Source organism: Vibrio sabulosilitoris, from assembly GCF_055391395.1.
In genome coordinates this window covers 230,686-461,371 of record NZ_AP029600.1, presented here as the reverse complement: position 1 = coordinate 461,371, position 230,686 = coordinate 230,686, and the positions used below count along the sequence as shown (strand labels likewise).

Genomic DNA, 230,686 nt, shown 5'->3' with positions numbered 1-230,686 from the left:
GTCTGCAACTACAGGCGTGTTCCAGTTCTCGAATAGTTTCTCAACTTCTGCTTCACGCTCAGGTGTACGACCTTTGTAAACTAGAGTCGTTGCTAGGAAGAAGCCACCAGTGAACACTACGTGCGCCATTAGGCTCAGTGTTACTTTCAAGTCAGACCACTCACGACCAGTTAGCGCTTGTTCCATGTTGAAGAAGTTCTCGATGTCTTCTGCTTGAAGCGCGATACCGAATACGTAAGAAACAATACCACCAACAACTAGAGTCATCCAACCTGCCCAGTCTGGAGTCTTGCGAACCCACATACCTAGTAGTACTGGGATTAGCATTGGGAAGCCGATTAGGGCACCAACGTTCAGTACGATGTCAAATAGGCTTAGGTGACGTAGTGAGTTGATGAATAGACCGATACCGATAATGATGAAGCCCATCATTACTGTTGTTAGCTTACTTACAATTACTAGCTCTTTTTGTGTCGCTTGTGGACGCACAATCGGGCTGTAGAAGTTCATCACGAAGATACCAGCGTTACGGTTCAGACCAGAATCCATTGAAGACATCGTCGCCGCGAACATTGCTGACATTAGTAGACCAACCATACCTGCAGGCATTACGTTCTGTACGAATGCTAGGTAAGCCGCGTCGCCACCAACAGAGCCGTATTGCTCAGCAAAGTCAGGCATAAATGCTGCTACGTACCATGAAGGCATGAACCAGATTAGTGGACCAATGATCATAAGTACACAAGCAAGACCTGCCGCTTTACGCGCATTGTCACTGTCTTTAGCACATAGGTAACGGTAAGCGTTGATGCTGTTGTTCATAACACCGAACTGCTTAACGAAGATGAACACAACCCAAAGAACGAAGATGCTCATGTAGTTTAGGTTGTTACCAACGAAGAAGTCGCCTTCAAAGTTAGAAACGATGTTACCTAGACCGCCACCGTGGAAGTAAGCGGCTACCGCACAGGTAATTGTTACTGCCATGATAACCAACATCTGCATAAAGTCAGATGCAACAACCGCCCAAGAACCACCTGTTACTGCCATTAGCATTAGTACCAGACCGGTCACAACGATGGTTGCTTCCATTGGGATGTTGAATACTGCTGCTACGAAGATAGCGAGACCATTCAGCCAAATACCCGCTGAGATCAAGCTGTCTGGCATGCCAGCCCAAGTGAAGAACTGCTCTGATGTCTTGCCGAAACGCTGACGAATGGCTTCGATAGCGGTTACAACGCGAAGTTGACGGAACTTCGGTGCAAAGTAGATGTAGTTCATGAAATAGCCAAACGCGTTGGCTAGGAATAGGATTACAACAACGAAACCGTCGCTGAACGCGCGTCCTGCGGCACCTGTAAACGTCCATGCTGAAAATTGGGTCATAAATGCGGTTGCACCAACCATCCACCAAAGCATTTTACCGCCCCCACGGAAATAGTCGCTGGTAGAAGTTGTGAACTTACGGAACATCCATCCTATGGCTACTAGGAAGAAGAAGTAGGCAAGAACCACTAGAGTATCAATAGTCATTTTTTCAGCCTTTATTAAGGTTATCATTTACTGGGCGGTAGATTACCATTTCTCTATCCCATTTGTACTACAATAAGCTTTTTATGTGATCTAGAACATGTGTTTTTACGAAGCGCAAAATATACAATTCCTTACCATATATGAATCAGTCGCTTGCAAGCTTTAAAAGAAGACCCTAACTGCACACTTTTGCTGCGCATATTGTATGATTAATATTTTTATCAGCGACAGCTGCCCCACGCCCTACCTTGTTTCATACTTAGTTTAGTATAGTGGGGCGTGGGAGAATCGAGAGGCGGAAGAGCAGATGCGAGAAGCGAGATTCGATAGGCGAGAAGAGCAGCACCCGCGGTGAAATTCACATGCAAAAAAAGGGTTTATAGAGGGGTTAACGTAAACCACAAAAACCCAAGAAAGTCCGAAAAGTTCTCACGATCGCCCCCTTGTCTCTCGCAGCGAAGCGATCTCGCCTCTCGACTCGTCCCAAAGGGAAAAGAAAGACTAACGTAAGCCACAAAAGCCAAGAAATACCGAGAAGGTCCCACGATCGCCCCCTTGCCTCTCGCAGCGAAGCGGTCCCGCCTCTCGACTCTTCCCCAAAAGGAAAAAAAAAGCGAGCCATTGTAGGCTCGCTTTTTTATTTCCCGACGGGAAGATTTTAGTTTACGTGTGCAACTGCATCACGTACTAGAGCACCTAGCTCGTCCCACTTACCTTCGTCCATTAGCTTGGTTGGTACCATCCAAGTACCGCCACATGCTAGAACCGATGGGATTGATAGGTAGTCATCAACGTTCTTAAGGCTTACGCCACCAGTAGGCATAAAGTTTACTGGGTAAACCGCTGTTAGTGCTTTCAGCATAGGTACGCCGCCTGATGGCTCTGCTGGGAAGAACTTAAGCGTACGAAGGCCCATTTCCATCGCTTGCTCAACTAGGCTTGGATTGTTAACACCAGGTACGATTGCAACGCCTTTGTCTAGACAGTATTGAACAGTACGTGGGTTGAAGCCTGGGCTTACGATGAAGTCAACGCCAGCGTCGATAGACGCGTCAACTTGCTCGTTAGTCAGAACCGTACCAGAGCCGATTAGCATCTCTGGGAATTCTTCACGCATTACGCGGATTGCTTCGATAGCACACTCAGTACGTAGAGTGATTTCAGCACATGGCATGCCGTTTTCAACTAGTGCGCGACCTAGTGGAATTGCGTGCTCAACCTTGTTGATTGCAATTACAGGGATAACTTTCAGGCTAGCTAGCTTGTCATTTAGTGTAGTCATTGAAACTGTCTCTCAATAGAAATTTGTGTGCTTACAGCGCAGGCATAACATCTTTAGGGATGATCGCGCCTTTGTATTGGATTACGGTACCCGCAACACAGTGACCTGTGAATGCCGCTTCTTGAGCAGTGCCGCCAGTAAAGCGCTTAGCTAGGAAGCCCGCACTGAATGAATCGCCGGCCGCTGTAGTATCAACTACGTTGTCGATCTTGTTCGCTGCAACGTAGTTCTGCTCGTCGCCTTCAACCACTAGACACGCATCGCCACCACGCTTGATGATGATCTCGCTAACACCCAGAGCAGAAGTACGCTCGATACATTGCCCAACCTCAACGTCACCGAATAGCAGTTGGTCGTCATCGAAAGTCAGTAGAGCGATATCAGTAAACTTAAGTACTTTTAGGTACCAAGACTGAGCTTCTTGTGCGCTTTGCCAAAGTTTTGGACGGTAGTTGTTATCAAAGATAACTTTGCCACCTTTCGCCTTAAATGCTTCAAGGAAAGTCAGTAGTTTCTCACGGCCTGCTTCGGTTAGGATAGCCAGCGTGATGCCGCTCATGTATAGCGCATCGTTGTCGAATAGCTTTTCGATCAGTGCGTCTGATTCTGGCTGGTCGAAAATGTACTTCGCTGCAGAAGCGCTACGCCAGTAGTGGAAGTAACGCTCGCCAGTATCATCCGTTTCGATATAGTAGATGCCAGGCGTTTTGTCTTGGATGTTCAGCACAAGGTCAGTGTTGATGCCTTCGCTCTTCCACATGTCTAGCATTTCTACACTGAAGGGGTCGATGCCCAGTGCTGATACGTAACTAACGTTTACGTCGTGACCTTCAGTCAAACGAGATAGGTACAGCGCTGTGTTTAGCGTATCACCACCGAAAGCTTGCTTTAGCTCACCTTCTTTCTTTTGCAGTTCGACCATACACTCGCCGATAACTGCAATATTGAATTTGTTCATTTGCTTACCTTAAACTAGGACGCTCGGGCTTATTTTAGGAAATCTTCACGCGCTGGGTTGAAGATATCTAGTAGAATGCTGTCTTGCTCTAGAGCAACTGCACCGTGCATCGCAAGTTTACGTGCGAAGTAAGCATCGCCCTCTTTAAGCACTTTCTTCTCACCGTCGATCTCAGCTTCGAAGCTACCGCGAACGACGTAACCGATTTGATCGTGGATCTCGTGAGTGTGAGGATGACCAATTGCACCTTTATCGAAGTTTAGGTGTACAGCCATTAGATCGTCAGTGTAAGCAACGATCTTACGCTTGATACCATCGCCTAGGTCTTCCCATGCGTGATCTTCGTTTACAAAAAATGCGTTCATTGTGAATCTCCAATAAGGTTCAATGTAGTTTATTGACTGACGCGATGATAACGCACCTCCCCTAATTGTCATACAATATATCGATAATAATGTGACATACATCAAGTATAGACGCTTGAATCACTCTGTCACAAACCAGTTTAAGCTTGGTCCTAATTCACAAGTCCGGGACTGACGACTTTTATTTATCAACAACTTAAATTTAAGCGCGTGATTTTGATCATTATTTTGTCGAGTTGCACTACCACAATAAACCTTATTGTATTACTTTATATAGGTTTTACGATTATTCCGTACTGATTTAGGGTGTTTGAGTATATGACTACACAGCCAATTCTTCTATCACAAGAAGAGATTGAACTGCTTCGCAAGGAAGTGGGCAAACCAAGCCTGATGGGTCGCACCATCGAAACTCACCGCAAAGACTTGGAAGCCTTTATGTGCCTTCCTCTTGATGTTCCAGGTCACGGTGAAGCGGGCGGCTACGAGCATAACCGTCACAAGCAAAACTACACCTACATGAGCCTAGCGGGTCGCCTATTTCTGATCACTCAGGAAGATAAGTACGCAAAATTCGTCCGTGATCTTCTGGCCATCTACGCGGAAAAATACCTGACTTTCGATTTCCACGTACAAAAGAACACCAACCCAACCGGTCGTCTTTTCCACCAAATTCTTAACGAGCACTGCTGGCTGATGTTTACCAGCCTAGCGTACTCTTGTGTAGCTTCAACCATGAGTGAGCAAGAGCGCCAAGCCGTTATCGACGGTGTCTTCGAGCCAATGCTGGACATGTTTACCGTTAAGTACGGTCACGACTTTGACCGTATCCACAACCACGGCATCTGGGCTGTAGCAGCTGTGGGTATCTGTGGTCTTGTGGTTGGCAAACCTGAATACCTAGAGATGTCAGTCTACGGTCAAGACCGTAACGGCACTGGCGGCTTCCTAGAGCAGATCTCGCGCCTCTTTGCGCCTTCTGGCTACTACATGGAAGGTCCTTACTACCACCGCTATGCAATTCGTCCTCTGTGCGTCTTGGCTGAAGTGATTCACCGCCATATGCCAGAAATTGACATCTACAACTATAAAGACAAAGTCATTGGTAACACCGTACAGGCACTGCTGGCGACAGCATATCCGAACGGCGCTTTCCCAGCACTCAACGATGCATCACGCAGCATGGGCATCACTGATATGGGTGTTCAGGTCGCTGTCAGCATCTACGCTAAGCACTATGGTCTGGATGACAACATCCTTGGCATGGCAAAGATTCAAAACAGCGTGTGGATGCATGCCTGTGGCCTTGAAGTCTCGCAAGCGTACGAAGCCGCGACTGCAGAGCGTGAGATTGGCCTGCCATACTGGCCAAGTGTAGAGCTTAACGAAGGTCCAAACGGCGATCGCGGCGCACAAGGCTTTGTGCGTATGCAAGACAGCACTGGCGATGTATCACAGCTAGTGATGAACTATGGTCAGCACGGCATGGGTCATGGCAACTTCGATACGCTGGGCATTTCATTCTTCAACCATGGCCAAGAGGTTCTGCGTGAGTACGGCTTCTGTCGCTGGGTCAACGTAGAGCCTAAATTTGGTGGCCGTTACCTTGATGAAAACAAATCCTACGCACGTCAAACTATCGCCCACAACCTAATCACGATTGATCAGCAGTGTCAGAATCAATTTGACGTTGAGCGTGCAGATGGCGTTCACGGTCTACCCCACTTCTTTAAGGTAGATAACGAGCAAATCAAAGGCATGAGTGCGTTTGCCAACGACCATTACGATGGTTTTAACATGCAGCGCAGCGTGTTTATGCTCAGCCTTGACGAGCTTGAAGCACCACTGCTACTCGACCTGTTCCGACTTGAAGGCGAGGGTGAGCATCAATTTGATTACTCACATCAATACGCAGGTCAAGTGATCCGCACCAACTTTGATTACCAAGCCTTTGGCGAGCTCACCACTCTAGGTGATGATGCGGGTTACCAACACCTATGGAAGGTGGCTGCGGGTGAACAACACCAAACAGCGTTGGTAAGTTGGCTGCAAAGCAATAGCTACTACACTTGGTTAGGGACAAGCTCGAACGACAACGGTGAAGTCGTGTTTACGCGCACAGGCGCCAATGACCCTTCATTCAACCTTCGTAGCGAATCAGGCTTTATCCTGCGCAGCAAGGGCACATCGCCACTGTTTGCGTCGGTACTAGAGACGCACGGCTACTTTAACGAAGAGTTCGAGCAATCTGTCAACGCACGTGGCCAAGTGAAGAACATTACCATTATCGGACACAACGACGTGGCAACCGTCGTTGAGATTGAGACGGCGAAATCACACTGCGTGGTGATGATCAGCAACCAGCTAGACGCCGCCGAAACAACACAGCACACAGTAGAATTTAACTCTAAGACATACAGCTGGACGGGTTACTACGCTCTTGAAGTAACTCAGATCGAGCAGGAGAAATAACAAAATGAGCTATCAACCACTCTTACTTAACTTCGAAGAAGCAGCAGAACTTCGCAAAGCGCTAGGCACGGATAGCCTGCTTGGTAAAGCACTTGCACGCGATATTAAACAAGCTGATGCTTACATGGCCGAGGTTGGCATCGAAGTACCGGGTCACGGTGAGGGCGGCGGTTACGAGCACAACCGTCACAAGCAAAACTACATCCACATGGATATTGCTGGTCGCCTATTCCTGATCACGGAAGAAGAGAAGTACCGTGACTACATCGTTGAAATGCTAACGGCATACGCTAAAGTGTACCCAACGCTAGAAAGCAACGTAAGTAAAGACACTAACCCACCGGGTAAGATCTTCCACCAAACTCTAAACGAGAACATGTGGATGCTTTACGCTTCTTGTGCGTACTCTTGTGTCTTCCACACGCTGTCTGATGATCAGAAAACCCTGATCGAAAACGATCTATTCAAACAGATGATCGATCTATTCGTTGTGACTTACGGCCATGACTTCGATATCGTTCATAACCACGGCCTATGGGCAGTGGCAGCGGTTGGTATCTGTGGCTACGCGATCAACGATCAAGAGTCGGTAGACAAGGCACTTTACGGTCTAAAACTCGACAAAGTTAGCGGCGGCTTCCTAGCTCAGCTAGACCAACTGTTCTCGCCAGATGGCTACTACATGGAAGGTCCTTACTACCACCGCTTCTCGCTACGTCCAATCTACCTATTCGCTGAAGCAATTGAGCGTCGTCAGCCAGAGATCGGCATCTACGAATTCAACGACTCTGTGATCAAGACAACCTCTTACGCGGTATTTAAGACAGCATTCCCAGACGGCTCACTACCAGCATGTAACGACTCATCGAAGACTATCTCGATCAATGATGAAGGCGTAGTCATGGCAACATCAGTATGTTTCCACCGTTACGAGCAAGCAGAGACTCTGCTAGCAATGGCAAACCACCAGCAAAACGTTTGGGTTCACTCTTCTGGCCTGACTCTATCTAACGCGGTAGAAGCAGCCGATGAAATCAAGCCATTCAACTGGGGCAGCCTGTACATCACTGACGGTCCTCAAGGCGAGAAAGGCGGCCTAGGCATCCTTCGTCACCGCGACGAGCAAGATGACGACACGATGGCACTGATCTGGTTCGGCCAACACGGCTCAGACCACCAGTACCACTCTGCACTAGACCACGGTCACTACGACGGTCTACACCTAAGTGTATTCAACCGCGGTCACGAAGTTCTACACGACTACGGCTACGGTCGCTGGGTAAACGTTGAGCCTAAGTTCGGCGGTCGTTACATCCCAGAGAACAAGTCTTACTGTAAACAAACTGTGGCGCACAACACTGTGACAGTAAACCAGAAGACGCAAAACAACTTCAACACAGCACTGGCTGAGTCTAAGTTTGGTGAGAAGCACTTCTTCAATGTAGACAACGCGAAACTACAAGGTATGAGTGGTCGTATCGCAGGTTACTACGAAGGTGTTGACATGCAGCGCAGCATCCTACTTGCTGAGCTGCCAGAGTTCGAAAAGCCGCTAGTGATCGACGTATACCGCATCGAGTCTGAGCAAGAGAACCAGTACGACCTACCGGTACACTACTCAGGTCAGATCATCCGCACTGACTTTGACTACAACACTGAGTCTACTCTCAAGCCTGTTGGCGATTCAGACGGCTACCAGCACCTATGGAACCTAGGTTCAGGTAAAGTGGAAGGCAGCTCGCTAGTAAGCTGGCTAGTCAACAACAGCTACTACTCACTAGTAACTAGCGCAACGGCTGCTGACAGCGAAGTGATCTTTGCTCGCCTAGGCGCGAACGATCCTGACTTCAACCTACGTAGCGAGCCTGCGATGATCATGCGCCAGTCTGGCAAAGATCATGTCTTCGCTTCTGTGCTTGAGACGCACGGCTACTTCAACGAAGAGTTCGAGCAATCTGTTAATGCACGTGGTCTGGTTGAGTCTGTTGAGGTTCTAGGCAACAACGAGACAGCAACAGTCGTTCGTATCTCAACTACCACAGGCAACACTTACGACTTTGCAATTTGTAACCTAAGCGAAGACAAACAAGCGGGTACTCACACTGTAGAATTCGCTGGCGAAACCTTCACTTGGGAAGGTGCTTTCGCAGCGCTTTAATCCGCTTTTAGCGAACACTGCTTAAATTTCAAAGCCGGACACTGATCAATCAGTGTCCGGCTTTCTCTATTTAGGGGCGAGGTGTGGGTATCACTTTGCTACTCGAAGGGCCTCACCCGTACTCGAACCCCGCCCCTGTTTTTTTGAGCATACTCGCAGCTGCTTGTATACACTTGATCTTGGTTTGTGTTGAAAGATCGGGGGCTGATTTGCAGCGACTTAAGTCTTGGGTATGTCAGGTAATGCTCTGTATTGGGGCGTATATATGTGTGTTCACCCCCGCTCATGCCACGCTTCCGGATATCGAAACGCTTGAGGCTGAGGTCAATCAATTACGTAATCAGTCACCGGTTGATGAGGTGATGGTTAGCCAGTACGAGACTTTACTCTCACAGCTGCAAGTGCTGGAAACCGAGCGGAGTGAGAAAGAAGAATATCATCGTATCATCAGTCAGTTTCCTGAGATAAAAGAAAAGCTTGAGCAGACTATTGCCGAAGTACCGACTCTCGATATCTTCAAAGTCTCGCCCAATGATGATACTGAAGACCTCTCACTAAGCATCTCTTCACTCCAGGCTGCACTCAACCAATGGCGCAGTACCTTCCAAACTAATGCAGAGCAATCGACCAAACTCAGTAGCGATCGCATCGCTCTACCTCAAACACTAGCTCAGCTTGAACGTGAAATTGAGCAGACTTCGCTATCTGCCCCCTCTCAAAGTGATGATATCAACAGCTGGCTCGAAGAGGTTAACCTTGAAGCACTCAGCTCACAACGGGATTTAATGCAGGCTGAGCTGCAAAGCCTAGACGAGCGAACCGAGCTTCTCCGCCTTGAGCAGCAACTGCTCGAGCGAAAAATTCAAATCGGCACGCCACTGATCATTCAGTGGCAAGAACGACTAACCGATGTCGAGCAAGCCTCTGTTAAGGAGCTCATCAACCGCGCGCGCTCAATGCAGCGCAGCAGCAACAACCTCGAAGAGCCGATACAGGGCCAACTTAATCAAATGAACCTTGAAGCGACTGAACTTGAACAAGTCTTGGCGCAAATCGAACAAGGTCGCATCGACACTCAAAGACTCGACACAGAAAGGCGAAATTTGGCTGATGAACAACGCCTGATCAAAGAAAACTTAAGCTGGTTACAAGGTAGTACCTCGTTTGGCGCCTCCCTTACAGCTCAGCTTCAGCGCCTGCCCTCTACCATTAGCCATGACACCATCCCCGACCAAATTGCTCAAGCACACATCAGAAAATATGAAATTGGCCAGCAGCTCGATGACGCGGCGCTTCAATCGGCAACCCAGTCAGACCGAATGGCGGGACCGGCGAACACACCAGTGTCAGCGCTTGCCCATCAAATCCAGATCGAGCTATTAGCAAATTATGAAAAACTGATCGTTGCTCTAAGTAAACTACAGCTAGCCAAAAATCAGTACACCATAGAGGTACAAAGTGCCCGCTCATTTTTACAGGAGCAACAATTATGGACGCGCAGTAATGTCCCTATCTGGGAGAATATTACCCACTTAGATCCGGTAACCTGGGTTGGGATCCCAGCTCCAATGCGCACCTTTATCTCTGAGATTAATCAGCCACAGATGATCCCGTTTACTATTCTGTTTGTTCTCTATTCCGTTGTGCTTTTCGGGGTCAATAAATACATCAGTGGTATTGCGAGCAAAAATCGCCTGGCGTACCACAAAATCTTTGGTCATCCGGTCAAAGACCGCTTTCGCCACTCATTACATCTGTTGCTACTTGGCTTTGCCAAGGCATGCTCGCTGCCAATATGGTTTGGCTTGAGTGCACTCTCCGTGGTGATCCTATGGCCGAATGAAACTACCTACCAACTAGAGACCATTATCTTTACCGTGTGTGTGGGCCTATTTGTTACCGAGCTACTTTATTCGCTCAGCTTTCCCAAAGGACTGTTCGAGACTCACCTTAACTGGCCAGAATCGGTGTGCCACTATCTCAACAAAGAGAGCTTTCGTATTCGTTGGCCGTTCCTGATTTTGGTTATTTTGGTGTTCTTGACTGAACTGCTCTCAGGCATCAATCAAGCTGAGTTATCGCGAGTACTGTTTTTACAACTCTTGGTTGGTATGACCTTGATCTACAGCGCCTTATTCCGAAAAAAACGCATTCCATCCACTTTGCCTGCGCCATTTAACCGCAACTTCTCCATCGTAGTTATCCGCAGCTTGATCTTCACCTCGTTTTTGGCGATTGGCGTGATGGCCATCTTGGGCTATTACATCCTTGCCTGGATGCTGCTTATCTATCAGCAACTGACTGTATTCGTCGTTATGGGTTTTGTCCTGGTCTATCAACTGGGTGAGCGCTGGCTCAAGCTTGAACATCGCCAACTGACTTATCAACGCCTAGTTGCTCGTCGCGAAGAGTTAATCGCACTGCAAGCCGAACAAACTGAGGAGATTGAAGAGGCCTCTGACTTGCGCCTGTCCTCACCAGAAATCGATGTACGAGGTATGGACAGCGAGGAGATCAACGAGCAATCAATGACACTACTTCGTGGGCTGTCACTGATAGGGTTGATCATTGCCGTTTTGACCCTGTGGTCAAGCGCACTTGAGATGACTAGCATGCTAGAAAACGTGGTGCTATGGCAGGTGTCTGAAACCACCGCCAGCGGAGTAAAGTTTAATGACGTAACCTTGCAATCTTTTATCTATGCGTTGATCGCGACTCTAATCACGTTTGTCGGCGTGCGTAATCTCCCCGGCATTTTGGAACTATTGATCCTGCGCCGGCTCGAGCTGGCTCCCGGTGCCGGCTATGCCGTCACAACATTGCTTCGCTATGTCATTGTCGTGGGTGGTGTGTTAACCGCATTCTCACTACTTGGGTTCCAGTGGTCAAAATTGCAGTGGCTAGTCGCTGCCTTTGGTGTGGGTTTGGGCTTTGGTTTACAAGAAATCTTCGCTAACTTTATCTCAGGTCTGATCTTGTTGTTTGAACGCCCAATTCGGATTGGTGATATCGTCACCATCAACGATCTCTCCGGTACAGTGAGTAAGATCCAGACGCGGGCTACCACGATCATCGACTGGGATAACAAAGAAATCGTTGTGCCAAATAAGACCTTTATTACCGAAAAGCTGATTAACTGGTCTCTCACCGATCCCGTCACGCGCATAGTGATTCCAATCGGGGTAGCGTATGGCTCTGACGTGGAAAAAGTAGAATCATTACTGCTGGAAGTCGCAAACGATCATCCTCTGGTGATTGAAGAGCCCTCTCCTTCTGTGCTTTTCCTTGCCTTTGGTGCCAGCAGTCTAGATTTTGAATTGCGGGTACACATTCGTGCTATCAACAATCGTCTATCGACGATCCATATTTTAAACAAAGGCATTGATAAGCTGTTCAGAGAGAACAACGTCGAGATAGCCTTCCCACAAATGGACATTCATGTGCGCGATATGCCGCCAAAACCCGCCAGTGACCAAGAGTAAAGTACAAATGCGTGAGATAAATCACAGTGCGGTTGAATTCCTATCTAAAGCTGTATATATTATCGCCGCTCCAAAGAGCACACCCTAGAATGCACACTCGCCATCCTGCATCCACTCGTGTATTGCTACAGGTGTTTTTACTATCCCCATGAAAAATCAGAACTCTTCAGTTTCTCGCTTTTTTAAAGAATCGAGTGCGTTGTTGCACCTGTCGATCCCTATCATTCTCACTCAACTTGCGACTCAAGCGATGGGCTTTGTCGATACGACTATGGCTGGTCAGGTCAGTGCAGCAGACCTAGCTGCCATTGCACTTGGCGCGAGTTTATGGGTACCGGTGTCACTACTATTGCGCGGTATTATTATGGCGCTAACGCCTGTGGTCGCTTTTCATCGCGGCGCGCAAAAACTTCACCGTATCCGTATTGAATTTATCCAAATGCTTTGGGTAGCCGCACTCGTCAGCGCCATCCTGATTGTTTATTTGCTGCTCGGTGAAGCACTACTGAATGCCATTGGTGTCGCAGCCGAGATTATTCCGATCACCGGCGACTATGTGGTTGCATTAGCCATCGGAGTCCCTGGCATCGCCTTTTTTTACACCCTTAATGGCTTTTGTGAGGGAATGAACAACACCCGAGCACCAATGTTAGTCTCGGTGATTGGTCTACTGATCAATATTCCGGTCAACTATGTACTTATCTATGGCAAGCTTGGCTTCCCAGCAATGGGTGCCGTTGGTTGTGGTTGGGCGACTAGTCTGGTCTACTGGCTGATGTCCGCAATGCTGTGGAGCTATATCCGCTATCATCACCACTACAAGAATATTCTTCACTTCGTGGATATCAAACCTCGCCTAAAAGAGATCAGACACTTACTCTCACTAGGCGTACCTATTGGTATGAATATCGCCGTCTGTGGCAGCATCTTTGCAGTTATCGCACTGCTGATCGGGCGCATCGGTGCGGAAAACGTCGCTGCAGCGCAAATTGCACTTAATATTTCGAGCATGACCTATATGGTCCCCATGAGCCTATCTTTTGGCATCACAATTCGTGTCGGTCACTCGCTCGGTGCTAAATTAGAGCGTGATGCTCGTGAACGCAGCTTATATGGCATTATTACTGCCGGCTTGCTCTCATTGGTCTCAGTAGCGATGTTTTTATTATTCCCCGAGCAGATTGTTCGCCTCTACACCAGTGACCCTGCGGTTAGTGCAACCGCAATGAGTCTGTTGATGTTTACCGCCATCTATCAATTCAGTGATGCTTTGCAAACCTCAGCCAACGGGGCGCTGCGTGGTTATAAAGATACGAAAGTACCAATGATACTCGCTATTGCCTCTTACTGGGGACTCGCCCTACCGATGGGCGTTATCTTGGGCATCACCGATATAGCCGGCCCTGCAATGGGTGAGCAAGGCTTCTGGATTGGCATTGTCACTGGTCTCACCGTAGCCGCCATCGCAATGCTGATACGCCTTGCGCTGGTTATACGCCGCCGCGACCTGTCATCAAATCAGACATTGAACGCTGCGTAGCCCTCTTCCCTAGAGCTTTAGCTGCAATTGTAGCTACATGTGCTTAGAATGCCCCTTTACGTCGCTATTGGGGCATTGATTTGGTCGATTAACTATTTAATCGGCTTCGTGTTCTTCGGACAGAACTCGAGGTTAGAGATCATCATTCCTCCATCTTCCAATTGGCAGCGCGTACCAGGTCCATCACCCGCCTGAACAACAAAAGAAGAGAATGAAAAGCAGATCAAGATACACATTAGGATCTTCATCGCGGTTTCCCTTTTTGGTTTTACCCACCTCAAACATAGTCACACTGCAGTGAGTTGCGTAATAACTTTGCGCTTCGGCGTTATGCTCAAACCTTATAAAGACAGGGGCGAGGGTCGGGTTACACTTCGTTCCGAGTAGCGAGAATTATATCGCGCGCGGTAAACATCTCGTGCCCCGTAGGGCTATGCCCTTGCTCGCACCTCCCCGCTGATTTTAGGTTCGAGGGGCGGGTTACACTCCGTTCCGAGTAGTGAGTAATATACAGCGTGCGGAGAACCCCTCGCACCCCGTAGGGCTATGCCCGTCCTCGCACCTCGCCACTGATTTTAGGGCCTCGTAACTGTTTTTAATAAAAAACCCTGTCGATAGCGAGTATCAACAGGGTGTCAATTTTCACGAGCAAAGCCGAATCGGCTTTATCAAACTGTAGGGATTAGATACCTAGAGCTTGACCACCACCGATTTGTAGCGTTTCAGCGGTGATGAATGACGCATCTTTACTTACTAGGAAAGAGATTGCTGATGCAACTTCTTCTGGTTGACCCAGACGACCTAGCATGATGCTGTTAGCCCAAGAAGCGAATACTTCTGGCTTAGTTTCTTTGATTTGCGCGTGGAACGGAGTATCAATAGTACCTGGAGATACCGCGTTAACACGGATATTAGCTGGAGCAAGTTCTTTCGCTAGTGCACGAGTTAGAGTGTGTACTGCTGCTTTAGAAGTACCGTAGATACCTGCACCTGGGCCGCCTGCGTTCCAAGCTGCGTTAGAAGTGAAATTGATGATTGACGCGTTGTCAGATTTCTTAAGGAATGGGATAGCAGCACGCGATACAAAGAATGCGCTATCTAGGTTTAGAGCCATAACCTTACGGAAGAACTCAGTGCTCATCTCTTCGATTGAGCTACGACCACCGAGGCCTCCAGCGTTGTTTACGATCACATCGATTTTGCCGTATTTTTCACCGATTGCATTGATGTTTTCAGTAACTGCGTGCTCGTCAGTAACGTCAAAGCCACGGTATTCAGCGTCGATGCCCGCTTCTACAAGCTCAGCAACGCACTTAGCACCTTTCTCATTCTCGATACCGTTAAGAATTACAGTATAACCATCTTTACCAAGACGAGTCGCAACCTGGAAGCCGATGCCACCAGTTGCACCAGAGATAAATGCAATTTTTTTAGACATAATGATGTTCTCTATTGAGTGAGTGAAAGGTAGTGCCCAGTTCAACGACGAACCACCGCACTACATTATGGGTATTATTGTATTACAAATGACTTAGTTGGGAAGCATTTTACCGATTGCGATAAACCCTAAGGTGACGAAGATCTCATTTTTAGCCTAAACGCGGCTAAAAATGAAGCGAGAATCGAGATCGCTCCACTGCGAGTACGCTTCGCTCGAGGTGGTGTTGCACTTGACAGCGGTTGTCAGTGGTGGAAAATTTTCTCGCCTCTCGCCTCTGCTCTTCCGGAGATTATCAACAAAACAATAAAACTGTGTCCGGAATTCCCTCATTATCATGTCGGTGATATTAAGCTAAGCTTTGGACCAATACGAACTTGGAGCGGAACCGAATAATGAGCAAAACGATTTTACTGACTGGTGCGACTGATGGGATTGGCTTAGAGGCGGCACAAATGCTGTATTCACTTGGACACAATCTACTTATTCATGGTCGAAACCAAGATAAACTGGACGCCTCTAAACAGATTTTGCTTCAGGGTGGTCAGAAAGGCAGTATTGAAACCTATCGCGCGGACCTATCAGATCTAGAGCAAGTGCTACAGTTGGCTGAACACATAAAGACACAACATAACTCGCTAGATGTGATCATTAACAATGCTGGTGTCTACAGCACCCCAGTGAAGACAACCGACAAGGGGCTTGATATCCGATTTGTTGTCAACACGCTGGCACCTTATGCACTGACCAAAGCATTGATGCCGTTGTTATCGGTGGACAGTCGAGTCATTAACCTCTCGTCTGCCGCCCAAGCTCCGGTCTCGCTAGCGGCACTACGAGGCGAAAGTACGCTCGGTGACAGCGCGGCTTATGCGCAGAGCAAACTCGCTATCACCATGTGGTCGCGTAAGCTGGGTTTAGCCCTCAAGGGTAAAGGCCCATTAGTGATGTCGGTTAACCCAGCCTCGATGCTTGGCAGTAAGATGGTCAAAGACGCTTATGGGGTCAATGGCGGTGACTTGGCGATTGGCGCGACAATCCTAACCCGCCTGGCAGTATCGGATGAGTTTAGTCAGTCACACGGTGACTATTTCGACAACGATATCGGTCAGATCAGCAATCCACACCCAGATGCACTCAACCCGAGTAAAGTTGATGCGGTGGTAGAAACCATTGAGTCACTACTCAACTAACTGGCTGTTTCCGATACAACTCTTATACCCTCAATAATGGCCAGCAATTCCGATTGCTGGCTTTCTTTTCGCTTAATTATCAACGAAAGTGAGAAAGTCATTCTCTAAATAACGAAATTATCAAAACAAGCATCGATTGATAGGCTTATAGCGGTCAATAATTGCTACAACGGGCATTAGCCCAAGAGTCTAATCATGAGATACGAGGGCAAAATCTATCGTCCTTGGCCAGAAGCCAATAGTGTACTTATCCAAGTTACCCTTGGGTGCAGTATCAATACTTGCACATTCTGCACTATGTTTGATGACAAGCGATTCCAGATTCGCGACCTTGAAGACGTGTTCGTGGATATCGAACAAATGAGACGCGTCTATCCTCATGTCGAATCCCTATTCTTAACCGATGGTAACGTGCTCGCGGCGCGTACCGATTACCTATTGCAGGTTCTGAGCAAGATCCGCACAACCTTTCCTGAGTGTCAACATATTGCCCTTTACGGTGGGATGAACGATTTTCGTCGTAAAACCGTTGAAGAGCTAAAGGCACTTAAGCAGGCTGGATTGAGCTTGGTTTATTCTGGATTAGAATCTGGCGATCCCGTGGTGCTAGTCAAGATCAAAAAGCGCATGACCCAAGAACACGTAATCGAGGGAATGTCACGCGCCAAAGCCGCCGAGATCCCAGTGCTGTTGTCATTTATTTTTGGTTTGGGTGGGCGTGAGCGCTCAAAAGAGCATATTGAGGAGACCACCAAACTGCTGAACGAGGTCAAACCTGAGCAGATTGCGCCGATGGCACTGGCGATCCAACCAGGCAGTGAGCTAGAGAAAGAACTAGAGCGCGGTGAATTTACCTTGCCAACTCAACTGCAGATCCTCGAGGAAGAGCAATACCTGTTACGTCACCTCAAGATTGATGCCTATTACTGGGGCGATCATGGTAATAACATCGTGCCGCAGCGAGGTTATTTACCAGACTCACAACCGGCGATCTTGCAGCGCGTCGACTCTGCAATCAATCACAACCCACTGGCAAAGGACAACGTGATCCAAACATTTGCTTGGTAAAGACGATACTTGAGGTAACTCAAGTATCTATGGGAGCGGTATCGCTCCCTTACAATTAACTAACCTCAAGGGCCTTAAACGCCTCTTCAAAAGCCGCCATCACGACTTTCTGCGCATTCGACTTGAGAACACGGTGACGATAGACCAAATGCAGTCCATAGCTTCCAAGATCATAGTTTGGCAACCATTCAACAAACTCACCACTTGCGAGATAAGGCTCAGCATAATACTCAGACATCACACTGAACCCTATACCAGAACGCGTCATCTCAACAACACCAGGGGCGTCAATCAACACCACCTTGGGATACAAATTAATCGAGTCCATTTGATCAGTATCTCGATTATATCCACTGATTGAGCTGTGTTGTAGAAGGCCAATATAGTTGTGCTTTTTCAACTCGGCTAAGTTAGTCACCACACCAGCTTCTTGGGCAAACGACTTGGCTACCACAGCCTTCACACCGAAATCGAATAGCTTCTTTGCCACCAAACTACTATCTTGCAAATCACCAACGATAAACGCGAGATCAGCATCAGGATGTAAAACCGACGTGTCCACCGCAGGGATAAACTTGATCTTAAGCTTGGGATACTGCTTTAACAGGCGAGTGACAGTAGGGGCAAGAAAGGTGTTATAAAGCAAGGGAGTGCAATCAATGGTGACTTTCCCTGCAATATCGCTTTCATCTCGTTGGATATTATCGATCTCTTCAGCAAGATTATGGTAGTGCGGAGATAACCTTTGGTAGTAACTCGTGCCTTCATTACTAGGTTTCAGGCTGGTTTTTGAGCGGATAAACAACTGGCTGCCAACATGAGCCTCTAAGCCACTAATACGGCGACTCACGGTAGAGAGTGGAATGTCGAGTTGCTCGCTGGCCTTTTTCATGCTGCCAAGCTCTACAACCTTACAAAAGATATAAAAATCATCAAGTAGACGCATGATAGAACACTGAGGTGGGTTTGTGCTTAGCATACGCTTAGCAAGGCTATCAGGGAATAGTATTTTACTAATTCCCTGAAAATCGGTGCCTTATACTCAAGTCATCTGATTGGGTCTGAACGGATGGTTCAGCCGAAAAATCGGATCATGAGTAACGCTCGCTGGTTCTCATTTCATCTTCAAAATACGTAAAACGCTCACCCGTTCTCATTTCATCCTCAAAGTAGGCAAAACGCTCGCCAGTTCTCATTTCATCCTCAAAATAAGTAGGTTGGCGGCTTTCGAATTCACCGTGCGCTGGGGCAACTTGGTCGACTTGCGTAGCGAAAGCAGTCGGTACAAGCAAAAATGAAGAGATGAGCAATGCAGTTAGCTTTTTCATAGTAATCACCTTACGTTCAGTATCGGATAAAAGGCCGCTTCCCTGCTGACAGAGATATAGTAGGTGATGGAGAGGAGTGGGTGTAGAGGGCATTTTGCAACCTTCAATACCATAAATGGCATTGAAGGCACATTAAGTTGCATTTTTGGCAGGCTACGAATAAGAGCGCTGTGGCGCGCCCAGAAGGCTATTCTTCGTCAACGTATTGAGCTTGTAAGTAGTTCTCAATACCTGACATTTCAATCAAGCCCAGTTGTGTCTCAAGCCAATCAACATGCTCTTCTTCGTCTTCTAGTATTTCTTGAAATAGATCTCTCGATACGTAGTCGCGTACATCCTCGGCATAAGCAATCGCGTTACGCAGGTCGGGAATTGCGATCATCTCAAGTTTCAGGTCACACTCAAGCATTTCACGCGTATCTTCGCCAATCATCAACTTACCTAGGTCTTGTAGATTGGGTAGGCCCTCAAGAAACAAGATTCGTTCAATCAGTTTGTCTGCATGATTCATCTCATCGATAGACTCATGATACTCTTTATCGGCTAGGTGCTTAAGTCCCCAGTCTTTATACATTCTAGCGTGCAAAAAATACTGGTTAATCGCGATGAGCTCGTTGCCCAAGATTTGATTGAGGTGTTGAATAATGATTGGATCGCCTTTCATGACATGCCCTCCGTTTGGCTCTATTAAGATTAGAACCTACGAACGCTCTGTCAAAAAAGACCACCACCGACCGTGATCATCGGCAGACAGAATTTTGGGGTGCTGGAGAGTTCTTGTTTCGGATTGCCATCTAATGGCGTACCATTGCTTTCCCCAGTTAGAGTCGCTCCACTTCAGTTGATCAACCAACTTGCTTGTACTGATACTCTTGTGTCTCGCTCAGGATCTCCTTCGCTTGCCTAATGCACTTGCCGCACTGCGAACCCAGTGACGTGCACTTTTTTATCTCTCGTATGTCCTGCACGCCTTGTTCAATCGCCAGTTTTCTGATTTTTTTATCTGAGATGCCGTGGCACAAGCATACGTACATGGGATACCTTAAGTTATAGAGCAATATTCAAGTGCGCTCAATATAAACGATAACAATTCTTATTACCAGATCTATTTACCTATGCTTGTCGTGCTAGAGATTACTACCTTATCCCAGTAAGTTGGTGAGCCAAAATAGTCACAAAAAAAGTCGATAAACGCCCGCACCTTAGGTGCGAGAAGGCGTGAGCTAGGGTAGACCGCCCAAATTGCGGAGGTATTGGTTAGTGGGAAGTCCTCAAGCACTTGAATCAATCGACCGTCATGAAGATGTTGATAAACACACCATGTGGAACTGACTGTCAAACCGAGACCATGTGCACACGCATCACGTACGGCCTCGCCATTGTCGGCCTTAAACTGACCAAATGGCTTGATCAATTGCACTCCCTGCGGCGTTTCGAAGTGAAAACTCTCTACACCAGCCAAGCGAACAAACTGATAATTGAGTAAATCTTCAGGCGACGTTGGTTTGCCAAACTTAGCTAAATATCCAGGCGCGGCACAAACGATACGTCTGTCGTCGGCCAGTTTTCTTGCCACCAGAGTAGAATCTTTCAATTCGGCATTGCGAATAGCGATATCAAATCCACCTTCAACCAAATCAACGATCGAATCGGAGAGTCGAAAATCAATTGCCAAACCTGGGTACTTGCACATAAAGGCTTGGAAAGCTCCAATCAAATGCATACGGCCAAATGAGGCGGGTGCGGATACGCGTAGAGTTCCAGTTGGTACGATGCTACCCGCGCCCACCGACGCTCTTGCTGCGTCAATGCTAGCAAGCACCTCCTCAGCGTGTGGCAAAAAAGCCACCCCCTCCTCCGTCAATGAGACCTTACGTGTTGTGCGATGGATCAAGCGTACACCCAGAGACTCCTCGAGCTTGTTGATATGGGCACTGGATACTGCTGCCGATAAGCCAAGCTCCTGTCCTGCGGCACTGATATTATGGGTGCTCGCAATTCGAACAAATAGCCGTACATGCTCTATATTCATAACTCAACCAATTACTTAATAGATAGAAGGATCTTAGCATGAGATATTGGTTTGCTTGGACTATTAGCCTAATGAGCGGTATCGCTATCGGATCAGAGCCAGAGCATTTTATTCGTTTTGAGTATCAGAATACCATCCAGTACGGCCAACTTGATGGCCAACAGGTCTATCCACTCGATGGCGACCTGTTTGGTGATTTCTCTCAGAGCAAGCCACCACTCAAACTCGACTCGGTGCAGTTACTCTTGCCGAGCGCACCAGAAAAAGTCTTTGCTGTCGGCATGAACTTCGCCAGCCACCTCGCCTCATCTGCAGAAGGGGCACCACCTATGTTTCTCAAGCTGCCTTCCTCTTTGGTGCTGTCCGGACAGCCAGCCAACTTGCCAATCGAGGCGACCAACGTGCATTTTGAGGGTGAGTTGGTATTGGTGATTGGCAAACAAGCAAGAAACATCTCAATAGAGCAAGCAAGTAAGTATATTTTTGGCGTCACGGTGGGTAATGATCTGACCGAGCGCTCCTGGCAAGGCAGCGATTTGCAGTGGATGCGTGCCAAAGCCTCCGACGGCTTTGCTCCGATAGGGGGGACGATTACGCGTGGTGTAAATTATAACAACGCGATGTTAACCACTCGCTTAAATGGCAAAGTTGTACAGCAAGAGTCAACTCGAAATATGATCCATAGCCCAGAGAAGGTGGTCGCCTACCTGAGTCGATACTTCACGCTCAAGCCAGGCGATTTGATCTTTATGGGGACACCTGGGCGAACGCAAGCACTGAGTAACAATGATGTGGTGTCAGTAGAGATCGAAGGCATTGGGGTAGTGCAGAATACCATCGTCTTCAAATAGAAAACCCGCCGTTTAGGCGAGTTATTCATAGGCTGCAACTTGTGACTATTGTCGGAGCTGTAACCAAAGTCCAGGTTAGCCTGCAGGCTGCTCTTGGTTGGCCTGCTGCTCCATCTCAGCCAGTTTTTGCTCTAGTTCTTTGATGCGGATTTGCGCTTCCAGTTCAGCCACGCGGCGCTCGGCATCACTGCGATTATCGTGACGCACTGCATCGGCAGTTACGTGTACTCGCTCAGTTTGACGCGCATCTTCCAAATCCTTAGCTGAGCCCGCTACGCCGCCAGCTACGCCACCGGCAATCGCACCTTTAACTGCCAGCTCAGGCTCACCCACCAAAGCGCCTACCGTTGCGCCCACCAGAGCACCACCAGCCGCACCGCGGTTACGACCCGCGTTCTCGTTATCAGAGTCAAACGCTGGCGATGAACAACCAGCCAAAACTACAAGCATTGAAGCAGCCAAAGTGGTTTTAATTGTTGATGTAAAGCGTGTCATGGGAGTGTCTCTATCAATTTGTTAAGTTGCTGGCAGTCTACCTCATTCAGACAAGTGGGGAAATTTCGTTCTACTAATATCGATCATAAGCAGCCGTTATTACGAGTGCTTCACAGCTTGTGTTAGTCGTAAAGCAGCTTATCAGCCTGTGCTTGGTCAAACTCTTTGACAGCTTGTCGAGCAAGATGACGAAACGGCAGCATTTTGACGATTTCTTCAAATGGCATGACCGCAAATGCCCAAAAAATCGAGCCATCAAAAACCAAGATGATCACAGCACACAGTGGGATAGAGACCAACCACTGCCCAGTAAAGTTCACTTTAAACACTTCTTTAGTCTTACCCAATGCACGCAGCGCATGGCCGTGCACGGTGTTATAACCACGTACTAACGGTAGAAAGATATACAGCGGTGCGATGGTTGCCAGCGCAACATAGGTTGCCTCATCTAACTCAGAGTATATGCTAGGAATAAAAAAGCTCAGCAGCAGAAACAAGCCAGCGGAGAGCACTGAGATCCCCACTGCCATATCGATACTCACGTTAAGCTTCTGATCAAGATCCTTAAGATCGCGCGAGCCAATGGCCTGACTGAGCGAGATCGCCGACGAGTGTGCCCACGCTGTAATAAACTGAGTGCCCGCCTTTATCCATGGCATCATCACTGAGATTGCTACATACGCGTTGATGTTCAACTGAGAATACAGAAGTTGGTAAATAGTGGCACCTACCGCCAGCATAGTCACATTAGCAGCAACCGGGAATATCTCCTTGAAGTGATTAATCACGTTGCGTTTCATCGAGGAGTCCAGCTCACGCATCGACACTTGGATTATCGGGTCGCTACGCATACACCACCATAAAAAGGCTAAACGCACGACAATGGCAATCAAACTGCCCAGTGCTGCCCCGGTGACACCAAAACCGGAGAATTGGCCAAATCCATGGATCAACATAAAAGACACGCCAGCATTGAGGGGCATTTCAATCAAGTACCCCTTGAATGGAACTTTGGTTCGACCGACGGCATTAAACAGTGCAATTATCACTTGAGTAATGGCATTGAGCAGCACTATGTGGATGGCCACCGACAGATAGTTTTGTGTCGTTGCAAGCAAGCTTTCATTGTTGGTCAAGAGACTAATTAGCGACTCATCGAAGATCTGAATTAGTGCCCAAAACAAACCTGCAACGAGAAAATTAATCCCCATACCAGCCCAAAAACCACGATTAACTGACGCCTTTACCCCTGCCCCGACTGCACGACTCAACACCAATTGGGTGCCATTGGCTAGGGCCATCTGAATGCCTATGACAAACGCAACTATCGTGGTGGCAATACCCAGTGCCGCGAGAGAGATCTCACCAAGTGGAGAGACTAGCAAGGTATCAATCATTAGCATCGATTGCATGAGCAGAGCATTCATGGCTAACGGCCATGCTAAGGAGAGGTTTTTCTTGACGTAAGACTTAGTGGTGGACATTGGATACCTTGTCGTTGAAAAAAGAACTGCTCCCTTGGGAGCAGTTCTTAATAAAGCATTAACTTATATAGCAATTATTTTACTGTTAGCCATTAACCACGTTCGCTAATCGTTGGTTCTCATCATGAAGCAGGGCCATCGAGGCACAGCGCGCCTCATCTGCTTTGCCTGCCATTATCGCCTCATAAATGGCGCGGTGCTCATCCAAGCAGAAACGTCCGCCTTCGGCTGACTCATCGATAAACTGCTTGAAAATTGTCTCTAAAATATTGCCAAACGGCAAATAAAACTGATTACCGGTTGAGGAGAAGATCGTCTGGTGGAAAAGATGGTCATTCACCGTCCACTCTTCATAATCAAAACAGCTCGCGGCCATCGACATCTTTTGAAAGATCACCGAGAGGTTTTTTCGCTGCTCAGCGGTGGCATTTATTGCGGCAAGCGCACACGCCTCTGGCTCAATCGCTTTACGCAGGCCAAGGAACTGAGAAAGAAATGGCTGTGTATCTTCCAGATCTTGGATCCAGCCCAGCAGTTGTGGGTCCAAAAAGTGCCATTGCGAACGCGGCCTTACCGTGGTGCCCACTTTTGGGCGAGACTCGATTAGCCCCTTTGCCGACAATAGTTTGGTCGACTCACGTAAGGCTGTGCGGCTCACACCAAACGCCTCACAAAGCTCTACTTCGTTGGGTAGTTTTTCACCCTCTTTCAATTTACCGGACAGGATCTGACGTGAAATTTGTCTGGCAACCTGAACATGTATCTTGCGACTGGAATTCTCGACCAGAGAAAAAGTTGCCATTTGATGCTCCAAAAAAATAATACCAATTCCAATTTCCACTATGCAAAAATATATTTATAATTATCAATACCATAAATACAGTTCGCGCAGTGAACAGTGGAATAAATACTTGTTTGACCGCATTGAAGGAATATCGATAGTCAGCCATTTAGTGAGAATAATAATCATTTAAATCATAATGCGACAATATATGCAGTTGAGTGCACTTATCTATTAAACTTAACTCATAAGGCACAGAATATTTATAATACAATATGATATTTATGTTGCAAGTTTTTCATGTCTCAAAAATGACTTAGCTAACGTTTAGGCCAGAGTTTTGCTTGATAGTGTGAAGTGGATCATCCTAATTGATACCCATTTTCCTTAGCGTGACATCAAGTTCTTTTAAAATAGGCAGATATTTTTTGAAAGCAACTAGGTTTTTACGTTGAATTGCTTGTTAATCAATCAAACCAAAGTCACAATACAAGCTATACGTCACACATTGTCACTTGTGTTTGCTTTGTGACTGGTTATTTATTGGTGCACCCTCTACCCAGTGATATACTTCATAACATAAGACATAAGTAATAATACTAAATCGAAGCAAATAGAAGTAAGAAAATTTATGGCAAGCGCATTCAATTCAATCTCAGGTTCAAAGCGCAGTCTCCACGTTCAAGTGGCTCGAGAAATCGCTCGAGGCATTTTGTCAGGAGAACTACCAGAACGCTCTATTCTCCCAGGGGAAATGGCGCTGTGCGAACAATTTGGCATTAGCCGTACCGCTCTTCGTGAAGCGGTTAAACTATTGACATCAAAAGGTCTGCTTGAGTCCAAGCCAAAAGTCGGCACTCGCGTAATTGACCGAGCGTACTGGAACTTTCTCGACCCACAGTTGATTGAGTGGATGGATGGTTTAGCGGATACTGATCAGTTCTGTTTCCAATTTTTGGGACTTCGTCGTGCAATTGAGCCGGAAGCTTGTGCGCTAGCGGCAAAGAACGCCACTGCAGAGCAACGCATTGAACTCTCAGAAACCTTCCAGCGCATGGTGGAAGTAGCTGAAGCAGACGAATTTGATCACGCAAAGTGGATGGAAGTAGATACTCAGTTCCACAGTTTGATTTTTAATGCTACTGGCAACGACTTCTATCTTCCATTTGGTAACATCTTGACCACCATGTTCATTAACTTCATTGCTCACTCGTCAGAGGAAGGCAGCACCTGTATCAATGAACACCGTCAGATCTACGATGCGATCATGGCAGGTAATGCCGACAAAGCACGAATTGCCTCTTCTCGACACCTGATTGCTGATAATCACCGTTTACCAGAAGTCAGCTAGACGACGCTGATTCAACCTTAGATCATAACGCACGCCCATATGGCGTGCGTTTTTTGTTTCTGATATCACTAAATCTGATTGATAAACCGCAAACTTTGCTATGTACAAACCCGGTAGCACGGATAAAATAATAAATACTACAAATAAAATGAGCTCACGTAATGAACGATTCCCTTCTGCCCAATATTGTCGAGTTTATCAGCCAGATAGACCCATTTGATAAAGTACCCAAGCGCGCTTTACGTGAGCTTTCTTCTGAGATTGAAATTACCTATCTCGCTAAGGGAGAGACGGTTGATCTCGCCGGAGAGGGCACAAAAAAATCGCTCTATGTGATTCGTACTGGTTCAATGGAGCAGCGCAAGGCGGATGGAGTGTTGCGCGCGAGGCTTGGCCCAGAGGATCTGTTTGGTTTTACTTTCCTCTCTCAAGAGCGCGCCAACTCGGAGGAGTACCACGCCACCGCGATTGAAAACTCCCTAGTTTATATCGTTCCTCACTCTGCACTACAGAAATTATTCAAAACTCATCCTGAGTGCGCTGAGCATTTTGCCTCACAGGCACAGGTTCGACTCAAATCTGCACTGGATGTAGTTTGGTCAAACAAAGAGAAAGGGCTGTTTATCCGCCGGGTTGAAGAGGTGGCAAGCGGTCGAGTCGCCATCGTCAATTCTGACCAATCGATTCAAGAAGTGGCAAACGAGATGCTGGTGCAGCGCTCTCCGTGTGCTGTGGTGTATGAGGGTGACGAGCTGGTTGGTTTGATCACTGACCGAGATATGACCAAGCGAGTGATTGCCAAACGTGCCGATGTCGATAGCCCAATCGTTAACGTGATGACGCCCAAACCCGTCATAGTAAAGCCGGACGACTTGGTGATGCACGCCGCTTCTATGATGATGCAGAACAACATTCGTAACCTTCCTCTGGTCAAAGATAACAAAGTGGTCGGTTTACTCACCACCAGCCACCTAGTACAGAACCATCGCGTTCAAGCTATCTTCCTGATCGAGAAGATCAAATATGCCGGTAGCGTGTCTTCACTTGCTGCGTTCTCCTCTGAGCGTCAGGCTATCTTCGAAGCCTTGGTTGAAGGGCGCGTGTCGCCGGAGATCATCGGCAAAGTCATGACCATGATCATGGATGCGTATGTACGTCGCCTGATCCAAATTGCGATTGATAAGCTTGGTCCTCCTCCGTGTGAGTTTGCTTGGATCGTCGCGGGTTCGCACGCACGTAATGAAGTGCACATGCTGTCCGACCAAGACAGCGCTATTGTCTTGTCCGACGATGCGACCGAAAATGACCGTATCTATTTCAATCACTTGGCTATGATGGTTTCTAATGGCTTAGACACTTGTGGCTACCCACTCTGTCCTGGCAAATACATGGCGGCGACACCAAAATGGTGTCAACCTCTGAGCGTTTGGAAGAACTACTACAAAAAATGGGTTGCTAGCCCTGAGTACGAGCGTCTTTTGAATATCAGTGTGTTTCTTGAGATCCGTTCGATCTATGGAAATAGCGACTTTGAAACCATTTTGCGCGATGAGTTGCATCAAAATATTCGCGACAACCGCGAGTTCTTGGGCATGCTTGTCAACGACTCCGTTTCGGTCAACCCGCCACTGGGGATTTTTAACAAACTAGTATTGGAGAAGTCGGGGGAAAACAAAAAGACCCTTAATATTAAGCGTTATGCGATTAACTTGATCATCGATCTTGCGCGTATTTATGGTCTCGCCTCTGAGTGTGAGGTCTCTGCCACTGATGAGCGCTTTAAGCATGCCTTTGAAAATGGTGCCCTTAGCGAAGACTCTTACAAGAATATTATTGGTGCCTATCAGTTCATTTTGTCGGTTCGTTTTGATCATCAACTCGAGGCGCTGAAAACCGGGCAAGAGGCAGACAACAATATCAACCCTGATAGTTTCGGTAGTTTTGAGCGCGGTCATCTCAAAGATGCTTTCCGCATCATCGCGGATCTGCAAGAGGCGGCAAAAGTACGCTTTGGAGCCCGCTAATGCTGTCTGTCCTACGTTACTTTCATCCCCTTGAGCAGCTGCGTCGCAAACGAGCAAACTACGTTGAGGCAGAGCTGTTACCTGAGAGCATCAAGCAAAACCTTGTGATTGATATCCCTGAGGTCAGTGCCGTCTTCAGCGAGCTTGATTTCATTATTCTCGATTTCGAAACAACGGGACTCGATAGCAGTGAGGATCTTATCCTCTCGATTGGCTGGGTTGAGATGTCCAACAATAAAATTGAGCTTACGACCAGTCAGCACCTATTTATCAACAGCGACTCTCAAATAAAGCCTGAGACAGCAGTGATCAACCATATCACCCCACAGATGCTCACTGAGGGTGTCTCATTACACGAGGCCATCGATCGTTTTTTTGCTGCCGCAGCTGGCAAGATCGTCGTCGCACATGGCTGTGTTGTTGAGGAAAGCTTTCTCAATCACTACTTGCATAAACAGTACCAATCCGACAAGTTGCCCTTGGTTTGGATCGATACGATGCGGATTGAAAAGCAGCTCGCCAAGGCAATTAATCAAGACAGTGATATTGACGTTACCCTCTCTGGTTCACGTCGGCGTTATGAGTTACCCGAATATCAGACCCATAATGCACTGCTCGACTCCGTTGCGACCGCCGAACTGCTGCTGGCGATCAGTAAGCGTATCGATCCGAAGAACACTCTTACCATCGGAACCTTGTACAAACTGAGTCACTAACGCGTTAACCACGAATAATAATACCCTTACCGAAGTAAACTCGATGTAATAATTGCATCAAGTTTACTTTGTTCTTTGGTGCGAGATGATCATTCGTAGCAGCTTACCTTTCTCTAAAGCCTTAATTTGGTTAACCAACAGCGTCACAACACTACGGCGATGCATAAGCCCGTAAAGCCCTGTAAATTACACATAGAAAGGCGCCTGCGTGCGGGTGTGCGTAAGCAGGCAACGCGTGACGTACACAAAACGGGTGGCGGTAAATGGAGCGACGAGTTCCTTTGGCGTCTAGGTGCGGATTACCGTTTCCGTTAAGCACCAAGTAAACTCGTTTGGACCTCGCGCTTCAGTCTATTTGTGTTCAAATACACGAGTTGACCTAAGATTGGGGCGTTTGTCTTTTTGACCCTAAACAGAGTTCTCAGTAGATTCCTTTTCCCTCTCGGTGTAACGAAAGAAACTACCAGCCAGCTAGGCTGACTGGTAGGGAAAACTAAACAATATTAGTCCATTGTTATACTGCTAAGCCAGTGCTTAGAAGCTGTAAGTTAGACCTACACGGCTTCGTAGCTCACGCTTGTCAGATTGGCTGTCTACGTTCACATCACCGAACTCTACGTATGGTGCCCATTGACCCATGATCTTACGTGCAGTCGCGTTTAGCTCGTAGTTAGTATCGCCACCATCGAAGATAGGGTAATCTTCTGCTTTAAACCAGTTCGCTTCGAAACCAAAACGTAGGTCATCGTAGGCGTAGTTTACGTTACCTGTGATACGGTGACGACGTTGGTTATCAGGGTTTACTTCAACCACTTCATTATTTTCATTTACAGTGTTGTAGCTGCTGTTCTGACGCATATCGTAACGGTAACGAGCACTTAGGCTTAGACCTTCAACGCTGTCTAAAGAGTAAGTCGCACGAACTTGTGGCTTGTAAGTAACACCGCTGTCACGACCTTCGATAGGCATACCGTAAGTCATGGTCCAGTTGTCATTGATTGTATGGCGGTAGTTAAGACCTAGTTCCCAACCGTTGTTCTCTAGGTTTTGTAGGAAATCACCATCTTTTCTATCTTTAAGCTTTGCTTCAATATCTACAAGGAAGTTACCGATGCTGTCTGCTAGCTTAACACGAGTCGCATGCTCTTTAGAGTCGTGCTTGTACTCGTGACGTACGTCAAAAGAAGCTGCAGAGACTGCAGTAGCAGTAAGTAGGGTTGCCACTGCAACAGATACTTTGGATAGTTTGTTCATAATCAAACCTTTGTTTTGTTTCCGATGTAATAAGGTATGACAAATATATTACCTGCTCGAGTTCCCCAAAATCTGTGACCAGTATCACTTCAAAATCTAAAATTACCATAAAAAAAGCTAATTAAAAGCCCAGCAAAACCACACAAAGCACTGTTTATAATAGGTTTATTTTTATGGTAATCGTTTCCTATATCACCCTCAGGTAACACACCATTTGTGACCAACGCCTCGCAGCTTTTACATCTCTTTAGTATTACAAATATGAATTTGAACCTGCGTTTTAATTTACTGAGGATAAAACCACCAAGTTTGTCCAAACCAAGTGAAAGCAGGGGCATATCAAACCATTGCCAAACCGACATCAACCGCATAACGTGGTTTAGATCATGCTATGTTCGATTTACCTTGAGTGTTTAAATATCCAACCATTTAAGTTCTATCGTGAAAGTGTAATGTGCCTACCTAGACTCTAAATACGGCATTTTTATACTTAAGTTGCTGATATATAACGCATTAAATTAAATCGCAAGTACACAAAACGCAAAACCTAAAAGCACAAAAACTTTGGCTAGAAAGGTCTTTGGTCAGGCTCACGCAAATCAGCCAACGAATCATATAAAATTAACATAAGACAAATAGGTGGTATCTAATGAAAAAAGTCTATCGTTAGCAGCCGTGATATCCACTATTGGCTTCATCAGTTTCGCTCAGGCAGAGAGCGCCAACCCTACGGCGATCCAAGATCGTGGTTTGGACACTGCATCGTATCTTGCCGAATGGGATAAACCCGTCATTGTCGCCGAGGGCATTCGTGTTGGCGACGCCGCAAAGCCTCCAGAAACAACTGCTGGCACTCAAAGATAGTCAGGAATTAGTGATCCCTGCAGATTAGTTTGATCTGCGATGCTACCAATCACGCTAACGATAGATTGAATGTTATGTGTCTCTATAAACCAGAGGTCCGTTTCGTTTGAATGTACCAGGGACGCTCGGTCGGGTAGTAGGGCTCGGGAGCCCTACGCCACCACGGAAGGTATGACCTTCTTCAAATGGTACTCCATCTTTGATTGTTCCTTCTGCACAACTCCTTTCGGCCCCCCAATCATTATCGGGCAAAAGCTAGTTAGCGTAGTCCAATATGTCATACAAGACGATAAATAGGTCAAAGATCATTGCCGTGAAGATGCAATTACACATAAGCACCGGCCGACATCTATGCTGCCTTAGCCACTGTTCAATCAATCAAACTAGTTTGGCTTATAGTCGGTAAACTACGCATAAGCTTGCAAACCTACACGCATATGACTGTCATCGTCTGATACAGGCCACCCCTAATAGTCGTACAAAATAAAATAATCGTTTATTTTTTCTCCTCCACACTCAACACAAGCTCGTTACATTAAAGAAAACACAGGAATAAAAAAACGCACAAAAACACCATAACTATATGTTTTAAAATAAAAAACCCATCTGCAAAGCAACCTCTCCCAAACAATTTTTTGGTTATTTCAAAAAAAAATGCAATTTTTACTTCACTTTTAATTGTCATACATTATCATAGCAGCAACTGTTACGGGGTGAGTGGTGCTGTCGTTCCCTTGCCTCTTTTATCCAAGTTGCTTCACGGGGTTATCGTGGAGTGGTGAGAACATCAAAACTGACCAAAAATGTCTGGGCGCAAGTAGGCAGGCTGTGATTAAGTTGCACGACGAAAATTCAACCTGATAGAGCATGATTAAAGTGGAGAGAGTATCAATTGTCAGCGGTTTATCTTAAGCCGTGCAGTCTCCACCAAGTACGATTCGAGCATGGCTAATTTTCTCGAATCAACAGCTCAAGCTTCGGCAATGACTGGCACTTTTCCCGCAAAGTCAGCGAGCGAAGGATGAACTAATAGCTGCAAAAGCAGGCCATTGCGTTCTGATTGATGTCCTTATTAAGGTTTTCGATAACAATAATAAATTTGGCTGATTTTCCCCCAAAATCTAGCTACCCATACCTGCTGCGCTCACACGATACAGGCCGTGTGAGCGCTTTTTTTTTCTCAGGAAAGAAGCAAGAGACGCTATCGATTTGCAACAAGTGGCGGCCGACTAGGTGTGGCCGGCTAGGTGTGGCCGACTAGGCGCCCCCGGCTAGGCGCCCCCGGCCAGAGGTGACTGGCACTCATGTTAACATCTCATTTCTGGCCTACCTTGTGTGTCTCTCGTAACTCACGTTTTTCATTACCGTAAATCTACCGGCTTATCCTAAGCACATCTAAAAGCCAACATCCAAACGAATATATAAAGCTAAAGAGTTTATTTTACTACTCTTCACTTTCTAGCACGTCTATTTCGCACCTTGAGTGTAAATATCGTGAAGGTCACACTTGTACTATTTAATATTGTCGCACCTGTAGTGCGGATTTTCCCCACCCCGGTAATTAATCATACCTAATCCAACATTCTGACTTGCTTGAACCTGATCAAACCCCTTATTCAATATGGGGTTAGCCTATATTTCGCCAAATGAGCCAGGAAGTAAGATCCAGATCACTTGTATGACTTATTAACTCATCACAAGTGAGGATTTTGTCACGCTATTGAAATATTGTACTACAAAATTATCGACCCAAAGTTAGTATTAGTCTCAAGCCATTACTAATAACAGAAGGTTGAACAGATGGATCTCAATACTCTCATTGTGGGTATCTACTTCCTATTTCTCATCGCTATAGGGTGGATGTTCCGAACATTTACAAGTACCACCAGTGACTACTTCCGTGGGGGCGGTAGCATGCTGTGGTGGATGGTTGGTGCAACCGCGTTTATGACGCAGTTTTCAGCTTGGACATTTACAGGTGCTGCTGGTAAAGCATATGAAGACGGCTTTGCCGTTGCCGTTATCTTCCTGGCAAACGCATTTGGCTACCTGATGAACTACCTGTACTTCGCACCGAAGTTCCGCCAACTGCGCGTTGTTACGGTTATCGAAGCTATTCGTATGCGTTTCGGTAAATTCAACGAACAAGTCTTTACTTGGTCAGGCATGCCAAACAGCGTCATCTCTGCAGGTATCTGGCTAAATGGTCTAGCGATCATTGCCTCTGGTATCTTCGGCTTTGACATGACCACGACAATTATCCTAACGGGTCTTGTGGTACTTGTAATGTCGGTAACAGGCGGCTCATGGGCGGTAATCGCATCTGACTTCATGCAGATGGTTATCATCATGGCAGTAACCGTAACGTGTGCAATGGTTGCCATCGTTAATGGTGGCGGTGTTGGTGAGATCATCTCTAACTTCCCAACCGACGAATCAGGTTCATTCATTGCCGGTAACAACCTAAATTACCTGAGCATCTTTGGTATCTGGGCATTCTTCCTATTTGTTAAGCAGTTTGGTATTACCAATAATATGCTCAACTCTTACCGTTACCTTGCGGCAAAAGACTCTAAGAACGCAAAGAAAGCCGCTCTACTAGCATGTGTTCTGATGACGATGGGTCCACTAATCTGGTTCATGCCTTCTTGGTTCATCGCTGGTCAAGGTGTTGACCTGAATGCTGTTTACGCGGATTCTGGTTCTAAAGCGGTTGACTTTGCTTACCTATACTTTGTAGAAACTTACATGCCTGCAGGTATGGTTGGTCTACTGATTGCAGCAATGTTCGCAGCGACTATGTCATCAATGGACTCTGGCCTAAACCGTAACTCTGGTATTTTCGTCAAAAACTTCTACGAGCCAATCCTACGCCCTAATGCATCTGAGAAAGAGCTGGTATTGGTTTCAAAGCTAACGTCTACTTTCTTCGGTATCGCAATCATTCTAGTCGCACTGTTCATCAACTCGCTACGTGGTCTGAGCCTGTTTGACACTATGATGTATGTGGGTGCTCTAATCGGCTTCCCAATGCTTATCCCTGCATTCTGTGGTTTCTTTATCAAGAAGACGCCTGACTGGGCAGGTTGGGGTACGCTAATGATGGGTGCAGTAGTATCTTACTACGTTGGTTTCGTTATCAATGCTGAAATGGTTGAAGGCTGGTTTGGCCTTGAGAAGCTAACAGGTCGTGAGTGGGCTGATGTCAAAGTAACAATTGGTCTAATTGGTCACGTAGTCTTTACTGGTGGTTTCTTCTGCCTAACCACGCTGTTCTACAAGCCCCTTACGGCTGAGCGTCAAGCAGATGTTGATAAGTTCTTCGACAACCTATCAACGCCACTAGTAAATGAAACTTCAACACAGAAAAAGCTGGATAACAAGCAACGTCGCATGCTTGGTACACTGATTGCTGTTGCTGGTGTCGGTATCATGACTATGTTCCTACTGCCTAACCCATTGTGGGGCCGCTTCATCTTCGTAGTGTGTGGTGCGATTGTTATGGGCGTTGGGCTTCTGCTTGTGAAAGCCGTTGACGACTCTGTCGAAGACGCAGCGACACAAACTGCAGAGCAAAACTAATCACACTCAATACCCTCAAGGCGGCCACGATTAGGCCGCCTTTTTTAACCCCAAAAGTTCAATTGTTCCTATTTAAAGAGAGAACATATTATGAAAAAGACCCTGCTTGCTGGATTGAGTAGCACGTCAGTTGCAACCCTTGCCCTAAGCGCTCAAGTTGTGGCTCAAGATGCATTCATATGACGATAAAGCATGAATTGTGATATACGTTTTCACAGAAATTTTACCGCACAACAAGTGCAGCACGGCTAAAAATAGAGCACAAAGGAGCAAAAAAGCCATAGAAGTGTGAGCCAAGCCCGAGAAACACTCTGCTCCAGTGCAATAAATGTGAGCCAACATAAATATCATACGGTAATACAAGGATGTAACGTAGAGTTTTGATATGATAACGTTTTCACATTTATGCAAAAATAACAATAATTTCATGGATAAGAATATAATCCGCTACAGCTTAAAGCTGACAGATAGCGAACTTAGTGGGATCATCAACACGTCTCGGCCAACTTTACTAAAAAAGATAGACTGGGTGTATGACGCCTTACTATACAAATTCAATGGCGACATTGAAGAAGCGATCCTCTCAACAATGTCTCAGTTATGTACTAAAGATTTTGAGCAGACTCCACGCAATGGCTTGCTGACGGCGTTGCTTGCAGCTTATGCTAAAAAGACTGGCAGCTTGCCGACGGCAAGTATTAGCTTAGACTGGCAGCAGATCTTAGAGGTTTTCTCAATTTCACCAGCCAAGTTGACCGCAAGAGTTAACTTTAGTGCTTAGTCATTATGGCAATCTGCGGTCCGGCTTAAACCCAGATTGCCATTTTTGTTTCTAGTCTGAGCGACCTCGTCCTGCTATTGACCACTGCTCAACCACCTGCCCATCGCGCACACCATACAGCACATCAAAATTGTTCAACGTCGTATCACAATGACTTGGCATCAAAGCGATACGATCACCAACAGAGAGCTCACGTGACGCTTCGCTGAGGTGAAGAATACCATGCTCATCACCACCACACTGGTAAACAATGGAAGCATCCTCGATAACTCTTGGCATACCCAAATCAATCGATAATGACTTCATACCGGCATCAATTACGGCACGATTGTCTGCGGGGTGACTGATTACGGTACTTAAAACAGACAGCGCCGCCTGAAACTGGTGATTTACCTTATCATCCGTATCATCACCTATTGCTGTGTAACTCGCATCCATGAAAAGGTAGGAGCCGGCTTGGATCTCGGTATATTGCCGCTCACTATGTGCCTCAAATGTTCCAGTACCGCCACCGGAGATAATGCTAGGACGCAGCCCTCTAGGCGCCAGATCCTGCTCGATACACTCAAACACCATAGCGACAGCATCGCGTGCGGCTTGATGACGCACTTGATAGCCTCGTAACAATTGCAGGTGACCACTGTAGGCTTGGATACCGTCATAGCGTACCCCTGGCGTCTCTTGGATCAGCTCAATAAGCTCAAGCAAAGCGTCCCCCGGTAATACACCACAGCGCTGTTGACCACTCTCAACCTCGATCAGCAGTCCCACTTCGAGCCCAACCGCCGCTGCTTGCTGTCCGATGGAGCTGACGTGATCAGCATGGTCTATCACCTGACGAACCGTCGCACTTGGATTTTGCTGACACAGTTGGATCAAGCGCCCAATCTTGATCGCACCCGCGATTGGCGTGGTGATCAGCACATCGCGAATACCACCAGCTACCATCACCTCTGCCTCACCAAGCTTCGAGGTACAGATCCCCTGAGCGCCATAGTCTATCTGCATCTGAGCAATAGCGGGGATTTTATGCGCCTTAGTATGTGGTCGAAGCGCAACGCCAAGTTTGTTGATGCGGCGTTGCATCTGTTCGAGGTTAGATTCTAGCTTGTCGAGATCAACAATCAGTGCGGGGGTATCGAGTTGGACCATAGTTATCGCTTTTCAACCTGAGGGAAAAACAAAACTTTATCACATTAGCGGCCAAACCAAGAGCCCCTCAGAGTGCTGTTAGTTTCACTGCATAGTTACAAATAAAACAAGGAGCACAGTGTGGTGCTCCTTGTTTTTTATAACGATGCTACCGCAAGAGTTTTGTGTTTTGGCAATTACGCCTCAACCTCTTGGTATGTATTGATGACACTGTTGTCACTGCCTTGGCCATTTGGCACATAAGCATCTGCCTGATGATCGTTTTCCCACACTGAATCATCGAGGATATAACGGAATTGGAATTGTGCATTTTTTGGTAAGCGGATCTTGGTGGTAAAGACCTTTTGACGATTCAATTTCAGCGGGGTCGCCTGCCAGTCATTAAAGTCTCCGCTAATCGCGACTGTTTTAACGTCCGAATCACCCTTCGGCCACTGAAACGTAACCTCTACTTCATTCTTGGTTTTGAAAAAACGTTTTGTGAACATATCAACTCCTCATCAATCCTTTATCTCGCAGCTGCAATTAAAATGCCAATAAACAAACAGTTACTAATCAAGCTCGAATCCTGTCTTGTGCCTAATTAGATCACCGGGTGAGTGCAAGTTGCACTCAGGGCGAACGAAATTCGCTCACGCCCAGCATTAAGCAACAAGTGGTATTAAAAAGCCATCCCTCGAAACCGATAAATTAAAACTGGGCTACAAAACGTGATCACTATCGCTGATTACTGGAAATCATCAGCGCGTTTCGACAACTAGAATCGTCGTAAGGGACGGGACAAAACCCCCAAGCACCGCACAAAAGCGGTGCTTTTTGCATCATCTTGGTACACCCAAACTAAAACGCCAACAGCCATGGAATAATCAGCGCGTTAGCCAGATCGATGAAGAATGCACACACCAGAGGTACCACTACAAAGGCCAAGTGTGAGTTACCATATCGTGTCGCTACTGCGGACATATTCGCCATAGCTGTCGGAGTTGAGCCAAGCGAGATCCCACCAAAACCGGCGCACACCACAGCCGCATCATAATTTTTTCCCATTGCCGGGAAGACAACAAATAGGGTGATCAATACCGCGACAACAAACTGCATCGCCAGTATGGCAAATATTGGACCAGCGAGATCAATGAGTGTCCATAACTGCATGCTCATCAGTGACATTGCCAAGAAGGTACCGAGTGAGATCTCTGAGATCAGGGCAATCGCAGGCTTGCGCGATGGCCATTGGGTGCCCGTGATACGCGGGATCGATTTCGGGACCAAGTTGGTGGCGATGATACCGGCAAACAGACAGGTGACAAACAGCGGTAGCTGCAAACCCATGTTCTCAATCGCTTCGTTCAGTAACACACCAAAGATGATACAAATGTGGATAGCAAGAATCGCATCCAAGAAGTCATGCGCGGTAATCGTGCCTTGCCCCGCACCTTCCTCAATACCGACATCTAATGGCTCAATGCTAGATGGGCTTAACTGATAACGCTTAATCAAGAACTGTGCAATCGGCCCCCCCATTAAACTGGCTAAGATCAAGCCGAAGGTGGCACACGCAATGCCAATTTCCATCGCGTTGCCAATACCATAGTCTTCACTGATCCTTGGTGCCCAAGCGATAGCCGTGCCATGACCGCCAATCAATGACACACTACCGCCAAGCAGCCCGACCTGTGAGGGAAGTTCAAACAACCCAGCCACACCAATACCAACAAAATTCTGCACAAACATGTAGCCAATGGTGATGGCGAGCAAGATCAACAGGGGTTTACCCCCTTTTGCCAAGTCCTGCAAACTGGCATTGATACCAATCGTGGTAAAAAAGTACACCAGCAACAGATCTCGACTGACCAAATTAAATTCAATCTCATAGCCAGAGGCAAAAAACACAACTGCAATCAGCACTGAGATCAATAAGCCGCCACTTACTGGCTCAGGGATATTAAAATGCGCCAGTGGCCCAATTGCTTTGGTCAGACGACGCCCGAGAAACAGAACCACGATCCCCAGGGTGAAAGTAAAGAACGATCCGATGAGGACTTGATTTCCAATCACTTCCATTTGTTCACCTAAGTTTTGAATGAGAAAGTTGCATCACAGTTTACTGGCACAAAATCATTAATACGTGCCCTTAAAATTCAGCCCGTGATAAAAAGTGAAGAAAACCAACCCTGTAAAATCAACCTTTTAACCTATTTCTGGTAACTGACTCACTGTTTCTCCTGTGACTTTTCAATAAGAAAATCAATCAACACACGCACCCGCTTGGCTTTTTGCGTGTTTTGATGGAAGTACACATACAACCCAGCATAGGGATACCAATACTCGCGCAAGATCGGGATCAGTTGGTTGTTAGCCAATAGCGTTGCAACCATTGGCTCAACCACGCGCCCTATCCCGACTCCTTTTAGTGCGGCATCGACCATCAGGTTGGTATCATTGACAACCATAGCGCTGGGCATTTCCACCACCCACTCTTTCTCTCCCTGTGCTAAATTGAGTGGCGCCACTTGATTGGAGGCAACGAATCGATATTGAATCAACCTGTGTTGCTTGAGATCTTGCGGTGTCTGAGGCAGTCCATATCGCTCTACATAATCTGGCGAGGCAAACAGAGCCTCTGGCATCGGAGCGGTCAGTTGACGCGCCACCATCCCCTCTTCAACGCGATCGCCAAATCGGATACCCAAGTCAAAGCCCTGATTTAAGATATCAACCTTGGCATCTGAGATAGAGATCTCAAGCTCGATATTGGGATAACGTTGACAGAACTCAGCGTAGATCGGACGCAGTAGATACTCATAGACAAACCTCGGCGTGGTCAAACGCACCTTACCAGACGGCACCTCACTCAAATCACTGATGCTCTCAAACGAGAGGGCCAATTCGTTCATAATGCCAAAGGTACGCTGATGCAAAAGCTGTCCCGCTTCCGTCAACTCAATGCGGCGAGTGGTACGTGTAAAAAGAGGCAAGCCGACTTGGTCTTCTAAAGCCTTGAGTGCATTACTCACCGAGGGTGAAGCCATCTGCAGCTTTCGTGCTGCCCCGGTGATACTGCCCTCAACCGCTATCGCCTGAAAAATCCGTAACTGATTAAATGTACTGCCGTTCACTGTGAACCTCAATTATTAGCTATTGACTAATAATATATTAGATATACACCATCTAATCATTATCAATTTGGCGACATATACTCTCTCCATCGCTTAGACAGCCCCCAAATTACTCAGTTAGGAGATATACCATGAGCCAAGTTGTTGTTATTTCAGGTCACCCAGATCTTGCTTCTTCTCACACCAATACGGTGATCCTAGAAGAGCTACAAAACAAAGTGGATAACATCGAGATACGCCGCCTAGACACGCTCTACCCTGACTACCAAATCGACGTAGAGGCTGAGCAGGCCGCACTGCTAAAGGCCGATGTGATCGTGCTACAGTTCCCATTTTACTGGTACTCGGTGCCGGCATTGATGAAGAAGTGGCTTGATGATGTACTTAGCTATAACTTTGCTTATGGCTCAAAAGGCGACAAGCTCAAAGGCAAAGAGCTGATCACTTCTTTCACTATTGGTGGACCTGAGGAGTCTTATGACCCGCTCGGTTATAACCATTTCACCATTGAGCAGTTAATTTTACCACTACAGCAGACCGCCTACCTGGCAGGTATGCGCTTTAACAAGCCGGTTTATACACACCGCATGGTCTATATTCCCGGTGTCTACAACGAGCTTGAGGAAGTACAAGATCGTGCCAAGCAACACGCTCACCGCGTTGCTGACTTGGTCACTGAGCTGACAGAATCACCAGCGAAGATCATTGAAAAGTTTGTGACCAACTGGTTCAAGCAGCTTGATGGGTTACCCGCAGAAACCAACTCTTATGAGCCTCATCTAGCAGAGCGCTTTGTGATGAATATGCCTGAGGGGACTTTCAAGGGTGTGGAAGGATTCCGCGACTGGTATGGTCAGGCACGAGAAACGTTTAAGCCAAACTGTCAGCACATTGTGGAGCAGATTGAAGTCAAACCCAATGGTGACTTTTTTCAAGTTGGGCTTCGGGTTCGCCTGCAAGCAGAGACTTTCACTCACTCGACCTTTGAAGGACAGACCATCAACCTGCTAGTCAACGAAACATGGCAAGTGAAACTAGACGCTCAATCGGGCGTTAAACTGCACCATTATGTCGTCGAACCGGTACAAGGATAGCTACAAATTATAGCCCCAAGCCTTTATTGCTGTGGGGCTTTGAGTACCTATCATTAGAAAAAACCACTATAGTTAAAATAACTTACTTGTCTTGGGTTTCTCCTTACTATGGCGAAAGATTTGTATCTAACACTCGACTTAAACCTGCTGCGAACCTTTCTTGTGCTGCATCAGGAGCTCAATATGAGAAAAGCCTCTGGCCGTCTGTACATTTCTCAACCAGCACTTAGCCAAGCATTAAAAAAACTCAGAAATCACTTTGATGACCCGTTGTTTGTTAAAGTACCCTCAGGGCTTGAGCCGACCTACTTCGCTAACGAGTTGGCAACCAAGGTTGCCCCACATTTGGATGGCTTATCCAAATCCCTCAATACGCTGGAAAAATTTGAGCCGGAGCAAGTGAACCAAACTGTACGTATCGCCTTGTCGTCACTCATCGTCAGTTCTCTCGCTGGATCACTGTTTGCCCGCCTCAAAGCAAAAGCGCAAAACGCCAACATTGAATTAATCCTGTGGAACCAAAGTACCGAAGAGAAAATTCGCACTGGCGAAGTGATACTTGGCATCCACTACAACCTCCGGCTGCCAAAAGATATCTACCCGCAAAAGTTAATTGATATACGAGCTCAAGCGATCGTAAGAAAGGGGCATCCACTGGTAGGGCGCACCATCAGTATGAAAGAGTTAGAGGGGTATGAGTTTGCTTCCGTGGTGAATGCAGGATGGAATGATAACTTTAACTATGCGGCCAATGTATTAGCAGAATATGACATCAATATCAAAACCGGGGTACGAGCAGAGGATGCATTGACGATACTCAATGTGGTTGAGCAAACTGACATGATCTTACCTCACTCAAATCTATTCCCCTTTGATAAATATCCCGCCTTTACCACATTAGATATCAAAGAGTTCAAACACACTGAACACCCTTTTGTCTACCCTATCCACGCGCATTTCCATACCAAGAATATCGACAGCCCTTTAGTCCATTGGTTGCTTGAGGAAATCATCGAGCTAATGAAGGACCAAACCGAACGTGTTGATCGTTTCCTCGCAAACCAGTAACCCCTCCACCAACTGATAAGTATTACTTATCAAGACTATTGCACTTTACGATTAGTACTCACAATGCATGCCTAATACAATTCCGTGCCAAATAAAGGAGCTAACGCCCCATGGAAGATAAAGGGCCTCTATTAACATACATTGGAAATTATTAGATGAAATTTTTACTTCCGGCCTTGATTAGCAGTGTTGTTCTTTCAGCAGGTGCTGTAGCAAGCGAAAACAGTGGTCACCGTATTGGTTTAGGTTTTTCAAAAACCGACATCAACGGACCTGGCCTAGACGGTAGCTGGGGCGATGGTATCAAACTAGAGTATGGTTATGACATCAACCGTGTTTTCGGTATTAACGTTTCTTTTAGCAAACACAAAGACAGTGGATTAGGCTATTCAGTCGACGGTACTACCTTCAAAATGGATACCGACATTGGTTATAAGTTTGATTTGGAAGGGTTTGCTGTAAAACCATACCTAGCACTTGGTTTTGCGTCTCTTGAAGAAGATATTAAATTCGTTGGTATGGAAGGTGTGGATAGCTCAAGCACTATCTTCAGTGGCTTAGGTGTTCGCGGTGATATTGGCCAACATTTCTATACTGACCTGCGCCTTGACCTACCGATGTTCGATGATTATGAGTACGACCAAGTATCTCTAACCTTTGGTTATCGTTTTTAGTAAGATAAAAGCAAAACCTTCGGGTTTTCGATAAACAGAGCACGGTATTGTCTGCGGCCTTTATCTTAAATGTAGTTAGCGCTATTAAAAAAACCGCCTTTTGGCGGTTTCTTTAATAATAGGGGATGTTATTCCCAATCAAGAATCACTTTACCCGACTGACCGCTGCGCATAACATCAAAGCCCTCTTGGAAGTCATCAACCTTGTAGTGGTGAGTGATGATTGGTGATAGATCGAGACCTGACTGGATCAGTGAAGCCATCTTGTACCAAGTTTCAAACATCTCACGACCATAGATACCCTTGATCACTAGGCCTTTGAAGATCACCTGGTTCCAGTCGATGCCCATGTCTGATGGTGGAATACCTAGCAGCGCGATACGACCACCGTGGTTCATGGTTTCTAGCATGGTACTGAATGCTGCTTGAACGCCTGACATCTCAAGACCCACATCGAAGCCTTCTGTCATGCCCAGTTCGTTCATCACATCTTTCAGGTCTTCCTTCGCTACGTTTACCGCGCGAGTCACACCCATTTGACGTGCCAAATCTAGGCGGTATTCATTCACATCCGTGATCACCACGTGACGCGCACCCACATGCTTAGCGACTGCCGCTGCCATGATACCGATAGGGCCTGCACCTGTGATCAACACATCTTCACCCACAAGGTCAAACGACAATGCCGTGTGAACCGCGTTACCAAATGGGTCAAAGATTGATGCTAGGTCGTCTGAGATACCCTCAGGGATCTTGAATGCATTAAATGCTGGGATCACTAGGTATTCTGCAAACGCACCTTCACGGTTTACGCCTACACCGATAGTGTTACGACATAGGTGAGTACGACCGCCGCGACAGTTACGACAGTGACCACAAGTGATGTGACCCTCGCCAGACACGCGATCGCCCACAGCAAAGCCACGCACCTCTTGACCGACTTCAACCACTTCACCTACATACTCATGACCCACAACCATTGGCACAGGAATAGTATTTTGTGACCACTCGTCCCAGTTGTAGATGTGAACGTCGGTACCACAAATCGCAGTCTTCTTGATTTTGATTAGAAGATCGTTGTGACCGATTTGTGGCTTATCCACCTCAGTCATCCAGATGCCTTGCTCAGGCTTTAGCTTAGATAGTGCTTTGATTTTCATAACTTTTACCTAGTGTTGCTGCCAGTCAAATAATGCGACCGACAGCAATAAAAACTCTTTACCGTATTCAAGGTAGTTGGGTTTGTCTCGAAAGTGCAACTAACCCAACCTGACAGGCAACTTAGATGATGCCCATCTCTTTACCGACTTCGATAAACGCGTCGATGGCACGGTCTAACTGCTCAGGAGAGTGAGCGGCTGACATCTGAGTACGGATACGTGCTTGGCCTTTCGGTACCACTGGGAATGAGAAGCCAACAACGTAGATGCCTTTCTCTAGCGCGCGCTCAGCAAATTCTGCCGCCACTTTCGCATCACCTAGCATGATTGGGATGATCGCGTGATCAGCACCGCCCATCGTAAAGCCTGCATCTTCCATGCGAGTGCGGAAGTGTGCTGAGTTTGCCCATAGGCGATCGCGTAGGTCACCACTCTCTTCAAGCAGCTCAAGCACACGCAGTGAAGCGTTGACGATCGCTGGTGCCACTGAGTTTGAGAATAGGTATGGACGTGAGCGCTGACGTAGCCAGTCGATCACTTCTTTCTTACCTGAGGTGTAACCGCCTGAAGCGCCACCCATGGCTTTACCTAGTGTGCCAGTAATGATGTCGATGCGGTCTACCACGTCGTGGAACTCATGCGTGCCCGCGCCTGTTTTGCCCATAAAGCCAACCGCGTGTGAGTCATCCACCATGGTCAGTGCGCCATACTTGTCTGCAAGGTCACAGATAGCCGGTAAGTTAGCCACCACGCCGTCCATAGAGAATACGCCGTCCGTCACGATCAGGATATGGCGCGCGCCAGCTTCTTTAGCTGCAATCAGTTGCTGCTCTAGCTCAGCCATGTCGTTGTTCGCATAACGGAAACGCATCGCTTTACACAAACGAACACCGTCAATGATTGAAGCGTGGTTAAGCGCATCAGAGATGATCGCGTCTTCTTTGCCAAGAATAGTCTCGAACAGACCCGCGTTAGCATCAAAACATGAGGTGTAAAGGATAGTATCTTCTTTACCTAGGAAGCTTGATAGCTTCTGCTCAAGGTCTTTATGAATATCTTGCGTACCACAGATAAAGCGCACTGACGCCATACCAAAGCCGTGCTCGTCCATACCCGCTTTACCCGCTTCGATAAGCGCTGGGTGGTTAGCTAGGCCTAGGTAGTTGTTAGCACAGAAGTTCAGCACTTCTTGACCAGTTGAGATCTTCACTTCAGCTTGCTGCTGTGAGGTGATCACGCGCTCAGACTTGTACAGACCTTCGGCTTTTACACCTTCGATCTGCTGTTGAATTTGTTGGTAAAATGCAGAAGACATTAATTGTTCCTTCCCGATTAGCTCGCAGATAAACCATTGAGCAAAGTGACTTGAGCCTTTATGTGACAGTGATCACAGGCTATTTGTTATCAATTAAGTCTAGTGTAAATCAAGGGGCCGAGAAGGATTATCCCCTTGGGTGGAAAAGCATTCGTGAATCTCAGGCACGAATAAAAGGTGTGAGGCGCGGGGACGGGCAACGCACTTCGAGGAGCGAGGGGTTTAGCATATGCTGCACCTTCCTAGTTACCTAAGAAACGTAAGGGAGCTTGAAAGCCACCTATGAAAGGAAGAGAGTAGGCCGAGCCCTAAGGGGGGCGACGAATTTAATGCGCGTGACACACTCCTCGAACCCCGCAACGAAGTGAAACTCGAATCTCGGAACGCAGTGATACTGGCTTCAGCCGGGGGCGTTGAGGCAAAAGCACTGCTCGTACTCATCGCCCGTTTGATGGGTTTCCAGCACGCTGTAATGGAGCATTAGGATGGATTTGACGATGCGAGTGCCGATGCCTAGGGAGCCGCTGGGGGCGTCGGTGTCGACTTGGTTGCGGAAGGAGAAGTGGATCTTGCCAGTTTGTTGCTCTAGTGTCACCTGACACGCTACTTTGGCGTGGGCTGGGCTGTGGCGCAGGGCGTTGTCTAGCAAGTTGAGCACCAGACGCTCCAGCAAATGGCGATCGCCAATCGTTTCGATGCCGTTATCAATATTTAGCTCAAGCTCGACACTGCGGCGTAAAAACTGACTGCGCATCATCTCTTTGCACTCTTCCAGTAGCGGCTTGATCGCCACCAGCTGATATTCATAGCTAGGCAGGACTGAGTCTTTGCGCGCGGTATCGAGCAGGGATTCTAGCTGTGAAGATAGCTTTTCACAGTTACGATAAGCGACATCAATCAGTGGGTCGCTTTGTGGCTGAGCTATCTTCCAGGTTTCTAGGTAGCCAAGCACACTCGACAGTGGGGTTTTTAAGTCATGACTGAGCTGAAATAGGCTCTGTTTTCGGGCTGAAGCCTGATACTCGAGCAAAAGAAACTGCTGCTGAATATGCTTGGCCATCAGTTGGTACGACTCAGCAATCGGGATCAGCTCTGGTACTTGGTGAGTAAAATCGGCATTGAGGCGAAAATCTTGCTCAGCCTGCTGCTGCAGTTGTTCAGTGACCTTTTGAATGGGATTCAGCAGGCTACGTTTGACCAGCCAGTATGCGCCAAGGGCAAAGCCCAAAATAGAGATAAGCACCAGCCCCGTTAAGGTTGAATAGTGGCTGCCAACAATCGAATCGGCGATCACCCCGTGTCGAGTACTGCCAATCACAACATAAAGATACCCCACCACCGAGCCAAACTCCTCAATAGCGGCAACGGAAAACACCTTGCCTTGCTCAGGGTTACGCGGATCTTCACCAAGAATTGGGAAGGCATCGCCAGCGAGAAACCGCTTAATCGGAGCGAGGTCAATTTCCCCCATCATCTGCGCGCCCTCCGGCGCTGCATGGGTGGTGATCTTGCCTTGACTGTCGAGAAAATAGATCTCAAAGTCAGGACCTATCAGCATCAGGGTGTGGAAGATGGATTTGAGCGCCTTGGGGTTGTAATCGGTGCCGATCATCAAGGGGTTATCATCACGCATATGACTGGCGAGATCTTTATGCAGACTCTGCTTGGTCACTTGCTCGGTGTTCTCGCGCTGCCAATTGTAAGTGGCGGCAATCGCCCCTGTCGCAAGGCAAAACCAGATGCTAGTAAAAATCACCAGCCGAGATTTAAAGCTCATCGAATTCATTGTCGTTATCCCTGCGGCTGAAACTTATACCCCACTCCCCAAACCGTATGAATAAACTGCGTCTCATCCGGTGAGCGCGATAACTTGGTGCGCAAACGATTGACAGTACTGCACACTGTATGGTGATAACCGGCATGGTCGGTATGCCAGACATGTTCAAGTAGCTCATCCTTACTGAATACCCTACCTGGACGAGATGCGAGGAATTGCAGCAAGGTAAACTCGGTCGCAGTAAGGTTGACTTCCCTGTCATTGAGAGCTACTCGGTGTAACTCGGGGGTGATGGTTAAATCACCAAAATGCATGATATTTGATTCATTGTCGCTCGCCTTAGGCGGGCTAACGGTCTCGCACGAACGGCGCAGGATATTCCTTACCCTGGCCTGAAACTCAAGCACGCTAAAGGGTTTGGTGATGTAGTCATCCACCCCAGCTTCCAGCCCTTCAACCTTTTCCATTTCACTGCCTCTTGCAGTGAGAACCAACACTGGTATCCAGTTATTGTCTTGGCGTAAACGCTGGCAAACATCCAGACCATCACCATCAGGTAGACCACGGTCTAATACAATCATATCGAAATCACCTGCGGCATACTGCTCAAATGCCTGGGCACAACTTGTGACGCGCGTGGTCTGGTGTCCTTGAAACTTAATGTGCATTTGCACTAGCTCGGCGAGATCGTCGTCATCCTCAACCAGCAGTATCGATGCCACCTGATTGTTTGCTTGCACTAACATGACTCCTCCTCACCTTGCACTTATCCACACTGACATGACCGAGGTGAGAAGGAGTTTCTTTCATTTATTTTTTCAAGCGGGAAATGTTTATTCCAAGCGGGTAATCGTCAGCCTTGCACCTGGGTTTAAGAAGCGATGCTGAGCATTAAGCGCTGAGGTAGCTAGACCATCATCTTGTGAGATCACACCAGAGTGAAACGTCACGCGATCATCATCATTACGCTCGGCATTAAACCCCTCACCGCCACCAGCCGGTCCTGGAATCGTCGCGGCTAACTCATCATTGGCCTCAGTACCCGCATCCCAAACATTCATGTTCATCTGATAGCTTTCACCGACCTCGAGATCCGCCACCGAGATACCCGTTTCACCGACAAAAGCATCATTGGTGTTAACCAGCATGGTCGCGATCGAGAGGTAGTTAAAATCACCATCAATAGTCAGCTCGACCGAGTCTGAGTTACCCGGTAGAAGCAACCCGTTACCTGAGACGGCGTGATCAATATTGCTATCGCTATCCATCAAAGCCATCAACTCGGCATTGCTCCCTGCTTCAGCCAGATGCTCAAGCTCAATTGAAGCACTGCCACCGACCTCAAATAGGGCAAATTCGCCGTTGTGAGTCATGATTGCGAGTGGCGACATCGGCTGATCAACGGTCAGATTAGAAACACGGACGCTAAAGCGACTCGTAGTGTCAATAACGGCAGCCGTGTTATTGTCATCGTCATCATCAGGACAGCCAGCTAATGCCACTATAGAACCTGCGATAAGTAAGATACGATGTTTCATACCAGCCTCCTTACTTCACGATAATGGTAATGGTGGCAACAGGGTTGAGCCAACGATGGGCGCTATTATCCAGGTCGCTGATCCCGCCAGTAGGGTCGCTATCCCCTAGGTTACCAGGATGAATATGCACCTTGTCGTTAGTCACTTCAGTCTCGAGGCCCGAGCCATTAGTGCCAAAAGTGATAAAAGGTGGGTTAGGCATGTTGCCTGCGATTTCATCGTTAGCCTCGGTACCGGCATCATAGCCGTAAAGCGCTGCGTGATAAGTACCTGGCGTTGAAGGGATCGCCCAGCTATCTAAGCCAACAAAACCATCGTTGGTAGGGAGTAGCATGGCGCCGAGTGACAAGTAATCTAATTCACCACTATCAAGATCAAATGTGGTGCTGACGCCCGGGTTTAAAATGCCACCTGCTGGGTTTTCGACCACTACACCACCGGCATTACCAATCACGCCAGAGAGCTCAGAGATATCACCCTCTTCGGCCATCAGCTCCAAGCCACTTGAGGCCACCTCGCCGGTACGGAATATAAACAGGTCGTCGTTGTGCGCAGCTACAATCAGTGGTGTGAAGTAAATGCCTTTGGTGGCATTAGTAATAGTAATTTCCATCTCTGCCGCGTGAGCGATTGATGAACTCATCGCCACAGCGGCGGTTGAGACAAGTAATCCTAGTTGATTGAGTTTTAGCATCTTGATTCCATCCCTATGTTTGTCGAACACTCTAAGCATGGAAATCAAATCTAGCGATTCGCTCATCAAATTCTCAAAAAAGTCTCACAATCCCGTCACGAAATAATTCTTCCTTTTAATTCATCTCTTTAAAGCTGGCGACAAGCCTTTGGCTTGATGTGTTGGGCAAAAGCACGTGAGGGCACCGCCATTTGCCGCAGGCGCTGCTTCGAATCTTTGGCCTGAGCAGAGATTAAGCCTACCAGGTGCCACTTTCCTTGCTCGCGGCGCAGCAGAGGGGCGCCGGAATAGCCAGACTCGACGTGACAGTTTTTTAGTCTTAGCGCGGTATTTTCTCGCGGTGGTAGGGCGTATTCACAACCATGACTGGCCACTTGCTGGTGCGGAGTATTGCTACCATAACCGAAGGTCGACATAGTTTGACGTGTTGCTGGCTTGTGATCGATCGTAAGCGGCTCAATACTGCACCCTATCGGCGTACTCAATGTCACCACCGCCCAGTCATTGTAGAGAAACTTTTCATCGAACTTGCCTGAGGGAAAGCTCTTCACCCCAATCACATAGCTCCGGGCCATCGATGACAAGCGATAACTGCCATCTTGATATCCGGCATAGAAGTTGACATAGGAGGGGTGGTAAAGCTTGCGCGTCTTGTTGTTAAACAGGCAGTGCGCTGCTGTGACGATTTGATGGCTACTGAGCAGCGTCGCGCTGCACTGCTTTCGCCCTGCCTCTAGGCGCCCGATAGCAATAATCTCCGCCGATTTGGCCCATGCGCTCAGGCTCGAAGCACTTAGAAGTAATCCTATCAGCACATTCCATGTTGCAGATTTCACGGCATAAGCCTCAGATTATCAGTTAGATGTGTCTTAAACTTAGCGCATACTGCGCAGCTTGCTCGGGGAAAAAGTGTGTTAGTATCACAGCATTGATTGTTGCTGGCGCCTTTTTCTATGGTAAATCCCAAGCTGATTGCACTGCTTCCTGACCTTGCCTCCTACATTCTCGTGGTCAACGAGGGCAGCTTTACTGCCGCTGCAAAAAAACTCGATGTCTCGCCTTCAGCGCTAAGCAAGCTGATGACTCGATTAGAGAAGGCCCTCAACGTCAAGCTGATCCAGCGCACTACACGCAAGCTGATCGTCACTGAATCGGGTCGCCGCGTCTATGAGCAGGCTTCATTAATGCTCAATGCCGCCCAGCAAGCGGTTGAGATCTCGACCATCGATCACGCAGAGCCTGTCGGTACCATCACCATCGCGGCACCTGAAGCCTTCCTTAACTCGGTGCTGCAGCCCTTTATCAAGCCGTTTCTCGAGCAATACCCAAGCATTAATCTGCATTTAAGCGCTATGGATGGCGAGATTGACTTGTTCAAGCATGGTATTGATGTGGCGTTCAAGCTCACCGACCGCCCCGATGAGGCCTTAGTGCTTAAGGAGCTAAGCAAGACCGAGTTGGTATTGTGCGCCAGCCCTGATTATTTATCTGACAAAGGCATACCGACTCATCCTGAGCAACTAGCGGGACATGATTGTCTATACCTAGCCGAAACTAACAACGACAACGTATGGACATTTATTCAAGGCAAACAGCAACATGCCGTTGAGGTCAGTGGCCGTTACGCGGTAAATCACTCGCAGATGCGTCTTAACGGCGTCAAGCAAGGGCTGGGGATTGGCCTATTTCATGACTTTGTTATCAAGCAGGCGCTCGAAGAGGGTGACGTGGTTCAAGTGCTAGAGGATTGGCATATTAAGAGTAACTACTATGGCGCGATTGCGATGCAATACGCGCAAACCCAGTATATGCCAGCTCGGTTGCGCGTATTTATCGATTACATCGACCAGCACCTCGACCTAGCCAAATAGACGGCGCCAAATCGAAGCTATGATCTTAGAAACTATAGCCCGGCAAACTCCTCAATTGGCGCTCGTCCGCGTCGTTCCAGAAACCCGGTGAACTGTTTAACGCTTGCGGTGATCACCTGCTCTGCTGGAATACCAACTTGTGCGAGGAGATCTTTGACTAGGTATAAGTCACCCACCGCAGTGCAGTAATGGGCATCACTGCCGGTGGTGATTGGCGCCCCGGCACGCTTGGCCACATTGGCAATCTCAAAACAGCGCTCGATACTGCCAACACGGCTGTTACCCAGCAAGGTAGTGTTGTTGACCTCAATCGCCACCTGATGCTCAGCTGCGCAGTGGATCACCGATTCAAAGTCAAAGTCAAAATTTGGATTACCTAGATGCCCAAGCGCGTCGATGCGGCCAGAGCGGATCGCATTGAGTAGGGCCTCAGTGTGAGTGCTGGCGTTGGCTGGGCGAAAGACTGGCTCATGAAAACTAGCAATAACCCAGTCGAGATTGCGATCAACGGTTGGGTGTAAGTCAATTTCCCCTTCCGTATTGAGTAAGTTGGCTTCGACACCTCGGACAATGCCAACACCATCAATAATGCGAGGCAAGATTTTCTGATTTGAAAAAAACCAATAGTGAGGTGCGCCTGGCATCGACTCTGCGTGGTCGGTGGTACACAACAGCTTTAACCCACTGGCTTTGGCGCAAGCCGCATTTTCATTCAAGGTACTGTAGGCATGCCCACTGGCATAGGTATGGGTGTGAGTATCAACAACTAGCTGCAATTTCTTTTCCTCAAATCATGATTTTGGTCTTATTTAACTCAGTGTACACCAGCTAAACGACAGATTAATGATCATCGCGGGCTTGCTGAGCAAAGTATCACTGCAACCTAACTTGTGAGCATGACGCAAACGTTTGGCTTAATCATCATACAATTGAACTTAAAATAGCTCTAAAAGGTTGATGTGTATCAAGTTGTCGTAGACAATAGCACCTCATTTAGTAGCACGTCAGTGTCGACATTATAGAAAAAACCTATTGAATCAATAGCTAATATCGAATGTCACCTTTTACGTTGCCTTGATAGGTTTAGTAGATAACTCAATGGATGCCGGTGAACTGAGTAGAAACTGCGCAGATTATCGCCATTCACCTAAACTGACGAAGATTGATTATAAAAGTGTTCTTCACCTCCCCTGATGAAAGGAAAGATGATGGTAATACCTGAAAACAGCTGCATCGTGATTTTTGGTGCTTCTGGTGATCTCACCTACCGTAAACTAATCCCTGCGCTTTATCACTTGTACGCAGACAAGCAGCTTCCCGAATCCTTTGCCATCCTTGGTGTCAGCCGTACTCAGTACAGCGATGAGTCTTACCGTGAAAAGTTGAAGAAGTCTTTGCTTGAGATGGAGCAAACCGAGCCAGAAGCGCTGGATGCCTTTATCAACCACTTGCACTACCAAGCTGTTAATACCTCTGATGCTGCGGATTATGCCAAACTCAAGCACCGCCTTGTCGACCTGCGTGGTCAATATCAGTTTGAGACCGCCAATACTCTTTACTACCTCGCAACGCCGCCAAGCCTATACAGCGTGATACCAGCTAACCTGGCAACGCATGGTCTTAATAGTGAAAACGATGGCTGGAAACGCCTGATCGTTGAAAAGCCATTTGGCTACGATCTCTCGTCAGCACGTGAGCTGGATAAAGATATTCACGAGCATTTTAAAGAACACCAAATCTACCGTATTGACCACTATCTGGGTAAAGAGACGGTGCAAAACCTGTTGGTGTTCCGTTTCTCTAATGCGATGTTTGAGCCGCTTTGGAATCGTAACTACATCGAGTATGTCGAGATCACCGGTGCTGAGTTCCTCGGCGTTGAAGGCCGTGGTGGCTACTATGATGGCTCGGGTGCGATGCGTGATATGTTCCAAAACCACCTGCTACAGGTTCTGGCGATGGTGGGCATGGAGCCACCAGCGCAGATCAACGCCGACGCGATGCGTGATGAGGTGGTGAAAGTTCTTCAGTGTCTTAAGCCATTGGACGAGCACGACCTGCGCAACAACCTAGTATTGGGTCAATACACCGCCTCTGACGTGCGCGGTGAGCAGTTGCTTGGCTACCGTGAAGAGCCTGGCGTGGCCGAAGACTCGCGCACCGAGACTTATGTCGGCCTGAAAGCCTACATAAACAACTGGCGCTGGAATGGCGTGCCTTTCTATGTGCGCACCGGCAAACGCCTACCAACCCGCGTGACTGAGGTGGTGATCCACTTTAAGAACACCCCGCATCCAGTGTTTGGCCAAGATGCGCCAGAGAACAAACTCATCATTCGCATCCAGCCGGATGAGGGTATTCAGATGAGCTTTGGTCTCAAAGAGCCGGGGGCTGGCTTTAAAGCCAAGGAAGTTAAGATGAACTTCCACTATACCTCGCTGCAAGAAACTCATATGCTTACCGCTTACGAACGACTGCTACTGGACGCCTTGAACGGTGATGCCACGCTGTTTGCGCGTAGCGATGCGGTTGAGGCGTGCTGGAAGTACGTACAACCAATCCTAGATTTCAAACAAGACCCACAAGCCCTATTTGGATACGCTTGCGGTACATGGGGCCCCAAAGAAGCCGATGTGCTCCTCTATCGTGATGAGCGCGCTTGGCGATTCCCATGTAAAAACCTAACTGACACGGACTACTGCGAACTATGATCAACCATAAGATCTTTCAAACCGCTGACCAAGTAGTAGAAAGCCTCGCCAACGACATGAAGGCGTTTAGCGAGCTTGGTCGCCCTGTACACATTTCTCTGTCGGGTGGTAGCACACCTAAGATGCTGTTCAAACTGCTGGCGACAGACACCTATGCCACCAGCATTGCCTGGCAGAACCTGCACTTCTGGTGGGGTGATGAGCGCTGCGTGGCACCGGATGATGCAGAAAGCAACTATGGTGAAGCTAACACGCTGCTGTTTAGCCAAGTTAACATTCCAGCTGAGAACATCCACCGTATTCGCGGTGAAAACCAGCCAGAGCAAGAAGCAGTGCGCTTTGCCAGTGAAATGACCGACGTGATCCCAACACAAAACGGCACCCCAGTGTTTGACTGGATCCTGCTTGGTGTTGGCGCAGATGGTCACACAGCTTCACTTTTCCCAGGTCAAACAGACTACTCAGACCAAAACCTAGCGGTATTGGCACCACACCCTGAGTCAGGCCAAATCCGCGTATCGAAAACCGCTAAGGTGCTCGAAGCGGCTAAGCGTATCAGCTACCTAGTGCTAGGCGCGGGCAAAGTAGACATTGTAGAAGAGATTCATACTACCCCCGCCAGTGAGCTGCCTTACCCGGCAGCTAAGATCCAGTCTCTGGCTGGAGTAACGGAGTGGTACTTAGATTCAGACGCAGCGGCGAAAATCGCGTAACGCGGTTGCTCGTCCAAAAACGACAATTGGAGACAACGAATGAAAGGTGATATCGGTGTAATTGGCCTAGCTGTAATGGGTCAAAACCTTATCCTAAACATGAACGACAACGGCTTTACCGTTGTGGCTCACAACCGCACGGCTGCGAAGGTAGACGAGTTCCTAGAAGGCGCTGCTAAGGGCACTAACATCATCGGTGCTTACTCTCTTGAAGAGCTAGTCGAGAAGCTAGAAGCCCCGCGCAAAATTATGCTGATGGTTCGCGCAGGTGAAGTGGTAGATAAATTTATCGAAGCCCTAGTTCCACTGCTTGATAAAGGCGACATCATTATCGATGGCGGTAACACTAACTACCCTGACACCAACCGCCGCGTGGCAGCTCTGCGTGAGAAAGGCATCCACTTTATCGGTGCTGGTGTATCTGGTGGTGAAGAAGGTGCACGCTTTGGTCCATCTATCATGCCGGGTGGCTCTGAAGAAGCATGGCCAGCAATAAAGCCTATCTTCCAAGCGATTTCCGCCAAAACTGACGCGGGCGAGCCTTGCTGTGACTGGGTTGGTAACGATGGTGCCGGTCACTTCGTTAAGATGGTGCACAACGGCATCGAATATGGTGACATGCAGCTGATCACCGAAGCTTACCAGTTTATGAAAGACGGTCTTGGCATGTCGAACGACGAGATGCAGGCAGTGTTTGCCGATTGGAACAAGACTGAGCTAGACAGCTACCTCGTAGAGATCACGGCTGACATCCTGGGCTACAAAGATGAAAACGGTGAAGCGCTGGTTGAGAAAATCCTGGATACTGCAGGCCAAAAAGGCACCGGTAAATGGACAGGTATCAACGCTCTTGACCTAGGCATCCCACTGACGCTTATCTCTGAGTCGGTATTCTCTCGCTGCCTATCGGCACTCAAAGAGCAACGCGTGGAAGCAGAGAAGCTGTTTGGTAAGACCATCACGCCAGTTGAAGGTGACAAGCAAGAGTGGGTTGATGCACTGCGCCAAGCGCTACTGGCATCAAAGATTATCTCTTACGCACAAGGCTTTATGCTAATGCGTGAAGCATCAAATGAGAATGGCTGGGATCTCAACTACGGTAACGTAGCCTTGATGTGGCGCGGCGGTTGTATCATTCGCTCAGCATTCCTTGGCAACATTCGCGATGCGTTTGAGAAAAACCCAGAGCTCGCATTCCTAGGCTCAGACGACTACTTCAAGAACATCCTAACTGGTTGTCTTGCAGCATGGCGTAAGGTGTCAGCGAAGTCATTAGAGGTGGGCATCCCAATGCCTTGTACTATCTCTGCGCTGTCATTCCTAGACGGTTACACGACTGCTCGCCTACCAGCAAACTTGCTTCAGGCGCAACGTGACTACTTCGGTGCTCACACCTACGAGCGTCTAGACCGTCCACGTGGTGAGTTCTTCCACACCAACTGGACTGGTACGGGTGGTGATACGGCGTCTACGACTTACGACGTGTAAAAAATAGAGGCGAGAGGCGGGATCGCTTTGCTTCGAGAAGCGAGTGTTCTCCAGCGCGAGTTACCAATCTCGCTTCTCGCCTCTCGATTCTCGTCTCTGCCTTACCCTCCATTGAGTAATTTCGGCCAATTGCGATCCCCTTTAGCAATATTGCCCGGAATGTCTTGTTGCCAGTCGCGCTGCACGGATTTGCTGTAGTTGAGGTATAACTTTCCATCTACTAGTGACCACGCATTAGGGTCAATTTTGGCAGTGTAGCCTTTGCTCACAGCCCATGCGCAGTAACCTCCATATTGCGGTGCGTACTTTTGTGGGTTATCGATAAACTTTTGGCGATTTTGTGCCGAAGAAAAATACCAATCAGCACCATTCCATTGATAGCGGAATTGACGCGTGCCTTCGATGGGCATCGATTGGGTAAAATAGGCTACTGGATCATAGCCTTTGATTGCCTTACCAAAAAAATCACTGTAGACCGGTTCGAGAGCTAATGCTGGCTGGGTGAGCCCAAGGGCGAGAATAAATGCTGCCAATATTCGTTTAATAGCTTTCATGACTTCTCCCTGTGAGGCCATTAATCTAGGCCTACTCTAGATTGAATAAATAGGCTGCTATGACAAGCCGATTGCGTTAGTACTTAGGTATATAGACCCGAGTTGACGGCAAAACTTTCAATATTGCGCCCAAATAAAGAGAGTTAATCATTGGTTGTATCTGAGGCGCGCCCTTGGTCAAGAAAGTCCAACACCTCGAGAGAGAAAACTAGGTAGTCAGCTGCATCAGGTACTCTTGCTGTGATTCCCCTACTACCCTAAAGCCTAGGCGAGTATACAAACGCTGCGCTGGGTTGGTCTTGATTACACCAAGCCCGATGGTTGCCTTGGTCGTTTGTGCCGTTTCAATCAGATTTTCAATTAAACGGCGACCAATATTGCGACCTTGATACTTGGGATCGATCTGGATTTGAACCAAAAACCAATGATTATTTTCTGGAGTAAACTCGACCTTGAACAGGCCTATCGGCCGCCCATCCTCTTCGACGATCTGCGCGTGCTCAAAGGCATGGCGCACGCGCGCTTCAAAGGCCTCTTTGCTGGTCGGCATGCCCACGTCCTGCAAATAGCTGGTCATGGTCTGGTTACGCAGACCAATCAAAAACTCGACGTCAGACTCTTTGGCCTGACGAAGCTTTATCGCCATCACTCACTCCTTCCCTGTAAGTCATTATCAAAACACTGATTTTACTTAAACACGACAAGTGGATCTATTCGCTCTTAAGATCAAGTCGATAATGCTCAAAGTCAGTGATTTCTTTATACCCAGCTGATAAGTAGAGGCATTTTGCACCGTGATTTTCAACCGCCGTCGCCAGTTTAAGTGTCGTGGCGTTGCACTCACGTGCGTAGGCCTCGGCATGCTGCATTAGCACTCTAGCGACTCCCTGACCACGTTTTTCCTCAATGACATACAGATCGTTAAGGTAATAGAGCGGCTGCATAGTTATCGATGAAAATGAGGGGTATAGTTGACAAAATCCGACGGCGACTTCGTTGTCATCCAATGCTAAGAAAATCACTGAGTCGTCAGCGGTGAGCCGCTCAAAGATAAAACCTCGAGCGGCGGATAAATTGGCAGTTTGGTGATAAAACTGCCGATATAGGTCGAACAGGGATGCGACTGAATCGATATCCCCCACCTTGGCTTGAATCGTTTTCAATCTCTCCTCCTTGTGTTCTCTCATGAAAAAGAACGAAACAACACGTGACATTACTTCATCGAATGAAGTCCTATCGTGTTGCCTTCGGTATCACTCACGATGCTGATAAATCCATAATCACCGATGGACATTTTTGGCACTTGTACTTGTCCACCGCTCGTCTCTACTCTGGACTCTTCTATCGCGCAGTCATCACAGGAGAAGTAGACCAAGGTGCTATTGCCACCAGCCTTGACCCCACTCATGTGAGCCAGCGCCCCCGCGGCACCATAGCGTTCCATCTCACTCGGGAAGCACCACATTTCAATGTCCATCTTGGCAGGGCTTTCAAGCTTCTCCAGTGTTACATCGAGCACCGCTTCATAGAACGCTTTCGCTCTGTCCATCTCGTCGACATAGATCTCAAACCAGCCGACTGGGTTAGATTGCCTCATCTTTACACCCTCCATTAGTGACGGTATCGCAAGCACCTTAAGCGACATGCGATACTACTAGCATAGCCAAGTAAATCACCCTGTAGTGAGAGCTAGCGCACCATGAGGCTCCCTAGATTAGAAATATTTAAATAATGGATAATCATCAGAACGTATTACCATGTTAAACCTTGGCAGGCTTGAATAGATCTCCTAATACTGCAAGGTTAGATTGAGGGTTGTTGAGGCCCGCCAATCATAGGTTGAGAAAGAAGCACTTAACAGCACCAGCAATAGCCTTCACCCTTTGCTCTCGTCTATAATCAGCAACATATCAATGACGCAATAAGGGTTGCTATGACAACTGCAAATTCTCCCCAAGTACCAAAAGATCCATCTGAGCGCATGAACCTGTTTTTTAAAGCGGTAACCAATGAGCTAAAGATCTGGCTGCTGATCGATGAGCATGGCAGTGTACTGCTCAATACCGAAGAAGAAGAGTGTGTGCCAGTATGGCCATCAGAAGAACATGCCCTGCAATGGGCGACTGACGAATGGGAGGGCTTTAAAGCCGAGCCTATCTCACTCGCGAAATGGAAGAGTCGCTGGACCCGAGGCCTTGAAGAGGATGAGCTTTCTTTGGTCGTGTTCCCAGATGAAAACGGTGAAGGGATTGTCCTCTACCCTGACGAGTTCGAATTCGAGCTCATCAAACGCGAGAAAAAAAAGTAGCGAAAACAAAGTAGCGAGGCGCGAGGACGGGCGTTGCCCTTCGGGGAGCGAGGAGTCCAACACAAGTGACGTATTCCTCGACACCCGGAACGAAGTAATACCCGACCCTCAAAACTAAAATAAAGGTGCGAGGAGTTCACCACAAGTGGCACACTCCTCGATACTCGGAGCGAAGCGTAACCCGCACCTCGGAACGAAGTGATACTGACATCTCGAACCTAAAAAAAGAGCCCTTGAGGCTCTTTTTTAATCTTTACCCGATGTGAGTCGCGCCGCCCATGTATTTCTGGAGCGCCGTTGGGATAGCGATGCGGCCATCTGCTTCTTGGTTGTTCTCAAGGATTGCAACCATGGTACGGCCAACCGCTAGACCTGAGCCGTTTAGCGTGTGCACAAGCTCTGGCTTCTTCTCGCCTTTACGACGGAAACGCGCTTGCATACGGCGAGCTTGGAAGTCCCACGTGTTTGAGCATGATGAGATCTCACGGTAAGTCTCTTGCGCCGGCACCCAAACTTCAAGGTCGTAAGTCTTACGCGCGCCAAAGCCCATGTCACCAGTACATAGAACTACTTTACGGTAAGGAAGCTCAAGCAGTTGCAGAACTTTCTCTGCGTGACCTGTCAGCTCTTCCAGTGCCGCCATTGAATCTTCAGGCTTGGTGATCTGTACTAGCTCAACTTTGTCGAACTGGTGCATACGGATAAGACCGCGCGTGTCACGGCCGTAAGAACCCGCTTCAGAGCGGAAACACGGCGTGTGTGCAGTCATCTTAAGTGGTAAGTCCGCCTCATCAGAGATGGTATCGCGCACCATGTTAGTCACTGGCACTTCTGCTGTTGGGATCAGAGATAGACGACGTGGCTCTTCATCACTCGCCTTCTCTTCAAGAGGCTCAGTGTGGAACAGGTCTTTACCAAACTTAGGCAGCTGACCTGTACCGTATAGGCTATCAGCGTTAACTAGGTAAGGCACGTACATCTCTGTGTAGCCGTGCTCTTCTGTGTGCAGATCGAGCATAAACTGAGCAATCGCACGGTGAAGACGAGCAAATTGACCCTTCATCACGATAAAGCGCGCACCCGTGATCTTGGTTGCACTTGCGAAGTCTAGACCGCCGCCCATTTCACCAAGGTCAACGTGATCTTTGACTTCAAAGTCGTAAGTCTTTGGCTCACCCCAGCGCGAGATCTCTACGTTGTCGTCTTCGTCTTTACCGTCTGGCACTTCGTCATCGGGTAGGTTCGGAACAGACAAGGTGATCTCTTCCAGCTTGACTTGGATCTCAGCCAGCTCAGCTTTCTTAGCTTCCAGATCGCTACCAAGCGTACCAATCTGCTTCTTGATCTCTTCAGCACCCTCTTTGTCGCCAGCCGCCATTTTTTGGCCGATCTGCTTAGAGATGGAGTTACGACTGGATTGTAAATTTTCTACTTCTACTTGAATCGACTTACGTTGTTCTTCAAGTTGACGAATGGTCTCAACGTCAAGGCTAAAGCCTCGGCGCGCCAGTTTAGCAGCTGTTTCATCCAGCTCTGTACGAAGTAATTTAGAATCCAGCATTGTTAATCCTATGCTTTTTATTGATAAAAAAACGCGCAAAGCCATTCACGCGTTTGTCAAAATATAGTGTGGTAAAAGATACCCAAAAGCCGCTACTTTTCATAGCGCTTTATTAGGCTTTTTGCGTCTAATCCCGCGAGATAATCGAGTTTTTCCCCAATCTTGGTTTCTAACCCGCGATTGGTTGGGAAATAGTAGCGAGTTTGGCTCATTTCTGGCGGCAGGTAACACTCACCCGCCGCATAAGCACCAGGCTCATCATGCGCATAGCGATACTCGGCACCATAACCCATATCCTTCATCAGATTAGTTGGTGCGTTGCGCAGGTGATGAGGCACCTCATACTCAGGCAAATTGCGCGCATCATCGAGCGCCTGCTTCCACGCGGTGTACACCGCATTACTTTTCGGCGCGCACGCCAGATACACCACAGCTTGGGCTATTGCGCGCTCGCCCTCAGCAGGTCCAATGCGGGTAAAGCAGTCCCACGCGTCCATCGCCACTTGCATTGCCCTTGGGTCGGCGTTACCAATATCCTCAGAGGCAATGGCTAATAAGCGACGGGCAATATACAAAGGATCGCAACCCGCAGTAATCATCCGCGCAGACCAATACAGCGCTGCATCAGGGTTTGAGCCACGGATCGACTTATGCACTGCAGAGATCAGGTCGTACCAAATGTCGCCCTTGTTATCAAAGCGCGCGACCTTTTCACCTGCGACTTCGGCAAGCAAAGGCAGGGTGATCTGCTTGACGCCCTCAGCGTTGTCTTCCGCCATGTCGTAGAGCAGCTCTAAGTAGTTAAGCGACATGCGCGCATCACCATTGACGTGCTCAGCCAGTCGCTCCAGTACATCATCGTGAAACTGCGCCGCTGTCTTACCAAGGCCACGCTCAGGATCAGACACCGCCTGATTAAGCGCATTGAGTACTTCTTGCTTGGACAGCGAGGTCAACTTATAAACCCGCGCTCGCGAGAGCAGTGCATTATTTAGCTCAAACGAAGGGTTTTCTGTTGTCGCGCCAATAAAGGTCACGGTGCCATCTTCGATGTGCGGCAAAAAGGCATCTTGCTGCGATTTGTTGAAGCGATGCACCTCATCAACAAACAAGATGGTGCGATGGCCGGCAAGCTTGTTTTCACGCGCGCGGTCGATTGCCGCGCGAATATCTTTGACGCCCGAGGTCACAGCAGAAACACGCTCAACCTCAGCATTGGCGTAATTGGCTGCCACTTCTGCTAGGGTGGTTTTACCGGTCCCAGGTGGCCCCCACAAGATCATCGAGTGAATGTGACCGGCTTGCAGAGCTTTACGTAGCGGCTTACCCTCACCAAGGATGTGAGTTTGACCAATGTACTGCTCAATGGTGGCCGGGCGCATACGCGCGGCCAAAGGGCGAAAGTCTTCTTGCGAGCTAAAGTCTAAGCTGTAGTTACTCACGCCCGTTAGTTCCTTTGATCATCCACTTCGACGCCTTCTGGGATCTCAAATGAGAAACGCGAGCGATCTGGGGTGGCTTGGCTGAGGTTACTAAACACATAATCACCACGCTGGCCATCTTGCTCGATCACCTTAAAGCCTGAGACTTCGCCTTGAGCATTGATAATGATCTCAAACGTACCTTGGTTAAGCTCATCTGAGGTAGGCACCAAGGTAAACACGTCTTGCTTCTGGGTCACATCGTAGTTCTCCCAGTCGCTCTCTTGATCGCGGGTGAGCAAGATAAACGGGGTTTGCGCTGTCGCTTGCTCTTGCCAGAAGATACTCACTTGCTCAATAAATGGGCTGTAGTAGTAGATTGACTGGCCATCAGAGACCAAGACATTTTCATCTGGGAAGGTGGTCGTCCAACGAAACAGGCTTGGGCGAGCAATTTCAACCGTGCCTTCGCCTTCCATAACCACATCCCCTTCAGGGCTGGTGACCACCTGAGTGAAATCGGCGCTGAAGCCATCACTGAGAGACAAGCGCTCACTCAGTTCTTCTTGAGCACCAGCCCATACTGACGAGCTGACTAACAATAACGCGATCAGTTTTTTCATTCCATTACTCCAAAATACACGGCTGCCTAACGACCGCAGCACTGCTTAAATTTCTTGCCGCTGCCACAAGGACAGTCGGAATTACGACCGACATCTTTATACGGATTAAAGCGTTGCGCTTTGTCGCCGACCATTTCTGCATCCGCTGCCATCGCAATTTCATTGATCATAATATCAAGCTGGTCGATAAAATTATCAAGTTGTGGCAAATCCTCAAACCCAGCCTCACGCATCTGTTGGTGGGTGCCTTCTTGGTCAATCGCCAACATCATTGTAGTCAAAAAGGCTTGCAGCATGCGCAGCGTACCGTCAGATGGCTGCTTCTCTTGCCACTGCTGCTCAACCACCGGCCACAGCGTCATAAAGCCCTCGGCAAAGTCCGCCAGTGCACTTTCCTCTGCCTGCGTTTCCTTGAGTAGGGTCAATAGTGAAAAGCTCTGGGTCTTGAGCGCTGCGTACTGAGCATTAATCTGTTGCTCTAGCACTGCCTTACTCTCTACAAGTTGCGGAGAAAAAATATCGCCCAACCAGCTCGTCGGATCGAGCGGTTTAACGGCAAAGTTGGCAGCCAATACCGTGCCTTCAACAAACCAAGACGACTCTTGGGTCGGGAAATCGCTAGTGTTAATAAGCGAGTAAGTCATAGTGTTCGATTTCTCTATAATGAGGATTGCTGCGAGTATACCGTTAATGGGGCTATTCAGCGACAAAGAGTCGTGACTTTGCACATAATTCACTCTACAATCTCGCTCCATTTTTGTGACCGGAGAGACTATTTACAATGCGTGTCGTGTTAGGCCCTATGGAGGGTGTTCTCGATCATCTGATGCGAGAGATTCTTACCAACATCAACGACTACGATCTTTGTGTCACAGAGTTCGTCCGTGTCAGTGACTTGCTGCTACCTGATCATGTGTTTTATCGCCTCTGCCCTGAGCTAAAACAAGGTTCACAAACCAAGTCTGGCGTCCCCGTGCACCTGCAACTGCTGGGTCAGCACGCCAACTGGATGGCGGAGAATGCGTTTAAAGCGGCTGAGCTTGGCGCTAAAGGAATCGACATCAACTTTGGCTGCCCTGCTCGTCTCGTCAACAAGCACGGCGGCGGTGCCGCGCTGCTGAAAGAGCCCAATACCATCTATGAGGTGCTTAAGGCATGTCGTGAAGCCGTGCCAAACCATATCCCAGTGACGGCGAAGATCCGCCTTGGCTGGAGTAATCCTGAAGATTGCTTTGAAGTTGTGGATGCGATTGAACAGGCCGGTGCGGATGAACTGACCATCCATGCTCGCACCAAAGAGGGTGGCTACAAGGCCAGTGAAATCCGTTGGGAGTACATCGATAAGATCCGTCAGCGTACTCAGATGCCGCTAATTGCAAATGGTGAGATCTGGAACTATGCCGATGGCCAGCGATGCATCGAGACCACAGGCGTAGACTCGCTGATGGTATGCCGCGGCGCATTCAACGTGCCTAACCTGGGTAATGTGGTTAAACACAATGCTACCCCAATGCCTTGGCATGAAGTCGTTGATCTGCTGATCGTCTACTCACACTACGAGATGAAAGGCGACAAGGGCTTATACTACTCCAATCGCGTTAAGCAGTGGTTCTCTTACCTGCGCCAACAATACCCAGAAGCCGATGCGCTGTTTAGAGAGATCCGCACGTTTAAAAAAGCCGATGATATCGTAAAAGTCATCGAACAATATCAACTTAAACTTGCTAGCTAAAACACAGGGGCGGGGAGCGAGTTACACTTCGTTCCGAGTATCGAGGAGCATATCACGAGCGTTAAACTCCTCGCTCCTCGAAGGGCTTTGCCCGTCCCCGCACCTCGCTACTGTTGTTCTCGCTACTGCAGCGCTACACGCTGCGCCGGGCTTGGATAATCAAATTTCGTGGCGTTGTGGCCTTTTCACAAAAGGTGCCTACTTTGACTTGATAGCCGTGCTCGATGAGGAACAGTGCCTTGTCTAGCACTAGCCACAACTCTAGCGGGCGGCGAAATAGCTGAGGGAGTAAGCTCAGTGCTTCCATCCGCCAAAACAGATGCTCTCCTTGCAGCTGATAGCGGGAAAAGTCTAACCCAGTGGGTAAAGTCAGTGATTTTTTCTCCGCTGCCCAAGAGCAAAATGCCTCAAAGCCTTCGCTCAGCTGTGATTTTTTAATACTCGGTACTGGCAGGTAGGTTGAGTCACCGCGCAGCTCGCTCACTAACTGATGAAAACCCAGTCGATAAGTCATTTCGGTATGGCGATGGCGATAAACACGCTCGCCACCGGTGACTGTCTCTTGAAGCGGAATACGCAGCTCAGATTTGGTTAGCTGTAGACAACTCGACTTGCCAAGTGATGACAGTGGCTGATAGCACTCATCACGAGTTAAGTGATAGCAACATGGCGCGACCGTCAGCGCGGCCATGCCAACCTCGGCAGCATGAGAAAGCAGTGTAGTGTGCAAATCACCACAGGCATGCAGCGCCACGCCGTGTTGCTGAGATTGGCATAGCGCTTTGGCTTGTTGGCTAAAGGCGTCCCCTTGGACAAAGTGCATATCCAGCTGCTTTTGATCAGCAAACTGCTGACCATCGAGACACAACTGGGGTTGGTACTCCAGACTGGTCACTGGCTGCTGCGATGAACTTGCCAACACTCGCCCTAGATAGCCTTTACCCGAACACCACTCAAGCCAAGGGTGGGCACCCTCTTGTTTCAAGCATACGCTGCTCATTGCCGTGATCTGATCGACTTTGCGTCCTGGGATACCACTCAACAAACGGGGATTAATTTGCGTCGTTTGCTCGGTTAATAGCGCTGATGGTTCTGCCTTTGCCCAAAAACCAATCTCGGGCACAAAGGCTGTTAGGGCATCGCTAAGCTGATGTGGGTTAGATTTGAAATTCAGAATTTGCTCAGGAGTGAGCGAGGCGAGCCAATCAACCAACTCCGCAGGCAAATCATCCAACGCGCCCTGCATTGAACAGACCGCCTTGAACGGTTCGATTCTCCAAAACGCTTGGTGCTCGATGAGCCAATGATCGATATCGGCAAAGTGTTGATGCATCTCTTCCTCCTATGCGGGTGGGCCATTTTAGAAGGAAGAGCACAGAATACAAGCTATCTTATCGGGAGTTTGATCCCTTTGAACATCTCTTCGATTTCAGCGTTAGATTTGAGGGAAATCGCTTGTTCCACAACCGGTCTCGTCAGGTGCGGGGCAAAACGCTCCATAAAGTCGAACATGTATGAGCGTAAGAAGGTACCACGGCGAAAGCCAATACTGGTGGTACTGGCGCCAAACAGATGGCTGGCATCAATAGCCACTAGGTCTGAGTCGAGCTTCTCGTCCACAGCCATGCTAGCAATCACACCAACGCCAATCCCCATACGCACATAGGTCTTAATCACATCAGCGTCTGTCGCGGTGAACACCACTTTGGGTGTTAAGCCTTCTTTATCAAACGCCGTGTCCAGCTCTGAGCGTCCAGTGAAACCAAACACATAAGTCACGAGTGAGTAGTTAGCCAGATCATGAATCGAGACTGAGTCACTCTGAGCCAATGGATGATCTTTTGGTACCACAATGGAGCGGTTCCAGTAATAACATGGCAACATAATGGCGTCTTGATAAAGGTGCAGCGCCTCAGTTGCTATAGCAAAGTTGGCCGTACCCTTAGCAATCGCCTCTGACATCTGGCTTGGTGTTCCCTGATGCATGTTAAGCGAAACGTTAGGATAACGAGTCGTGAAGCCTTTGATTACCTCTGGCAGTGCATAACGTGCCTGAGTATGCGTGGTCGAAATATTCAGTGCACCACGCTCAGGATGGGTGTGTTCTCCAGCGACCGCTTTGATGCTTTCAACCCGACCTAAGATCTCTTGAGAGATGCTGACAATCTCCTCACCCGCTGAGGTCACTTTGGTTAGATGCTTACCGCTTCGCTCAAAAATTTGAATCCCCAGCTCATCTTCCAGTAGCCTCACTTGCTTACTGATCCCTGGCTGAGAGGTATACAGGCTTTCCGCCGTTGCTGAAACGTTAAGGTTGTGGTTAACAACTTCAACGATGTATTTTAGCTGTTGCAGCTTCATGGTTAATCCTTTAATTCTCCGGTACTTCCTAGCCAAAAATTTCGTTTGGCAACCTTGCGATATAATCATTGGTTATATCAATATTCAATCGCGACTGCAATGTCGTGTTCGACACCCCGAATGATGCACAAAATGTGGGCTGGACGAGTTTTTACAAAATTATTGAGCAAAGGTTAAAAAATTCATCTTGTTAGCGTGATTATTGCCACGAATTTAGATACCGATGCCATTTTAATTGCGGTATGCTAAGCAAAGCCATAACCGACGGATTAGTTGTATATGAATTTTATTTTGATTATTGCCTTGATTGGCGTGCTGCTGATCCTGATACTCGGCTATAACATCATGCTGCAGTATAAAATCAAAGTAGAGGCAACCAAAAAACAAGAGCTTGCCCGCTATGTAGCGATTATCGATGGAACCGAAGAGCTGATTGGGAATGCTCACCAGCTTCCTTTTAGTAACCAACTCCTGATGTGCTTAAACAATCGTATTTTGGATAGTTTACAAAGCATGCGCGACCTCGACCCAAAGAATAAGCACCACAAGCAGCGCATCGAGCAGGTCACGGCGCAAATCAACCAGCTCAGTGAACAAAGTGACAGCCAAAATGGTGCCTCCTTCAGAGTTCCCACCAGCGATAAGCAGGCCATAGCAATGCTAAAATTAGTCAAACGCTTGCGCAGTACCGTGCGCAGCGAGCACAACAAAGGCCGCCTAGCGACGCCGGAGTATATCAACGAGAGTGCGCGCCTTGAGATGATTCAGCTTAAGATCAACATCGAAAATGTCATCAAACGCTCCAAGGATGCGGTGAATCGTGATCAGCCCGGCACGGCAGTTCAGTTGCTAAAAAAGGGTATCGATGTGCTTAGTACCAAGAGTGACAACTACTCTATCCGAGCACGAGAAAAGCTCCAGCAAATGTATGATGATATCGAGCAGCGCCGACAAAATCGCCACTCTCTGATGCAGAGAAACTTTGAGGACAGCGAGCGTAGCCAAGATATTGAAGCGTTATTTGGTGAGAAGAAAAAGTGGTAACTCTGATATAAGACAATTTATTCCGTTTATTTTTCTGTGAATGAAAAGGCCAAGGTTCTAAAAACCTTGGCCTTTTCTCTTAATGCTTGCTTAATTTCAATCGTGCTAAACTGTAGGTCAACGCTCAACATAACCAAAAAATAACACATGTATCAGCAACTATTAGACCCTATTCATCGTTTTCTTAAGTGCCCAACCCCCTCTTCGTGGATTGATGAGGCACAAAAGCCAGAGAACTTGTCGATCATTTTACGCGATCACTTACTTTGTGAGCTCAAGGCAGCTCAGAGTGCCATTTTCTTACTCAAGCGCTACGTAGTGACCGAGGAGGGGAAAACTCAACTCTCTGAGCTAGTCGAGCCCTTCGAGCTGTTTGCCTATAAAGGCCAAGGCAGCCTTGAGAGTCTCAAGGGCAAGAGCGCACTGTCTAAATCAATCCAAGCCAAAGATGGCTGTGCTTATGGCCAAGACATGATTGATAGATTGGTACTGTTGATCAGAGAAGAGCTGCACCACTTTTACCAGGTACTAGAAATCATTGAAGCGCAAGGGATGGCTTACCGCCCTATCACAGCAAGTCGTTATGCAAAAGGTATGATCAAACATATCCGCACTTTCGAGCCAGCAGCACTGATCGATAAACTGATTATCGGTGCCTTTATTGAGGCCCGCTCATGTGAGCGCTTCGCCCAGCTTGCCCCTTTCCTAGACGAGCCAATACAGAAATTTTATATCTCCCTGCTACGCTCAGAAGCTCGCCACTATCAAGACTATTTAGACTTAGCACAGACGATCGCAGATAATGATATTTCTGATCGAGTAAGCTTATTTGCCGACATCGAAGCCAAGCTCATCACCAGTGACGATAACGAGTTCCGCTTTCACTCAGGTGCCCCTGCCATCCTTGCTGAGTGCCTCTAGTCGAGCACCCCTAGCCGGGCGCCCCTAGCCGGGCACCACTCGACTCTCGGAGCAGAGCGATCCCGACTCTTGCCTCTTAAGAGAGCAAACCGTCGAGCTATCCCTCACTAGAAGCTGAGTGGGAATGACGGTCTCTTTAGCCGCATTACCAGTCTTGATCAACTTGATCAAGACCTTCATCGCTGTTTCCCCTATCAGTTTCTGCGGCTGTTTGATCGTGGTAATGGTCGGGCTGCAATATTGACTGAACAGCAAATCATCAAACCCAACCACTGACATCTGCTCAGGGATTTTTATACCCATCTCTTGCGCCGCTCGCATCGCCCCGAGCGTCATCATGTCATTGAAGCAGAACAGAGCGGTCATGGCGTACTGCTTGTGTAAACGGCGAAAGGCGATATAACCAGAGTCAAAGCTAAAATCGCCCGACTCTATCGCTTGATCATCAACATCGATGCCAGCCTGCTCGAGGCTGGCAAGAAAGCCGGCCTTTCTCGCAATACAGATGGGATTCTCCATCGGCCCGGTAATGCAGCCGATATGCTGGTGCCCGAGCTCAATCAAGTAGTCGACCGCTTTTTTCGCTGAGCCGTAGTTATCAATTCGTACTGTCGGAATCGCCGAGTCAGGGAAATATTCACAGGCCATGACCATTGGAATATCTGGCTCATTTTGATACTCCGCGGGCAGCTCTGCGGTCAGTGAAATCACCCCATCGGCTTGGCACGAGCTGACAAGCTCTAGATACTCTTTGGCTTGGTCAACAATATGTACGGTATCGCCCAAGAGCACCTTGTAGCCATGTTTTTGTGCCACCAACTGGATACCGCGGACAATCTCAGCAAAAAACATGTTTTCGATATCGGGCACAATAACGATAATCGCACGCGATTCACTGCGGCGTAAATTACGCGCGGTGGCATTTGGCGTATAGTTGGTTTCTCGAATCGCCAGCTCAACTTTTTGTCGGGTTTTGGCGCGCACTTGCTCAGGGTGTATCAGAGTACGCGATACCGTGGCTGTCGAAACCCCGGCCAGTTTGGCAACCTGCTTAATTGTGACCATCTTTCCACCTTGCAGAATGAAATCGTTTACAATTTTCACAGGTTACCAAGCAACATCGAGCCGTTCAAATTATCTACGATAATTGTTTACTAATTAAACACATCGATCACATTACACCACTAATTGCGTATAAAACGTTCTTTTTTGTCGATATATTAACCATTAAAACATGTTTTTGCTCAAAGAATGTACTAAGCGATAGCCGATCATCCCTAGTGCATTTTATTCCCTGATTTATGTACACGATTACATTTTGTGGTCTTAATAAACGAGGTGAGTAATGAAAACAATCAAAGGACCAGCACTATTTCTCGCGCAATTTGCCTCTGATGAGGCACCATTCAATTCCCTCGACAGTATCGTCGCATGGGCAAGTCAATTAGGTTATAAAGGGGTACAGATTCCCAGCTGGGATGGTAGGCTGTTCGATCTTGAAAAAGCCGCCCATGATCAAGACTACTGCGACTCTCTCCTTGCCGTCTTAGCTTCGCACAATGTTGAACTAACGGAGTTGAGCACCCACTTACAAGGACAACTTGTTGCTGTTCACCCTGCCTATGATGAGATGTTCGATGGATTCGCCCCAGAACATGTTCACAACAACCCAGCTGCGCGTCAAGCGTGGGCAGTCGAGCAAATGATGCTCGCCGCCAAGGCGTCAAAAAACTTGGGCCTTACCGCGCATGTGACCTTCTCTGGCGCGCTGTTATGGCCATTCATCTACCCATGGCCCCAGCGTCCACAGGGGTTAATCGAAACTGGTTTTGCCGAACTCGCTAACCGCTGGAAGCCTATTCTCGATGCGTTCGATCAAGCCGGTGTCGATGTTTGTTATGAAATCCACCCTGGTGAAGATCTGCATGATGGCGTAACATTTGAGATGTTCCTCGACGCGGTTGATAACCACCCTCGGGCTAATATTCTCTACGACCCAAGCCACTTTGTACTTCAACAGCTTGATTATCTGGCCTTTATCGACAGATATCGCGACAGAATCAAGATGTTCCATGTCAAGGATGCCGAGTTCAACCCAAGCGCACAGCAAGGCGTTTACAGCGGTTATCAAGGCTGGACTGAGCGCGCGGGACGTTTTCGCTCACTGGGTGATGGCCAAGTCGATTTCAGTGCTATTTTCTCTAAGCTATCGCAATACGACTTCGATGGCTGGGCGGTCGTTGAGTGGGAATGTTGCCTCAAACACCCTGAAGCAGGAGCGGCTGAGGGTGTCGACTTTGTCAACCAACACATCATCCAAGTGACCGACAAAGCCTTTGATGACTTTGCTGATGCGGCAACGGATGTTGACGCTAACAAGCGCATTCTTGGTCTGAAGTAAGGAGGTTGACATGAAACAACTCAAACTTGGTATGGTGGGTGGAGGAGAAGGCGCCTTTATCGGTGCGGTACACCGCATTGCCGGCCGCATTGATGGTCATTATCAGTTGGTGGCTGGTGCATTAAGTTCAACTCATGACAAAGCGATTCGCTCGGGTCAGGCTCTTGGGCTTGAATCTGACCGCATCTACACTGATTACGCTGAAATGGCCAAGGTGGAAGCGCAGCGTGAGGACGGTATTGATGCGGTGGCGATTGTCACCCCGAATCATATGCACTTTCCTGTCGCCAAGGCCTTTCTAGAGGCTGGGATCTCGGTGATCTGCGACAAACCCTTAACCTCAACCCTAGAGGATGCCAAAGCGCTCAAACAGGTCGCAGAGCAATCACAGGCCTTTTTCTTCCTCACTCATAACTACACCGCCTATCCACTGGTGCGACAGGCACGCCAGATGGTACAGCAGGGCGATCTTGGCACGCTGAGAGTCGTTCAGGTCGAGTACCCTCAAGACTGGCTCACCACCGATGCTGAACACGGCGATAATAAGCAGGCGCAATGGCGCACAGACCCCACTCGCTCAGGTCCAGCTGGCTGCCTTGGCGATATCGGCACCCACGCCTACAACTTAGCTTGCTTTATCACTGGATTGGAGCTCGAACAAGTCAGCGCGGAACTGACATCCTTTGTCGGCGGGCGTCAGCTCGATGACAACGTGCATGTCATGCTGCGCTTTGATCAAGGCGTCAAGGGTATGCTGTGGAGTAGTCAAGTAGCGCCAGGGAACGAAAACGGCTTACGTATCCGGGTTTATGGTGATAAGGGTGGACTCGAGTGGGCACAGGAGAATCCGAATGTGCTTGCATTCAGTCCATTTGGTCAACCGACTCAGCGTTTAACTCGGGCGGGTAACGGTTATCTTGATACCGGTGCGCATTTGGCGAGAACGCCAGGCGGTCACCCCGAAGGGTATTTAGAGGGCTTTGCCAACCTGTACACTGAAGCGGCAATCTGCCTAGATAGAAAGCGCCAAGGCGTACTACCGGCCGATATCCTCGAGCAAAGCTTGATCCCAGATATCCATACCGGCCTTGATGGTATGAGGTTTATCTCTGCCGTTATTCAGTCCTCTCTGCACAATGGTGATTGGGTTTCTCTAAAGGAGATGTAGATGAATACAGACACAGTTACTCCCTTACTGCGTCTGGATAATATCTGCAAATCCTTCTCCAAGGTTACTGTCCTGCACAATATCTGCCTCGATATTCGTGCAGGAGAGGTGCTTGGCATACTTGGAGAAAACGGTGCAGGTAAATCGACGCTGTTAAAAGTCATCGACGGGATCTATCACGCCACCAGTGGCACAGTTGAGATGGATGGTATGCCTGTTGATATTCGTACGCCCTCTGATGCGAAGAAGCTCGGGATAGCCATGATCCCGCAAGAGTTTAATCTTGTCCCAACCTTGAATGTATTTGAAAACATTTTCTTGGGTCAAGAGATCCGCTCAAACGGCATGTTGGGACGAAAACTCCTCAATAAGCGTGAGATGCGCAGTCGTACCCAGCAATTACTTGAGCAACTGGACACCCCACTCTCGCCTGACGCCTTAATCGAAGACCTGACGGTGGCAGAAAAACAGATGGTGGAGATCGCCAAGGCATTAGTCCATGACGCGCGGGTATTAATCATGGATGAGCCCACTACAGTGCTGACCCATCATGAGGTCACCATCCTGTTTAATCTGATCAATAAGCTCAAGCGCCAAGGCGTAACGATTCTGTTTATCTCGCACAAATTGAAGGAAGTGAAACAGTTATGTGATCGCCTGATCATCTTGCGTGATGGCGAGCTGGTATCAGTCGATGAAGTCGCCAACATCAGCGAACATGACATGGCGACCAAGATGGTTGGGCGGGAACTTAACCAAATATTTCCTATTAAAAACCAGTCATTTGGCCAGTTGGCTCTGCAAGTACGGGGATTATCTCTGTCTAAACTGGTCTCTAACATCGACTTCGATATTCGCTGCGGTGAAGTACTTGGGCTTGGCGGCTTAGTCGGCAGTGGGCGGACTGAGATTGCTGAAGCGTTGATGGGGCTGAGAAAAATAAAATCAGGAGATATCCGGGTCTTCAATCAGCCTTATCAACCAAGCAACGTCAAAAAAGCCGTCTCTGAGGGCCTCGCCTACCTGAGCGAAGACCGCCAAGGCAGTGGCTTAATTCTCAACTTTAATCTGTTTGAGAACATCACCCTTTGTTCACTCGATAAATACCAAAACCTGTTGATTAATCACAGTAAAACCAAGCATCAGGCCGAGCACTATATCGATCAGTTCGACATTAAGACGGAAACCGCACACACCGAGCTGCAATACCTCAGCGGAGGCAACCAACAAAAAGTCTACCTCTCAAAGTGGATGGATACCCAGCCAAGGGTCCTGATCCTCGATGAGCCAACCCGTGGCGTTGACGTCAACACCAAAAAAGACATCTACCACTTTATTCACTCACTGACTAAGCAAGGACTAGCTGTCATCGTCATCTCCTCTGAAATGGAGGAGCTGATTGGACTCTCAAATCGCATTATTGTCATGCGCGAGGGTCAGCAGCAAGGTGAGCTTCAGGGGGAGGATATTACCGAGCAGCAAATTATGTTACTCGCTGCTGGGTTAAAGGATGCAATTGAGCCTAATCAGCCACAAGGAGTCTTATCATGAGCGAAACGATACCTGTTCCCAAGCAGGATAACGGTCAGCCAGCGACCGTATTTGACAAATTACGTGCGGTAAACTGGGCGACTTTTGCCCCCTTGATTGCGCTCATCATCCTTGTCGCGATCTCAGCCATGGCCAGCGAACACTTCTTAATGACCCGCAACCTGACTAACATATTGCGTCAAGTCTCCTACACTGGGATCATTGCGATTGGCATGACGTTTGTGATCATCGCTGGCGGCATCGATCTGTCGGTTGGCTCCGCGCTGGCGCTGGTCGGCGCGCTGATTATTATGCTACTTAACTACCTCGGCGTCGGATGGATGGCCGTGTCACTGGCCATTGTGGCGGCGATGATACTTGGCGCGCTGTTCGGCGTGATCAATGGCTTGCTCACCACAGTCGGTAAGATCACGGCCTTTGTTGCAACACTTGCCACCATGTCCATCTACCGATCTCTCACGCTCTACATCAGTGATGCGGGAGAGGTGGTCTCAAACAATCCTTACTACCCCAAGATTGGTACCGGTTACTTTCTCGAGCTACCCATCCCTGTGTGGGTATTCTTGATCCTCGCGGTCATCGGTCATGTGCTACTCAAACATACTGCGTTTGGCCGTCATGTCTGCGCGGTGGGGTCGAACCCGAAGGTCGCTACCTACTCGGCGATCAATGTGCAAAAAATTGTCTTTCTGACCTTTGTCCTACTGGGCTTTACGGTCGGGGTCTCCGCCGTGATGCTTTCCTCTAGACTGAACTCGATCAGTCCAGGGGATGCCGGGCTGTTCTATGAGTTGGACGTCATTGCTGCAGTAGTGATTGGGGGCACAGCGATGTCCGGTGGCAAAGGCTCGATATGGGGCACAGTCGTAGGGGCAATCATTCTGGGCATAATCAATAACATGCTTAACCTCATGGGCGTCAGCCCATATCTACAAGGAACGGTAAAAGGTTTGGTCATTCTGGTCGCAGTACTGATGCAATTTAAACGCTCAGAGTAAATCAAACACCGTAAAATAGGAGAACTAAATGATGTTACTAGTTAAAAAGTTTACGCAGTTTGGCTTCGCTATCCTGTTTGCTTTGCTGTTGTGCACCACGCAAGCCTTAGCAAAAACCCATAAAATAGGGGTCTCTGTTCCCTCTGCTGACCATGGGTGGACCGGCGGCGTGCTGTGGTGGGCAGAGCAAGCGACCAAAGACTTTAAAGACTCTGACTATGATGTAGAGTTCTATGTAGTGGCTGCAAGCTCGGGCTCTAAGCAGGTGGGTGATATTGAGGATTTGATGATCCGCGGTATCGATGCCTTAGTCGTCTTACCGCACAACCCGGCCACACTGCAAACGGTGATTGAAGAGGCCTACGAGAGTGGTATCTACACCGTAGTGGTTGACCGTGAATTGGCCAAACCTGCTCAAGATGTGTTTATCGCTGGGGATAACGCGGGGCTAGGCTCAGTCAGTGGTAAATGGTTGGCCGAAGAGATGAACAAAAAAGGCAAGGTTGTGGTGATCGAAGGCATGTCGATCCCGATTAATAAACAGCGTGTCGATGCCTTTAACGAGATCATTGCCAACTACAAGAACATTGAGATCCTTGATAGCCAACCTGCAGACTGGTCGACTCAAAAAGCCTTGGCGGTGATGGAAAACATGCTTCAGCGCCACCCCCATATTGATGCGGTTTGGTGTCAAGACGACGATATGCTAAAAGGCGTAATGCAGGCGATTAAAGAGTCCGGACGCAAAGAAATTAAAACCGTTCTTGGTGGGGCGGGCTCTAAAGACATTATCAAAATGATTATTGATGAAGATCCTGTGGTTCGCGCAACGGTAACCTACCCAGCAAATATGATTGCCTCAGGTATTGGTCTAGCGGTTACTGGTTTAAAAGAAGAGAACCTTGGTACGCTCTACCACACATCACCATCTCGCGTGATACTAGCGGCTGAACTTGTCGATAAGCACAACGCAGATAAATTCTACGAGCCACGTTCGGTTTTCTAGTCCTTGGCTAAAAATCTATAACTCTGTGCTTCGTACTTTTCAAAACCTCACTCTGCGAGTGAGGTTTTGCTCTCAGGGTTAAACCAGTGATTTATTTATCTCAGCTAGCACTTTGGCAGGATCTGCTGCCTGAGTAATCGGACGACCTATCACAAGGTAGTCTGAGCCTGCAGAAATAGCATCAACAGGTGTCATGATACGCTTCTGATCGCCAACATCCGCACCAGCAGGACGAATCCCAGGTGTTACTAGCTTAAACTCTTGACCAAGCTGCGTCTTGAGCATGTTGGCTTCTTGTGCAGAGCAAACAACGCCGTCAAGGCCTGAGTTTTTGGTCAGCTGAGCCAAGCGAATCACCTGCTCTTGAGGCGCAACATCCAGACCAATACCGGCTAGATCAGTTTGCTCCATGCTGGTTAGCACAGTCACACCAATCAATAGTGGGCGATCCTTACCGTAAGGCTCAAGGATTTCGCGTGATGCTGTCATCATGCGCTCACCACCACTCGCGTGGACATTCACCATCCATACACCCATTTCAGCTGCTGCACGAATGGCCTTAGAACACGTGTTCGGGATATCGTGGAACTTCAGGTCAAGGAAAACCGAGAAGCCGCGTTGGTGAAGCGCTTTCACATACTCTGGACCAAAAAGAGTGAACATTTCCTTACCCACTTTCAGTCTGCAGCTTGCTGGGTCAATTCTATCTACAAATGCCAGCGCATCAGCTTGGTTATCATAATCAAGTGCAACGATAACTTTTGGGTCGTTCATTTCATCTCCTAACTTCTATAACAATCGAACTTAAGGCTTACTCGCCATCAAGCCCGCGAATCGGTTTAATACAGCCCCAACCCTTACAGGATGGGCAGTGCCAATAAACCGAATGAGTGGCAAAACCACACTTACGACAACGATAGTGAGGTTTTGCTTTCAACTGTTCGCCAACCAGCCTTTGCAGGGTCGTCAGGCTATCTTTACCGCGTCCTTCTTCCGCCTCTTGAATATGATAGTCAATTAAGCGGTGAAAACCTTTCATGGTTGGGTTTTTAACCAACTGGCGAGTAAGTATCTCTTGTGCAGCGCCAACCCCATCATGGCTAGCCACTAGCTGCGCCAGCATTAGCTCGGCTGACACGCCAGCCTTGTTGGTAATGCACTCGCGCAAAAAAGCGACCAGCTGCTCTTGTTCAGATAAGTGATGGTAGCAATCGGCAATCAGCGGTAGTACCTCAGCGACGAAATCTCGGTCTTGTTGTAAGACGCGCTTAAAGTACCCTACAGCGCTCTGGTAGTCTTCACGCTCTAGGTAGAGCTTGCCAAGAACGATACTCGCGCGTACACACTTAGTGTCAGTCTTTAGTGCCTTTTCCAGCAGCGAAATTGCTTTGGAGGGATTACTCTCTGCTAATTGCTCTTGGGCCAGTTCACACCAAAAGTGGGCAACTGCACCATTCATTCGTTGCTTACCCAGCTTGATCAGCGTGGTTCCACACTCAATCGCCTTATTCCATTCTCTGGTTTGCTGATAAATCACCATCAATTGGGTTAATGCTGCAGTGCGGTGCTCGGGCTCGTCGATAAGCTGCTCAAAAATGCGTTCTGCTCGGTCAAGGAAGCCGGAGACCATATAGTCCTTCGCCAGCTGCTGCAGAGCAATATTCTTTTGATCAATCGTCAGGCCTTGGCGGGAAATGAGATTTTGATGTATTTTTATCGCCCTATCGACCTCACCTCGAGAGCGAAAAAGGTTACCCAGAGCAAGGTGAGTATCGATGGTATCGTCATCGACCTGTAAGAGTTCAATAAAGTGATCAACGGCTTTATCTGACTGATCAGAGAGCAACAGGTTAAGGCCAGTAACATACTGTCTGGATAACTGGTTTGACTGCTTTTGGCGCTCTTGGTTGGCACTTCGGCTTCCCATATACCAACCGTAAGCGGCGGCAATAGGAAGTAATAGAAACAATAACTCTAACATTCGGTCGGCAATCTAACTTATTCTGAGGCAGCCGTTGTGGTCGGTGTGGTGGAAGGCTTGGTGGCTTGCTGCTTTTTCAGCTGTCTTTTTAGCTTAGTGATCTGTAGCTTCGCTCGTAGATGTAAGGTACCAAACAAAATCCAAGCGAGGATAAAGCCGACGACGAATACACCACCGAGTAGAGTTGATAGGTGAAAGTCGCCTTGTGCCAACAGGTAATTAAACGTGACAATGGCCTGATTCTGGGACCCCAACGCAAGTGCAGTAAGAAAAAGGACTATTACTGCTAGTACCTTAATTATTTTCATCATCTACGTTCTCCATTAAGTTTGGCTGTACCTACGACCCACGCTCTTTGACACCAAATGTTGTTATGGCTTCGGTATAGCGATTATGCAGCAAAAACCATTGATAAACCATGCCTCTGCACAATTAACCAATAAAAAAGCGGTACACCTAAGGTATACCGCTTTTTTCTGATCTTGCTTGCTAGTGCGCGTCGTTCACCCGCTCACGCAGCTCCTTGCCTGGCTTGAAGTGGGGCACATGCTTGCCTTCCAGCTCTACCTTTTCACCCGTTTTGGGGTTGCGTCCTACTCGTGGCTCCCTGTAGTGCAGGGAAAAGCTGCCGAAGCCGCGAATCTCAATGCGATCACCGCCCTCGAGTGTATTCGCCATCTGTTCCAAAATATCTTTAACAGCATCCTCCACTTCCTTGGCAGATAGATGCGGTTGTTCGGTACAGATTCGCTCGATTAATTCAGACTTAGTCATGTTTGTCCTCGTCTTGTTCTTTTAGCAGAGATTATAGACAACATTATTAGATTCAACAAATACTTGCGTCACTCTACGAATAAATAATAGCAACCTAATGTAAGGGAGCCATGTTGAACGGCATGAAGTTCTCTTTTTCAGTTCCACTCATCGCCGTAGGCCTATGAGCACTAAGTCAAATTTAGTTGAAATTTAGCACCTTGGCTAATAAATCCCATTGAATTGACAACGATATAACTAAACCTTTGATAAGTATAAGTGTTTTTAACTTCTAGCTGATAAAAAGCAAGAGGCCAGACCGTTACACTACGAGGTGTAAGGAGGAGAGGTAATAGAGGGTCAGATAAATTATATGAGGGAGTAGAAAACAAAAAAGGAGCCCGAGGGCTCCTTTTTAACAACCATTAAGGGGAGAATTACTCGCCTTTAGCTGCTTTGAATGCGTCTGCCATAGCGTTACCGAACGAACCATCGTCTGCTTTGTTCAGTGAAGCCATTGCTTCTTGCTCTTCAGCTTCATCTTTAGCTTTGATAGATAGGTTGATTACGCGGTTCTTACGGTCTACACCTGTGAACTTCGCTTCAACAACATCACCAGCGCTTAGGATTAGAGAAGCGTCTTCTACGCGGTCGCGAGATACTTCAGAAGCGCGGATGTAACCTTCTACGCCTTCGATGATCTCAACAGTTGCGCCTTTAGCGTCTACTGCAGTTACAGTAGCGTTAACTAGAACACCTTTCTTGTTGTCAGCAACGTAAGCATTGAATGGGTCGTTTTCCATTTGCTTAACGCCTAGAGAAATACGCTCACGCTCTGCGTCTACTGCTAGAACTACTGCAGAGATTTCGTCGCCTTTCTTGTACTCGCGTACAGCTTCTTCGCCAGCAACATTCCAAGAAATGTCAGATAGGTGAACTAGACCGTCGATGCCGCCTTCTAGACCGATGAAGATACCGAAGTCAGTGATAGACTTGATCTTACCAGTAACTTTGTCGCCTTTAGCTTGAGCTTCAGCGAATGACTGCCATGGGTTAGCTTTACACTGTTTCAGACCTAGAGAGATACGACGACGTTCTTCGTCAATCTCAAGAACCATAACCTCAACTTCGTCGCCTACATTAACAACTTTAGATGGGTGGATGTTCTTGTTAGTCCAATCCATTTCAGAAACGTGTACTAGACCTTCAACGCCTTCTTCGATTTCAACGAAGCAGCCGTAGTCAGTTAGGTTAGTAACGCGACCAGTTAGCTTATGACCTTCTGGGTAACGCTTAGCGATTGCTACCCATGGATCTTCGCCTAGCTGCTTAAGACCTAGTGATACGCGAGTACGCTCACGGTCGAACTTAAGAACTTTAACTTGGATCTCGTCACCAACGTTAACGATCTCAGAAGGGTGCTTAACGCGCTTCCAAGCCATGTCAGTGATGTGTAGAAGACCGTCAACACCACCTAGATCTACGAACGCACCGTAGTCAGTTAGGTTCTTAACGATACCTTTAACTTCAGAACCTTCTTGTAGAGTTTCTAGAAGTTCGTCACGCTCAACGCTGTTCTCAGACTCGATAACTGCACGGCGAGAAACAACTACGTTGTTACGCTTCTGGTCAAGTTTGATAACTTTGAACTCTAGCTCTTTGTTTTCTAGGTGAGCAGTGTCGCGAATTGGACGAACGTCTACTAGAGAGCCTGGAAGGAATGCACGGATACCGTTAAGTTCAACAGTGAAACCGCCTTTAACTTTACCGTTGATGATACCAACAACAGTTTCAGCTTCTTCGTAAGCTTTCTCAAGAACGATCCAAGCTTCGTGACGTTTAGCTTTCTCACGAGAAAGCTGAGTCTCACCGAAACCGTCTTCAACAGCGTCTAGCGCTACGTCTACTTCAGCACCAACTTCAACTTCAAGTTCGCCAGCAGCGTTCTTGAACTGTTCAGCAGGGATAGCAGACTCAGACTTAAGACCAGCGTCAACAAGAACGAAACCGTTCTCGATAGCAACTACAGTACCTTTAACGATGCTGCCTTGTTGGAATTCAGTCTCATTTAGAAACTCTTCAAAGAGTTGAGCAAAAGATTCAGTCATTATTCAATCTTCAATTAATTTAAACTTCCACGGGCATCCTACCGCGTGGGGTTATTAACTTCGCCGGTTATCATCCTTGCAACCAACGCTCCGTACTGGCTCAGTCTTAAAGACTAAGCCAGTTTAGATTCTATATGTTCTAGTGCCTTTTCAACCACTTGCTCGATTGACATCGAAGTGGAATCCAGCACTAACGCGTCCTTCGCAGGACGGAGCGGCGCCACAGGACGATTACGATCTCTATCGTCTCGCTCCTGGATTTCGCTCAAAAGGTCGTCAAATCTAACATCTACGCCCTTGAGTTGCAACTGTTTCATACGACGGTGTGCCCGCTCTTCAGCACTGGCATCGAGGAAGATTTTCGCCTGCGCCTCTGGAAACACGACTGTCCCCATATCACGGCCATCAGCGATTAGGCCTGGCGCTTGAGCAAAAGCACGCTGTCGGCGCAGCAGTGCCTCGCGAACACGTGGCAGGGCAGCGACTTTTGAGGCAGCCATACCCGTTTCTTCTTTGCGCAATTCATTAGAGACATTCTCACCTTCGAGAATCACTTTCACTAAGTCCCCTTCGGCAATGAATTGGACGTCAAGGTGTGTCGCAAGTGGAACCAAAGCATCTTCTGACGTTAGGTCAACGCCATGATGGATTGCAGCAAGTGCAAGCACACGATAGATCGCCCCGGAATCTAGCAGCTTATAACCCAACTGATTGGCAATCAGCATGCACAATGTGCCCTTTCCTGCGCCGCTCGGCCCGTCAACTGTGACGATGGGAGTTTGTGAAGACATGGTCTACTCCATTTATTTTTGCTTGTGCCATGACCAGAGAAGAAAATGCTAAAAAACAGCAAACTGACGTAAACTCTGTGACTCTGATCCGGCTTAACCCAAATGCGGCGCTGATTATATACAAAAATCTGGGCAGATGCTCATGCAAATAGCGAGTTTTTATATTCAAGGGCAAAGATATTCCCCACATCAAACATGATCTGGGGAATATCTTAAGTGAGCTCAAGATACCTCTTGGGCCTATTTAGATAGCTTAGACTACAGCTTGATTCTGGCTGCGTTTTTACTCAGTAGAGACGGTCCAATCCCTTTTACCTTGGTCAGCTGTTCAACCGTCTCGAACTTGCCGTGTTGCTCACGATAATCGACGATCGCTTGCGCCTTCTGCTCGCCAACCCCTATCAGCAGCGTGGCTAACTCCTCTGCTGGGGCGGTATTAATGTTAACACTGATCTCTATGCCCTCATATTGGTCCGCTTTAGGGGCAGCCGACACTGAAGAGAGTAAACCAAGGAAAACGCTTAGAGACAGGATAATGCTGGTGATGAGTTTTTTCATAATGTTGCTCCTAGATGATTGAGTAGCATCTTGAGCAAAATACACATTACTGCGATTCGCTAAGCGGCGCACATAAAAAAAGAACGAACTACCAAGTAGTTCGTTCTCCAGTTACATAAGATTACATTAAGCTTACCGTCAGACTCACAGTATTGAACTTGTTGGTTGAGCCTAGTTGATGTAGTAATCCACGCTGATTTCTTGACGCAGGATCTCAATCAGACCTTGCATGTCCTGCTGAGCATTGCTTTGCTCAAGCTGGAAGCCAATCTGATCATTGAACTGCGGGTCGATTTCGGTGTTGATATCGTTGAGCTCAACGATCGCAATATCACCATTCATCTCAGTTGCACGAGTAAAGGTTCGCTCACCTTCAACCGGCTTAACCATTGCAAATACCGTCTCAGCAAGCGGTGAACGGCGATCAATCGTCTCCGTTTCACCGAACTCAAAACCTTGAGCCTCAAGTACTGCTTCGTCACCAGAGCGCAGAGCTTCAAGTAGCGTTTGTGCAACTTCAGAAGCAGCTTGCTCGCCTTTAACTTGTGATAGTTGAGCAACAACGTCTGCCTCAACCTCTTCAAGTGGTAGCACCACCTCTTCACGCATCTCCTCGACGCGCACCACAATAACGTGCTCCGGCGCCACTTCAATCACTTCAGAGTTTAGACCGTCTTCTTTGACATCCGCACTCAGTAGTGCTTGCATCACGGCTGGAGCCATTAGCACTTCTGGTGCATCAACTTGTGAAATGAAGTCAGTCGTCACAACTTCGCCACCGATCGCTTCTGCCGCGTCATCCAGTGAGTCAGGGAACTCAAAAGCGACACGCTCTAGGTCGTTTTGCTTAGCATAAAACTCGTCAACCGCTGCTTGGTCAAGCAGCTCTTGCTCGATGTCTTGAGCAACTTCTGCAAGTGGCTTAGCTGTCGGTGCTTCGATACCGGTTAGCTTGATAATATGGAAACCAAAGGCAGATTCAACGATCTCAGTGATCTCGCCCTGCTCAGCAAGCGCAAACGCTGCGTCTTCAAACGCTGGGTCCATCACACCACGCTCAATCCAGCCCAAAGAGCCGCCTTGATCCGCGCTGCCAAAGTCTTCTGATTTCTCTTCTGCCAACTGCGCAAAGTCCGCACCAGCGGTCAGTGACGCCAGTACCTCTTCAGCAGCCTCACGCTCACTTACCAAGATATGGCTGATTTCGCGCTGCTCTTCAGACGAGTAACGCTCAATGTTTTGCTGGTAGTATTCCTCAACGTCTTGCTCAGAGACCGAACCTGAATCACGCAACGCCATCGCCGATAGCTCAAGGTAAGATACTTTAAGCTGCTCAGGGCGTGTGAAACGCTGTGCGTTTTGCTGATAGTAATCCGCGATCTCTTCATCGCTTAGCTCAACGTTACCCGCAAATTCTTCCAGTGAAAGAACTACTTTGCGGATATCACGAGTCTGGCCGAGCAAGGCAGCTTGTAGCTCAACCTCGCTGCTCAGAGAAAACTCACTGCCTTGAACTGCTGCTAGAAGCTGATCACGCACCAAGTTGCGACGTAGGTACTCAGCAAAAGCATCTGGACTAAAACCAGCACGGCGCAGTGTCGCTTGATAAATATCTTGATCAAACTGGCCATTAGTTTGGAACTCAGGCATTTCTAGCATCATCTGACGAATCTGATCATCACTGATACGTAGGCCAAGCTTCTTGGCATGTTGCTCAATCAAAACATCGTTAACCATACGATCGAGAACCGACTGACGGAACGAAGCGACGTAAGCAGGATCACCAAGCATCGCCGAGAAATACTCGCCGAGCTGAGCTTGCATACGATTACGCTCATTTTGGTAAGCTTGTTCGAACTCACCACGGCTAATGTCAACATCACCGACAGAGGCTGCAGAGTTACCTGAACCACCTAGGTTGCCGACGACACCAGCAAAGACAAAGGAAAGGATAATGATCCCGAGGATGATCTTGACCGCTAGGCTGTTAACGCCTTCGCGTATACGCTCCATCATGTATAAAGCTCCGAAGTTTCACTTCTAATAAATATTCTTGTGCGCGATGATAACAGAAAAAGAAAAGCGCATCAGTATGATGCGCATTTTTTAAAATCGTTCACTTATCAATGCTTCTAAGTGTAAATTTTTGCTTCACTTAGCAATCACTACTAACCGAGATTAGAAAAAGTGCAATTAGTTACAAGCATCTTTTAGTGCTTTACCCGCTTTAAATGCAGGAACATTCGCTTCAGCAATTTGGATCTCTTCACCAGTCTTAGGGTTACGACCTGTGCGCGCTGCGCGAGTACGAACGCTGAACGTACCAAAACCAACAAGTGCCACTTGGTCACCAGACTGTAGAGTGTCGCCTACCGCTTCAATAAAAGCGTCTAGCGCACGGCCAGCTGATGCTTTAGAGATATCCGCGTTTTCTGCAATTTTGTCTACTAGTTGTGTCTTATTCACATTATTCCCCTTAAAGTCTACCTGACGAAGATTGAGGTAGTTTCATTCCAAATTATTTTTGTTAATCATCAGCCGAGCCCTTGCTACATAAAGGCTCAGCCATAGTTTGTAAAGTTAGCTCTCAAAAAAAACGCTGACAAGCCTTTTTAGACGTATCAGCGCAATCTTTTACTTATTTTTGCTGTATATCACTATTTTGTAGAGACAATTTCAACACCACTTGGCGCATTTTCCAAAGCAACGTTCAAGACTTCATCAATCCACTGAACCGGAATCACCTTGAGGTCAGCAATAACGTTTTCAGGAATCTCTTCGAGATCACGTTCGTTGTCTTTCGGGATCAGCACGGTAGTGATGCCACCGCGGTGTGCAGCAAGCAGTTTTTCTTTCAAACCACCAATTGGCAAAACTTCACCACGCAGGGTAATTTCACCGGTCATCGCGACTTCAGCTTTGACAGGGTTACCCGTTAGGCTAGACACCAATGCCGTGCACATAGCGATACCCGCACTCGGGCCATCTTTCGGCGTTGCGCCCTCAGGCACGTGGACGTGGATGTCTTTCTTCTCGTAGAAGTCGCTGTTAATGCCGAGTTTCTCAGCACGGCTACGTACGACCGTCATGGCAGCTTGAATCGACTCTTGCATTACATCGCCCAACGAGCCAGTTTGCGTTAGCTTGCCCTTACCAGGCATCGCTTCCGTCTCGATGGTCAACAAGTCGCCACCGACTTCTGTCCACGCCAAACCAGTCACTTGGCCAATGCGATTGCTATCATCAGCCTTGCCGTAATCGTGACGTTGAACACCCAAGTACTCCTTGAGGTTGTCCATGCTAACCGTGACAGATTTCAGTTGTGTGTCTAGCAGAATATTTTTCACTGCTTTACGACAAATTTTTGAAATTTCTCGCTCAAGGTTACGCACACCCGCCTCACGAGTGTAGTAGCGAATGATACCAACAATAGCAGAATCTTCGATAACTACCTCACCAGACTTAAGGCCATTACGCTGCTTCTGCTTTTCAACTAGGTGGCGCTTAGCAATGTTGAGCTTCTCATCTTCGGTGTAACCCGACAGGCGGATCACTTCCATACGGTCAAGCAAAGGCCCTGGAATGTTCATTGAGTTTGAGGTCGCCACAAACATCACATCCGACAGATCGTAATCAACCTCTAGGTAGTGATCGTTAAACGCATTGTTCTGCTCAGGGTCAAGAACTTCAAGCAATGCCGATGATGGATCGCCACGCATATCAGAGGACATCTTGTCGATCTCATCGAGCAAGAATAATGGGTTTTTCACCCCAACTTTCGACATCTTCTGAATAAGTTTGCCTGGCATAGAACCGATATAGGTGCGACGGTGACCACGAATTTCTGCCTCATCACGCACGCCGCCGAGCGCCATACGCACGTACTTACGACCCGTAGCAGATGCAATAGAGCGTCCTAGTGAGGTTTTACCCACACCTGGAGGACCAACCAAACACAGAATTGGGCCTTTGAGCTTATTGATGCGATTTTGCACCGCGAGGTACTCAAGAATGCGTTCTTTCACGCGCTCTAGACCATAGTGGTCCTCATTGAGTACTTCTTCTGCCTTAGCAAGATTCTTCTTAACCTTTGAGCGCTTAGCCCAAGGCACACCAACCATCCAGTCGATGTAGCTACGAACCACGGTTGCCTCAGCTGACATCGGCGACATCATCTTTAGCTTTTGCAGCTCTTGTTCTGTCTTGTCTTTGGCTTCTTGTGGCATCTTTGATTCTTCGATCTTCTGCTTAAGAGCCTCGAATTCATCAACGCCATCCTCACTCTCGCCAAGCTCTTTCTGAATCGCCTTCATTTGCTCATTCAGATAGTACTCGCGCTGTGATTTTTCCATCTGTTTTTTAACGCGGCCGCGAATGCGCTTCTCAACCTGAAGGATATCGATTTCCGACTCCATCTGGCTCATCAAGAACTCAAGACGCTCGGTCACATCTAAAAGCTCAAGCACCTGCTGCTTATCATCAAGCTTAAGTGGCATATGAGCAGCGATAGTATCAGCTAGGCGAGCAGCTTCGTCGATACCGCTCAGAGATGTCAGCACCTCTGGTGGGATCTTCTTGTTCAGCTTAATAAAGCCCTCAAACTGACTAATCGCGCTGCGCACGATAACCTCTTGCTCACGCTCGTCAAGCTCTGGCGTGGTTAAGAACCGGGCATCGGCGAGGAAGAAATCGTTGTCTTTGTACTGCTCAATCTTGGCACGCTGCTGGCCTTCAACCAGTACCTTCACCGTGCCGTCAGGGAGTTTTAAAAGTTGCAAGATAGTCGCGACTGTGCCGACATCAAATAGGTCTTCGATACCGGGCTCGTCTTTATCTGCTTGTTTTTGCGCCACAAGCAAGATCTGTTTGTTGTTGTCCATCGCCGCTTCTAGGCACTGGATTGACTTCTCACGTCCAACAAACAGAGGAATGACCATATGTGGGTAAACCACCACATCACGTAGAGGTAATACTGGGATTTCAATACGCTCGGAACGTTCCAAGTTCATAGAGTTCTCTCTTCCGCTTATACTTTATTTGCAATATATGGGGGCTAATTGGTTGGTTTCAATGACAGAATAAAAAAAAGGAAGCAAGATCTGCTTCCTTTTTCAATACAATCGCTGCGCCGAGAATTACTCTGCGCCAGCGGCTTGGCTGTCATTGTTGCTGTAAATCAACAATGGCTCAGACTCACCGTTGATCACCGACTCATCGATAACCACTTTGCTCACGTCTGTCGCTGATGGCAGCTCGTACATGGTCTCTAGAAGCACACCTTCCAAGATTGAACGCAAACCACGTGCGCCTGTCTTACGCTCCATTGCCTTCTTCGCAATCGCGCGTAGGGCATCTTCACGGAATTCAAGCTCAGCATTCTCCAGCTCGAAGAGTGCCGCATACTGTTTGGTCAGTGCGTTCTTCGGCTCACATAGGATCTGGATCAGTGCATCTTCATCAAGCTCTGTCAGCGTGGTTGTCACTGGTAGACGACCGATGAATTCTGGGATCAAACCATATTTTACCAAATCTTCTGGCTCAACCTGGCTGAACAAGTCACTCAGCGTCTTAGATTCATCTTTAGAGCGTACTTCCGCACCAAAGCCGATACCTGTACCCGTTGCGACGCGCTGCTCGATCACTTTATCGAGACCGGCAAACGCACCACCACAAACAAAGAGAATCTTTGAGGTATCAACCTGCAAGAACTCTTGCTGCGGGTGCTTACGACCACCTTGAGGTGGTACCGATGCTACTGTGCCCTCAATCAGTTTCAATAGTGCCTGCTGTACGCCCTCACCAGAAACGTCTCGAGTGATCGATGGGTTTTCTGCCTTGCGTGAAATCTTGTCGATTTCATCAATATAAACGATGCCGCGCTCTGCTTTAGAAACGTCGTAATCGCATTTCTGCAGCAGTTTTTGAATGATATTTTCTACATCTTCGCCAACGTAGCCCGCTTCGGTCAGTGTGGTCGCATCTGCCATGGTAAATGGAACGTCCAAGAAACGCGCTAGCGTCTCAGCTAATAGCGTCTTACCGCTACCTGTAGGACCGATCAGCAAGATATTACTCTTACCAAGCTCAACACCCTCTTTGGTGGTGTCACCATTGCGCAGACGCTTGTAGTGGTTGTATACCGCTACCGCCAACACTTTCTTTGCATAGTCTTGGCCAATCACGTAATCATCTAGGTGATCACGGATCGCTTTTGGCGTTGGTAACGCCTCAGACTCTTGCTTAGGAAGAATGTCTTTGATCTCTTCACGAATAATATCGTTGCACAGATCAACACATTCATCACAAATGTAAACCGAAGGGCCTGCGATTAGCTTGCGAACTTCGTGCTGGCTTTTGCCACAGAAAGAGCAGTACAGTAACTTGCTGTTACCTGAATCTTTGCTTTTATCTGTCATTCGCTAACCTCTTAGCCTTTGTTTCTTTCGTTACGAGTTTACTACATATCACTCAACATTGCTTGTCGCAACAGGAGTGATAGACATCCGTCCACTCGCCGTTAACCTTTACTCACCGCGATGGTTCAATACCGAGTCTACTAGGCCATACTCAACCGCTTGCTCGCTAGACATGAAGTTATCACGGTCAGTATCGCGCTCGATAATATCCAGTGGCTGACCCGTATGCTCAGCAAGCAACTTGTTCAGCTTCTGTTTGATAGTCAGGATTTCTTGCGCATGGATCTGGATATCCGATGCCTGACCTTGGAAACCACCTAGTGGCTGGTGAATCATCACGCGCGAGTTAGGTAGTACATGACGTTTGCCAGGCGCACCACCCGCTAGCAGGAATGCACCCATGGAGCACGCCTGACCCATACATACGGTACTCACATTTGGCTTGATAAACTGCATGGTGTCGTAAATCGACATACCAGCCGTCACACTACCGCCAGGTGAGTTGATGTATAGGAAAATATCCTTATCTGGATTTTCGGACTCGAGGAAAAGTAGCTGGGCAACAACGAGATTCGCCATTTGGTCTTCCACTTGACCAGTTAAGAAGATTATACGCTCTTTGAGTAGACGAGAGTAGATATCGTATGAACGTTCACCGCGAGACGTTTGCTCTACTACCATAGGTACTAGCGCATTAAGAATTGGCGACATTGCATTTTTTTCTTGGTAGCTCATAGTCTTATATCCCTAAAATAAATGGCCCGAATGATAACTTATCACACGGACCATTGTTAGCAGATGAGTTAACGGTTAGTCAACCTGTTAGCGTCGTTTCTGCCTATTAAGCAGCAGGTTGCTGATTCATTAGCTCGCCAAAGGCAACTTCTTTCTCAGTTACTTGTGCTTTTGCAATGATCGCGTCGATAGCTTGCTCTTCTAGAGCAACGTTGCGCATGTTGTCCATCATTTGTTGGTTTTGCTCGTAGTAAGCAATAACTTCTGATGGTTCTTCATATGCGGTAGCCATCTCTTCGATAAGTGCTTTCACCTTCTCGTCGTCAGCTTTTAGCTCTTCAGACTTGATCACTTCGCCTAGTAGAAGACCTACAGATACGCGACGCTTAGCTTGCTCTTCGAACAGTTCACGTGGAAGTTGCTCAGCCGCTTCTGGGTTACCACCGAAGCGTTGTGCAGCTTGCTGACGTAGGCCTGCGATTTCTTGGTCGATAAGTGCTGCTGGAACGTCGATTTCGTTCGCAGCAACTAGACCGTCGATCGCTTGCTCTTTGATGCGGTTCTTAACTGCTTGCTTAAGCTCACGCTCCATGTTCTTGCGAACTTCAGCTTTAAGTGCGTCAACACCGCCTTCATTTACGCCGAACTTAGCCACGAACTCGTCGTTGATTTCTGGAAGTTCACGCGCTTCAACTTTGTTTACTTTGATAGCAAACTTAGCCGCTTTACCTTTTAGGTTTTCAGCGTGGTAATCTTCTGGGAAGGTTACGTCGATTTCAAATTCCATGCCTGCAGTTTTGCCAACGATACCGTCTTCAAAACCAGGGATCATGCGACCAGCGCCCATCTCTAGTGGGAAGTTCTCAGCTTTACCGCCTTCGAACTCTTCACCGTCGATAGAACCAACGAAATCGATAGTTGCGCGAGAACCTTCTTCAGCAGCGCCTTCAACTTCAGTCCAAGTCGCTTGCTGCTTGCGAAGAGTTTCAATCATCTCTTCAACGTCTGCGTCTTTCACTTCTGCTAGTGGCTTCTCAACTGCGATAGTCTCTAGGCCAGACAGTTCGATTTCTGGGTAAACTTCGAACGTTGCGTTGAATACTAGGTCTTGACCTTCAACGTTTTCAACTGGTTCGAAAGTTGGAGCGCCTGCAGGGTTGATCTTATCTTTAACGATTGCTTCGATAAAGTGACGCTGCATTACTTCGCCTAGAACGTCTTGACGTACTGCTTTGCCGTACATCTGTGCAACCATCTTAAGAGGCACTTTGCCTTTACGGAAACCATCGAAACGACGGTTTTTAGCGATGTTGCGTAGTTCAGCTGTCACTGCATCTTCAATGTTAGAAGCAGGAACAGTAATGTTAAGACGGCGCTGTAGGCCCTCTAGCGTTTCAACAGTAACTTGCATTTTTTATAAACCTCAAAAATGGCTCAGAGTTTTCTGAGCGTATGAGCCACGCATCCACAATGTCTGCGAGACTTCATCCTTGTTTAGCGCGCAAAAAGCGCTTATTCAAATTGAGTATCGATACCCGGCTTACTCAGCCGCATACCGGACTAATGAGTGATATCTTCAGCAGCCGTGCCCAGGGCAGTCTGCGTTTAAAGGTATCTCTGATTAGTCTCAGGGTAAAATTTTAGACGAAGCATTCTAACCACCTGAGCTTAGCCTGTCGAGCCGAACCCTTGTATCGATCCCTCATTATTAGCTTTTTAAAGTTGACTGCTCCGTTTTCGACCAATTTTGACCGTTGGCTACTACGCAAGCGTCAATCAACAGGAGAAATTGGGGGCATTTATTGGCTTTTCAAGGCTAATTGACAAATTTTTCCAGTTTATTGGCTTTTTAAGCCCTTAATGTGAGTAAGACTCCATGCTCAAGGGCGAAAACTCTTGAGCGTTTGACGCATAATTTCACGCCTAAAGTGAAGCTAACTCACTCGAGACTCCCAAAGAATTAGTCCAAGGTAGAGCCGTGATCGTTCGATATTCACCATAATTTGGCCCAAATCAACACGGCAGGGCTAGCGGTACCCTTCTACTATTGATGGCGAGTTAAGTATAAGGTGATACCCATGAAGACAATAGCAACGTTCGCGAAAACCACCCTTTTCTCTGCCGCTATCTTTGCCGCAGGAGCCCATGTTTCAGCCCACGCCTCAACAATGGAAGCCAATGAGATGTCCAACAAAGACAAAGCCATAGCAGTAATATCCAGTATCGAAACCGGCGACCAAAGTGCGATTGGGTATATCAACCCGGAGAACTATATCCAACACAATCTTGGCGTTGCCGATGGTCTAGCGGGTTTTGGCGAGATATTGCAAATGTTGCCAGAAGGCAGTGCCAAAGCCCAAGTAAAGCGCGCATTCCAAGATGGGGACTATGTCTTTTTGCACACCGACTACAACTTCTTTGGCCCTAAGGTCGGCTTTGATGTATTCCGCTTTGAAGACGGCTTAATCGTCGAACACTGGGATAACTTGCAGGAAGTTGCGCCGAAAAACCCAAGTGGACGCACTCAACTTGATGGCCCAACTGAGGCGACAGATCTCGATAAAACCGAGTCTAATAAAGAGATAGTCACCAACTTCGTTAAAGACATTCTGATGGACGGCGACATGTCGAAAATCAATACCTACATCGGTAATGAAGACAGCGAATACCTGCAACATAATCCTATGGTCGCCGACGGTTTAAGTGGTTTGGGGGTGGCCCTTGAAGAGTTGGCCAAGGCTGGTCAGCCGATGGTGTACACCACCAACCACAAGGTGCTAGGTGAAGGCAACTTCGTCCTCTCAATCAGTGAGGGGCAATTTATGGGACAGCACGTGGCCTTTTATGATTTGTTCCGCCTAGAGAACGACATGATCGTCGAGCACTGGGACACCATCGAACCTATCCCGGCAGAGTCGGAGTGGAAAAATACCAACGGCAAGTTTGGCTTTGAGTAAGCCTCTCGATTAGTTACTCCTGATACATAGTAATTAAGGCTGCCAGTCCGGCGGCCTTTTTGCGTGTCGGTCAAATCTGTTCTAATTTTGCATGTAGTTATCAGTTATACTTGCGGTATTGAGCCTTATGGATAGATATGGACATCCCCCACGTTAGCTTTCGTTTAAAACAGGACCATTTTACTCACTTAGACATTATTGAGTTGCAATCCCTCGCTGAGCGCAAAAACCTTACCCCAGATCCGACTCGACCTCATCGCGTGGGCTTTTTTGCTTTTATCTATATAGAAGAGGGAATCGGTCAGCACATGGTAGATTTCGAGACTTACACCTACCAACCGGGGTCGATGATCTTCATCCAGCGCGAACAGGTGCACAGCTTTGACTTCTCCTCAGGTGCCAAAGGCAAGATTATCCTGTTTACCCAGGCTTTTCTCGACCAAGTCCATGCCAATATGCGCCTGCCTCACTATACCCCAACCCATCTTAGTCACTCACATTGCCCGCTCGTGCAACTTTCCACAGCTTATCAGCGCAGAGTCGATAGCTATGTTGATCACCTAAGCCAAGAGCTGGCTGCGGAGAAGCCCGATACCTTAATGGCCATGTACCTATTTTCGGCACTGGCATTGATGGTCAATCGACATCGTGAGCATGACCAGTCCCACACCTTATCGAACGAACATAGCAACAAACTGGCGCGATTTATCGAGCTCATGCAAGCACACTACCGAGCCACGCGCGACGCTAACTGGTATGCGGGTAAGATTAACACCACCTATAAGACGCTGAACCACGTGTGTAAGCTTGCAACGGGGCTGACCGCTAAGCAGATGATTGATGCCTTTACGGTAATGGAGATGAAGCGCGAACTGGTGTTGAGCAATTGCAGCTCACAGCAGTTAGCCTATGAGTTCGGCTTTGAGGACGCGAGTAATTTTGTAAAGTACTTTAGAAATCTGACTAAGCAGACCCCCACTCAGTTTCAAAAGCAGTTTATTGCTCAGTAAAGTGTAAAAAATTCTCCCAAGCCAAAGCAAAAACAGCAGCCGACAAAGCGGCTGCTGTTTCTTTCAAGCGGTTGCTTAATTTATCTGCTTGAGAAGCTCAATTAGATAGTCATTAGCGAGTAAAGTACGCCGATTGCACCTAGGCTTGCTAGGATAGCTACGCCTTTCTCAGCCATTACACCGCCGTTCTCAGCCGCTTTACCGAACATACCGAATACAAGTGGGTGTACTAGGAATGTCATTGCGAAAGTAAAGGTGATTAGGCTTGCTGCCGTTGCACCGAACATGCCTTCTTGTACTGCTGCGTATAGACCGAAGTGAGATAGACCAGAAGAAGCAGACATAGATGCGTGCTCAAGTGACATACCTGCTAACGATAGGAGAGTAAAGCTACCGAATACCGCCATGATCTGCCAGCCTAGAGAGAACTGCATTAGACCTTTAACTTCTGTTTGCTCACAGCCGTTCGCACCGCGTAGTTTCTTCAGTGAGAAGAAGACAAATGCTGCACCTGCTGCGATTAGAGGTAGCGTGTAGCTAACCATTAGGTAGCCCGCTTCCGCACTTGCTGCAAGGATAGTGAATACGAAGATGTGACCTGCAAATGGGATGTTGATCATAATCGGCGCACGAGATGCCGCTTTAGAACCAAAGTCACCTGCAGTACACGCACCCGTTAGGCCTGAGTGAGAAAGACCACCCGCCATACCTGGTGCTAGGTTGCGTAGGAAGTTTGCTTTACCGATGAAGATCAGTAGTGCTAGACCACCGAACATCCAGAATACCTGACCTGCGAAACCGTAAACAATTACGCTTTGTAGACCTGGGATGCCAAACGCTTCAAGCATGTGAGAACCACCTACTAGGAAACCACCAGAAAGAACTAGAGGGATACCAGCGAATAGTAGTGAGTTCATTGTTGGACCAAGTTTCCACTTAGGAAGTAGCATACCTAGGCCAGAAGATAGGATCATCGCGAAGAAGATCTGTGGTAGACCAATGATAGGTGCGATTGCCTTAGAGATAACCAGAGATAGGTTAAGTACCACGATGATCGCTAGGATTTCTACCACACCTTTACGGATGTAAAGTGCTTTGTCTGATGTTTTCGCGCGGCTATCGATAAAGATAAAGCCAACCGACAAACAGATGTAAGCAAATAGTAGGTAAGAATCGCCTAGGATTGCGCTATCAGTACGACCTGAAAGCAACACGTCAGCCGCATGAATACCGATCAGTAGGAAGAAACCACGTACAATAAACGTTAGCTGAGTACTAGTCGTACCCATGAACACTTCTTTAGTCGAAGGCTGGAAGAAACTGGTGTCAGTATCTTCAACATTCTCTTTTGCCAACAGACGCTTGATCTCTTGACCACCAACGAAGAAAGAGGCGATCAGTGCAATAACGGTGGTTTGACCGGCAATAACAATCACTGGGAATTCACCCAGACCTGGCTGTGCCATGCCCGTTTTCACTAGCAACGCACCCAGGCCAAGACCTGCAACAACGATAACCAATAGTGATGAATACTTAGTGCCTGCAACGATAGTACGGGCAACCAGTACCATAATTGTCAATGCTACCAACGCGATAAAAAAGTGGTTGAAAGCATATAGATGGGAAACTTGTTCCATTACAACTCCAAATAAAAAGCTATATTTTTATGGCTCACAGCTGCCCTGGCCTAAGTGCACATGGATACACAAAGTCCTGACTGCTAGCGATGGCAAAGCCGTGAGCGAATTATTAAGTTAGACGGGTAACTACGCCACGTTTGCAGGCGCCGTTGCTTCTGTTGTTTGACTCGGTGAGTCATTGAACAGTGAGCGAAGGGCTTTCAACACTTCTTGACGAGAAACAACCCCCACGTACTGACCTTGGTCGAGTACTGGCAGGATCTGCGGCTTATTGACCTTGATAGATTTTGCACGCTCTTCAAGTGAAAGCGTGGTCATTTGAGTTGCATAGCCCATGCCGCTAGTTGGATACAGTTGCTCCTTATCCAGTGCCAACTCCTCAAGAGCGTCAGTTAGACGGTCTTCAAGGTTCATTGTCACCACATCTGTTTTCATTAGATGGTCGACTTTTACTGTGTAGTCAGGTAAATAGTCCTGACACCACATCTCTACCATCACATCGTGCGCTGACAAGAACCCCACCAACTGACCTTCTGCATCCAATACAGGGGCACCATTGGTTTGGTGTTCAATCAACGTGTCGATTGCCGAAGACAAAGGGGTATCCACACTAAAAGTAGGGGCTTGAGAATTGACAATATCTCTAACGGTAAGCAAAGCACTCATAACAATCTCCTAATATAAAGCCAACACCGCTGTCGTAATTCGTTTCGAACTAACTAAAAAGCAGGCTCTTTGCGCTGCCGATGAGTAGGTTACCGAGGGGCATTATATTAGTAAAATTGATTTAATTTAATCTCTAATTCAATTTTTCTGATAATTACTTTTGTCGTAAATCAAAGTTTGGTTCGATTCCCGATCTATCAATAGAACTGATTTGAGCTGTTTTTATCCAACAAATCGCACGTTAAGTATTCGCTACTAAAAGCTCCCAGCCCTTTATTGACGGGGCTTTAGGCTCTATCACTTTCTCTTATAATGTAAAATTTCGCTGCTTTGCCCCTCCATTTGGGTAAGCTTACTCTGCTCAAATGCAACAATGTGTAACCTTGCTTATCTGAACTCAACACTCAAATCGAGTTGAGTCCACTGGCGAAAAATGCACCATGACAGGTACTTGTTACCATGGGTCGATGAGTAAATTGCCGCCAATTCGTGATATACTCAGGTCGTCATATCGACAAGTTTCAATTGTTAAATTTACTCACCTTAACCTACGCGAAATTCAACGCTGCATCGCGATCTTCTGGTTGAGCTGGGAACTAGTTTTGGTGTAGTCAAAAGGAGTAATAGTGCGTTATTCGTTAAAACAACTAGCGGTATTTGATGCGGTAGCCGAACTCGGCAGTGTTAGCCAAGCGGCTGATAAACTTGCCGTAACCCAATCGGCTGCCAGTATGTCACTCAGCCAGTTAGAAAAACTGCTGGGTCGTGATCTGTTTATTCGCCAAGGCAAAGATATGCGCCTGAGTCACTGGGGAAATTGGTTGCGTCCGCGAGCGAAACGTCTATTACAAGATGCTGAGCAGATCGAGGTTGGATTTTACGATCAACACCTACTTAGCGGCAGTATTAGCATTGGCGCTAGCCAAACACCGGCAGAGCACTTGGTACCAGAGCTTATCAGTACAATTGATAGTGACTTTCCGGAAATCCGCACCGGGCTTGAGGTCAAAAGTAGCCAAGGGGTGATTGAAGGGGTGCTTAACTATAAGTATGACCTTGGGATCATCGAGGGCCGCTGTGATGATAACCGCACTCATCAAGAAGAGTGGTGTCGAGATCACCTAGTGATTGTCAGTGCCTCTCACCACCCTTATGCTAAAAATCAGCGCGTGAGCTTAGCCCAACTCGAGCATGCCCAATGGATCCTGCGTGAGGGTGGCGCGGGTACACGCGAGATCTTCGAGAGTGCAATGGTCCCACTGATCCCTGACTTGGATGTATGGCGCGAGTACAACCATGTCCCTGTGATCCGCACCATGGTACAAAATGGTAAATACCTGACCTGTTTGCCCTACCTTGATGTTGCACCCTCGATTAAGCGTGGCGAGCTTGCGGCCTTAAACGTACCTGAGCTGAAAATGGACCGCGCCATTTCATTTATCTGGCGAGCTGAGATGGATGATCACCCACTGATTGAGTGTATCAAACGAGAGGCTCACCGTATGCTCAAAAATCGCAAGATTGAGGTAAAGTAAGCGATGGGCGGCCATGGCCGCCCATCGCTTTGGCTAATATTCGCACCGGAACTACTTGGTGATAAGTAGATGGCGCCACGCAACATTTAAAGCAAGCTCCGAAACCTTACTACTGAATTGGTGATACTGGATGAAAAACTATCTGCTAGCGTCAATATCATATTTTGTGTGTATTTATTTATATATCACTACAACAATCACACTCTGCTTGATAAAAGCATAAACAAATTCTCTTGTTTTCTTAAAGCCCATCAATTTTATCAACAATTATCTTACTATAAGCTTAACTATATGTAATTATATGCAATTGTATGTAATTATATGAACTTACATTTGAACGAATATCACAATTCATCAAGCTTGCGGCTTATGGAAGAGATACAAGCGTATGACAAAAATCAATAAGCTAGTTTTAAACAGCAAAAAACTAAAACAACTACGTCAACAACAAGGCTTAAGTCAAGAAGCATTAGTAGAAGCTTGTGAACAACAATATATCCGTGTTTCTATTTCAACAATTAAACGGGCAGAAACTAGTCGTCCAATCAGCATCCGAACCGCAAATAATATTGCTCGCTTCTATAATGTAGAAGTAAAAGAGCTATGCATTGAAAAAGAACACTATGGTGACGTACAAGTACCGGCACAGGACAATAGAAATAAATTATTTTTACTCGTTGCCACACTTACCTCAGATCGGAGTCTTAATCAATTTCTAACCTCCAAATTTAAGAAGCTTACTGACCACTCATATAGTGAACACTACCCTATCAGTATTTATGTAATAGAAGTCGATGCCAAAGCCACGCACGGTACTGATAATATCATATATAAAATTAGAGATATTTTTTTTGCAGCACGTCAATTCACAACTCTGATTCATCCATTCACATGCTACGCGACCACGTTGCAAGCCGATAATAATGAGGCAGCACTTGAAGCTGGAAAAGCACAACTTGCAAACGTATCGCAACTAATCAATTTCATCCCGACCAATCGCTTGATCGTTAGTGAAAGTATTAAGCTGCTTTTCGACCGATACTTCTGCTTTAATACCATCAATGTGCAATCTCATTACACACTTTGGTCATTAGATGATGAGTTTCATTTTGACAAACAGCCCTATGTTGAGATTATTGGTCGGGATAAAGAACTCGCTTCGCTCAAGCAAGTTATTGACCAAACCTTTGATAGCGGTGATCCAAGCCTTACAGTCCTTCATGGAGACTCTGGCATTGGTAAAAGCCGTATTTTACAGGAAATAGGGCGCTACTATTTTCACCAAGGTGCTTCTGTCTCTTATTTTGACATCTATAGAAAAAATATCGACTGGTGGTCATTGGCAGAGATTGCCCTTAACTTCTCCCAGCAGAGCAAGGGAAGTCGTGTATTAGTTATTATAGACAACATCGATGACTGTGATGATGAGTTGTTACAAAGACTCCGGAAAGTGCAGAGATCAATCACTACGGGCGCACTCGCGATTATTGTCGCTGCAGAAAGTAAAAATATCTCTAGAATTGAGAGCAAGGTTATCATTGACTATTGCTTATCAGCCGCCCCACTCGATAAAGCGTCATGCTATCAGGACTTAACCAAGAAACTTCGCCTATCGCCTCAAGTCGCAAAAAATATTCTTGATAGCTCTGGTTGTATCCCCCTATATCTGAGAATGATGCTTTCACCACAAAGCAAAGATGTAGAAGAGAGTCTCCGGTTATTGGTTCAAAGTAAGCTCTCCTCGCTTGAGCACAATCAAGTCACATTTATTCTAGGACTGGCTTTATATGGGAAACCGATTAACCTTTGCGATATCAAAACAGTCTGTAACGAAGAAATAAATTTGGATGTTCTTGCATCATTAGGTTTAATTCGTTATCTGGACGACCAAAAGCTTACCATCGCCAATAAATTCATCAAACATGCGATTATCGAGCTTACTGATAGAGATAGAATGAACAAAAGTCATCGACTTGCTGCCAAAATCACCACCTTAGATTCAGGATCATTAACACTTAAAGATTGGCAAAGTGCCCAGCATCACTATAGTTGTGCAAATTGTCCCGCTAAAGTGGCTTGGTGTAGCTCACATATAGCCCATCACTATCTCGAACAAAACCTCCATGAAGAGGCTGAGAAATCTATTATCTATGGATTAAATACTCTCAAACCATGCACCCAAGATCTCAGTAACGAAGTCGATGTTCACTATACCAGCAATATAGAGATCGAGCTAAAGCTGTTGTTAGTGAAACTTTACACTCTTAAATTTGGTTGGGGATACAGTAAAGTTGAATCCCTTTACTTAGACATCCTGCAACAATGTGAGTTGGTCTCGGCCACCAGCCGACATATCGAAACACTGTTTGGTCTCTGGGCTTATAATATCTCAAACAGCCAAATTACTAATGCCTACTGCTATGTGCAAAAAATCCAACAATTAGCCTCCCAATTTGATAACAGCTACTACCAAGCGATGATTTTTACCTCTCTCGCCAATACAAAGCTTTGGCTAGGAGAGCATCAAGAAGCAATTGATTATGCCAATCAGGCACTCAGTCTATTCGCACAAGATGACCTTGAAAGCTATCAAGTATTTCACGACCAAGATCCGCGAATGCTACCCTATCATATCTTAGTTATAAGTAAGACCATGATGGAGCATCAAGACAGCCATAGTGTTCTTGAAGAGATGCTATTGACAGCTGACAGTCTCGAATCATGCTTCAACCGTGCCATTGCCTATCAGAGCGCAACACTACATTATTGGCAACGTCGTGACCCAGTAAACGCTAGAGATTACGCTCTGAAGCTTTATCAATTAAGCCACGAAAAGAATTATTACTACTATCGTGGATTGGCACGTCTCATCATTGGCTGGGCTGATGATCTCACCACCCATGACCCCAAATGCCTAACTAGTATTGTGCATGCCTACGAAGTACTGATGACCAATGCTGGCGGTGAACTGAGTTATAGCGTATATGCAGTTGTGCTTGGTGAAGCTTTACTCCGGCACCAACAAACTGATACCGCAGCGAAATTTACCGAAACAGCAGTGAGTAAATGTCTTAACCACCACACCGATTGTTACCTACCGGAGCTCTTGGCACTTAGGGCCATCAGTCACGATCATCCCGAGCAAATTCAAGTTGCACTTAATCATCCGCTCTGCACACCACGTCAACGAACAATCATTGCCGATTATTTAGAAAGCAGCCTTGAGATGACAGCATAGCAGGCAGGCGACATCCTCCTTGCTGGTGAGCTTGATCCTTTGACGGCAAACGCATGCTTGCACATCATTTGGTCAATAACAACGATATTGACCAAACCACTAACAGGTACGGAAGCTGTATACTCCGGCTTGGTCGTCACCACCAATTGGTGTGCGATCAAAAGGCTCAGCAGAGCGTGTTATATCAATTAAGACAATACTCTCTGTCGTGACTTCTAACTCCGCCTCGGATAAGGTTGGTAACAAATACACAGGCGTACGATATTTTCCTCTCTCATCCCAGTTTCGAGCGCCAACTGACTGACAAATACGACATATATTTTCCACTTACACAACAGATTACAGTCGCAAATCATATCGGGTATGCCGTACCTAGACAAAGTACTACCATATAATCATGCTTCAGGCGTTCTAATTCAGTATGGGTGGCGACCATGGTAGGCAGCTAGCTTATTTTTATTCCTATTATCACCCAAACTGACTAGATAAATCGAGGTAACTTTATCCCTTAACTAATGACTAATTAATTATTAATCTTTCATTTACTTATAAGCTCACAAGATTGACAAGCCGATTAACAAGTCACCTTTAGCAAATATCGAACAATATCCATAACTTCAAATCAGACAATTAACCCATCATTTAACACTATAATATTTAGATATATACACACTCCTTATAAATGTTAATTTTATCTATATGCACAAGCACATGATTTACCCTACAAATATAGCTGGTGTGTCAGTTAATACTCGGATTATTTCGAATCAGTATGGTATCTTTTGGGTATCAGTTGCGTATCATATCGCAAGCATCTTTTTAACACCATGCCACCCACTCATCATAAGCCATTGAATATAAACAACAATAACAATCAAATCAACAGTATTGCAACATCATACACCCAATTCTAACAAGTAAGTGATACTGAAAACCCTTTCCAGCGATTTTATAGTGGGCATCACAGAACAACGTAATAACTCTCTAATCACGCTAGCACAAAGATTTCCAGCGCTGATTAGAAAGCCTATGACACTCATTATTAATATATAAAGGATTTACTATGAACAGTTTATACCTAAAAGTCGGGGCATCGGTACACTTCTGGCTAGGTCAATGCAAATCACTACTTAAAGACCAGCGCGGTGTAACCGCTGTGGAATATGCGCTTATTGCGGCTGCAATGGCAGCGATTGTCTTAGCCGTGATCGTAAACGGTGGGCTCAGTGAAGCGATGGAAACTGCGATCGATTCAGTAGCAGGCGCAATGACAGATGCTGCTGCAGGTGGCTCTACACCTCCCCCTGCAGGATAAGCCTAAATAGATATATTCGTTATCATCTCTATTTATGACTATAGCGGCTGAAGTTATGCTTTTAATACCAATGTTGTTTTTTATTTCTGTCGTTGACATAAAATACAGAAAAATACATAACTTCAGCCTTATCATGTTATTTGTACTATTAATAACATCCTGTATAAACCAGCTAGACACACTCTCTTTTACCAACTTTGCATGGTGTTCTTTACTGGGTTTATTGCTTTACCCTCTACAACTATTTGGTGGGGGAGACTTAAAATTACTGGCAATTCTGTCACTCTTTATCAGCACCAAGTTATTCCTCCCAGTGTTACTTGTGATGTTTTTAATTGGCGGGGTAGTCGCAGCAATAATTAGTTTAATAGACAAACTACACCACAGAGATATGGCCTCTTCAGTACCCTATGCAGTCCCAATTTCTATTGCAGGTTTATTGGGCATAATAGCTTCATAATGAGAACGGATTGCTATGAAATCAAGAATACTAACGCTTTTAGCAATGGTCATGGTCGCTGTTGGAGCGTTTGGGTTATCCAATATCCTCCAGCAACAACAAAAAGACCAAGTGGTTACTAAGCCAGTCAACGATCACCAACCAGAGCAGATCAAACTCTGGTATACCAAGCTCCCCTTAACTCAAGGACAAGAAGTCACGAGGGACCACTTGGCAATTAAAAACATCGACATCAATGAAGCCCACTATCAAGGCTTTGACCAAGATATCGAGTTGAAAATTAGACCCGGCATGATCGCCCGCCGTGATATCAGCCAAGAGCGCTACGTTAGCCAAGACGACTTTATTGCACCCGATCAAGACGGTTTTGTCGATCTGACGATTCGCGACGGCTATGTGCCCTTCCCTATGGTGGTACCACCCGACTCTATTGTCGGCGGCATCATCAACCACAGCACTGAAGTAGACATCGTTGCTTTGTCCTCGACCGACAATAACCTCGCTCGCAATAGCGAAGTGGGCAATAGCGACAAAACCCTCGAGCTAAGGCCTATTTTGGTCTCGATTCCTGTCTTACAAGTGATTGAGCAACAGGCAACGGAAAATAAAGCCAGAAAGGTGAACTTAATCTTAGAGCTGACCCGTAACCAAGTTGCCAAGCTAACCATCGCTAAACAGCTCGCGTCTTTAGAGGTGCATAAGTCCATTGGTGAAGACGGCGCGAGTATGCTGCGCGCCAACTCCGGGGATGTGTTACCCAATTTCCGCTCAGTGACTGAATTCAGGGCCGAAAAGACGGTCATTAAATAATTTCCGGAGACCTTATGAAATACCTAAATGTCTTTGTACTGTTGCTTGTTACGCTTGGGTTGAGTCCGAGCACCCACGCGATGCGCGTACTTAACCTCAACCAAGGCTCAGCCCATTCGCTTGGATTCAAATCTGATGTTGGTACGGTCTTTATCTCAGATGACAAGGTTGCGGACTATCAAGTTGTTAATGCTAACAAGGTGGTGATCTTTGGCAAAAATCAGGGTAACAGTGCGTTGATCATCTTTGATAAAGAAGGAAATACGCTAATATCTCGTCAAATACAGGTCAATAAGAGTCTGGTCAATATCCAGCAGCAACTGCAATTGCACTTTCCACATGCCGAGGTCTCGGTTTTCAACATAGCCGAGCAAACCGTCTTAAGCGGCACGGTATCAAGCGAGCGCGAAAAAGATCAGATCCACCAGTTCGTTGGCGAGTTAATGGCAAAACCGGCAACGATTGAGACCTTCGCATGGGAGGACAACAGCGATGGCTCGTCAGGCGAGTATCCATTGCCTTATCTAACCAAACGTTCCTATCCTGGACTTGTTAATCAGATTGAGGTCAACCTCACTCGACAGGTCAACGTTAAACTGACCATCGCTGAGGTCTCTCACTCATTTATTGAGCAGTTTGGTATTCAGCTCGGCACTGAAGGCATTGGTGCTGGTACATTTGTTAATGCCCTAACCAAATTTACCGCCAGTGATATCGTCACGGTGATCTCAGCGATAGGTGACGATACCGTTGGTCAAGTGTTGGCCGAACCTAACCTGTCGGTGATCAGTGGTGAAACCGCCAGCTTTTTGGTCGGTGGTGAGTTGCCAGTCGTAACCTTTATTGATAATACCACCAATGTCGAATACAAAGAATTTGGTATAAAGCTCGATATCGCGGCAAAGGTCGAACAAGACGATAAGATCATGTTGGCATTGATGCCAGAAGTCAGTGCTTTAGATGCTCAATTTGCCAATGACTATTACAATATTCCCGCGCTAAAGACTCGCCGTGCGCGCACCACCATTGAGCTGGCTGATGGGCAAAGCTTTATGCTCGCAGGCTTAATCAATACAGAAGACAAAGAGCTCCTGCGCCGTATCCCTTATATCGGTGACATTCCTGTGATTGGCGCCCTGTTTCGCCATACCCTGACAGAACGCAGCAAAACTGAACTCATCATTGTTGCCACGGTTAACCTTGTCCAGCCGGTCATGGCTCACGAGATTCAAATCCCAACTATTAAACGTACATCAACGCTCAATCGCTTCTTCAAGATTGAAGCCGATGACGAAACCGTGCCTTGGATAGACAACACGCTCGCTAAAGGAGGATTCAAACTATGAGATACCTTGTACTCCCAGTAGCAATATCACTGCTTATCATCACGGGCTGTGTCGCACCTCAATCAAGCGGACCTGATATTAGCCTAGTCCCAGTTCAGTACCAGCTTAGCCTGATCAATGTTGAACAAGCCAATGCCAAAGCGAAGCTTGATGCCTTTATCTCGGCCCATTGGCATATCATTGCACCGCGCCAGATCCACTTTTATTGGCATACCAATGCCGGCAAGCAAATGGCATTAGACTATCAAAAAAAATTAAATGTGATGGGATTGACCCTTGAGCAGATCATGGTTAGCCCCATGGCTGAGCCGTTAGAAAATAGCGCTGACTTGCAAGTCGCCGTTCGCAGCTACCAAGCCATCACGCCCGTGTGTGAACGAGCCTTGGTTGATAACTTTAGTACGCAGCCCGTGATCGGGTGTTATGTCGAAGGTTTACGCTGGAAGTCCCTCGTGAACCCAGACAAAGCCGCGATTATCGACTAACGAGGGAGATAGTTATGTTTGAACTCGTCGAGAAGCTCACCACTTCCACTAATAGTAATAAGCAGAGCAGCCTCGCCAGTGCTTTGTTTTATCAATCCAAACAAGGTTTGAACTTTGTGCAAGAAGCATTTCGTTTTGAGGGCTTACCCCTCACTGTCGTCAAACCTTATAGTGAAGAGGCCGTACTGAAATCAAAAAGCGAGCACGAGCTTGGTCTGCTAATGTTCGACTTTACCCAGGCAAACAATATCCATCAAGAGGCGCTCAAGCTCAGTAGCATCATTCCCACCAGTGCCCGCGTGGTCATTATTGGCACCGAAAATACCATTACTATCATCCGCCAGTTGAGGGAGCTAGGCTTCTACTACGTACTCTGGCCGGTAGCAGCCGATGAGTTTATCAGCTTCCTCTCCAATGCCAACAGTACCACGGGCAAAAAAGAGGTTGGCCTGCCGCAGCGCCAAGCTAAACGGATTCGAGTTATTGGCTCGAAAGGCGGAGTCGGTGCTACCCTAATCGCCAGTGAGTTAAGTAAGGTGCTATCCCATCAGAACTTGTCACAATGTGTCTTGGTCGACCACAACTATTGGGGCGGTAATCTCGATATCATGATGGGGCTGGCAGACTTCCAAAAGCGCGATATCTCGGTATCGACATTTGGTACGGGTATTGATCAAACCTCAGCACACAGTATGCTCAAGCAGGCCAAATCCTCCTTGTCACTGCTTTCATTGACATCAAAAAGCAAGGCTCTAACTGAACTGAGCGACTATACCAAGACCGTTGCCGACCATCTTGCTTTTGAGGCTAACTTCATTATTGAAGACTTTCCAATGTCAGTCGCTTTTCATAACCCAAACCTTAGTGATGCAACCGATACCGTTATTATGATTGTATCACCAACTGTTTCATCACTTCGCGATGCCGGTCTTCTTAAACAGACCATAACCGAAAGTGCGAGCGGCACTCCCCCTCGCATCATTTTGGTGGTCAACTATGTTATGCCAAGTAAATATGCAACGGTTACACTCGAGGAGGTTAAGGCCCACTTAAATCAAGACATAGATATTGTTTTGCCCCACCTTAAGCAGATTAATCAGCTGATTATTCATAACAATAACAAAAAGTTGCTCAGCTCCTCCTTTGGTCGTGGACTACAGCAACTCTCAGCGAAGATCTTAGGCCGTAGCAATAAAAAAACTCGCTTTAGCTTGTTTTCGAGGGGTAACTGATGGCTGATGCGAAATCTATCTATACCTCTATTCGGCAACAGATCTTTCAAGTGATTGATGCTGAGGCAATCGATAAACTCTCCCGCATGCAACTGGCCGATCAGTTGAGCCGAGCGGTCAACGTCATCATCGACAACGAGCAGTGGTCAATACCCAATGCTATTCGCAGTGATTACGTCAAAAGCTTAATCGATGAGCTGGTGGGTTTAGGTCCGCTGCAGGACCTTATCGATGATGATGAGATCTCAGATATCATGATAAATGGCCCACAAAGTATTTATATTGAACGTAAGGGGATGGTTGAGCGAACTCAAGTTGAATTCATTGATGAGCAGCAACTGGTTAATATTGCCAAGCGCATCGCTGGCAACATTGGCCGCCGTGTCGATGATTCATCACCCATGTGTGACGCCCGCCTTGCCGATGGGAGCCGTGTCAATATCGTGATCCCCCCGCTTGCGGTAGACGGCACTTCGATCTCGATTCGTAAATTCAAAAAGAGCCGCTTCGATTTTGAAAAATACTGCGAGTTCGGCTCTATGACCGTCGAAATGGCCAAACTGCTCTCGGTAGCCGCGCGCTGTAGGCTGAATATTCTGATCTCCGGAGGCACCGGCTCAGGAAAAACCACTCTACTTAACGCCTTATCGGCGTTTATCTCAGACCGAGAGCGCATCGTCACTATAGAGGATGCCTGTGAGTTGCAGCTCCAGCAGCCACATGTGGTGCGTTTGGAAACCCGCGCAGCCAGTATCGAGAATACCGGCCAGATCACTCAGCGCGATCTGGTGATCAATGCCTTGCGCATGCGACCAGATCGCATCATTGTCGGTGAGTGTCGTGGCAGTGAGGCATTTGAGATGCTTCAGGCGATGAACACCGGCCATGATGGCTCGATGTCGACCCTACACGCCAACTCACCGCGCGATGCGATTGCGCGGGTAGAATCAATGGTCATGATGGCAACCAACAACCTACCACTCGAAGCGATTCGTCGAACCATCGTCAGTGCAGTCAATATTATTGTTCAAGTCAGCCGCTTGCACGATGGCAGCCGCAAGATCATGAGCATCAGTGAGGTTGTTGGCCTTGAAGGGGACAGCGTTGTAATGGACGAGATTTATCGCTTTGTTCCCTCTGTGCACGACAACCCACAAAACCGTATCACGGGTCAATTCGTCACCCATGGCTTGATGAAGCGTTCCGCTTTGTATGAAAAAGCGGCCTTCTTCGGCCTACACAACGAATTGAGCAAGTTAGCACAACCTGAACTGGAGGCGATATGATCCTCTATCTGCTCCTGTTGTTGTTTAGTTTGCTATTGCTGATCATTGCGTGGCGCGAAAAGAGTCCCGGTCATCACTATCTCGAGGCCGCTAAGCCAGAGCATCTTCACGACGCAATAGAGGAAGAGCTTGGGATCAACTTTGATGCCTTATTTCATCGCAACTGGTTTCAACGTCAATTTGACACCATAGCCAATGCTTATCGACAAGCTGGCAAGCTAGCGTGGCTCAAGATAAGTCTGGTCATTGCTGGCCTAGCGCTGTTTTCTATCGAGTTTAATCACCGTTTTGTGCGTGGCAATCCCTATATCGTTGGGGGAATTATTATTGCTTTCGGTGTCATCATGCTGTTCCAGTGGCTAAAGCAGCGCGAATATAAGGCATTCAACCAAGCCTTTCCCGACGCACTCAACATGCTGTCGAGCGCAGTCTCTTCTGGCGAGAGCTTAGTGCATGCTATCCGCTATGTCGGTGAAACCATGACAGGCTCAGTTGGAGAAGAGTTCAAGCGCATCAGTGATCGATTGCAAATCGGTGAAAGCCCCGATCAAGTGTTCAATAAATCGTGCCAGCGCTTTCCATATCGCAACTTTTATTTTTTTGTCATCACTATACGCGCCAATATGAACCATGGCGGACAGCTCAAAGACATCATTTCCCGACTCAATCGACTGATGTTCAACGGGCGTACCATCGAAAAAAAGAAGCTTGCCCTGACCTCAGAAGCACGCGGCTCGGCCAAGATTGTCGCTGCCATACCCTTTTTGTTCTTGGTCTTTATGCAGTTCATAACGCCAGATAATTTTGAGTTCATTATGTTCCATGAGGCCGGGCGACCGGTGCTGTATTACATGCTAATCAGCGAGTTCATTGGGCTTGGCATCATCTGGCTGTTGATGAAAGGAGCGACTCAGTGACCATCTCATCCTTACATATCCAGCTGTTTTTGCTTCTGTTTGTTGCTCTCGCCGGGCTCGTATTGTTTATTTACCAAGGCGTGCAAATGGTTCAGCGACAAAAGCTCTTAACCCGCTATGGTATCCACCCCCATCGTGGCAAACAAAACCGATTTGAACGGTTGTTTGATTCGGTCGCGAACTCCGGGATTGAAATCACCCAAAGTAATGAGTCAGAAATGAAAGATAAGCTGATCTCCGCAGGCTTCTATAACACCCGTTATGCGAATTTTATTACGCCGATAAAGTACATAGTGTTTCTTTGCGGTGCCGGTGGGTTTTATCTACTCTATGCTACAAAATACTCAACACTGACGGTGGTATGCGTTGTCGCCATATGGTTTATCCTAACCACCATAGCGCCCGATGTTTTTCTCAACTCGCGCAAACAAGCACTGCAAAGAAAGTTATCATCATTACTGCCTTATGTTTCTGACCTCTTGGCGATTTGTGTCCAAAGTGGCATGACTATTGAGGCTGCCGTTCGCTATTTATCCAGTGAGTTTGCAGCCTTCGATCAGGACCTCAGCTTCTTACTCAAACGACTCAACGATAACGCTAAAGTGATTGGCATGGCACAGGCGCTCGATAGCCTATATCAAGATGTGCCCACACCAGAATTTCGCTCCTTTGTCATGACCTTAAAACAAAGCCTGCGCTATGGCGCGAGTATCTACAAAATACTCACCACCTTGGCCGAGGATATTCGCCAAGAGCAAATGCTGGTGATGGAGGAGAAAATCGGTAAGCTCGGCTCAAAAATGTCCGTTCCTTTGATCCTGTTCGTGATGCTTCCGGTGGTGGTACTGATCGCTGCGCCTGGCCTAATGAGGATTGCGCTATGAAAAAGATGACTTGTTTACTTGTTACTGTGCTTATTGGTTGCGCGTCACCCCAGCCTGAAGAGCCCAAAATTTCCAGCGTCACCGAATTTGAAGCCAGTGAGGGTGTATTCATCACCAATAAGGACTACCTGGCCCTCATCCAGCTGTATAAGGACCAATTATCTAAACCTGAAAATGCCGATAACATTGCAATGCGCATCAAACTCATTGATGCCTATGTGCACAACGGGGATATCGATTCTGCACATTTCTATTTGCAACATATTCCCAACGACACACCCAAAACGTTCGACTTAAATTACACGCGTGGTTTGGTCTTCTTTAACGATAACCAAATGACTAAGGCGCGTGATTACCTCAAGGCGGAGCTGGCGGACTTTCCCGACAATGCCAAAGCCTACAACCTGTTGGGGGTCGCCTTTGCCTATGATGGAGACTACCTCAATGCTCGTGAAAGCCTGAATAAAACCCGAGTCTTGCACTTTAATGACATGGTAGTGATCAACAACTTAGCCATGGTTGACATCCTTGAGCATCGCTATCAAGACGCCAGCCGCAAGTTGCTGCCAATCTACCATAGCGGTCAAGCTGACGATCGAGTTAAAGTGAATCTAATTATTGCGCTCGCTATGCAGGATAAGCATCCAATGTTCCCTGTCTTGGTCAATGATATGCTCGACAGCGATCAATATCCTGAGGTCAAGCAAAGGATCAATCAACTGATCGCACCACCTGAGGCGGAGTTATGAATAAACGCTCCCGCGGCTCAATCACTGTAGAGTTCTCTCTCGGCTTTCTTACCTTCTGGTTGATGATAATGTGTTGGGTCGAGATGAGCTACCTTTCTTATGTTAATGCCATCTCTGACCTTGCCATTGCTGAGATTTCTCGCTCGTCAAAACGTTTGTCTGATGATTATGGACAACATGTGATCGCTCGCATTACTGAGGATAATGTCATTTGGCGTAACTTGGTTGATAAAGACAACTTTCGCTTATCAATGCGCCATTATGCCGATATTCAAACACTGTTTGACGACGACTTTAGGGAAGAGTGTTCGCCGACAGAGGGCGAGCAGATCGCCAGTTGTGGTCAAGTCAAAGGCGGGGTCATTACCATTTACTCGCTGTCCTATCAAATGAACACCATTTTTAGTTATTTCGTCACCGATGGCATGTCTATTCGCCGAGAGGTCATGGTGGTGCAAGAATATGAGAGGGATCAGTTTGATTACTCGAATGGCTAGCCCACGCAAAGTATCCGGGGCATTTACGGTCGAATTGGCATTAGTAGCCACCGTCCTGTCACTATTACTGTCGTTTACCGGTGATATCGTGGTCAAGCTTTCAATGAGAGGAAAGCTTGATCGCTTGTCATTTTCAGCCGTCAGCATCATCAAAGAGCGCACTCAACTCTATGCCAATGTCGATGAACTGACGCAGCAAGATGTCGATCGAGTATTTTCCCTACTTAGTGATTCTCTGGCAAGAACAACGGGCAATTATCAGAGCAATCGCTTTAGCGGCTTAGTTGAAGAACAACTTTATGATGGCACCACCGCGCTCGCGAGTAATCAGTTTGTGCCAAGTGGCGCAGCATCAAGCAGCTGTCGCCCAACGCAAAGCCTCGCGCAAATAAGAGACCAGGTTGGGGTTGTCACAAGTTGGGGGCGCAATGCACGCTTGTATCGCATCACCTTGTGCTACGAAACCGGTAGCTGGTTTGGGCAAGTCATCGGCTCAGACCAATTCCGCCATGTGTCTTCATCTGCAGTGATCATAGGGAGATAATATGATCAGTTTAGCGAAGCAAAAAGGCACCGCCGCCATCCTCTTTGCCATCATGGTCCCGGCTCTGTTTGGTATTTTTGTCCTCGGCACCGATGCGACCAAAGCACTGCAAGAAAAGGCGCGCTTATTGGATGCGACAGAGGCGGCCAGCCTAGCGGTATCGGCTCGTACTGTCGACACCGATAGCAATATCGATCTCACTGAAGCTAAAGCCCTAGTACACAACTATTTAAGTGCATATCTATCGCAGGATTTTGACGTCAATAATATCGATATCATCAAAAAACACTGCGACCAGATCCCTGAATGCGTTGCAAACCTTGAACAAGGTGGTAATCGCTATTATCAATACGAAGTGGTCACCAATACTGAGCTTCGCCCTTGGTTTCAGGGTGACTTAAATACTATGCCTGACAGCTATAGTGTGAGTGGACGTTCAGTCGTCAATAAGTTCCAAAACCGGGCGATTGATGTGGCATTGGTTGCCGATTTTTCGGGGTCGATGCAAAACAACTGGAACGGGGGCAGTCAAAGGAAGTATAAGGACCTGTTTGATGTGGTGTCTGATGTCCTTAAAGAGCTGCAAAAATATAACGAGCTGCATACCGACGATAAAAACCACGTGGCTTTTATTCCTTACAACCGCTATACCAGCCCAATGGAGGCGACGGTTCCATTTGAAAAAGATGGAACTATAGACGATCGACGCTGCTTTATGAGCTATCGGTTGCCAACTGGTTATAAACGTAGCATTACTGGTGAAGAGGCTCAGCAAACCGTGGACAACTGGCTAAACCCCCTACTGTCCAATGGCGTTCCGTTCTTTTACCAACATGAGATCGATTTGAGAGATATACATGGCGATAAGGGCAAACACGAATATCGTGAAGAGCTTGGTTGCGCCCTCAACTACCGTAATTTAAAACGCTCGCATGACGAGTACGACAAAAATTATACCATCCCTTTTTTTTGGGATCTCGGCTTTACCCACGATTTTGAGCAGCTTGAAACAACCGTCAGGTCGTTTTACCCCTCGGGTTACACCGCATCGTACCAAGGGCTCATCCGCGCAGGGCAAATTTTTAAACAAAGGATTGCCGCAGGTAACGCCAATGACCGCAGACTGTTAATTATTCTGTCTGATGGTATCGATACTCCCGCAGGCATCACTCCTGTCTTACAAGAGAAAGGCTTGTGTGAGGTGATTCGCAATGCACTCAGCGAACCTGAGAATGATATCCACGCCAAAATTGCGCTAATCGGCTTTGATTACAACGTGCTGACGACAAACGCTGCCCTTCGTGCGTGTGTGGGTAATGATAATGTCTATCAAGCCAATAACCGCGACGAAATTCTCAATGCGATTCTCGAACTGATTACAGAAGAAATCGGCCGTCTAACACCTGATACGGCAGCCAGTAAATAGGAGATAATATAATGAAACGGACAATATTGTGGTTATCGCTGGCAGCCCTGCCATGTTTGGGTTTGGCTCAAGTCGATTATTACGACTATTGTGGACAAATCAATGGCGGCTATGAATATGGTGTTCACATTGGTGAAGGCGTGGCTGTACTGCCCTTGCAAGACCAAAGACTGCAACTGAATACCACCTCTGCCTATCAACCCACCGATGCCTTGGCCCACGCCAAGGCCAAAATGCGTTTTAACCGTGATGAGTGCGCGGAGTATGGTTTGATAAACGGCGATATCACCGCCCGCGTCTATTTTGAGTTCGATCAATCAGCCTTAACTCGCAATTCAACCAACATTCTCAATCGAGTCGGTGAACAAGAGAAAAAAACCGAGGCTAAACTGCACATTACGGGTCATGCTGACCATATCGGCAGTGACGAATACAACATTGCACTTGGCACCCGTCGAGCCATCGCCGTAAACAATTACCTATTTATTCGTGGTATTGACCAACAGCGCATGACCATCGATTCAAAGGGCAAATCCGAGCCAATCGCCAGCAACGACACCGCCCAAGGCCGAGCCCTCAACCGCCGCGTAGACATCAAAAAAAATTAACCCATGATAAGCCATCATTGCACAAGAGATGCCTCTGAATGAGGCGTCTCTTTAGTTTTGAGTAATAACAAGATTCAACCAACCCAGTAAAAGCCCATTTGATACATAAAACGGACAGTATTTTTAATTTACCAAGGATGTGACAATGAAAAAAGCAACACTCGCTCTCGCACTATTACCAATGGTCTCATTCGCTGAAAGCGATTTACAAGGGCTCTATGCCGGTGTCGATATTGGCTTATTTAACACCATAGAGCTTGAAGCGTTGGGTATGAGTGCAGACCAAGATATCGATGGTCTTCCATTTAATATCTATGCTGGTTACGATGTGGTGCCGACTAAAAATGTATCGATCGGATTTGAGGCAGAATATCGATGGCTAAGTGAAGGCAAATATAAAAGTGCAGGCCAAACCATATTGAAAGTCGAAGGCTATGGTCTTTCGATTAACGTCAGACCTAAGTTTCGAATCCCCCAAAGCCCAGTTTATGTTGGCTTGTTGGCGGGCTTCGGCCAATATAAAAACAAAGCAACAGTATACATTGATGGAGATCGCATGTCTGACAGTGCCACCAATACCGGCTGGCAATACGGTGCTGAGTTAGGCTACATTCTTGAAAACAACCTCGTAGTGAGCCTAGGGTATCGCACTGCTAAAATTGATATTGACGAGGGTGTTGACCTAGAAGCCAAGCAAAGTGGTTTCAACTTGGGCATCCAATACCGTTTCTAAACCTAAAGTCCTATCTTTTGTCCAGCGCAAGATAGCATTCGCATTTCATCTACAAGCTGACTCATGACGTAATAACATCGAGTCTGCTTGCTTATGCCAGCTTTGATTACAAGATCAGAGAGCAACTGGGACTAACCGAGAAGTTCTTCCCGATCATGGTAAAGAGCAAGCAAACATCAAAACCAACTGCACGCAGGGTCTTCTTAAAGTTCGATGGATTAGATACCTTAGATATTAGCGATCAACGATTTATCTCAGGGCTTCAAGAGCGCCAAACTCGGTTACTTAAGAGCCGGAATTTAGCTCAGCGCTAATCACAGATACAGTTATAACAATCAAAAGCCAGAGTTTTTTAGCTCTGGCTTTTGTCTATCTCTGCCTAATTCTAGTCACGCCAAGCCTCACTCGGACAGCGACCGTAACTAAAACTTCGCACAGTCAATTGGGTAACTTCGATACAGCGTTTCCATATAAGGCAAGGCGTAATTCCCCCCACCCTCATGAGCTCGCCTAGCTTCAACATTGACGACGTGACATTCTTGGTTCACATCGACTAGCACCGTTTTATACATGGTACTCTGATACAGGGGTTGACCTGTCAATGAGTGATTAGTCTGCTCCCATAGATTGTTCGATTGGTGCGGCGTCCAAAGCACGTTCTGATAGACATTGATCCGCCCATTCTCTATCTGGCGTTCAATTGAGGCTTGAATCGAAGCTTGCCATTGGTTGTTTTGCTGTGCGATGACCTTGGGCAGAGTGGCCTGCGCTGTCTCCTGCTCGATTCTCAATCTTTGCTGCTGCTCACCATCATTGATTGCCTGGCTTGCAATTACCTTTATATCCCCAAGTTTTTTTTGGTAAGCCGGAATCATCTTCGACTCAGGAAGATATGGCTGCCAGGTATCAATCTCAAGTGCTAAACGCTCTAGCGCATCATTGATATCGTTAGTCGGTCGAAGAGAGAAGTAACGCCCATTTGGGTCCACATAGGACGTAGCTGCTTCCTCAAACAGTGGGAATGACTGAGTAATGGCTTGTTCAAGCTGCCCTTCAGCTTGCTCATACAAATTTGAGATCTCAATGACCATCGCCATGACCATTTCATCTTGCTCATACTGGGTTGCAATGGCATGCAAACGGTCCTGATGATCAAGCCAAGACCCAGCCTGCTCCCAGCGCCTAACAAATGATGGAGTGTACTTAAACTGATAAATGACCTGAGCAATACCCGCTTTAGTTCTTTCTAGCTCTTTAACGACTTCGCCAAGGTCTATAACGCTCTGAATTTGTTTGGTGGAGGTATCATGACTTACTTGATACGCACTCAAGTCGAGCGCCGGTATTTCTCCGGCTATCTCATCCATCGAACTTTTAGCGTTGTTGGCGTAGCGCTCCCAATTACGGGTGTTAGGATTTTCAGAGTAGCTGCCCGTCGCTGGGTAGGGCACCGCTTCTTGCAATGAGCGAAGCTGAGTGCGCAGTTGTTGAACTAGCTTGAGTTGCTTACCACTGAGTTTGACGTTCTCAACAAAGATCTCAGGGGTAGAAACTGGAATCGCCACTTGTTGGTTGAAGTCCGCAACTGTCTGCTGCAGTGCAGTAATATTGCTCTGATGATCAAGTTCGGCGTTATCATCAATCGATTGTTGAACCAAGCGAAGACACTTTTTGCTCTCGACATTGAAGGCGCGATTATAACCTTGAACTGGCGACTGTTTTTTAAGGTTATCTATACACTGATCTATCTCCTGTTGCAGCTGGGCAGTCGCCCCTGCCTGACCACTTTCCAGTAAACGCTGCTTAGCTTTCCTGTATAGAGATAAATCAAAGCCCGACGCCCTTTGCTCCAATTTGAGCAACTCTTTATCCACCGCTTGCACCGCCTTGTTGATATTCGCTTCCTTAGCGCCACTTGCCACGTTTTTATTTAACGTATTGAGGTGCCTGCGCAAGGTATTGAGGTAGTTCCGGTTGGCTTTATTTATCTTAACCGGATCATTGAATAGCAAAATCGGAGGAAGCACGCGTCCGTGTTGATTATTTACCGTCAGCGCTTGGCTTAATGACTGATGAGCTTGAGTAAAATCCTTCTCATTCAGCTGGTCATTATCCAGTGCTTTTTGAATCTCATTGTTACAGCGAGTGATGCCGGTTCTCAGGCCGTTCCAGTTTTGTGTATCTGTCTGAAGTGAGAGGTTATCCAAACATTGGCTAACCGTATCCGGCATTGCTGCAGCTGTTGGGAGATAGGCTAAACAGCCAATAAGGGGGATTGCAGCTAAAAGCTTGTGATGATTGTTCATGTGGTTGCTGACCTATTGCTCAAAAAGAACTCAGGATAGCGCAAAGCTAACGGGCAAAATTTGACCACCAGCCAAACTATCGCACGTGCCAGATTAGAGTCACAGAATCACCATATTAGTTCCACTAATGATTGCTTTAAAATATTCAATTATCAGTAAATAACTAAATATAGAAAAGCCAGAGTATCAACCCTGACTTTTCCAAAAGTTTATCTGAACAAAATACCAAGCATGCCATTCAAGTATTCATCTTTCTTATGGTTACTTGAACAATTAGTTCTATGACACTGAGCCTAAACTACTCACTCTTTGCCAAACACGTTATTCTCTTGCTCTTGTACGCGGATAAAAGTCGTACGCTTAGTCAGCTCTTTAAGCTTAGCTGCACCGACATAAGTACAGGTAGAGCGTACCCCACCGAGGATGTCAGAAATGGTGTTGTGGACAGATCCACGGAATGGGAGCAGAACAGTTTTACCTTCCGCAGCGCGGTATTGCGCTACACCACCCGAATGCTTATCCATCGCTGACTGTGAAGACATGCCGTAGAACTTCATCAGCATCTTGCCATCTTTCTCGATCACTTCACCACCTGACTCTTCGTGACCGGCCAGCATGCCGCCGAGCATAACGAAGTCAGCGCCGCCGCCGAAGGCTTTCGCCACATCACCTGCACATGCGCAGCCGCCATCACCGATGATCATGCCACCTAGGCCGTGAGCGGCATCCGCACACTCGATAATTGCAGAAAGCTGTGGGTAGCCTACACCAGTCTTAACACGCGTAGTGCACACAGAGCCGGGCCCAATACCAACTTTAACGATATCCGCACCAGCTAGAATAAGCTCTTCACACATATCACCAGTAACCACATTACCCGCTGAGATAGTCTTAGTTGGGAAGTGGGCACGCACTTTTTCTACGTACTCAACCAAGTGCTCTGAATAACCATTGGCGATATCGATACAGATAAACTCAAGATCATCGCTTAGCGCCATGATGTCTTTGGTTTTTTCAAAATCACGATCTGAGGTACCTGTTGAGACAAATACCTTGTTCAGGGTCTCTTTACTGGCACCTTTAACAAACTCAGCCCACTGCTCAACCGTGTAGTGCTTGTGCATCGCGGTCATTACGCCGTGCTCGGCCAGTGCGGTTGCCATTTCAAAGCTGCCCACAGAGTCCATATTTGCTGCGATAACTGGTACACCTGACCATTGACGACCGCTATGCTTGAAGGTAAACTCGCGGGTTAAATTTACTTGAGAGCGGCTTTTTAGCGTGGAACGCTTTGGGCGGAATAGGACGTCTTTAAAACCGAGCTTAAGTTCTTGTTCGATACGCATTATGTATTTCCTTGATTCATCTATCGATGTGTCACTCAGAGTGCGTTGTAAAATCGTTGGCAGACGAGGTTACTTATCTTCGGACACAAAAAAACCGGAGCGTTGGCAGACGCTCCGGTTTTCAGCATTATAGGCTGTGATTTATTTCCGGCAAGTCTGATATTTGTATTTTTTTTGTGATACTATCACAGAAAGTTGCATATCTGCGGCCCCTTAATCGATTTTTATCCCTTAGAATCAATTACTTAATAAAACCCACCTGTGACTACACAGATTCACCCGCCATAATAAACGCTTATTTTGTCTACTCAAACGACATTTCAAACCCTTTTCGTGATCAATAGGTTACACATAAGAGGCCTATTTCCCTTGGTCTATACCGTTTAACCTCACAAATTAGTTTAATTTCTAGTGTAAATTGGCGAGATGATTAATCACCTTACGCAGTTCCGGGATCAAGTCTGATGCCAATAAGCCAATTTCACCCGATTGCTCAGCACACACATCGGCACTCAAGCTGTGGATATAGACCCCGAGAAGAGTGGCTTGACCCAAGCTGTAGCCTTGAGCAATAAATGCCCCGATAAGCCCCGCTAATACGTCGCCCATCCCACCAGTTGCCATGCCTGGATTGCCCTGAGTACATACCCAAGTCGTATGACCATCACAGATTAAAGTTCCCGCCCCTTTGAGTACAATGATGCCTCTGTAGCGCTGCCATAGTGCGGCCACTGCCGCATATCGGTCGCGCTCTACCTCTTGAATCGAGCAGTTCAACAGCCTTGCCGCCTCACCGGGGTGAGGCGTTAAAACCCAATGGCCATGAGTACTAGGGTGCTTAGCTAAATAATTAAGCCCATCGGCATCAACCACTATGCCTGCACAGTTAGCCTTGAACTGATGTTCGAACACGCTTTTGCACACGCTGTCTGCCTTGGCGCACTGACCCAAGCCAGGTCCTAAGACAAGCGAGTCAGCCCAGGCTAATTGTTGTTGTGAACACTGCTCCCAATCACTGGCCATTAACTCAGCTTGTCCTGCTTGCAATGCTGGCATAGATTGCACATCAACACAGGCTTTGACCAATCCAGCCCCAACTCGCAGCGCTGCCCCACTTGCAAGCCGCACTGCACCGAGCATGCCCGCAGCCCCACCCACGATTAACAGACGACCATGACTGCCTTTGTGCGCGATCGCACTTCGTTGTCTAGTGAAGCCCGAGAGAGACTCATCGCTTATCACCTGAATATTGCTAGGCTCGAACTGGTGTAGAGTTTGAGTGGCAATATCGAGTGGTGCAAAGTGCAATTCACCGCAATAATGCCGCGCTTCCCCAGTGACCAAGCCGCACTTAACACCAATAAAGCTGACTGTCGCGCTGGCCCTGACTGCCGTCCCCATCGCCTGACCAGTGTCAGCATTTAGTCCTGAGGGTAAGTCCACCGCCACCACGGGGGCTGCCATGGCATTAATGTGATGGATAATCTCGGCATAATCCGACCTCACTTTACCGCTCAATCCCGTGCCCAGCAGTGCATCGATCACTACATCAGGTTGAACGGCTAAATCAAGTTCATTAGTCGCTAACTGGGGTACGCCCCAACGCGAGATATAATGTTGACGAGCCTTGGCCGCATCACCTTGGTTGTCAGTGCATGATTCCAGCTCTACCAAGCTAACGGTAAAACCTCTAGAGCGGGCCAAATCGGCAACCACATAGCCATCTCCGCCATTGTTGCCCTTACCGCAAACCACCAGCCAATGCTCGGCGTTAGGAAAACGCGCTTGGCAGTATTCAAACACGGCTTGGCCTGCCTTGAGCATCAAGTCATACAGAGGGAAACGATAATGCTCAGCGATTTTTTGCTCGCTACGCTTAATCTGCTCACTGGTGTATAAAAACTTCACATCCTTCATATTACCACTCCCTTGTCATTCCCCTATCGGCAAACAAAAAGCTAACGTCAAGTGACCTCAAGATGTAGTCCTCAGCACCGGTATTGATATCACTTGGATATAGGAAGAGTGTAAGGGATTGCCACCTCTCTTGCTGAGTCACAGATCGATTAACCTTTACTTCAGATAAGCTTGGTAATCGAGGCAAAAAACATCCACCTCATAGCTGTGATGTTACCAAGATGGTTAAGTTTTAGTTTTGGCAAGAATTAAGCCACGGAATAGGCTAGATACAAAAAGACAAAAGGCGCACGATCTAGGTGCGCCTTATCCCTCGTTACTCATTACGTGAGCTTGCGGACCGTTCCAAACAAGAATAGAAACAGTGATAGACGAGGATGCAGAAATGAAGTATGAATCCATCCAAATTGTAGGTAAGGCCGTTTTGTCCTCCCTGCGAGTTGAACTGTCATGCCTTACCCTTTAAATATGGCTCAACTTACCTAAAATGCAAACTTAGTTTGGGTTTTTCTTGTCTTATCATTTCTCTTTCACAACTGCACTCAAAATACATTGTTTGCTAGAATATGCCCCACTAAATTTGCGTAACTTGGTTAAGCACTCAAGCCATGTTGCCGTTTAAAGTACATACCCCCTTGAATTAGCCCGTAAATCATCGTTAGAGATAGCCCCTTGAACTGGAGAAGACTCACCCAATTTCAGAATGTTCCCACCTCACAAGCCTCCCTCGCCCTTGGCGTGATCGGGCTTGGTCAAGCGTGGGCGCTGTATTTACCTAGCATTGGTGGTCCTGCCCAGCCATTTTTGGCCGCGTTTGGTGCTTTCTTGCTCGGCCCGGTGCTGATCAAGTACCTTCTGCATCCACGTCTCTACTTCAATGACATTCGTCACCCGCTTAGCGGGAGCCTGATGGCGCCGATGAGTATGGCGCTGTTGATTTTGTGTGATTACCTTGCGCTGATCTCGCCATGGATAGCCTATCCTCTGTGGATGCTTGCGATCACCTTACACCTGACCAATATGCTGGTGTTTTTTTCGCTGCAACTGCGCAATTTCAAGATGTCGAACATCGTACCGAGCTGGTTCTTATATCCAGTGGGTATGATCAGCAGCTCACTCGCCGGCACCCAATTTGGCTATAACGTTTTCTCAGTTACTTTGGTCGAGATCTGTATTACGATCTACTTCTTTATGTTGCCATTGGTGCTGTATCGCTTGGTGTTTGAGGGCATGCTACCAAAACGCGCCCGTCCGACGCTGGCTATCATGGCCGCGCCTATCAACCTGACACTGGCAGCCTACTTAGTCAATTTTAACGACCCAGACCCAATCCTGACCGGGGCGTTGGCGGGCATTGCGGTCACCATGACCCTACTGATCTACATCTGCTATATCCGATTGATGAGGTTGAGATTTCAGCCATCTATCGCGGCAGTGACCTTCCCATCGGTGATCAGTGCGGTTGCCATGTATCGATTAACCGATTTCTTTGAGCACTTCCATCCCCATTGGCACTGGCTGCACAAGTTTGGCTTTCTTGAACTCACCATCGCAACTGGTATGGTGATTTGGGTGATCTTGCGCTATTTCACTATGTATTGGCCAGAGCTCAAGCTGTCGCGCTTTGTTAATGAGCGTATGAACGGCAGAGAGTGTTAGCCCGCTCTGAGGTGTTTCGAGCGGGCCTAGCACTAGCGAACCACGGACAACTGGCTTCCTGCTCGCGAGGGAGTCACATCGATCCGCAGGTTCATCTGCTCTTTCAGCTCTGAAACGTGCGAGATAATCCCGATAGTTCGACCGCTTTGCTGCAGCTCCATCAAGGTTTGGATGGCCAAGTCCAACGACTCAGGATCTAGGCTGCCAAAGCCCTCATCGATAAACAGGGTATCAAGGCGGATGCCGCCACTGTATGACTGCACCACATCGGACAAACCAAGCGCGAGAGACAGCGCCGCCATAAACGACTCACCGCCAGAGAGGGTCGCAACATCACGCGTTTTGCCGCTGTAGGCATCCTCGACCAACAGATCCAAGCCGGAACCAACGTTGCCCTTGGCCCGCTGCTCTCTGCGCAATAACTCATAGCGCCCTTTACTCATCACTCGCAAGCGCTGAGTTGCTTGAATAAGTACGTCATCGAGTAGAACGCCTAGAACAAAGCGATGCAAACTCACTTTTGAACCGGTCTTGCCATTGGCGACATCGCTCAGCGTGCCATAAACCTGATACGCTTTGTCCAGCTTGTCGTTTTGCTGGTAAAGCTCAGCCAAGCGCAGCTTGACTTTGTTTAGGTTCGTTGCAACACCTTGCACTTGAGTATGCTCAGTAAGCGCTTGCTGATAGCTTTGGCGCAGCGACTCTAACTCTGTGGCCAAGCGCTCAAGATCTGGCTGTTGCAGCTCGGTGAGCTCAAGGCTTAACTGCTGTAGTGCACCGGCATTTTTTGCCAGCAACTGATCAAATGCTGTTAGATCTGCCTGAATTTGCCCAACCTGCTCCTCACTCAATACCGCCTGTTGGAAGGCGTGGTCACTATCAAACTCACTCTGGTTAAGTGCTTGTTGCCACTGCTCTTGTCGCTCAAGCTCTAGCTTTTGACACTCTTTACTCTGCTCAAGCGTGCTGGCCTCTAGAGTAGTGGCAGCCGTCAGGGCTTGCGCACTGCGATTGAACTCGGTTTGTGCCCGCTCTAGATTCACTTTCAGTTGACCAATCTGATTGACTAGGCTCTGCTGGGCTTGCTTTGTGGCCACAAGATCAAGATTTTCATCCCCCAGTGTACGACGTAGATTGGCAATCTGCCCTTCGAGCATGGTTTTGTCTTGTAAGGCGACCTTGTTCGCCTGCTCTTGGTTTTGTAAACGCGCTTGCTGCTGGGTGATCTGCTGCTGGCAAAGGCTTAAAGCTTTGCTTGCCTGCTCAACGTTCCACTGCTTGTGGTGTTGAATTTGTTTGTCTAGCTCTTGTGCTTGCTGCTGTAAGGTTTGAGCCTCTTGACTCAGCTGTGAGTCGAGGTGGCGCTGCCAGCCCTCGAGTGCTTTCTCAACCTTGCTCAATGCGATCTGCTGGGCCTGACACGCTTGCTGCTGCTCCTCGACCCAAACTAAACTCTGCTGCTGTTGAGCGCGTGCAGCATCAACCTCTACTTTCGTCACCAGGCTACCTGCCGCTAATGCGGGTTTGGGGTGGCTATCACTCCCACACACCGGGCAAGCGACCCCATCCTCTAACAACTGAGCCAATTGCGCAGCTTGGGTGCTATGCCATTGATACTCTTGCTGATCAGCAAACTGCTTGTGCTGATTAAACGCTTGTTGACGACGCGCAAGCTCAACATCAGCTGCCATCACATTGGCTTGGCACTGCTCTAGAGCGGTCTGTGTAGTCGCGACTTCAGAGAGTGTGCTGAGCTGTTCACTGATCGCTTGGGCTTGTTGCTCAAGTAGTGGCAAGGTCAGCGCTGATTGCTTGGCCTGATCCAGTTGTTCGGTCAGCGCCTTTAGCTGCTGCTCTTGCTGCTGCAACTGAGCCTGCTGCTGTGCCAGTGTTTGTTCGTGTTCAGCCACACCTTGTTCGGCAGTGCGCAGAGCGTGCTGCTGACGATCAAACTGACTAAGCTGGTCAACACGCGCCTCAAGCTGAAAACGACGCTTCTCAAGCTCTGTAAGCGACTCTGCCTGCGTCTTTGCAACCTGTAACCCTTGGCCTTGCTGCTCATGCTCTGCTTTGGCCAGCGTAAGCTGAGCATGAGCCTGTTGATGGGCTTCCAGCGCTTTGCGGTGTGCGACTTGGGCTTGGGACAACGCCTGAGAAGCCGGCACCAGTCCAGTCGCCTGACGAGCTTGGTGTAACTGGGTACGGCGTATATTCATCGCTTCACTTTGCTGCTCAAGCTGCTCAAGCTCAAGTTTGAGCTTAGCCTTACTGGCAAACTTGACGCTGACTTCTTGTCCCTGTTGCAGGGCGGCTTGCGCCACTTCTTGCGCCTTTTTCGCCGCGCTCAGTGCTGAGCTCGCCTGCTCAACTAAAGGCGCTTGAGCCGATATCGTCGCGGTTAAGTCTTGCTCTGACTCCACCTCAGCCAGCTCCAACACCCCTTTGATTTGATTATCAAACTGCTCTTTTTGCTTGCGGATATCCGCCGCTTGCTCAAACAAAATTCGCTCGATATCGCGATAAATATGCGTCGAGAATAGTTGGCCAAAAATCTGTTCACGCTCTTTTGAGTTTGCCGTCAGTAGCTCACGAAAACGTCCCTGCGGGATCACCATGACTTGGCGAAACTGTTTTACATCCAGTCCCATTAATTCGATAACGTATTTAGCTACTGGATTAGGTCGATTGACCAACAGTTGCTCTTCACCATCAGTGATTTGATAAAGCGCCGCGCTATGGGTTTTCTTGGTCGTACCTTCACCGCGCTGTTTCGGCACTTGTTGCTCAGGGCTGCGCTCGATACGGTATTGTTTTCCCCCCAACGCAAACGTGAACTCAACTTGGGTTAGTTGGCTTGGCTGAGCTTGGTCACAACGCATCTGATCGCCTGTGCGCTCACTGCCTGTGGTCTCACCGTACAGGGCAAAACAGATCGCATCGAGCAGGGTACTTTTGCCCGCGCCAGTCGGGCCATTGATCAAAAACAGTGGGGCTTGACCAAGTTCATCGAAATTGACTTCTTGGCGCGCAGCAAAAGGGCCAAAAGCCTGAAAGATAAGTTTAATTGGCTTCATCGCTTAACTGTCCTTTTGCTTCGTGAGTGTCTCAATAACCGTCGCAATCGCCGCATCTTGCTCGTCACTCAACGGCTGATTCTGTACCTCGGCAAAAAAGTCCTTGAACATATCCAGCTCACCACGGGCCAAACGTGCACGTCCTACCTCTTGGTCAACGCCAATCAACATACCCGGTTTCTCGAGGTGCAAGACATTGGAGTAGACGCTGCGCAGCTTATCCATCGGATCAAGAATCGCGTGTTGATCAAGCAGCCTAACCAGCAAGTAGTCGTGTGTATTTGGATCGGTTTCGCCCGCTGTTATGATCTCGTCGAGATACCCTTCAATAATGCGCATTTGATGCGGCGCCCGAAACTCAATCGGTGTGGCACTTTTGAAGCCGTTGCGGTCAAACTCGACGAGCGTCATGCCCTTGTTATGGTGCTGCTCAGAAAAGCTGTATTTCATCAATGAACCACTGTAGCGAATATACTCGACAGCGCGCTTTTGCGCTTGATGTAGGTGCCCCAAGGCGACGTAATCGAACGGAATAAAGTGCTGGCTGTTGACCCGATCAGATCCACCAATGGAGAGTGGACGCTCTGAGTCTGACTCCATCGCACCATCAACAAAGCAGTGACTGATCAGCACCTTGTTCTTATGCTCCCCTGCCGCAGTGAGGATGTTTTCACACAACAACGCATGCGCTTCATCATGACTCGCCACCGGCTGTTGATAGTGATGGCGTACTTGCTCTGGGTCGTTAAATGGCATGCCATAAAACGCCACCTCTCCGGCTTGCTCACTGCGCAAAATAATCGGAGTCAGCATCGAATTGAAGTCACTGATAATATGCAGCCCCGCCGACTTCATCTGCTGCGCAGCAAAACCCAAGCGCTGCGCCCCATCATGGTTGCCCGGTATCACAATCATCGCAATCCCAAGTTCACGACAGATGGTATCAACGGTTTGATTCATTAGCTCAATCGCCGCGGTGGGCGGCACCGAGCGATCATAGATATCACCAGCCACGATCACGGCATCGACTGGGTTGTCACGCACGTAGGCAATAAAATCATCTAACACCGCTTTCTGATCATCAAGCAGCGACAAGTTATGAAATTGGCGACCAAGGTGCCAATCAGAGGTATGAATAAATTTCATGCTAAGTTCAAGATAACTGGGGCAATGACACCATCATACTTTAGCGAGAGGCGAGAGGCGAGAGGCGAGAGGCGAGAGGCGAGAGGCGAGAGGCGAGAGGCGAGAGGCGAGAGGCGAGAGGCGAGAGGCGAGAGGCGAGAGGCGAGAGGCGAGAGGCGAGAGGCGAGAGGCGAGAGGCGAGAGGCGAGAGGCGAGAGGCGAGAGGCGAGAAAAATTTGCGGAGTTGACGCAACAATGTCAACTCTTTTCATACGGACAATTTAAAAAATTGAGGAGCCTGGCTTTTCACCTGACAGTACCACACACTCCCCTCGCCTCTCGCAGGGCAAAGCCCGATCTCGTCTCTCGACTCTATCTATAAAGGGAGCCAATAAGCCAACGCCCCCCAAGCCCCAACCCATATCATCACCACAGCAGCATCGAACCATCCTTTGCGCGACATTGTTAACCTCATTCTCTGTGATTGGGGAACCTTCCCCAATGTTGTCAATTGGTTACAATGTTTAGCAAATTATACGCCAAAATGATTACATCTCGTTCAAATGACTGCTTTTTGTGATATTGCTTGGCTCTCTGGTCGCGCTTGCAGGTATTCGACAAAACAATCGGCCATCGAGACGGTGGTTACTATTGAGCCTGGGAGCTGGCTCAGTATCGCGTCATAACCCTCTTTACCCTTCATAGTATAAGCCGATGAGGTGCCGCAATAGATTGCCTCTGGATGGACGTCTTGCCAAACCCCCTGATCATCGCAGATCTGCAGGTGTTCTATGCGCTCGCCCTGTGGGTTATCCGGTTGATAACTAAAGCGCAAGCGACTGGTGTAAGGGTATGAACCTGAGCCAGTGCCCTCGACCCCATTATTGAGCGCATTATTGATCGCACCCTCGAGTGTCAGGCGAAGTGCCTCTCCCGAGAGACGGTAAACACCGATCGGCACGGCAAATGGCAATAATTTTCCGGCAATATCGGCAACCGAGACCTCACCGGCATGGAGAGAATTGCGCACCCCACCAGCATTATGTAATGCAAATTGGATATCGTGGCCTCGATTTCTCATTGCGAACAAAAACGAGTCCGTGACGAGAGGCGCCACCTCACTCGCACCCTGCTGGTCAGGAATGCGGACATGGCGAAGTGGCCGTTCAAGGACAGTGACGACTTGCTCTGAGAGTTGCTTAACGCGAGGCATATAGTTATCACGCAGTAAGCCCTGCACCTCGGGATCTTTCTTACATACCACTACGTTAGGGTGCTGGCGAATCCACTCACATGCCGCTTGATACTGCGCATCACTGCGCGGCTCACTTAGACTGGCGTCAAGAAACACTCGACGACCAAACAGCAGCTCATTTTTACCCTCAAATCGAACCACCTTGCCATCACGATCAAAGTCGATATGACAGTGGCCGATGGATAATGCATGATAACCCGCCTGCACCACATAGCAGCCATTGATCAACTGACCATAAATCTCATCAGCAGCAAACCCCAGCGATGAAAAATCGCCTTGTAGGCGATGACTGTGGCCACCGACAATCAGGCCAATGCCTTCAACCTGCTCCGCAAGCGCTTTGTCTTGCTCATAGCCAAGATGGCTAAGCAATATAATCTTGTTCACACCACTGGTACGAATCGCTGTCACGGTGCGTTGCGCCACGTCGAGAGAGTTCACAAACGGGGTATCTGGGTCTGGGTTGGCAATATCGGTCATTTTGTCTAGCGACAGGCCAAAGATGGCCACAGGCTCTCCATCGACCTGCTGAACAACCCAGCGCGCCACTTGCTGCTCATTGTGGTAGGCATAGACATTTTGATTACGGCTAATCTTGTTACGCTTGTGGGCTGCCTCATTCGACAGATCCCAGTTGCCAGCTAGGAGCGGAAACTCGATTCGCTGGGCAAAATCTGCCACAGGTTCGTTACCCAGGTCGAGCTCGTGATTTCCCAAGGCCATGGCATCTAAATTCAGTGCGTTAAGCATCGCGGCATTGGCGCGCCCCTTAAACAGGGAGAAGTACAGGGTACCTTGGAAACAATCACCAGCGTGTAAAAAAGCAAAGCCACGATTATCACGTGCAGCTTGGGCACGGAGTTGCTTACTACGTGTGGCAACCCGAGCAAAGCCCCCCGCACTGACGTATGGCTCAACGATGGGGTCAAGCTCAGTCAGATGCAGTTGCAACGAGGTGGGCTCAAAGTAAGAATGGGTGTCATTAATGTGGGCAACCGTCATTCTGACGGCCTTATGGCGTTTCTCGCTCATAGAATTTTCTCTTGTTTGTACTTATCGTTATCCTAGCGCAAGGCAGATGACAGATTGATTAACCGCAATAGCTTGTTTTAATGAATTATTTACAAGTCTTTGTTTTTGTGAGGGAACTGCCAGTGATTTTTTTCTACCTGCTATACTCTAGAAACACAGGGTCTCTCACTAAGGAGACAAGATGCAGCTAGATAGGATAGAGATTTCTGGTTTTCGCGGTATTCGCCGCCTTTCCTTGCAGTTTGATGAACTCACCACCCTTATCGGTGAAAATACCTGGGGCAAGTCATCCCTTCTGGATGCTTTTTGTATCGCCTTGCCCACGTCAGGGGAGTTGTATGAGTTCGAAATGACCGATTTCCATGTCGACTACGCCATCGCGCATCCACAAACACAGCACTTACAGATTATCTTATCCTTCATCGCTAGCGATGAACTCGAAGTGCGTGCTGGGCGATATCGTAAGATAAAACCGATATGGACCCTCGATGATGATGGTATGCGTCGCATCTATTATCGCCTCAGTGCCACACGCAATGGTTATGATATCACGACTCACTACGCCTTTCTCGATGCGAATGGCCTGCCACTTAAACTGCACCACAGCGAAAAGCTCGCCCAGGAGCTGATGTCGCTGCATCCCGTGATCCGTCTACGCGACTCTCGCCGCTATACCGACTATACCAACGGCCAGGATATCAATACCCGAGCCGAAAAGCGCATCCAAAACACCTATCGACGCTTGCTGGCCACCCCGGGGCATGTCAACAAAGGTGAGATAAAGAGCAGTCTCAACACAATGAATGAACTTGTTGAACACTACTTCTCTTTCAAGGCGAAGGCAAATCATAATCCGCGCCAAAAACGTGATGGTCTTTTTCACGCCACCACGCACGACCAGACTTTGGCGCAAAGTATCGGTGAATCAAGCAGTAAGCAAACCCGCCTCTTGATGCTCGGCCTGCTTAATGCTTACTTGCAAGCGAAAGGCCCCAGCAACCTCAGACGCTGCGCTCGCCCAATTTTGCTGATCGAAGACCCAGAAGGCCGCTTACATCCGACCCATCTAGCTAGGGCATGGAGCCTACTTCGACTATTACCAATGCAAAAAATTCTCACTACCAACAGTGCTGAGCTACTGCGTCAAGTCTCGCTGTTCTCAATCCGGCGCTTGGTGCGTCAATCCGATCGCACTGTTGCGCGCTATGTCAAGGATAGACACTTAAGTCAAGACGAACTGCGCCGCATTGGTTTTCATATTCGCTTTCATCGCTCGGGTGCTATGTTTGCACGCTGCTGGCTGCTGGTCGAGGGGGAAACGGAGGTATGGCTGTTTAATGAAATCGCCAACATCTGCGGCTACAACCTTGCTGCGGAGGGCGTGCAGATTATCGAGTTTGCTCAATCCGGCCTCAAATCGCTGATCAAAGTTGCCAAGGCGCTGGATATTGATTGGCATGTTGTCACCGACGGTGACCAAGCAGGGAAGAAGTACGCGGCTGCGGTCAGAGCCATGCTCGGTGATGAGCAAGAGCGACATCGATTAACCGAGTTACCAGAGCGAGATATCGAACACTTTCTTTATCAAAATGGCTTTGAGCAGTTTTTCCGCGATATGGTAAAAATTCCCCCAGACCACCCTATTCCGGCTAAAAAAGTGGTGCATAAGGTACTAAAAAAGAAAGCCAAGCCCGATCTCGCACTTGCCATTGTTGGTCACTGTGAGCATCGCGGGGCAGACTGTATCCCGCTGCTGCTACGTTGGACACTCAAACGGGTTGTGACAATGGCGAATGGTAATACTTGAGGCTAAAAGTAAACCTAGGGCTGCTACATCTGAAGTTGAAGGCAACATCGAGTCTAAATCGTTGATCAACGCGCCTTAATCAACCTATCAACTTTTCTGAAAGGTGCAATTACACCTGTTAACCAAAATGCTCATCAAATCCCACTAAAGTCATAACCAAATGATATTAATCATATTTGATGTAAACAAAATCTGCGAAAATACTGATAACCTCTATCAGAGTTCTTTTTTCATCGTCTTAGCCTTGCCTCACCGCAACTAAAGTGAACGGACTTCTAGTCCTGTCAGGTGGAAACAAACATTACATATAAGAAAATGTGATACGGCTTTTAAATTCAATCAATTTTACTTATCATAGCGCAGCTTGATATAGTTGTGGTGTTGTTGCGGCAAGAGGCCAAAAACAACATCGGGTTTACCGATTAAATAAAGATGTATCGCTTGGGTAAGTTATGAATAATCACGATTCCAGCAACAATCTCCTTTTCTCACCTGCAGAAATGATGGCGGAAGCCGAAAAATTCGCGCTGAGCAAAGCCAAAAAGACCAGCAGTATGACGCTGAGCCTTGCGGTGATGGCCGGTGCGTTTATCGGACTTGCGTTTGTCTTCTATATTACGGTGACAACAGGAAGCGCCGCAGCAGGTTGGGGCATCAGTCGCCTGACTGGTGGTTTAGTCTTTAGCATGGGGCTGATTTTAATCGTTTTGTGTGGTGGTGAGCTGTTTACCAGTTCAGTACTGTCGAGTATCTCTTGGGCAAATCGACAAATCACTCTGAAGAAAATGCTCTCGCTGTGGGCAAAGGTATACATCGGTAATTTTGTCGGAGCCATGTTTATGCTCTTGATGATTTCTGCAGGAGGACTGCTCCTTTTGCACGATGGTCAATGGGGCTTAAACGCACTGAATATCGCTCAGCATAAAATTCACCATACACCAGTTCAGGCTTTTGCTTTGGGTGTGCTATGTAATCTGTTGGTATGCCTAGCCATCTGGATGACATTTAGCTCAGCCAATGCCTTAACAAAAGCCCTGCTGATGATCCTGCCGGTGGCAATGTTCGTCTCCAGTGGATTCGAGCACTCGGTGGCAAATATGTTTATGGTTCCGCTAGGAATCGCAATTCATAGTTTCGCCCCTGAGAGCTTCTGGCAGATGGTTGCTGTTGATCCGCAACAATACAGTGACTTAACCGTCTCGACGTTCTTGTTGGCCAACTTGCTGCCTGTCACGCTGGGTAATATTTTTGGTGGTTCGGTATTAGTTGGACTGGCTAACTGGTCTATCTATCGCCGACCACAGTTAAAAGCAAATACAAGTTCCGTAGGAACAATAACTATCGCGACGGCGCCTACGGCAACGAAACCCTCTGATGTTGTCGTCAGAAGCCTTACCGAAACCAGTCCACTGACATTGAATGCAGATACGCTTTTGCCAGAAGCCGTCGATATGATGTTGGATAGCCAAGTACCAGGTGCGCCAGTTTGTGATGTTAATGGCCGCTTGGAGGGTTTCCTGTCACTGCATGATGTGATGGTGGATTATTGGTGTCATGATTACCTGCCAAGTAAGGACACCAAAGTCGCCGACGTAATGAGTCGGAATGTGGTAGCGGTCAACGCAAGCGATCACCTGGTGGATGTGATCGAGTATCTGTGTGTCGATAAAACCCAGTTGTATTCAAACGAAGATTTGGATATCGCCGCACCGACTGTTGCTTTGCCAGAGTATCAGCGTGCGCAAGTCATGCATGTGAGCAAGCCAAGCACACTGCCTGTACTGGAAAATGGGGTCTTTATCGGTATATTGACCAGAAAACGCGTTGTGGCCGAGCTGTGTCGCATTTACAAAATGGGTGCTTTGGACAAACCACAGGCGAAGCCTCTTTCAGGCACGCCAAGCTTTGTACCAAGCAACTCCATTAACTAGCCGAGCCTTTTAGCGCTAGCGAAACATTTTTGAGATTATTCTTGGGAAATAGGATAAAAAGGTGGCCTTTATGGCCACCTTTTTTTTCCTGCGGAAAAGAGGCGAGATAGGAGTTACTTCTTGATGCCCTCGACGTGTAGTTCCATGTCCACATAGCTGGATGTGCCCATGACAGGGATATTAAAATCCTCCAGCTCGAGTCGCGTTGTGCCTAGGAAACCTGCTCGCTCGCCGCCCCAAGGATCTGTGCCTGCACCAATAAACTCGGCATTGATCACGATAGGTTTGGTCACACCGTGTAAAGTGAGATCACCGCTGATGTCCAGCATACCATCGCCTTTGTCAGTAACGCTTGTGCTGGTAAAGGTGGCGCTTGAGTATTTTGAGGCGTCAATAAAATCCCCACTACGGATATGCTTATCACGCTCTGCATGGTTTGAATCGAGACTGCGCGTATCAACTACTACATTGACTTTTGATGCGCTGACATCCTCAGGGTCATACGAGAAGTCACCCTCAAAGCTATTGAAGCGCCCCTTAATAAAGCTATAGCCGAGATGGCTGACCTTGAAGTTAACCGATGCATGCGCACCTTTTGTATCGATGACATAATCTGCTGCGCTCACAGCCATTGGCAACGCCAGTGCTGCTGCCAATCCGGCAATGATTCCCACTTTACTCATTTTGCGCCTCCTATCATTTTGCGTAAGGTATTATCTTTATCTATCACATGATGTTTGATCGCAGCCAGTGCATGAACACTCGCCATGATGATTAGTGCCCAAGCGGCATAAAAATGGATCTCTCCAGCCAAGTCAGCCTGCCCTTCGAATAACTTGCCAATACCAGGGACCTCAAACCAATTAAACACCTCGATGCCTCGGCCATCCTCTGTCGATATCAAATAGCCTGAGGTACCAATAACCAAGATTAGGCCATAGAGCGCAAGGTGACCAAGATGGGCAGCGGTTTTGATAAAAGGGCTACCCTCAATTTCAGGTGTCGGTATGAGTCGGTTCCAGACAAAACGAATGAGGGTCAGAGTGATGATCAGTATACCGATAGACTTGTGCCAATGCGGGGCTGTGCGGTACCACTCGCTGTAATAACTTAAGTCCACCATCCATAATCCGACCGCGAACATACCGATAAAAACGAGCGCACTGACCCAGTGCAACAGTCTAGAAACTACGTTGTATTGCGTTACTGCTTTCATAGCTAATCCGTTAATCCCTCGTCAACCAGCGATAGTCATCGATGGATGTGAGCAAAATCCATACAGTCAGTATTTGTGATCAACCGGGTTTAGAAAAGTAGCGAGATTTGATGAAATCATTCAAAATATTTGAACAACAGGACAAAACTATTTGTATGTCATAAATTTAGATCTATACCTATGCTATGGTTTGATACCCAAGCAATTGTATATTCAACTCGACAACTTCTCTTAGGAAATGGTCTCTTAGAAATGAGCCTCCAGAAATAGGGCCTGACAGAAACAGTCTCACGAAACATGGAGCACCCAACGAATTGCTATCGGATATTTTGGTTCAGAGTATTAATCAGTTTCAGCACGACTGTTTGAAACTATGTGAGCGCAACTACCCAGCGATCCACAACAAAGGAATGACAGAGCACCATATGGGGTTGGCCTTTACACGTCGCTTGGGACGGACGCTTAGTGAGTTTGGCCACGTTAGCGAAGTAGTGCCTTTAGAGATGTTGCCAAAACGCGATCTGCCCCACCACTACCGGGTCAGTTGTGAGCTTGGAAGTGTCTGGGTGATCACCCAACATATGGTTAATGCCAGTGGGATCTACCGCGATAAGCTGATCCACGATATCGTGCAGTGGCGTAGCGAGTTTGGCTATGCTATCCAGCCCAATGACTTGTTAATGGTGGTGGCAGATCACTGGCTGACACGCAGCCAAAGCAGTCGAGAACTGATCCATTGGTGGATGGGGATGCTACCTGATGAGATTGACGCCTACCAGTCTCAGGGGATCAGCTTATATGAGTGTGACTCGCAGTTACGCCAAACCTTCGAGCATCACTTTGCAATGACGCCCCACTACCTCAAGATCGCCCACCCTCTCAAACGCGTAGATAGCGAGGTATTAGTGCGCAAATATGTCCAGCTCTACGCAGTCATTGAGTGGGAGCGTTAGCTTTTGATCTCACCATAACGCTCGAGATACAAAATCGTCGCCGCCGTTCGAGAGGCCACTTGGAGCTTTTTGAGCAAGCTTTTCATGTGCACCTTCACCGTGGACTCTGAGATGAATAGCCTGTCAGCAATCTGTTTATTGCGAAACCCTTGCGCGACCTCTTGCAAAATCTGCATCTCTCGTTCAGTCAATTGATCAAAGTTATCTTGAGTCTGACCACGGTTGCGCAGATACTCGGCTACTACCTCACTGTACGCTGGCTGACCATTGAGTGACTCGCGGATCAATCGCACCATCTCGTCGGGCTCAGTATCTTTGAGTAGATAACCGTCTGCCCCTGCTTTTACCAGCCAATCGATATCAGAGGGACTGTCTGACACGGTTAGAATCACCACCGTCGCATCAATATTGTCCGCTCGCAATGCCTTGAGGGTGTCTAAACCCGACATGCCCTTCATATTGAGGTCGAGTAGAATAAGATCTGGGTTGGTTAGGTTTGCCTGGGCAACGGCGTCCGCTCCATTACTGGCCTCTGCCACCACCTCAAAATCACTTTCGAAGCTGAGCAGTTGATTGATCCCTCTGCGCATCAAAGGGTGATCGTCCACCAGCAGTACTCTGTTTACTGTCACCTTCATCTCCCTATACCAAAGAAAATACCAAACTCACCTCAGTGCCCCTCATTTGTCGAGATTGCACCGTTAAGCGACCGTGCAGGCGGTCAGCTCGCTCACGCATGATACTCATGCCATAGTGATTGAGCTTATCTTCACTGCTATCAAACCCGATGCCATCATCGCTGATCGTGACGCACACATCGCCATGATCTTCAATACAACGTATCGCGATCTTGGTGGCCCTAGCGTGCTTGATGGCGTTAATCGTCGCCTCTCTAATCAACTGTAGCAAGTGCACTTGCTGATGGGCATCCAACTCAACAGAGGACAAACCATTTTCCAGCGCGATCTCGGTGTCGGATTGCTCATTGAGCTGCGCTAACATCTCGCGTAACGCCACACCAAAATCCCCCTGTTTAATTGTAAGTCTAAAAGTGGTTAATAGCTCGCGAAGTTGGGTATAAGCCTCTGAAATACCGGAATCTAACTCTGAAATCGTGATGCTAAGCGGTTTGTTGCTTGAGTGCTCTGTCATATGCCGCTTTAGGAGCGTCATCTGAATTTTCAGATAGGACAACGATTGTGCCAGCGAATCGTGCAGTTCACGGGCGATCGTTGCTCGCTCCTCGGCAAGCAGCAGTTGCTCTGCTTGACGCTGAGCACGATTATAGAAAATCGCACGCGACAGGATCTGAGTAAAGTTGTCGATCAAGCTCGCTTCCGGATGGGTATGCTGACAGTAAAAATGCAGCGCTCCCAAATGCTCGCCATCAATAACTAAATCTCGGTAAATCACCGATTCAGGCGCCATTTTGTCCCCATTCATCCGAGCTCCCTCGACAAGCGAGATATGATTATCATCCACATCATCAATATCAAGCTGGACCTGCTCTATCGATTCGATGCTGACGATATGGCGCAAAATAGCTTGAAAATTATCGATATTAATCCGCGCACCTGCCAACTCTTGTGATGAGCGGTACAACACTTGTAATGACTGGTTGGCCCCTTGTAGCTCATGCGTTTTCTCATCGACCACCTGCTCCAAGCCACGATACAGTTTGCCTAGCTCAAACGCCATATTGGAGAAGGTACGGCTTAACTCACCGATCTCTGTCCGGCGGTTTTGCTCCAATTTCACATCAAAGCTACGATTTTGTACCTGCTTACTGGCCGTCACAAGCGCGGCTAGAGGTGAAACGACCTCGCGACGAATGTACACAACCACATAGATACTGGACAGTAAGATCCCCCCCAGACCTAGCCCACCGATCACCGTGAGATTGGATAATTTGCGCTCCGAGTGAAGTTGAAGCTTGAGTACAAAATCATCAATTTGGGCAACAAAGCTTGCGACTAACGGCAAATACTGCTGGGGAGCCTCTCCCTCGAGGACTTGCTTAAGCTCTTGCCAGCGCGTCAGTAGTTGAAAATAGTCATTCGAGATGTGCTTTGGTACCCGCCAATCATCCAGCGCTCGCATAGAGGTGGAGTTGATTGACTGCTCAAACTGCTCGATGTGGAAAGTAAAATCGGTGGAGTTTATCTGTATGTCGTGCGCCAACCGATAACTCTGCATCCGCATTGAACCAGAGACATTGACCGCCTCAGCATCATTGAGGCTAGAGGATAAGTTATAGATCGCAAACGTCGTTGTCCCGAGCGACAGCAATACAATCACCACCATCGCATAAACGATGTTCTTGGTCACCGATTTGTCTTGAGCGGATAATTGCCGTAAGCGCCCTTTTATTACTTGTACAACATTCATTTAGGTACTCAATTGCCTCATTTGTGATCTCTCTCCAGAGCAATTATTGATCTAAAACAACCTCATTTACCAATTACCTCTTAGTAGGTATTTAACCAAACATGACCAAACCTACACTTTATGTGGTGAAATTTAAATGGTTGTAGCTGAGCTTGGCTATACTTTTAACATTAACGCAACATACGGGAGAGATTAGCGTGGTCGATTTATCCAAGCGAGCCTTATTACGGAGTCGGACTTCTCCCTCCTTCTCCCATCAGCTTCCTTGGCTTACCTCCCAGCAATCTCTCCACAATGACTGCACTCAATGCGGCCAGTGTATCAGTGCCTGTGAAACTCAGATTATCATCAAAGGCGATGGAGGTTTTCCAACTGTCGATTTTAGAAATGGGGAGTGCGTCTTTTGCTATCGCTGTGCCATGGCGTGTGATGAGCCGCTATTCAGGCCTCAGCATGAAGCCCCTTGGGAAAACAAGGCCAAGATTAACGAGCGATGTTTGGCCAAAAATAATATCGAGTGTCGCAGTTGCAGCGATATGTGCGAGCCGATGGCGATTCAGTTTAAGCCCGAGCTCGGTCGTGTCGCCCAACCGATACTCAGTCTAGAGCAATGTAACGGCTGCGGTGCGTGTGTCGCCAGCTGCCCGAGCAATGCGATAACCGTGAGTAATTAAAACAACAAATGGATGAATCCATGCAATTGAATGAAGTTCATATCTCCAGCCTTGTCGTGCATTGTGAGCCACTCCACTTGGCCGTTGTCAAGGCACAGATTGAAGAACTTGATGGTGCTGAGGTCTACGGTGACAGCCCTGCTGGCAAAATCGTGGTGGTGCTAGAAACCGACAGCCAAGGTTTTATCACCGAGACCATCGACACCATTAGTCATCTACCCAATGTACTGAGTACGGTGTTGGTCTATCACCAAATCGACGCCGATGGCCAAATTGACACTGACAGAGCAGAACAGCTGAAGAAAGACACTGGAATCGAGCATTCCCAAATCGAGGGTGAAGCATGAAAATGACACGACGTGCGTTTGTTAAGGCAAACGCAGCTGCATCAGCCGCCGCCGTTGCCGGCATAACCCTGCCGGCAAGTGCGACCAACCTGATTGCCAGCACCGAGCAAACTAAAATCACTTGGGACAAGGCACCCTGCCGCTTTTGTGGTACCGGCTGCTCGGTTCTGGTAGGCACACAAAATGGCAAGGTGGTCGCGACTCAGGGCGACCCTGAGTCTCCAGTTAACAAAGGGTTAAACTGTGTAAAAGGCTACTTTCTCTCCAAGATTATGTACGGCACCGACCGTTTGACCAAACCTTTGTTACGCATGAAGGACGGTAAATATGACAAAGACGGCGAGTTTACTGAGGTGTCATGGGATATGGCCCTCGATACCATGGCAGAGAAGTGGAAGGCGGCGCTTGCCGACAAAGGGCCTACTAGTGTAGGCATGTTTGGCTCGGGCCAGTGGACCGTAATGGAAGGTTATGCCGCCTCCAAGCTGATGAAGGCTGGCTTTCGCTCCAATAACATCGACCCCAACGCTCGACACTGTATGGCATCCGCCGTGGTAGGCTTCATGCGTTCATTTGGCATCGACGAGCCGATGGGCTGTTACGATGATTTCGAGCACGCCGACGCTTTTGTTCTCTGGGGCTCAAACATGGCTGAGATGCACCCCGTTTTATGGACTCGCATCACCGATCGACGCCTGAGTTACCCTCATGTGCGTGTCAATGTACTCTCCACTTATTATCATCGCTCCTTTGAGTTGGCTGATACAGGCTATATCTTTAAACCCCAATCAGATTTGGCTATTGCTAACTACATTGCCAACTACATCATTGAAACCGATGCGGTGAATTGGGATTTTGTCAACAAGCACACCAACTTCACCCAGGCGACCACTGATATTGGCTATGGACTTCGCGATGATGATCCTCTGCAAAAGGCGGCGGCGAATCCTAATTCGGGTGATATCAGCATGATCTCCTTTGAGGAGTATAAAGAGTCTGTAGCACCGTATACGCTCGAGCGCGCCCATGAGATCTCTGGGGTAGAAAAAGAAAAACTTGTTGAACTCGCCAAGCAATATGCCGACCCAGATACCAAGGTGATGTCACTATGGACTATGGGGGTGAATCAGCATACCCGAGGGGTATGGATGAATAGCCTGATTTACAATATCCACCTGCTCACCGGTAAGATCTCTACTCCAGGTAACAGCCCGTTCTCACTCACAGGTCAGCCTTCTGCCTGTGGTACGGCTCGTGAGGTCGGGACCTTTGCGCATCGCCTTCCCGCCGATATGGTGGTCGCCAATCCTAAACACCGAGAGAAAGCCGAGAAGATCTGGAAGCTCCCTGAAGGCACTATTCCACCCAAACCGGGCTTCCATGCGGTACTGCAAGACCGAATGCTCAAAGATGGCCAGCTCAATGCCTACTGGGTGCAGTGTAATAACAACATGCAGGCTGGACCAAATATCAACACTGAACGACTTCCGGGCTATCGTAATCCGGAAAACTTCATTGTTGTATCGGATGCTTACCCAACCGCCACTGCTCAAGCGGCCGATTTGATATTGCCAACCGCAATGTGGATAGAGAAAGAAGGCGCCTATGGTAATGCAGAACGCCGTACGCAAGCCTGGTATCAACAAGTAGAAACTGTGGGTGAAGCCAAGTCGGACCTATGGCAGATGATGGAGTTCTCAAAGCGCTTTAAAATGGAGGAGGTATGGCCAGAAGAGTTGCTCGCTAAGGCACCAGAGTATCGCGACAAAACCATGTATGACATGCTATTCGCTAATGGTCAGATCGATGCATTCCCGATAGAGCAAGCCCGTGAGCTTAATGACGACGCCCACCACTTTGGATACTACGTGCAAAAAGGTATCTTCGAAGAGTATGCGCAGTTTGGCCGTGGTAAAGCCCACGACTTGGCCGACTACGAGATCTACCACCAAGTGCGTGGTTTGCGCTGGCCAGTCGTCGATGGTGAAGAGACCTTGTGGCGCTTCAAAGAGGGCTATGACCCTTATGCTAAAGAGGGCTCTGGCTGGGATTTCTATGGTCATGAAGATGGTAAGGCACGCATTATCTCGGCGCCTTACGAGGCACCACCGGAAGAGCCCAATGGTGAGTTCGATATGTGGCTATGTACTGGTCGTGTATTAGAGCACTGGCATACCGGTACCATGACCCGTCGTGTACCTGAATTGTATCGCGCTGTTGCGGATGCTGTCTGCTACATGCACCCAGACGATGCTAAAGCGAGGGATTTACGGCGCGGTGATGAGGTGGTGATCTCCAACCCACGCGGTGAGGTTCGGGTCCGAGTTGAAACACGGGGACGAAATCGTCCGCCACAAGGCTTAGTATTTGTCCCATTCTTTGATGCACGCATTCTGATCAACAAGTTGATCCTTGATGCTACTGACCCATTGTCAAAACAAACCGACTACAAGAAGTGTCCGGTGAAAGTGACAAAAGTAGCCTAGTGCATCCCTGCTCGGCGGCTACGCTCTGGTAGCTCGCCGACTATATAAGCCTTCGGGTGGAGATAGAACAATGAAAAAATTCATTATCGCACTATTTTCTGTTTGTGCTGCGGCGACTGGCATTGCCTATGCCGAATTGGACAACCCTGGCGGTGTCGGTGGTCTCAGCTCATTGCGTGGCGACACGCGACTTGAAGAAACACGTCCGGCTGACGGTTTCAAGGACTATCCAAAGGAGCAAGCACTTGAGAGTGACTATGTGTTTCAGCCACCACTGGTTCCTCATACTATTCGTAACTATGAAGTTTCACTCAATGCAAACAAATGTCTGTCTTGCCATAGCTGGAAAAATGCGCCAGCGATGGGCGCCACCAAGATCAGTGTGACCCACTACGTGAATCGCCAAGAGGCGGTGCTCGCAGATATGTCACCTCGTCGCTATTTCTGTTTGCAGTGTCATGTACCTCAGGTTCAAGCCAAACCTTTGGTCGACAACGATTTCGAGCGAGTGGAATCACTACGTTAGTCGTGACTAGCGACAACGAGAGAGGCAAATTATGAAAATACTTAAAGCGTTTTGGAAGAGGCTGGCAAGCCCAAGTAAGGCGGCAGCAGGTGTCGTGTTGTTCCTTGGTTTTGCTGGCGGTCTTCTGTTCTGGGGCGCATTCAATACAGGCATGGAAGCAACCAATACCGAGGAGTTTTGTTCTGGTTGCCATGCCCCTATAGTGGCAGAGATCCAAGAGACCATTCACTACTCTAACCGCTCAGGTGTGCGCGCAATCTGCTCCGACTGTCATGTACCCCATGAGTGGACAGACAAGATCGTGCGTAAGGTTCAAGCTTCGAAAGAGCTGTATGCCCACTTTGTGCTAAAGACCATCGATACACCAGAGAAGTTCCAAGCTCGTCGCGGTTACCTAGCTGAGCGGGAATGGGCTCGCCTACAAAAGAATGACTCATTGGAGTGCCGTAACTGCCATGAGTTTGACTTTATGGACTTTTCTGAGCAAGGCAGTCGCGGTGCCTCACAGCACTCTACCGCACTGGCCTCAGGTGAAAAAACCTGTGTTGACTGCCACAAAGGCATCTCTCACCGTCTTCCAGATATGGAAGGGGTTGAAGGCTGGCAATAAGGAGACAAACTTTGAGTACACTTGAATCCGTTATCTGGCATATCCTAGGCTACAGTGCGATGCCATTTATTATCCTAGCTGGCTTTGTCGGCGTAGCAGCCGTTTCACTATGGGTACTATCACTAGGGAAGGATAAGGAAATTTAAGGTTCGAGGTGCGAGTACGGGCGCTGCCCTTCGAGATACGAGTATTTCACAAAGCGCGCGGCTCACTACTCGCTTATGTGGACTCCCCCTTGTCAACAGCAGTAATTAACAAATAAAGAATAAATGCGTGCTTATGTACGAGCTCTGATTGAGAAGCTATCTCTGGCTCTGTGATATTTACGCGAACTCGTGGTCAACTCTCCTCGGCGAGCTTAATGCTCCTAGCGAGATACTGACTCTACGAGCTGATTTTCATCTTTTATTGAGCATTACTGTTGTTTAACGCTTTAAGCCTCTAAAGGCTCGGCTTTGTATTCGGTATTTTTGGTTAGCATAGAGAACGCTGTTCTGACTGTTTTATTTGCTAAAGCCACAGCAGCACAGCGCTTTCCTCGTCGCTCAACCAACTGTTGGATCCATTGTTCTTTTTTGGTTCTGGCTTCGCGGCGCATTACTTGATTTATCACCGACATCGCTCCACTCACCAAGTAGCTCCTAACCATTTTATTTTTGACATACTTACCTATGGAGCCCAGTTTGGTCTTACCACCAGAAGAGTGCTGTATTGGGGTCAAGCCAATACAAGCTGCTGCATCACGCCCTGTTTTGAAAAACCCCATCTCGCCACAACCAAGAGAAATATATAGATTAATCGCATTCAAAGGGCCTACACCCTCTATCGCCATAAGCTTTTTGCATTCCTTCTGCCTATGTGCAGCTTTTTCTATACAGCTATCATATTGGTCGACGTTTTCAACATGGGTTAAATACTGTTGCCAGGCCGTATTAAGTGCCACCCTAAATTCACTAGAAAAACCATTCTCTGCATCTTCTAGAGCCGATGCAACAACACCGTTTATTCCCCCTTTACTCGGCGAAATACGGATATTGAACTCGAGTAATAGAGAAGAGAGTTGATTGAGACTGGCGACCTTGTGTTTCACTGCAAGGTCTCGTAGGCGAATAAGGCTTTGCTTCTCTTGTTGCTCTTTAGATTTGCCATTAATAAACTGAATATCAGTAACTTGCGAAGCCTGAACGATAGCTAATGCATCATTCTTATCGGTCTTTTGGTTTTGTCGAATACTGGCAACCAGCTTAGCTGAAATGAGTCTGGCATCATGCCCGCACGCTATAGCTTGTTGCTTCCAGTAGTTAGAGGTGCCACACGCTTCGAAAACGATGGTCATCGGTTTAGACGTTATAAGCCAGTGGTTAAAATCCTGAGGTGTCATTGCCTTATTGGAACGCACTTTGCTGTGTTGCGTAACACAAACTTGGATTTCACTCTTTGCTAAATCAACACCAGATACTATACGTTTCATATTGGACTCCTTTTAACATTTAGGCTTTACAACTCAAATGTTAGTCAACCTTTCGGGGTTGGGGGAGTCCAATTATCTCCTCGGAACGAAGTGTAACCCGTACCTCGCACCTATTCTTAGGCGTAAAAAAAAGTGGCTCGCGCCACTTTTTCACTACAGGTAGATTGAACCGCATTATTCAACAATAGGTAGGGTTTGCTTGACGTAATCGCCAGGTGCATTGCCTAGAACTGGGAAGTTCTCTGAGCCCACTTTGAATGGAGCGACTTTCTCTTCTGCGTTGAATTGCTTCAGCCAGTTATCCCAGTGAGGCCACCATGACCCCTCTTTACGGTCGGCATTACCAAGCCATTCATCGGCAGAATCATCGAGGTTGTCATTAACGTAGAAACCGTATTTGTTCTTCGCTGGATGGTTGACGATACCTGCGATGTGACCTGATTCACCTAGGACGAAGGTCTTATTACCACCGGTGTTTAGTGCACCACGGTAAGTCCCTTGCCATAGCGCAATGTGGTCATCCTTAGTCGAAATGAAGTAAGTCGGAATCTTAATCTTATTCAGATCGATCCACACTCCACCAACCTTCACACCCTTGTCTTTCACCAGCTTGTTCTCAAGGTAGAGTTCGCGCAACAAGAAGTTGTGCGTAGCAGCAGAAACATTGGTACTGTCGCTGTTCCAGTACAACAAATCGAAGTCGACTGGGGCGCCACCTTTGAGGTAGTTATCAACGTAGTAATTCCAGTACAAGCTGTTCTCACGTAACAAACTGAAGGTCACACTGATCGAGCGGCCATCCATGTATCCTCTTGCGTTGTTTTGTGCCTCAACGGCCGTGACAACGGGATCATTGATATACGCACCCACTTCACCAGGTTGTGAGAAGTCAAGCAAGGTAGTGAAGAATGTCGCTGACTTAATGCGTTTTTTCATCCGCTTAGCAGCGTAGTACGCAATCGTCGTTGCCAATACGGTACCACCGATACAGTAACCCGCGGCATTGATCTGCTCTTGACCAGTAATGTCTTCAATTGCAGTCACTGCTTTGGCAACACCGTCCGTGACATAATCGCCAAACTCAACCTGAGCTTGCTCTTTACCCGGGTTGCGCCATGACATCAAGAACACACTATGCCCTTGCTCAAGCAACCACTTAACCAAAGAGTTACGTGCTGTTAAGTCAAGAATGTAGTATTTGTTGATGAAAGGAGGAACGATCAGCAACGGCGTCGAGTTAACCTGCTCAGTTAACGGACGGTATTGGATCAGTTCGAACAACTCATTTTTGAATACCACATCGCCTGCTGTAACCGCAACATCCTCACCAACACGGAATGCGTTGTTGTTGGTCATGCGTACTTTCAACACGTCAGCACTGGACTCGAGATCTTCTTGCAACTGATTCATACCAGAAATCAGATTTTCACCATTTGATTCCAGTGTAAGCTTAAGCAGCTCTGGGTTGGTTGCAATGAAGTTCGAAGGTGATAGCGCGTTGATCGCTTGGCGTGAGAAAAAGGCAATACGCTCTTTTGATTTATCATCTAAGCCTTCAATCGACTCGATGGTATCAAGGTACGTTTTGCTAAACAGTAGATACGACTGTTTGATGAAATTAAACATGGCTTCATTTTGCCATGAAGGATCTGAGAAACGCTTGTCGCCTCTCTCAGCTTGGACTACTTCAGTTCCATTCCCTAGAACAACATTTTGCCAAATCTGCAGTTGTTGTTCCCACCACTCTGACTGAAGCTGAAGCATTGACGCTGGCTGATTAACCGCTTGTTCGAAGAGCTTAGTCGAGTCCTCGAAGTTCACTTGTTGCAGCGCTTTATTTAGCGGTGATTGTACGGCTGCCTTGTTTTGTTCAAAGTCTTCCCACCACTGCTGATTGGTTTCTTGAAGCTTCACAAGGTAGTCCGAAAGGAGATGTGGAAACATGTTATAACTCCTATGTTCGGATAAAAGTCCGCCTCAAAACAGTCATATGCAATAGATTGTGTGACCTCATTAACCTTTCGTTGTAAACGATTCAGAGTGGGGTTGCCCCCACTCTCTGCTTTCATAAACTGAAAGCAACTTAATGGTCAATACAACCAGCACTGCCTGGACGGCGGCACAGGATGAACAACTTAAGCAGGCGTTACTGTCTTAAGATTTTCAGAAGTTAGTTTTTCTACGTCTTCTTTAAATTCTTTCGCGATAGATTGTAGCTTAGCGCTGTCATCCATTAGCTGCTGAGAGAACTTAGTTAGCGTTGTAATCTGTTGGCTGCTGAATGCAGTCAAAGAAGCAACGTCTTTCACGTTTGCCGCAGCTTTCATTTGCTCTAGACCCAGATCGCTGTATGCACGTACGGCATTTAGCTGAAGCTCAGTCACTACTTCAACGTTCTTAGTCATTAGCTGATTGAACTTGAAGTAAGGTTCTAGCGTTTTTTCAGTTTGATCTGTGAAAGTCTTAAATAGATCTGTATACATGGTAATTCTCCTTTACGAGGTTTTGATTTATCCGTTTTTTACTACACTGCTTTTACAATCACAGCCGTGCCCATTCCACCGCCTACGCAGAGAGAAGCCACGCCAAATTGACCGTTCTGTTTTTTGAGCTCGTGGATCAAAGTAACCAAGATGCGGTTACCCGATGCACCAAGCGGGTGGCCAAGCGCAATTGCGCCGCCATTGAAATTCGCTTTATCTTTGATACTGTCAACAGAGACTTTGTGCTCTTCAGCGAGACCGTGAATAACGCCAAGTGCTTGTGCTGCAAATGCTTCATTGAGTTCGAAAACATCAACGCCATCAATAGACAGCTCAGCTTTTGCTAATGCCTTGGTCACAGACTCAACCGGACCGAGACCCATAATTTTTGGATCAAGACCAGATTGTGCGTAAGAGGCAACTTCACAAAGAGGTGTCAAACCGTACTCGGCAACCGCACTCTCAGAGGCAAGGATAATGGCACTCGCACCATCATTGATACCGGATGCATTACCTGCAGTCACCGTGCCTTCGCGATCAAATGCCGGACGCAGTTTCGCCAAGCCTTCAAGCGTAGCGTTCGCTTTTGGATACTCATCAGTATCGAAGACCACGGTTTCGCGACGCTGCTTCACCTCGACCGGTACAATCTCATCAGTGAATTTGCCCGCTTCGATTGCTGCAACTGCTTTTTGTTGGCTCGCCAACGCATAGCTGTCTTGCTGCTCACGAGTTAACGCGTATTTCTTTGCAACGTTTTCAGCAGTCACACCCATGTGGTACTGGTTGAAGACATCGGTTAGACCATCGCTCACTAGCAGATCCTTGGCCGATACATCACCCATTCTTGCGCCAGTGCGAATTGAACCAGGAAGTGCAAAAGGAATTTGCGACATGACTTCAACGCCAGCAGCGATAACAACTCGGGCATCACCAGCACGGATGTGAGATACCGCATCCATAACCGTTTTCATACCACTACCACACACCATGTTAAGCGTGTAAGCAGGAACACTCTCAGGTACACCAGCGAACACTGCCGCCTGACGGCCAACACTCATTCCCTGACCTGCACCCACGACGTTACCAACGATGACTTCATCAACCTGATCGCCAGCCAGACCCGATGCCTCCAGCGCACCTTTAATCGCTACTGCACCTAATTTGCCTGCTGATTGATCTTTGAGAGAACCACAGAAGCTACCTAACGGCGTACGTTTTGCCGCAACTACAAATACCTTTTCCATTACTGTCTCCTTAGTTCATGTACAAGCCGCCGTTCACAGAGAGTGTTTCCCCTGTGATATAGGCACCAGCGTCACTGACTAAGAAGCTTACAGACTCAGCGATCTCTTCAGGAGTCGCTAGGCGCTGCATAGGAATCGTTGATTTGATTGCATCTAGTACTTCAGGTTTCATTTGCTCAACCATTGGTGTACCAGTGTAGCCTGGTGCGACAACGTTTGCCGTTACGCCAGAGCGAGCACCCTCGAATGCCAATGCTTTAGTGAAACCAATCATGCCCGCTTTCGCTGCAGAATAGTTAGTTTGACCGAACTGACCTTTGAGGCCATTCACAGACGAGATGTTAACCACACGCCCCCCACCTTTTTCACACATCGCTGCGAATAGAGGTTGGGTGACGTTGAAACAGCTGTTTAGGTTGGTTTCAATAACTGAGAACCAAGCATCTGCCGTCATCTTCTTGAATTGACCATCACGAGTAATACCTGCGTTGTTTACGATGACGTCAATCGTACCTTCTTCTTCGAGAAGCTTAGCCAGACGCTCGGAACACTCTTGAGTATTTGTTACGTCAAGCTCGAACAAGCGCACCTGCTCCTCGGTAAAGCCTCGCTCATTGAACCACTCAAGGGCACATTCGTGATTACCCGTAAAGTATGCAGCGATAACTCGGAAGCCATCCTCAACCAACTTGGTTGAAATAGCCGAGCCGATACCCCCTTTTGATCCGGTGATCAAAGCGATTTTCGTCATAATTGAACTCCATTTCTACACAGCAAAGTGTGTGCTTGCCCAACTCCTTGGTAGTCCAAAGTACAACCTAACCGATGGATAATCATTCAAGCACACTTTCAAAAAACCAAAAACAAACTACAAATTAAAGTTACTCAAGCAATGTTACAATTAGAATACAATTCGATTTACAAGTCAAAACACTTTTAGACCTACCATAGAAGGTAAGACCAATGATATTTATCATTATAAGTCTTTGATTTTTCTAGTCATTGCTCTACTAATATTGTTTAGTATATTTCATAAAAAAATCAAGTTATTTTTTATAATAATATTAACAATTATAAAGTAATTACTCAGCTTAATGTTGCATTTACGTTATTCAGAATAAGTAATTGGTGCGAATGCATAGCTAAATTCCGCTGATATTCACACTTTTTGCTGTGCAAAAGTTATACAAAAATGAAACTAACGGAATATTCATGCTTAGGTGTTGAATTTAAATAGTTGTGGTCCAAATTCACCACGCTGAACTGAGGGAGGAGGGTGAGCCCTAGATTTCGATCTGCAGATAAAACCGTAAAGGTCAATAAAAGTGTACATATATATGTACAACTTTAGTGGTAACAGGTGAAGTTACTTATTGTTTCAGTAGTATAATTTACATAGCAATCACCAATTAGTATAAGAAATGGCTATATGGATTATATTTGGTATATATACCCAATTTATTGATAATTTTTGGCATATAAAGCCACTAAAGTGCCATTTATCTCGATGACTTCTAGCATTTCCTCTCGGGCTTTATCGCTAGTCTTTGTTGCAGAATTTGATGCTATGGAACTTCCAGAGGCTGATAACAACGTCAAAACAGTCTATTTTTTAGACTCCACTTACCCTACTCTCTAGAGGTGTAAGTAAATATGTCGAATTAAAAATAGTAAAAGTTATATCGACCAGCACCGACCTCTCTGTGTGTACTTTTCTCAATTAAAAAGTAAAAAATGCGTTAAAAAGCACTTTTTATGTATAAAAAAAACGCAGTTGGCAGCAAAAAACAAAGAAAAGTGCGAAAAAGGTCAAAAAAAGGTTTATTGACAGGCCACAAGCTGGTTTACTTAGTCAATAAGAAGCGCTAATAACTCTTTTTCTTGCTGTGTACACAAAATTACACACTATTTTTAGGCGCTCTTTGATTGCAAGAACACTAAATTTTGGAGAACTAGTGGTGAACAATACAAACGCAAAGCCACGTGACGCCTGGGGCTCACGATTAGGCTTTATTATGGCAGCAGCAGGATCAGCTGTTGGTCTTGGTAACATCTGGAAGTTTCCTTACACCGCCGGCGAAAGCGGTGGTGGTGCATTTGTTGCCATCTATCTATTCTTCGTAATCGTCATCGGTTTCAGCGTGATGCTGACTGAGTTCGCGATCGGTCGTAAAACGGGTCTTTCGGCTGTGGGCGCATTTAAGTCAACTGACCGTCGTTGGAGTTTCGTCGGTATCATGGGTGTGCTTAGTGGCCTATTGATCATGGGTTTCTACCCAGTCGTTGGTGGCTGGGCCATTGCTTACGTGTATAAGATCGCGACCGGTCTACTAAGTACACCAGAAGCAATTGGTGATAGCTTTGGTGGCTTTATCTCAAACCCAATCCAGCCACTAATGTGGATGGCAGCTTACCTATTCTTGAACATCCTGATCGTTATCCGTGGTATTTCTGGCGGTATCGAGAAAGCAGGTAAGGTTCTGATGCCGCTGCTGTTCTTCGTATTGATCATCGTTTCGGTTAAAGGTCTGACACTACCAGGCTCAAGTGAAGGTCTGAAATTCCTATTCAACCCTGACTTCTCGAAAGTTGACAGCAACGTTGTTCTAGCGGCGCTTGGCCAAGCGTTCTTCTCACTCAGCCTTGGTATGGGTGCGATGATCACTTACGGCTCTTACTTGAAGAAGAAAGAAAACCTGGTTCAAAACACTGCCATGGTCACTGCGATGGATACGGGTGTCGCTATTCTAGCTGGTGTTGCAATGTTCCCAGCGATGTTCGCCTTTGGTATGGAGCCAGCTGCAGGCCCAGGTCTAGTCTTCGTGGTTGTCCCTCAGCTCTTTGCTGAAATGGGCGGCATCGTTGGTCTACTACTTGCGCTACTGTTCTTCGTTGGCCTAAGTGTCGCTGCACTGACCTCTTCAGTGTCTCTACTTGAGGTTGTGGTTTCTTACCTTATCGATGAGAAGGGCCTAAAACGCTCAACAGCGGTAGTATCAGCGTCAGCGGTAATGGCGTTCCTATGTGTGTTCGCGTCACTATCACTCGGTGGTGTGGGTCCAACACTATTCGACACCGGTGCGTTCGACATCTTCGACCTACTGACTGATAAGATCTTCCTAGCCGTTGGCGGTATGTTTATCTGTATCTTCGCGGGCTGGAGACTAAACCGTGAAGACCTAGAGAAAGAGATCACTAACGACGGTGAGGTATCATTCCCACTATTCGGTCTGTGGTACAACCTAGTTAAGTTCGTTATCCCTGTTGCGATTGCTATCGTGGCGTTTGCAGGTGTAATGAGCGGCTTCGATGGTGGTAAGGGCGCTATCATGATCATCGGTTTGGTGATCATCGCGATTGCAGCGCTGTTCTCTAAGAAGCTGTAATTCGACTAGCACAGTCTTGAACCCAAAAGCACGCCAGAGGACTGGCGTGCTTTTTTTGTTTCAACCCAGTCCATTTCACTCAATGACATTTAAAGTGAATTTGGGTATATTTCATCTTTCAAATCAGAGTGTTGGAATTATCATGTCAATCAATAGCTTTTTGAGGTTGGTGTTACTAGCGGCTATTTGGGGTGGCTCGTTTTTGTTTACACGCATTGCGGCCAATACATTTGGTCCAGCATTTCTCATCGAATTCCGGGTTGGCTTTGGCCTACTGTTTCTGATCATTGCCGCACGCTACTTGAAAAAGCAACTGGCCTTTAAGCAACATCGCAGACACTTTTTTACCCTGGGACTATTAAATACCGCACTGCCGTTCACTCTGTTTGCCTATGCAGCACAGACACTTAATGCCTCGACATTGTCTATTCTCAACTCAACCGCCGCCATTTGGGGGGCGATCATCGCCTTTTTCTGGTTTGGGACAAAAATACACAAGCAAGGTATGATTGGCTTACTGCTTGGTATCAGCGGAGTGGCCATTTTGGTGGGGGTTGATGGTGCTCGGATTGGTTCGGAGTCAATTATCCCGATTGTGGCCGGCGTCATGGCTGCCTTTAGCTATGGCCTTGCCACCAACTACACCAAGAAGGCCCCGGCAGTTGAGTCATTCAGTAATGCTCATGGCAGCATGTGGGCCGCAACTTTTTGGATGCTGCCGCTACTGCTGTTTATACCAATGCGTGAGGCGCCAAGTCCAATCGAGTGGACCTCTGTGATCCTGCTTGGCATCGTCTGCACAGGTTATGCATATCTGCTGTTTTTCCGCTTGGTCAGTGATGAGGGGCCGGCTTCAGCACTGTCAGTGACCTTTTTGATCCCGATCTTCGGCATCTTATGGGGCTATCTATTTCTCGATGAACCGATTGGGTTTAACACCATTGCCGGTACTATTTTGATCTTGTCCGGAACCATGATGGTGACAGGGTTTAATCCACGCCAGCTACTCAAGATGCGCTAGAGATACACATCATATTTAGCTTACTCAAGCAAGTTTACCGCGAGCTCCGCACCGGTCTTCTTTGGCAAATAGACGCTAAAACAGCTTCCTACGCCAAATTCTGAGCTAACGCGGATCTCCCCCCCTGTCTGGCTTAAAATACTCTGTGAAACCGATAAGCCCAGCCCGGTTCCCTCACGTTTAGTAGTGTAAAACGGATCGAAAATGCGCTTGAGTTGCTCCGGTTTGATCCCGCAGCCTTGATCCTCGATATCTATTATCGCACCGAGTATTTGCCCCCGCTCCTGCCAATCTCGGCTACGAATCATCAATTGCCCCTTGCCTTGCATTGCATGAATCGCATTGACCTGCAAGTTAACCAGCACCTGTAGCAACTGGTGGCGATTCACCTCCACCGATGCCTGTGCGTTCAATTGGCGCACAAATACGATATCTTTGCGTTTAGCCCCTGCCTTGACCAAGGTGATACTCTCATCAATGATTGGGTTGACGTACTGCCAGGTGATCTCATCTTGAATGCCCCCTTGGCGACTATACTGCAGCAGACTCTTGGTGATATTGCGGATCCTATCAATTTGCAGCATGATCGCCGAGATCTCTTCATCTACCTGCTTGGCATCTTCACCTAGCTCAAATTTGATCAACTCTACATTGCCAAGGATCACCGCGGTCGGATTATTGATCTCATGGGCGATCCCTGCTGTTAGTCCGCCAAGCGCGGCAAGTTTTTCACTGGTCACCAGCTTGTCACGAGTTTGGTTAAGCAGGGCAATATGGAATTCTAGCTGCTCGGTTTTTTCTTTGAGACTTGCGGTGCGCTGCGTGACCTTCTCTTCTAAACCCTGCGCCGCAGCCTCGATCTGTGCCTGGCGCTTTTCAAGCAAATCAAGCATGTTGTCGAACTGTTTAGCTAATTGTGCCAGTTCGTGACGAGGGTCTAACCCCAGCTCACCAATGCGTTTGATTTTGCCTAATTGAACAAGTTTAACAACGCGATGGATGCGCTCGATAGGACGAAATAGATCGCGTGAGCCACGGTAAACTAAAAAGCCAGACCCTAGCAGTAACAATAGAGTGATAAGACCTATCTCAACCAGAGTTGTGAAATAGGTTTTGACAAAAGGCCACAACAGATAACCGGTATAGAGCATCCCGACCACTTGGCGATCTTGATCGAAAATAGGTTGGTAGGCACTGATATACCACGCATCATAGACAAACGCCCGATCAACCCAGGTTTCGCCATTGATCAGCACCGCTTGCTTGACCTGCTCAGATACCTCAGTACCAATCGCTCGCCCTACTTGACGCTCACTATCCAAAGGCACATTGGTGCTAACCCGAAGATCCTCAAGAAACAGGGTCAATGTACCCAGTGGGCGCCCCTGCTCAGACTGCAGCGGATAAAGCACAGTGCGCAGTTGATCGACCAATTGGGTGCTGTTGTTCAGCAGCAAACCCGCCTCAAGTACGCCAATCACTTCAGTGCTACCCGGCCTGTATACTGCCTGCACAACACGACTGACCAGGCCACGTGTTTCAATGACCTCGCCATCTATCGATTTTACCTTGGCCTTAAGTGCAAGCTGAGGGTCGATGGCTGTCAGTTGCTCACTTGAGAGTAGGTCAAAAAAAGCCCCCTCATCATGCGGTTCGACCTGAGCGTGCAACCCAGTACTATTTAATGCGGGATAGTAACGCAGGTAATCAAGCGGATAGTCACGCTCTTGCTCAGTCACCCATTTTGTCAGCTGCTGCTGGGATTTAAACTCACGAAGCTTGGTTTGAAACGCATAGGAGTGGTTAAATGCATCCAAGCGCTGACTCTGCGCATTTTGCAGGACCTGAAGACTTTGTCTCGCCGCGCCCAACCGCTCAGAGACATCGGTGAGTGCGCTATTCCACGTGTAGTGAATCGACCAATAGATCGTGATGCCAATCAGAGCTATCAAGGTAAGAAGAATTGGCGCAGAGGTCAGCACCAGCAACCGATAGCGCACCATGGTTTTGAAGTGAAAACGCCACTTGCTGAGCCAGCTAGCTATTGGGTTTTGACGATTTGGCTCGGGTAACTTAGTCGTCATACTGGTCCAAATTCCACTCTTTGAATTTTCTCTCTAGGGTTTTTCGCGCCACACCAAGGGAACGGGCAGCGGCCGACTTGTTCCCCGCATGATAAGCAACCAACTGCTCAATATGCGCCCGCTCCACCTGTTTGAGACTCCACTGGTTAGGATAGCCACCTACCCCACTGATCTCTGACTCTGAATGTTGCTCACAAACGCTGCTCTCAGCGATTTTTCTCGGCTGCATACCACCGTTCCAATGGTGAGCTGGAGGCATCGACAGCAGAAGGCAGCGCTCGATAATATTCTTCAACTCTCGTACGTTGCCAGGCCAATGATAGGTATGCAATGCAATCCTATCCTCATGTGCCCAATTGGGCTCTCGAATGCCAAGCTCACTGGCTAATCGCTTAACAAAGTAAGGCACAAGTTCGTCCAGATCTTGCTTACGTTCGCGCAGTGGGGCGACATCTATCTTTAGCACATTGAGCCTGTAATAGAGATCGGAGCGAAACTCGCCTTGCTCAACACGCTGTTTGAGATCGCGATTGGTTGCGGCGACAATGCGCACATCCACTCCTATCTCTTTTTCCCCACCTACCGGTCGAATGCTGCGCTGCTCGAGCACCCTAAGCAACGCAGTCTGCATGTTAAGTGGCATTTCGCCTATTTCATCGAGAAATAGCGTGCCGTTATTAGCGACACGAAAAAGTCCCTCACGGCTTTTCTTGGCCCCAGTAAAGGCGCCTGAGGTATGCCCAAACAGCTCACTCTCAAGCAGCTCTGGGGCGATTGCACCGCAGTTAATCGGAACAAACGGGCCAGCGCGCTCGCTGGCTGCATGGATGCCTCGCGCCACTAGCTCTTTACCGACACCAGATTCTCCTTCGATCAGCACCGAAGCACGTGAGGGAGCAAATTGACTGATCCGCTGCTTCAGCTCTTGAGTTGTCGTCGATTGGCCAATAATATCGGAAGTAACCCGCCGCTCAAGGTCACGTTTTAACGCGTATTGATAGCGCTCTTCAAGCCGCTTATCCATACACCGTTGCACTGCTTGGAGCATTTGACTGAGATTAAAAGGCTTAAGGATAAAGTCACTTGCCCCTAACTTTAGCGCTGAGATTGCCGTCTCTAAGTCCGCATACCCCGTCATAAAGATCACATCGGCACGCTTTCCTTCATCATTGAACGCCTCTTCCCACTCAATACCTGAGCGGCCAGGTAGATTGATATCTAGGATGATAAGGTCGTAGTGATTTTCACAACGGAGCTCTTCAGCCTGTTCTACGCTAGAGGCGGTATCAACCTTAGAGAACCATTTTCCTAACGCTTTGCGTAAAATGGCCTGCATTCCTTGCTCGTCATCCACCACCAAAACCGAAAAAGCTTCGAACTTGTGAGATGGGTTAGAGTCAACCGTAAATGTTTGTGGCATAACTTCCATGCTGTATTTTCTAACTCATGAGACAAAGTGTATCAGCGAAATGCCCGCTAACTAAATGCCTGCTTTGACATTTTGTCCCACTTCAAAGTTTAGTTGGGATTAGGTTTTAAATTTGAGTTGTTTGGATTCCTGGGTAGAATAGAGTAATTGTCATACAAATCATCATGTTCTAACTGTTAGTCAAAGACATTGTAAGACTGACAATATCGGCTGATCGTTTAACTTTCTCCCCACAACTCAAAACACAAGGAAAAAGGACGTTTCAATGAAGAGAAGACTTTTCTCGCTGGTGATCACCTCACTCGTTTTCATCACAGCCCCGAGCTCTTTCGCTGATGAGCTGCCACGCGTTCGTCTTGCCACCACCACTAGCACCTATCATTCAGGGCTACTCGATTATCTGCTACCAGAATTCGAAAGAGAGACTGGCTATCATGTTGATGTCATTGCGGCTGGGACTGGCAAAGCACTGAAAATGGGTGAAAATGGTGACGTCGATATATTGATGACCCATGCGCCTCAAGCCGAGCAGGCATTCGTGGAAGCGGGTTATGGCATTGAGCCGAAAGCGCTAATGTACAATGACTTTGTTGTCGTTGGCCCCAAAGCCGATCCCGCACAGCTACAAAAGGTTGAGCAAGTCACCACAGCCTTTGCTCAGATAGCCGAGCGTAACGAGCTATTTGTCTCACGTGGTGATGACTCCGGCACACACAAAAAAGAGCTGACTCTTTGGTCAATTGCCGGTGTAACCCCAAAGTTCTCTGCCTATCGCTCCGTTGGTCAGGGAATGGGACCCACCCTCAATATGTCATCCGAGATGCAAGCCTATACTCTAACCGATCGGGGCACTTGGCTGGCATATCACAACAACCTTGACCTAGCTATCGTGCTAGAAGGTGATAAACTGTTGTTTAATCCCTATCAAGTTATTTTGGTCAACCCACAACGCTACCCAGATTTGAACCATGTGGGAGCCAAAGCCTTTAGCGACTGGTTGGTCAATGATAGAGGTCAACAATTAATCAACTCATTCCAGCTTAACGGCCAGCAGCTGTTTACGGCGAACGCGGCGGTAACAGAAGAAAAGTAGTTAGTATTAGATCATGGATATTTGGCAAACCACACTCGACGCGCTGGCGCTGTTGGTCCGTTTTGACCAACCGCTGTGGGAGATTGTTGCGGTTTCGTTTAGCGTTTCTCTGTCTGCAATCTTATTGGTCATCATTCCAGCCATCCTTTTGTCGTTCGTGCTGGCTTATACCAACTTTTGGGGTAAGTGGTTTTTACTGTCCATAGTGAACACCATGCAGTCGATCCCTACTGTGGTGATCGGCTTGCTGCTTTACATGATGCTTTCACGTGCTGGCCCCTTGGGTGACTGGCAAATGCTGTTTACTCAAAAGGCAATGATACTAGGTCAGATGCTGATCTGTTTTCCCGTGCTGGTATCAATGATGTATGGCGCGCTACAATCAAGTGATCGACGAGCAATTGAAACAGCAAGAACCCTAGGCGCGTCTCCGATGCGCATTGCAACCACTATGGTTTGGGAGCACCGGTTCCCGCTGCTTGCCGCTGCGATTGCGGCATTCTCTCGCATCGTCACAGAAGTGGGTTGCTCGATGATGGTCGGGGGTAATATCATGGGCTCAACCCGTAATATCCCCACCGCAATCGCGATGGAGAGCCACAAAGGCGCCTTTGCTCAAGGGGTGGCTTTGGGCATTGTTTTACTCTCGCTCGCCTTAATCCTCAATTTTCTGCTCTCAAGCATGAGTGGGCGCGGCTATCTTCGCACTTAAGGATGCTGTATGACGATAAAAATAACTGCACAGCAACTCGAGATGCGCTTTAAAGAGCGTGTTTTGTTCCATATTCCCGAGCTTTCCATTGGCCCCAATGAAGCGGTCTATTTAAGAGGTGCTAACGGCGTTGGCAAGACAACCCTGCTTAAGATCTTATCCGGGCTACAAAAGCCAACCACCGGCACCATCAACGGCAACGATACCCGTTGGTATCAGTGTCTACGCCGCCGCCCAGGTACTCAGGATATCATCTACCTTCACCAGTCCCCATACTTATTTGATGGCAGTGTCTATCAAAATGTGGTGTACGGTATCCGCTTCCACGCGATGCCCTCACACAACAAGCGCGCTCAGGTGATCCATGCGCTACGCCTGGTGGGTTTAGAAACCCTAGCCGATGAGCATATCTCGGTGCTGTCAGGAGGGGAAAAGCAGCGCGTAGCAATGGCACGAGCCTGGATACTCAAACCGTCTATCTTGCTAATGGATGAACCCAGTGCGTCACTAGATAAGGACTCAATCGACCGCTTAGTCAGCATGGCGCAAGATCTGCTACAACGAGGGTCAAGCCTGGTGATCACCAGTCACCAGACTAATGCCCTCACCGCGTTGTGCAGCAAGCAATGGTGGATAAAGGACACGACCTTACTTGAGTCACCGTTACTACAAGTCGTCAAGCAATCAAAAAGGGACCATACATATGCTTCAGCCAAGGGAAACTAGCTGGGTAATACTCGCTGGCGGCCAGGCCAGCCGCATGGGCGGGACGGACAAGGGACTGATTGAGCTTAATGGTAAGCCCTTAATTCACTTTGTTATCGAACGCCTCAAACCACAAACTGAGCGGATCATCATCAACGCCAACCGCAATCAACAGCGCTATGCAGCGCTTGCTCCGGTGGTCGGCGATCACTTCCCCGACTATCCGGGCCCCTTGGGCGGTATTCACGCCGGTTTATCAAACACTGAGACCGACTGGGTTGGCTTTGTTCCTTGTGACAGCCCCGATATTAATCGCGATATCGTTGCGCGCTTTTGCCAAGCCGCCGAGCCAGATAGCGACATCTTAGTCGCGCATGATGGTCAGCACCAACAGCCAGTCTTTACCATGTTTCACCGCCGCGTTCTGCCAAAACTGACGGCCTTTCTAGAGCGTGGCGATCGAAAAATCATCCTACTCTACCAAGAGTGTCAAACCAAAATGGTCGATTTTAGCGACTCACCTAACTGCTTCGTTAACCTCAACACGCCACAAGAGTTGGCGCAATTTGGAATCCTAAAATAATGACAACACAGAGACCTAACTTACCAATATTGGGGTTTGCCGCTTATTCGGGCACCGGGAAAACCACTTTACTCGAGGCGCTGTTGCCCAAATTGACCCAAGCAGGGCTGCGCATTGGTATTCTCAAGCACGCGCACCACGAGTTTGATGTCGACAAACCGGGTAAAGACAGCTATCGCCTGCGCAAAGCAGGGGCAACACAGATGCTCGTGGCTTCGCGTAATCGGCATGCCTTAATGACCGAGACGCCGGAATGTGAGGCCCAGTTTGACTATCTGCTGAGTCGCTTTGACCAGCAAAAAATCGATGTCATTTTGGTTGAAGGCTTCAAACAGGTCGATTTTGCCAAGATTGAGCTACATCGTGAAGCCCTCGGCAAACCCTGGCTGCATCCAAGCGATAGCAACATTATCGCGATTGCTGTCGATAGCAAGGTTGATTCGACCCTGCCACAACTCGATATCAACGACCTTGATGCGATCGGTCAGTTTGTCCAAAACTACATAAACAACACCTCACAAAACAAGTCGTCAAAAGTGGTTAGCTGTGATGCACTCTCTCCTGCCTTTCTCTCAGTGGCTGAGGGACGCAAGAAAATCCTCGACGCCATTGACGTGATCCCTGATGATGAGGCGATTAACATTAAGCAAAGCTACGGTCGAGTACTGAGCCAAACCGTCCACTCGCCGATTGACGTTCCCCAATACACCAATTCAGCAATGGATGGCTTTGCTATCCGCGGCGATGACCTTGAGCAAGAGAGCTATCGAGTAGTCGCTGAGGTAATGGCTGGCTATAGCCATGATCTCCCCCTGAAAACCGGTGAGGCAGTCAAGATCATGACCGGTGCACCGATACCACAAGGCGCGGATACCGTGGTCATGCGTGAGCAAGCACAAACGCACGATGAGCAGGTGCGTTTTAACGCCAAGATAAAAGCAGGGCAAAATGTTCGCCAAGCCGGCGAAGACCTAGCACAGGGCGCTCAAGTGTTCTCAGCTGGCACTCGAATCGAGTCTGCAGAAATGGGTATGCTGGCCTCGCTAGGCCTTGACCAGTGCCAAGTCCATCGACAATTGAAGGTGGCCATTTTTTCAACTGGCGATGAGGTTCAGGCACCGGGCACCGAGCTGCAACCCAATACCATCTATGATTCAAATCGCTTTACCTTAATCGGCCTATTACAAGCGCTGGGCTGTGAGGTGATTGACCTTGGGATCATCGCTGATGATGAAGCGCTGATGGTGCAAGCCCTTGAGGGAGCGGCCCAGAGTGCCGATATGGTACTGACCTCTGGCGGTGTCTCAGTTGGTGATGCTGACTACATTAAACTCGCTCTTGAGCGCCTGGGACAGATCGATTTTTGGCGTATCAGCATGCGCCCTGGCCGGCCGCTGGCGTTTGGTAAAATCAATAACACACCCTTTTTCGGTCTACCCGGCAATCCAGTCGCGGTAATGGTATCGTTTATTAACTTCGTTGAGCCTGCCATTCGCCATATGCAAGGACAGGCGGACTGGACACCACTCAAGGTGCCAGCCATTGCAAGTGAATCGCTGCGCTCACGCCTTGGCAGAACTGAGTTTAGCCGCGGAATCTACCAGCTTAATCATCAAGGCCAATTGACCGTGCACACCACAGGCTCCCAAGGCTCAGGAATTTTACGCTCAATGAGCGAAGCAAACTGTCTAATCGAAGTCGCCCCAAGCGTCGAGAGCGTCAAACCCGGCGAGTTTGTCACCATCATCCCACTGCAAGGTAGGGTCTAAACGACAGGGTACGGGGTTCGGGTACGGGCGTTGCCCTTCGAGGAGCGAGTGGTTCACAACGCGTGGAGAGTACTCGCTCCTAAAATACAGTCACGAGAAACGAGGACGGGCATAGCCCTTCGAGAGGCGAGGAGTTCACCACGCGCGGGGAGTACTCGCACCTCTGAACGAAGTGTAACCCGCACCTCGCAACGCAGTGAACCTGTGGTTTTATCTTTTGTTAGAGTAGCCGAGGCGTGCTTTGAGGGCTTTTTTCTGGGCGGCTTTACTTAGGCGTTTTTTCGGCTTGTCGGGTGTGAGTTCTGATTCGGGTTTTGGCTCGTAGCCCGCTAACCACTCTTGCGGCAAGCGGGTATCAAGCAGACGTTCTATTGCATCAACTAGGCGCTGCTCGTCATGGCTCATCAAAGAGACGGCTAGGCCCCTGTGCCCTGCTCTACCAGTGCGGCCGATACGGTGCACATAGTCCTCGGCTTTAAATGGCATCTCATAGTTCACCACCTGCTCAAGCTGTGGGATATCCAATCCACGTGCGGCGACATCGGTGGCAATCAGTGCACGCACCTTTCCCTGTTTGAACTCATCCAGTGCGCGCTGACGTGCTCCCTGGCTCTTATCACCATTTATCGATACCGCCTCAATACCGTCCAGTTTAAGCTCCTTGGCTAGGGCATCGCTGCCTTGCTTGGTTTTGGTGAACACCAACACCTGCTGCCAGTTTTTGGAGCCTATCAGATAGGCTAACAGCTCGCTTTTTCGTGATTTGTCGACTGGGTAAACAATCTGCTCCACCAGCTCAGCCGTGGTGTTGGCCGGTGAAACTTCTACTTCGATAGGCTCATCGAGTAAGCGATAGGCGAAATTCTTGATGCCTTGGTGGAAGGTGGCTGAAAATAGCAGTGTCTGTCTTGGCTGCTGGCCTAGAAGGCGCAATAGGCGCTGAATATCCGGCTTAAAGCCCATATCCAACATGCGATCGGCCTCATCGAGGACAAAATGATTGATTGACTTGAGATTGAGGTTTTTGCAATACAGATGATCAAGCAAGCGCCCTGGGGTCGCAATCACGACATCACAGCCGTTTTTTAACTTATTGGTTTGCACACCCATGCTGGTACCACCATAGAGGGCAACACAAGTAAGGTGTGTTTGCTCCGCCAGCGATTGGATGCTTTCCAATACCTGCTGGGCAAGCTCTCGAGTCGGCACTAACACCAGCACTCTTGGCTGACGACCTTCCTCTAGCGCCTGCTCTGACACCAGTAACTGATGCAAGATAGGCAAGGCAAAGGCTGCGGTTTTGCCAGTGCCCGTTTGCGCGGCAGCCAATACATCTTTCCCAGCTAGGACATGCGGTATCGCCTGTTGCTGAACCTCAGTCGGCTCGACAAAGCCAAGCTGGCTTAATTGCTGTGCCAGTAAATCATTTAAGCCTAGTTGGGAGAATTTCATCTGCTGCTATCTCACTATCTCTAAAGGGCGCGAATTGTATCAAACTCCAGCCGCTTGCCCAAATTAACAGTGAGCTGCGCTTGTGTTGCAAATCAAAGCCGCTGCCTTGCACTATTTTGACATTGCTCCCAACGCCTTTTATTAAGCTTCGCCACCAATTTAATAAATGCCCCATCAGCCCCATAGTCTATGTGACTGAGCCGGCTGAAGACAAAAACATGCAGTGACGTGACCGACTGAACATATCCTAACGGTTTATCGCTATGATTTAGCAGTCATCTTCTACACTTAAACGGTAGCCATGTCTCGTCCACCACAGAGGATACCTATAAATGAAAACACAATTGGCCATGATGATAATCGCCGTAGGCTTTATGGTTAGCGGCTGTGCAGAACTCGAAGAAAAGTACGATGTTGGTGAGTACACAGCGGTGTCAAACCCGGCTTCTGTGTACTGTGTTGAGCAAAATGGTGAACTAGTCATCCAAACAGAGGCGGGCAAGCGAGTCACCTATTGCAAACAAGAAGATGGTCAAATGACTGAGCAATGGCAGTATTATCGCCAAGAGCAAGAGCAAGATAACTGATCCTATATTGAGGGCGTTTGGCCCTCATCCCCTACAAACATGCGGCTGTAACCGCACCTTTCGTCCGTTTGTACTCCAATTTAACGCGTCAGTCACTCTTTGAGCATAGGCGTTTATTCCATTTGATTGGAATTTGCCAACTATTTGAGCTAATCAGCAAATCTATGCAAGTTAGCTAATGAAAATGTCACTGACTTTGCGCATAATCGGGTATCTATAAAAAAGAACTAGGACGTCAAATTCGATGGAAAAAACCACTCGCACCATGCCGGCGCACAAGCACATCGCGCTTGTTGCACACGACAACTACAAACCCGAGCTGCTTCGTTGGGTAACGGAGCAAAAAGACAAACTTCAGCGTCACTTTCTGTACGCAACAGGCACGACCGGTCATTTACTGAGTAAAGAGACAAAGCTTGCGATCAAAACCTTTATCAGCGGACCAATGGGCGGGGACCAGCAACTCGGTGCCCTGATCTCTGAGGGTAAGATCGACATGATGATTTTCTTCTGGGATCCTCTCAACGCCGTTCCGCACGACCCAGATGTCAAGGCCCTATTACGTATCGCCAGCGTTTGGAACATTCCAGTGGCGACCAACCGCGCTACCGCTAACTTCTTAGTGTCATCGAATCTGCTTGAATCAGAGGTGGAGATCGAAATCCCTGACTACGAAGCCTACCTCGCCAAGCGCACCTAAGGCCAGAAATAGGTCTTAAGTGAGTGCATAGCCTCGATGCGCAACTGTAAGACACTAGCTTGAAACCCGGCATATTTACCTTGAAACAGGCCGCTTAATTGCGGCCTTTTACTACCTCAACCGGGTAGTCCTGCTCGGTAAGCTCGTCAATAAACACCGAGGGGCTGGTCTTGTACATCACCCACACCTTTTCTTTGGCTCGAGTTAAGGCGACGTAGAACAAGCGCCGCTCTTCGGCAAAGGCGAAACTGTCATCAACTTGCAATACCGCGCTATCGAGATGTACCGTCTTATCTTTGGTTGGAAACTGACCCTTGTCAACATTGACCACAAACACGTAGTCCGCTTCTCGACCCTTACTGGCGTGACAAGTCATAAAACGAATATCGAGATTGGTAAAGGCCCGACACCAACTGTCGAGGTGCTCAGGTTTATGATAGTGGTTACGTCCAAGCAACAGCACACTTTTACGAGTCTTGCAGCGACGGTCAAGATCATCGAGCAGATGCTCAATGCGACTTTGCGGCGCAACAAACACGCTAGCCCGCTTGACCTGTTTAGCACTGTTGAGGGTCTTTTTAATTTGAGCCGGATTGGCTTGAATAAAGCGATTGGCCACGTCACCAATCATTTGATTAAACCGATAAGTGGTATCAAGGTGGTGGATCGTTGAGTGGGTGAATCGCTCGGCAAAGCCGGTGGTCAAATTGACGTCTGAGCCAGTAAACTGATAAATCGACTGCCAATCGTCACCCACAGCAAATAGGCGCACCGCATCGACGTGTTTTGACTGGCAAAGAGCCTCAATCAAAGCCAAGCGCTCTGGCGAGGTGTCTTGGTACTCATCGACCATGATATGTCGCCAACGGGATCTAAAGCGCCCCTTCTGTGCGTATTGGGTTGCCCGGCTGATCATCAGATTAAAATCAATCTGCCCCGTCTCTTTGAGCATCTGTTTCCATGCTTGGTAGCACGGCCACACCAAGGCTAACTCACTGTTCAAGCGTGAGTACTCGGGATGTGAGACCAACAACTGCTGGATATCTTTTTTACTTTTGGCCATCGCGGCTAACTGACCGCGCTGCTTATCCAGCCAAGCGATCAGTTTCGGGTTTTCGACGTTCGAGCCCAGTTCATCATCACCGGCCAAATAGGCAATCGGCCACTGTGAAAGATGCTTTTGCCAGCGTTTAAAATTGGTTTTGGTCAACCAGTGTTTTTTCAACCAGTCGATACACCATGCCTGACGTAACTTATCGTCGGTAGCGATTGAGCTGATCTCAGGTGCCTTTCCCTCAACCTCTCGCAGGATCTGCATACCCAATTGATGAAAAGTACTGACCGTGACACCATCAGCAGCTAGCCCCACTTTCTGCGCTAAGCGCTCAGACATCTCGTTGACTGCATCACGGCCGAACGCCATCAACAGAATATCGTCAGCACTGGCCAAGTGACTTTGCAGTAGATACGCCACACGCGCAGTTAGCACGCTGGTCTTACCCGACCCGGCCCCCGCAAGAACCAAATTGTGGTTGTCATTAAGCAGCACAGCATGCTGCTGTGATACATTCAGTGGCGACGACTCGATTTGCTTAAACAGTACCTCCCAATTATCGCGCTCCTTGTCAATCCACGCCTGATTGCGTGCCTGCACCTCAGGATCAGACTCTAGAAGCCACGGCGACAGCACCTGAATACGCTGCGCCTTGTGGTGCTCAGCCTCTGGTAATGACATATTCATCGCTTCAAGATCTGTCGTCACCTGCTGGCACCAATCATCAACAAGCGAATGAGGCAAAAACTCCGGTAAGTGGCGCAAACGATGCAGCTCCGCCTCCCACTTTGGTAGGCATTGGTTCAACTGCTCACATTGCTGGTTGTGCCAATCTTGGTACATCGTGACCGCGTGCTGGGCAAATTGGCGACAGCTCGCCCAAGGGAGCCCCTGAACGCACCAAGCCAATTGCTCTCCTCGCTCTGGATGGGAATAGAAGGTCAACGCCCCCCATACAAAACCGCGCTTGACCTCAATCTGACCATTCCAGACATGAAAAGGGATCCGCTCTTCAAGCATCGGTGAGGAGATCACCAGCTGTGCATCCGAGATAGCAACATGGTGATATTCATTTTGAGCGAAAAATCGCGCGGTTTTATTGGCACTGAGCTGCATGGTGGCTGGTCGCAATAGTGGTTATCGAATTGGTATAGCCCGAGTATATAACGTTGTAATTACACAAACAAAATCTCTCCTATTTGATTGAGTAAAGTGTGTGTAATTTTGTTGAGTCCTGCGCAAAATGATCGGTACAATAGCCCCTCCTTGAGCAAAGACAACGGATGACTTGTGCCCGCATCAACCTCCAATTTATCCCAGCAGCTTCAGCGGCGTTGGACGAATAAGACATTTAACTACAGTATTTTAATGCTGATTACCTTGTTGGGTGCTGTCTTACCGTGCTGGTACCTAGAGCAGCGACACCTGACCATCCCTTTGATACTGGGTGTAATCGCCGCTGCGCTCTCAGACAGTGACGACCGCTTTTCTCGCCGAATGAAAGCGATTGTTCTCACCCTGATCTGCTTTTGCATGGCTTCACTCTCTGTTGAGTGGCTGTTTCCTTATCCGCCACTGTTTGTCCTCGGCCTCGCGACCTCTAGCTTTATGTTCATCATGTTAGGGGCGATTGGCCCACGCTATGCAAGTATCGCTTTTGGCTCAATCTTAATGGCGATCTACACCATGCTCAGTACCTACAACAGCCCAGAGTTCGGCTCACAACCGACTTGGTTGCTCGCGGGGGCCGCTTGGTATTTTCTTATGTCGACCCTGTGGCAAGGCCTTGCGCCCTCTCAGCCGGTGCAAAACAGTACGGCCAAGGTATTTTTCTGTCTCGCCGACTATCTCGAGGTCAAAAGTCAGTTATTTCAGCCAGTATCAAACCTTACCCCTCAGCCCTATCGTTTGGCTGAGGCGAAACTCAACGCGGCCACAGTTGAGGCGCTCAATCAGTGTAAAAACACCCTGCTATCTCGCACCCGCCATGGACAAATTCCGCGCCGTCATCAACGCCTACTCAACATCTACTTCCAAGCACAAGATATCCATGAGCGGGTCAGCTCCAGCCACTCACGCTACCAAGAACTGGCCAAAGAGTTTGAGCGCTCAGACGTGATGTTTCGGTTTAAATATCTGCTTGAGACTCAAGCCCGAGCATGTCGCCAACTGGGGGATGCGATCCAGCTCAATGCGCGCTATCAACACTCAAACGAGTCCATTATTGCGCTGGATGAACTACAAAACTCCATTGAGTATTTGCGAAGTGTCAATCTCAAGCAGCCACATCCAAGCATCTCTCCGATCGCCCTTGCCCAGCTTGGCTACCTGTTCAATAACTTAGCGATGGTTGAGAAGCAGTTTAGCAGCATTGAACACAGTGGCTCTGAAGTGCGAGATGATGAAGAGCTCAACGACACTAGCCCGCATACGCTCAAAGCGATGTGGCAGCGCCTCAAGGCCAACCTAAATCGTGACTCGATCTTATTTCGCCACGCGGTACGACTCTCCGTCGCCCTCTCGCTTGGCTATGGGGTTATTCAACTATTTGATTTAGAACGTGGTTACTGGATCATGCTCACCACTCTCTTCGTTTGCCAGCCAAACTACAGCGCCACTCGGCAAAAGCTTACCTCGCGGGTGATTGGCACCATTGCTGGCCTGTTAATAGGCGTGCCCCTATTAGCTATGTTTCCCTCGCAAGAGAGCCAGTTGGTGTTTATCGTGCTCAGCGGTCTGCTGTTTTTTGCTTTTCGGATCAACAATTACAGCTACGCCACCACGTTCATCACCCTACTAGTGCTGTTTAGCTTTCATCAACTCGGCGAAGGTTACGCAGTGGCCCTTCCACGTCTATCGGATACCTTAATTGGCTGCATACTCGCCGTTGGGGCGGTGCGATTTATCTTGCCTGACTGGCAATCTAAGCGACTGGCTCAGGTGATGGCGGATGCACTGCATGCGAACAATGACTACCTGACGCAAGTCATCGGTCAGTACCGCGTGGGTAAGCGGGATACGCTGAATTACCGTATCTCTCGTCGAGGAGCACATAACCAAGACGCTGCCCTCAACACTACCATTAACAACATGCTAGTTGAGCCCGGTCGTTATCAAGAGAATATTGACGATAGTTATCGCTTCCTGACTCTTAATCATGCCCTGCTAAGCTACATCTCAGCGATGGGAGCCCATCGCAAGACGATTGAGAATGAGGAGACCCACCGCTTGGTAGTTGAGGCGCATCGCTTTATTCATCAACAGCTAGAGCGAGTAAGCGCAGAATTAACTGCGCAGCCTTCAAGTACGCCATGCAGTGAAAGCTACGACGCTTCTATCGAGCGACGCCTCTCTGAGTGGCATACTGAGGATGAGAGCTCAGCAAGGATGCTGCTTGAGCAGATGCACCTTATCTATCGCATGATGCCAGAGATGCATACACTCGCCAGTCGTTTTACCAGTCTAGCAACTGGCCAAAACGGTCAAAAGAGTGAGTCGTGACTAAGCCAGTTGATAGTAGTTTTGCTGGAAGAATTTCAGCGCATCAACCAGCGCTCGCTCTTTGAGGGGTTTGATCAACACATAGTTTGCCCCAGCCAGCAAGAATGCTTGGCGAGTCTCGTCTAGACCATCAGCGGTACAGGCGAAAATCGGTGTCGACAGCTTGAGTTGTTCGCGGATAAGCCTGGTGGCATCGACGCCGTTGATCTCTGGCAGTTGATTATCCATCAGTACTAGATCAAACTCACGGGTCTTCATTGCATCGATGGCTTTTACGCCATCATCCACCCATTCAACCTTCAAACCAAACTTCTCACAAAAAGCCTGAGCAATAAAGGCATTGGTAGCATTATCCTCGACCAACAGCACCGTCACTTGGTGGTCAAAATGAATTGGCTTATGTGGTGTATGTGGTAAACGCGTAACACTGCCATGTTTGCTGTGGATTTTTATCGGTATCGTCAGAATAAAGTCGGTACCGCGACCCTTAATACTCTTGACATCAATTGTGCCCCCCAGCAACTCAACCAAGCTGCGTACTATAGACAGCCCTAAGCCACTCCCGCCGTGCTGACGGGTTTGTGGGGACTCTAACTGTACAAACGGTTCAAAGATCATCTCCAGCTCAGAGTCCGAGATTCCGATCCCAGAGTCTCGAACCTCAATGGTCATTTGATCATGGTTAAGCACCTGGACCACCACCGAGATGCAGCCATGTTCTGTGAACTTTACGGCATTGCTCACCAAGTTAAACAAGATCTGATTGAGCCGCACCTGATCGGTGACGATCCTCAAATCCGGAGCTGCATTCATACGTACGTGCAGCTCAACGCCTTTTTCAACACACAACGGCGAGTAGATCTGCTCGACTGCTCTGCAGCTTTCGAGCAACTTAAACACCTTCGGCTGAATGGTAAACTGCCCCTGCTCAATCTTAGAAAAATCGAGGATATCATTGAGTACCGCCAGCAGGTGCTCACCACTTTGACACAGTATGTCGACGTACTTTTGATGTTGCTCTTGGCTAAGCCCATGATGGAGCAGCTGTGACACACCGATGATCCCATTCAGGGGAGTTCTAAGCTCGTGGCTCATCTTAGCAAGGAAATCTGCCCGCAAACGCGCGGTCTCCTCAGCAGCTTCTTTCGCTCGCTGAGTCTGCCTCTCTGCCTCAACCAGTGATGAGATGTCCTGCGCCTGAGCGATGATTTGTTGAGTGCCATTTTCCAGAGAGATAGAAGAGATGTTCCAGCGATAGGTGTTGCCCTCAACGACAGTATTGATGCCCACTACCGCCTCTCCCTCAACGACTTTTAGCACATACGGGAGTAGGCTTTCCACCAGTTCTGCATAGGTCGAGGTCGACTCTACTCCACTACCGAACTGCTGCTTTGCTACTGGGTTCATGCTGACCACTTGGCCATTGGCATTCCAAACAATGCTCGGCGAGAGGGAAAAGTTGAACAAATCCTCAAACAGTTTTTCCTGCTCACTCAGACGCGAAAAGGCACTCTCGATCACATGCCCAAGCCGGTCAAACTCAATAATCGCCGAGCCGGTATACTCTTTCACATCCCGTTGCTCAACCCGTGCACTGGTATAACTCATCAATCTCTCGAGCTCGATGGCAATCTTTTGTTTTAGCCAACGACGGCCCCATATGGTAATCCCGATCAGAATACAGAACAGCCCGACGATGCCTATCATGTGGCTGCGAATCAATAGCGAGGAGGTGGGGGCAGTGCGAATGGTGTAGATGCTGAGGAAAGTCGCACTGTCGTTTAAGATCAGGTCGGTTTTGCGCACCATCAAATGGCTGGTCAGCTTATAGTGATTTTGACTCTTTGAATGCTCCAACAGAATATCAAGTTGGTCGTACTCAGGGTTAATGGAAAAGCTTGAGGAAATCACGGTAGAACCCACCGCAAGCATCGTATCTTGAGAGTTGCTTTCATCACGAAGTTTGAGCATTAGAGGCAGGTTATTATTCAATACCACCCCGACATTAAGCATCGCCAATACCTCACCAGAGGCACTATCGAGCACGGGGGAGCGACGCATCAGAATATATCGTGTCCCCAATTGTGAGGGCGTTTGAACAAGGTACCAGTGCTTACCTAAGGTGAGATTCTCGGTCAAATTCTGCAAAGAGCGATCAGAGATGCCGTAAAAACGATGGTTACCATCATTCCAATAGACCTGATTCTCGCGGGTAATAATCCGGATATCAGGCACCATATCCGAATTGATATTATCAAGCCCGGCAAATAAGCGGTCCAGCTCACCCAAGCGATTGCCACGAAGAGTCGAAATCAATGAGTCACTGCGCCCAATGGTGTCTTGCTGTATCTCAAGGGCATCAAGGTGATAGTTGAAAATACTCTGGATCAAGGCAGAGGTCTGCTCGCTGGCTCTATCAGCCTCTCGACCGATAATCTGGGTTGAAACATAGTAATTTTGAAATAGAACCAGCACAGCAAACACAGCGATCATCAAGAACACCGAGTGGGTGATCAGTGTCGTTAATGGGCGTCTAGTCTTCTTAGCCGATTGCATGAGGTGGGAGTACCAAGGTTAACAATTAAGGGTTCGAATAGCGAAACGCTTGCTGCTTTAACGCCTGTACATCTTGCGGCTCTGTCAGTGACGTCAACACTTGAAAGCTTCCAGAATACACGGTTGGTACCGCTCTTCCTTCCAGATCCCACTTGATGGCCTCAGCCATTGCAATCCCCGTATCATCATTCATGCGCATTACAGTGACATCCAACTCTTGACTGGCAAGGGCATCAAGCTCAGCGGTTCCACCGCCCCAACCATTGATAAAAATATCCTCCCGTCCAGCCTCTCTCAAAGCGTCAACCGCACCCAATGCAACATCGGTCGAACACGCATAGATAAAGTCGATGTCAGGATCTTGGCGCAGAATATTTTTAGCCGCTTGATAGCCAGAGGTGCGACTGGCATTGGTGTAGAAAGACGAGGCCAAACGGTAATTGTCATGGTTCGTCATCTGATCGATAAAAGTGGTGCCACGAGCCTCACTCACATAGCCCTCTGAAAAGTAAATCACTGAATAGTTCACATCGGGTTGGGGGAAGGTCTTCTTAAAATGATCGACCAACAATTCTGTTCCCTTAATATGGTCAAAGCCGACATACATAAAAGGCTGACGCTCTCCCCAATCTCGCAGCGGAGTAGTGATATTTTGCAAAATAATCTTGGTTTGAGCGCTGCTAAGCACATGCTCGATAAACTTACGATGGCGGGTTGTATCGAGGGTAAACACTAAATAATCTGACTTATTTTTGAGTGCCTCCATCAAGGACAAGCTCTGCTGCCTTAAGTCAACATTCGGCCGAGTAAACACTTGGTTAATTTCATAATCAATCCCAAGCTCGTCCATACGTCGCTCGAAGGCACTGATATTACGCACCCAATAGTCAGATACTTGTTGACCAGGATACACCACCGAAATAGTCACAGGTTCCGCTTGATCTGCGCTTAAGGGAATTGCTGGGTTTTGTACGGTATCGGACAGCTGCTTGGTCAGACTACGTTGCTCAGGAAATGCATTGAGAAACTCATCGTATTTCCAGTAGTCGGCAAGCACTTGGTGGGAGTATGAGTGTTCTAACGCCGATGTACAAAAAGCCGTGAGACATAACGCAATGGAGGGTAGTATATTTTTCATGCTATGGTCTTTTTTAGTCCTTGATTGCGGCAGGTGACGATGGTGATTACAACTGCTCAAGACACCATTCCCCTTTGATCAACGACTCTTTGCGCGATTTAGGCAGCTTTTTCAGCTTGTGTTCCCATTGCTGAGCCTCACTACGGCTCTTTCCAGCTGGGGAGGACCAAACCAATATTAGCGGTCCCTTGCCTCTCAGTGCTTTGGCACCCTTGCCGGTCCTATGCTGCTCAAAGCGACGCGTAACATCGGTCGTTACTCCACAGTATAGAGCATTATCTTTAGTTCGAATAAGATAAATAAACCAACAAGATAGCACCAAAAAAACCCTTCACTTACTTAACTACGCGAAGACTCTAGCTCGGCAATCTTGGCCTTGAGAGCGGCCACCTCTTGTTCAAGCTCCACAATACGAGCATCTTTGCTATTGGCCATGGTTGGCGCAGCAGCCTCAAGTGCACTGATGTCCACCTCACCGCAAAACAGGTGCTGATAGCGAGACTCGCGTTTACCAGCTTCGCGTGGCAGCTTAACTACCAAGGCACCACTTTCACGCTGCGACATAGCCGTGAGTAGTTGCTCTACCTCTTTAACATCACCAAACTCACACAAACGACTAGTACGAGTGCGCAATTCTCCTGGTGTCTGCGCGCCGCGCAGCAACATACAGCATGCAATGCCTTTCTCCTGTGCACTTAACTGCAAATCACCGAATTCGGTATTACAGAAGCGGTGTTGGTACTTATTGGCTCGGCTGTTAAAACCACTCTCATCACTGACCAAGCGCTTAGCAATCAAGCCATTCACCGCAGACTTTACCTCTTCTGCAGTAAGTGACATCACAGGATCTCGGTTGCTTTTTTGATTGCACGCGGAGGTCAGACTATTAAGTGTTAGAGGGTAATAGTCTGGCGTGGTGACCTCTTTCTCAATCAAGCAACCAATAATCCGAGCTTCAATAGGTGAGAGTACGATTGTCATTGTCGTTATCCTTTTCTAGTGTTCTGGGTAGAGGTTGAGTGGACGTAAGTTTCCCTCGGCATCCATCATCATGATGCGTGAGCGCTGTAACTCAACCTCTGTGGCCTCGATATACTTACGAGCCCCTTTATAGGCTTGGCCGAGCTTAAGGCTGTCCCCTTTACTGGTCGCACTTGGCTCTGCAGGTGCCGGTGTTGACTTCGGCACCTGATATTCGATTTGGTGTTGTAAGTGTTTGGTAATTAGCATAAGCAAACGGTATCGAATCCAATCTTGCCCTCATCATAGCTAGAGAAGTCCTTAGCGACAACGGTCATGATAACAGTTGCCTAAAGATCCAACATCTCGATAAAAAAATAGGCGCTCAAGCAGTGCTTCGCGCCTATCAACAACATTCTTACGGCTATTTACACAGTAACCGAACCACGAGAGCTCCTGGTTCGCGCATGGCATCCACGTTATAACTCAATACTTTACCAGCTTGTGGTGCAGTATAAGTATCGATAAGATCACCAAAGGCATTATATTGTTTAGCAACAACCGTCCCCTCTGTGACCTCACTTAGTAGCTCGACTTCTGGCAGCACTAAACCACCTTGGTGAGCACGGATACTCACAATAGAGCGGCCTTCCATACACTCGGCGCTCGCTGCCTGTGGTTCACCCTCTAGCATACCAACAAACTTGAGGATATTTTGCATCCCTTCAACCGCTCGATTGATCAGATCTGGCTGGGTAATTTTGCCCATACCAACCTCAACGGTGATACTTGGAATACCGCTATTGTTCCACACCGTTTCCAGCACACCAGCATCACCTGGATCGTCAAGAATGCAATCTGCATTCATCAAGCGCGCCATTTGCAGCGCTTCTGGCAAACGGAAATCTGCAAAGACATATAGTGGATATACTGCGCCACTGGTTTGCGTGTGCAAGTCAATCGCACAATCGGCATTCGGTCTAAGTAACTTAGTCCAAACACAATCAATAAATCGATGCGCTGCATCACCTTGTGGATTACCTGGGAAGAAGCGATTCAGGTTGGTCGGTGATGCATCAGGATCTGAGCTAAAGAAGTCACGACTATGACGCAACATGCCCGTGGTATTGATCATCGAAACGACCGTAATGGTTCCTTTGATGCTTTTTGCTTGTAGGCTTCGAATCATCTCATGGGCAGCTAACACCCCATTCAACTCGTCGCCATGAACGCCTGCTGTGATCATGACCCGCGGGCCATCCATCTCTCCCTTGAGCACACTGACTGGTAGCAGTTGTGGCTGAGCAAGCGCATTCGTGCCCGCTTGAAACCAAAACTGATGATGCCCAGGAGCAAGGTCTTTCACGTCAAGCTGCTCAACCACAGCGGTCCCTTGAATAATATCGGCAAGGTGTACCGTTGGCATAGTAATTCTCTCTTAATAAACAGGTTCGGGGACGGGCTTTGCCCTGCGAGGTGCGAGGAATTCACAGCGCGCTGGGCTTTCTCGCCTCTCGCAGCAAAGCGATCTCGCTTCTCGCCTCTCTCCTCAGGAACAAAAAAGGGCGAGAAACCTCGCCCTAGCTCAATATTTTTTGTGCTTTATGCGAAGCCCATCAGATGTGCTCCAACCACGACAATGCTCGATAGTGTGAACAACAATACGATGAAACGCCAGCAGAACTTGGCCCAGTTGCCCCAATCGATACGACAAACACCCAAGGTTGCCATCAGTGACGCCGAGGTAGGTACGATAATGTTGGTAAAGCCATCACCCAGCTGGAATGCTAGAACAGCCACCTGACGAGTTACGCCAGCAATGTCAGCCAGAGGAGCCAGTAGCGGCATAGTCAAGGCTGCTTGGCCGGAGCCTGAGGTGACGAAGAAGTTGAACACCGACTGGAAGACATACATTAACCACGCTGCGCCAGCTTCAGGGAGACCACTGATGACGCCGCCCGCGCTGTTAAGAATCGAGTTAAGTACGCTTGCCTCGTCGGTAGAGCCACCACCCAGAATAAGCAGCACACCTTTGGCGCAACCTACTAGCAGTGCTGGAGCTAGCATCACGCTCGCGCCTTCTTTGAATGAGGCCGCGACATCGTTCATTGTCATGTCGTTAAGACGGAACACAACGCCGATAATACCGGCAACAAAGCCCATAGTGAAAAACTGTGACGCGATTTCCGGAATATACCAAGCGTGTGCAACCACACCCCAGACAACCCAAACCGTGGTGGCCGCAACCGTTAGGATCACTAGAGTATCACCGAGATTCCAGCGAGACTCTTGGTCACCAGCTTCTTGGGCACGGAAATGCGCGTCACTTTGGTAGCTGTATGACAAGGTTGGCTTGGCTTTGATCTTAGCCGCATACATCATGGTGAACGCAATACCGATCAGGGTAAACACCACCCACATCACCATACGCATCTGCATACCTGAAAGGACCGGAACACCAGCAATGCCTTGGGCAATCGCGACTGAGAATGGGTTCATCCACGAGGTGGCAAAACCGATTTGTGTCGCTACGTAGGTGACCATAACTGTGGTGATGCCATCGTAACCAAGACGCACCATCAAAGGCGCGATAATGATCGCAAACGCCACGGCCTCTTCGCCCATACCGAATACAGCACCGCCAAGAGAGAACAACACAAAGAGAACCGGAATAAACAGCGACTCACTGCCCTTGGTTTTGTCAATTAGGCGCAAAATTCCGTTATCGATCGTACCGGTGCGCATCACGACGCCAAATGCACCACCGATCACCAGCATAAACATAATCACACCGATGGCACTGCCCCACTTAGACCCCGAAACCAGTCCTTCAAATGGGAAGTTCATCAGACCAATGCCACCACCAGAGGCGAACAGGCCGACCTTGTTATACTGAAGCTCACCATTCTCGTCGGTCGCATAGCTAAACGACGTCGGATCAATCACAGTGCGGCTCTTCTCTACGCCATCGGCGATATAAGAAACTTGCTGACTATCAAACTGACCTGCTGGGACAAAATAGGTCAGGATACTGGCAAGAATACCGACAACAAAAATCAGGATTAGGGTGTCTGGCATCTGCCAGGTTTTGTTCTCTGTGGTCACTGCAGGTGACTCAATATCTGTGTGAGACATGACTGGTTTTACTTCGGTTAAAGTGTGAAATCAAAAAGAGCATGAAATGTCATACATTCAGAATAAAAAGTCAATATTTTGTCGCAAAGCAGGGTTAATAATTAATATTTATATGATCTGGAGTCACAAGCTCGCGGGAAAATTCGAGCTTGGATAAGGCCTTTTGACTCACATTTGTGTTAACTGCGGCAAACTCTATCAGCACGGAAGTCGAGAACACCTTGAGCATCTCGAGTGAACTGTGCTTTAATCACTGCCAGTTGCTGCACAGTTTGTGCGGCGCCATTTTATTAGAATAGATTTTGGGGAAAAAGTAATGAGTAGCGTATTTGAAATCGTTAGCCAAGCTCGTCGTAAAAACAAACTAAAGCGCGAACTGCTAGACAATGAAAAGAAAATCCGCGACAACCGCAAACGTGTCGATCTGCTAGAAAACCTGCTGGACTACATCCGCCCAGACATGCCAACAGAAGAAGTACTCGCCATCGTTAAAAACATGAAGGCAGACTACGAAGATCGCGTTGACGACCACATCATCAAAAGCGCAGAAATTTCAAAAGCACGCCGTGACATCAGCCGCCGCATCCGCGAGCTAACTGAAGAAGACAAGGCTTCGACGCAAGGCAAGAAATAAGCCCACTGCGTTTCGAGAGGCGAGAACGTTTCACTCGAGAAACGAGAAAGCGCACCACGCGCGATAAACTTCTCGTCTCCCTTAGAGTAAAACCCAACCTCGCCTCTATAATTTATCAAACTAAGAGACGTCTCGTTTCTAAGCGCGTCAACATTCTACTCGTCAAGCAAGTAAACGAACAACGCGTGATAAACTTCTCGCCTCTCGCAGGGCAACGCCCGATCCCGCCTCTCGCCTCTTTCACTTAATATACTCATGCCAATACCGATCAGCGATCGCGATCGCGCGCTCTCGATCTCCGGTTTCGGTAAACAGTATTGAAGCCATGGTCTCGATCACCGTATTGACCATTAAGTGGCGCATCTCTCTTGGTGTGCCGAGAGGGCAGACAAATTGCTGATCGACTTGCTCAAGTTGGCGCTCCGCCCAGTAGTGAGATTCAACGCCTTGTGCGGTACTGAGCCATACAGTTTGGCTCACCCTTGGGTTGTATTCTGACTCTCCTGATTGCCCCTTAAACGAGATAACCGCTGAGGATAAACCAATCTCATGTTCAACCTCGGCATGCAGCTGTTGAAAGCCTGGATGGAAACTGCCTCGCAGCCCCAAACGAGCCTTGCCTGGATTTAACGCTCGAACCACGGTATTGATTGGTGTCCTTAGCCCATAGCGCTGCTTCCAAGCGATCATTTTTTCTGCTTGAGGAGCGAAGTTGGCCAGTGGTAGATAAACGATTCCCAGCTCTTCAATCAGTTTCTGCGCCTCAATGGCATCTTGAGCAATTGGAACCCCAACTTTATCGAGATAATCTTCAACATGGAGGCGATCTAAAGTCGGGTCTTTAAACCCGTGTAACACCACTTTGTAACCATTGCGTGCAAGGATTTTCGCGGCCAGCAGCTGCCAAGGTGGTCCTGCAGCGTGACGCTTGCCGGCGTAGCATGGCCAATCTATATCGGCGCCAATCTCCGGCATACGCGATTGAAATGCACTGACAAAACCCGCAATCTCCTGCTTGGTCTCATTTTGGACCCGTATCAGCATAAGCAACATCGCCATTTGATCGTCACCGACTTGCCCGTCAAGGTATTCATCCATCACCCGATAGGCCTGATCAAAACCAAGCGGTTTTCGACCCCGCTCTCCGCGTCCTACTGTACGAATGCACTCTAAAATACTGCCCATAGCTCTTCCGTGAATAGCAAAAATTATCATCAACTTATCGATTTCGGTGGTCAGGATCAAGCCATGCTTGTTAATCCGTGTCAAAGCAACAGGCTGTATCAGGCCAATCGCGGCCCAGCATTACGGCAATTCACACTGTAAACTGACACTTAGAGGGCGTTTTTGCTGACCAATGAAAGATGGGCATCTGCAGAACGAGGCTGCCTGATGATTGCCGAATAAGCTTGCTCTTGCGAAATAGGCTTTGAAAAATAGTAGCCTTGCAGCATCTCGCAGCCCAACTGAGTTAGATAATCAACCTGCGAGGCATTCTCGACCCCCTCTGCGACCAATTCCAAGTTATGCGTTTTCGCCAGTGAGTAGATAACTTTTGCCATTGAAGGCTCAGTGCCAATCGCGTCATTGAGCATCTCGATAAATACTTTATCAATCTTCAAGACATCAAAGGGATAGTGAGCCAATTGGTAAAATGAGGTATACCCAGAGCCGAAATCATCGAGTGCCAAACGGAAACCAAGGTCTTTCAGGGCATTGAGCGTATCACCGCCGTCGTCTTGGTTAGGAACAAAGGCGGTTTCTGTAATTTCGAGCTCCACCTTTGATGTGTCAATCTGATACTGCTCAACCAACCTCGTCACTTGACTCACAAACCGCTCATTAGACAGCTCTAGTGCTGAAATGTTAATTGAAAAAATAGGCACTGAGCTTTGACTTTGGCTGATTCGCTTGATCATAGTAAAGCTATTGCGCAGAACCCAAAGGTCAACATCGTCTATCAAACCCAATTTTTCCGCTTGCGTCACGTACTCTTCTGCTGAGAACCCCTGCTCTTCAAGCTCAGGGCAACGCAGCAAGACTTCATAACCTCGGGTATGTTGATTCTTTGCCTCAACAATCGGCATAAACATCAGCTTAAATCCATCATGAATAAGCGATGAAACTAGAGCTCTCTCAACTATCTCACTGCTTCTAATCTGTTGGGCGATATCGACATTGTAAAATTGGTAATGATTACCATCGACCTGCTTGGCGGCTTCTAGCGCCCTTTCTGCCTGTGTCTGCAACGCCTCAATACCGACTGTCGAGCCCGTTTGCTCTATCTCAACGATCCCGAGGCTAACAGACAGTGGTAGCTCATGGAATTCAAATTGATAGCCACTAGCAAACAGCTCTTGGATAGCATTAACAAGTTGCAACAAACGCGAAAAACTGCCCGTTCCATCGACGTACAAGCCAAATTGATCCGACGTCAAACGCGCAATGGCAACATGGCTCGATGACTCCACATACTCCGTGATCAATCGACGTAGCTTAGCGGCAAAGTCAACCAAAAACCGATCGGCCGCCGCTCGACTGATGTGATCGTTAACCCATTTGAAGTTATCAATATCAAGGTAAACCAGATACGCGGGCACGCTTCCCTGTTGAAGAACAATCAAACGCTTGAGCTGTGTAACAAAGTAACGCCGACTTTGAAGACCTGTGAGCTCGTCTTTCTCGACTAAAGAGCGCATGTTCTTGCGCATGACAAGATAGGAGTCGCGTAACTCAGAAATCTCAATATCTGACGCGTGCACCACACCTTCTTTGGCATCCAGTTGCTGAGCGTACTTATCGAGTGGAGCAATCACAAACTTGATCACCAAAGCGTAGAAAATAGTCAAGATGAGTAAGGTGAGCCCAAGCATGATGCCGACAATAGCAAAACGCTGATGCATTAACTTTGTCGCCAGAGCCTCACTGTCGAGTTCAATAGACAGATTGAATAGAGGTCCCCTAACAGACAGGCTAATCTGATGTCCAAACCAAGGCGAAGTCTGTTCTATTTGATACTCCTCCCCTGCTGTGATGAGTCGTTCAGATGCTGAATACTCCCACACCGGACCAAGTAAAACCCCCTCATATTGCTCGACAGGCTTCGCTGCCAAACTGACTTTATGCTGCTGCATCGGTCCAAATTCTCGCTGCAACTGGCGGGTGAGGTCGGAGAATATCGTCAGCGGATGAATGACCAACAATAGCTGCTGCGTCGGAATGGTGGTTGACGTGATCAGCAACAGATCATCGCCTTGCTGCATCAAACGATGGTAGCGTAAATTGGGGCTTAGCTGGGTCTTTTGTGCCTCCGCCAACAACACTGACAGTAAGCTTGGCTGGGTATACTGATTTTCAGTAATGATATTTCCCGAAGCATCAATCAAAGCGAGAGTAAATTGTGCCTGACTCAACACATCCTCGGGCACAAAAAGCTGTTGAAGATGCATGGTAAACGAGCGTAATACCTGCCGACTGTCTCTATCTGGCAGCAGTTGGGTCAGCTGATTCTCTTGCAGCAGCACCGCGTCGATTTGTGCATCCACTCGGCGGATCGCTCTTGGTACTTGTTGCATCATCAATTCTATCTGGGCAGCCCACCGAGTCACCAAAGCTTGTTTGAGTTGACTTGAGGTATACAGATAGAGACAGGTGCCAAGCAAAACAAACAACAAACAGGTGATCGGCACGAATACTTTTTGCATTCTGCCTAATAGTGATGAGCTAAAAATACTTTTCGCTACTCGCCGCATGCTATACCCTTAAACCACAGTCAGATCTTAGGCGCTTATTTTTTCTACTTAGCCCTATACCCAAGTAACCTCAAGATGCAGTTTCAGCGAGATTTGCTTGGTTTGCAGCCAAGGCGGTCACTTGAAGATTTAGTGGCTCTAAATCGAGAGTGACCAACGCCGGCTGCGAGCCAAGCAAACTCGCCCGGAGGGAGCTAATATACAGGCTCATCTCCGCGTCAAATGACTTTGAAAGGGACAACCATTTCTACAGTCATTTTCCTTGATATGAGCCTGTATATTGGCTCTGAATTCTGCACCTTGAGGTCACTTGGGTATAAACAATTTAGAATAAATAAATGATTTTTCGACAAGTATCATTGACAAATTGAATAAACACATTACTGATTAATCAATCAATAGTGTCTCGTTAATAGGTGAACCATAACCTGACTAGCTATAGACAAGTTAAATAGCAAGTAACGTATCGATTAGTGACAATATTCTCAACACATAGAGTCGCTGTTATTATTTATGTCATTTTGTGAAATATATCTGCATATGATTAATATTTTTGATTTTTTACTCTAGTGTACTTAAATTACAGGTATTACTATAATAATTTGATCTTGCTTCCAAAGTTGGCAGATGAATATCCTTGTTTGTGATGACTCAATCGTCGCTAGAAAGTCCATTATTCGCTCGATAGAGCCTAAGCCACATATCAAAATATATGAGGCGGATGATGGTGTTCAAGCGATTAGCTTATTGAAAAGCATAAAAATCGATGCACTATTTCTTGATCTTACTATGCCGATAATGGATGGATTTGAAGTGCTCAATACCCTGCCAGTCAATAGCCATCCGACCACAATCGTGGTTTATTCAGCGGATGTACAACAGCAGGCAAGAACACGTTGTCTTGACCAAGGTGCCCACTATTTCATTTCTAAACCGTTTGAACAAGCTGAACTACTCCCAATCTATAATCAGTTATCCATTCCATATGCCAGCGATGAACAGAATAAGCATTCTAAATTCACACCTCAGCAAAAGTTAAACGAGACAGTCAATATTGCACTGGGCAAAGGGGCTGCGATTATGGCTAATCATCTTAATCATTTTATTGAGCTGCCCATCCCCCATGTTGGCTATCTCACCTATGCCGAGGTGACCATGGCAATGGCAGATGTCCTCAACCAACCCCATGCAACGGCCGTGACTCAAAGGTTTGTTGGTGGTGGCATCCATGGAGAGGCGCTGGTCTGTCTGCGCGGTGAAGATGTTTTGAACATCGGCATCAAGCTCGGCTATCATTCACCGCTTACCGATGAGAACGAGGTATTTCAGAATCTTGCCAACCTATTTGTCTCGTCATTTTTGCTCTCTTTCGGCGAATTAATCGATCGACCATTCTCACTTCGTCAACCTGCACTGCTGTCTCGTTCAGCGAGTCACTTCAATCAGCTCAAGCCCAATCAACCACTGTTTGCAATCGAGTACACCTGCTTTTCTGAGGATATGGACTTTGAGTGTGAGGTTCTGTTTATGGTTGATCAGCCGTCGGTGGCGATCATTTTCGATATCATGGAGAACGTCTAATGTCGGCTATCTCGATTGAAATGAAAGAGTTTCATTGGATGATGCAGATCCTCGACAATATGGACGCGGGCCTTGTGGTACTCGACCGAGAAAATCGCGTCGTGATCTGGAATAGCTTTATGCAGTCCTACAGTGGTGTCCCTCCTCAATCAATTCTGGGGAAAGACCTGTTCGAATACTTCCAGCAACTGCCTAAAGCCTGGCTTGAGGCGAAAATCACCAATGCAACATTGCTTGAAACCCGCTGTTTTTCAAGCTGGGAGAACCGCTCTTACTTATTTAAATTTAAGAATTTCTCTCCTGCCTCGCACGGCAGTCAGTTTATGTATCAGGATGTTGTGCTGACACCACTCAAGTCGCTGTCTGGTGAGGTCAGTCATATCGCGATTCAGATCAATGACGTCTCTGAAACCGCACACAATAAAATCTATCTGGACGAGACTAATCAGCAACTCGAAGAGCTCAATCGAAGAGATGGTTTAACCAATCTATTTAATCGTGTTTATTGGGAACAGGCCCTTGCGAAACACTTTGAGCGCATGGCCTGTACTGATCAACCCTGCACCCTAGTGATGCTCGATATTGACCGCTTCAAATCGATCAACGATAACCATGGGCACCACATCGGTGATGAGGTGATACGCAACCTGGCTACAACCTTAGCCAAAACAGTCCGCAGCAAAGATATCTGTGGACGCTACGGCGGGGAAGAGTTTACCGTTTTATTGCCTGATACCGACAGCAGTCAGGCGATGTTTTTTGCTGAGCGAATAAGAAAGAAAGCGGCACAGAGCGTCGTCATGCACGATGGCCAACCAGTCACCTTTACCATCAGTCTTGGCATATGTACTTTTCATCCACGCTTCAATAGCCATGTCGACTGGCTTAACTGCGCTGACGAAGCCCTCTATCGAGCCAAACGCCTAGGGCGAAATCAGACCCAAAGCTGCATAGACTGTGTTTCGTAACCTAGCTGACCAGCCCTCGCTCAAACGCATACTTAGCCAGCTCAGCCGTCGAGTGGAGATCCAGTTTGTGCTTGATATTTTGTCGATGAGTCTCAACCGTTCGATAGCTTATCCCAAGTAACATCGCTACTTTTTTGCTGCTGTGCCCCTCAGCAACCAGCTTGAGCACGGCTTCTTCTCTGCGAGTTAAAGGGTTCACCTTTTGCGCGGCAGGCATCACCTCCTGGGTAAACAAGGTTTGCGTCACGGACTCACAAAAGTATGTCGAGCCTTGATTAACCGTTTTTATTGCTTGCACCATTTTATTGGCGCAGATCTCCTTGAGCATATAGCCCACTGCACCTGCCTGCATCACCTTCATAATGTACTCACGATTATCATGCATAGTGAGCATTAACACCCTGATTTGTGGATACTGATCGCAGATAAGTCGAGTCGCATCAATGCCATTCATGATAGGCATACTGACATCCATCAGCACGACGTCAGGACGCAGCTGCCCCACAAGTTCGACCCCCTCTAGACCATTACTCGCACTGCCAATCACATCGATCTCAGGCTCATGTTCTAGCCGCGCAACAAACCCGTCAAGGACCACTTGATGATCATCAACAATCACGACTCGAATCTTGTCACTCATCTCACCTCCCCTATGCCGATCAAAACCGTAACCTCAGTCCCTAGGCCCACCTCGCTGTGGAGTTCAAACTCGCCACCGATAAACTCGACACGCTCTCGCATATTGCGCAAACCAATCCCCCCTTGGCTAAGCCCTGTGCTGGTGTTAAAACCAACCCCATCATCGCGGACCATTAATTGTAGACGAGGACCAATTTCTGACAGCATTACCGTCACACAACTTGCACCTGAATGTTTCTCAACATTATTCAGTGACTCCTGAACCACACGATACAAGGTGGTCACTATTTCCGAGCTTAATCGTGCTGCTTTGGTATCCAGTGACACCTGCACTTCAATACCAGAATGAGATCGAAAGTCCTCAAGCAAGGTACTCAGTGCGGCCTCAAGGCCAATGTCATCCAAGGCACTAGGCCTAAGTTGATGCGAGATATGCCGAACTTCGCTAATCGCCATCAACAACGAATGCTGAGCTTTGGACAGATGATCAAAGTGACTCGTTTGGTTGATACTGTCTTTGAATAATTCTAGGTGGCATTTGCTTGAAACCAAGAGTTGATTAATCCCATCATGCAGCTCTCGGGCTAAATGTTTCTTTTCATCCTCTTGAAACATTACGGTTTTAAACGCCAACTCTTTGAGATTGCGATCCGCAAGACGATGCTCATGCAGATTGATCGCCAATGTCAAAACGATGATCACCGCTACCGTAACAATCAAAATCACCATCACCGAAAAGAAGGTCGTCTCTATATTGCGATTAATCGCCGCATGCATTGTCTCGACTTCCTGACTGACATCTTCAATATATAGCCCAGTACCCACCATCCAATCCCACTTATCCAGCCAAGCGGCATAGCTCAGTTTAGGGACAGTCTCTCCAGTCGAGGGTTTTTGCCACAAATACTGATGAAAACCACCACCCGATTGCGCTTGAAACAACAAGGCTTCAATCAGAGAGTCACCGTTTGGGTCGGTTAAGCTAAGCAGGTTTTGCCCGACCAACTCTGGCATCACGGGGTGAACAAGATTGACTCCGTTTTGGTCGTAAGCAAAAAAGTAACCATCTGCCCCGTAGCGCAGCCCTGTCAAGATCGCTTTAACCTCGGCTTTGGCCTCATGCTCGTCTTGATTCGGGTCGTTATAGACGTGAGCAATCGCATCAAAGGCTAAATCGACGCTGTCTTTGAGCGCGTTTTCACGTGATTTGATTAAGCTGTCGCGAAAAATCTCAACCTCTTTTTGCCCAAGGCGTTTGGTCTGATGAATTGATATCCAACCGACACTTAAAGTTACCAGTACCAAAGGGATCAAGGTTAACAAGATAAGCTTGGCTTTTAATGGCATAGACCTCCTCCAAACTAAATTGCCCAGCAAACCATACCTAAATCAAACTCAGTGACACTGCGCTTTGAGCTTACTTAGGTATCGGCTGTTTAAATTTAGCAATCAGCACTAAATCATGAGGTTATGTAGGTCATATTTTGATATATCCATCAAGTAGGTTTAGCCCATGCCATACAGCTCAGGGAAAACTAGCAGCGAGACGAGTACAACGATTTGAATCAAAATAAATGGCACCACACCACGATAGATATCACCAGTGGTGACGCCTTTAGGCGTGACACCTTTTAGGTAGAACAAGCTAAAGCCAAACGGTGGCGTCAGAAATGAGGTTTGTAGATTCATTGCAATAAGAATGGCGAACCAAGTCATGTTAAGCCCCATCAGCTCAGCAACTGGTGCAATGATTGGCACGATAATAAAGCAAATCTCAACAAAATCGATAAAGAAGCCCAGCAACAAGATCACTAGCATGGTGATGATCAAAAAGCCCCACTTTTCACCCGGGATCTGCAGCATCCACTCCTCAACCAAATAGTCACCGCCCGTGTAGGTAAACGCCATTGAGAAAGCAGTCGCACCAAGCAAAATCGCAAATACCATGGCGGTGACTTTGACGGTTTCCTTGGCCGACTCATAGACCATAGCCCAGCTAAACTGGCGATAGATCAAGGCAAGCACGATAGCACCTGCACCGCCTAACGCAGCAGACTCGGTCGGTGTCGCGATGCCAGCAAATATCGAACCTAATACCAATACAATCAACACTAATGGCGGGATAACAGCCTTAAGCGCATTAATGACCTCTTGCTTGCGACTGATCGATGGGTCACGCTCTAACGCTCGAGCAGAGTCCGGATAAAGCTTGGCATAGATCAGTATGTAGATGACGTATGCCGCGACCAGAGCCAACCCTGGCCACACTGCCGCCTTAAACAAATCCCCTACCGGTACCCCCAACACGTCGCCAAGTAAAATCAAAACGATGGAAGGTGGGATAATCTGCCCTAACGTGCCCGAGGCGCAAATGGTGCCGCACGCGAGCCCCTTGTCATAATGGTATTTGAGCATCACCGGCAACGAGATCAGCCCCATCGCGACAACCGATGCCCCTACCACCCCGGTTGATGCTGCAAGCAAGGCTCCGACTATGACCGTCGAGACTGCAATGCCTCCACGTACACCGCCAAATAGGCGCCCCATTGACTCCAATAACTGCTCAGCAAGGCGTGTTTTTTGTAGCACTAACCCCATAAACACAAACAAGGGCACTGCCATCAACACGGTGTTTTCCATGATGGACTGAATGCGGTAGGGCATAAACGCAAACATATCCATGCCCTCGGCCCAAACGCCAAAGATCAGTGCGATGCCACCAAAGGTAAATGCCACTGGAAAGCCGAGTAGCAGCGCAAATAGGGCAACGAAAAACATCACGATTCCAATCATTTTCCTGCCCTCTTATTGCTTGCCAAAATTGCTATGGTGGTGGGTGAGATGCGGGTGAACAATGCGATTGATAGAGTGCAATATCAAACCAATCCCACTAATAAACATGCAGATAAATGACACTGGTATCATGGCCTTGATAATCCAGCGATAAGGCAGGCCTCCCGGGTCTCCAGAGGTCTCTCCCAGTGCGTAGCTCTCCTTTGCAAAGTCAATTCCATACCAGGCGACCAGCAGGCAAAATGGGAACAGAAACACTAAAGTACCGATGATATCTACCACGGCTTGTACACGATGTGACAGACGCTCATAAATGATATCCACACGCACATGCCCACTTGCTTTTATCGCGTAAGGGACACCGAGTAAGAACACCGCAGAGAACAAATGCCACTCCAATTCCTGAAAGGCAATCGAGACATCATTAAACACATACCGCATCACCACATCGTAAGTAACATTGGCCAGCAAAATCAGAAATAGCACGCTGGCAAGCCAGCCTAGCAGGTCGCCAAAGCGATTAAACAGGCGCTCTAGATAGATCAAACTTCTCATATTCCATTCCACAGAGAGGATTTCGCGTGGGTGCGAAGGAGGATTCATGGGTGAGGAAAGCGCCTCACCCGTGCAGTTAATGCCGAATTATTCAGCAGCCGCCGCCTCTGCTTGCGCATTAAGGTAGGCGCGGTGAGAGAGATCAGACCAAGGGCGCACCTGCTCTAGATAGGCCGCCTGAGAGTCTTGGATCTGTTTGGCCATTGCGTCTTTCTCTGCATACTGCTTAAGCAAACGATCATTAGCTTCGCGCAGCGCAGCCATCACCTCAGGTGGGAAGTTCTTCACCTGAACGTTCGGGTATTCGGTGGTGATTGAGGCCCAGTTCTTGCCGCTTTCATGCTTAGATTGGGTGTACATGTCGTAGGCCGCCGTCTTCATTGCCACTTGAAGGATCGCTTTGAGATCATCTGGCAGGCTATCCCATTTACGTTTGTTGACTAAGAACTGAAGCTCGGTTGCTGGCTCATGCCAACCTGTATAGTAATAGGGCGCGATTTTATGAAAGCCCATGCGTAAATCAAGCGATGGACCAACCCACTCCAGTGCATCAATAGTGCGGCGCTCAAGCGAGGTGTACAGTTCACCCGGGGCGATATTGGTCGGCTTAGCGCCCAGCTCAGCCAGTACTTCACCGGCAAACCCTGGGATACGCATCTTGAGACCTTGTAGGTCTTCTACGCTATTGATCTCTTTTTGAAACCAGCCACCCATTTGCACATCAGTATTGCCGCCAGGGAAAGACAGTAGGTTATGCGGCTCATACACTTGCTCCATCAGCTCCATTCCACCGCCATAGTAAAACCAGGCGTACTGCTCGACGGGCAACATACCAAACGGCATAGTCGTGAAGTACAAGGTATTAGGCACCTTACCCTTCCAGTAGTAAGACGCTGAATGCCCCATATCGTATTGACCGGATTTCACCATATCAAATACGCCAAACGGCGCCTTGTGCTTGTTGGAGGAGTCGATACGGATCTGAAGTCGACCACCAGACATCTCTTCCGCCATCTTAGCCATGTTTTTTGTGGTGTCACCGAAGATAGGGAAGTTGGGTCCCCAGGTCTCCGCCAGTTTGAGTCGGTAAACCTTATCGTCGGCCACTGCTGAGGCCGCGGCTAGGCTGCATATCGCTGCAACCACAACCCCAGTGACAGCTCGTTTTACACTTTGGTGAATAAAGCTCATGTTCTCGTCCTTTATGTTCATCGAATCGACCCTCGCCAATGAAAGCTTCTTTGCTTTATAAAGATGTGACACAAACGGCCAGTACGAAATAGGCGTGAACACGCAGCGATGGAGAAACTAGGGCAACGCACAGACCCAAGTACTACGTAGTAACACGTAAGAAAAACCAGAGATGCTGCTTAACTATCTAATTATTTTGGGGGATTGGTTGGGGAATAAACAAGACTAGAAAGGAAAAACACGTAGTCATTCTTCGGCATAACCTGTAACAAGTACGCAAAATTTGCTCGGTCTTAACGCCAGGCAATAAAAAAGGAGAGCCGAGGCTCTCCTTCTCTTAAACCTGATAACTACTTCTAATTAAAGAGCAGCTTTCGCTTTTTCAACTAGAACTGCGAATGCAGCTTTGTCGAATACCGCGATGTCAGCAAGGATCTTACGATCGATCTCGATAGATGCTTTCTTAAGACCGTTGATGAAACGGCTGTAAGATAGACCATTTTGACGAGATGCAGCGTTGATACGTGCAATCCACAGTTGACGGAATTGACGTTTCTTGTTGCGACGGTCACGGTAAGCGTATTGACCAGCTTTAGTAACTGCTTGGAAAGCTACGCGGTAAACACGTGAACGTGCACCGTAGTAACCTTTAGCTTGTTTTAGAACTTTCTTATGACGTGCACGAGCTTGTACACCACGTTTTACGCGAGGCATTATGTCTCTCCTAAACTAAACGATTGATAAACTAAAAAGAATTAAGCGTATGGCATCATACGAACAACTGCAGCCACTTCACATTTAGGAAGGATTGCGTTTGGACGTAGTTGACGCTTGTTCTTAGTAGTACGCTTGGTCAGGATGTGACGTTTTGTAGCGTGCTTGTACTTAATACCACCAGCAGTTTTCTTGAAACGCTTAGCAGCACCTTTGTTGGTTTTCATCTTAGGCATGATGAATAACTCCGCATTGTTGAGTTGTTTAAACAATAGTAATTAGGGCGAACAAAACCCTGCCGTTCGCCATTCTTTGAAAAGGAAAGCGGCAAGGTTTAATTACTTGATAAGCCGTTAATTACTTCTTTTTCGGGGCCAATACCATGATCATCTGGCGACCTTCAATTCTCGTTGGGAAAGATTCCACAACAGCAAAATCTACTGTGTCTTCTTTCAAACGATTAAGAACGTCAACACCGATGTCTTGGTGAGCCATTTCGCGGCCACGGAAGCGAATTGTTACCTTCACTTTGTTGCCGTCTTCAAGGAAACGCGTCAGGTTGCGTAGTTTTACCTGATAGTCTCCGATATCAGTTCCAGGACGGAATTTTACTTCCTTAATCTGAATCTGCTTTTGCTTCTTCTTCTGCTCTTTAGCAGCTTTGCTCTTCTCGAAGAGGAATTTGCCATAGTCCATCACACGACAAACTGGTGGCTCGGCGTTAGGGCTGATCTCTACAAGATCCATACCAGCTTCATCAGCTGCTGCAAGTGCCTCTTGGATCGATACGATACCAACAGCTTCACCGTCAGCGCCTGTTAAACGAACTTCACGAACGCCACGAATTTCACCGTTCAAACGGTGCTGGTTTTGTTTGGCCGGTTGTTGGCCACGTCTTCCGCCTTTAATAGTTTATTCCTCCAGATTGAGCTTACGGGTAGAAACTTCGGCTTGGATGTATTCAATAAAGTCATCCACTTTAAATTTGCCAAGGTCTTTACCTTTACGGGTACGTACTGCGATTTCTCCGGCTTCCATCTCTTGGTCGCCACAAACCAGCATGTACGGAACACGCTTCAAAGTGTGTTCGCGGATTTTAAAGCCAATCTTCTCATTTCTCAAGTCCGCTTTGGCTCTAATTCCAACTTTTTGCAATTTTTGTGCTACTTCATGCACATAGTCCGACTGCTTGTCAGTGATATTCATGATCACTGCTTGCTCTGGCGACAACCATGTTGGGAAGAAGCCGTAGTATTCTTCAATTAGAATACCGATGAAGCGCTCAAGCGAGCCAAGGATAGCACGGTGAATCATTACCGGTACTTGGCGCTCATTGTTTTCATCTACATAGGTGGCACCTAGGCGACCCGGTAGGTTGAAGTCTAGCTGAACTGTACCACATTGCCATGCGCGATCGAGACAGTCGTATAGCGTGAACTCAATCTTAGGACCGTAGAACGCGCCCTCGCCTTCTTGGATCTCGTAAGGGATATCCATAGACTCTAGCGATTGCTTGAGTGCTTCTTCTGATTGATCCCAGATCTCATCAGAGCCTACACGCTTCTCAGGACGAGTCGACAGCTTCACCACGACGTTTTTAAAGCCAAACGTGTTGTACGTGTCGTAAACCATCTTGATACAGCCAGTCACTTCCTCTTGGATTTGACTCTCAGTACAGAAGATGTGCGCGTCATCTTGAGTAAAGCCGCGTACACGCATGATGCCGTGCAGTGCACCCGATGGCTCGTTACGGTGACATGAACCGAACTCGGCCATACGCAGCGGTAGGTCGCGGTACGATTTCAGACCTTGATTGAAGATCTGTACGTGACCTGGACAGTTCATTGGCTTGATCGCATATTCACGGTTCTCAGAAGAGGTAGTGAACATCGCCTCAGCGTACTTGTCCCAGTGACCCGAGCGCTCCCAAAGCACGCGATCCATCATCAGTGGACCTTTTACTTCTTGGTAGCCGTATTCCGTTAGCTTCTCACGCACGAACACTTCGAGATCGCGGAAGATAGACCAACCATTGTGGTGCCAGAACACCATACCCGGTGCTTCTTGCTGCATGTGGAACAGGTCAAGCTGCTTACCGATCTTACGGTGGTCACGCTTAGCCGCTTCTTCTAGGCGAACCAGGTGCGCTTTAAGCGCTTTCTTATCGTGGAAAGCCGTACCGTAGATACGCTGCAGCATCTTGTTGTCGCTGTTACCGCGCCAGTATGCACCTGCCACATTCAGTAGCGTGAAGTGTTGGCAGAAGCCCATGTGTGGTACGTGTGGACCACGACACATATCGATGTATTCTTCATGATGGTAAAGACCTGGGCGATCGTCACGAGCGACGTTTTCGTCCAGGATTTCCATCTTGTAAGTTTCGCCGCGTGCTTCAAAAGTATCACGCGCTTCCTGCCAGCTTACGTTCTTTTTAACCACTTGGTACTTGGTTTTCGCAAGCTCTTTCATGCGCTTTTCGATCTTTTCTAGATCTTCTTGCGTTAGAGAGTGCTCCAAGTCGATGTCGTAGTAAAAACCGCTGTCAATCGTAGGACCGATCGCCATTTTCGCTTCAGGGAACAGCTGCTTGATCGCGTGACCAAGTAGGTGAGCGCAAGAGTGACGAACGATCTCTAGACCGTCTACTTCATCTTTTACTGTGATGATTTCTAGGCTTGCATCTTGTTCAATCAGATCGCAAGCATCAACGCGGTTACCATCAACACGGCCAGCGATGGTGGCTTTTGCCAGACCAGGACCGATAGATTGAGCCACTTCTAGAGTAGAAACCGGATTATCGAATTGACGTTGACTACCGTCAGGAAGAGTAATAATTGGCATGAAATTTCCTTTACAGTGGTGTTGCATACCAAGCAACACGTGCAATTGTCATTTTGCTTATTAAGCAGTGAGTTACGCGATTTCGCCACAACGGCTTTTCGCTCTTGGTACAAGACTTGGTACAAACACAAATGCACATCAAATTTTGTACAAACCCGCATTCTAATGGAATGGGGTGAAATCACAACTGTTTTGGAAATGAGTGACTTGATATGCCAGATAAGCAAACATCACTTAGGAGCCTATCTAATACAGCATAGAGAACGGAAGGCAAGTTTATAACCTTGCTCGCTGGATAGTGTTCTGTCGACTAAAAAGTTAGGGCTCTGCCTGATAAAAGAGCCCCAGAATTGCCTAGAGTTCTTGAGTCATTACTTCTTCGTCACCGCTGCAACCACTGAAATCTCCACCAACAATTCCTCTCGTGCCATCGAAGCCTCAACACAAGCACGGGCAGGAGCGTGACCTTCTGGGACCCAGCTATCCCACACCGCATTCATCGCAGCAAAGTCATCCATTGTTTTGACGTAAATCGTCGCTGATAGCATTGATTCACGGTCTGAGCCGTATTTGGTCAGTAGCTCATCAACCTTCTCAAGCATCGTTGCAGTCTGCTCTGTGATGTCTTTGGTTGAGTCTTTGGTTGAGTCTTTGGCCACTTGTCCGCACAGGTAAATCGTATCGTTATGAATTACCGCACGGCTCATGCGTTGTTTAGTTTCTTTTCTTTCGATCATTGTCTTTCTTCCAAATTAAATATGCCTAAAAACACAGGGCTAATCACGTTCACGCTTGAGCGGTTTGACGACAGAGTCTAGCCCCTCAATCTTAAGCGCTAAACACAGTTGCATCAGCTCGCCTAGCTCGCCTTGAGGGAACTGCTCCTTGCGTGCAAACCACAAAAGGTACTCTTCAGGTAGGTCAATCAGCACTCTCCCTGCGTATTTACCAAATGGCATACGCATTGAAGCAAGCTTGATCAGGTTCTGTTTATCTAACATCTGGATGCCACTATTAAGATAAAACAAAAGAGACGACCTAAAGGTCGCCTCTCGCTCATTAGCTTAAAGCTCTATCAATGCTTTAAAACAGTGAAGCAAACAGCTTTTTTACCCAATCTAGCAGGCGCTTGAAAATGCTGCCTTGCTCGATAGGCTGTTGTGCCACTAAGTCTGCTGTAGCAATGACTTCATTTTCAAGCTGATACATAACCTGACCGATAACAGCACCTTGAGCGATTGGCGCAGAAAGTTCTGGCTGCATCTCTACTACAGCGCTTAGCTTGGCAATATCGCTCTTAGGTAGAGTCAGGTATAAAGGCTCAGCTAGACCCACATCGACATTATCCTTGTCACCCATCCATACACGTGGCTGAGCGATAGCTTCGCCGACTTTGTTGGGCTCGATGGTGTCAAAGAAGCGGAAGCCGTAGCTCAGCAGCTGTTTACTCTCGGATTCACGGGCTTTCGGGCTAGTTGAGCCCATCACCACAGCAATTAGACGCATGTCACCTTGAGTCGCAGAGCTCGCAAGACTGTAACCTGCACCTGAGGTAAAGCCAGTTTTCATCCCATCAACGTTGATGCTGCGATCGCGCAGTAGACCATTACGGTTGTATTGCGTGATACCGTTATATTGGAAGCTACGCTCGCTGTAGAGCGAGTAGATATCCGGCAGATCACGGATGATCGCCTGGCCTAACTTAGCGATATCATAAGGTGTTGAGTAGAGGTTTTCACTATCTAAGCCATGCGGGTTACTAAACGAGGTATTTTCTAACCCTAGTTGAGCAGCCCAAGAGTTCATCAGCATAACAAACGCATCGGCTGAACCTGCAACATGCTCGGCAATCGCGACACTCGCATCATTTCCTGATTGCACAATCAGACCACGATAGAGATCCATCATGTTAACGCGCGTGTTCACCTCGATAAACATCTTCGATGAGTCGGGAAACTTCTTCGCCCATGCATTTTCACTGATCAATACGCTGTCTTCTGCACTGATGTTGCCCGCTTTCATTTCCTGACCTGCGACATACGCAGTCATCAGCTTGGTCAAGCTGGCTGGGTTTAGTGGCGTATGCGCATTTTTCTCAACCAGAACCTCACCTGATTTGAAATCCATTAGCACATAACCTTTTGCACCCAATGCAGGAGGGTTAGGCACCACGGTCGGGGCTGCGTATGCCAAAGAGGCAAAGCACAGGCCGATCGCTGAGGCAATCTTAAACAGTTTCACTACGAATTAGCTCCATTTCACTATATACACTGCTGCGGTTATTCGATTATGCTTGAGCACAATTTAGGGTTGTCGTATTTGGAACGACACTCCCATCTAAAGTTCATCTTTAGATTGTAAAGATTCGTGACAGCAATACTCGCAGCAGGCTTGGGATTCTAAACTGGCTATAGCCTACCTTGCTAAACCCCTAATGACAATTGCCATCAAGCTTAAGGTTGGCTCTTTACACGTTTTTGACGAAGTTGAACAAATATCACACAGCTTGGCTCAGCGATTTATCTCTCAAAATTGGCGGTAAGATCAGACAATTGAACTATGAATGTTACCAATAAGCCGCGTCCAACTTGTAACATTGGTCAAGTTTTTTAAACAAAATTTAAACTAATTCGCCAATGTCACAGTTTCTTAATTGACTTGCCTCCCCGTTACCTTAGACTGGTTCACAGCTAGAAGGCGGTTCATTTGTATACAACAGCGCTTCGTTGGATTACCCAGTACTCCCGTCGTGTCGTACGCAATAGCAATCAACTTTTCCACGCTATCCGCGCCGAATTCGGCTTTTAAACGATCAAACTAGGAAAATAAAAAATGTCTAACACTGTTACTGGCACTGTCAAGTGGTTCAACGAAACAAAAGGCTTTGGTTTCATTCAACAAGAGAACGGCCCTGACGTTTTCGCTCACTTCAGCGCTATCAAAGGTGACGGCTTCCGTACCCTAACTGAAGGCCAAAAAGTTGAGTTCACTGTAACTCAAGGTCAAAAAGGCCCTCAAGCGGAAAACATCGTAGCTATCTAAATTCAGCTTAGCTCGTACGAAATTCTAAATAGCCAACATTACGATGTTGGCTATTTTTATATTAGCGCGAGACAAAATGGAGCTGTGTATGAAACTGGAAGGTTCAACCATCAAAGCGGTGGTGTTCGACTTGGACAACACCTTGGTATCTTCAAGCCTAAACTTTGCCTCAATCCGTGAGGATATTGGCTGCCCCAGTGATCACGACCTACTCGACTTTGCCGAACGGCTTGGCTGTGAACAGCAAAAAGCCTCAGTGCACCAAACCATCATCTCCCACGAACTTGCCGATGCCAAGCATGCACAATTGATGCAAGGCAGTGTTGATCTGCTTGAGCACCTTCATCTGAGTAATATCGTCACAGGTATCGTCACCCGCAATTGCATTCAAGCGGCAAAAATGAAGTTAAAAAAGCTCAAGCTCGAGGTTAACGAGCTAATCTGTCGTGAACACTATCCGCCCAAGCCAGCACCCGATTCGCTGTTGGCACTCTCTGATCTCTGGTCTGTCGCGCCACACGAAATGCTCTATGTCGGCGATTACCTCTACGATATCCAAGCCGCAATCAATGCCAACATGCACTCGTGCCTAGTGACCCATCATTCGACGCCAGATTATGGGCATTTAGCCACAATTTGTGTGCCCCATTTAACTGATTTACACCGTTTATTTGCATCTCAATAGCTGACCGCTTACTCTGGTAGCCGGACTTAAGCTTTGGCCTCGGTCTGATTAAAATCCCAGCGGTGATTGAATCTATACCCAGGTAAACTCAAGATGCAGTTTCAGCGAGAGTTGCTTGGTTTGCAGCCCAGTTAAACACTAATGTGGCGTGCGTTTGCCCTATACCAACATCACAACAACTTACTCCAATTAGGTTGCGAGCAGTCAGATGAGTGAAGATAAGTTTACCCACATCTATCGATTACCAACATCGATTCAAATCCGAATCGGTAAATGGCAACAGACTTTCAGAGGCACGTCTGATCTCGTGCTTCATAAGGCCATAGAAGTGCGCAATAAAAAGTACAAAGAGCACGGCTTTTTTGCCCCGCGTTGGCACGTACAACTGTTTGACAGCAACGATATCTCGATCACCGAGCATGGCCGCTACATCCAGACCTCAATGCGCAGCATGATCGACCGCAAGATCATGTACAAACGCCTGTACTTTGCAACCCACCCTGACGGCGACGCCTACAAAAAGCTCGAGCAGTTCAAACGCGAGTGGATCCACAAGCACAACCGCGTGGCCAAAAAGTACAACCAAATCAAAAAGAAAAACTTCTTAAACTTCGCCCGCGAGGAAGCCGAAACCATGTACCCCTCAATCCCACCGAGCGAGTTCGACGTGGCACTATGGAACAAGCTGGTTATCTCAGAGTTTGGTCCACAGAAACGCTACGACAATCCATTTTATGTGAAGAAAAATCGCGTATAAATTAGAGGCGGGATCGCTGGCGCTGCGAGAAGCGAGAGGCGAGGGGGTGGAGCCCCCCACCTTCGCACTTCGATTTTTGGCTGCCAATACTGCTTTTTGAACTTCAGAGATAAATCAGCGATCACCGTAAGATCCGAGATTCGAGAAGGCAAAAGCACCCACCCCCTCGCCTCTCGACTCCCGCTTCTCGCTTCTATCTTTTAAATCCCGTGCTGAATAATGTTACTTGCCAGTAGCGTATTCACAATCTCATCCGAGTTATTGAGATCGACACCAGTAAAGTCCACCTGACTAGCAGCGTTCTCGACCACGATGGTTTGCTGAACGTCATCGTCGGTGGTGATGTCTAGCTCGATGTTGCCGTCAACCACTCGGGCGGCAATGTGGTCGAGGGCTTGGGAAAGTAAATCATCGTCTTGCAAGTCGCTGATGACATCGCGCAGGTCAATCACATCGCCCTGGCTGGTATCAAAATCAGCAATAGTATCAACCGAGCCTTGTGATACTGAGGTCTCAGTCCAGCGGAAGGTGTCGGCGCCTTCACCACCGATAAGAACATCATCACCAAACCCACCAGTGAGAATATCGTTACCTAATCCGCCCTCAATCACATCATCTCCCTCGCCACCGACTAACGTGGCCGGGGTTGTTTCGCCGCGGCCAATGACCCAGACATCATCGCTCTGTTCAGACTGATTAAAATTGCCCGGTCCGACCGAAATCGAAATCGTTTCAGGCTCAGATTTCGCGACACTACCATCAGACTCTTCAGATACCGCAACCACTTCCAGCGAGTAGACACCATCAGAACTTGGCCCTGCAGGGAACTCAACGCTAATGCCCTCTAAGTTCTCAAACTCACCCGGGTCGGCTGAGGTCAATGTCCACACGCCACCGTTCTCGCTCGCCGAGACATTGGCATTACTGCTGATCAAGCTGGCTGCATCAGGCACGCCTGTGATCTCTAACGACAAGACCTCACGACTATCCACTAGCATCGCAACCAATCCAGCAAGCGCAATACCCTGTGAGGCCGCCGAACGACTGGCGTAGACCTGACGCGTATGGTTCATGCTTGAGTCGATAGTTAACGTTGGCACATCGTTAACCTGATTAACCGTAATAGTCAGGGTGTCGGACGCTTCGAGTGCCATACCCGATGGGTCATAATAGATGCCCTGATCGTTAGCAGTGATCGAAAGCTCAACCGTAGTTACATCGACCTCACTGGCATCGATAAACACCCCCTCACCGTCAGCGGTAGAACCAAGTACCGCATTGATAGCCTCTGGAGCACCCGTAATCACGATATTGCCATTGAGCTGCTCTGCAACCATCACATCTGGGTCACTCGACAAGACTGAGAGCGTGCCTGATGAGACACTTAAGGTCACGGTCATGCTGTCGTCTGCATAATCACCTTGATAATCGACATCCGCAACAGAAAGCCCGGTGATCCTCTGCTCGGTAGAGTCATTAATCACCACCGTACTGGTTGGCTTGCTGATCACTGGCGCATCATTAATCGCATCTAATGAGAGTGTGAGTGTGGCAACTTCACTGAGTGACTGAGTATCAGGGTTGGTCGGGTCGATGAGCCCGTGGTTACCCATATCATCAACTTGCAGCGTGATGTCCACACTGCCGTAAAAGTCATCCACTGGGTCATAGACAATCTTGCCATCGCTGATAAAGCCGTTGAGATCCGCGACACTGCCGCGCAGTAAAAGTTGTTGGCTGCCATCGCCTGAGACAACCATCACACCAGAAGACATCGGATCGTTTTGACCAACCACTAGGTTACCATGAGGGACCGTTATGGTAAGGTCATAGTCCGCCTCAGGGTCATCCAAAGTGCTGTCAATATCCGCTAGGCTAAAGCCGCTAAGCGGCACGTCAACGTCCTCTTGTGCCGCATCCGATTGGGTGACCGTGATTTCAGGTCGATCATTAATCGCAGTCACTACCACATTGACGGTTTCAGTGACAGACAGTCCCACCTCAGCGTCACTACCTGCCGAGACGGTACCATCAAGACCAACATCGAGTGCTTCCATCGTGATGCTTAACTGCCCGTCCCAATTATCACTGTTGGCATCGCCGGCGAGGAAGGTCATGTTATCCAGCGTTAAGGTGCCCTGAGGAACATCAAACACGAGACTTTGCGTTCCTGTGAAGTCCTCTTGGGTAAGGGTTTCACTGCCAATCGTAATACTGGCACTGTACGGCACATTGTTCACCGTGACTCGGATCTGCTCTGGACCATTCTCCTCATAATCAGGCAGACTATCGCCCAACGTCTCAAGTGTATCGACCAGCGAGATATTGAGCTCAATATCAACACTCCCACCCTCGTCAATCATAAAGGTTTCCGTCGACACATCAGTATCGATCATATCCGCAACAGGATTAACCTTGAGCACGAAGCTAGTATCAAGCTGCTCGGGCATCTCGGTCAGTTGCTCTTCAACAAAGGCTGTCACGCCCATTGTGACCTCACCACTGAACTGCTCGGCAGGCTTGATCTCGATAGCATCAAGGTTCGGCGTGGGATCGTCTGGGTTGGCCTTAAGGCGAATGCTCCACTCGCCCTCAGACAGGTTTTTCACTTCATAGTCACTTGAGGTTGAGCGCACGAGGAAGTCTTCTGGCACTCCGGTAAGCTTGATTGAGATAAAGCGCTCTGAGCCATCGGTATCACCAAGTGAAAGCTGCAGTCCCTGACCGCCTTGACCAAAGGAGATCCACTCATCTTCACTGCCCTCAACCAAGATATTGCCATCATCGTCACTGAGTGAGCTGGTCAACACCAAATCATCAACCACCGGCATGACATCAAAGGTTACGGACACATCGCTAAAGTCGCGCTCGACAACCAAGGTTTGTCCATCAATGCTCGCTTGTGAATCGGCATCTACCTCAGCCTGGAATTGCGCTGCGGGATCTTGTGTATCAAAGGTCACGCGGTCTTCAATCTTACCGGATATGTTAATCACCACATCATTAAAGGTCGCGATAATATCCTCATCGGTTTCTCCCTCTATCGAACCTGGGAAATCAGGAGCGGGCTCGAATAAGACGCTAGCAAGCGCTGCCTCGATATCAACCTCACTACTATCAAAGGTCAGAGTTTGCGAGGAGCTCTTGACGTTGGCGCTGTCAAACTGAACAAAACTGCCCATTGCACTATCGACCGTCAGAGTCACTTGAGTCAGCGATTCCTGACCACGTGACAAGCTGGTATCTGTGTCAGCTAGCTCAAAGCTCAAGTCGAGCTCAATCAGGCCATCTTCGTAGGCGATACCATCAGTAATTGGTGTGCTCGAGTTCAAATCCGTGGGTTGCTTTTGACCATCTAAGCCTAGAGTCTGTGTCACGCTGACATCGAAGACTGGGCTAGTGTCGCTGTCTTGTGCTTGTCCCGTTGCGCTGACATCGACCTGCGGATAAACGGCTAGTGGTAACTCGAGATTCACCACATTTTCATCACCCGTTTGGCTATCAGTGGTTACGACTGAGAATGGGATAACCACATCACCGGCAAAATCCTCTGGTGGGATCAGCCCAAGTCCAGCCACACTGACAATGTTGCCGCTGCTATCTACCGAGGTTTGCAGCATGTACACCCCATCAACAAAGTCATCCACAAAGCCTTGTACTTGGAATCCTGGCGGCAACTGATCGCTATTGATCACTAGGGTCAGGTCATCCGCCACCCCATCAAAGGTCGAGACGCTTAACAGGCCATTATCTGCCGAGAACAGTGCATCACTGAGATCGATTCGACTATCCTCCATTCCCTCTACGACAACATCCGCGTCAGCCACAATCGCGGCAGCGGTGGTGCTCCCACCACTAATTGACGTAGGGAATTCAAGACGCAGTGGCACCGGATCGATTTCTTGGCTTGCGCTGTCGCTTTCCCCATCCTCGCCACTATCCGTGACTATGGTGTAAATTTGAATATCCCATGAGGTATGGTCTGCGGTGAGTGCATTGTCCGTTGCCGCGCCAGTATCAGCCAAACCATTGGGCGCTTTAATCGAGAAATTATTGATATCGGTGATGGTCCAAGTACCATTGCCGTTATTGATTGCCCCTTGCGAGTCACTGTATAAGTAGAACTGATCGAGGAAATCTGAAGCATCATCCAACCACTGCTGTTGTTCGGGCGTTCTATCGCTTGGCAAGGTGTCAACCGCAAGCTCATAGTCTGCTTTGCTGATACCCAAGTAAAGCTCAGGTTGCAGGTCAACGATGATTTCAGAGACTAACTCATCGGAGTCGAGATCCGTGTCATTAAAGGCAACAACATAAGCGCCTGCCTCACCGCCTGCCGAGGTATTTGCAGAGAAGTCCAACTCGCCATCAGCACTGCTGATCACACTGGTTACGGTTGCCGATGGGCTACCGTTGGCATCAGTGGTGACAAAGGCGTCCTCGTCTTCCACGACAGCGGTTACCGTAACGTCAAGCGTACCTGTAACCACCTTATCCGCGACACCTTCACCAGTATTATTGCTGTCTGTGTATTCACTGTCATACTCTTTGATGGTTGCTGACGTTGTGAGCTGATAATCTGCGGTCACATCTTCAGGGAGCTGGATCTGGATATAATCACTCGCCTGAACCGCAGTCGAGAACTCCTCTTCCGTCTGCCCTGAAGGGCTCAAGGTCAACGAGCCTGCGACCACATCGCCCGAAACATCACTACCACCGACGGACACGGTCGCACCATTTGGGATGCCGGACACCGTTACACCAGCCACCACTTCATGCTCATCAATGCCAGGTGGTGCCCAATTAATATTAGTTAGAGAGTCCTCAAAACCATTTAGGTCTCGTGAGTAATCCGCCTCATCAACCACAGGGGCAACATGAACACGCAGCTCTCGGTCAAAGGCACGCGAATGACCATCTGTCGTTTCAGTAACCACCACAGTGGCAGTGAGTGAGAAGTTGGTGGTCGATGAATCAATAGGAATAATCTTAATCCCTGAGTCAAATTTCTCTTCCGCGATATCGGCTTGGTAAATCGGCTGGCCATTGTCATCAAAACCAACAAAGAGTAGCGAGAATGGCACGCCGTCTTTATCGGTCACCTCTACGCCTTCTGGGATATCCGACAGGACAATGGTCACGTCCTCTGAGCCATCGGTATCGGTAGAAATTGCAGAGAAATTGAGCAACGCGGCACCATTTTCATCAATAGTGGTTTCAAGACCGTTATTAGAATCGCCATCAATATATGACCACTCGGTCTCACCTGGTTGATTATTCAGCACGATATCTGGTGTGTCTGCCACACCCTTGATATCAACAAATACCGTCTTCTCGCCAATCTCACGTTCAGACACCTCAAGGGCACTATTTTCATCGCTGAGATCCGCTGTATCACGCACAATGCCTCTGACTTTAAAGGTGAAATCGACATTGCTGTGCTCCAGTGGCCTCACCTCGATCTGCTCAAGATAGTTAATCGCATCATCACTGGTCGAGCTCACTGAAATCTCCCACACTCCAGGGGCTGTCTCTGAAATGGGGCTATCGCCGCTACCAAGCCACACAAACTCAACCGATGACTCTGACAGCTCGCTAATCTCGATAATTAACTGCTCAGACTCATCCATATACTCATCATCGGTAAGGATATCGGCGGTATCACGCAAGTTAACCACGGAGCTGAGTAGCAAGATATCCTCATTTGAGTAATCAAAATCGGTCTCGCCATCCTCAAACACCTTGGCTCGATTGACCTGAATGCGGCTGGCATCTGCTTGCGGCGCCACATCAATCGTGATGTTAAAGTCATCTGACTGCTTGGTTTTCTTGTCGGTGAACTCGTTTTCATCTTCAGTGGCAATCGCGACCACCTTGAGCATAATTTGACCTGAGAAGTGGTCGATTGGATTAACCTGAACCTCATCGATACGATCAGCATCAATCACGTAGTAAATGCGATTATTACCATCATCGGTTGCAGTGATTGAGGTGCCGTCGGCATAGACAAGCTGCGCTTTATCCGCGCCTTGGGTAAACTCCAACTCATACTTGATAGTCTCGGGGTTACTGGTGTCTAAAGTCGATGCCAACACGTCAAGCTCGACATTATCACCATCCTCATAGGCCAAGTATTTGTCCACGCTATCCACGGTGAAGGTCGGTTTATCCGCCACACTCTGGATATTGATGTTCAAGTCGCCATTGACTCGGTGATCATGCGCGCCATTATTTAATACCTGTACTTGAATACGGATATCGATACCCGCCTCATCGGTTGAGAAATGCTGATCAGGCACGAAGTATAAATTCTCAACCGTGGCAACTGTACCATCTAGGGACTGAACTACCTGATCACTACTGAGAGTGGCACGGCTATTGTTTGTCTGTAGCGCAACGTACTCAGTGCCGTCGTGGTAATAGAAGGTGCCATTGTGATTGCCGATATTGAGCAGGCGAACCTCACCAATCTGCTCATTACGGTCGATATCATTAAGCTCGACTGACAACTCGACTTTTATCGGTGCTAGACCGTCGTCCGGGATACCCGATAAGTTGTCTAGATCAGTAGCCAGATCAATGCCAGTGATAGAGCCATCTCGCCCGGCCTCCTCCACACCAGAAATCTGAGCTGGCTCCACAACCGCATTACGATCACGTATCGTGATATTCAACAGCTCACTAGTCGTATCCTCATCAGCATCCACTGCAGTAACATTCACCGAGAAGTTCAAATTCGGGCTATCTGCATGGTCTAAGGTATTCTCTGGCTCAAATCGCGCTCGGCCGTCTGGGCGAATATCTAGCACGCCTAAATCACGCGACGAACCGCCAATTATCTCAACTACCGTCACCGTGATTAAGCTACCCTCAAGATCGACACCATCAACTAGGCTACCATCCGATAGACGGAATTGAATATCTCGCCCAGTCTCATCAACGGCATCAATACGGGTCACCACGCCGTTATCTGCCCCTGTTTCGTTGTCTCGCCCACGCTCTGCTGGGTTGTCAAACATCCACTTGGCACCGCGTCCATCCCCCTCATTGCGCGAGAGATTTTGCTCATAAAGCATTTGCACATCATCGACAACCGTGACTTGAATTTGCGCTGCAGTGGGGTCAGTCTCACCATTGATGGTTGAGCGATCACCGTCACTATCAACGGCATAGACAGGCAGTTCAAAGGTTAAGGTAAGGTCATCATCACCCGTGTGGTCGAGCTCCTCCAGTAAGGTAATCGTGTATTGACCTGTACTTGGTGAATCGATGGCAACATTAAAGACATCCACTTCATCACCATCAACCTCAACAAAGCCCCGATAGGTTCTCACACCTGCAATGTTCGATAGCAGTGCTAGCTCGACTACTTCGCCCATCGACTTTAAGCTACCGTCTTGGTTAAACTCCAGCGGCTCAAGCTCATAGTGACTGATATCATCACTGCCGACATCGGTGGCGATTGTACCGACTTGGCTCAACAGGCTCGAATCCGGGTCGGTGCCATCAAGCAGGTTCGCCTCAGCAAAAGAAAGGTTACCCGCACCTTCAGTATATGTGTCGGTGATAACCGGAAGTTGCCCATCGCTGATGTCTATATTCACGATGGAGTCGCTAAAGTCCTCATCAGCATCGACAACCCTCGCAGTAAGACTGAACTCAATTGGGTCGTCATTAGAATGATCAAGGTCGCGGTCGGGCTCAAAATAGAACTCACCGGTAGTTTTTACATATGCGGTGCCGAGATCATCAATAGCAAATACTTGATAGTCAGTATCATTTGGGTCTAGGGTCCATGTCTGACTATCGACCGTGATACTGCTTACTGCTGAGCCGTCAGCACCACCATTAGTAATAAAGTTGTGCTGCAACGTCTGGGTATCACCAACCGTTACCGGCTCGACAACATCAAGGTCGGTGGTATCACTGACAATAAGCTCATCATCGGCGATGGTCACCGATAAATCGACCGGTTCAGAACTATCCCCATCACTATCCACGGCAACCACTGGGATATTCAGCACAAGGCTATCGTCGGTGTCAGGGTCGGCTCCCTGCGGGTGATGAATCGCTTCTTTGAGCGTGAACGCATAACTGCCATCCACACCAAGGCGCAATTCAAACACCTCGGTTTGAGAGGTTTGTGTTATGCCTTGATAAACATAGTGGGTAGTATTGCCGTCGGAATCGGTCACTGTGCTCGGCTGAGCAACGACCACTGCTTCACCTTGCGAAGTGATGCCCAAGTCTGTGTTGAGATTTGCAACCTCATAGTGGGTAAGGTTATCACTACCTTGAGTCGCCGAGATTGAGCCTTGATCGACGACTAGGCTGACGTTTGGATTCGTCCCGTCACTCAGACCACCTTCCGAGACGTTTACTGCGCTCACTGAATCGATAACCGGCAACTGGCCATCTTCGATTTGGATTACGGCTTGTGGATTCAGTGTATCTCCATCGCCATCCAAAATCGTTGCTGTCAGTGTAGCCACAAGGGGATCGTTTTCGCTATGGTCAAGATTACGATTCGGTTCGAAGATCATCTCACCAGAGGTCTGAATATAAACCGTACCCAAGTCAACGATAATCTCGTTTTGATCGTCTCGCTCAACCACCTCAAATGTTTGATAGCCAGCTAAGCTAGGGTTAAGAGTAAAGGTTTGACTAATGGCTTGATCAGCATAATTAAACTCAATATTAAACCCGGTCAGTGATGCGCCGTCGGCTCCCTCATGGACGAGGAAGTCATGCGCTTGCTGCTCACCCACTGGTGTCAAACCATCTGGGTTTGTGGTGTCAGTATCACCTTCAGTGACTGGCTCGGTAACCGGCAGCACCGCTCCCGCTACCACTGGCTCATCATCCAAGATAGTGACCTCGATATTGGTATTGGCATTCAATGCCGACGGATCACCATCTTGATCGATCGCAAACACTGGTATATCAAGTACTATCTGATCATCTTCATCTGTACCCTCAACATTATCCAGCTCCTCATAAAGCTCAAAGCGATAGCGACCATCTTCACTAACCGATAATTCAAACACATCAACAACACTGTTATCATCTAAAGTGACGCTCGCGGTATACACATGAGAAGCTAGACCAGATTGTGAGTCGACGATTATCGTAGCAGCACCGAGTACCACCGGTTTACCCAGTGCGGCTATAGACGTATCGGAGTTAAATTGATTAACGGCAACCTCGTAGTGATCAATATCATCACTACCGACTTGGATATTAATGTCACCAGTACCGCTCACCACAGCACCACTTGGATCTGAGCCATCAGCCAGATTCGCCTCATCTAGCGTTATCTGGCTCTCACTCGTGATCTGTGGGAGCTGTCCATCAATAATCTCAATCTTGGCTTTTGACATAAAGTCATCGCCATCATTATCGATGATCGTTGCGGTCACCGAAGCTTCGATGGGCGACTGAGTACTATGGTCAAGATTCCGATTTGGCTCAAAGTACATCTCACCTGAGGTCTTGATGTACACAGTGCCACTCTCTACTGCAAAAGACTGATAGCCTGACTGGCTTTGATCAAGCGCGTGTAGGGTACTTCCTCCGTCCCCTTGATAAACAAAGCTAGTCACCGAGGCACCATCTGCACCTTCTTTGATTAAGAGGTCATGCGTCATGGTTGCGTTGTCGCCCGTTGTGACAGGCTCAGTGACCATCAGAGTCACTTCATTGGCCACTTGCGGAATATCATCAGAGATGGTCACGGAGAACTGGGCGTTCGCATTCGACTCAGAGCGGTTGCCATCACTATCAATCGCAACGACAGGCACAGTAAATGACAGCGCCGCATCCTGCGCAGTGTCCGCCTCATGCTCAATTGGCTCAAGCAAATCAAAACGGTAGTTCCCTTGTTGATCGAAGCTGACCTGAAGGATGTCAACAACTGTGCCATCGTTGAGTGTTACCGAACCAGTATGAGTGTGAATGACCTCATTGGTATCTGAGTCGGTTGTCGTCTCAACAGGCCCCATCACAACTGGTCTATCGAAGGCAAAAATAGGAGTGGTGACATTAAAGGCAGTAACATCTACCTCAAAGTGGTCAATATCATCACTGCCAACCGATGCGATGATCACACCTGTATCACTGACTGGTGTATTACCTGGGCTTGTACCCTGGGCTAAATTCGCTTCATCCAGGCTGACGGAAGTGACACTGCTAATCACTGGCAACTGGCCATCAATGATTTCAATATTCGCAACTGGTGTGAAGGTATCACCATCGCCATCAACAATGGTGGCGGTAATCGAGGTATTGAGTGTCTGGTTGGTGCTGTGATCTAGGTTTCTGTCTGGTTCAAAGTACATCTCGCCAGAGGTCTTGATATAAACCGTGCCATCTTCGACAGCAAAGTCTTGGTATTCTGGGTCTGCTTGGTCGAGGATAAATGGATCGCTCGTTACGTCACCTTGATAGACAAAGCTCACCACTGAAGCGCCATCAGCACCTTCCGTCGACAAGAAGTCATGCACATCTGTCGCGTTATCACCCGATATGACCGGCTCAGTCACCTCTAGCGCAGCGATTGTACTTGCTACTGTGGCTTCATCGTCCACAACAGTAATCGCAATATTGGTCAGTGGCGTCGTTTCAGATGGATCGCCGTCACTATCCACGGCAAACACTGGCAAATTAAACGATAACTGGTCGTCTTCCAGGGAGTTATCTTCATGATCAATCGGCTCAAACAGCTCAATGCGGTAGTTGCCGTCTTCATCGATAGAGACTTGGAGAATATCCACCACACTGTCATCCTCTAGCGTGACGGTCGCATCGTAAACATACGACACCACACCAGAGACCGGATCCGTCACAACATTCGCTGCGCCTAAGACAACTGGCTTACCCAGTGCTTCGATCGGTGCATCCGTATTGAAGGCTGCGGTATCCACTTCAAAGCGAGCAATGTCGTCGCTGCCCGTCATCGCGTTAATGCTACCAGTCACAACTAACGCATCACTGTCTGGGCTATTGCCATCGGCTAGGTTCGCCTCATCAAATGACGCAGGGCTGACCGCAGTGATAACAGGATCTTGACCATCTTGAATATCAATATTGGCCACAGGCATGTAAGTATCGCCATCACCGTCGACAATGGTGGCTGTTACAGATGTGCTAAGAATTTCTTCGCCACTATGGTCTAGATCTCGACTTGGTTCGAAGTACATCTCGCCAGAAGTTTTGATATAAACCGTGCCGTCTTCGACAGCAAAGTCTTGGTAGTCTGGGTCTGCTTGGTCAAGGATAAACGGATCGCTGGTCGCATCACCCTGATAGACAAAGCTCACAACAGAAGCACCATCAGCGCCTTCCGTCGACAAGAAGTCATGTACATCCGTCGCGTTATCACCTGATGTGACTGGCTCAGTCACATCAAGATCAGCAGTGGTGCTCGCGACCGTCGCTTCATCATCGACAACCGTCACTGCAATGTTGGTCTGTGGCGTTAACTCAGATGGGTCGCCATCACTATCCACGGCAAACACTGGCAAGTTAAACGACAACTGGTCGTCTTCGCTTGAGTCGTCCTCGTGGTCAATCGGCTCGAACAGCTCAATGCTGTAGTTACCGTCCTCATCAATGGAGACTTGGAAGATATCCACCACACTATCGTCATCTAGCGTAACGGTGGCGTCATAGACGTAAGAAGTCACCCCAGAAACAGCGTCGGTCACGATCCTCGCAGTGCCGAGAGCAACCGCTTTACCGAAGGCTTCGATTGGTGAGGCACTGTTGAATGCCTCAGTGTCCACTTCAAAACGGACGATATCGTCGCTGCCAGTAGTCGCATCAATACTGCCTGTCGCCACCAAAGCATCGCTATCAGGACTATTGCCATCTGCCAAGTTCGCCTCATCAAATGACACTGAGTCAAGCGCTGTAATGACAGGGTCTTGACCGTCTTCAATACTGATATTGGCGACTGGCATGTAGGTATCGCCATCACCATCTACAATCGTAGCCGTGACAGAGGTGCTGAGAATTTCCTCACCACTATGGTCTAAATCTCGATTTGGCTCAAAGTACATCTCACCAGAGGTCTTGATGTAAACCGTACCATCTTCAACAGCAAAGTCTTGGTAGTCTAAATCAGCTTGGTCAAGGATAAATGGATCGCTGGTCGCATCACCTTGATAGACAAAGCTCACGACCGAAGCTCCTTCAGTGCCTTCTGTCGCTAGGAAGTCATGCACATCCGTAGCATTATCACCAGAGGTCACTGGCTCTGTCACCTCAAGGGCAGCCGTCGTGCTCACTACCGTCGCCTCATCATCCACAACGGTGACCGCAATATTGGTCTGCGGGCTCGACTCAGATGGATCGCCATCGCTATCCACCGCAAACACTGGCAAATTAAATGACAACTGGTCATCTTCTGGCGAGCCATCCTCATGGTCAATCGGCTCGAACAGCTCAATACGATAGTTACCGTTCTCATCAATCGAAACTTGGAAGATATCCACCACACTGTCATCGTCTAGCGTGACGGTCGCATCGTAAACGTACGACACTTCACCGGAAACCGGATCCGTCACAACATTTGCTGCGCCCAAAACAACCGATCTACCCAGTGCTTCGATCGGCGCATCAGTATTGAAGGCTTCAGTATCCACTTCAAAGCGAGTAATGTCGTCACTGCCCATGGTCGCGCTGATGCTACCTGTCACCACTAACGCATCGCTGTCTGGGCTATTACCATCATCTAGGTTAGCCTCATCGAATGACGCTGGCGCAACCGCTGTGATGACTGGGTCTTGACCATCTTTGATGTTGATATTGGCGACGGGCATATAAGTATCGCCATCACCATCAATAATGGTAGCCGTTACAGATGTGCTGAGGATTTCCTCACCACTATGGTCTAAATCTCGACTTGGTTCAAAGTACATCTCGCCAGATGTCTTAATGTAAACCGTGCCATCTTCGACAGCAAAGTCTTGGTATTCTGGGTCTGCTTGGTCGAGGATAAATGGATCGCTCGTTACGTCACCTTGATAGACAAAGCTCACCACTGAAGCGCCATCAGCACCTTCCGTCGACAAGAAGTCATGCACATCTGTCGCGTTATCACCCGATGCGACCGGCTCAGTCACCTCTAGCGCAGCGGTGGTGCTTGCTACTGTGGCCTCATCGTCCACGACTGTGACCGCTATGTTGGTCAGCGCGGTCGATTCAGATGGGTCGCCATCGCTATCGACGGCAAACACCGGCAAGCTGAATGACAACTGGTCATCTTCTGAAGAGCCATCTTCATGGTCAATCGGCTCAAACAGCTCAATGCGGTAGTTACCTTCTTCATCGATAGAAACTTGGAAGATGTCCACCACGCTATCATCATCGAGAGTTACCGTAGCGTCGTAAACGTAGGAGGTTACCCCAGAAACTGCGTCAGTCACGACACTGGCAGGGCCCAGAACAACAGTTTTGCCCGAGGCTTCAATTGGGGTGGCTGTATTGAATGTTGTGGTATCCACTTCAAAGCGAATAATATCGTCACTGCCCGTGGTCGCGTTAATGCTACCAGTCACAACTAGCGCATCACTGTCTGGGCTATTACCATCCGCCAAGTTCGCTTCATCAAATGACGCCGGGTCAACCGCGGTAATGACGGGATCTTGACCGTCTTCAATGCTGATATTGGCGACTGGCGTGTAGGTATCACCATCACCGTCGATGATAGTTGCCGTTACCGATGTGCTGAGGATTTCTTCGCTGCGGTGGTCTAAATCTCGACTCGGTTCAAAATACATTTCCCCTGTAGTCTTGATATAAACCGTACCATCTTCAACATCAAAGTCTTGATATTCTGAATCTGCTTGGTCGAGGATAAATGGGTTGCTAGTCTCGTCACCTTGGTAAACAAAGCTCACTACCGAAGCACCATCCGCCCCTTCTGTCGTCAAGAAGTCATGCACATCCGTGGCGTTATCGCCCGATGTGACCGGCTCAGTCACCTCTAGCGCAGCGATTGTGCTCGCTACTGTAGCCTCATCGTCCACGACTGTGACCGCAATGTTGGTCAGCGCGGTCGATTCAGATGGGTCACCATCGCTATCGACGGCAAACACCGGCAGGTTGAATGACAGCTGGTCATCTTCTGAAGAGCCATCTTCATGGTCAATCGGCTCGAACAGCTCGATGCTGTAGTTGCCGTTTTCATCAATAGAGACCTGGAAGATGTCCACCACACTATCATCATCGAGCGTGACGGTGGCGTTATAAACATAAGAAGTGGTACCACTGACTGGGTCTATGACAATCGAAGGACTGCCCAATGTAACCGGCTTACCGAGCGCTTCTATCGGTGAAGTAGTATTAAAACTAGTGGTATCCAACTCGTAGCGAACGATATCATCACTGCCTATCGTCGCATCGATACTGCCTGTCACAACCAGTGCGTCGCTACCTGGGCTATTACCATCCGCCAAGTTCGCTTCATCAAATGAGACAGGACTGACCGCCGTAATGACCGGATCTTGACCATCTTCAATGTTGATATTAGCGACTGGTGTGTAGGCATCACCATCACCGTCAATGATGGTGGCTGTTATGGAAGTGCTGAGGGTTTCATCACCGTTATGGTCTAAATCGCGGTTTGGCTCGAAGTACATCTCACCGGTCGTCTTGATATAAACCGTACCATCTTCAACATCAAAGTCTTGGTATTCTGGATCTGCTTGGTCGAGGATGAATGGATCGCTGATCGCGTCACCTTGATAGACAAAGCTTACTACTGAAGCGCCATCAGCCCCTTGTGTCGTTAAGAAGTCATGCACATCCGTGGCGTTATCGCCCGATGTGACCGGTTCAGTCACTTCTAGCGCAGCGGTGGTACTTGCTACTGTGGCCTCATCATCTACAACAGTAACCGCGATGTTGGTCAGCGCGGTCGATTCAGATGGATCGCCATCGCTATCGACAGCAAACACCGGTAAGTTAAACGACAGTTGGTCGTCTTCGCTCGAGCCATCCTCATGGTCAATCGGCTCAAACAATTCAATGCGATAGTTACCTTCTTCATCGATAGAAACTTGAAAGATGTCCACCACGCTATCATCATCGAGAGTTACCGTAGCGTCGTAAACGTAGGAGGTTACCCCAGAAACTGCGTCGGTCACGATACTTGCGGTACCTAAAACAACGGTTTTACCCAAGGCTTCAATAGGGGCGGCTGTATTGAATGTTGCGGTATCCACTTCAAAACGAACAATATCGTCACTGCCCGTGGTCGCGCTAATGCTACCAGTCACAACTAGCGCGTCACTGTCTGGGCTATTACCATCCGCCAAGTTCGCTTCATCAAATGATGCTGGGTCAACCGCGGTAATGACGGGATCTTGACCGTCTTCAATGCTGATATTGGCGACAGGCATGTAATTATCGCCATCACCGTCGACAATGGTGGCTGTCACCGAGGTGCTGAGGACTTCCTCACCACTATGGTCTAGAACTCGACTTGGTTCAAAGTACATCTCACCAGAAGTCTTAATGTAAACCGTGCCATCTTCGACAGCAAAGTCTTGGTATTCTGGGTCTGCTTGGTCGAGAATAAACCGATCGCTGGTCGCATCACCGTGATAGACAAAACTCACTACCGAAGCACCATCTGCCCCCCCTGTCGCAAGGAAGTCATGCACATCCGTGGCATTGTCGCCCGATGTGACTGGCTCCGTCACCTCAAGAGCCGCACTCGTACTCACTACCGTCGCCTCATCATCCACAACAGTGACCGCTATGTTGGTCAGAGCGGTCGATTCAGACGGATCGCCATCACTATCGACGGCAAATACAGGCAAGTTAAACGACAACTGATCGTCCTCTGATGAGCCAGACTCATGGTCAATCGGCTCAAAAAGCTCAATGCGGTAGTTACCCTCTTCGTCGATAGAAACTTGGAAGATGTCCACTACGCTATCATCGTCAAGCGTAACGGTCGCATCGTAAACATACGACACCACGCCGGAAATCGGGTCCGTCACAACATTCGCTGAGCCTAAGACAACCGGTTTACCCTGTGCCTCAATCGGTGCATCTGCATTGAAGGCTTCAATATCCACTTCTAAGCGAGCAATATCGTCACTGCCCGTCGTCGCGCTGATACTGCCTGTCACCACCAACGTGTCGCTGTCTGGGCTATTGCCATCGGCTAGGTTCGCCTCATCGAAAGATGCAGGTGTAACCGCGGTAATAACGGGGTCTTGACCATCTTCAATATTGATATTGGCCACGGGCATATAGGTATCGCCATCACCGTCAACAATGGTGGCAGTCACCGACGTACTTAGAATTTCTTCGCTGCTATGGTCTAAATCTCGACTTGGTTCAAAGTACATCTCACCGGTCGTCTTGATGTAGACGATGCCATCTTCAACCCCGAAGGCTTGGTACTCAGTCTCGGTTTGGTCGAGGATAAAGGGATCGCTGGTCGCTTCTCCCTCATAGACAAAGCTCATGACCGAAGCGCCATCCGCCCCTTCCGTTGCTAGGAAGTCATGCACATCCGTCGCGTTATCACCAGAGGTAACCGGCTCAGTCACCTCAAGGGCAGCCGTCGTGCTCGCTACCGTTGCCTCGTCGTCCACTATGCTAACTGCAATGTTGGTCTGCAACGTCAACTCGGATGGATCGCCATCACTATCAACGGCAAACACTGGCAAGTTAAACGACAGTTGGTCATCTTCTAAAGAGCTATCCTCATGATCAATCGGCTCAAACAACTCAATTTGGTAGTTACCGTCCTCATCAATGGAAACTTGGAAAATGTCGACAACCGTATCATCGTCTAAGGAGACTGTTGCATCATAAACATAAGAGCTTATGCCACTGACTGGGTCAGTCACAATCGAAGGGCTACCCAGTGTAACCGGCTTACCAAGTGCTTCTATCGGTGAGGTGCTATTGAAGCTAGCGGTATCTACCTCATAGCGGACGATATCATCACTACCAGTTGTTGCACTGATACTGCCTGTCGCCACTAGTGCATCACTATCAGGGCTATTACCATCGACTAGGTTAGCCTCATCAAATGACGCCGGGTCAACCGCAGTAATGACGGGGTCTTGACCATCTTCAATGCTGATATTGGCGACTGGCATGTAGGTATCGCCATCACCATCGATAATGGTGGCTGTCACAGAGGTACTGAGGGTTTCATCACCGCTATGGTCTAAATCGCGGTTTGGCTCAAAGTACATCTCCCCGCTAGTCTTGATATAAACCGTACCATCTTCAACAGCAAAGTCTTGGTATTCTGGATCTGCTTGGTCGAGGATGAGTGGATCACTAGTCGCGTCACCTTGATAAACAAAACTCACTACTGAAGCGCCATCAGCCCCTTCTGTTGTTAGGAAGTCATGCACATCCGTGGCGTTATCGCCCGATGTGACCGGCTCAGTGACTTCTAGCGCAGCGGTGGTGCTTGCTACTGTGGCCTCATCATCCACGACTGTGACCGCAATGTTGGCCAGCGCGGTCGATTCAGATGGGTCGCCATCGCTATCGACGGCAAACACTGGCAAGTTGAATGACAGCTGGTCATCTTCTGAAGAGCCATCTTCATGGTCAATCGGCTCAAACAACTCAATGCTGTAGTTGCCCTCTTCATCGATGGCGACTTGGAAAATGTCCACCACGCTATCGTCATCCAGCGTAACCGTAGCATTATGAATGTACGACACCACACCGGAGACCGGATCCGTCACGACATTCGCTGAGCCTAAGACAACCGGTTTACCCAATGCCTCAATTGGTGCAGCGGCATTAAAGGCTGTGGTATCCACTTCAAAGCGAACGATATCATCGCTGCCTGTCGTTGCATTGATACTGCCTGTCACAACCAGCGCATCGCTATCGGGACTGTTACCATCCGCCAAGTTCGCCTCATCAAATGACGCTGGATCAACCGCGGTAATGACGGGATCTTGACCGTCTTCAATGCTGATATTCGCGACTGGTGTGTAGATATCACCATCACCGTCAATGATGGTGGCTGTTATAGAAGTGTTGAGAATTTCCTCACCGCTGTGGTCTAAATCGCGGTTTGGCTCGAAGTACATCTCCCCGCTAGTCTTGATATAAACCGTGCCACCTTCAACATCAAATTCTTGGTATTCTGGATCGGTTTGGTCGAGGATAAATGGATCGCTGGTCGCGTCACCCTGATAGACAAAGCTTACTACTGCAGCGCCATCAGCCCCTTCTGTTGTTAGGAAGTCATGCACATCCGTGGCGTTATCGCCCGATGTGACCGGCTCAGTGACCTCTAGCGCAGCGGTGGTGCTTGCTACTGTGGCCTCATCGTCCACGACTGTGACCGCTATGTTGGTCAGCGCGATCGATTCAGATGGGTCGCCATCGCTATCGACGGCAAACACTGGCAAGCTGAATGACAACTGGTCATCTTCTGAAGAGCCATCTTCATGGTCAATCGGCTCAAACAGCTCAATGCGGTAGTTACCTTCTTCATCGATAGAAACTTGGAAGATGTCCACCACGCTATCATCATCGAGCGTAACCGTAGCGTCGTAAACGTAGGAGGTTACCCCAGAAACTGCGTCGGTCACGATACTTGCGGTACCTAAAACAACGGTTTTACCCAATGCCTCAATTGGCGCAGCGGCATTAAAGGCTGTGGTATCCACTTCAAAGCGGACAATATCATCACTGCCCGTGGTCGCGCTAATGCTACCTGTCACAACTAGCGCGTCACTGTCTGGGCTATTACCCCCCGCCAAGTTCGCTTCATCAAATGACGCTGGGTCAACCGCGGTAATGATGGGGTCTTGACCGTCTTCAATATTGATATTGGCGACTGGCGTGTAGGTATCACCATCACCGTCGATGATAGTTGCCGTTACCGATGTGCTGAGGATTTCTTCGCTGCGGTGGTCTAAATCCCGACTCGGTTCAAAATACATCTCCCCGGTAGTCTTGATATAAACCGTGCCATCTTCAACATCAAAGTCTTGGTATTCTGGATCGGTTTGGTCGAGGATGAATGGATCACTAGTCTCGTCACCTTGATAGACAAAGCTCACTACCGAAGCACCATCCGCCCCTTCTGTCGTCAAGAAGTCATGCACATCCGTGGTATTATCGCCCGATGAGACTGGCTCAGTCACCTCTAGCTCAGCGGTTGTGCTCGCTACTGTGGCCTCATCGTCCAAGACTGTGACCGCAATGTTGGTCAGCGCGGTCGATTCAGATGGGTCGCCATCACTGTCCACGGCAAACACTGGCAAGTTAAACGACAACTGATCGTCCTCTGATGAGCCATCCTCATGGTCAATCGGCTCGAACAGTTCGATGCTGTAATTTCCACCCTCATTAATAGAGACTTGGAAGATGTCCACCACACTATCATCATCGAGCGTGACGGTGGCGTTATAAACATAAGAAGTGGTACCACTGACTGGGTCTGTGACAATCGAAGGACTGCCCAATGTAACCGGTTTACCGAACGCTTCTATCGGTGAGATAGTATTGAAGCTAACAGTATCCAACTCGTAGCGAACGATATCATCACTGCCCGTCGTCGCATCGATACTGCCTGTCACAACCAGTGCGTCGCTATCTGGGCTATTACCAGCCGCCAAGTTCGCTTCATCAAATGAGGCAGGACTGACCGCAGTAATGACGGGGTCTTGACCATCTTCAATGCTGATATTGGCGACTGGCATGTAGGTATCGCCATCACCATCGATAATGGTGGCTGTCACAGAGGTACTGAGGGTTTCATCACCGCTATGGTCTAAATCGCGGTTTGGCTCAAAGTACATCTCCCCGCTAGTCTTTATATAAACCGTACCATCTTCAACAGCAAAGTCTTGGTATTCTGGATCTGCTTGGTCGAGGATGAATGGATCGCTGATCGCGTCACCTTGATAGACAAAGCTTACTACTGAAGCGCCATCAGCCCCTTGTGTCGTTAAGAAGTCATGCACATCCGTGGCGTTATCGCCCGATGTGACCGGTTCAGTCACCTCTAGCGCAGCGGTGGTGCTTGCTACTGTGGCCTCATCGTCTACGACTGTGACCGCAATGTTGGTCAGCGCGGTCGATTCAGACGGATCGCCATCACTATCGACGGCAAACACTGGCAAGTTGAATGACAGCTGGTCATCTTCTGAAGAGCCATCTTCATGGTCAATCGGCTCAAACAACTCAATGCTGTAGTTGCCCTCTTCATCGATGGCGACTTGGAAAATGTCCACCACGCTATCGTCATCCAGCGTAACCGTAGCATTATAAATGTACGACACCACACCGGAGACCGGATCCGTCACGACATTCGCTGAGCCTAAGACAACCGGTTTACCCAATGCCTCAATTGGCGCAGCGGCATTAAAGGCTGTGGTATCCACTTCAAAGCGGACAATATCATCACTGCCCGTGGTCGCGCTAATGCTACCAGTCACAACTAGCGCGTCGCTGTCTGGGCTATTACCCCCCGCCAAGTTCGCTTCATCAAATGACGCCGGGTCAACCGCGGTAATGACGGGATCTTGACCGTCTTCAATACTGATATTCGCGACTGGCGTGTAGGTGTCGCCATCACTGTCAATGATGGTAGCTGTTATGGAAGTGCTGAGAATTTCCTCACCGCTATGGTCTAGATCTCGACTTGGTTCAAAGTACATCTCGCCAGATGTCTTAATGTAAACCGTACCATCTTCGACAGCAAAGTCTTGGTATTCTGGATCGGTTTGGTCGAGGATAAAGGGGTCGCTAGTCTCGTCACCTTGATAGACGAAGCTCACTACCGAAGCGCCATCGGCGCCTTCTGTCGTTAGGAAATCATGCACATCCGTGGCGTTATCACCCGATATGACCGGCTCAGTCACATCAAGATCAGCACTCGTGCTCATTACCGTCGCCTCATCATCCACAACGGTAACCGCGATGTTAGTCTGCGGCGTCAACTCAGACGGATCGCCATCACTGTCCACGGCAAACACAGGCAAGTTAAACGACAGTTGGTCGTCTTCGCTCGAGCCATCCTCATGGTCAATCGGCTCAAACAATTCAATGCGATGGTTGCCTTCTTCATCGATGGAAACTTGAAAGATGTCCACCACGCGATCATCATCGAGCGTAACCGTAGCGTCGTAAACGTAGGAGGTTACCCCAGAAACTGCGTCGGTCACGATACTTGCGGTACCTAAAACAACGGTTTTACCCAATGCCTCAATTGGCGCAGCGGCATTAAAGGCTGTGGTATCCACTTCAAAGCGGACAATATCATCACTGCCCGTGGTCGCGCTAATGCTACCTGTCACAACTAGCGCGTCACTGTCTGGGCTATTACCCCCCGCCAAGTTCGCTTCATCAAATGACGCTGGGTCAACCGCGGTAATGATGGGGTCTTGACCGTCTTCAATATTGATATTGGCGACTGGCGTGTAGGTATCACCATCACCGTCGATGATAGTTGCCGTTACCGATGTGCTGAGGATTTCTTCGCTGCGGTGGTCTAAATCCCGACTCGGTTCAAAATACATCTCCCCGGTAGTCTTGATATAAACCGTGCCATCTTCAACATCAAAGTCTTGGTATTCTGGATCGGTTTGGTCGAGGATGAATGGATCACTAGTCTCGTCACCTTGATAGACAAAGCTCACTACCGAAGCGCCATCCGCCCCTTCTGTCGTCAAAAAGTCATGCACATCCGTGGCGTTATCGCCCGATGTGACAGGCTCAGTCACCTCTAGTGCAGCGATTGTGCTCGCTACTGTAGCCTCATCGTCCACGACTGTGACCGCAATGTTGGTCAGCGCGGTCGATTCAGATGGGTCACCATCGCTATCGACGGCAAACACCGGCAAGTTAAACGACTGTTGATCGTCCTCTGAAGAGCCATCCTCATGGTCAATCGGCTCAAACAGTTCGATGCTGTAGTTGCCGATTTCATCAATAGATACTTGGAAGATGTCCACCACACTGTCATCATCGAGCGTGACGGTGGCATTATAAACATAAGAAGTGGTACCACTAACTGGGTCTGTGACAATCGAAGGGCTACCCAATGTAACCGGCTTACCGAGCGCTTCTATCGGTGAAGTAGTATTAAAACTAGTGGTATCCAACTCGTAGCGAACGATATCATCACTGCCTGTCGTCGCATCGATACTGCCTGTCACAACCAGTGCGTCGCTATCTGGGCTATTACCATCCGCCAAGTTCGCTTCATCAAATGAGGCAGGACTGGCCGCCGTAATGACCGGATCTTGACCATCTTCAATGCTGATATTGGCGACTGGCATGTAGGTATCGCCATCACCATCGATAATGGTGGCTGTCACAGAGGTACTGAGGGTTTCATCACCGCTATGGTCTAAATCGCGGCTTGGCTCGAAGTACATCTCACCGGTCGTCTTGATATAAACCGTGCCATCTTCAACATCAAAGTCTTGGTATTCTGGATCTGCTTGGTCGAGGATAAATGGGTCGCTAGTCTCGTCACCTTGGTAAACAAAGCTCACTACCGAAGCGCCATCCGCCCCTTCTGTCGTCAAAAAGTCATGCACATCCGTGGCGTTATCGCCCGATATGACCGGCTCAGTCACCTCAAGATCAGCACTCGTGCTCATTACCGTCGCCTCATCATCCACAACGGTAACCGCGATGTTAGTCAGTGGCGTCAACTCAGATGGATCGCCATCACTATCAACGGCAAACACCGGTAAGTTAAACGACAGTTGGTCATCTTCTAAAGAGCCATCCTCATGATCAATCGGCTCAAACAGCTCAATTTGGTAGGTACCGCCCTCATCAATGGAAACTTGGAAAATGTCGACAACCGTATCATCGTCTAAGGTGACTGTTGCATCATAAACATAAGAGCTTATGCCACTGACTGGATCAGTCACAATCGAAGGGCTGCCCAGTGTAACCGGCTTACCAAGTGCTTCTATCGGTGAGGTGCTATTGAAGCTAGCGGTATCTACCTCATAGCGAACGACATCATCACTACCAGTTGTTGCACTGATACTACCTGTCGCCACTAGTGCATCACTATCAGGGCTATTACCATCCGCCAAGTTCGCTTCATCAAATGACGCCGAGTCAACCGCGGTAATGACGGGGTCTTGACCATCTTCAATACTGATATTGGCGACAGGCATGTAAGTATCGCCATCACCGTCAATAATGGTAGCCGTTACCGATGTGCTGAGGGTTTCTTCGCTACTATGGTCTAAATTGCGGTTTGGCTCGAAGTACATCTCGCCGCTAGTCTTGATATAAACCGTACCATCTTCAACATCGAAGGCTTGATATTCTGGATCTGCTTGGTCGAGGATAAATGGGTCGCTAGTCTCGTCTCCTTGATAGACAAAGCTCACTACTGAAGCACCATCTGCCCCTTCTGTCGTCAAGAAGTCATGTACATCGGTAGCGTTATCGCTCGATGTGACTGGCTCAGTCACCTCAAGGGCAGCTGTCGTGCTCGCTACTGTGGCCTCATCGTCCACGACTGTGACCGCAATATTGGTCAGCGTGGTCGATTCAGATGGGTCGCCATCACTATCGACGGCAAACACCGGCAAGTTAAACGACAACTGATCGTCCTCTGAAGAGCTATCCTCATGGTCAATCGGCTCAAACAGCTCGATGATATAATTGCCATCTTCATCGATGGTGACTTGGAAGATGTCCACCACGCTATCGTCATCGAGCGTAACCGTAGCGTCGTAAACGTAGGAGGTTATCCCAGAAACTGCGTCGGTCACGGTACTGGCAGTACCTAAAACAACGGTTTTGCCCAAGGCTTCAATTGGGGCGGCTGTATTGAATGTTGTGGTATCCACTTCAAAACGAACAATATCGTCACTGCCTGTCGCGGCATTGATACTACCTGTCACAACCAGCGCATCGCTATCGGGACTGTTGCCTTCCGCCAAGTTCGCTTCGTCAAATGACACCGGGTCAACCGCAGTAATGACGGGATCTCGACCGTCTTCAATGCTGATATTCGCGACTGGCGTGTAGGTGTCGCCATCACCGTCAATGATGGTGGCCGTTACAGATGTAGCAAGAGTTTCTTCACCGCTGTGGTCTAAATCTCGACTTGGCTCGAAGTACATCTCGCCGCTAGTCTTGATATAAACCGTACCATCTTCAACATCGAAGGCTTGATATTCTGGATCTGCTTGGTCGAGGATAAATGGGTCGCTAGTCTCGTCACCTTGATAGACAAAGCTCACTATTGAAGCGCCATCAGCCCCCTCTGTCGTTAAGAAGTCATGCACAGTCGTGGCGTTATCGCCCGATGTAACTGGCTCAGTGACCTCAAGGGCAGCCGTCGTGCTCGCTATCGTCGCCTCATCATCCACAACGGTAACCACTATGTTGGTCTGCGGAGTAGACTCAGACGGATCGCCATCACTATCGACGGCAAACACTGGCAAGTTAAACGACAGTTGGTCATCCTCTAATGAGCCGTCCTCATGGTCAATCGGCTCAAACAATTCAATGCGATAGTTACCTTCTTCATCGATAGAAACTTGAAAGATGTCCACCACACTATCGTCATCAAGTGTGACGGTGGCGTTATAAACGTAGGACGTCACCCCAGAAACAGTGTCGGTCACAACACTAGCTGCGCCCAAAACAACAGTTTTACCGAAGGCTGCGATTGGTGAAGCGCTATTGAATGCCTCGGTGTCCACTTCAAAACGAACAATATCGTCACTGCCCGTGGTCGCACTAATGCTACCTGTCACAACTAGCGCGTCACTGTCTGGGCTATTACCACTATCTAGGTTAGCTTCATCAAATGAGGCAGGGCCGACCGCCGTAATAACGGGGTCTTGACCATCTTCAATCTCGATATTGGCGACTGGCATATAGGTATCACCATCACCGTCGATGATGGTAGCCGTTACTGATGTGCTAAGGGTTTCTTCGCTGCTGTGGTCTAAATCTCGACTAGGCTCAAAGTACATTTCGCCCGAAGTCTTGATATAGACAGTGCCATCTTCAACCTCGAAGGCTTGATAATCTGGATTAGCTTGATCAAGAACAAATGGATCACTGGTAGTGTAGCCCTGATAGACAAAACTTATAACCGAAGCACCATCCGCCCCCTCTAGAGCGAGAAAATCATGAGTGGTGGTCTCATTGTCTCCATCCACAGTTGGCTCGGTCACTAACAGTTCAACATCACCGGGCACGATAGGCTCATCATCAATGACGGTAACATTGATGTTGGTAAGACTGTTCATTGTAGAAGGATCACCATCGGTATCGATAGCGAAAACAGGGATATCAAATGATAAAGATTCGTCATCACCTGAGTGGTCTAGTGACTCAAACAGCTCAAGTGTATATTGCCCATTTTGATCCACTGAAACTTGGAATACGGTCAACACATTATTATCATCTAGCGTGACGCTCGCAGTGTAAACGTAGGAAGAAACCCCCGTTTGAGGATCTGTGCTTACAACTGGGGTTCCAAGGGTAACAACCATACCCTGTGCCAATATCGTATTGGCTTGATTGAAAGCATCAACATCAATCTCGAAGTGATCAATGTCATCGCTACCCAAAGCCACACTGATATTGCCAAAGCCAACTAGAGCACTGGCATTTGGGTTACTACCATTTAAAAGATTACTCTCATCAAACAACACTGGCGTAATTGCCGTAATCGTTGGGTCTGCTCCATCGCGAATCTCAATATTAGCCTCTGCAGAATAAGTATCGCCATCACCATCAACAATTGTCGCGGTAACGTAGCTATCTATGATCTCACCTGCACTGTGATCTAAATTACGATTGGGCTCAAAGTACACCTCTCCCGTCGTTTTTATAAAGATGATGCCATCTTCAACCACGAAGGGTTGGTAATCCGTTTGGCTTTGATCCAATACAAACGGTTCACTCGTGCTATCCCCCTCATAGATAAAGCTGATCACCGCTGCACCGTCAGCCCCTTCTTGTAACAGAAAATCATGTACTTCAGTGGTATTTTCCCCCTCAGAACTTGGTTCGGTCACAGGCAAAGTTGCAACATCAGCAACTACGGGTTGGTCATCAGCGACAGTGACGACCACACCGGCACTGACTGAAGGATCGCCATCGTTATCCACGGCATAAATCGGGATAGTAAAGTCAAGTGAATCATCCTCCTCACCCAAATGGTCAAGCGCCTGATACAACTCAAAAACGTAACTACCATTGGCATTCACTGTAATCTGAAAAACATCGACGGAGATGTTAGTTTCCAGAGATACTGTGCCCATATAAACGTAAGAGACTTCCCCCGTATCAGGATCTGTCACCTGGACCGGCGAGCTCATACTAACAGGCTGACCTAATGAATTAATCGGAGATTGAGCGTTAAACTGACCATGATCAATCTCAAAATGATCTACATCATCACTGCCAACAACCACAGAAATTTCACCGGCGGCAGAAACCACTGTTCCGGATGATTGAGTGCCATCGACAAGTTCAGCTTCGCTGAATGCTAAAGATGAAACACTGTCAATAGCCGGCTCTTGACCATCGACAATCGTTAGTTCAACGCTCGAGTTTGCCTCATCACCATCATTATCACGCACCGTAAAATTAATCTCTGCGAAGACTTGCTCTGCTTGGCTGTGATCGATGTTTCGGTCAGGTACAAAGCGAATAGCCCCATCATTGGTCACAAACAAGGTGCCATATTCAACCTCAAAACGCTGCTCGCCGTCGATAGTCGGATCTAGGGTATATTCAGTCTCAAGCTCACCGCGATATATAAAGCTGACCACGGACGCACCGTCGGCGCCATCGTTAGTGATGACTTGATGAGTAACCTGATTCTCTCCTGCAACGGTGGGCTCAGAGACCACATAGCGACCATCCGCCAGTGTTTGCGTATCATCAGCAATGGTGACCTCAATATTGCTGTCTTCACTTAGCTCAGAGCGATCGCCATCGGTATCAACCGCATAAACTGGAATATTAAAAGCAACCGAGCCGTCTTCTTGCCCACGATGATCAACTGCTTGAAGCAACTCAAAGGTGTATTCACCTTCCTCATTCAACGAGAGATTCAATACATCGACTCGTTCACCGTCGAGGGTGACATAACCACGATAGATATACTGGCCGTCAACAATCTCCGGCCCCTCGAGCACAACAGGTTGACCAAAGGCTGTCAGAGATGAAGTCTGATTAAACGCGGTGACATCCACCTCATAGTGGTCGATATCATCACTGCCCTGCTCTGTCGTAATCGTGCCCGTTCCGGTCAATAATGCCGCGTCAGGGTCGTTGCCATCGGGCAGATTTGCTTCCGAGAGATTAACTCGACTTGCCCCGGTAATGACTGGGTCAGCGCCATCTTGAATATTGATCGTCAGGCGAGTTTCAACAGTGTCTTGGTCAAAATCTGTAGCAACAATCGGCAGTACAAAAGCCTCTGTATCCATCCCAGATTGCGGGTGTTCCAGTGGGCCAAACTGGGTCACTGTAAACGAACCATCAAGCTCAAGCACAATTTCAAGCAAAGGCTGATCACTGTTTTCAAGAGTCAGGAGAATACGTGCACCATCATCAGAGAGTGTCGCTACTGTCGGTTGATTATCACTCAATATGCCCGACAAGTTATCAATCGCACTGGGCTGAAAGCGAATAGATTGCAACTCATCGCTACCAAGCTCAAGCACACTGCCGGATATTGGGGTGTTGTCTGATTCTAGAGTGGTAATCTCGACTGGTGTAGCGGTTGGGTCAGCACCATCACTAATGGTCACCTTGACATTTATCGGTGATGTAAGGTTAATACCCGCCTCATCTTGACCAACAATCACAAGGTCAACAGCAAGCTGATCATCCACTAATGTGATTGCACCTTGCTCAGGAGTTGCAAGATGATCGATTGGCTGAGAGAGCGTTGTGGTGATCGACAACAACACATCCCCATCTCCAGAAGGTTGTGCTGCTATCTCTATACGAACGACCTCTCCATCACTCGACTCGCCGATGATGGTATTGCTATCCTCATCGTAGACAAAAGTGACTGGTGCACCGGATGAGGTGATCTCACTCGATAGCTCATCCAACAAATCACTTAAGGTACCGGGATCGGGAACAAAACTGGTCGGGTCAAGCGGTACCTCACCCGCTTGGATTATGCCAGAGACAGTCAAAGACTCGCCCGACGATTCACTGCTAATGTTTGCTTCCGTTATGCTCAGCTCAAACAGGCCACCACCCACCGCTGGTATCAAAGTATCACGCGCCTCATCTTCAATATCTCGCTCGGCAATGGGGGCAGCGGTCTCAAAAAATGTAGACGCTAGCGCTTCGGCATACTTGTACTCAATCGAAATAAAACCAGCGTTAGCGGCATCGCTCTGTGCTTCACCAGCGGCAGTATCGAGGATCTCTGTCGGGTCAACTCCATCCAATATCGCCTGCTGAATAGCAAAAATGTCCAAAGGCTCAAAATTGGTTGGCTGCGTTGGTTCAATGGCAATATTTCCATCCACTTCAGCCGCGGCAAGGATATCTCCCGAGAGTGTCGCAACGACATTGCTTGACAGTTGACTGACTTGCTCACCCTGAGCGACAACCAATAACCCCCCTGCTGGGGTGATGGTAATTTCGCCAGATTGAATCACGTCACCCTTTGACAGAGTTCGCGAACTGCCATCGGTGGAGATGGCCACAACATTTCCCTCAACTTGTTCAACAATTACGTTTTGATTATTCGTTTTTATATCCATATCAGCCCCATATAACTGCCACAAAAGACAGTAACCTTGCTTATCCTTTGCACGTCCTTACCAGTTATTTCTGCTTTGGACGGGGTACAAACCTAGTTTTTGCTCAACTCAAGACAACGTCTCATCGGCCTAATTAGATTGGCTTTTTGCTTCCGTTGGCTCTATCTAATTGAGAGCCATGACGCTGTTTTTCTAAATGGTTAGCTGCAAGCTGAGCAAGCCATTTATAAACAATGTCTTGACGTTGGTTGGAGGTCGCATCATTGTGCTGCGAGTATAACCTCTGCATCTTAAATACAGGGTAGGCTTAAAGAGGGGCAAATCAACAATACTTCACCCGCTGTGGCATACACTGGGTTCAAGTTTTAGGTAAAAAAAAACCAATCACGCCTAAGGCATGATTGGTATCAAAAAAATCATTGTGAACAAAGTGGTTCACTAACAACGTCAGTTGGCTAGGTGACCCTCGGCTTAATAAGGGTCATCTGTTCTTATGCATGTCTCGTGCCATCTTTTAAAAAGACCAAAATTTAGCTCGAACACCTATATCTGATTACTTTTAGACCAACAAAATGCATATTGATAGGTATAAAATTTAAAATTTGCAGTTTGCGAATAGCATTCTGCAAAACAATGCACAATAGGTGCGAATTGCAAAGTAGAGAGTCAACCAGTTACTTAAAAACAGAAGCGGGAGGCGAGTTCGGGTTTTGCCCGGCTAGGGGTGCCCGGCTAGGGGTGCCCGGCTAGGGGCATAATTAGTAGAAAGGTTATTGGAGTAGATTGGATCATTAGAAAATCTTGAACGTCACTGTCGAATATCAACGGTGCACTTGTGAGTGATTACGCTCTACATTTCTCACTAGAGCGAAGCAACGAGGAGCTTGTTATGCAACGACACATCCAAAAACGACTCGCCGCGCGTGTCACCTCGGACGGTGATGGGGTTAAGATAAAACGAATTGCGGGATTTAACCTACCAGGCTTTTCACCATTTCTTATGATCGATGAGCTTAAGTCCGACCAATCTGCTGATTATATTGGTGGCTTTCCACCTCACCCCCATCGCGGGATAGAGACCCTGACTTATATGTTAAATGGTCATTTTCAGCACAGGGATCATCTCGGTCACGTGGGCGAGCTAAAAGCAGGAGGCGCCCAGTGGATGGCAGCAGGACGTGGAATCATTCACAGCGAGATGCCGATCATGACCGAAGGCCAATTGCACGGTTTCCAACTGTGGATCAATCAACCCGCCCATCTCAAAATGACCCCAGCGAAGTATCATGACTTTCAACCTGAAACGATACGCGAATACTCTGATGATAAACTGGGTCTGCTAAGAGTGATTGCCGGCGAGGTCAAGCTTTCTCAGGACGTAGGTCTTTTAGGTGCACTATCCACAACGGGTGTCCCCCTCTCAATTTGTGATTGGCAAGCCAACAAGGGGCATCAAGCTAACCTTGAATTGAATGAGAATGACAATGCTCTTATCTATGTATACTGAGGCAAAGTGGCACTCTCAGCAGAGCACCTCGAGCAAGGGGAAGCAGCGATACTCAGTTCCGGGAAACAACTGAGTTTAGCCAGTCAAGACGATACGGGTGCCCTTATCCTGTTTGGCCAGCCGATTGATGAGCCTATTGTTCATCACGGACCCTTTGTTATGAACACACAGGAGGAGATCAATCAGGCTATCGCCGACTATCAAAACGGACGATTTGAGACCTATTAAACCGGTTTGGTAATCGCGAGCAACCGCACCATAGCCATGTTCGGGTATAAACAAGTCTATTATTTTCAGCCGTTTAAAATTGTACATGAGTCTGTATACTGGGTTTAACTATTCATGATTAAACCCAGGACAATGTTAGAATCTCTGTTAAAGGAAGTCCCGAAACTACTTGGTGACTGGCAGCATAGTGTCTTGGCCATCACCTTGGCCAGCTTGATCCTTTGGACTGCATGGCGTTTGATTTATAGGCATCTCGAAACGCTCGCCGCGCGCACCCGTTTCGAGTGGGATGAGAGCCTGCTCCATGCAGCTAAATCACCAATAAGCGCGTTAATCTGGCTATGGCCTGCGACCTTGTCATTTCAAGTCATGCTGGCCTATTTTTCCACCAGCCCCCATAACTGGTTGGACAGCATCAAACACATCCTGCTGATCCTGATCTTTATCTGGTTCTGTATCCGCCTCGTCGCTGAAGTTGAGTTGCATGCATTACAGACCCAAAAACATGACCCATCAACTATCGAGGCTATCGGTAAGGTTGTTCGGCTGTTTTTCTTTGTAATTGGTGTACTGACCATCATCCAAAGCCTCGGAGTCAGCCTGACTGGGCTACTCACCTTCGGTGGTGTTGGTGGTCTTGTGGTGGGCCTGGCCGCGAAAGATCTGCTGTCAAACTTCTTTGGCGGAATGATGATCTACTTTGACCGCCCATTTAAGATCGGTGATTGGGTTCGCTCGCCAGATCGACAAATTGAGGGAACCGTTGAGCGCATCGGCTGGCGGATGACCGTTATTCGCACCTTTGATAAGCGCCCACTGTATATCCCTAACTCGGTGTTCAGCAATATTGTGGTCGAGAACCCATCGCGTATGCACAACCGACGTATCTACGAAAACTTGGGGATCCGCTACCAAGACTCAATCCAGCTTGAGAGCATCGTCAACGAGGTTAAGGCCATGCTGCAAAACCACCCAGAAATTGATACTAACCAAACACTGATCGTCAATTTCAATGGCTACGGTGCATCATCGTTGGATTTGATGGTCTACACCTTTACAAAAACCGTTAACTGGGTGTATTTCCATCAGGTAAAGCAGGACATCCTATTAAAGATGCTCGCCATCATCCATCAGCACGGCGCCGACATTGCCTACCCTACCCAAACCATCGAATTAACAGGAAGCAAGGAGCGAGGACGGGCTATGCCCTACGAGGAGCGAGGCGTTTAGCACTCACAGCATTTTAAGCGCTCGTCGAAACGATAGGTATTACGCTTTCACCCAATAAAAATTATTAGAGCGAGGAGTTTACCGCGTGGGACCCCTCGCCCCTCGGAGCGAAGCGAAACCCGCAGTGAAACGTCCTCGCTCCTGTTTTTTAAGCTTGACGGCGCGTGTCGATTGCAGCCGCAAGTTGACGTAGTACTTTTTCGGTGTCATCCCAACCAATACACGCGTCAGTGATAGACTGACCATAAGTTGGGGCTTGACCATCGACCAAATCTTGACGACCTTCAACTAGGTGAGATTCGATCATTACACCGAAAATTGCCTGCTCGCCAGCGGCAATTTGACCGCACACGTCTTCAGCAACCACCATTTGACGTTGGTACTGCTTAGAGCTGTTAGCATGACTGAAGTCAATCATGACTTTTTCTGGTAGACCAGAGGCCTCAAGCTGGCTCTTGATTGTCGCAACATGCTCAGCACTGTAGTTGGGCTCTTTACCACCACGTAGGATCAAGTGACAGTCTGGGTTACCTGATGTCTCGATAATTGCCGAATGTCCATACTTGGTGACCGACAAGAAGTGGTGAGAGGCACTGGCACTGCGGATCGCATCAGAGGCAATCTTGATGTTGCCATCCGTACCGTTTTTAAATCCGACGGGACAAGAGATACCCGATGCCAGCTCACGGTGGACCTGAGATTCCGTCGTACGGGCACCAATCGCCCCCCAGCTTATCAAGTCCCCAACATACTGGGGAGAAATCATATCGAGGAATTCACTCGCGGTTGGCATTCCCATATCCGTCAAGTCTAACAACAGCTTGCGACCCATTCGCAGGCCGTCATTGATCTTAAACGTGTCATTGAGGTAAGGGTCGTTAATCAGACCTTTCCAGCCGACAGTGGTGCGCGGCTTCTCGAAGTAAACTCGCATAACAATCTCAAGCTGCTCACCAAGCTCATCGCGCAGCACCTTAAGGCGCTTACCGTACTCGAGCGCCGCCTCGGGATCATGAATGGAACATGGACCGATGATCACCAGCAGGCGGTCATCTTGACCTTTGAGGATATTAGAGATGCTCTTACGCGTATTATACGTCGTTTTCGAAGCCATCTCAGTCGCTGGAAACTTCTCTAAAACGGCCACTGGTGGCAAAAGTTCTTTTACTTTGTCAATTCTTACATCATCGGTTTGAAACATTGCTTAACTCGTCCTTAATTAGAATGCTGTATAGGTTTTGTTCTATATCTAACTTGTGTTTATACTTGTGCGTAAACTCGCAATGAACGTAAGTTATCTAGTAAAAAAAAGAACTTCAATCACTTTTTTTCATTAAACGCAATATTAAACCATCTTTTACAAAATAATTGGTGTGTAACCAATTTTGTACACCCTTAAAAAGGGCATTTAGTAAGCTGATGAGCATAGTGCGTTTCCAACTCACTCAGTGGTCTAGGTACGCTATAAGAAAACCCTTGTAATACATCGACCCCGGTGTTTTTTAACGCAACGGCATGCGCATCAGTTTCGACGCCCTCTGCAACCACCCGGTAGCCTAGGCTCTTACCCATCAAAATCATGGTCGTCACGAAATCAAGGTTGGCTTGCCCATCAACAATGTCACGGATAAACGAACGGTCGATTTTGACCTCTTTAAGTGGCAGGCGCTTGAGCAAAGACAGCGAAGAAAACCCCGTACCAAAGTCATCCAAAGATAAACTGATCCCCGCATTTCTCAGCTGTTCTAACACTTGACTGCACAAATCATAATCGGTGATCGCAGCCGTTTCGGTGATTTCAAAACAAAACAAAGACAAGGGCAATTGGTGATTGAGAATAGTTTGAATCGCCGATGAGGCAAAGTGAGTATTCACTAGCTCTTTGGCGCTGACATTAATTGAAATCCGCTCAAGCCCACGTAGCCAGTCTGACCCAACCAGATCCTGACAGACGCGATTAAGAATATACTCGCCAAACAGGCTCATTAAACCACATTGCTCTGCAACATGAATGAACCGATGAGGCGGCACATCACCAAACGTTATCGATGACCAACGAGCCAAGGCTTCCACACCTACCACCTGATTATTCTCTGCCCCAATTTGTGGCTGGTAGTAAACTTCCACCTCATTACGCTTTAATGCCCCCTTAAGTTGATGCTCCATCGCGATCATATCCTCGCATGAGGCATCCATAAGCGCTTTGTAGGTCACCGCACAATTACCACCGGCTTGCTTGGCACGGTACATCGCTACGTCCGCCTTTTTGATCAGCTCATCGGCACTGTTGCCATCATCAGGGTACCAAGCGACGCCAATCGCAGCCTGCGCTTCGAGTAATATGTTACCGTGCGAAAAGGGTTGCGTGATGCGAAGCAGTATTTGGTCTGTCAGCTCTTTTACCTGTTGGCGGTTGCTCACATCACAAAAGAGCAAAAATTCATCCCCACCCAGTCGAGCAAAGAGTTGCTCATCACCGAGTGATTGCGCTAGCTGCTTGGCCACATGACGCAACAAGGCATCACCCGCGTGGTGACCAAAGGTATCATTAACCAACTTAAATCGGTTGAGATCCATTAACATCACTGCGCGGCTTCTTTTACAGCCCGTATTAATGTAACCGTCAATATCCGCAATGATTTTTCGCCGATTGGCAATACCAGTCAGTGAATCAAAATAGGCCATTTGATGGATTTTTTGCGCGCTTATACGCTGCTGAGTAATGTCAGTCAACGAACCAATAAAGCGCACCGCCCTGCCCTTAGCGTTGCTCACCGCCGCCCCATTAGCCTGAACCCAGATGTATTTACCCGAGACCGTATGCATCCTAAATTCGGTTTTAAACGGCACATTATGGCTCAAATGGTCATGAATTTTGTCCTCAATATCTGAGAGATCTTCATGGTGGATGAACTCAAACAGCTCGCTGCAGTGAATATCACTACGACCCGTTGGTGGTATCCCAAGCATATCCACCAAGCGGCTGTTCCATGTCAGACGATTGGTGACTAAATCCCAATCCCAAATACCATCATTGGACGTATTTGAGACCACCTTGAGCTGTTGCAGAATTTGCTGCAGGCTCTTTTGGCGCGTAGTGGCGGTATCAAGCAGCGAGTCACGCTCAATAAACAAAGCCAACATATCTAGGTAGTTTGAGAACATGGAGTAGGCCCCCACACTCTGCTCATCGGCTTGAGAATCACTGATGCTTAGCAGTTTAAAGTGATCATCGACACCCGTTTTTATCGGGATGATCATCTGAACTGAATGCTGCTCAGGGACAGATAAAGGAAAGTCTTCAACGTGCTCGGCGGCTTTGACGTTGATGTCCTCAACCGCTGATTGACAACGATTGACCAATAGTGTTTTCTCAAGATGAAAGCGCTCTGCACGACAGTGAGCCAAAAAGGCCTGCTCAAACCGGTAACCAAAGCAGCTCTGAGCATCTAAAATTGAATTAAAGCCATCCTTGGCTTGCGAGTAGAAACTCTCAAAAAGTTCGGCGGGAGATTGGATCTCAGCAGATATCATCTGCTGGCGCACCGACCGACCACCAAAGTGTTCAGTTTTTTGCGGACATCCTCCACATGATCCGCGGACGACCAAAGACTGCGGATGAGACACCACATCTGGATTAAATGTGGCCCCTTTGATTCTCTCAACCGCCCGCAACAAAGCTTGTTGAGCCAAAACCTCAAGATTCTGATCGATGGTGGTTAAAGCAAACTCTGACTTCTCACCCAAAAAGACATTATCAACCCCCACCACAGCGAAGTCTCCTGGGATGGAGAAGCCCTGTGTTTTTAATTGCTGAATCATCCCAATAGCATTCTGATCAGCGGCACAGATCACGGCGCTGCAGGCCCCATCCATTTGTGCTAACGCATTGGCTCCTTCACGTCCGCCAGCAAATGAGCAATCACTGACCGAGATAAAGTCCTGAGCAATAAATCGACCATGATGCTCAATGGCTTTAGCCTGAAAAGACTTAAATCGCAGGCGGATATCGTTAACGTTGAGATCGCCACAAAAAGCAATTCTTTGATGACCAAGCTGACGTAGCCAATCATACAGAAGCGCAACACCTTGGCGTTGATCACTGTACATCTGCTCAACAGGCAACGGACTGTAACTTGCCCCAAGTGAGATAACAGGAATACCTCGGCTCACCACTTTATCAATGAGTTGATGAGAAGCGCTGTGCAAAACAACCAGCAGCGCATCGAGGTGGGCAAGACCTATCGGTAAGTTATAGTTGCGACTTTCTCCCGAGCGAATAAAAATGAGGTTGATGTTTAACTGTTTGGCATAGAGGCGAAGGGCGATACTCAGTTCGCCCATATAAAAGCCACTCAGTAGCGGCATAATAACCCCAATAGTTGGACGGTGAAGAGTATCCTGTATCTGATTCATTATTATAAGTTGTGTGCGCTATGCTACACCCCACATCTACATAACCATGGCGTATGTCGCCAACATTAAGGGTGTAACCAACTGATTAATCGAGTATAAGTTAGTAACAACATAATTTACGTTGATTTAATTAATTTCACAGCTTGTTAAGTCAAAAGTCATGACAAGCGCACATTTTATACTGACTTTGAGCTCACGGTGTACACAAGGTTACAACACAAAGTAGTGATCGATCAGCAAGGCAATGAATAGCCCCATCAAGTGATAGATGGAAAACTTAAACGTCTCTATCGCGGTTTTTTCCGTGCTAAAGTACTTAAGCTGCAAGGCGTAATAGATAAAACCTAGGCTAAAGCCTGTCGAAACCAACAAATACAGCCACCCGCTCATACCCACCAGCACCGGCAATAGCACCACTAACGCCAGCAGCACAGTGTAAAGCAGTATTGAGGTCTTGGTAAAGGCTACACCATGAGTGACGGGTAGCATCGGAATATCGGCATTGGCGTAATCGTCCTTGCGATGGATAGCCAAAGCCCAGAAATGCGGCGGCGTCCAAACAAAGATAATCATCACCAATAGCCAGGCATGGCCACTCATCTCCCCAGTGACCGATGTCCAACCCAGTAATGGTGGCATCGCGCCAGCAATCCCAGCGATTACGATATTTTGTGGCGTGGCACGCTTTAAATACAGGGTGTAAACGACGGCATAACCGAGCAGGCTCATAAACGTTAGCCAGGCAGTTAGCGTGTTGACGCCAAACCACAACACGCTAAAACCCACCACGCCCAGCAAACCGGCAAAGACACTCACGTGTAGCGTTGAGATCTCTCCCTGTGGTAATGGACGCTTATAAGTACGTGCCATAATGGCGTCTATACGCCGGTCAATCAGATGATTAAATGCCGCAGCAGAGCCCGCCATCAAGCCAATGCCTATCAAGCCAAGCACCGTCTCCTGCAGGGGCAGCGCGCCATCAACCGCCAAGCACATCCCTACCACAGCCGTCAGCAGCATCAACAACACCACTTTGGGTTTGGTCAGCGTCCAATAGACTCGCCACTGTGATGACGACTTGCCCCGTGCTTGCACAACTAAGGTTTTACTCATTACCTATTTCCTCTCAGAATTCCATTTCTAATCAATGACCCAACCGTTAACCACGTATCGGCGTTGTCCAGATACGATAGTTGGTGTACAGCACAGCGATCAGCAGACTAGCTGCACCTAGGTTATGCGCCACCGCCACCCACAGCGGCAGGTGAAACACAACGTTAGCAACCCCTAGAGACAGTTGAAGGAGTAGTGCTAGCAACACCAGCCTGCCCTCTTTTCTCAGGCTCGACCAACGCCAGCACTGATAAGCCAAAACAAGCAACATTACCGCCGTCACGACAGCACCAATGCGATGCACCACATGGATCGTCACTCTCGGGCCATAAGCCAATACGCCAAATTCATAGTCTTCATGCCCAGCTTGGCGCCAGTCAAACGCACTGGCAAAGTCGAGATAGTTCCACCACTGACCCTCACAAATGGGTAAGTGAGTACATACTAAGGCAGCGTAATTTGATGAGGTCCAACCGCCTAGCATGACTTGGCCTATCACCACCAGCAATGAAGCCGCCGCAAACCACTTGAGCCCTTGTCCCCGTTCGCCGGTAAGCCGAGCTAAGCCATGCGGCAATGGCGAGGCCTTGAGCCGCCAATAGAGTAAGGACAAGCACGCTAACAAGCTAAATCCACCGAGCAAGTGCGCCATGACAACGACAGGCAGCAGCTTGAGGGTCACAGTCCACATCCCCAGCAGAGCTTGAAAAATCACCAACCCGGCGGTGAAGGTCGCCAGACCTCGTACTGCTGAGCGCTCTTGCCAGCAGCGCAGCATAATCCACGCAATCAACAGTCCCAGGGTTCCCGCTACGTAACGATGAACCATCTCAAGCCAA

174 protein-coding genes and 3 pseudogenes (2 of these 177 running past the window's edge) are annotated in these 230,686 nt (G+C 48.1%); 78 read left to right on the top strand and 99 right to left on the bottom strand.

Translation table 11 applies throughout. The features are described from left to right. The 4 genes from ACZ5R2_RS17830 to ACZ5R2_RS17815 form a co-directional block, all read right to left on the bottom strand. A protein-coding gene (locus ACZ5R2_RS17830; RefSeq protein ID WP_464903254.1) for a sodium:solute symporter family transporter crosses the window boundary here: on the bottom strand, positions 1-1,536 show its 5' portion. 213 nt of this gene lie to the left of the window's left edge; only the first 1,536 of its 1,749 coding nucleotides appear in the window; its start codon is at positions 1,534-1,536; its stop codon lies beyond the left edge, outside the window. A gap of 658 nt (positions 1,537-2,194) precedes the next feature. After that, positions 2,195-2,818, bottom strand: a complete 624-nt coding sequence (locus tag ACZ5R2_RS17825) for a bifunctional 4-hydroxy-2-oxoglutarate aldolase/2-dehydro-3-deoxy-phosphogluconate aldolase (protein ID WP_438458500.1) — start codon at positions 2,816-2,818, stop codon at positions 2,195-2,197. Between the two features lie 31 nt (positions 2,819-2,849). Beyond that, the gene (kdgK, locus tag ACZ5R2_RS17820; protein WP_464903255.1) at positions 2,850-3,776 is read right to left on the bottom strand and encodes a 2-dehydro-3-deoxygluconokinase; all 927 of its coding nucleotides are present in this window, start codon (positions 3,774-3,776) and stop codon (positions 2,850-2,852) included. 29 nt (positions 3,777-3,805) lie between these two features. Next, a complete protein-coding gene (locus ACZ5R2_RS17815; RefSeq protein ID WP_438458498.1) occupies positions 3,806-4,141 on the bottom strand; it encodes a cupin domain-containing protein in 336 nt (111 codons plus the stop codon). Positions 4,142-4,459: 318 nt separating this feature from the next. On the opposite strand from ACZ5R2_RS17815, the gene ACZ5R2_RS17810 reads away from it, so the two are divergent. The 4 genes from ACZ5R2_RS17810 to ACZ5R2_RS17795 all read left to right on the top strand — a co-directional run bounded on the left by ACZ5R2_RS17810 (position 4,460) and on the right by ACZ5R2_RS17795 (position 13,793). Beyond that, positions 4,460-6,613: a heparinase II/III domain-containing protein gene (locus ACZ5R2_RS17810; protein ID WP_464903256.1), complete on the top strand. Its 2,154-nt coding sequence runs from the start codon at positions 4,460-4,462 to the stop codon at positions 6,611-6,613. A gap of 4 nt (positions 6,614-6,617) precedes the next feature. After that, positions 6,618-8,771 carry a heparinase II/III domain-containing protein gene (locus ACZ5R2_RS17805; protein WP_464903257.1) on the top strand — a complete coding sequence of 718 codons (2,154 nt, stop codon included), beginning with the start codon at positions 6,618-6,620 and terminating at the stop codon, positions 8,769-8,771. A gap of 269 nt (positions 8,772-9,040) precedes the next feature. Further along, entirely contained in the window at positions 9,041-12,253 is a 3,213-nt protein-coding gene (locus ACZ5R2_RS17800) for a mechanosensitive ion channel domain-containing protein (RefSeq protein ID WP_464903258.1), read from the top strand. Between the two features lie 148 nt (positions 12,254-12,401). After that, positions 12,402-13,793 (top strand): MATE family efflux transporter, encoded by a 1,392-nt coding sequence (locus tag ACZ5R2_RS17795; RefSeq protein ID WP_464903259.1) that lies wholly within the window; start codon positions 12,402-12,404, stop codon positions 13,791-13,793. Between the two features lie 92 nt (positions 13,794-13,885). On the opposite strand, the gene ACZ5R2_RS17790 is transcribed toward ACZ5R2_RS17795, so the two are convergent. Further along, on the bottom strand, positions 13,886-14,041 hold the full coding sequence (locus ACZ5R2_RS17790; RefSeq protein WP_438458493.1) for a hypothetical protein: 156 nt from the start codon (positions 14,039-14,041) through the stop codon (positions 13,886-13,888). Between the two features lie 434 nt (positions 14,042-14,475). After that, a complete protein-coding gene (locus tag ACZ5R2_RS17785; protein ID WP_438458492.1) occupies positions 14,476-15,231 on the bottom strand; it encodes an SDR family NAD(P)-dependent oxidoreductase in 756 nt (251 codons plus the stop codon). Between the two features lie 395 nt (positions 15,232-15,626). Between ACZ5R2_RS17785 and ACZ5R2_RS17780 the strand changes: the two genes are divergently transcribed. Together ACZ5R2_RS17780 and ACZ5R2_RS17775 are read left to right on the top strand one after the other, a co-directional pair. Next, on the top strand, positions 15,627-16,424 hold the full coding sequence (locus tag ACZ5R2_RS17780; protein ID WP_464903260.1) for an SDR family NAD(P)-dependent oxidoreductase: 798 nt from the start codon (positions 15,627-15,629) through the stop codon (positions 16,422-16,424). A 195-nt stretch (positions 16,425-16,619) separates the two neighbouring features. After that, on the top strand, positions 16,620-17,492 hold the full coding sequence (locus ACZ5R2_RS17775; RefSeq protein WP_464903261.1) for a radical SAM protein: 873 nt from the start codon (positions 16,620-16,622) through the stop codon (positions 17,490-17,492). A 55-nt stretch (positions 17,493-17,547) separates the two neighbouring features. Here the strand turns inward: ACZ5R2_RS17775 and ACZ5R2_RS17770 are convergent, their stop codons facing one another. The 5 genes from ACZ5R2_RS17770 to ACZ5R2_RS17750 form a co-directional block, all read right to left on the bottom strand. Next, positions 17,548-18,438 carry a LysR family transcriptional regulator gene (locus tag ACZ5R2_RS17770; protein WP_464903262.1) on the bottom strand — a complete coding sequence of 297 codons (891 nt, stop codon included), beginning with the start codon at positions 18,436-18,438 and terminating at the stop codon, positions 17,548-17,550. Between the two features lie 145 nt (positions 18,439-18,583). Then, on the bottom strand, positions 18,584-18,820 hold the full coding sequence (locus ACZ5R2_RS17765; protein ID WP_464903263.1) for a hypothetical protein: 237 nt from the start codon (positions 18,818-18,820) through the stop codon (positions 18,584-18,586). A 187-nt stretch (positions 18,821-19,007) separates the two neighbouring features. After that, positions 19,008-19,484 (bottom strand): bacterioferritin, encoded by a 477-nt coding sequence (bfr, locus tag ACZ5R2_RS17760; protein ID WP_438458487.1) that lies wholly within the window; start codon positions 19,482-19,484, stop codon positions 19,008-19,010. A 181-nt stretch (positions 19,485-19,665) separates the two neighbouring features. After that, positions 19,666-19,854 carry a bacterioferritin-associated ferredoxin gene (locus ACZ5R2_RS17755; protein WP_464903264.1) on the bottom strand — a complete coding sequence of 63 codons (189 nt, stop codon included), beginning with the start codon at positions 19,852-19,854 and terminating at the stop codon, positions 19,666-19,668. A 71-nt stretch (positions 19,855-19,925) separates the two neighbouring features. Further along, positions 19,926-20,852 (bottom strand): LysR family transcriptional regulator, encoded by a 927-nt coding sequence (locus ACZ5R2_RS17750; RefSeq protein WP_464903265.1) that lies wholly within the window; start codon positions 20,850-20,852, stop codon positions 19,926-19,928. Positions 20,853-20,923: 71 nt separating this feature from the next. Between ACZ5R2_RS17750 and ACZ5R2_RS17745 the strand changes: the two genes are divergently transcribed. Further along, a complete protein-coding gene (locus ACZ5R2_RS17745; protein ID WP_464903671.1) occupies positions 20,924-21,703 on the top strand; it encodes a fumarylacetoacetate hydrolase family protein in 780 nt (259 codons plus the stop codon). Positions 21,704-21,778: 75 nt separating this feature from the next. Here ACZ5R2_RS17745 and ACZ5R2_RS17740 read toward each other — a convergent pair whose 3' ends face one another. The 3 genes from ACZ5R2_RS17740 to ACZ5R2_RS17730 all read right to left on the bottom strand — a co-directional run bounded on the left by ACZ5R2_RS17740 (position 21,779) and on the right by ACZ5R2_RS17730 (position 24,484). After that, positions 21,779-22,198: a glycine zipper family protein gene (locus tag ACZ5R2_RS17740; protein WP_464903266.1), complete on the bottom strand. Its 420-nt coding sequence runs from the start codon at positions 22,196-22,198 to the stop codon at positions 21,779-21,781. A gap of 122 nt (positions 22,199-22,320) precedes the next feature. After that, positions 22,321-23,625: an MATE family efflux transporter gene (locus ACZ5R2_RS17735; protein WP_464903672.1), complete on the bottom strand. Its 1,305-nt coding sequence runs from the start codon at positions 23,623-23,625 to the stop codon at positions 22,321-22,323. A 142-nt stretch (positions 23,626-23,767) separates the two neighbouring features. Then, positions 23,768-24,484 (bottom strand): FadR/GntR family transcriptional regulator, encoded by a 717-nt coding sequence (locus ACZ5R2_RS17730; protein ID WP_464903267.1) that lies wholly within the window; start codon positions 24,482-24,484, stop codon positions 23,768-23,770. Between the two features lie 610 nt (positions 24,485-25,094). Here ACZ5R2_RS17730 and ACZ5R2_RS17725 point away from each other — a divergent pair. The 4 genes from ACZ5R2_RS17725 to ACZ5R2_RS17710 all read left to right on the top strand — a co-directional run bounded on the left by ACZ5R2_RS17725 (position 25,095) and on the right by ACZ5R2_RS17710 (position 28,869). Continuing rightward, positions 25,095-25,814 carry a FadR/GntR family transcriptional regulator gene (locus tag ACZ5R2_RS17725; RefSeq protein WP_464903268.1) on the top strand — a complete coding sequence of 240 codons (720 nt, stop codon included), beginning with the start codon at positions 25,095-25,097 and terminating at the stop codon, positions 25,812-25,814. A 161-nt stretch (positions 25,815-25,975) separates the two neighbouring features. Beyond that, entirely contained in the window at positions 25,976-27,838 is a 1,863-nt protein-coding gene (locus tag ACZ5R2_RS17720; RefSeq protein WP_464903269.1) for a DUF294 nucleotidyltransferase-like domain-containing protein, read from the top strand. Then, positions 27,838-28,554 (top strand): 3'-5' exonuclease, encoded by a 717-nt coding sequence (locus tag ACZ5R2_RS17715; protein ID WP_464903270.1) that lies wholly within the window; start codon positions 27,838-27,840, stop codon positions 28,552-28,554. The genes ACZ5R2_RS17720 and ACZ5R2_RS17715 overlap by 1 nt, the downstream gene beginning before the upstream one ends. A gap of 159 nt (positions 28,555-28,713) precedes the next feature. Then, positions 28,714-28,869, top strand: a complete 156-nt coding sequence (locus tag ACZ5R2_RS17710; protein WP_464903271.1) for a hypothetical protein — start codon at positions 28,714-28,716, stop codon at positions 28,867-28,869. 219 nt (positions 28,870-29,088) lie between these two features. Here ACZ5R2_RS17710 and ACZ5R2_RS17705 read toward each other — a convergent pair whose 3' ends face one another. Continuing rightward, positions 29,089-29,808: an oligogalacturonate-specific porin KdgM family protein gene (locus tag ACZ5R2_RS17705; RefSeq protein WP_464903272.1), complete on the bottom strand. Its 720-nt coding sequence runs from the start codon at positions 29,806-29,808 to the stop codon at positions 29,089-29,091. Between the two features lie 639 nt (positions 29,809-30,447). Here ACZ5R2_RS17705 and ACZ5R2_RS17700 point away from each other — a divergent pair. The 3 genes from ACZ5R2_RS17700 to ACZ5R2_RS17690 all read left to right on the top strand — a co-directional run bounded on the left by ACZ5R2_RS17700 (position 30,448) and on the right by ACZ5R2_RS17690 (position 35,035). Then, on the top strand, positions 30,448-30,672 hold the full coding sequence (locus ACZ5R2_RS17700; RefSeq protein ID WP_464903273.1) for a hypothetical protein: 225 nt from the start codon (positions 30,448-30,450) through the stop codon (positions 30,670-30,672). Between the two features lie 1,800 nt (positions 30,673-32,472). After that, entirely contained in the window at positions 32,473-34,254 is a 1,782-nt protein-coding gene (locus tag ACZ5R2_RS17695; protein WP_464903274.1) for a sodium:solute symporter family protein, read from the top strand. A gap of 427 nt (positions 34,255-34,681) precedes the next feature. Beyond that, entirely contained in the window at positions 34,682-35,035 is a 354-nt protein-coding gene (locus ACZ5R2_RS17690) for a hypothetical protein (protein WP_464903275.1), read from the top strand. Positions 35,036-35,086: 51 nt separating this feature from the next. Here the strand turns inward: ACZ5R2_RS17690 and ACZ5R2_RS17685 are convergent, their stop codons facing one another. The 4 genes from ACZ5R2_RS17685 to ACZ5R2_RS17670 form a co-directional block, all read right to left on the bottom strand. Then, positions 35,087-36,187, bottom strand: a complete 1,101-nt coding sequence (locus tag ACZ5R2_RS17685; RefSeq protein ID WP_464903276.1) for a DSD1 family PLP-dependent enzyme — start codon at positions 36,185-36,187, stop codon at positions 35,087-35,089. 176 nt (positions 36,188-36,363) lie between these two features. Next, complete coding sequence (locus tag ACZ5R2_RS17680) at positions 36,364-36,675, bottom strand: isoamylase early set domain-containing protein (RefSeq protein WP_464903277.1); 312 nt, start codon at positions 36,673-36,675, stop codon at positions 36,364-36,366. 352 nt (positions 36,676-37,027) lie between these two features. Next, complete coding sequence (gene gltS, locus ACZ5R2_RS17675; protein ID WP_464903278.1) at positions 37,028-38,248, bottom strand: sodium/glutamate symporter; 1,221 nt, start codon at positions 38,246-38,248, stop codon at positions 37,028-37,030. Between the two features lie 149 nt (positions 38,249-38,397). Continuing rightward, positions 38,398-39,303 (bottom strand): LysR substrate-binding domain-containing protein, encoded by a 906-nt coding sequence (locus ACZ5R2_RS17670; protein WP_464903279.1) that lies wholly within the window; start codon positions 39,301-39,303, stop codon positions 38,398-38,400. A 131-nt stretch (positions 39,304-39,434) separates the two neighbouring features. Between ACZ5R2_RS17670 and ACZ5R2_RS17665 the strand changes: the two genes are divergently transcribed. From ACZ5R2_RS17665 to ACZ5R2_RS17655, 3 genes are all read left to right on the top strand, one after another. Then, entirely contained in the window at positions 39,435-40,397 is a 963-nt protein-coding gene (locus ACZ5R2_RS17665) for an NAD(P)H-dependent oxidoreductase (RefSeq protein WP_464903280.1), read from the top strand. A gap of 108 nt (positions 40,398-40,505) precedes the next feature. Next, positions 40,506-41,465: a LysR family transcriptional regulator gene (locus ACZ5R2_RS17660; protein WP_464919465.1), complete on the top strand. Its 960-nt coding sequence runs from the start codon at positions 40,506-40,508 to the stop codon at positions 41,463-41,465. A gap of 155 nt (positions 41,466-41,620) precedes the next feature. Further along, positions 41,621-42,139 carry a porin family protein gene (locus tag ACZ5R2_RS17655; RefSeq protein ID WP_464903282.1) on the top strand — a complete coding sequence of 173 codons (519 nt, stop codon included), beginning with the start codon at positions 41,621-41,623 and terminating at the stop codon, positions 42,137-42,139. A gap of 128 nt (positions 42,140-42,267) precedes the next feature. On the opposite strand, the gene tdh is transcribed toward ACZ5R2_RS17655, so the two are convergent. The 7 genes from tdh to ACZ5R2_RS17620 form a co-directional block, all read right to left on the bottom strand. Further along, positions 42,268-43,299, bottom strand: coding sequence for an L-threonine 3-dehydrogenase (gene tdh / locus ACZ5R2_RS17650; protein WP_464903283.1), 1,032 nt, complete (start codon positions 43,297-43,299; stop codon positions 42,268-42,270). 121 nt (positions 43,300-43,420) lie between these two features. Then, positions 43,421-44,614 (bottom strand): glycine C-acetyltransferase, encoded by a 1,194-nt coding sequence (locus tag ACZ5R2_RS17645; protein WP_464903284.1) that lies wholly within the window; start codon positions 44,612-44,614, stop codon positions 43,421-43,423. 400 nt (positions 44,615-45,014) lie between these two features. Then, complete coding sequence (locus ACZ5R2_RS17640) at positions 45,015-46,391, bottom strand: sensor histidine kinase (RefSeq protein ID WP_464903673.1); 1,377 nt, start codon at positions 46,389-46,391, stop codon at positions 45,015-45,017. A gap of 14 nt (positions 46,392-46,405) precedes the next feature. Further along, complete coding sequence (locus ACZ5R2_RS17635) at positions 46,406-47,137, bottom strand: response regulator transcription factor (protein ID WP_464903285.1); 732 nt, start codon at positions 47,135-47,137, stop codon at positions 46,406-46,408. Positions 47,138-47,224: 87 nt separating this feature from the next. Then, positions 47,225-47,929 carry a spondin domain-containing protein gene (locus ACZ5R2_RS17630; RefSeq protein ID WP_464903286.1) on the bottom strand — a complete coding sequence of 235 codons (705 nt, stop codon included), beginning with the start codon at positions 47,927-47,929 and terminating at the stop codon, positions 47,225-47,227. A 10-nt stretch (positions 47,930-47,939) separates the two neighbouring features. Next, entirely contained in the window at positions 47,940-48,623 is a 684-nt protein-coding gene (locus ACZ5R2_RS17625) for a spondin domain-containing protein (protein ID WP_464903287.1), read from the bottom strand. A gap of 128 nt (positions 48,624-48,751) precedes the next feature. Further along, a complete protein-coding gene (locus tag ACZ5R2_RS17620) occupies positions 48,752-49,459 on the bottom strand; it encodes a trypsin-like serine peptidase (protein WP_464903288.1) in 708 nt (235 codons plus the stop codon). A 117-nt stretch (positions 49,460-49,576) separates the two neighbouring features. On the opposite strand from ACZ5R2_RS17620, the gene ACZ5R2_RS17615 reads away from it, so the two are divergent. Continuing rightward, positions 49,577-50,494 carry a LysR family transcriptional regulator gene (locus tag ACZ5R2_RS17615; RefSeq protein WP_464903289.1) on the top strand — a complete coding sequence of 306 codons (918 nt, stop codon included), beginning with the start codon at positions 49,577-49,579 and terminating at the stop codon, positions 50,492-50,494. A 32-nt stretch (positions 50,495-50,526) separates the two neighbouring features. Here the strand turns inward: ACZ5R2_RS17615 and ACZ5R2_RS17610 are convergent, their stop codons facing one another. Continuing rightward, positions 50,527-51,270 carry a PHP domain-containing protein gene (locus tag ACZ5R2_RS17610; RefSeq protein WP_464903290.1) on the bottom strand — a complete coding sequence of 248 codons (744 nt, stop codon included), beginning with the start codon at positions 51,268-51,270 and terminating at the stop codon, positions 50,527-50,529. 432 nt (positions 51,271-51,702) lie between these two features. On the opposite strand from ACZ5R2_RS17610, the gene zwf reads away from it, so the two are divergent. The 3 genes from zwf to gnd are packed head-to-tail and all read left to right on the top strand — an operon-like array spanning position 51,703 to position 55,406. Continuing rightward, positions 51,703-53,205 (top strand): glucose-6-phosphate dehydrogenase, encoded by a 1,503-nt coding sequence (zwf, locus tag ACZ5R2_RS17605; RefSeq protein WP_464903674.1) that lies wholly within the window; start codon positions 51,703-51,705, stop codon positions 53,203-53,205. Further along, complete coding sequence (gene pgl / locus ACZ5R2_RS17600; protein WP_464903291.1) at positions 53,202-53,918, top strand: 6-phosphogluconolactonase; 717 nt, start codon at positions 53,202-53,204, stop codon at positions 53,916-53,918. Before zwf ends, pgl begins: the two co-directional genes overlap by 4 nt. 39 nt (positions 53,919-53,957) lie before the next feature. Beyond that, positions 53,958-55,406, top strand: a complete 1,449-nt coding sequence (gene gnd, locus ACZ5R2_RS17595) for a decarboxylating NADP(+)-dependent phosphogluconate dehydrogenase (RefSeq protein ID WP_464903292.1) — start codon at positions 53,958-53,960, stop codon at positions 55,404-55,406. 101 nt (positions 55,407-55,507) lie between these two features. Here the strand turns inward: gnd and ACZ5R2_RS17590 are convergent, their stop codons facing one another. The 4 genes from ACZ5R2_RS17590 to ACZ5R2_RS17575 all read right to left on the bottom strand — a co-directional run bounded on the left by ACZ5R2_RS17590 (position 55,508) and on the right by ACZ5R2_RS17575 (position 57,557). After that, positions 55,508-55,960 carry a YHS domain-containing (seleno)protein gene (locus ACZ5R2_RS17590; protein ID WP_464903293.1) on the bottom strand — a complete coding sequence of 151 codons (453 nt, stop codon included), beginning with the start codon at positions 55,958-55,960 and terminating at the stop codon, positions 55,508-55,510. A 208-nt stretch (positions 55,961-56,168) separates the two neighbouring features. After that, entirely contained in the window at positions 56,169-56,606 is a 438-nt protein-coding gene (locus ACZ5R2_RS17585; RefSeq protein ID WP_464903294.1) for an N-acetyltransferase family protein, read from the bottom strand. Positions 56,607-56,670: 64 nt separating this feature from the next. Beyond that, positions 56,671-57,123, bottom strand: a complete 453-nt coding sequence (locus ACZ5R2_RS17580) for a GNAT family N-acetyltransferase (protein WP_464903295.1) — start codon at positions 57,121-57,123, stop codon at positions 56,671-56,673. Between the two features lie 50 nt (positions 57,124-57,173). Further along, entirely contained in the window at positions 57,174-57,557 is a 384-nt protein-coding gene (locus tag ACZ5R2_RS17575; protein WP_464903296.1) for a VOC family protein, read from the bottom strand. 336 nt (positions 57,558-57,893) lie between these two features. Here ACZ5R2_RS17575 and ACZ5R2_RS17570 point away from each other — a divergent pair, with 336 nt between their 5' ends. After that, on the top strand, positions 57,894-58,268 hold the full coding sequence (locus ACZ5R2_RS17570; RefSeq protein ID WP_438474760.1) for a DUF2750 domain-containing protein: 375 nt from the start codon (positions 57,894-57,896) through the stop codon (positions 58,266-58,268). Between the two features lie 253 nt (positions 58,269-58,521). On the opposite strand, the gene serS is transcribed toward ACZ5R2_RS17570, so the two are convergent. From serS to ACZ5R2_RS17550, 4 genes are all read right to left on the bottom strand, one after another. Further along, on the bottom strand, positions 58,522-59,829 hold the full coding sequence (gene serS, locus ACZ5R2_RS17565; RefSeq protein WP_464903297.1) for a serine--tRNA ligase: 1,308 nt from the start codon (positions 59,827-59,829) through the stop codon (positions 58,522-58,524). A gap of 92 nt (positions 59,830-59,921) precedes the next feature. Next, a complete protein-coding gene (locus tag ACZ5R2_RS17560; protein WP_464903298.1) occupies positions 59,922-61,271 on the bottom strand; it encodes a replication-associated recombination protein A in 1,350 nt (449 codons plus the stop codon). 5 nt (positions 61,272-61,276) lie between these two features. Then, a complete protein-coding gene (lolA, locus tag ACZ5R2_RS17555) occupies positions 61,277-61,873 on the bottom strand; it encodes an outer membrane lipoprotein periplasmic chaperone LolA (RefSeq protein ID WP_438458436.1) in 597 nt (198 codons plus the stop codon). A gap of 26 nt (positions 61,874-61,899) precedes the next feature. Further along, positions 61,900-62,517 (bottom strand): YecA/YgfB family protein, encoded by a 618-nt coding sequence (locus ACZ5R2_RS17550; RefSeq protein WP_464903299.1) that lies wholly within the window; start codon positions 62,515-62,517, stop codon positions 61,900-61,902. Positions 62,518-62,654: 137 nt separating this feature from the next. Between ACZ5R2_RS17550 and dusC the strand changes: the two genes are divergently transcribed. Next, on the top strand, positions 62,655-63,605 hold the full coding sequence (gene dusC / locus ACZ5R2_RS17545; protein ID WP_464903300.1) for a tRNA dihydrouridine(16) synthase DusC: 951 nt from the start codon (positions 62,655-62,657) through the stop codon (positions 63,603-63,605). 133 nt (positions 63,606-63,738) lie between these two features. Here the strand turns inward: dusC and ACZ5R2_RS17540 are convergent, their stop codons facing one another. After that, positions 63,739-64,938 (bottom strand): methyltransferase, encoded by a 1,200-nt coding sequence (locus ACZ5R2_RS17540; protein WP_464903301.1) that lies wholly within the window; start codon positions 64,936-64,938, stop codon positions 63,739-63,741. A 53-nt stretch (positions 64,939-64,991) separates the two neighbouring features. Then, on the bottom strand, positions 64,992-65,966 hold the full coding sequence (cysB, locus tag ACZ5R2_RS17535) for an HTH-type transcriptional regulator CysB (RefSeq protein WP_464903302.1): 975 nt from the start codon (positions 65,964-65,966) through the stop codon (positions 64,992-64,994). 279 nt (positions 65,967-66,245) lie between these two features. Here cysB and ACZ5R2_RS17530 point away from each other — a divergent pair, with 279 nt between their 5' ends. Further along, positions 66,246-67,010, top strand: a complete 765-nt coding sequence (locus ACZ5R2_RS17530; RefSeq protein WP_464903303.1) for a DNA repair protein — start codon at positions 66,246-66,248, stop codon at positions 67,008-67,010. Positions 67,011-67,157: 147 nt separating this feature from the next. After that, on the top strand, positions 67,158-67,931 hold the full coding sequence (gene miaE, locus ACZ5R2_RS17525; protein WP_464903304.1) for a tRNA isopentenyl-2-thiomethyl-A-37 hydroxylase MiaE: 774 nt from the start codon (positions 67,158-67,160) through the stop codon (positions 67,929-67,931). Positions 67,932-67,955: 24 nt separating this feature from the next. On the opposite strand, the gene ACZ5R2_RS17520 is transcribed toward miaE, so the two are convergent. Beyond that, a complete protein-coding gene (locus ACZ5R2_RS17520) occupies positions 67,956-68,996 on the bottom strand; it encodes a LacI family DNA-binding transcriptional regulator (protein ID WP_464903305.1) in 1,041 nt (346 codons plus the stop codon). A gap of 280 nt (positions 68,997-69,276) precedes the next feature. Between ACZ5R2_RS17520 and ACZ5R2_RS17515 the strand changes: the two genes are divergently transcribed. From ACZ5R2_RS17515 to ACZ5R2_RS17495, 5 genes are read left to right on the top strand one after another with little or no spacing between them, the layout of a single operon-like run. Further along, the gene (locus tag ACZ5R2_RS17515) at positions 69,277-70,332 is read left to right on the top strand and encodes a sugar phosphate isomerase/epimerase family protein (protein ID WP_464903306.1); all 1,056 of its coding nucleotides are present in this window, start codon (positions 69,277-69,279) and stop codon (positions 70,330-70,332) included. A gap of 10 nt (positions 70,333-70,342) precedes the next feature. Further along, on the top strand, positions 70,343-71,500 hold the full coding sequence (locus tag ACZ5R2_RS17510) for a Gfo/Idh/MocA family protein (RefSeq protein WP_464903307.1): 1,158 nt from the start codon (positions 70,343-70,345) through the stop codon (positions 71,498-71,500). Continuing rightward, on the top strand, positions 71,501-73,051 hold the full coding sequence (locus tag ACZ5R2_RS17505; RefSeq protein ID WP_464903308.1) for a sugar ABC transporter ATP-binding protein: 1,551 nt from the start codon (positions 71,501-71,503) through the stop codon (positions 73,049-73,051). It abuts the gene before it with no gap. Next, complete coding sequence (locus tag ACZ5R2_RS17500) at positions 73,048-74,049, top strand: ABC transporter permease (RefSeq protein ID WP_464903309.1); 1,002 nt, start codon at positions 73,048-73,050, stop codon at positions 74,047-74,049. Before ACZ5R2_RS17505 ends, ACZ5R2_RS17500 begins: the two co-directional genes overlap by 4 nt. Before the next feature lie 28 nt (positions 74,050-74,077). Beyond that, positions 74,078-75,055 (top strand): substrate-binding domain-containing protein, encoded by a 978-nt coding sequence (locus ACZ5R2_RS17495; RefSeq protein ID WP_464903310.1) that lies wholly within the window; start codon positions 74,078-74,080, stop codon positions 75,053-75,055. A gap of 78 nt (positions 75,056-75,133) precedes the next feature. On the opposite strand, the gene pyrF is transcribed toward ACZ5R2_RS17495, so the two are convergent. The 13 genes from pyrF to tig form a co-directional block, all read right to left on the bottom strand. Then, positions 75,134-75,829 carry an orotidine-5'-phosphate decarboxylase gene (gene pyrF / locus ACZ5R2_RS17490; RefSeq protein WP_464903311.1) on the bottom strand — a complete coding sequence of 232 codons (696 nt, stop codon included), beginning with the start codon at positions 75,827-75,829 and terminating at the stop codon, positions 75,134-75,136. Between the two features lie 37 nt (positions 75,830-75,866). Further along, positions 75,867-77,036, bottom strand: coding sequence for a lipopolysaccharide assembly protein LapB (lapB, locus tag ACZ5R2_RS17485; RefSeq protein ID WP_464903312.1), 1,170 nt, complete (start codon positions 77,034-77,036; stop codon positions 75,867-75,869). Between the two features lie 17 nt (positions 77,037-77,053). Continuing rightward, entirely contained in the window at positions 77,054-77,344 is a 291-nt protein-coding gene (locus ACZ5R2_RS17480) for a LapA family protein (RefSeq protein WP_464903675.1), read from the bottom strand. Between the two features lie 181 nt (positions 77,345-77,525). Further along, entirely contained in the window at positions 77,526-77,810 is a 285-nt protein-coding gene (gene ihfB / locus ACZ5R2_RS17475) for an integration host factor subunit beta (RefSeq protein ID WP_464903313.1), read from the bottom strand. Positions 77,811-78,226: 416 nt separating this feature from the next. Next, positions 78,227-79,897 carry a 30S ribosomal protein S1 gene (gene rpsA, locus ACZ5R2_RS17470; RefSeq protein ID WP_464903314.1) on the bottom strand — a complete coding sequence of 557 codons (1,671 nt, stop codon included), beginning with the start codon at positions 79,895-79,897 and terminating at the stop codon, positions 78,227-78,229. Between the two features lie 113 nt (positions 79,898-80,010). Then, on the bottom strand, positions 80,011-80,688 hold the full coding sequence (gene cmk / locus ACZ5R2_RS17465) for a (d)CMP kinase (RefSeq protein WP_464903315.1): 678 nt from the start codon (positions 80,686-80,688) through the stop codon (positions 80,011-80,013). 258 nt (positions 80,689-80,946) lie between these two features. Next, positions 80,947-81,246 carry a ComEA family DNA-binding protein gene (locus ACZ5R2_RS17460; RefSeq protein ID WP_464903316.1) on the bottom strand — a complete coding sequence of 100 codons (300 nt, stop codon included), beginning with the start codon at positions 81,244-81,246 and terminating at the stop codon, positions 80,947-80,949. Positions 81,247-81,417: 171 nt separating this feature from the next. Further along, a complete protein-coding gene (ppiD, locus tag ACZ5R2_RS17455) occupies positions 81,418-83,262 on the bottom strand; it encodes a peptidylprolyl isomerase (RefSeq protein ID WP_464903317.1) in 1,845 nt (614 codons plus the stop codon). 177 nt (positions 83,263-83,439) lie between these two features. Then, positions 83,440-83,712, bottom strand: coding sequence for an HU family DNA-binding protein (locus tag ACZ5R2_RS17450; protein ID WP_438458415.1), 273 nt, complete (start codon positions 83,710-83,712; stop codon positions 83,440-83,442). Positions 83,713-83,903: 191 nt separating this feature from the next. Then, entirely contained in the window at positions 83,904-86,255 is a 2,352-nt protein-coding gene (lon, locus tag ACZ5R2_RS17445) for an endopeptidase La (protein WP_464903318.1), read from the bottom strand. Between the two features lie 126 nt (positions 86,256-86,381). Beyond that, positions 86,382-87,662, bottom strand: coding sequence for an ATP-dependent protease ATP-binding subunit ClpX (gene clpX, locus ACZ5R2_RS17440; RefSeq protein WP_464903319.1), 1,281 nt, complete (start codon positions 87,660-87,662; stop codon positions 86,382-86,384). Positions 87,663-87,770: 108 nt separating this feature from the next. Then, complete coding sequence (clpP, locus tag ACZ5R2_RS17435) at positions 87,771-88,397, bottom strand: ATP-dependent Clp endopeptidase proteolytic subunit ClpP (RefSeq protein WP_464903320.1); 627 nt, start codon at positions 88,395-88,397, stop codon at positions 87,771-87,773. Positions 88,398-88,503: 106 nt separating this feature from the next. Beyond that, the gene (gene tig / locus ACZ5R2_RS17430; protein ID WP_464903321.1) at positions 88,504-89,808 is read right to left on the bottom strand and encodes a trigger factor; all 1,305 of its coding nucleotides are present in this window, start codon (positions 89,806-89,808) and stop codon (positions 88,504-88,506) included. Positions 89,809-90,475: 667 nt separating this feature from the next. Between tig and ACZ5R2_RS17425 the strand changes: the two genes are divergently transcribed. Beyond that, entirely contained in the window at positions 90,476-91,354 is an 879-nt protein-coding gene (locus tag ACZ5R2_RS17425) for a nuclear transport factor 2 family protein (RefSeq protein ID WP_464903322.1), read from the top strand. Between the two features lie 137 nt (positions 91,355-91,491). Beyond that, positions 91,492-92,364 carry an AraC family transcriptional regulator gene (locus ACZ5R2_RS17420; protein ID WP_464903323.1) on the top strand — a complete coding sequence of 291 codons (873 nt, stop codon included), beginning with the start codon at positions 91,492-91,494 and terminating at the stop codon, positions 92,362-92,364. Between the two features lie 101 nt (positions 92,365-92,465). Here ACZ5R2_RS17420 and ACZ5R2_RS17415 read toward each other — a convergent pair whose 3' ends face one another. Then, complete coding sequence (locus ACZ5R2_RS17415; protein WP_464903324.1) at positions 92,466-94,001, bottom strand: hypothetical protein; 1,536 nt, start codon at positions 93,999-94,001, stop codon at positions 92,466-92,468. 129 nt (positions 94,002-94,130) lie between these two features. Next, positions 94,131-94,670, bottom strand: coding sequence for a CBS domain-containing protein (locus ACZ5R2_RS17410; protein WP_464903325.1), 540 nt, complete (start codon positions 94,668-94,670; stop codon positions 94,131-94,133). 626 nt (positions 94,671-95,296) lie between these two features. Here ACZ5R2_RS17410 and ACZ5R2_RS17405 point away from each other — a divergent pair. After that, positions 95,297-96,205, top strand: a complete 909-nt coding sequence (locus ACZ5R2_RS17405) for a LysR substrate-binding domain-containing protein (protein ID WP_464903326.1) — start codon at positions 95,297-95,299, stop codon at positions 96,203-96,205. A 388-nt stretch (positions 96,206-96,593) separates the two neighbouring features. Continuing rightward, positions 96,594-99,443: an AAA family ATPase gene (locus tag ACZ5R2_RS17400; protein ID WP_464903327.1), complete on the top strand. Its 2,850-nt coding sequence runs from the start codon at positions 96,594-96,596 to the stop codon at positions 99,441-99,443. Between the two features lie 99 nt (positions 99,444-99,542). Here ACZ5R2_RS17400 and ACZ5R2_RS17395 read toward each other — a convergent pair whose 3' ends face one another. After that, positions 99,543-99,770, bottom strand: coding sequence for a hypothetical protein (locus ACZ5R2_RS17395; protein ID WP_464903328.1), 228 nt, complete (start codon positions 99,768-99,770; stop codon positions 99,543-99,545). Between the two features lie 736 nt (positions 99,771-100,506). On the opposite strand from ACZ5R2_RS17395, the gene ACZ5R2_RS17390 reads away from it, so the two are divergent. The 16 genes and pseudogenes from ACZ5R2_RS17390 to ACZ5R2_RS17315 form a co-directional block, all read left to right on the top strand. After that, positions 100,507-100,758 (top strand): Flp family type IVb pilin, encoded by a 252-nt coding sequence (locus tag ACZ5R2_RS17390; protein WP_464903329.1) that lies wholly within the window; start codon positions 100,507-100,509, stop codon positions 100,756-100,758. Positions 100,759-100,792: 34 nt separating this feature from the next. Then, the gene (locus tag ACZ5R2_RS17385) at positions 100,793-101,218 is read left to right on the top strand and encodes a prepilin peptidase (protein WP_464903330.1); all 426 of its coding nucleotides are present in this window, start codon (positions 100,793-100,795) and stop codon (positions 101,216-101,218) included. A gap of 15 nt (positions 101,219-101,233) precedes the next feature. Continuing rightward, positions 101,234-102,028, top strand: coding sequence for a Flp pilus assembly protein CpaB (gene cpaB, locus ACZ5R2_RS17380; protein WP_464903331.1), 795 nt, complete (start codon positions 101,234-101,236; stop codon positions 102,026-102,028). A 14-nt stretch (positions 102,029-102,042) separates the two neighbouring features. Beyond that, positions 102,043-103,374 (top strand): type II and III secretion system protein family protein, encoded by a 1,332-nt coding sequence (locus tag ACZ5R2_RS17375; protein WP_464903332.1) that lies wholly within the window; start codon positions 102,043-102,045, stop codon positions 103,372-103,374. Then, entirely contained in the window at positions 103,371-103,859 is a 489-nt protein-coding gene (locus ACZ5R2_RS17370; protein WP_464903333.1) for a hypothetical protein, read from the top strand. The genes ACZ5R2_RS17375 and ACZ5R2_RS17370 overlap by 4 nt, the downstream gene beginning before the upstream one ends. A gap of 14 nt (positions 103,860-103,873) precedes the next feature. Next, positions 103,874-105,091, top strand: a complete 1,218-nt coding sequence (locus tag ACZ5R2_RS17365) for an AAA family ATPase (protein ID WP_464903334.1) — start codon at positions 103,874-103,876, stop codon at positions 105,089-105,091. Continuing rightward, entirely contained in the window at positions 105,091-106,377 is a 1,287-nt protein-coding gene (locus tag ACZ5R2_RS17360) for a CpaF family protein (RefSeq protein ID WP_464903335.1), read from the top strand. Before ACZ5R2_RS17365 ends, ACZ5R2_RS17360 begins: the two co-directional genes overlap by 1 nt. Next, positions 106,374-107,294 (top strand): type II secretion system F family protein, encoded by a 921-nt coding sequence (locus ACZ5R2_RS17355; protein WP_464903336.1) that lies wholly within the window; start codon positions 106,374-106,376, stop codon positions 107,292-107,294. The genes ACZ5R2_RS17360 and ACZ5R2_RS17355 overlap by 4 nt, the downstream gene beginning before the upstream one ends. Then, positions 107,291-108,178 (top strand): type II secretion system F family protein, encoded by an 888-nt coding sequence (locus ACZ5R2_RS17350; RefSeq protein ID WP_464903337.1) that lies wholly within the window; start codon positions 107,291-107,293, stop codon positions 108,176-108,178. The genes ACZ5R2_RS17355 and ACZ5R2_RS17350 overlap by 4 nt, the downstream gene beginning before the upstream one ends. Further along, positions 108,175-108,927: a tetratricopeptide repeat protein gene (locus ACZ5R2_RS17345; protein WP_464903338.1), complete on the top strand. Its 753-nt coding sequence runs from the start codon at positions 108,175-108,177 to the stop codon at positions 108,925-108,927. Before ACZ5R2_RS17350 ends, ACZ5R2_RS17345 begins: the two co-directional genes overlap by 4 nt. Further along, positions 108,924-109,424 (top strand): pilus assembly protein, encoded by a 501-nt coding sequence (locus tag ACZ5R2_RS17340; protein WP_464903339.1) that lies wholly within the window; start codon positions 108,924-108,926, stop codon positions 109,422-109,424. The genes ACZ5R2_RS17345 and ACZ5R2_RS17340 overlap by 4 nt, the downstream gene beginning before the upstream one ends. Further along, positions 109,417-109,968 carry a tight adherence pilus pseudopilin TadF gene (gene tadF / locus ACZ5R2_RS17335; protein WP_464903340.1) on the top strand — a complete coding sequence of 184 codons (552 nt, stop codon included), beginning with the start codon at positions 109,417-109,419 and terminating at the stop codon, positions 109,966-109,968. Before ACZ5R2_RS17340 ends, tadF begins: the two co-directional genes overlap by 8 nt. 1 nt (position 109,969) lies before the next feature. After that, complete coding sequence (locus ACZ5R2_RS17330) at positions 109,970-111,394, top strand: TadE/TadG family type IV pilus assembly protein (RefSeq protein ID WP_464903341.1); 1,425 nt, start codon at positions 109,970-109,972, stop codon at positions 111,392-111,394. Between the two features lie 11 nt (positions 111,395-111,405). Continuing rightward, positions 111,406-112,002, top strand: coding sequence for an OmpA family protein (locus ACZ5R2_RS17325; protein WP_464903342.1), 597 nt, complete (start codon positions 111,406-111,408; stop codon positions 112,000-112,002). Between the two features lie 145 nt (positions 112,003-112,147). Beyond that, a complete protein-coding gene (locus ACZ5R2_RS17320) occupies positions 112,148-112,735 on the top strand; it encodes a porin family protein (protein WP_464903343.1) in 588 nt (195 codons plus the stop codon). 68 nt (positions 112,736-112,803) lie between these two features. Next, positions 112,804-113,049, top strand: a pseudogene (locus tag ACZ5R2_RS17315) (IS1634 family transposase); the annotation flags it as partial. A gap of 108 nt (positions 113,050-113,157) precedes the next feature. On the opposite strand, the gene ACZ5R2_RS17310 reads toward ACZ5R2_RS17315, so the two are convergent. The 3 genes from ACZ5R2_RS17310 to ACZ5R2_RS17300 form a co-directional block, all read right to left on the bottom strand. Then, complete coding sequence (locus ACZ5R2_RS17310) at positions 113,158-115,041, bottom strand: hypothetical protein (RefSeq protein ID WP_464903344.1); 1,884 nt, start codon at positions 115,039-115,041, stop codon at positions 113,158-113,160. Between the two features lie 302 nt (positions 115,042-115,343). Next, complete coding sequence (locus ACZ5R2_RS17305; protein ID WP_464903345.1) at positions 115,344-116,387, bottom strand: GMP reductase; 1,044 nt, start codon at positions 116,385-116,387, stop codon at positions 115,344-115,346. A gap of 408 nt (positions 116,388-116,795) precedes the next feature. Then, positions 116,796-118,304: an NAD(P)H-hydrate dehydratase gene (locus ACZ5R2_RS17300; RefSeq protein ID WP_464903346.1), complete on the bottom strand. Its 1,509-nt coding sequence runs from the start codon at positions 118,302-118,304 to the stop codon at positions 116,796-116,798. A gap of 672 nt (positions 118,305-118,976) precedes the next feature. On the opposite strand from ACZ5R2_RS17300, the gene ACZ5R2_RS17295 reads away from it, so the two are divergent. Continuing rightward, on the top strand, positions 118,977-119,963 hold the full coding sequence (locus tag ACZ5R2_RS17295) for a TDT family transporter (protein ID WP_464903347.1): 987 nt from the start codon (positions 118,977-118,979) through the stop codon (positions 119,961-119,963). Between the two features lie 32 nt (positions 119,964-119,995). Here ACZ5R2_RS17295 and ACZ5R2_RS17290 read toward each other — a convergent pair whose 3' ends face one another. The 3 genes from ACZ5R2_RS17290 to ACZ5R2_RS17280 form a co-directional block, all read right to left on the bottom strand. After that, positions 119,996-123,037 carry an AAA family ATPase gene (locus ACZ5R2_RS17290; protein ID WP_464903348.1) on the bottom strand — a complete coding sequence of 1,014 codons (3,042 nt, stop codon included), beginning with the start codon at positions 123,035-123,037 and terminating at the stop codon, positions 119,996-119,998. 3 nt (positions 123,038-123,040) lie between these two features. Continuing rightward, positions 123,041-124,183, bottom strand: a complete 1,143-nt coding sequence (locus ACZ5R2_RS17285) for an exonuclease SbcCD subunit D (RefSeq protein ID WP_464903349.1) — start codon at positions 124,181-124,183, stop codon at positions 123,041-123,043. Positions 124,184-124,721: 538 nt separating this feature from the next. Next, the gene (locus tag ACZ5R2_RS17280) at positions 124,722-126,449 is read right to left on the bottom strand and encodes a bifunctional metallophosphatase/5'-nucleotidase (RefSeq protein WP_464903350.1); all 1,728 of its coding nucleotides are present in this window, start codon (positions 126,447-126,449) and stop codon (positions 124,722-124,724) included. Between the two features lie 181 nt (positions 126,450-126,630). On the opposite strand from ACZ5R2_RS17280, the gene ACZ5R2_RS17275 reads away from it, so the two are divergent. Then, positions 126,631-128,256, top strand: coding sequence for a DUF2813 domain-containing protein (locus ACZ5R2_RS17275; RefSeq protein ID WP_464903351.1), 1,626 nt, complete (start codon positions 126,631-126,633; stop codon positions 128,254-128,256). A 452-nt stretch (positions 128,257-128,708) separates the two neighbouring features. After that, positions 128,709-130,187: a formate transporter FocA gene (focA, locus tag ACZ5R2_RS17270; protein WP_464903352.1), complete on the top strand. Its 1,479-nt coding sequence runs from the start codon at positions 128,709-128,711 to the stop codon at positions 130,185-130,187. A 113-nt stretch (positions 130,188-130,300) separates the two neighbouring features. On the opposite strand, the gene ACZ5R2_RS17265 is transcribed toward focA, so the two are convergent. Further along, complete coding sequence (locus tag ACZ5R2_RS17265) at positions 130,301-130,870, bottom strand: YceI family protein (RefSeq protein WP_464903353.1); 570 nt, start codon at positions 130,868-130,870, stop codon at positions 130,301-130,303. Beyond that, a complete protein-coding gene (locus tag ACZ5R2_RS17260; RefSeq protein WP_464903354.1) occupies positions 130,867-131,403 on the bottom strand; it encodes a cytochrome b in 537 nt (178 codons plus the stop codon). Before ACZ5R2_RS17260 ends, ACZ5R2_RS17265 begins: the two co-directional genes overlap by 4 nt. Positions 131,404-131,717: 314 nt before the next feature. On the opposite strand from ACZ5R2_RS17260, the gene ACZ5R2_RS17255 reads away from it, so the two are divergent. After that, positions 131,718-132,356, top strand: a complete 639-nt coding sequence (locus ACZ5R2_RS17255) for a hypothetical protein (RefSeq protein ID WP_464903355.1) — start codon at positions 131,718-131,720, stop codon at positions 132,354-132,356. On the opposite strand, the gene ACZ5R2_RS17250 is transcribed toward ACZ5R2_RS17255, so the two are convergent. Together ACZ5R2_RS17250 and narQ are read right to left on the bottom strand one after the other, a co-directional pair. Next, positions 132,353-132,988 (bottom strand): response regulator, encoded by a 636-nt coding sequence (locus tag ACZ5R2_RS17250; RefSeq protein WP_464919464.1) that lies wholly within the window; start codon positions 132,986-132,988, stop codon positions 132,353-132,355. The genes ACZ5R2_RS17255 and ACZ5R2_RS17250 overlap by 4 nt on opposite strands. A 10-nt stretch (positions 132,989-132,998) precedes the next feature. Beyond that, entirely contained in the window at positions 132,999-134,744 is a 1,746-nt protein-coding gene (gene narQ / locus ACZ5R2_RS17245; RefSeq protein WP_464903356.1) for a nitrate/nitrite two-component system sensor histidine kinase NarQ, read from the bottom strand. 197 nt (positions 134,745-134,941) lie between these two features. Between narQ and napF the strand changes: the two genes are divergently transcribed. From napF to ACZ5R2_RS17215, 6 genes are all read left to right on the top strand, one after another. Then, entirely contained in the window at positions 134,942-135,418 is a 477-nt protein-coding gene (gene napF, locus ACZ5R2_RS17240) for a ferredoxin-type protein NapF (protein ID WP_464903357.1), read from the top strand. A gap of 20 nt (positions 135,419-135,438) precedes the next feature. After that, positions 135,439-135,765 (top strand): chaperone NapD, encoded by a 327-nt coding sequence (locus ACZ5R2_RS17235; RefSeq protein ID WP_464903358.1) that lies wholly within the window; start codon positions 135,439-135,441, stop codon positions 135,763-135,765. Next, positions 135,762-138,251, top strand: a complete 2,490-nt coding sequence (gene napA, locus ACZ5R2_RS17230) for a periplasmic nitrate reductase subunit alpha (RefSeq protein ID WP_464903359.1) — start codon at positions 135,762-135,764, stop codon at positions 138,249-138,251. The genes ACZ5R2_RS17235 and napA overlap by 4 nt, the downstream gene beginning before the upstream one ends. Positions 138,252-138,321: 70 nt before the next feature. Beyond that, complete coding sequence (locus ACZ5R2_RS17225) at positions 138,322-138,777, top strand: nitrate reductase cytochrome c-type subunit (RefSeq protein ID WP_438461042.1); 456 nt, start codon at positions 138,322-138,324, stop codon at positions 138,775-138,777. Between the two features lie 31 nt (positions 138,778-138,808). Beyond that, a complete protein-coding gene (locus ACZ5R2_RS17220; protein ID WP_438461041.1) occupies positions 138,809-139,387 on the top strand; it encodes a NapC/NirT family cytochrome c in 579 nt (192 codons plus the stop codon). A gap of 11 nt (positions 139,388-139,398) precedes the next feature. After that, positions 139,399-139,533: a TIGR02808 family protein gene (locus ACZ5R2_RS17215; RefSeq protein WP_438461040.1), complete on the top strand. Its 135-nt coding sequence runs from the start codon at positions 139,399-139,401 to the stop codon at positions 139,531-139,533. A 287-nt stretch (positions 139,534-139,820) separates the two neighbouring features. On the opposite strand, the gene ACZ5R2_RS17210 is transcribed toward ACZ5R2_RS17215, so the two are convergent. From ACZ5R2_RS17210 to ACZ5R2_RS17190, 5 genes are all read right to left on the bottom strand, one after another. Continuing rightward, positions 139,821-140,858 (bottom strand): IS110 family RNA-guided transposase, encoded by a 1,038-nt coding sequence (locus tag ACZ5R2_RS17210; RefSeq protein WP_464900814.1) that lies wholly within the window; start codon positions 140,856-140,858, stop codon positions 139,821-139,823. A 174-nt stretch (positions 140,859-141,032) separates the two neighbouring features. Then, positions 141,033-142,802: a class I poly(R)-hydroxyalkanoic acid synthase gene (phaC, locus tag ACZ5R2_RS17205; protein ID WP_464903360.1), complete on the bottom strand. Its 1,770-nt coding sequence runs from the start codon at positions 142,800-142,802 to the stop codon at positions 141,033-141,035. 191 nt (positions 142,803-142,993) lie between these two features. Beyond that, on the bottom strand, positions 142,994-143,341 hold the full coding sequence (locus tag ACZ5R2_RS17200) for a phasin family protein (RefSeq protein WP_464903361.1): 348 nt from the start codon (positions 143,339-143,341) through the stop codon (positions 142,994-142,996). Positions 143,342-143,382: 41 nt separating this feature from the next. Then, complete coding sequence (locus tag ACZ5R2_RS17195; protein ID WP_464903362.1) at positions 143,383-144,588, bottom strand: acetyl-CoA C-acetyltransferase; 1,206 nt, start codon at positions 144,586-144,588, stop codon at positions 143,383-143,385. Positions 144,589-144,598: 10 nt separating this feature from the next. Further along, complete coding sequence (locus ACZ5R2_RS17190; RefSeq protein WP_438461036.1) at positions 144,599-145,339, bottom strand: SDR family oxidoreductase; 741 nt, start codon at positions 145,337-145,339, stop codon at positions 144,599-144,601. 1,264 nt (positions 145,340-146,603) lie between these two features. Here ACZ5R2_RS17190 and ACZ5R2_RS17185 point away from each other — a divergent pair. Both ACZ5R2_RS17185 and ACZ5R2_RS17180 read left to right on the top strand, forming a co-directional pair. Then, positions 146,604-147,974, top strand: a complete 1,371-nt coding sequence (locus ACZ5R2_RS17185) for a sodium-dependent transporter (protein WP_464903677.1) — start codon at positions 146,604-146,606, stop codon at positions 147,972-147,974. A 142-nt stretch (positions 147,975-148,116) separates the two neighbouring features. Continuing rightward, positions 148,117-148,995 (top strand): DMT family transporter, encoded by an 879-nt coding sequence (locus ACZ5R2_RS17180; RefSeq protein WP_464903363.1) that lies wholly within the window; start codon positions 148,117-148,119, stop codon positions 148,993-148,995. Between the two features lie 20 nt (positions 148,996-149,015). Here the strand turns inward: ACZ5R2_RS17180 and ACZ5R2_RS17175 are convergent, their stop codons facing one another. Then, positions 149,016-151,079: a sensor histidine kinase gene (locus ACZ5R2_RS17175; RefSeq protein WP_464903364.1), complete on the bottom strand. Its 2,064-nt coding sequence runs from the start codon at positions 151,077-151,079 to the stop codon at positions 149,016-149,018. After that, the gene (locus tag ACZ5R2_RS17170) at positions 151,069-152,499 is read right to left on the bottom strand and encodes a sigma-54-dependent transcriptional regulator (RefSeq protein ID WP_464903365.1); all 1,431 of its coding nucleotides are present in this window, start codon (positions 152,497-152,499) and stop codon (positions 151,069-151,071) included. The genes ACZ5R2_RS17175 and ACZ5R2_RS17170 overlap by 11 nt, the downstream gene beginning before the upstream one ends. Before the next feature lie 274 nt (positions 152,500-152,773). Here ACZ5R2_RS17170 and ACZ5R2_RS17165 point away from each other — a divergent pair, with 274 nt between their 5' ends. The 5 genes and pseudogenes from ACZ5R2_RS17165 to ACZ5R2_RS17145 all read left to right on the top strand — a co-directional run bounded on the left by ACZ5R2_RS17165 (position 152,774) and on the right by ACZ5R2_RS17145 (position 157,370). Next, positions 152,774-153,601 (top strand): ABC transporter substrate-binding protein, encoded by an 828-nt coding sequence (locus ACZ5R2_RS17165; protein WP_464903366.1) that lies wholly within the window; start codon positions 152,774-152,776, stop codon positions 153,599-153,601. A 13-nt stretch (positions 153,602-153,614) separates the two neighbouring features. Next, a complete protein-coding gene (locus tag ACZ5R2_RS17160) occupies positions 153,615-154,313 on the top strand; it encodes an ABC transporter permease (protein WP_464903367.1) in 699 nt (232 codons plus the stop codon). A 57-nt stretch (positions 154,314-154,370) separates the two neighbouring features. Beyond that, positions 154,371-155,039 (top strand): annotated as a pseudogene (locus ACZ5R2_RS17155) (energy-coupling factor ABC transporter ATP-binding protein); the annotation flags it as partial. Further along, complete coding sequence (gene mobA, locus ACZ5R2_RS17150) at positions 155,017-155,601, top strand: molybdenum cofactor guanylyltransferase MobA (RefSeq protein WP_464903368.1); 585 nt, start codon at positions 155,017-155,019, stop codon at positions 155,599-155,601. The pseudogene ACZ5R2_RS17155 and the gene mobA, both read left to right, overlap by 23 nt. Continuing rightward, positions 155,601-157,370, top strand: coding sequence for a bifunctional molybdopterin-guanine dinucleotide biosynthesis adaptor protein MobB/molybdopterin molybdotransferase MoeA (locus tag ACZ5R2_RS17145; RefSeq protein WP_464903369.1), 1,770 nt, complete (start codon positions 155,601-155,603; stop codon positions 157,368-157,370). Before mobA ends, ACZ5R2_RS17145 begins: the two co-directional genes overlap by 1 nt. A gap of 210 nt (positions 157,371-157,580) precedes the next feature. Here the strand turns inward: ACZ5R2_RS17145 and ACZ5R2_RS17140 are convergent, their stop codons facing one another. Continuing rightward, entirely contained in the window at positions 157,581-158,822 is a 1,242-nt protein-coding gene (locus tag ACZ5R2_RS17140; protein WP_464903370.1) for a DEAD/DEAH box helicase, read from the bottom strand. A gap of 332 nt (positions 158,823-159,154) precedes the next feature. Here ACZ5R2_RS17140 and ACZ5R2_RS17135 point away from each other — a divergent pair, with 332 nt between their 5' ends. Next, positions 159,155-159,409, top strand: a complete 255-nt coding sequence (locus ACZ5R2_RS17135; RefSeq protein ID WP_464903371.1) for a putative hemolysin — start codon at positions 159,155-159,157, stop codon at positions 159,407-159,409. A gap of 244 nt (positions 159,410-159,653) precedes the next feature. Further along, positions 159,654-160,109, top strand: a complete 456-nt coding sequence (locus ACZ5R2_RS17130) for a methylglyoxal synthase (RefSeq protein ID WP_464903372.1) — start codon at positions 159,654-159,656, stop codon at positions 160,107-160,109. Between the two features lie 94 nt (positions 160,110-160,203). On the opposite strand, the gene helD is transcribed toward ACZ5R2_RS17130, so the two are convergent. Then, positions 160,204-162,279, bottom strand: coding sequence for a DNA helicase IV (helD, locus tag ACZ5R2_RS17125; protein ID WP_464903678.1), 2,076 nt, complete (start codon positions 162,277-162,279; stop codon positions 160,204-160,206). A gap of 174 nt (positions 162,280-162,453) precedes the next feature. Here helD and yccS point away from each other — a divergent pair, with 174 nt between their 5' ends. Beyond that, positions 162,454-164,664, top strand: a complete 2,211-nt coding sequence (yccS, locus tag ACZ5R2_RS17120; RefSeq protein ID WP_464919463.1) for a YccS family putative transporter — start codon at positions 162,454-162,456, stop codon at positions 164,662-164,664. On the opposite strand, the gene ACZ5R2_RS17115 is transcribed toward yccS, so the two are convergent. From ACZ5R2_RS17115 to yfcC, 7 genes are all read right to left on the bottom strand, one after another. Next, positions 164,665-167,220, bottom strand: coding sequence for a LuxQ periplasmic sensor domain-containing protein (locus ACZ5R2_RS17115; RefSeq protein ID WP_464903374.1), 2,556 nt, complete (start codon positions 167,218-167,220; stop codon positions 164,665-164,667). Positions 167,221-167,245: 25 nt separating this feature from the next. After that, positions 167,246-168,358 carry an autoinducer 2-binding periplasmic protein LuxP gene (locus ACZ5R2_RS17110; RefSeq protein ID WP_464903375.1) on the bottom strand — a complete coding sequence of 371 codons (1,113 nt, stop codon included), beginning with the start codon at positions 168,356-168,358 and terminating at the stop codon, positions 167,246-167,248. A gap of 46 nt (positions 168,359-168,404) precedes the next feature. Beyond that, positions 168,405-168,680: a GIY-YIG nuclease family protein gene (locus tag ACZ5R2_RS17105; RefSeq protein WP_464903376.1), complete on the bottom strand. Its 276-nt coding sequence runs from the start codon at positions 168,678-168,680 to the stop codon at positions 168,405-168,407. A 17-nt stretch (positions 168,681-168,697) separates the two neighbouring features. Further along, complete coding sequence (locus tag ACZ5R2_RS17100) at positions 168,698-169,339, bottom strand: YceH family protein (protein WP_464903377.1); 642 nt, start codon at positions 169,337-169,339, stop codon at positions 168,698-168,700. 15 nt (positions 169,340-169,354) lie between these two features. After that, entirely contained in the window at positions 169,355-169,588 is a 234-nt protein-coding gene (locus tag ACZ5R2_RS17095) for a hypothetical protein (RefSeq protein WP_464903378.1), read from the bottom strand. A gap of 154 nt (positions 169,589-169,742) precedes the next feature. Beyond that, positions 169,743-170,744, bottom strand: a complete 1,002-nt coding sequence (locus ACZ5R2_RS17090; RefSeq protein ID WP_464903379.1) for a succinylglutamate desuccinylase/aspartoacylase family protein — start codon at positions 170,742-170,744, stop codon at positions 169,743-169,745. Between the two features lie 176 nt (positions 170,745-170,920). Continuing rightward, positions 170,921-172,396, bottom strand: coding sequence for a putative basic amino acid antiporter YfcC (gene yfcC, locus ACZ5R2_RS17085; RefSeq protein ID WP_464903679.1), 1,476 nt, complete (start codon positions 172,394-172,396; stop codon positions 170,921-170,923). A 373-nt stretch (positions 172,397-172,769) separates the two neighbouring features. On the opposite strand from yfcC, the gene ACZ5R2_RS17080 reads away from it, so the two are divergent. Continuing rightward, complete coding sequence (locus ACZ5R2_RS17080) at positions 172,770-173,087, top strand: DUF496 family protein (RefSeq protein WP_464903380.1); 318 nt, start codon at positions 172,770-172,772, stop codon at positions 173,085-173,087. A gap of 240 nt (positions 173,088-173,327) precedes the next feature. Here ACZ5R2_RS17080 and ACZ5R2_RS17075 read toward each other — a convergent pair whose 3' ends face one another. Then, a complete protein-coding gene (locus ACZ5R2_RS17075) occupies positions 173,328-174,272 on the bottom strand; it encodes a glycosyl transferase family protein (protein WP_464903680.1) in 945 nt (314 codons plus the stop codon). Between the two features lie 149 nt (positions 174,273-174,421). Further along, positions 174,422-176,791 (bottom strand): putative bifunctional diguanylate cyclase/phosphodiesterase, encoded by a 2,370-nt coding sequence (locus tag ACZ5R2_RS17070; protein WP_464903381.1) that lies wholly within the window; start codon positions 176,789-176,791, stop codon positions 174,422-174,424. A 675-nt stretch (positions 176,792-177,466) separates the two neighbouring features. On the opposite strand from ACZ5R2_RS17070, the gene ACZ5R2_RS17065 reads away from it, so the two are divergent. Together ACZ5R2_RS17065 and ACZ5R2_RS17060 are read left to right on the top strand one after the other, a co-directional pair. Next, positions 177,467-178,420, top strand: a complete 954-nt coding sequence (locus tag ACZ5R2_RS17065) for a response regulator (RefSeq protein WP_464903382.1) — start codon at positions 177,467-177,469, stop codon at positions 178,418-178,420. After that, positions 178,420-179,388 carry a GGDEF domain-containing protein gene (locus ACZ5R2_RS17060; protein ID WP_464903383.1) on the top strand — a complete coding sequence of 323 codons (969 nt, stop codon included), beginning with the start codon at positions 178,420-178,422 and terminating at the stop codon, positions 179,386-179,388. Before ACZ5R2_RS17065 ends, ACZ5R2_RS17060 begins: the two co-directional genes overlap by 1 nt. A 1-nt stretch (position 179,389) precedes the next feature. Here the strand turns inward: ACZ5R2_RS17060 and ACZ5R2_RS17055 are convergent, their stop codons facing one another. From ACZ5R2_RS17055 to ACZ5R2_RS17000, 12 genes are all read right to left on the bottom strand, one after another. After that, positions 179,390-180,028 (bottom strand): response regulator, encoded by a 639-nt coding sequence (locus ACZ5R2_RS17055; protein WP_464903384.1) that lies wholly within the window; start codon positions 180,026-180,028, stop codon positions 179,390-179,392. Next, the gene (locus tag ACZ5R2_RS17050; protein WP_464903385.1) at positions 180,025-181,374 is read right to left on the bottom strand and encodes a cache domain-containing protein; all 1,350 of its coding nucleotides are present in this window, start codon (positions 181,372-181,374) and stop codon (positions 180,025-180,027) included. The genes ACZ5R2_RS17055 and ACZ5R2_RS17050 overlap by 4 nt, the downstream gene beginning before the upstream one ends. Before the next feature lie 159 nt (positions 181,375-181,533). Then, on the bottom strand, positions 181,534-182,820 hold the full coding sequence (locus ACZ5R2_RS17045) for a TRAP transporter large permease (protein WP_464903386.1): 1,287 nt from the start codon (positions 182,818-182,820) through the stop codon (positions 181,534-181,536). Positions 182,821-182,832: 12 nt separating this feature from the next. Further along, positions 182,833-183,375, bottom strand: coding sequence for a TRAP transporter small permease subunit (locus ACZ5R2_RS17040; protein ID WP_464903387.1), 543 nt, complete (start codon positions 183,373-183,375; stop codon positions 182,833-182,835). A gap of 87 nt (positions 183,376-183,462) precedes the next feature. Next, on the bottom strand, positions 183,463-184,566 hold the full coding sequence (locus tag ACZ5R2_RS17035; RefSeq protein ID WP_464903388.1) for a TRAP transporter substrate-binding protein: 1,104 nt from the start codon (positions 184,564-184,566) through the stop codon (positions 183,463-183,465). Positions 184,567-184,926: 360 nt separating this feature from the next. Further along, a complete protein-coding gene (rplT, locus tag ACZ5R2_RS17030; RefSeq protein ID WP_004401084.1) occupies positions 184,927-185,280 on the bottom strand; it encodes a 50S ribosomal protein L20 in 354 nt (117 codons plus the stop codon). Between the two features lie 41 nt (positions 185,281-185,321). Continuing rightward, complete coding sequence (gene rpmI / locus ACZ5R2_RS17025; protein WP_004401085.1) at positions 185,322-185,516, bottom strand: 50S ribosomal protein L35; 195 nt, start codon at positions 185,514-185,516, stop codon at positions 185,322-185,324. A 121-nt stretch (positions 185,517-185,637) separates the two neighbouring features. Beyond that, positions 185,638-186,189 (bottom strand): translation initiation factor IF-3, encoded by a 552-nt coding sequence (gene infC / locus ACZ5R2_RS17020; protein ID WP_438461054.1) that lies wholly within the window; start codon positions 186,187-186,189, stop codon positions 185,638-185,640. Between the two features lie 3 nt (positions 186,190-186,192). Beyond that, complete coding sequence (gene thrS / locus ACZ5R2_RS17015; RefSeq protein ID WP_464903390.1) at positions 186,193-188,121, bottom strand: threonine--tRNA ligase; 1,929 nt, start codon at positions 188,119-188,121, stop codon at positions 186,193-186,195. Between the two features lie 371 nt (positions 188,122-188,492). Continuing rightward, positions 188,493-188,858, bottom strand: coding sequence for a RidA family protein (locus ACZ5R2_RS17010; protein ID WP_464903391.1), 366 nt, complete (start codon positions 188,856-188,858; stop codon positions 188,493-188,495). A 39-nt stretch (positions 188,859-188,897) separates the two neighbouring features. Further along, the gene (locus tag ACZ5R2_RS17005; RefSeq protein WP_464903392.1) at positions 188,898-189,122 is read right to left on the bottom strand and encodes a DUF3820 family protein; all 225 of its coding nucleotides are present in this window, start codon (positions 189,120-189,122) and stop codon (positions 188,898-188,900) included. 82 nt (positions 189,123-189,204) lie between these two features. After that, positions 189,205-190,362: a serine hydrolase gene (locus tag ACZ5R2_RS17000; RefSeq protein ID WP_464903393.1), complete on the bottom strand. Its 1,158-nt coding sequence runs from the start codon at positions 190,360-190,362 to the stop codon at positions 189,205-189,207. A gap of 591 nt (positions 190,363-190,953) precedes the next feature. Here ACZ5R2_RS17000 and cspE point away from each other — a divergent pair. From cspE to ACZ5R2_RS16985, 3 genes are all read left to right on the top strand, one after another. Further along, positions 190,954-191,163, top strand: coding sequence for a transcription antiterminator/RNA stability regulator CspE (gene cspE / locus ACZ5R2_RS16995; protein ID WP_438461001.1), 210 nt, complete (start codon positions 190,954-190,956; stop codon positions 191,161-191,163). An 88-nt stretch (positions 191,164-191,251) separates the two neighbouring features. After that, on the top strand, positions 191,252-191,848 hold the full coding sequence (locus ACZ5R2_RS16990) for an HAD family hydrolase (RefSeq protein WP_464903394.1): 597 nt from the start codon (positions 191,252-191,254) through the stop codon (positions 191,846-191,848). 208 nt (positions 191,849-192,056) lie between these two features. Beyond that, on the top strand, positions 192,057-192,605 hold the full coding sequence (locus ACZ5R2_RS16985) for an MSHA operon transcriptional regulator (protein ID WP_464903395.1): 549 nt from the start codon (positions 192,057-192,059) through the stop codon (positions 192,603-192,605). Between the two features lie 200 nt (positions 192,606-192,805). Here ACZ5R2_RS16985 and ACZ5R2_RS16980 read toward each other — a convergent pair whose 3' ends face one another. After that, complete coding sequence (locus ACZ5R2_RS16980; RefSeq protein WP_464903396.1) at positions 192,806-221,353, bottom strand: retention module-containing protein; 28,548 nt, start codon at positions 221,351-221,353, stop codon at positions 192,806-192,808. 889 nt (positions 221,354-222,242) lie between these two features. Here ACZ5R2_RS16980 and ACZ5R2_RS16975 point away from each other — a divergent pair. Both ACZ5R2_RS16975 and ACZ5R2_RS16970 read left to right on the top strand, forming a co-directional pair. Then, positions 222,243-223,088: pseudogene (locus tag ACZ5R2_RS16975) on the top strand (pirin family protein). 132 nt (positions 223,089-223,220) lie between these two features. Beyond that, on the top strand, positions 223,221-224,318 hold the full coding sequence (locus tag ACZ5R2_RS16970; RefSeq protein WP_464903398.1) for a mechanosensitive ion channel family protein: 1,098 nt from the start codon (positions 223,221-223,223) through the stop codon (positions 224,316-224,318). 148 nt (positions 224,319-224,466) lie between these two features. Here the strand turns inward: ACZ5R2_RS16970 and aroG are convergent, their stop codons facing one another. The 4 genes from aroG to ACZ5R2_RS16950 form a co-directional block, all read right to left on the bottom strand. Further along, positions 224,467-225,519, bottom strand: a complete 1,053-nt coding sequence (gene aroG / locus ACZ5R2_RS16965) for a 3-deoxy-7-phosphoheptulonate synthase AroG (protein ID WP_464903399.1) — start codon at positions 225,517-225,519, stop codon at positions 224,467-224,469. Between the two features lie 194 nt (positions 225,520-225,713). Then, a complete protein-coding gene (locus ACZ5R2_RS16960) occupies positions 225,714-228,734 on the bottom strand; it encodes an EAL domain-containing protein (protein WP_464903400.1) in 3,021 nt (1,006 codons plus the stop codon). Positions 228,735-228,944: 210 nt separating this feature from the next. Then, positions 228,945-229,847: a heme o synthase gene (gene cyoE / locus ACZ5R2_RS16955; protein WP_464903401.1), complete on the bottom strand. Its 903-nt coding sequence runs from the start codon at positions 229,845-229,847 to the stop codon at positions 228,945-228,947. A 46-nt stretch (positions 229,848-229,893) separates the two neighbouring features. Next, a protein-coding gene (locus tag ACZ5R2_RS16950; protein WP_464903402.1) for a COX15/CtaA family protein crosses the window boundary here: on the bottom strand, positions 229,894-230,686 show its 3' portion. 206 nt of this gene lie beyond the right edge of the window; the window shows 793 of its 999 coding nt (coding positions 207-999); its start codon lies off the right edge, out of view; it ends in the stop codon at positions 229,894-229,896.

Bases quoted from the DNA above. Each gene is read 5' to 3' on its own strand.
- ACZ5R2_RS17825 (WP_438458500.1), bottom strand. From the start codon at position 2,818: ATGACTACACTAAATGACAAGCTAGCTAGCCTGAAAGTTATCCCTGTA.
- kdgK (WP_464903255.1), bottom strand. From the start codon at position 3,776: ATGAACAAATTCAATATTGCAGTTATCGGCGAGTGTATGGTCGAACTG.
- ACZ5R2_RS17815 (WP_438458498.1), bottom strand. From the start codon at position 4,141: ATGAACGCATTTTTTGTAAACGAAGATCACGCATGGGAAGACCTAGGC.
- ACZ5R2_RS17810 (WP_464903256.1), top strand. From the start codon at position 4,460: ATGACTACACAGCCAATTCTTCTATCACAAGAAGAGATTGAACTGCTT.
- ACZ5R2_RS17805 (WP_464903257.1), top strand. From the start codon at position 6,618: ATGAGCTATCAACCACTCTTACTTAACTTCGAAGAAGCAGCAGAACTT.
- ACZ5R2_RS17795 (WP_464903259.1), top strand. From the start codon at position 12,402: ATGAAAAATCAGAACTCTTCAGTTTCTCGCTTTTTTAAAGAATCGAGT.
- ACZ5R2_RS17790 (WP_438458493.1), bottom strand. From the start codon at position 14,041: ATGAAGATCCTAATGTGTATCTTGATCTGCTTTTCATTCTCTTCTTTT.
- ACZ5R2_RS17785 (WP_438458492.1), bottom strand. From the start codon at position 15,231: ATGTCTAAAAAAATTGCATTTATCTCTGGTGCAACTGGTGGCATCGGC.
- ACZ5R2_RS17780 (WP_464903260.1), top strand. From the start codon at position 15,627: ATGAGCAAAACGATTTTACTGACTGGTGCGACTGATGGGATTGGCTTA.
- ACZ5R2_RS17775 (WP_464903261.1), top strand. From the start codon at position 16,620: ATGAGATACGAGGGCAAAATCTATCGTCCTTGGCCAGAAGCCAATAGT.
- ACZ5R2_RS17770 (WP_464903262.1), bottom strand. From the start codon at position 18,438: ATGCGTCTACTTGATGATTTTTATATCTTTTGTAAGGTTGTAGAGCTT.
- ACZ5R2_RS17765 (WP_464903263.1), bottom strand. From the start codon at position 18,820: ATGAAAAAGCTAACTGCATTGCTCATCTCTTCATTTTTGCTTGTACCG.
- bfr (WP_438458487.1), bottom strand. From the start codon at position 19,484: ATGAAAGGCGATCCAATCATTATTCAACACCTCAATCAAATCTTGGGC.
- ACZ5R2_RS17755 (WP_464903264.1), bottom strand. From the start codon at position 19,854: ATGTACGTATGCTTGTGCCACGGCATCTCAGATAAAAAAATCAGAAAA.
- ACZ5R2_RS17750 (WP_464903265.1), bottom strand. From the start codon at position 20,852: ATGAATATAGAGCATGTACGGCTATTTGTTCGAATTGCGAGCACCCAT.
- ACZ5R2_RS17745 (WP_464903671.1), top strand. From the start codon at position 20,924: ATGAGCGGTATCGCTATCGGATCAGAGCCAGAGCATTTTATTCGTTTT.
- ACZ5R2_RS17740 (WP_464903266.1), bottom strand. From the start codon at position 22,198: ATGACACGCTTTACATCAACAATTAAAACCACTTTGGCTGCTTCAATG.
- ACZ5R2_RS17735 (WP_464903672.1), bottom strand. From the start codon at position 23,625: ATGAATGCTCTGCTCATGCAATCGATGCTAATGATTGATACCTTGCTA.
- ACZ5R2_RS17730 (WP_464903267.1), bottom strand. From the start codon at position 24,484: ATGGCAACTTTTTCTCTGGTCGAGAATTCCAGTCGCAAGATACATGTT.
- ACZ5R2_RS17725 (WP_464903268.1), top strand. From the start codon at position 25,095: ATGGCAAGCGCATTCAATTCAATCTCAGGTTCAAAGCGCAGTCTCCAC.
- ACZ5R2_RS17720 (WP_464903269.1), top strand. From the start codon at position 25,976: ATGAACGATTCCCTTCTGCCCAATATTGTCGAGTTTATCAGCCAGATA.
- ACZ5R2_RS17715 (WP_464903270.1), top strand. From the start codon at position 27,838: ATGCTGTCTGTCCTACGTTACTTTCATCCCCTTGAGCAGCTGCGTCGC.
- ACZ5R2_RS17710 (WP_464903271.1), top strand. From the start codon at position 28,714: ATGCATAAGCCCGTAAAGCCCTGTAAATTACACATAGAAAGGCGCCTG.
- ACZ5R2_RS17705 (WP_464903272.1), bottom strand. From the start codon at position 29,808: ATGAACAAACTATCCAAAGTATCTGTTGCAGTGGCAACCCTACTTACT.
- ACZ5R2_RS17695 (WP_464903274.1), top strand. From the start codon at position 32,473: ATGGATCTCAATACTCTCATTGTGGGTATCTACTTCCTATTTCTCATC.
- ACZ5R2_RS17690 (WP_464903275.1), top strand. From the start codon at position 34,682: ATGGATAAGAATATAATCCGCTACAGCTTAAAGCTGACAGATAGCGAA.
- ACZ5R2_RS17685 (WP_464903276.1), bottom strand. From the start codon at position 36,187: ATGGTCCAACTCGATACCCCCGCACTGATTGTTGATCTCGACAAGCTA.
- ACZ5R2_RS17680 (WP_464903277.1), bottom strand. From the start codon at position 36,675: ATGTTCACAAAACGTTTTTTCAAAACCAAGAATGAAGTAGAGGTTACG.
- gltS (WP_464903278.1), bottom strand. From the start codon at position 38,248: ATGGAAGTGATTGGAAATCAAGTCCTCATCGGATCGTTCTTTACTTTC.
- ACZ5R2_RS17665 (WP_464903280.1), top strand. From the start codon at position 39,435: ATGAGCCAAGTTGTTGTTATTTCAGGTCACCCAGATCTTGCTTCTTCT.
- ACZ5R2_RS17660 (WP_464919465.1), top strand. From the start codon at position 40,506: ATGGCGAAAGATTTGTATCTAACACTCGACTTAAACCTGCTGCGAACC.
- ACZ5R2_RS17655 (WP_464903282.1), top strand. From the start codon at position 41,621: ATGAAATTTTTACTTCCGGCCTTGATTAGCAGTGTTGTTCTTTCAGCA.
- tdh (WP_464903283.1), bottom strand. From the start codon at position 43,299: ATGAAAATCAAAGCACTATCTAAGCTAAAGCCTGAGCAAGGCATCTGG.
- ACZ5R2_RS17645 (WP_464903284.1), bottom strand. From the start codon at position 44,614: ATGTCTTCTGCATTTTACCAACAAATTCAACAGCAGATCGAAGGTGTA.
- ACZ5R2_RS17640 (WP_464903673.1), bottom strand. From the start codon at position 46,391: ATGAGCTTTAAATCTCGGCTGGTGATTTTTACTAGCATCTGGTTTTGC.
- ACZ5R2_RS17635 (WP_464903285.1), bottom strand. From the start codon at position 47,137: ATGTTAGTGCAAGCAAACAATCAGGTGGCATCGATACTGCTGGTTGAG.
- ACZ5R2_RS17630 (WP_464903286.1), bottom strand. From the start codon at position 47,929: ATGAAACATCGTATCTTACTTATCGCAGGTTCTATAGTGGCATTAGCT.
- ACZ5R2_RS17625 (WP_464903287.1), bottom strand. From the start codon at position 48,623: ATGCTAAAACTCAATCAACTAGGATTACTTGTCTCAACCGCCGCTGTG.
- ACZ5R2_RS17615 (WP_464903289.1), top strand. From the start codon at position 49,577: ATGGTAAATCCCAAGCTGATTGCACTGCTTCCTGACCTTGCCTCCTAC.
- zwf (WP_464903674.1), top strand. From the start codon at position 51,703: ATGGTAATACCTGAAAACAGCTGCATCGTGATTTTTGGTGCTTCTGGT.
- pgl (WP_464903291.1), top strand. From the start codon at position 53,202: ATGATCAACCATAAGATCTTTCAAACCGCTGACCAAGTAGTAGAAAGC.
- gnd (WP_464903292.1), top strand. From the start codon at position 53,958: ATGAAAGGTGATATCGGTGTAATTGGCCTAGCTGTAATGGGTCAAAAC.
- ACZ5R2_RS17590 (WP_464903293.1), bottom strand. From the start codon at position 55,960: ATGAAAGCTATTAAACGAATATTGGCAGCATTTATTCTCGCCCTTGGG.
- ACZ5R2_RS17585 (WP_464903294.1), bottom strand. From the start codon at position 56,606: ATGGCGATAAAGCTTCGTCAGGCCAAAGAGTCTGACGTCGAGTTTTTG.
- ACZ5R2_RS17575 (WP_464903296.1), bottom strand. From the start codon at position 57,557: ATGAGGCAATCTAACCCAGTCGGCTGGTTTGAGATCTATGTCGACGAG.
- ACZ5R2_RS17570 (WP_438474760.1), top strand. From the start codon at position 57,894: ATGACAACTGCAAATTCTCCCCAAGTACCAAAAGATCCATCTGAGCGC.
- serS (WP_464903297.1), bottom strand. From the start codon at position 59,829: ATGCTGGATTCTAAATTACTTCGTACAGAGCTGGATGAAACAGCTGCT.
- lolA (WP_438458436.1), bottom strand. From the start codon at position 61,873: ATGAAAAAACTGATCGCGTTATTGTTAGTCAGCTCGTCAGTATGGGCT.
- ACZ5R2_RS17550 (WP_464903299.1), bottom strand. From the start codon at position 62,517: ATGACTTACTCGCTTATTAACACTAGCGATTTCCCGACCCAAGAGTCG.
- dusC (WP_464903300.1), top strand. From the start codon at position 62,655: ATGCGTGTCGTGTTAGGCCCTATGGAGGGTGTTCTCGATCATCTGATG.
- ACZ5R2_RS17540 (WP_464903301.1), bottom strand. From the start codon at position 64,938: ATGCATCAACACTTTGCCGATATCGATCATTGGCTCATCGAGCACCAA.
- cysB (WP_464903302.1), bottom strand. From the start codon at position 65,966: ATGAAGCTGCAACAGCTAAAATACATCGTTGAAGTTGTTAACCACAAC.
- ACZ5R2_RS17530 (WP_464903303.1), top strand. From the start codon at position 66,246: ATGAATTTTATTTTGATTATTGCCTTGATTGGCGTGCTGCTGATCCTG.
- miaE (WP_464903304.1), top strand. From the start codon at position 67,158: ATGTATCAGCAACTATTAGACCCTATTCATCGTTTTCTTAAGTGCCCA.
- ACZ5R2_RS17520 (WP_464903305.1), bottom strand. From the start codon at position 68,996: ATGGTCACAATTAAGCAGGTTGCCAAACTGGCCGGGGTTTCGACAGCC.
- ACZ5R2_RS17515 (WP_464903306.1), top strand. From the start codon at position 69,277: ATGAAAACAATCAAAGGACCAGCACTATTTCTCGCGCAATTTGCCTCT.
- ACZ5R2_RS17510 (WP_464903307.1), top strand. From the start codon at position 70,343: ATGAAACAACTCAAACTTGGTATGGTGGGTGGAGGAGAAGGCGCCTTT.
- ACZ5R2_RS17505 (WP_464903308.1), top strand. From the start codon at position 71,501: ATGAATACAGACACAGTTACTCCCTTACTGCGTCTGGATAATATCTGC.
- ACZ5R2_RS17500 (WP_464903309.1), top strand. From the start codon at position 73,048: ATGAGCGAAACGATACCTGTTCCCAAGCAGGATAACGGTCAGCCAGCG.
- ACZ5R2_RS17495 (WP_464903310.1), top strand. From the start codon at position 74,078: ATGATGTTACTAGTTAAAAAGTTTACGCAGTTTGGCTTCGCTATCCTG.
- pyrF (WP_464903311.1), bottom strand. From the start codon at position 75,829: ATGAACGACCCAAAAGTTATCGTTGCACTTGATTATGATAACCAAGCT.
- lapB (WP_464903312.1), bottom strand. From the start codon at position 77,036: ATGTTAGAGTTATTGTTTCTATTACTTCCTATTGCCGCCGCTTACGGT.
- ACZ5R2_RS17480 (WP_464903675.1), bottom strand. From the start codon at position 77,344: ATGAAAATAATTAAGGTACTAGCAGTAATAGTCCTTTTTCTTACTGCA.
- ihfB (WP_464903313.1), bottom strand. From the start codon at position 77,810: ATGACTAAGTCTGAATTAATCGAGCGAATCTGTACCGAACAACCGCAT.
- rpsA (WP_464903314.1), bottom strand. From the start codon at position 79,897: ATGACTGAATCTTTTGCTCAACTCTTTGAAGAGTTTCTAAATGAGACT.
- cmk (WP_464903315.1), bottom strand. From the start codon at position 80,688: ATGTCTTCACAAACTCCCATCGTCACAGTTGACGGGCCGAGCGGCGCA.
- ACZ5R2_RS17460 (WP_464903316.1), bottom strand. From the start codon at position 81,246: ATGAAAAAACTCATCACCAGCATTATCCTGTCTCTAAGCGTTTTCCTT.
- ppiD (WP_464903317.1), bottom strand. From the start codon at position 83,262: ATGATGGAGCGTATACGCGAAGGCGTTAACAGCCTAGCGGTCAAGATC.
- lon (WP_464903318.1), bottom strand. From the start codon at position 86,255: ATGAACTTGGAACGTTCCGAGCGTATTGAAATCCCAGTATTACCTCTA.
- clpX (WP_464903319.1), bottom strand. From the start codon at position 87,662: ATGACAGATAAAAGCAAAGATTCAGGTAACAGCAAGTTACTGTACTGC.
- clpP (WP_464903320.1), bottom strand. From the start codon at position 88,397: ATGAGCTACCAAGAAAAAAATGCAATGTCGCCAATTCTTAATGCGCTA.
- tig (WP_464903321.1), bottom strand. From the start codon at position 89,808: ATGCAAGTTACTGTTGAAACGCTAGAGGGCCTACAGCGCCGTCTTAAC.
- ACZ5R2_RS17425 (WP_464903322.1), top strand. From the start codon at position 90,476: ATGAAGACAATAGCAACGTTCGCGAAAACCACCCTTTTCTCTGCCGCT.
- ACZ5R2_RS17420 (WP_464903323.1), top strand. From the start codon at position 91,492: ATGGACATCCCCCACGTTAGCTTTCGTTTAAAACAGGACCATTTTACT.
- ACZ5R2_RS17415 (WP_464903324.1), bottom strand. From the start codon at position 94,001: ATGGAACAAGTTTCCCATCTATATGCTTTCAACCACTTTTTTATCGCG.
- ACZ5R2_RS17410 (WP_464903325.1), bottom strand. From the start codon at position 94,670: ATGAGTGCTTTGCTTACCGTTAGAGATATTGTCAATTCTCAAGCCCCT.
- ACZ5R2_RS17400 (WP_464903327.1), top strand. From the start codon at position 96,594: ATGACAAAAATCAATAAGCTAGTTTTAAACAGCAAAAAACTAAAACAA.
- ACZ5R2_RS17390 (WP_464903329.1), top strand. From the start codon at position 100,507: ATGAACAGTTTATACCTAAAAGTCGGGGCATCGGTACACTTCTGGCTA.
- ACZ5R2_RS17385 (WP_464903330.1), top strand. From the start codon at position 100,793: ATGACTATAGCGGCTGAAGTTATGCTTTTAATACCAATGTTGTTTTTT.
- cpaB (WP_464903331.1), top strand. From the start codon at position 101,234: ATGAAATCAAGAATACTAACGCTTTTAGCAATGGTCATGGTCGCTGTT.
- ACZ5R2_RS17375 (WP_464903332.1), top strand. From the start codon at position 102,043: ATGAAATACCTAAATGTCTTTGTACTGTTGCTTGTTACGCTTGGGTTG.
- ACZ5R2_RS17370 (WP_464903333.1), top strand. From the start codon at position 103,371: ATGAGATACCTTGTACTCCCAGTAGCAATATCACTGCTTATCATCACG.
- ACZ5R2_RS17365 (WP_464903334.1), top strand. From the start codon at position 103,874: ATGTTTGAACTCGTCGAGAAGCTCACCACTTCCACTAATAGTAATAAG.
- ACZ5R2_RS17360 (WP_464903335.1), top strand. From the start codon at position 105,091: ATGGCTGATGCGAAATCTATCTATACCTCTATTCGGCAACAGATCTTT.
- ACZ5R2_RS17355 (WP_464903336.1), top strand. From the start codon at position 106,374: ATGATCCTCTATCTGCTCCTGTTGTTGTTTAGTTTGCTATTGCTGATC.
- ACZ5R2_RS17345 (WP_464903338.1), top strand. From the start codon at position 108,175: ATGAAAAAGATGACTTGTTTACTTGTTACTGTGCTTATTGGTTGCGCG.
- ACZ5R2_RS17340 (WP_464903339.1), top strand. From the start codon at position 108,924: ATGAATAAACGCTCCCGCGGCTCAATCACTGTAGAGTTCTCTCTCGGC.
- tadF (WP_464903340.1), top strand. From the start codon at position 109,417: ATGGCTAGCCCACGCAAAGTATCCGGGGCATTTACGGTCGAATTGGCA.
- ACZ5R2_RS17330 (WP_464903341.1), top strand. From the start codon at position 109,970: ATGATCAGTTTAGCGAAGCAAAAAGGCACCGCCGCCATCCTCTTTGCC.
- ACZ5R2_RS17325 (WP_464903342.1), top strand. From the start codon at position 111,406: ATGAAACGGACAATATTGTGGTTATCGCTGGCAGCCCTGCCATGTTTG.
- ACZ5R2_RS17320 (WP_464903343.1), top strand. From the start codon at position 112,148: ATGAAAAAAGCAACACTCGCTCTCGCACTATTACCAATGGTCTCATTC.
- ACZ5R2_RS17310 (WP_464903344.1), bottom strand. From the start codon at position 115,041: ATGAACAATCATCACAAGCTTTTAGCTGCAATCCCCCTTATTGGCTGT.
- ACZ5R2_RS17305 (WP_464903345.1), bottom strand. From the start codon at position 116,387: ATGCGTATCGAACAAGAACTTAAGCTCGGTTTTAAAGACGTCCTATTC.
- ACZ5R2_RS17300 (WP_464903346.1), bottom strand. From the start codon at position 118,304: ATGAAGGATGTGAAGTTTTTATACACCAGTGAGCAGATTAAGCGTAGC.
- ACZ5R2_RS17290 (WP_464903348.1), bottom strand. From the start codon at position 123,037: ATGAAGCCAATTAAACTTATCTTTCAGGCTTTTGGCCCTTTTGCTGCG.
- ACZ5R2_RS17285 (WP_464903349.1), bottom strand. From the start codon at position 124,183: ATGAAATTTATTCATACCTCTGATTGGCACCTTGGTCGCCAATTTCAT.
- ACZ5R2_RS17280 (WP_464903350.1), bottom strand. From the start codon at position 126,449: ATGAGCGAGAAACGCCATAAGGCCGTCAGAATGACGGTTGCCCACATT.
- ACZ5R2_RS17275 (WP_464903351.1), top strand. From the start codon at position 126,631: ATGCAGCTAGATAGGATAGAGATTTCTGGTTTTCGCGGTATTCGCCGC.
- focA (WP_464903352.1), top strand. From the start codon at position 128,709: ATGAATAATCACGATTCCAGCAACAATCTCCTTTTCTCACCTGCAGAA.
- ACZ5R2_RS17265 (WP_464903353.1), bottom strand. From the start codon at position 130,870: ATGAGTAAAGTGGGAATCATTGCCGGATTGGCAGCAGCACTGGCGTTG.
- ACZ5R2_RS17260 (WP_464903354.1), bottom strand. From the start codon at position 131,403: ATGAAAGCAGTAACGCAATACAACGTAGTTTCTAGACTGTTGCACTGG.
- narQ (WP_464903356.1), bottom strand. From the start codon at position 134,744: ATGAATGTTGTACAAGTAATAAAAGGGCGCTTACGGCAATTATCCGCT.
- ACZ5R2_RS17235 (WP_464903358.1), top strand. From the start codon at position 135,439: ATGCAATTGAATGAAGTTCATATCTCCAGCCTTGTCGTGCATTGTGAG.
- napA (WP_464903359.1), top strand. From the start codon at position 135,762: ATGAAAATGACACGACGTGCGTTTGTTAAGGCAAACGCAGCTGCATCA.
- ACZ5R2_RS17225 (WP_438461042.1), top strand. From the start codon at position 138,322: ATGAAAAAATTCATTATCGCACTATTTTCTGTTTGTGCTGCGGCGACT.
- ACZ5R2_RS17220 (WP_438461041.1), top strand. From the start codon at position 138,809: ATGAAAATACTTAAAGCGTTTTGGAAGAGGCTGGCAAGCCCAAGTAAG.
- ACZ5R2_RS17210 (WP_464900814.1), bottom strand. From the start codon at position 140,858: ATGAAACGTATAGTATCTGGTGTTGATTTAGCAAAGAGTGAAATCCAA.
- phaC (WP_464903360.1), bottom strand. From the start codon at position 142,802: ATGTTTCCACATCTCCTTTCGGACTACCTTGTGAAGCTTCAAGAAACC.
- ACZ5R2_RS17200 (WP_464903361.1), bottom strand. From the start codon at position 143,341: ATGTATACAGATCTATTTAAGACTTTCACAGATCAAACTGAAAAAACG.
- ACZ5R2_RS17195 (WP_464903362.1), bottom strand. From the start codon at position 144,588: ATGGAAAAGGTATTTGTAGTTGCGGCAAAACGTACGCCGTTAGGTAGC.
- ACZ5R2_RS17190 (WP_438461036.1), bottom strand. From the start codon at position 145,339: ATGACGAAAATCGCTTTGATCACCGGATCAAAAGGGGGTATCGGCTCG.
- ACZ5R2_RS17185 (WP_464903677.1), top strand. From the start codon at position 146,604: ATGGCAGCAGCAGGATCAGCTGTTGGTCTTGGTAACATCTGGAAGTTT.
- ACZ5R2_RS17180 (WP_464903363.1), top strand. From the start codon at position 148,117: ATGTCAATCAATAGCTTTTTGAGGTTGGTGTTACTAGCGGCTATTTGG.
- ACZ5R2_RS17175 (WP_464903364.1), bottom strand. From the start codon at position 151,079: ATGACGACTAAGTTACCCGAGCCAAATCGTCAAAACCCAATAGCTAGC.
- ACZ5R2_RS17170 (WP_464903365.1), bottom strand. From the start codon at position 152,499: ATGCCACAAACATTTACGGTTGACTCTAACCCATCTCACAAGTTCGAA.
- ACZ5R2_RS17165 (WP_464903366.1), top strand. From the start codon at position 152,774: ATGAAGAGAAGACTTTTCTCGCTGGTGATCACCTCACTCGTTTTCATC.
- ACZ5R2_RS17160 (WP_464903367.1), top strand. From the start codon at position 153,615: ATGGATATTTGGCAAACCACACTCGACGCGCTGGCGCTGTTGGTCCGT.
- mobA (WP_464903368.1), top strand. From the start codon at position 155,017: ATGCTTCAGCCAAGGGAAACTAGCTGGGTAATACTCGCTGGCGGCCAG.
- ACZ5R2_RS17145 (WP_464903369.1), top strand. From the start codon at position 155,601: ATGACAACACAGAGACCTAACTTACCAATATTGGGGTTTGCCGCTTAT.
- ACZ5R2_RS17140 (WP_464903370.1), bottom strand. From the start codon at position 158,822: ATGAAATTCTCCCAACTAGGCTTAAATGATTTACTGGCACAGCAATTA.
- ACZ5R2_RS17135 (WP_464903371.1), top strand. From the start codon at position 159,155: ATGAAAACACAATTGGCCATGATGATAATCGCCGTAGGCTTTATGGTT.
- ACZ5R2_RS17130 (WP_464903372.1), top strand. From the start codon at position 159,654: ATGGAAAAAACCACTCGCACCATGCCGGCGCACAAGCACATCGCGCTT.
- helD (WP_464903678.1), bottom strand. From the start codon at position 162,279: ATGCAGCTCAGTGCCAATAAAACCGCGCGATTTTTCGCTCAAAATGAA.
- ACZ5R2_RS17115 (WP_464903374.1), bottom strand. From the start codon at position 167,220: ATGCAATCGGCTAAGAAGACTAGACGCCCATTAACGACACTGATCACC.
- ACZ5R2_RS17110 (WP_464903375.1), bottom strand. From the start codon at position 168,358: ATGAAAAATATACTACCCTCCATTGCGTTATGTCTCACGGCTTTTTGT.
- ACZ5R2_RS17100 (WP_464903377.1), bottom strand. From the start codon at position 169,339: ATGACAATCGTACTCTCACCTATTGAAGCTCGGATTATTGGTTGCTTG.
- ACZ5R2_RS17095 (WP_464903378.1), bottom strand. From the start codon at position 169,588: ATGCTAATTACCAAACACTTACAACACCAAATCGAATATCAGGTGCCG.
- ACZ5R2_RS17090 (WP_464903379.1), bottom strand. From the start codon at position 170,744: ATGCCAACGGTACACCTTGCCGATATTATTCAAGGGACCGCTGTGGTT.
- yfcC (WP_464903679.1), bottom strand. From the start codon at position 172,396: ATGCCAGACACCCTAATCCTGATTTTTGTTGTCGGTATTCTTGCCAGT.
- ACZ5R2_RS17080 (WP_464903380.1), top strand. From the start codon at position 172,770: ATGAGTAGCGTATTTGAAATCGTTAGCCAAGCTCGTCGTAAAAACAAA.
- ACZ5R2_RS17075 (WP_464903680.1), bottom strand. From the start codon at position 174,272: ATGGGCAGTATTTTAGAGTGCATTCGTACAGTAGGACGCGGAGAGCGG.
- ACZ5R2_RS17070 (WP_464903381.1), bottom strand. From the start codon at position 176,791: ATGCAAAAAGTATTCGTGCCGATCACCTGTTTGTTGTTTGTTTTGCTT.
- ACZ5R2_RS17065 (WP_464903382.1), top strand. From the start codon at position 177,467: ATGAATATCCTTGTTTGTGATGACTCAATCGTCGCTAGAAAGTCCATT.
- ACZ5R2_RS17060 (WP_464903383.1), top strand. From the start codon at position 178,420: ATGTCGGCTATCTCGATTGAAATGAAAGAGTTTCATTGGATGATGCAG.
- ACZ5R2_RS17055 (WP_464903384.1), bottom strand. From the start codon at position 180,028: ATGAGTGACAAGATTCGAGTCGTGATTGTTGATGATCATCAAGTGGTC.
- ACZ5R2_RS17050 (WP_464903385.1), bottom strand. From the start codon at position 181,374: ATGCCATTAAAAGCCAAGCTTATCTTGTTAACCTTGATCCCTTTGGTA.
- ACZ5R2_RS17045 (WP_464903386.1), bottom strand. From the start codon at position 182,820: ATGATTGGAATCGTGATGTTTTTCGTTGCCCTATTTGCGCTGCTACTC.
- ACZ5R2_RS17040 (WP_464903387.1), bottom strand. From the start codon at position 183,375: ATGAGAAGTTTGATCTATCTAGAGCGCCTGTTTAATCGCTTTGGCGAC.
- ACZ5R2_RS17035 (WP_464903388.1), bottom strand. From the start codon at position 184,566: ATGAGCTTTATTCACCAAAGTGTAAAACGAGCTGTCACTGGGGTTGTG.
- rplT (WP_004401084.1), bottom strand. From the start codon at position 185,280: ATGCCTCGCGTAAAACGTGGTGTACAAGCTCGTGCACGTCATAAGAAA.
- rpmI (WP_004401085.1), bottom strand. From the start codon at position 185,516: ATGCCTAAGATGAAAACCAACAAAGGTGCTGCTAAGCGTTTCAAGAAA.
- thrS (WP_464903390.1), bottom strand. From the start codon at position 188,121: ATGCCAATTATTACTCTTCCTGACGGTAGTCAACGTCAATTCGATAAT.
- ACZ5R2_RS17010 (WP_464903391.1), bottom strand. From the start codon at position 188,858: ATGATCGAAAGAAAAGAAACTAAACAACGCATGAGCCGTGCGGTAATT.
- ACZ5R2_RS17005 (WP_464903392.1), bottom strand. From the start codon at position 189,122: ATGTTAGATAAACAGAACCTGATCAAGCTTGCTTCAATGCGTATGCCA.
- cspE (WP_438461001.1), top strand. From the start codon at position 190,954: ATGTCTAACACTGTTACTGGCACTGTCAAGTGGTTCAACGAAACAAAA.
- ACZ5R2_RS16990 (WP_464903394.1), top strand. From the start codon at position 191,252: ATGAAACTGGAAGGTTCAACCATCAAAGCGGTGGTGTTCGACTTGGAC.
- ACZ5R2_RS16985 (WP_464903395.1), top strand. From the start codon at position 192,057: ATGAGTGAAGATAAGTTTACCCACATCTATCGATTACCAACATCGATT.
- ACZ5R2_RS16980 (WP_464903396.1), bottom strand. From the start codon at position 221,353: ATGGATATAAAAACGAATAATCAAAACGTAATTGTTGAACAAGTTGAG.
- ACZ5R2_RS16970 (WP_464903398.1), top strand. From the start codon at position 223,221: ATGTTAGAATCTCTGTTAAAGGAAGTCCCGAAACTACTTGGTGACTGG.
- aroG (WP_464903399.1), bottom strand. From the start codon at position 225,519: ATGTTTCAAACCGATGATGTAAGAATTGACAAAGTAAAAGAACTTTTG.
- ACZ5R2_RS16960 (WP_464903400.1), bottom strand. From the start codon at position 228,734: ATGAATCAGATACAGGATACTCTTCACCGTCCAACTATTGGGGTTATT.
- cyoE (WP_464903401.1), bottom strand. From the start codon at position 229,847: ATGAGTAAAACCTTAGTTGTGCAAGCACGGGGCAAGTCGTCATCACAG.